Genomic DNA, 225,147 nt, shown 5'->3' on the forward strand with positions numbered 1-225,147 from the left:
CTCCTTTTTCGCACCGCGAGCAGGTGGCCGGCGGCGCCCACCAGGTAGAGGACGGCCGCCGTGATCAGGAGTCCCGGCGAACGGCCGTCGTCCGGGATCACCGTCGCGGCCAGGGAGACGGCGGCGACCTGGGTGATATTGAAGAGCGTGTCGTAGAGCGCGAAGACCCGCCCCCTCGCTTCGTCGGCGACGTCGAGCTGGACCGAGGAATCGACGCAGAGTTTCAGCACCTGCCCGGCCCCGGTCACCAGGAACGCCGCGAGCAACGCGGCCGGCACCACCATCGGCAGGCCGAGTGCGAGTTGCGCGACCGCCGCCGACACCAGCGCGCCCACCACGACGCGAACCCTGCCGAGCCGTCGGAGCAGCCGGGCGGTCAGCAGTCCGGCGACGAGAATCCCGGCACCGGCGAACGCGGCCATCTGGCCCAGCCCCGTCATCCCCGCGGCGAAGTGGTTGCGCATCAGCAGCACGGTCACCAGCAGCGAGATGCCGTACGACGCGCGATGAGCGAACAGCGCGACGAACCCGGCCGTCACGCTGGGCGTCCGCCAAGCCGCTTTAGCGCCGTCCGCCAGGCCCCGGGCGACGGCGAGTGCCGGGTTCGACGGCTCGTCGACCGTCGACGGCCCGAGCAGCCCGTGCGCGAACCCCGAGGCCAGGACGGCGGCGCCGATCCCGCCCAGCGCGGCGACGGCGGTGACCCACGCGGAACCGGCGTCGTCGGCGCCGGTCAGCGCCCGGAGGCCGATCGCGCAACCACCGCCGACGACGGCGAGCACCGAACCCCAGGTCGCGGCGAAGGCGTTCGCGGCGACCACGGATTTCTCCTCGACGACGTGCGGAAGCGACGCCGACAGCCCCGAGCCGATGAACCGCGAGATGCCTTCGGAGGCCAGAGCCAGGGAGAACAGCCCGATCCCGGCCGCTCCCGTGCCCACGGCGACGGCCGTCGCGAGGATGGTGAAGGACCGCAGAAGGCTCGCGAAGATCAGGACCTTCCGGCGATCCCAGCGGTCGAGCAGCGCGCCCGCGAACGGGCCGACGATCGAATACGGCAAGAGCAACGCCGCGAACCCGCCCGCCATGGCGAGCGCGTCGGCGGCGCGTTCGGGATTGAAGAGGACGGCTCCGGCCAGTCCGGCCTGGTACATGCCGTTGCCCCAGTGCGCGGAGAACCGCGTGAACAGCAGACGGCGGAAGTCACGGTCGCGAACGTACGCCCTGGTGGGCGCCGTGGCGGTGGTCGTCACGGCGCCAGCCTATAAAGGTGGCCGATGCGCTTTGAGGTCGCCTCTCGGCGGCTATGCGCAGTGTGGCTCCAGCCGGACGGTATTCCACAAAGGCGGTTCTTCAGTGAGCCCGGGGGACACGGAAAGCGCACCGACCGTTGTGTCCAACGGTGCTCGTGATGCTGTTGTTCCCAGAGCCGGACGATTTGTCTGCGCTCGAAGTGGGATCATGGCGGACGTGCCAGCGGACGCCGAGGTCGAACCGGGAACGCTCCTGGTCGCCGCCCCCACGATGTTCGATCCCAACTTCCGGCGGACCGTCGTGTTCGTCATCGATCACCGGGACGAGGGAACGCTCGGCGTCGTGCTCAACCGGCCGAGTGACGTCCCGGTGTACGACGTGCTCCCCAACTGGGGCGGGCACGTCGCCGAACCGCAGTCGGTGTTCGTCGGCGGTCCGGTCGAGAAGAAGACCGCGTTGTGCCTGGCCGCGCTACGGACCGGTGAAACGGCGTCGAGCGTGCCCGGCGTGATCGCCGTCCGCGGGCCGGTCGCGCTGGTCGACCTCGACACCGATCCCGAGATCCTGGTGCCGAAGGTCCGCGGTGTGCGGGTCTTCGCAGGCTACGCGGGCTGGGACTCCGGCCAGCTGGCGAACGAGATCGAACGCGAAGACTGGGTGATCGTCCCGGCGCTGCCCAGCGACGTCCTCGCTTCGCCGCACCACGACCTGTGGGGTCAGGTGCTGCGTCGGCAGGGCATCCCGCTGGCGCTGCTGGCCACCCATCCGGGAGACCTCCAGCGCAATTAGGCGGTGGCGGTGTCGGCCTTCTTGAAGACGCCGCAGGTGCCGCAGGCGCAGCCACTGCATCCGGCGGGCCGCTCCGGCTCGGGCTCCGGCACCGTCGCGGCCGCGCGGTTGCCGAGCACTCCCCCGGCCGCGACCAGCGCGATCATCCCGATCACGCCCACGAACGAGGCGAGCAGCAGCCCGAACGTCGTCGGCATGACCAGCGCGGCGATCCCCGCGAGCACGGCGATCGCGCCGCCTGCCAGCGTCGGGACCCCGGCGACCTTGTTACCGAGGCGGAAGGCGTCCTCACTGCGCATCGTGGCGGCGGTGCGCACGCCGGCGCCGCGGTCACGCGGCAGCTTCTCGCGCAGGCCGAGGAAACCACCCCAGCCGACGAGGACACCCAGCACGATCGGGACCAGCGCTATGACGAACACTCCACGAGGATAAGCGTGACGTTCCGGCAACCTGCCGGATACCCTGATCGACTGTGCTACAGGCCATGTCACGCCGAGTTCTCAGTGCCGCCCTGATCGGGGCCGTCCCCCTCACCCTGATGGCCGCACCCGCCGCCGAAGCGGGTCACCGTCCGCTTCGCCTGCTCGGGGAGCAGATCGTCCCGAACGCCCTGTCCTACGAGGGCACCGTCGTCGGCGGCCTGTCCAGCATCGATTTCGACCCCCGCACCGGCGAGTACGCGCTGATCTGCGACGACCGGTCCGCCCTCAACCCGGCGCGGTTCTACACGGCGAAGTTCTCCCTCGACGCCAAGGGACTCGGCCCGGTCACCTTCACCGGCACCAAGCCGCTCCTGCGTCCCGACGGCACGACGTACCCGCCGCTGGCGAAGAACGACCCCGCGCAGCCGCCGAACATGCAGACCATCGACCCCGAAGAGCTGCGTGTCGACCCCTGGACCGGCCGGTACGTCTGGTCCCAGGAAGGCGAGCGCTCGGCGGCGGCCCGGATCGACCCGTCCATCCGCGAGGCGGAGCGCGACGGCTCCTACGTCCGTGACCTGCCGATTCCCGCCAACGAGAAGATGACCGAGACGACGGGGCCGCGGCAGAACCTCGCTCTCGAAGGCCTCACGTACGCGGGCTTCGGGTCGCTGGTCGCCAGTTCGGCGGAGGGCCCGTTGCTGCAGGACGGCCCGGAGGCGAACACCACGTCAGGTGCCCTTTCGCGCATCACGCTTCAGTCGCGGTTCGGGCCGGTCCTCGCGCAGTACGCGTACCCGCAGGAGAAGGTCTTCGCGTCGCCGAACCCGCCCGGCGCGTTCGCGACCACCGGCATCTCGTCGCTGCTGGCCGTCGACCAGGCCGATCCGACGCGCTACCTGGTGATGGAGCGTTCGTTCGTCACCGGCGTCGGCAACAAGGTCCGCATCTACGAGATCGACACCAAGGGCGCCACGAACGTCCTGAAGACGCCGTCGCTGGCTGACGCGAAGAAGGTCAAGCCGGTCAAGAAGCGCCTGCTCGCGGACCTGGCGGACTTCAAGTTGTCCACTGTGGACAACGTCGAGGGGATGACCTGGGGGCCGCGGCTCCCGAACGGCGAGCGCAGCCTGGTACTGGTCAGCGACAACAACTTCTCCGCGACGCAGGTGACCCAGTTCATCGCTCTGGCGGTCCCCTCGGAACGGCTTTGACCAGCGCGTTAAACTGGACTCATGGACACGGCTCGGCTGCTCCTTAGCCTGCCGCGCTGAACTCGGCCGAACGGCCGGGACCAGCGCGGCGACCCCTCATGCCCTCCGGGCTGAGGGGTCGAGTTGTTTCTGGAGTGGCTTGACGTGGATGAGCACGGAGGATTTCGGCGATGAACCAGGCGAGCGAAGGCGCCGACGCGGCACCTCAGCACCGCTACACCGCGGAGCTGGCGGGCCAGATCGAGCAGCGCTGGCAGGACTACTGGTCCGACCACGGCACCTACCACGCGCCGAACCCGGTGGGCCCGCTCGCGGACGAGAGCGGGGAGGTCCCGTCGGACAAGCTGTTCGTCCAGGACATGTTCCCGTACCCGTCGGGCGCCGGTCTGCACGTCGGGCACCCGCTGGGCTTCATCGCGACCGACGTCTTCGCGCGGTACCACCGCATGATCGGCCGCAACGTGCTGCACACGATGGGCTTCGACGCCTTCGGCCTGCCCGCCGAGCAGTACGCGGTGCAGACGGGGCAGCACCCGCGCAAGACGACCGAAGAGAACATGGAGACCTACCTGCGCCAGATCCGGCGCCTGGGCCTGGGTCACGACGAACGTCGCCGGATCTCGACGATCGATCCGGACTACTACAAGTGGACCCAGTGGATCTTCCTGCAGATCTACAACTCCTGGTACGACGAGAAGGCGGGCAAGGCCCGGCCGATCGTCGAACTGGAGACCGAGTACGCGCAGGACAAGCGCCGCACTCCCGACGGCCGTAACTGGTGCGAGCTGACCCGCGCCGAGCAGCTGAAGATCATCGACTCGCATCGCCTGGTCTACCTGTCCGAGGCGCCGGTGAACTGGTGCCCCGGCCTGGGCACGGTGCTGTCGAACGAAGAGGTCACCTCCGACGGCCGCAGTGAGCGCGGCAACTTCCCGGTCTTCCGCCGCAACCTGCGTCAATGGATGATGCGGATCACCGCCTACGCCGACCGGCTGGTCGACGACCTGGACCTGCTGGACTGGCCCGAGAAGGTCAAGTCCATGCAGCGCAACTGGATCGGCCGTTCGCACGGTGCGCGCGTGTCGTTCGAGGCGGGCGAGCAGAAGATCGAGGTCTTCACCACCCGCCCCGACACCCTGTTCGGCGCCACGTATCTGGTGGTCGCGCCCGAACACCCGCTGGTCGACGAGCTGACCGCCGCCACCTGGCCGGAAGGCGTCGACGCCCGCTGGACCGGTGACGCGGCGACACCCGCCGAAGCGATCGCCGCCTACCGTGCGGCGGCGGCGCGGAAGTCCGAATTGGACCGTCAGGAGAGCAAGGAGAAGACCGGCGTCTTCACCGGCTCCTACGCGGTGAACCCGGCCGACGGCAAGGAGATCCCGGTCTTCGTCGCCGACTACGTGCTGATGGGCTACGGCACCGGCGCGATCATGGCGGTCCCCGGCCAGGACACCCGTGACTGGGAGTTCGCCGAGAAGTTCGGCCTGGAGATCATCCGGACCGTCCAGCCGTCGGAAGGCTTCGATGGCAAGGCGTTCACCGGCGACGGGCCCGCGATCAATTCGGGGTTCCTGGACGGCATGGGCGTCGACGAGGCCAAGAAGACGATGATCGGCTGGCTGGAGGAGAACGGCCACGGCCGCGGCACCGTCCAGTACAAGCTGCGCGACTGGCTGTTCTCGCGCCAGCGCTACTGGGGCGAGCCGTTCCCGGTCGTCTACGACGAGGACGGCCAGGTCCACCCGCTGCCGGACAGCATGCTGCCGGTCGAACTGCCCGAGGTCGCCGACTACTCGCCGGTGACCTTCGACCCGGAGGACCGGGACAGCACGCCGTCCTCGCCGCTGGCGCGCGCGACCGACTGGGTCGAGGTCGAGCTGGATCTGGGGCAGGGCAAGAAGACCTACCGCCGCGACATCAACACGATGCCGAACTGGGCGGGTTCCTGCTGGTACCAGCTGCGGTACCTGGACCCGACCAATCCGGACGTGTTCGTCGCGCCGGAGAACGAGTCCTACTGGGTCGGCCCGCGTCCCGCCGAACACGGCGTCGACGACCCCGGCGGCACGGACCTGTACGTCGGCGGTGTCGAGCACGCGGTGCTGCACCTGCTGTATTCGCGGTTCTGGCACAAGGTGCTGTTCGACCTGGGCCACGTGTCGTCGCAGGAGCCGTACCGGAAACTGTTCAACCAGGGCTACGTCCAGGCCTACGCCTACACGGACGCACGCGGCGTGTACGTCCAGGCCGATCAGGTCGAGGAGCGGGACGGCAAGTTCTTCTTCGGCGACGAAGAGGTCAAGCAGGAATACGGCAAGATGGGCAAGAGCCTGAAGAATGTCGTGACGCCTGACCAGATGTCGACCGACTACGGCGCCGACACCTTCCGCTTCTACGAGATGTCGATGGGTCCGCTGGACGTTTCGAGGCCGTGGGCGACGAAGGATGTCGTCGGCGCGCAACGTTTCCTGCAGCGGCTGTGGCGCCTGGTCGTCAACGAGGAGACCGGCGAGCTGCGTGTGTCCACTGTGGACGCGACCGACGAGGACCGCAAGCAGCTGCACAAGACGGTCGCCGGGGTCCGCGAGGACTACGCGGAGATGCGGTTCAACACGGCCGGCGCGAAGCTGATCGAGCTGAACAACTACGTCACCAAGACCTACGGTTCGGCCGAGGCCACGCCGCGGGAACTGGTGGAGCCGCTGGTGCTGATGCTGGCGCCGCTGGCCCCCCACCTGGCCGAGGAGCTGTGGAAGCGGCTGGGTCACGCGGATTCCCTGGTGCACGGGCCGTTCCCGGTCGTCGACGAGAAGTACCTGGTCGAGGACTCCGTGGAGTACCCGATCCAGGTCAACGGCAAGGTGCGCTCGCGGGTCACCGTGCCCGCCGACGCGGGCAAGGACGCCGTGCAGGCGGCCGCGCTGGCCGACGAAAAGGTCGCCGCACTGGTCGGCGACGGCACGCCGCGCAAGGTGATCGTCGTGCCCGGACGGTTGGTCAACATCGTGCTGTAGCGCCGTGGCCGATAGCCGCCAGCGTCGAGGGTCATGAGGCGATTCGATGGAGTTGTTCAAGGACAACGAAATCGAACGGAGAACACCCCATGACCCTCGACGGCAAGGTGGCTTTGGTGACCGGCGGCAGCCGCGGGATCGGTGCCGCCACCGCGATCCGGCTCGCCGAGGACGGCGCCGACGTCGCACTCACCTATCAGAACAACGCCGAACTCGCGGCCGGTGTCGTGGACAAGATAAAGGCGCTCGGCCGCCGCGCGCTGGCGATCCAGGCCGACAGCGCCGACGCAGCGGCCGTGGTTTCCGCGGTCGACACGACGGTCGCCGAGTTCGGCAGGCTCGATGTGCTGGTCAACAACGGAGGCGTCGGCTTCGTCGGCCCGCTGGACCAGACGAGCCTGGAGGACATCGACCGCGTGCTCACGGTCAACGTCCGCGGTGTCTACGTGGCCACGCAGGCCGCGGCCCGGCACCTGGGTGACGGCGGGCGCGTGATCACCATCGGCAGTTGTATCTCGGACCGCGTGCCCGGACCCGGGATGTCGCTGTACGCGGTGAGCAAGACCGCCCTGCTGGGCATGACCAAGGGGCTGGCCAGGGAATTGGGGCCGCGCGGCATCACCGTGAACATCGTCCACCCCGGCCCGACCGACACCGACATGAACCCGGCCGACGGCCCGTACGCCGCGGACCAGCGCAGCCTGACCGCGTTCGACCGCTACGGTTCGCCGTCGGAGGTCGCCGCCACCGTGTCGTTCCTGGCGCGGACGGAAAGCAAGTACGTGACCGGCTCGACCGTCTCGGTCGACGGCGGGCACGCGGCGTAGCTACTCGGTGGACAGGCCGATCTCGCGCGCGAGATCGGCCAGCATCGCCTCGAAGAGGACGTCCGGTTTCGAGAACGGGATCGGATAATTGCCGAAGACCTCGAGCGTGACGTGCCCGTAGAGCCGGGCCCAGAACTGGATCATCAGGTACGTCACGCCGAGGTCGAGCTTTTCGAGCGGGAACGTCGCCCCGGACTCCTTCAGCACGGCGAGCAGTTCTTCCTGGAAGGACGTGAGATCGTCGCGCAGCTCGGCGGGGACCACGTCGTTCGACGGCGTCACCAGGTCGTGCATCGCGAGCACCCGCCCCGCCGCCGCGAGGAAGATCCGCCCGAACGGCTCGTCCAGCCTGCTCAACGTGTCGTCGCCCGAAGGCGACGCGAAGACCAGCGTGAACTCCTTGGTGTGCGTGAGCGCCCACCGCCGGAATCCCTTGCAGATGGCGAAAAGCTGCAACGCGCCCTCGTCCGGCAACTGCGCGATGTCCTCGGCGAGCCCGGCAGCCAGATCCGCGACGACGTCCGCGCGAAGATGCTCGACCAGATCGTCACGGGAACCGTAGTAGCGGTACAACGCCGGCGCCGTGATGCCGAGCTCGCGCGCGATGGCCCGCAGGGTCACGGCCTCCGGGCCCTGCTCGACCAGGAGTGCCCGCGCCGTCCGGCGGATGTCCTGATCGGTCGCCGCCCGCTCGCGGCCCCTGCGGCTGGGGTTGGTCATCCGGGCATTCTAGGTGGTCAGTACGGGGATTACCCCAGAAGGCGAGCCTGAAGCCTCGTGAGCGGCCGGAGCGCGAGGAAGAGCGGAATGGCCATCCCGGCGGCGATGAGGAAGTGCACGATCCACGCGCCCGCCAGCGTCGGCCCGCCCCACGTGCCCTCGGGGTCGCTCCCCGTCCAGAAGAGCCCGTAGGTCGCGATGCGCCCGACGAGATAGAAGAGCAGCGACGCGAGCAGGAACGCCACCGCGCTCGGACCGAAGGCAGCCACGAACCGCGGCCGGGACCCGCCCTCCTGCCCGAGCCAGCGCCGCGCCAGCCCGCGCTGGACCTTCGCACCCCCGAGGTAGCCCGGAAGCACGAGGAATGCGTAGATCGCGCGTTTCCAGTCCGAAATCGTCATGCTCGCTACGCTAGGAGCCGCTGACCTGCGAGAACATCGGGTAAGCCGTCGAATCGGGTAGGGAAAACCGGAGGCCGCTGTGGTGATCCACACGACCGGGCTGCGGATGTCCGCCAAACGTTCCCCGATGTCAGACGCGTATGCCACACTCGGTCGCCGAACGGCTACGACGTGAACAGGGGAGGTTCGCGTGTCGAACCCTGAGCAGCTCTTCGCTGATTTCGAGGCCAAACTGGCCGACGCCCAGCGAAAGGCGAATCAGATGCGCACCGAGATCGAAAGCGTCTCGGTGTCCGAACGCAGCAAGGACGGCCAGATCTCGGTCAAGGTCAACCACGCGGGGAACCTCGTCGGCCTGGAGATCGGCCCGTCCGTGCGGGACAACCCCGCGCTCGCCCAGGAGATCCTCCGCGTCGTCCAGAGTGCGCAGAGCAAACTCGCGGGCGCGATGCAGACCGGCGTGCCGTCCATCGCGGGCACCGAGACCATGAACGAGCTGGTCAACCAGCTGCACAACGAGTACCCGGAACCCGAACCGACGGGCTACGTCGAAGGCGGCCACCAGGAGGCGGACGAGGACGACCGCTTCGTCGCCGAAGACGAACTCGACGCTCCTCCTCCTGCCCCAAAGCCGCCCGCTCCTCCGGCCCCTCCCGCGCCGCCGCGTGCCGCGCGCAGGCAGCAGACGGACCACGAGGACGACTACTTCACCGGCGGCGACTTCCTGCGCTGAGCGGGTTCTTGAGGGAGGGAAACCATGGGGCAGCCACAAGGTAGTGAAGATTTCAAGGTCGATCCCGCGGAGCTCGCCGCGCATCGCAACACGATCGACTATCTGGGGCAACGAGTCGCGATGACGGGATCTGCTGCGGACGCGGCCATGGGCGACGAAGCGTTCGGCCTGGTCGGAATCCCCCTCGCTGCGATTTGCGCCACTGTGCAGAGCCTGGCGCGGAGCGCGATCGAGTCGGCCGTCGAAGCTTCGGCCGACCATGCCGATCGTGTGCACACCTGGCAGCAAAGGAAGCAAATGCAGGAGGACGAGTTCAAGAGCCTCTTCAAAGTGGAGGACTGACCGATGGCAGAAACACCCGTCGCGGCTCCAGGCCCCAATCCGCTGATCAAGACAGACGCCGCGCAGGACGAGAGCTCACTCGAAGGCGCGGGAATCCTCCAAGACTTCTGGGACACCGGTGCCAAGATCGCCAGTGGAGACTGGGCGGAAGGGCTGGCGAATCTCGCCAACGGGGCGATGGGCCTGGCCGACCTCGTCGCCGATCCCATCGGGACCCTGGCGGCGTCGGCGTTCGGTTGGATCATCGAGCACGTCCCGTTTCTCCGTGAACCACTCGATTGGCTCGTCGGTGATCAGGTCGCCTTGGACAACATGATCGGGACCTGGGAGAACATCGGCAAGGAACTCGAGTCGGTCAGCGAAGACCTGGGCAAGGCCGTCGACCGCGAAAGCGCGAACTGGACCGGCGAAGCCGCGGACGCCTATCGGGCCTTCGCCAAGAATCGGGCCGATCTGTATGCGGGCATCGCCTCGGGTGCGAACTCCATCGGGACTCTGGTCAGCGTATGCAAGATGATCCTCGCGGTCGTGCGAACCATCGTCCGTGACTTGATCTCCGAGTGCCTAGGAAAGCTCGTGAGCATCGCGATGCGCTACCCAGGGCCTGCGATGCCTGTCGGCATCGCAGCGGAGGGAACTCCCAAGGCCATCAGTTACGCACAGAGGTGCGTCGGTTGGATCAAGAAGCTGACCAAGGCGTTCGACAAGGCGAAGGGGCTCTTCAAGCGTCTCACGGATGGCTTCGACAAGATCAAGGACGCCCTGACTCCGAAAGCGCTGAAGAAGTTCACCGGCAGCGGAAAGAAGGCTGTCGACGGTGCCGGCGACACGACCTTCGCGTCGAAGGTCGCCGAGGCGAGGAAGGACCTTCCTGAGTCTCGCAAGCACATATTCGGTTTGGAGGATACGTCCAAGGATAAGAGCCTCACCGAAAACCTTGCCCAGGTGAAAGAAAACATGGCCGGTCGTCTCAAGGACAAGTACGGCGAGGACTTTCAGGCGAACCTCACCAAGGAGAAACGTAAGGCCCTTGGGAAAAAGATCGATGAGACGGTAGATGACACTTTCGGTGAGGAGGAGGAACCGCCGAGTAAAAAGGCGTCGCCTCCGGCTGGGGTCATGGGGCCGTACAGCGCGGCAGGCGCACCCCAGAAATCCGCTCCAGAGGACGTCGCAGCTGAGCCGCCGATCTTCGAGCAACAGGGTGGACAGCGAATCTCCGGCTCTCTGTAGGGCTTTGAACGACATGAGGGGAACACAAAGTGGCCGATGACCGGTTGGTGATCTCGAGAACGCCTGGAGTCTTCGGTCATTTGGTACTGGTAGTTCTGTTCGCCACCTTGACCGCGGTCATGACGATCGCCGTGGTCAGCGACTACCAGTTGGCGGTGCGCATCGTCGCCGGTGTGCTCTGTGCCGTGTTCATCTACTGCGGGACAATCGAGTTCCGTAACTACCGGACTCCCCCGCCTGCCGACGAGCTGATCTTCGATCCGGCCGGGATCAGGCGGATCAAGGGCGGCGTGGTGGCCTGGAGCGCTCGGTGGGAAAATATCGCCCAGGTCATTCTGAGCCTCGAGTTCCGAGAGTATTCACCACACCGCACCGCAACGGACGAGTTCAAGCTGGTCATTCGCCCCGGGGCGGGTTTCGACGCATTGGACGCGGGGTTTGCCCGTGAGCCCGATGGCGACCTTCAAGTCGCGGATGTCGACCTCAGGCCGCGTGATGTGGAGCGGCTTCTGCCCTTTCTCGTGAAGCGCGTCGATGTCGCGATCGAGGACGACAACACCGCCGTGCGGCCTGTGCCCGACGAACCGGTGGTGGAGACCGCCCGCGAGGAAGATCTCGACGTCGTGGACGACGTGGTGAAGATCCATGTGAACGGCTGGGACAAGCGCAAACTGTGGGTCTTCCGGTTCGTGTCCCTGATGATCGAGGTCACTGCCTTGGTGGTCGCTGCCGCAACCGAAGGCACCTCAGTGCGCGTTGGTGCGCTTGTGGTGCTCTTCGTGCTCTTCGCGGTGACGATGGTGGTCGAAGGGCTCGAGGGTGGGACGCACGACAAGAAGCGAAAAGTCGTACTCGAGCTCAGGCCACGTGGCTTCTACTTCCGGACGTACGGGACCTTCGTCGGAGTGTGGTGGCACGAGATAGATGCCGTCCGGTGGGGAGTCGACCACGGCTCCACCTACTTGGACTTTCTGCCGGGCTCGGACATGTTCGCGATTCGCCATCCGCAGTTGACTGAATTGACCAGAAGCAACCCGTACGACGCCGAGTCCGGCAGTCTCGCCGGTGGTTGGTACCGGTTGGCGCGGCCGTTCAGCGTGAACGCGCGACGCGAGTTCGAGCGCAGCATGCGAAGGTCCGAGCGCGTGGAGTTCCGGGAGACGGCGGCGTCACGCTGAAAGCGAAACGGGGCGCCGCCGGCGCCGATCACTCGGGGGGCTACGTGATCGACGCCGGCGACCCGATGCCCTCTTCCCGGCACCGGCCGGGATCGGGGCAACGTCACCGCGTGGACGCGGCAACGCATCTCAAGAGCGGGCGTGATCGCCGAAGTGACGTCCGGGGGAAGGTTATCCCCCGAAAGAGTGACGGCGTTCCGCTGCTCGCCTGATTGTCGCACTACGCGCCGAGAAAGTTACAAAGTTCTTCACATCTTCGCCGGGGGAAGGGTCATGACCGGACAACTGCTGGTCATGGCATCGTTTCCTCCATGACTTCTCAGGTGCTGGTCATCGGGTCCGCCAATGCCGATCTCGTCGTCCCGGTCGACCGGCGGCCAGGTGGTGGCGAAACCGTACTCGGTGGCGACACGATCTTGTCGCCGGGTGGCAAAGGCGCCAACACGGCGGTCGCCGCGGCCAGGCTCGGGGCCGACGTCGCGCTGCTCGGGGCGGTCGGCGACGACCCGTACGGCGAGTTGCTCAAGCGGTCGCTGGCCGAGTCCGGGGTGGACACGGGCTCGCTGCGCACGAGCGAGCGTCCGACGGGGATCGCGTACATCACGGTCACGCCCGACGGCGAGAACTCCATCCTCGTCTCGCCTGGCGCCAATTCGGCCCTGCGGCCCGAGGACGTCGACCTCGACGGCGCCGAGGTCGTGGTGTTGTCGCTGGAGATCCCGCTCGAAACCGTCGAGCACGCCGTCGCGAAAGCCGTCGAAAGCGGCGTGAAGACGTTGCTGAACCTCTCGCCGGCGGCCGAGCTTTCCGCGGAGACGCTGCGGGGTCTCGACGTCCTGCTGGTCAACGAGCACGAGGCGGCCTTCCTGCTCGGCGGCGAGGCGGACTTCCCGAAACTGCTCGACCTCGGTCCGAAAGCCGCCGTCGTGACGCTCGGCGCGAAGGGTGCGGCGGTGGTGACCTCGGACGGGGTGACGGAGGTGCCGTCGCCGAAGGTCGAGGCCGTCGACACCACGGGTGCCGGGGACGCTTTCGCGGGGGCGCTCGCCACGTCGCTCGCGAAGGGCGAGAAGCTGGCCGACGCCGCACGCAGGGCGGTGAAGGTGGCGGCGATCACCGTGACCCGGCAGGGCGCGCAGCCGTCCTATCCGACGGCATCCGAACTGGAATGATGTCCGGGTCTGTGTTGTGCTGTCGGCTATGAGTCAGGTCACGCCGCCTATGAGATATGGTCTAGACCATGCCGTCTGAGTCACTGTCCGGGGTCGCCGTCAGTCCCGGCCGCGCGAGCGGTCCTGTCGTCCGGGTCGCCGAGCCGCTCGGCGAACCCGCGAGCACGCCGGCACCGGCCGATCCCGCCGCCGAGGCCGCCCGGATCGCCCCGGCCGCGCAGATCGTGGCGGGCAGGCTCGAAAAGCTCGCCGAGACGGCGACGGGTGAGGCCGCGACGATCCTCATCACCACCGCGGCGATGGCGGCCGACCCGGCGCTCGTCTCCTCGGCGGAGCAGCTGGTCAAGGACAAGAACCTGCCCGCGCCGCGTGCGGTGCACCAGGCGGCGGGCAAGTTCGCCGACGCGCTCGCCGCCGCGGGCGGCTACATGGCCGAGCGCGCCCGCGACGTCCTCGACGTGCGTGACCGGCTCATCGCCGAGCTGCTCGGCATCGCGCCTCCCGGCGTTCCGGACCTGGACTCGCCGAGCGTGCTCGTCGCCCGCGACCTCGCGCCCGCCGACACCGCGGGTCTCGACCCGGACAAGGTGCTCGCGCTCGTCACCGAAGAGGGCGGCCCCACCAGCCACACCGCGATCCTCGCCCGCGCGCTCGGCATTCCCGCCGTCGTCGCGGTCCGCGGCCTCCTCGCGCTCGACGCGCAAGCGCTTGCGGTGGACGGTGACACCGGGGTCGTCGAGGTCGCGGACCCGAACGCCGAGGTCGTCACGGCCGCCAAGACCGGCGCGATCGAGTGGGGCGGCACCGGCGCGACGTCCGACGGCCACCGGGTGAAGGTGCTCGGCAACGTCGGTTCCGCCACCGACGCCCAGGCCGCCGCCGAGGCGGGCGCGGAAGGCGTCGGTCTCTTCCGCACCGAGTTCTGCTATCTCGACGCGTCCGCCGAGCCGAGCGTCGAAGAGCAGCGCAAGGCCTACACCGCCGTGCTCACGCCGTTCCGCGGCAAGCCGGTCGTCGTCCGCACCCTCGACGCGGGCGCCGACAAGCCTCTCGCGTTCCTGGAGCCCGAAGACGAACCCAATCCGGCGCTCGGCGTACGCGGGCTTCGTGTCGCTTTCGACCGGCCCGAGATCCTCGCGCGCCAGCTCGAGGCCATCGCGGGTGCCGCGCAGGACTCCGGAGCCGAGGTTTCGGTGATGGCCCCGATGGTCGCCACCGCCGACGAGGCCGCCTGGTTCGCCGAGCGCGCCCGCGCCGCCGGAATCGCCCGCGTGGGCGTGATGATCGAGATCCCGGCCGCCGCGCTGACCGCCCGCGAGATCCTCGACGTGGTCGATTTCGTCTCCGTCGGCACCAACGACCTCGCGCAGTACACCTTCGCCGCGGATCGCCAGCTCGGCGCGGTCGCCAAGCTCAACGACCCGTGGCAGCCCGGGCTCCTGCGCCTGCTGAAGGTCATCGGCCAGGCCGCGAAGGACACCGGCAAGCCCGCCGGTGTCTGCGGTGAGGCCGCCGCCGACCCGAGGCTCGCGCTCGTGCTGGCCGGGCTCGGTCTCACCAGCCTCTCGATGAACGCGCCCGCCGTGCGCGCGGTCGGTGCGAGCCTGGCGGCCACGACGCTGGCCGAATGCGAGTCGCTGGCCGAGGCCGTCTTGGCCACCTCGGACCCGGTCGCCGCCCGGCAGGCCGCCGCGAAGCGATAGCAAAGGTCCCCTGATCCCCAAGGGGCATGTCGAAATCCGGTCCACCGCTTCGACGCCTAGGTGAAGACACCGAAGCGACGAAAGGGCGCCGACCATGACCACCATGACCCCGACGCGGGCCGGACGCCGGGAATGGGTCGGGCTGGCCGTGCTGGCCCTCCCCACCTTCCTGGTCTCCCTCGACGTCTTCGTGCTGATCCTCGCGCTGCCGAAGCTCAGCCAGAGCCTCGGCGCCGACAGCACGCAGCAGCTGTGGATCATGGACGTCTACGGCTTCATGATCGCCGGGTTCATGGTCACCATGGGCACCCTCGGCGACCGCATCGGCCGCCGGAAACTCCTGCTCATCGGTGCCACGGCGTTCGGGCTGGCCTCCGTGCTCGCCGCGTTCTCGACGAGCGCGCTGATGCTCATCGCCGCCCGCGCGCTGCTCGGGATCGCCGGTGCGACGCTGGCGCCGTCGACGCTCGCCCTGATCAGCAACCTGTTCACCGACACCCGCCAGCGTTCCCTCGCGATCGGCATCTGGGCGGGCTGCTTCACCGTCGGCGCGATCGTCGGGCCGATGGTCGGCGGCGTGCTGCTGGAGCACTTCTGGTGGGGCTCGGTGTTCCTGCTAGGCGTCCCGGCGATGGTCCTGTTGCTCGTGGTCGGCCCGAAGCTGCTGCCCGAGTACCGCAACGAGAACGCCGGCCGCCTCGATCTGGTGAGCGTCGCGCTTTCGCTGGTCACGATCCTGCCCGCGGTCTACGGCATCAAGGAACTCGCCCGCGAGGGTGTGCACGTGGTGCCGGTGGCCTCACTGCTGATCGGCCTGTCCTTCGGCGTGGTGTTCGTGCGGCGCCAGCGAATCCTCCAGGATCCGCTGATCGACCTGACGCTGTTCCGCGCCCGCGCGTTCACCACGGCGATCGGCGGGATGTGCGCGTTCACCATGTTGGGCGGGACGACCATGCTCTTCGTCGCGCAGTTCTTCCAGATCGTGCTGGAGCTTTCGCCGGTCGGCGCCGCGCTGGCGTTGCTGCCGGGCATGCTCGCCTCGACCATCAGCTTCCTCGGCGCGCCGATCCTGGCCCGTCGCATCCGCCCCGCGACGCTGATCGCCACCGGCCTGGCCGGCGCGATCGCCGGATTCCTGCTGCTGACGCAGGTCGAGGCGGGCGCCGGTCCGGTGATCCCGTCGATCGCCTTCGCCATCACGTGCCTGTGCGGCGGCCCGCTGATCACCCTGGGCACGGATCTGGTCGTCGGGTCCGTGCCGCCGGAGAAGGCCGGTTCGGCGGCCTCGCTTTCGCAGACCGGCAACGAGTTCGGCTACGCGCTGGGCATCGCGACGGTCGGGACGCTGGGCAACGCGGTCACCCGGTCACGGCTCGCCGACGCGGTCCCCGCGCACGACGCGTTCGCCAGCGGGATGCACGCGGTGTCCGGGCTGGCCGCGCTGGTGCTGGCCGCGGTCGCGTACTTCGTGCTCCGGCACCTGCGCCACATCTAGCCGAAGAAACCCCGCCGCGGGTACTTGATGATCAGCGATCCTCCGTGCACGCGCCCGGTGATGACGAACCGGGGCGTGCCGGGGCGGCCGTTCGATCGCGTCCGGTCGTCGAGGTTGCCGAACTTGATGTCGGTGATCGAGTTGGTGTCGACGGCGCCGTTCTCGGGGATGGTGATCTCCACCGGGCCCCATTTGGCCTGCAGCTCGATATGCACCACCGGGTGTCGGATCTCGGCCTGGGAGAAGTCCAGTTTCGTGGCGCCGTACTTGTTCCGGATCACCATCGACTCGGGGACCAGCCAGTTCCCGTCGCGCTGCAACGCCGAGTACTTGCCGTTGAGCTCCATGATCTGTCCGGACGGGTGCGCGTAGGCGTGCTGCCTCGGCGGCGCCCACGGGTTCTGCTGCGGCCGCGGCGCCATCGCCGCTTCGGGATGCACCAGGCCGGGCAGATCCGTGAGCACCGCGTTCAGTTCACCGCGGGTCTTGGAGGCGAGGGCGCGGTCGGTCCGTTCGGTGAACTCGTCGAGGTTCAGCATCCCGAGGCCGATCGCCTTCTGCAGGACCTCGACGACGTGTTCGCGCTCCGCGTCGGAGACCCGGATGTCCCGTCCGGTCAACGGCTTGGTTTCGGTCGTCGGCTGCTCTTCCTCGCCCATGCCTGGAATGGTAGAACCGGATCTCACGCGCGAGATCGGGGAAATACCCTGAACAGACCCGCATTTCTCCCCTGTGCCGCCCTGTTGGCGGCTGTCCTGCTGCTGTCAGGCTGCACGAGCGCCACGCCGCCACCCGCCCCTGCTCCGGCGCCGACCACGCCGCCACCGTCGAAGCTCCACGGCGACCCGGTGGACTACAGCGGTTTCCGGCTCGTCATGTCGACGTCGCCGCCGTCGGTGCTCGATCCCGCCACCGGCGCCACCACCCCGCTTCCGGGCGCTCCGGGTGGGGACCGGGTCAACGAGGTCCTCCGCGTCGGCAAGTTCCCGGTCGTGCTGTCGGCCGCCCGCTGCGGGCCATCGTGCCTGGAGCCGTCCGAAGTCCTCGTGTACGGCGACCTCAAGAACCAGCCGTGGAAGCTGGGCAAGGCCCGCAGCGTCGCCCCGTCGGCCGACGAGAGCGGTGTCTGGCTGATCCGCGACGACGGCGACGACCTGTGCCGCCTCCAATTCGTGTCCCTGCTCGGCGCGGAGCGCGATCGCGGCCGCCCGGCGAGCTGCACGACGGCCGTGCGCCAAGAGGTACCGAAGGGACTGCTGATCACGGTGAACAGCGGGACCGCCAGTGCCGAGGACGTGCTGATCGATCCCGCCACCGGCCGCGCCGTGCACCAGTTCCCCCGCGTGCTGGCGGTCACCAAGGAGCGGATGCTGCTCGCCGAGCTGACCGAGTTCTCCGTGCTCGACCTGCGCAGCGACCAGCGGACCCGGGTCCAGCGGCCGGTGGCCGACGGCGCGCCCGGCATGGTGGTGCCGAGCCGTGACGGCTACAAGGTCGCCGTGCTGTTCGGCGACCCCGCCTGGGCGGGGACGGCGACGCAGACCGCCGACGTCTGGGTGCTCGCCCTCGACACGCTGACCTGGACGCGCGCGCCCGCGATGCCGATCGCGACCGAGCTCAAACGGGTCGCCATCGAGTGGACCGAGACCGATGACCTGGTGATCGCGACCGACGTCGTCGCGAACTGGCGACTCGACCGGCCGGGGTGGACCGTCGTCAAGACCCCGTTGCCCGCCGAACGGAACCAGCGGGTGGTGGCCGTCGCCCAGGGCTGAGCTACTCCTCGTCCAACCCGTGCTCGATGGCATACCGGGCCAGCTCGACACGGTTGTGCAGCTGGAGTTTCCGCAGCGTCGACTGGACGTGGTTCTCCACCGTCCGATGCGACAGCACGAGCTTCTCGGCGATCTGCCGCGCCGTCATCCCCTTCGCGACAAGGCGCAGGACGTCGGTCTCGCGTTCGGTCAGCCGCGGCGGCGCGGGCCCGTCGTCCGGCGCGTCGGCCATGCGGCGGTATTCGCCGAGGACGAGCCCGGCGAGTCCGGCGGTGAACACCGGGTCGCCCGCCGCGGTCCGCTTGACCGCGTCCACCAGCTCGCTCGCCGAAGCCGATTTCACCAGGTAGCCGGACGCCCCGGCCTTGACCGCCTCGAGGACGTCGCTGTGCTCGCCGCTCGCGGACAGCACCAGGACCTTGGTCGACGGCAGTTCCGAGGTGATCTCGCGGGTCGCGTCGACGCCCGAGGTCTCACCGAGGTTGAGGTCCATCAGCACGACGTCGGGCCGGACCGTGCGCGCGATCCGCACCGCCGCGGGCGCGTCCGGCGCGGTGGCCCGCACTTCGAAACCGTGTTCGGCCAGGTCGCGCGCGACCCCGTCCCGCCACATCGGATGATCGTCGACCACCATCACCGAGACCTGAGCCTCACCGGTCATCGCTTTCCCCTCGCCGCGACTGGAACCTTGATTTCCCATTCCGTGCCCTGGCCGGGCGCGGTGTCCAGGGCGGCACTGCCGCCCAGATCCCGCACGCGTCCCTTGATGGACTCCGCGATACCTAGATGTCCCTCGGCCGCCGCGCGTTCCAAAACGCCGGGCGCGATTCCCGGCCCGTCGTCGCGAACGCTGACGACGACCTCGGTGCCGAGGTCCTCCAGCAGCACCCAGGCGTGCGCCTCTTCGCCCGCGTGCTTCTCGACGTTCGACAGCGCCTCGCGCGCCACGGCCACCAGTTCCGTGGTCACGTGCTCGGGCAGCTGGACCTCGCCCGCGGGCGTCGAGACCTGCACGGACGGTGTCGCGAGCAGCTGCAGCGCGGCACGGAGGTCGGTGGTCCCGTTCTCGCTCGGATGCGTCGGCTCGGTGGTGACCAGCGCGCGCAGCGCGATCTCCTGCTCACCGGCCAGTTTCGCCAGCTCGGCTGCTTCCCCGCCGAATTCGGCGCCGCGTTTGCGCACCCGCGCGAGCACCTGGAGGACGCTGTCGTGGATCGAGCGGGCGAGCCGCTCCCGTTCGGCCGTCGCGGCTTCCATCCGCAGCGCCCTGGTCAGCGCGTCCGCCGACCGGCGGGCCATGGTCGCGGCGAGACCGATCACGAACCCGCTCGCGGTCAGCAGGAAGCCGTCCCGCGCGACGTCGACGTCGAACCGCCAGCGCACCAGCCCGGTGACCACCGAGACCACCAGCCCGGCGAACACCCCGCCGACCGCGCCGAACCGCGTGCCGGCGGCCGCGGGCGGGACCGCCGCCCACACCGTCGTGATGAGCGGGATGTTGGCGTCGAACTGCGCGGTGGTCAGGATCCACGCCGACGTGAACATGAGGGCGACGGTCAGCGCGAGATCGACGCCCACCAGCCACGGCCAGCGGCTCGACGGCCGCGCGTAGAACACGCTGCTGACGACCGTCCACACCGTCATCACGCCGAACGACGTCCACGCCAGCCACTTGTTCGCGTAGCCGTCGTAATGGACGACGAACGAGCCGAGCGCGAAGAGCAGCGTCGTCACCCGAAGCACGATCACCCCGCGCCACAGCGGAGTGGCCGGGTCCCGCGTGCCGAGCGCCGAGACGGCGCGCCAGAGCGGGGTCTCGGTCATGATTCGGCTTCGGCGGCTTTCTCGGCATCGTTGGGTTGTGCCGCCTGATCCTTCAAGACGTCGATCTCGGCCGGATCGGGATCGCGTTCGTGCAGCAACGAGCGGATCCCCGCGTTGAGCACCGCGAGCAGCGGCACCGAGAGCAGCGCGCCGGCGATCCCGGCGGCGACGAGACCGGCGGTGATCGCGAGCACCACGGCGAGCGGGTGCAGCTTCACCGCGCGGCCGAGCAGGATCGGCTGCAGCACGTGGCTTTCCAGCTGCATGACACCGATGACGATGGCCAGCACGATCAGTGCGCCGACGATGCCCTTCGTCACCAGTGCGATCAGGACCGCGACCGCGCCCGCGATCACGGCGCCGATGATCGGGATGAAGGCACCGAGGAACACCAGCGTCGCCAGCGGGATCACCAGCGGCACGCCGACGATCGCCAGCCCGATGCCGATCCCGACCGCGTCGACCACGGCCACCGCCGCCGTCGCGCGCACGTAGCTGACCAGCGACGCGAATCCCCGCCGCCCGGCGACGTCGACCCGATTGCGCACGCGACCCGGCACACCGAGGACCAGGAACTTCCAGATCTGCTCGCCGCCGGAGAGGAAGAAGATGAGGATGAACAGCGTCAGGATGAAGCCGGTGACGATCTCGCCGACCGTGCCCGCGGTGGTGAGCGCGGTCGTGGTGATCGACGCCTGGTTGTTCTGCAGGAAGCTGATCGCCTGGTTGATGAACTCCTGGATCTGCTCCTGGCGCAGGTGCAGTGGCCCGTCGATGAGCCAGACCTTGATCTGGTTGAGGCTCTCCGTCAGCTGCTTCTGCAGTTCGGGCAGGCCGGAGGAGAACTGCGCGACGACGAACGTCAGCAGCCCGCCGAGGACGGCGAGCCCGGCGATCAGCACTATCCCGGCCGCGAGCCCGCGAGGGAATCTCAGCGTCGTCAGCTTGGAGACCGCCGGCGCGAGCAGCGCCGCGAGCAGCAACGCGATCGACAGCGGGATCACGACGACCGACAGGTAGCCGATCAGGAACACGATGACGTAGAGCGCGGCGATCACCACGATGAAGCGCCACGACAACGCGGCCCCGATCCGCAGGCCGCGGGGCACCAGGCTGGTCACGTCTTCGGTGGACTCGGAGAGGAACGGGTTCGCCGGGTCGAATTCCGGCTGTTTGCGCTGGGGCTCGCTCACGCGCTCACCGTATCGGTCCGAGACGACGTTTCCCGGCCATTCCGGGCGACGCGCACGGGTCGAATTCGCCCGATGCGACGCTTGACACATCGCCTGCCGCTCGACCCCGGAGTAACCGGGCTCCGCCAGCAGTGATCACTGATCGTAAGTTCGGGCTACACCGTGTGTTCTTCACACGATCGTGCCATCAAGGTGATTCAAAGTCGCGCGGGCCTTCCGCACTTTGCTTACCTCGGTCCCACAACCCCGAACGGCACACCGACGCGACAGGAGACCGAGTGACGAACGCGGCGAAGAACGAGAGGCGGGGCGCGGCGCGCTTCGGCCGTCTCGCTTCGCGTGCGCTGTTCGTCCTCGGCGGCGCCGTCGCCGGTTCCGCCGCGGCGTGGGTCGTTTCGGGCGCTTCGGCTTCCGCGGACATCGCCCCGGTGGTCTCCGCTCCTGAAACCAGCGTCACCCCGGTCACCGACGCCACCTCGGCGGGCTTGACCGACGTCTCCCACGGCGCGTCGAAGTTCGCGGGTGACGTCGCCGGTGCGATGTGCGGCGACAAGCAGCAGGACGCCACCACGTGGTCGATGCCGGGCGAGAATGGATCCGCTTCCGCGAAGCACCACTGCGGCGACATCCGCGCCGACCGGCACGAGGTCTCGACGCGCGTCAGCGACGCGGTCTCCGACTTCGCGGACAACTCGGTGGTCACCCCGGTCCAGCGGACCCTCGGCGCGGTCGAGCACATCGTGCGCAAGCCGCAGGACACCCGCCAGGTACTGGACGAGACGTTCACCCCGGCACCCGAGTTCGGCCGCAAGGTCTGGGACCTCCTCGACCCGAACGGACACGGCGACCTCGTCCCGGCGCTTCCGGTCACCGGCGGTCCGGTCGACCCGAACTCGCCGCTGGACACCATCGGCGCCGGTGAGCAGGTCACCGACTTCGCGCAGCTGGCGACGACCCAGTTCCCCGCATCCGCTGAAACCGTCCTCCCGATGCCGGCCTTCGTGCAGCAGCACGGTGCCTTCGATCAGGTCGAGGACGCTCCGGCACGTGACGGTCACCGCGGTGACCTCCCGCGTCCGATCACCCCGGCGCCGCTTCCCGCCGTGCCTTCCTTCCCGACTGTCCCCGGCGGCTCCGCCCCCGGTGGTCACCTCGACGGCCTGACCCACGGCGTTCCCGCCTGGGTCGTCGCCGCCGTCGAGCGTTCCCTGACCGGCTACTCGCTGGCAGGCACGCGGTACATGCCGCTCACCCCGGGCTCGCAGCCCGGCGTCACTCCCGACTGAACACCTCCCTCCGCGGGGTAGCCGACGCGCCTCACGCCTCCCGATTCCGGGCTTGGCTTCGCGTCCGCTCCTGATCCCCGCGAAACGGCGGTGCGCTTTTTCGCGCCCGCGATCCGCTCCACCCCCTCTGGTGCCTCTCGAACGGCACCTCTCTGAACCCGAAAGGGAACCCGAAATGAAGGAGAAAAACCCCATGCAATCCTGGGCAAAGCGCGGACTCCAGACCGCGTTGGTCACGGGTGGGTTGTTGATGCTGGGCACCGGCATCGCCTCGGCCGACGAACACGTCAACCCCGACACCCCGGCCTCCCCGCTCGACGCGAACGTCACCGTTCCCATCGAGATCGACAACAACGCCATTGGCACGCCCCTCGGCCAGGCCGACCTCCCCGGCTACGAGGGAGAGGTCAGCACCAAGGCCGTCACCAAGCCCGTCTCGGACGCGCTGGACTCGGCTTCGTCGCCCGGCGGCAGCACCGACGGAATCGGCGGAGGGCTCCCCAGCCTTTCCGGCAAGAACGCGGTCCCGGCCCCGCTGGCGGCCAAGGACTCGGCCCGCCAGGTCAGCGGCGGGATGACCGGCGGTGGGTTCACCACCACGGACGACATCCTCAAGGGCAACAAGGTCGTCGGTGACGTCGTCGTCCCGATCCAGATCGTCGACAACGCCATCGGCGTGATCGGCGACGCCGAGGTCGAGGGTGGCACCCACGACCAGACCTGGTCGCACAACCAGGACATCGAGACCACCGGTGAGGACTCCAGCCTCGCCGGGAACGTCGTGTCCCTCGACTGGGCGCTGCCCGTGCAGATCGCCGGCAACGCCGGTGGGCTCGCCGGCGGCACCGGCCGCGTGGTCGGCGGTTCCGCCAGCCAGAGCACCACCGAGACCGGCAACATCACCACCGACGGCGAGGGCTCCGCCCTGTCCGGCAACGTGCTGGCCGGTCAGTTCGCCACCCCGGTCCAGGTCACCGGCAACGCCGCCTCCTGGATCATCGGCAACGCCAACAGCTCCGGCTACGAGGCCGAGACCGAGGCCACCTCCGGTGGCTGGATCGAGACCGACGGTGACGACTCCGCCCTCGGCGGCAACGTCGGCGCGGTGCCGATCGCCCTCCCGGCGAAGGTCAACGACAACGCGGCCGCCGCGTGGGGTTCGCTCGCGAACTCCAACAGCAGCTCCTCTGCGGACGCCACCGCCGGTGACACCACGCCCGGCTGGGCCAACGTCCCCAGCTACGTCCAGACCTCCGGCGAGGACTCGGCCGTCGCGGGTAACGCGATCGTGCCGCAGACCGCGGACGTCGCGAACGTGGGCGGCGTGGCCGCCAGCTGGATCGGGCTCGCGAACACCGGCACCGAAGGCGGGACGAGCCAGTCCAGCACCGTCGACGCCGGTGGGTTCGTCAGCACCGAGGGCGAAGGCTCCGCCGGTGGCGGCAACATCGTCGACCCGGCCGTGGCCGCTCCCGTCGAGGTGACCTGCATCGCGGGCACCTACATCGGCAGCGCCAACGTCGCCTCGTGCGAGAACACCGTCGACGCGAACGCCGGCGACGGCAGCCACACCACGGGTGACGACTCCACCCTCGCGGGCAACATCGTCAACACCCAGGCCGCGCTGGCCCCCGAGGTGTTCGGTGTCGCCGGCTCGCACATCGGACAGGCGACCGCCGAGGCGTCCGAGACGAAGACCGTGACCGCCGGCAACTACGACGGCACCACGGGCAACGACTCCTCCGGCTCGGGCAACATCGTCCAGGTCCCGGCCGCCGTCCCGGCCGAGGTCTTCGGCGTCGGTGGCTCGTTCATCGGTCAGGGCACCGCCTCGGCCGAGGAGACCAAGGTCGTCACCGGTGGCGGCGGCGGGAACACCGCCGACGACAACGGCTTCCTCAGCTCCAACCTGGGCACCGTGCCGGTTTCGCTGCCGGTGCAGGCGTTCGGGATCGGTGGCGCGTTCATCGGCCAGGGCCACGGTGGCGCCGACGGTGACACCACCTCCACCGCGGGCGGCGACGTCCACGCGACCGGTGACGGTGGCGCGGGCTCGGGCAACCTGGTCTACGGCCCGGTCTCCCTGCCGGTCCAGGCGCACAACTTCGCCGCCGTGCTCGGCGGGATCGCCTCGGGCAAGGGCACGAACCTCACCGACTCGAGCGCGGGCGGCGACGCCACCGCCAACGGTGAAGAAGGCGCGCTGGCGGGCAACATCGTCCAGACGCCGATCGGCGGCGCGGTCCCGCTGACCGGGCACGGCATCGCCGGTGCGGGCATCGCCGAGGGCGAGAGCGTCAGCGACGTCCTGTCGGAGGCCGGCGGCGACGCCACCACCAACGGTGACGAGGGTGCGGTCGCGGGCAACATCATCGGCGTGCAGGCGCTGCCGATCGTGCCGATCACGCACGACGCGGTCGCGGTCGCGGGTCTCGCCGACGCCGAAGGCTCCAACACCGTCGACGCCCTTTCGGGTGGAGACGTGGAGACCTCGGGTCTCGACGGATCGCTGTCGGGCAACATCCTCGACATCCCGGCCGCGGTCGACCCCGAGGTGTTCGGCAACGCCATCGCGGCGGTCGGCGGCGTGTCCGAGACCGAGGCGACCAGCATGATCACCGGCCAGGCCGGTGGCGACAGCATCACCGACGGCAGCGGAGAGGCCCTCTCGGGCTTCAACTTCCACCACCCGTTCGTCTTCGTGGTGCCGCTGAACGAGTTCGAGATCCCGATCCTGGCGATCGCGGACGAGAACTCGGAGGACTTCACCGAGATCAACGGTGAGGAGTTCACCCGGACCTTCACCGACTCGGTCGGTTCGGAGATGCCGATCGACGCGCTGCCCGCGCTGCCCTTCGGTGCCCCCACCCTGCCGTCGATGAACGGTGCCGGCGCCCTGCCCACCACCCCGGCGATCGGTGGCGCCCGCGCCGACGGTCCCCAGGTGGCGACCCTGCCGGTGCAGATGGCCGGTCTGACCGCGCTGAAGCAGCTGACCGCCGTCCCGACGATGCTGCCGAAGTCGGAACTGCCCGAGCTGCCCGGCACCCCGGCCCTGCCCGGTGTCCCGGCCCTGCCGAAGACCCCGGGTCTGCCCGGTGACGCCGCTCGTGCGGACGCCCCCAAGCTCGCCCAGCTGCCGGCCCTCCCGGCGCTGAACGGGCTGCCCACCGCGGGCAAGCTGCCGGTGCAGCTCCCGACCGCGGGCAAGCTGCCGGTGCAGCTGCCCACCGCGGGCACCCTGCCCACCGCGGGCACCCTGCCCACCGCGGGCACCCTGCCCACCGCGGGCACCCTGCCCACCGTGGGCAAGCTGCCGGTGCAGCTCCCGACCGCCGGCACCCTGCCCACCGCGGGCACCCTGCCCACCGCGGGTGCGCTGCCGGTGCAGCTGCCCGCCACGGGCACCCTGCCGGGCGTGAACAGCACCCCGGCGTTGCCGACCGCGCAGGTCCCGGCTCTGGCGGGCGTCGACTCGTCGCCGCTGAGCATGTTCCAGCGTTTCATCGGCACCCTGACCGGCAAGAAGTTCCACACCATGTGAACCTGCCAGTCGGCTAGCGCCACTGAATGAACCGAAGCGGGCCCGGGAGACACTCCCGGGCCCGCTTTGTGTTCTGTTCAGCCCCCGGGGGTGAACAGCGCGTCTTGGGCGGCGCCCATCGCGGTCAGCACCGCGCCTTCCAGCACCGCGCCGCCGCCGACGGTGCCCGCACGGACCTCGGTCCGCAGCGGCGAGATCTCCGAGAGCCGACGGCTCACCCTGGACGCCAGCGCGTCGCCGCCGGCCCGTCCGATCTCCCCGCCCAGCACGAGACAGCCCGGATCCAGGACCGCGGTGACCGCGGCGGCACCGATCGCGATCCGCTCCGCGACGATCTCCAGAAACTCCTCGGCGTTCGCGTCGATCGCGTACCCGACAGCCGCCTCGGCCGCTTCGGCGTTGTCGCCCGTCGAAGCCGGGATGCCGTGCGCGCGGGCGAGTTCGCAGATCGCGGCGCTGCCCGCCAGGGTATGGAAGCCGCCGTCGCAGTCGGTCGCCGTCGGCAGCCTTCCGGGGCCCAGCATCGGCAGGAACCCGATCTCCCCCGCGCCGCCCGACGCGCCCCGCCGCAGTGAACCGTCGAGGACGACGGCCGCGCCGACACCGAAACCCAGCCACAGCAGCACGAACGTGTCCCGGTCGCGGGCGGCGCCGAGCCGCTGTTCGGCGGCGGCCGCGAGGTTGACCTCGTTCTCCAGCAGCACCGGGACACCGAGCCGTCGCCGGAGTTCGTCGACAAGTCTCCCGTGCCACGCGGGCAAGCCGCCGGCGTGCCGCAGGCCGCCGGTCGCCGGGTCGACCAGACCGGGAGCGCCGACGGCGATCGTGTGCAGCTCGGTCGCGCCCGCCTCGGCGGTGGTGGCCTCCAGCAGGGCGATCGCCCGCTCGACGGCGACCTCGGTGTCGACGTCCAGGTCGAACGGCAGCGAGGCCTCCGCTCGGGTCCGGCCCAGCAGGTCCGCGACCGAAACGGCCACGCCGTGGGTGCGGACGTCGAGGCCGGCGAGGTAGGCGCGTTCGGCGACGATGCCGTACAGCTTCGCGTTCGGGCCGCGGCGTTCCGCGCCCGCCTCGCCGACGATCTCGATCAGCCCGGCGTCCTGGAGGCGTTCCACGAGGTCCGCGACCGTCGGCCGGGAAAGCCCGGTCAACGTTTTGAGCTGGGCGGCCGTCAGGGCGCCTTCGCGGTGCAGGAGGTCGAGAGCGAGGCGGTCGTTGATGGCACGTGCCGTGCTCGGGGAGGCGGACGGCATCCGGATGACACTCACCGGCAGATCCTCCCAGAATTAATTATCAGGTTCCCTTCCTGATAGTTTACGCTGACGCCGTCGAGTCGTCTCATGGACCTTGGGGGCCCAGTGACCAACACAGTGGAAACCGTCGGCGGGCCGACGCGGCGGGTGCGGCAGGCGCGGCTCGCCACGGCCGCCGTCTTCGCCGTGCACGGCGCGGTGACCGGCAGTTTCGCCACCCGGATCCCGTGGATCCAGGAGCACGCGGGGATCAGCGCGGGCCAGCTCGGCCTCGCGCTCGCCTTCCCCGCCATCGGTGCTTCGCTCACCATGCCGCTCGCCGCGCGGATCGGGCACCGGCTCGGCAGCAGGCTCGGGCTCCGGCTGCTGCTCGCGTACTGGACGCTGGCGCTGATCCTCCCGGCCCTTGCGGGGAACCTCTTCACCCTGTGCCTCGCGTTGTTCGTCATGGGCACCGCGGCGGGTACCTCCGACGTGTTGATGAACGCCCTCGGCGTCGACGTCGAGGAGAGGATGGGCAAGTCGGTCATGTCGGGGCTGCACGGCATGTGGACCACCGGTGCGCTCGTCGGCTCCGCCGCGGGCACGCTCGCCGCACATGCCGGGCTGGACGCCCGGATCCACTTCGCGATCGCGTCGGCCGTGCTCACCGTCGCCGGCGCGCTCATCTGTCAGGGCGTCTTCGACGTCCGCAGCGCACCGGACGAGAACCCGCCGCCGAGGTTCGCGTTGCCGCCGAAATCGGCCGTGATCATCGGCGCGGTGGCGTTCTGCGCCGTCTTCGCCGAAGGGGCGAGCCTCGACTGGTCCGCCGTCTACCTGCGTGACGTCCTCGGCACCTCGCCGGGGATCGCCGCGGCCTCGACCACCGCGTTCACCTGCACGATGGCGGTCGCCCGCCTCTCGGGCGACGCGCTGGTGCGGCGCTTCGGCTCGGTCAACACCGTCCGCGCGGGTGGCGCCTTCGCGACACTGGGCGGGTTGCTGGTCGTCTTCGCCGTCCATCCGGTGATGGCGATGGCCGGTTTCGCCCTGATCGGGCTCGGCGTCTCCGTCGTCGTGCCTCTCGCTTTCGCGGCGGCCGGACGCAGCGGGCCGACGCCGAGCCAGTCGATCGCGGGCGTCGCGACCATCACCTATTCGTCGGGTCTCGTGGCGCCGTCGCTGATCGGCGGGATCGCCGACCTGACGTCGCTGACGATGTCGTTCGCGGTGGTCACGCTGCTGGCGCTCGGCCTGGTGGCGGGCGCCGGCGTCCTTCGAACCCGCTAGTCGAACTGGAGGGAACGCTTGGCGAGGCCGTGCCAGTAGCCGTCGATCACGGTCTCCCCTTTGCCCTCCGAAGAGGCTGCGCCGAGCGAGACGAACAGCGGCGCGAAGTGTTCGATCCTGGGGTGCGCGAGGGCCGCGGCGGGTGCCTTGTGCTGGAAGTCCAGCAACGCATCGAGGTCGCCTTCACGCAGGGTTTCCGCACCCCAGTGGTCGAATTCGCTCGACCACGACGGTGGCGCCCCGTCGGTGCCGTCGGTCTGGCCCAGTGCGCTCAGGTTGTGGGTGAAGAAGCCGCTGCCGATGATCAGCACGCCTTCGTCGCGCAGCGGCGCGAGCTTCCGGCCGAGGTCGAACAGCTCCCGCGGGTCCAGCGACGGCATGGACACCTGCAGCACCGGGATGTCGGCGTCCGGGTACATCTCCACGAGCGGGACGTACGCGCCGTGGTCGAGGCCGCGATCGGGCGCGTCGTGCACCGGCGTCCGGGTCGAGCGCAGGAGCTTCCGCACCTTGTCCGCCAGTTCGGGAGCGCCGGGCGCGGCGTATTCCACCTGGTAGTAGCGATCCGGGAACCCCCAGAAGTCGTAGACCAGCGGCACTGTGGTGGTGGCGCCGAGGGTCAGCGGTGCCTCTTCCCAGTGTGCCGAGACGACGAGGATCGCTTTCGGTTTCTCGAGGTCCGCCGACCAGCCGGCGAGCTGGCGAGTCCAGGTGGCGTCGTCGGCGAGCGGCGGCGCGCCGTGGCTGAGGTAGAGCACCGGCGTCATGTCAGCTCCAGGTGTTTGAACTTTCAACTACCAGGATAGACGACGTCGCCAGGCTTCGTCTTATTCCCGCACGAGGTTGGCCGGCGTCCGGCTTCAGGGATACTTCTTCGGGTAGGGCGGCAAGTACAGGCACTTGGTGAGGACGAGCGATGACGGACGCCGTGGCCGACGTGGAACGCGCGATGATCGCCATCCGGCGGAGCCAGGCGAGGCGATCGCTGTCGAAACTCGCCCGCGACCGCGCCGAGACCATGCCGGACCAGGCGATTCAGGGACTTCTCGACGCCGTCGAGGCGGCCGGGGAGAGCGGCGAATCCGGGACCGTCACCAGTCTCGCCGCCGCGCTGGCCATCGACCAGCCGCGAGCGAGCCGTCTCGTCGCCCGCGCGGTCGAGGACGGTTTTCTCCGGCGCGAAGCCGATCAGCGCGACGGCCGCCGCGCCGTCCTCGTGCTCACCGAGACCGGCCGCGCCGAAGTGGCGCGCATGCACGAATTCCGCCGCTCGGTGTTCGCCGAGGCGATGGCGGACTGGACGGACGACGACCGCCGCGAGTTCGCCCGGCTGCTGACCGCGTTCGTCCGGAACTACGGGGCACTCGGCGTGAAGTAGTTGACCAGGTTGCCGTCGGGGTCGCGGAACAGCAGCGACCGGTTCCCCCACGGCATCGTGGTCGGCTCCTGCACGATCTCGGCCAGGCCTGCCAGCCGCTCGTGCTCCCGGTCGACGTCCTCCACGCGGAACTCGAGGATCGCCGTGCGGTTCGACTCGGGCACCGCGGCTCCCGCGCCGAACAGCCGCATCGTCTCGGCGCTGCCGATCGCCAAGATGCACGACGGGCCGACGAGTTCGGCGAACTGCTCGGAACGCCAGCGCGCGGCGAGGCCGGTCGCCTTTTCGTAGAACCCGGCGAGGCGGGCGACGTCATGGGTGATCACGCGGACGGAAACGAACTGCATGGCTGGTCCTTTCGGTGCCGGAAAGCGGGACACCGGCCACGCTAGGAGCAATACCGGGCAGAATCCGCCCGGTATTCTTCTCGCTGTGACCAGGCCCATCGCCCGTGTGCTCGCGCTGCTGGAGATCCTGCAGAGCGGCGGGACGCGCACCGTCGCGGAGCTCGCGGGACGGCTCGACGTGGACGAACGCACCGTCCGCCGCTATGCCGAACACCTCGTCGACCTGGACATCCCGGTCCGCTCGGTGCGCGGCCGGTACGGCGGCTACCGGCTGGCCCCCGGCTACCGGATGCCGCCGCTGATGCTCACCGACGAGGAGGCGCTGGCCGTCCTGCTCGGCCTGGTCGCGGGGCGGCGTGCCGGGCTGATCACCACGTCGGTCGCGGCCGTCGAGAGCGCCGTCGCGAAGGTCCGCCGGGTACTTCCCGAACCTCTGGGCAGGCGGCTGAACGCGCTGCTGGAGACCGCCGATTTCACCGCACCGGCCAGGAAAGCCCTGTCGGCCGAGGCCGAAGTGCTGCTCACCCTCGCGGAGGCGGCCCGTGACCGGCATCCGGTCGGGATCGCGTACCTCGCCGGACACGGCGGCGCCAGCGAACGCGTCGTCCATCCGTATGGCGTCGTGGCGCATTCCGGCCGCTGGTACTTGACCGGATTCGACTCGGCCGGCGGCGAGGTGCGCACCTTTCGCGTAGACCGGATCAAGTCGGCGAAGCCGCGGCCTGGGACCTTCGAGGCCCCCGGCGACTTCGAACCGACCGAGCGGCTGCTGACCGCGTTGGCCGAGACGCCGTACCGGCACGACGTCTCCGTGCGGATCCAGGCGTCGCCCGAGGAGATCCGTGCCGTCTTCCCGCCGTCCGTGGCGATCCTCGAGCCGGACGGCGACCAGGTCCGCGCCCGGATCCGGGCCGAACGGCTCGACTGGATCCCGGCGCGGCTCGCCGCACTCGACCGGCCGTTCGTCATCGAACGGCCGGCCGAACTCCGCGGTTTGGTCAGCGCGCTGGCGGCCCGGCTGGCCGAGCGGGCGCGCTGACCGGTCGTGCTCACTTGCCGCAGAACACCGTCCGGACGAGCTTGTCCAGCGCCCCCGGGAACGACGGCAGCGGATCCTTCGCGGAGTCGCCCGAGGTGATCGACGCGGTCAGCGTCTTGCTGCCGTCGGGCGAGCTGTACATCAGCGATCCGTAGCCGTTGAGGCCGCCGTTGTGGTTGAGGACGACGCCGCAGCCCGGGCCCAAGTCCTGCGTGAACTGCCCGAGACCGTAGAAGCCGTAAAGGCTTTCGCTGCCGGGGTGCGTCTCGCGCATTTCGGCCATCAGCCGGGCCGGAAGCAGCTTTCCGCTCTGCAGCGCGGAAAAGTACGTCTGGAGATCCTTGGTCGTCGAGATCATGTCGCCGGCGCTGGAGATCCAGGACGGGTTCTGGTGGGTGACGTCGATCGTCTTCCACTGCCCGGCGTCTTCATAGCGGTAGTAGGCGTGGGCGTACGGCTTGGGCATCCCCGCCCACGCGCCCGGCGACAAGGTGTCACGCAGCTTGAGCGGCCGCAGGATCCGCCGGTCCAGCTCGTCGGCGAAGGGGCGGCCGGAGAGCTTCTCCACCAGCAGCCTGGCGACCACGGTGTTGGTGTTGGAGTAGCTCCAGCCCGCGCCCGGCTCGAAGACCGGGGGCTTGGACACCGCCAGCCGGACCAGTTCCTCGGGCCGGTAGGTGTGGAACCGCTTGTCCACCCATTCCTTGCCCGCCCACGGGATTCCCGGCGTGACCGTGCCGTCCGGGTGGTACTGGCCGGTGTGGTTGAACAGCCCGCTGGTGTGCTGCAGCAGCATCCGCACGGTGATCCGCGAGTCCAGCCCGAGCTCGGGAAGGAAACCGGCGACCGGGGTGTCGAGCCCGATCCTGCCTTCGGCCACCAGCTGCAGCACCAGGGTCGCGGTGAAGTTCTTCGACGTGCTGCCGACGCGGAAGTGGCCGTTGGTCGGCGGCTTCGCGGTGCTGCCCAGCTCGCGCACTCCGGCGCTGCCGGTCCATTCGCCGCGCTCGTCGCGGACGCGTAGCTGCATCCCGCCGAACCCGGCGTCGATGAATTCCTGGGCGATCTGCCGCAGTTCCGGACGGTCCTGCCCGGCGGAGGCCGTCGGCACGGCGACGCCCGTCAGCAGTGCGGCGGCCAGCGCGGTGAGGCCGATGCGGCGGAAGGCCTTCAGTGTCTTGGTCATGGCGACCACGTTCGCGGGTCGCGCTGACACGGGACGGTCACGGCGCTGACACGCGGGCTCCGATGCCGTCGATAAGGAAGTCGAGGCCGATCCGGAAGGTCTCGTCGGCGTCCAGGTGGACCGCGTCGCGCACCACCGTGGCCAGCGCGGGCAGCTTGCCGGTGGCGAAGGTCCGGGTCAGATAGGGCCCGAGCGTTGCCTGCCAGCGTTTTTCGTCCATTCCGGTGGCCCGTTCCGCCCGACGCTCGGCGATCTCCCGGCGCACCGCGCCGATCGTGTACGCGTTGACCGCCGAGACCACGGGTATCGCGGAGTCGATGCCGACGTCACCCAGCGCCGCCAGCACGGCCTCCGAGGTCGCCAGCGCGTGCGGGCCGAGCTGGGGCCTGCCGCCGAGCAGGTCGGCGAGCCATTCGTGCCGGTGAACCGCCTGCCGCATGGCGTCGGCGAGTGATCGGAGCGCCTCCCGCCAGCCCTCCCCGGCGGGCCGGATCTCGGCGTGGGCGGCGTCGACCATCAGGTCGAGCAGCTCCTCCTTGCTTTCGATGTAGCCGTACAGCCGCATCGGACCGACGTCCAGCGCGGTGGCGACCTTGCGCAGCGACACCGCGTCCAAGCCGTCTGCGTCCGCCAGCCGGATCGCCGCCCGCACGATCAGCTCCCGGCTCAACGGGGCCAGCGCCGGACGACTCGGCGGCTCCGGCCGCTCCCACACCACCATGCGGTGACAATACACCGCATCGTCCGATACAGTGTATTGATCAATACGGTGTATCGAAGGAGTGGGATCATGACCATCGCCATCGTCGGAGCGGGTCTCAGCGGCCTGGCTCTCGCCCGTGTCCTGCACGTCAACGGCATCGGCGCCGTCGTGTACGAACGTGAATCGTCGCGTGAGGCCCGCGGTCAAGGCGGCATGCTCGACATCCACGCCGACACCGGGCAGCGGGCGTTGCGTGAAGCCGGCCTGTTCGACCGGTTCTCCGAGATCGCCCGCAACGAGGGCCAGGACATGCGGCTCTTGGAGCCGGACGGCACCCTGTTGCTGCAGGAGGACACGCCCGACGACGCGCCGTTCGAGCGCCCCGAGGTCGACCGCGCCGACCTGCGTGATCTGCTGCTGGATTCCCTCCCCGAAGACACGGTGCGCTGGGGGCACGCCTTCGAATCCGCCGAAGACGGCGTCCTGCGTTTCGCCGACGGGCGCACCGCGACGTACGACCTGCTGGTCGGCGCCGACGGCGCGTATTCCCGGGTCCGCCCGCTGCTCACCGACGCCCGCCCGGCGCATCTCGGCCACAACTTCGTCGAGCTGCGCATTCCCGACATCGACCGCACTCACCCCGGCCTCGCCGAGATGGTCGGACGCGGCACCTACTGGGCGCTCGGCGACGGCAAGTCACTGGCGGCCCAGCGCAACGGCGACGGCACCGTGCGCGTCGGCCTCAGCTTCTACGGCACCGGCGAGGACTGGTTCAGCACCAACGGGATGCCGCTCGACGATCCGGCCGCCGCCCGGGCGTGGCTGATCGAACGACTCGACGGCTGGGACGCGCGGTTCACCGCGCTGATCGCGGCCTGCGACGACGCGGTGGTGCCGCGGTCGATCGCGGCTCTCCCCGTCGGCCTGACCTGGCCGTCGGCGCCGGACGTCACCCTGGTCGGGGACGCCGCGCACCTGATGCCGCCGGTGGGGGAAGGTGCCAACGTGGCCCTGCTCGACGGCGCCCTGCTCGGCCTTGCCCTGGCCGCGCATCCGGGCGACTACCCCGCCGCCGTCGAAGACTACGAACGCGAAATGTTCGACCGCGCCGACGCCGCCGCCCGGATGTCCGCGCGGGTCCACGAGCTTCTGGCCGCGCCGGACGCCGCCCGGCGAATGCTCGCGTTCTTCCAACCGGACCGAGGCCGAGATGCTATGAACGAAAGATCCTTTCGTTCGTAGTCGTACAGGAGCTGGATGCCGACCCCGTTCAGCGCTGAGGATCGCGTCCGGATCACCGAACGGCTCCTGGCCGCCGGCCAGAGGAAAGAGACCGGCTGATCGACATCGTCGCGGCGGGACTGACCAAGGAGTGACCATGCGCGAAGGTGTACTGGCCGGTGGCGCCCCGTACCTCGAGTTCGGGACGGGAAGCCCGCTGGTGGTCTTCCGGACGGTGCTGCCGGACTCGGCCAACCCCACCGGATTCGCCCGCTGGGCGGAGGTGCGGTCCCTCAAACCGCTGGCCGAGCGGTTCACCGTGCTGACGGTCGGCAGGCGGCCGGGGCTCCGGCCCGGCGTCACCATGGCCGAGCTCGCCGCCCACCACGCCGAGGAGTTGCGGCACCGGTTCGATCGCCCGGTGGACGTGCTCGGCCTGTCCACGGCCGGCAGCCTCGCGCTGCAGTTCGCCGCCGATCATCCCGGCCTGGTGCGACGGCTCGTGGTCGGTGCCGCGGGCACCCGGCTCGGCGCGGAAGGCCGTCGCGTCCAGCGCCGGTACGCGGATCTGCTGGCCGCCGGACGGCACCGGGCCGCGGCCATGGCGCTGGCGCCCACGGTGGCGGACTCCCGCCCCGGACGGGCTCTGCTGGCCGGGTTGCTGGGCCTGGCCTCCGGCCGCCCGGCGGACCCGGACGGCATGGTGGCCATGCTGCGGGCCGAGGACGCGTTCGACATCGAAGACCGGCTCGGCGAGATCACCGCGCCGACCTTGGTGATCGCCGGTTCGGAAGACGCCCTCTACCCACTCGAACTCGCCGAGCGAGTGGCCGACAAGACCCGCCGCGGCGATCTCAAGGTCTATCCGGGACGACGGCACCACACCGTGATGAGCGATCGCCGCTTCACCAAGGACGTCTTCGAATTCCTGCTCTAGTCGTGTGACAGGTCGACGAAGCGGCTGTAGTGCAGCTGGTGCGCGACGGTGATCGTCGCCGTCGGCCCGGCACGGTGCTTCGCGATGATCAGGTCCGCCTCGCCGGCGCGGGGGTCGTCCCGTTCCCAGGCGTCAGGGCGGTTGACCAGGATGACGAGGTCCGCGTCCTGCTCCAGCGAGCCGGACTCACGGAGGTCGGACAGCATCGGGCGTTTGTCCGTCCGCTGTTCGGGACCACGGTTCAGCTGGCTGATCGCGATCACCGGGACCTCGATCTCCTTGGCCAGCAGCTTCATCTGCCGCGAGAACTCCGAGACCTCCTGCTGCCGCGACTCGACGCGCTTCCCCGAGGTCATCAGCTGGAGATAGTCGAGGACGACGAGCTTCAAGTCGTTGCGCTGTTTGAGCCGCCGGGCCTTCGCGCGGATCTCCATCATTGTCATGTTCGGCGAGTCGTCGACGAACAGCGGCGCCTCGGAGACCTCGCTCATCCGGCGCGCGAGCCGTGTCCAGTCGTCGTCGGACATCTTGCCACCGCGCATGTCCGCCAGGCGGATCCTGGCCTCGGCCGAGAGCATGCGCATGACGATCTCGGTCCTGCTCATTTCCAGCGAGAAGATGACGCTGGTCAGACCGTGTTTGATGGACGCCGAACGCGCGAAGTCCAGCCCGAGCGTCGATTTGCCGACACCGGGCCGCGCCGCGACGATGATCATCTGGCCGGGGTGCAGGCCGTTCGTCAGATCGTCGAAGTCGGCGAACCCGGTCGGGATGCCCTGGGACTGCCCACCGCGTGACGCGATCGCGTCGATCTCGTCCATGGTCGGCTGGAGCAGCTCTTCCAGCGCGACGTAGTCCTCGCTGGTGCGCCGCTCCGTGACGTCGTAGATCGCGGCCTGCGCACGGTCGACGACCTCGTCGATGTTCGCGCCGTCGGCCGCGGCCGCGCCGTAGCCGTACTGCACGATCCGGGTGCCCGCCTCGACGAGGCGCCGCAGCACCGCCTTCTCGGAGACGATCTCGGCGTAGTACCCGGCGTTCGCCGCCGTGGGCACCGTCGCGATCAAGGTGTGCAGATACGGGGCGCCACCGACGCGGCCCAGCTCGCCGCGGCGTTCCAGTTCGGCGGAGACGGTGATCGGGTCGGCGGGTTCGCCGCGGCCGTAGAGGTCGAGGATGACGTCGTAGATCGCCTGGTGCGCGGGCCGGTAGAAGTCGTCGGGGCCGAGGGCTTCGATGACGTCGGCGACGGCGTCCTTCGACAGCAGCATGCCGCCGAGCACGGACTGCTCGGCCGCGATGTCCTGCGGGGGCTGGCGGTCGTACTCGCCGCCACGCGGACCGGGGTCACCGGGACCCGGGTCGGACTCCGCGTACATCGGATTGCGGTCGTCGGTCAGCGCCACCGCTGCTGCCACCTCCTCAAGACATCGAACACGCGTTCGATTATGCCAGAATTTCCCCGGTCGGTCCGCCCGCGCCTACCTGTCCCTCCCGCGGCTTCCGGCCCTCCCCTGTGCTCCCCTTCTCGGCCGGACGACCACCACGGTGCGTACCGGCCCGGCGGGCACGGTAGGCCCCCCGAAAGGACGAGCGCAATTTCGCCTGGGGACCGCCCTGTGGATAACCTGGGGATGACTGGGGGCAACCCTTCACAGGTGACCCGAAGCCTGTGTACAACTTGTGGGCAACGGTGGGATGGTCTGACAAAAGTGCTGGTCAGGACCTGTGGAGACACTGTGGAGAACTTTATTCACCTCGCGACGGCGTGTCGGGCAAAACTCGTCGTTCGGCGTGTCGCACGCGGGCGCACACGGGTGCCCTGTGGATGAATGCCACGGAGAGTAGAGGGGTCATCCGCCCGGTTGACCGGCGCCGGATTCAGGACGCGAACAACCTGCCCTGTGCGCTCCGTAGTCGTTCCCCGAGAATCTGCTGGTCGGCGGGCGTGAAGGCGATCCTCGGTTCGCCACTCCCCGGTACCTCTTCGGTCAGCCACCGGCCCTCGGACGTATCGATGTAGTTCACCGGGCGTTCGATCCGCTGCCGCGCGCCGCTCCGGCCGCGGGCCGCGACGTAGAGGCTTCCGCTTCCCAAACGGCGTAACGCGAGGATGCGGCGAAGCTCGTCGGCCTCCTGGCTGCCGGCGCTCTGCCGTCCGCTGCGAAGCACCTCGAAGCCCTCGTCCTGCGCCGTCGACGACGAGCGCGGCGCCTCGACCTGGCTCTTCGGGACGGCGATCGGCCGTCCGCGACCCGGGGCGAGCTTCGGGATCTGGTCGAGGAACTCGGTGAGCAGCTCTTCCGGCCGCACCGAGGCGAGCGCGACGCCGTCATGCTCGCTGTGCCGAGCGAGGACGAAACCCTCTCCGCCGGCACTCCCCGCGAGCAGGGTGAAACTCAGCGCCTTGCCCTCGAATCCGCCGTCGATCCAGCCGTAGTACTCCAGCGACGGCCTGGCGATCGCTTCGAGCGTCGCCTTGAACCCGGGATGCAGCCCCCGCGCGCCGAAGAGGCCCTGGCTCGCCAGCTCCTCGTTGGTCCGCTCGTCCTCGGCCCGCTGCGCGTCCTCGTCGTACCAGGTCGGTGTCTCCGACAGGATCGTATGCGGTTCGCCGCCGCGGCGGCGGATCAGCGTGATGAGGGTGCCGGTCGTGATCGTGACCTGCTTGTCCAGCACCGGAACTGCCCCCTAGTCGTTCTTGTTCGTCCAGCCCGGAACAAGACAAGCCGGGCGCGCGCCCCAATCTTGGCACGCGCCCGGCCCGCTCGTGACGACTACTCGCCGATCACCGGCGGTGCGGTGAGTTCGTCGGTTCCGAAGATCTCGTTGGGATCGTCGCCGACGAGGAATTTGGAGCTGCGCTCCTCGTCCTCGGCGCCCTTGCCCCTGGCGCCACCGGCCCCCATACCGCCCATGCCGCCCATCATTCCACCGGCGCCACGGCCCGCTCCGGCTCCGGCTCCGGCACCGGCCGCGCCGCCGCCCATCCCCGCGCCGCCCATCGCGCCCGCGTTGCCGGGCAGGGCCGCGCCGCTCCCGGCACCGGGACCGAACCCGGGGCCGAAGCCACCGTCCGGGCCGAAGCCGCCCGCGCCGGGGATGTCGGTGCCGCCGAAGCCGCCGCCACCGCCTCCGCCACCACCCGGGCCGAAGCCGCCGGCACCGGGGATCTTCGGCGGGGTGTAGCCGGACGCGTTCGTCCCGTCGTCCCAGGACGGCGGCTTGTAGTTGCTGCCGGGGATGTTCGGGTTGTACTGCCCGCCGGGCAGGTTCGAGCCCGGCAGATTCGACCCGGGAAGATTCGAGCCCGGCAGGTTGCTGCCCGGCAGGTTCGAGCCCGGCGTGCCGATACCCGGCATGTTCGACCCCGGCGTGCCGATCCCGGGCATGTTCGAACCGGGGATGCTCGGCATCGAACCGGGCGGCGTCGAGATGCCCGGCATGCCGTTGTGCCCGTTCCGGTCGCCCTGACCGTTCCCGTTGCCGTCCTTGTCCTTGCCCTTACCGTCGCCGCCGTTGACGTCGACGTTCGTGTTCTGCCCCTCCATCTTGCTGTAGGTGGGCAGCTTCTTGCCGTTCTCGGAACTGGCCTTGAAGTACTCGTTGAACGCGTCGACGTTCGCTTGACCCTTGTCGTTGTAGTCCCGGATCGCGCGGTCGGTGTCGGTGGTCCACGGGGTGATGGAGTTGAGCAGGTTGTTCTTCGGCGGGTCCTTCGGGACCTGCTGCACCTTCGCCTTCACCGTGGTGAAAGCGGTGTTCTGCTCGCCGAGGTACTTGTCGGAGTCCACCAGCTTCTTGCCGGAGTCCTCCATCCAGGCTCGCAGGGGATGCGCGCCGGACTGTTGCGCGGCTTCGGCGCTCTTGCCGGTCCAGGCGGCGTCCATCTCCTTCGACAGGTTGTCGATGGTGGTCAGTCGCTCCTGGTAACCGGCCTTGAGCCGGGTCGCCGCGGCCTGGCCCTCTTGGATCGACCCGGTGCCCGGACCGGTGACGATCTTCTCCCAGATGTGGTAGCAGTCGATCTTGCGATCGCCGCCCGACGCTTCGAAGTCGCCGGATTTCGTGGTCGCCAGGTTGTAGGCCGAGTACCCGGCGATGATCGGCAGCAGGAACACGCGTCAGCCCTCCTTCAACGTCTCGATCATCGCTTCCCCCACTTTGAGCGCGACGGGGCACGGATCACTCGCGCCCGGTCCGTTGTCGTACTGCACCAGGATGTTCACGGCCAGCTGGTCGGTCACGCCGACGAAGAGGCCGCATTTGCCCTTGTTCCGGGCATCGAGCGACGCGGCGTACACCGCCGGGTAGCCGCCGACCTCGGTCGGCTCGAAGTACTCGTTGTTGGCCTTCGTGTCGTAGACGTCGCTCAGGCCGTTCTTGTTCGCGAGCACCGGGCTGATGTCGATCTGGTTCAGCCGGTCGTCGGCGGCGAAGAGCGTGCAGCCTTGGCCCACGCTCGTGGTCCCACGCTCACCTTCGCCGAGCCCGAGCTCGGTTCGCTTCGCCGCGGAAAGCGCGGAGCAGGCGTCGCTCTCGATCGCCGAGGTCTTCAGGGGATTCGACACCTTGGGTGCGGAGCCGGACGAGCCGCTCGACGCACTGGAGGAATCGGCCCCGGTCGTGAAGGACGGCCCGGACGAGGCCGTGCCGTTCTTGGGGCTCGAACAGCCGGCGACCAGCGCGCCCGCGGCGAGGAGGAGAACGAGGGAACGTCGCATCACACGGCCTTGTGCTTGTTGAGCGAAGCCTGGGTCTCGGCCTCGTTCGTGGTGATCTTCTGCTTGGCGGCGGTCAGCTGGTCGATGTAGTTCTTGACGTAGTCCTGCATCTTCTGGTTCTGCTCCAGGAACGCCTTGCCCGACGGGTTCGCCAGCTTCTCCCAGTCACCGCTCGCGAACTCCTTGCCGGGCGCCTTGACGTTCGCCATCAGGTTCGCGTCGCGGTAGTCCTTCTTGAGCTCGGCCTGCAGATCCGTCCACTTCTTGATGATGCCGTCGATCTTGTCCTTGTCGAAGGTGAACCCGCCACCTCCGGCCGCCGCCGGCTTGTCGGGGTTGGCCGGCGCGGACACCGTGACCTTCTGCTGCCGGTTTTCCTCGGCGTTGCTGTCGTAACCCATTGGTTCCAGATCCCCTTTTGAGTCCCCGTGCCTCGACGTCGAGTCAATCCTAAGACGTGTCCCGGCCGAGTGGGGTTCCGCGTAAAACAAAGGGCGGGACCTCTCCGAGATGGAGACGTCCCGCCCTTCGGCGTAGCGGTGTTACTTGGCTTTGACCTCGAGCCGCACGTCGACGCGGACGTCGGGGTGCAGACGGGCGCCGACCGAGTGCTTGCCCACGGTCTTGATGTGGTCCTTCAGCTCGATGACGCGCTTGTCGAGCAGCGGGCCACCCGCGGCCTTGATCGCGTCCACGATCTCGGCGGTGGTGATCGAACCGAAGAGCTTCTTCGAGCCCTCGGCCGCCTTGCCGCTCAGCTGGATGGCGCCGAGGCCCTCCAGGGTCGCCTTGATCTCCTTGGCGTGGTCGAGGTCGCGGATGCGACGGCTCTCCTGCGCCCGCTTGATCGTGCGCACGTTCTTCTCCGCGCCCTTGGTGGCCACGATGGCGTAGCCGCGGGGGAGCAGGTAGTTGCGTGCGTAGCCGTCCTTGACCTCGACGATGTCGCCGGGCCCACCGAGGTTGGCGACGTCGGTGGTGAGAATGATCTTCGCCATTGACGTGCCTCCTTAGCGTGCGGTCGAGGTGTAGGGCAGCAGCGCCATTTCGCGGGAGTTCTTGACCGCGATGGCGATGTCACGCTGGTGCTGGCTGCAGTTGCCGGTCACGCGACGGGCACGGATCTTCCCGCGGTCGGAGATGTACTTCCGAAGCAGGTTGGTGTCCTTGTAGTCGATGTTCTCCGGGCGGCCCTTCTTCTCGGCCTTGCAGAACACGCAGACCTTCTTCTTGGGCTTGCGGATGGGTGGCTTGGCCACGGTATTTCTCCTGGATTTCTACGTAGTGGTTGTCTCGAGGCGTCTCGCGGAGCTTTCGCCCGCGGCGGAGCGCCTGATCAGAAGGGCGGCTCGTCGGAGAAACCGCCGCCACCGCCGCCACCGGCGGGCGGGGCGGAACCCCACGGGTCGTCGGCGGGCGGGCCGGACTGGCCGCCACCGCCGCCACCGAAGCCGCCGCCTCCACCGCCACCGGTGCCACGGCTGACCTTGTTCACCTTGGCGGTGGCGTAGCGCAGCGACGGGCCGATCTCATCGACCTCGAGCTCGACGACGGTGCGCTTCTCGCCTTCCTTGGTCTCGAAAGACCGCTGCTTGAGGCGCCCCTGCACGACGACACGCGCGCCACGCGTCAGCGACTCGGCGACGTTCTCGGCCGCCTGACGCCAGATGTTGCAGCGCAGGAACAGGGCCTCGCCGTCCTTCCACTCACCGGACTGACGGTCCAGCGTGCGCGGGGTGGACGCGACCGTGAAGTTCGCGACCGCCGCACCGGAAGGGGTGAAGCGAAGCTCCGGGTCGGACGTGAGGTTGCCGATCACCGTGATGACGGTGTCTCCAGCCATCGGGAAAGTCCTTCGGCTCAGGCCTTGGCGGCGGCGGTCGCGGCGCGCTTGATCTCGCGGCGCATGACCTTGGTGCGGAGCACGGTCTCCTGCAGCGAGAGCTGACGGTCCAGCTCCTTGACCGCTTCCGAAGTCGAGTTCAGGTCGAGGAGCGCGTAGATGCCCTCGGCGTGCTTCTTGATCTCGTAGGACAGCCGGCGACGGCCCCAGACGTCGACCTTCTCGACGCTTCCGCCCGAAGTGCGGATCACGTTGAGGAAGTTGTCCAGGGTCGGGGCCACCGTACGCTCGTCGAGCGTGGGGTCCAGGATGACCATTACCTCGTAATGGCGTGACACAACCACTCACCTCCTATGGGCTCGCGGCCACGGACTGTCCGTGGCAGGAGGGTTTGTCCAGGTAAGCGTACCTGGCGGTCAGGAGACGCGGCGCAGGACCCAGGTGCGGACCAGCGCGGCGGTCACGCCGGCGAGCACGAGCACCGCGAGCAGCATCGGCAGCTGGACGTCGCCGCCGGGCAGGCCGTCGGTCGCGAGCGCTTCGGCGTTGCCCGCGTTGCGGACGTCGGGGCCACCCTGTCCGGACTGGCCGTCGGTGGTGCCGTACTGCGGGGCGCCCTCGCCCGGCAGCGGGCTGTTGGCCGGGTAGCGCACGCCCGGCGCCACCGCGACACCCGGCTGCGCGACCGGCAGGTTGCCGTAGTCGCGCGGCGGCGCGTAGCCGGTGCCGTTGCTGCCACCGGGGAGCAGGTTCGTGTTCGACGGAGCGCCGTGGGTGCTGCCGCCGGTGCCGCCCTGCTGCGGGGCTGTGGTGCCCGGGGTCGGCAGGGCCGGGGCGACGTAGTTCGTCGCGACCGTCGTCAGGCCGCAGCTGCCGGCGACCTTGTGCTCGATGGAACTCAGCGTCTTTTCGGGGTTCAGCCCGAGGCCCCAGGACTTGGTGTCCTTGACCGCCTGGCGCACGGCCGCGCCGATCGCCTTGCCGTCGACCGAACCGCCCGCGGCGTTCGGCACCGTGCCGACCCTGATGGTGTTGACCTTGGCGATGTCGTTGGCGGCGACGTCGTAGAGGGCCAGCGTGCCCGCTTCCCGCGCGCCCGCCCGCACCAGTTCCTTGACCGAGGTGCCGGTGATCGCGACGGTGTCGCCCATCCCGCCGTTCACGGTGCCGCTGCACGCGCTCGCCAGCGTGGTGGCCGCCGAGGCCGTGCCGGCGGTCAGGAGCGCGCCACCGGTGACCATGGTCGCGAGTGCGGTGACGGTGAGCGCCTTGCGGGTGGTCTGCCAGATGGTGGTCTTCCGCACGGGGGCGATCCTCCGGGTCGGTGGGGGCGTGTGGCAGTGCATGAGGAATCACTGCAACGGGGATAACGAGGGAGTGACCCGAAAGATACTAGGCGGTAGGACTAACTTGTAGCGGCCATTCGGCGGAGGACCCAGGTGCGGACAAGGCCCGCGCTGACTCCGGAGAGTGCCAAAACGGCGATCAGCAGCGGTAATTTCCCGTCTTGAGTGAATCCGTCGCTCACACTCGGTAGTGCTTCGGCCTGTCCCGCGGTTTGGACGTCCGGGTTGCCGTTCTGGTTTTCGGTCGTGACGCCGAACTGCGGCGTGTAACCCGGGATCTGACCGCCGTACCGGAGGCCGGGCGACGGGCTGAAGAGACCGGCCGTCGCCATCGGGATGGAGCTGTAGTCGCGCATCGGGGCGTAGCCCGTGCTGACACCCCACGGCAGGTTGCCGAAGTTCGGGGTGAAGGTGCCGGGCAGCAGCGGGCTGTTCGCGGCCGGGATGCCACCCGCCGGGCCGCCGCCCTGCGCGGGAGCGCCCGGTCCGCCCGTCTGCGGGCCGCCGCTGCCCGGTGTGCCGGGAGCGGGTTTCCCTGGCTGGGGCTGGGTTCCAGGAGCGGGCTTGCTGCCGCCGGTCAAGGCTTCGTGGGTGCCGGTGACGGCGCCGTTCAGCGCTTCCGCGGCGGGTTCGCCGACGACCGGGACCGGCGCGACGACGGTGTTCACCACGGTCACCGTCACCTTGCAGACCGTGCCGAGCAACGCGTTGATCGTGCCCGTGAGCACCCCGGAGACCGGACCGGCCTGGCCGAGGTTGAGCGGAATGCCGAGCAACGGGGTCTTGCCGAGGATCGTGTCGCCGGTCTTCGCGGTCACCGAGCCGCCGCAGGTGGCGGTCTTGGTCTCCGCGGCGGCGGCCGTGCCGGGCATGGCGAGGGCGGCCGAGCCCGCGAGAATGAAGGCCGACGCACCCAGGGCGGTCGCCCTCCGTGTCCGTTCGCGCATGCCTTCGACTCCTCCGTCGTCGGGGTCACCTACCTGCACAACGACGCTAATGGAGACGAGTAACGCCCGCTCACTCGAAGAAGTCAGGCATTCGAGTGGAAGCGGGCGTCACTATCGGTGAAATCAGGCGGGTTTGCCCCGCAGCCAAGCACGGACCAGAGCCGCCGCGACGACGGCCAGCGCCAGCACCGCGAGCAGCAGCGGCAGCTTGGCCGGGGCGACCGGCGCCTGGATGGCCTGCGCGTTTCCGGCGTCCTTCTCGTCGACGGTCGGCGGCGGCACCTCGCCGGGGATGATCTCGGTGATCACCGGCGCCTGGACGAAGCTGCCGGGGAGCAGCGCCGCGTTGCTGATCAAGCCGGCGATCGAGTCACCGCCGATGCCGGTGGAGGAACCCGGGCCGGTCTGGACCGGGAGTTCGCTGCCCGGACCACCGGGCTGACCCGGCCCCGGCCCCGGGCCCGGCGTGGGGGGCTTGGGCTCCGGGTTCGGCGGCTCGGGTTCGGGTTCGGGGTCTGGAATCGGCAGCTCGTCCACGGCACCTTGAGTCAAGGCGCCGACCGCGTTCACCGTGCCCTGCGCGGGTTTGCAGACACCCTGCGCGGCGAGGTCGCCCACCGCGTTGTCGGTGAGGCCGGTGGTCTTGACCAGATCGCCGACCGGCAGCGAAAGCAGCGGCTTCCGTCCTTCGGCGGTCTTGGCCTTCGAGTCCAGGCCGACCGTCAGCGCCTCGGGCGAATTCAGCGGAGCGCCCGCGTCGAGAACGAGTCCGTCGGCGGACTTCCCGTTCTGCAGCGTGGCGGCGCAGTCGCCGGAAAGGGTCGGATTCGGTTCCTCGGCGGCCGTCGCGGTCATCGGGAACGCGAGTCCGGCCGTGACCGATAGCGCGAATCCCCAAGCCGTGATCCGCCCGGCAGTCTTCCCCATCGAGTTCGTCCTCCGCCCCTCAGGACCCACGCGGTTTAACGGAACGCGCTCACGCTACCCCACGAGCGTGACGACCTGGCCCGCGCCGGGGCGAAAACCGGCGAGACTCCGCCACCGCCCTCAACGGAGAAGCTTCGCTCCGCGTAGATTCCTCCACCATGAAAATCGGTGCCCATGTCCGCGACGACGACCCGCTGGCCGCGGTCGCCGAGCGCGAAGCCGAAGTCCTCCAATTCTTCCTTTCCGACCCGCAGGGCTGGAAAGCTCCCAAACCCCACCCGCACGGTGAGGCGATCAAGGAATCGCCGGTCGAGGTGTTCATCCACTCGCCGTACCTGATCAATGTGGCGTCGATGAACAACCGCATCCGCATCCCGTCGCGGAAGAACGTCACGCAGCACGCGAACGGCGCCGCCGCGATCGGCGCGAAAGGGCTCGTCGTGCACGGCGGCCACGTCGGTGCGGGCGAGGACGTCGAAGAAGGTCTCGTCAACTGGCGCAAGCTTTTCGAGCGTGAACAGGAAAAGGGCGGTTTCGCCGTGCCCATCCTGATCGAGAACACCGCGGGCGGTGACAATGCGATGACCCGCGACCTCGACACGATCGCCCGGCTCTGGGACAAGGTCGGCGAATTCGGCGCGGGCTTCTGTTTCGACACCTGCCACGCGTACGCGGCGGGCTGGGACCTGACCGAGGCGGTCAAGAAGGTCAAGGCCATCACCGGCCGGATCGACCTGGTGCACCTCAACAACTCGCGCGACGAGTTCGGTTCCACCCGGGACCGGCACGCCAACGTCGTCGGCGGTGACGGCACGATCGATCCCGAGGTGCTGGTCGCGGTCGCGGCCGAGGCCGGCGCTCCGGTGGTCGTCGAGACCCCGGCCGACGGGCAGGCCGCGGACATCGCCTACGTCCGGGAGCGTGTCGCCTGACATCCCGCTCTCGCACCTGGGAGTGAGACCGTTCCCTCTCCGGCGGGAGGGCCGGGCACGCCGATCGCGAAAGGCTCGACCTCGACCGGGAAACACCCGGTGCTGGAGGGGAAGCCATGAACATCAAGTCGAAGATCGCCGCGGTCGCCGTGCTCGCCGTCGCGGCGGGAACGCTGGGGGCGACGCAGGCGACGGCGGCTCCGTCGTCCGGTTCGGTCGTGCTCGGATCCGCGGGCGGACCGCTGACGTTCCCCGGTTTCGAGGGCGATCCGGTGCGGTTCGATTTCGCCGCGTTCGGGGAACCGGGGAAATCGTCGGGCCGGTTCCACGTGAATCATCTGACCAAGGACGGGAAGCCGTTCGCCGACTTCGACGGCAAGGTCGACTGCGTCTCGCGTGACGGCGACCTCGCCGTCCTGACCGGCGTGATCGAACGCGCCGACATCCCCGGCTTCCCGGTGAACCTGGTCGGCCGCCGCGTCGGCTTCTCGGTGCGGGACGTGCCGCGCGGCCACGACCGGATCGGCTGGAGCTGGGCGTACGGCGGTTTCGAGCAGGACGTCCTGCCCTGTACCGGGCCGGTGCCGTTCTTCGAGACGAGCACGGGCGGCTACCTCGTGCGCTGAATCGGCTTGACCCTCACGCCACGGGAGGGTCGAACCTGTGCCGCATGAAGAATCGGACCGTGTACCGGGCGGAGGACGGCGAGCACGTCGGCTACGTCGTCCCCGCGCCGGAAACCCGTTGGCAGGCACTGACCGTTTTCGGCTACCCGCTGGGCGGGCCCGCCGCCTTCGACGACTCCGTCGCGTTGCTGGAGGCCGAGGGGCTGGCCATCCTCGCCGAGCGCTGGTCGGTCAGGCAGGGTGACGACTGGATCAGCTGCCGTCTGGTCGAAACCTCGCCCGAAGCCGTCATAGTGCGGATCGACGACTTCGGGGCCGAGGACTTCGGCAAGCACGTCAGGCTGGAACGTCCTGGACCTGAGGTGCTGAAACGCGCTTAGCGTCCGGCGCGCCGTCGAGGAAACCACCGATCGGATCGTCGTCCCCGGCGGCGCGGACGGGGTCTCTGCGCGGCTGGTGGATCTGGTGGATCACCAGCGCGCAGAGGCCGACCACCGCGAGGTCGCGGACCACGACGGTGCCGAGGAACCAGTCTTCGGGCAGGCCCTTGTTGTCGACGCCGAGGTAGTACATCATCCGTGGCGCCCAGACCAGCGCGTCGAGGATCATCCAGCCGAGCAGCAGCCGCCAGCGCGGGATCGCGAGCACCGCCAGCGGCACCAGCCACAGCGAATACTGCGGGCTCCACACCTTGTTGGTCAGCAGGAACGCGGCGACCACGAGGAAGGCCAGCTGGCCCAGCCGCGGACGGCGCGGCGCCTTCATCGCGACGTACCCGATGCCGGCGCAGGCGGCGAGGAACAGCACCGCCACGACGGTGTTGAGCACGACCGGTGTCTGACCCGTGGCGAGTTTCCCGTCGAATCCGGCCCAGCCGGAAAGGTGGGAGATCACGTTGTAGAGCGAGTCGGGATCCATCGGCCGCGCCGTGTTGAGGCGGAAGAACTCCCACCAGCCGGTGGGAGCGGCGAGCGCGAACGGGACGTTGACCACCACGAGTGTCGTCGCGGCGAGCCCGGCGGTGAGCGCCCAGTGTTTGACCTTGCCCGCGCGCAGGCACAGGAAGAACAACGGGATGAGCAACAGCAGCGGATACAGCTTCGCCGCCGCGCCGAGGCCGAGCAGCAAACCCGCGATCTCGGGACGCCGCCGGGCCCACGCGAGCAGCGCGGTCGCGGTGAACGCGGTCGCGATGGCGTCGAAGTTGGTGAACACGTGCACCAGCACCAACGGCGAGATCGCGACCAGCGCGGCGTCCCACGGGCGGCGTTTCAGCGATCGGCCGGTCGCCCACACCGTGACCAGCCAGGCCAGCGCGAGCCAGAGCGCCGAGATGTTGAAGTACACGGCCACCGGGAGCGCGCCGGGCAGCCAGCCCGATTCCGCGACCGAAAGCCACGCTTCGGCGAGCTTCGCGTTGATCCACTGGAACAGCCCGGTCGCGACCGGGTACTCCATGTACCGCGTGGTCTCCTTCGCCGTTCCCGCGTCTTCGGTCCACGAAGTCACGTACGGGAAGGTGTCCGGATTGTTCAGGCGCTCGGAACTGTAAAGCGGGATGATGTCCGAATAGCACATCGCGACGAACGGGCGGCCCGCCCGCCAATCGAGCTGATGCGTCCCGGAATCGTCGGTGTACTGCTGGATGCACGACGCCTTGCCGAACCACGAGAGCAGCAGCGCGAGGCAGGCCAGCAGCAGCCCGACCCGCTGCGGCGACCAGAACCAGTGCCGCCCCACGGCCGCGTGCTCGCCGAGCGGGCCGCCGATCGGTCTCGTGGCCGCGGCCACGAGCGGTTCGTTCCAGCTCGGGATGACCCGCTCGCCGGGGGTGAGGGAGAGCGGAGCCTCGGGCTGGGTCGTCTGGTCGGACACGTGGCGGATGTTAGCGCCTATCCGGGTGACCACCCGGTGATGTCGCCGCTGTGCTGCTTCGGGCCTGCCGTGTCGTCCGTCTGATCACGCGTGTCGTCCACCTGATCACGCGTGTCGTCCCTCTGATCACGCGAAAACGCAGTCGCCGCTCTCGTAGAACCCGGCCAGCACCTCCGCCGCCGCGCCGAACGCGACGACGTCGTCGCCCATCTCGTCGAGATCGACCTGGATCCGTTGCCAGTGCGGCAAAGGCAGCAACTCCCGCAGCCGCGCCGCGACGGTGTCGCGGTAGACCTCGGGTTCCGCGCGGACCGAACGCCCGGTCAGCACGACCCGTTCGAGGTCGAGGACCTGGACGAGGTCGGCGAGACCGATCCCCAGCAGGCCCGCCGCCTCTTCCGTGGTCGCCGCCGCGTTGTGCAGCACCTCGACACAGCCGCGGCGGCCACACGCGCAGCGCGGTCCGTCGAAGGCGAGCGTGGTGTGCCCGAATTCGCCCGCGTTGGTCCGCGGCCCGCGATACAGCCTGCCGTCGATCAGCAGGCCGACGCCGATCCCGGTGCCGACGAGCACGACGGCGGTCGCCGCCGGGTCGCCCTCCGGCCAGTGCTGGGCGAAGGCGGCGGCGTTGGTGTTCTTGTCGAGCCACACGGGCAGCCCGGTGCGTTTCGCGAGCAGGTCGCGCAGGGGGACGTGGTGCCAGCCAGGCATGTTCGTGGCGTCCCGGACCACGCCTTCGCGGTGGTCGAGAGGGCCGACACTGCCGACGCCGAGGCCCAGGACCTGTTCGCTTTCGATGCCGTCGAGTAGGGCTTCGGTCGCTTCGGCGAGGGCGGAAACGGCCTGGTCAGGGGTGAATCCGGGAGCCAGTGGCCCGCCGCGGGACGCGATGATCTTCCCGGTCAGGTCGGTTCTGAGCACCCGGAACGAGTCCCGGTCGAGCTGGGCGCCGAGCGCGTGCCGGGCGTCCGCGCGGACGCGCAGCAGGGTGCGCGGCTTGCCGACGCCGGACGCGGCCTGGCGTTCCTCGTCCAGCAGGCCGGCTTCGAGGAGTTCGGGGACGATCTTCGAGACGGCCTGCTGGGTGAGCCGGGTGCGTTCGGCGAGTTCGACGCGGCTGAGGCCGCCCGCGCGCAGGATGTGCGTGAGCAGCAGTGTCCGATTGTGCTGGCGCAGGCCGCGCAGATTGACCCCGGTCTCCGGCATAGCGCGCATCCTGCCATGACTGGCTGATTACGCAACACTGTTGTTTAATGGCTCCATGGCTGATTTGCGAGTGGGGATCTTCGGATACGGCACCGGCGGGCGCGTCTTCCACGCGCCGCTGGTCGACGCGACACCGGGGCTGACCCCGGCCGCCATCGTGACTTCGAATCCGGACCGGGCCGGGCAGGCGAGCGCCGACTATCCGGCCGCCGACGTGCTGCCGGACGCGGACGCGTTGTTCGCGAAGGCCGGAGAACTGGACTTAGTCGTCGTCAGCACGCCGAACCGCACGCATGTTCCGCTCGCGCTCCGGGCGATCGAGGCCGGCCTGCCCGTCGTCGTTGACAAGCCCTTCGCGCCGACAGCGGCCGAAGCGGCGAAGGTCGCCGAAGCAGCGAAGGCCAAGGGCGTCGGGCTGACCGTGTTCCAGAACCGCCGGTTCGACTCGGACTTCCTCACCGTTCGCAAGGTCCTCGAGACCGGCCGGCTCGGCGACGTCTTCCGCTTCGAATCACGCTACGACCGCTGGGTGCCGAAGCCGCGGGACAACTGGCGCGAATTCGGCGACCCCGCCGAGGCAGGCGGCCTTCTCTACGACCTAGGCGCGCACATCGTCGACCAGGCGCTGCAACTATTCGGCCCGGTCGCCGAGCTCTACGCGGAGGTCGACAGGCGCCGCGCCGGGGTGTCCGTCGACGACGACGCCTTCGTCGCCCTCCGGCACACGAACGGGGTGCGCTCGCACCTTTGGGCGTCCGCGCTCGCGGGCACCCGGAACCCGCGATTCCGCGTGCTCGGCGACAAGGCGACCTTCACGAAGTACGGCCTCGACGTCCAGGAGCCGCAGATCAAGGACGGGCTGCGGCCCGGCGACCCCGGCTGGGCCGTCGAACCGCCGTCGGACGCGGGCGTGCTCGGCGTGAACGACGACGTCGAAACGGTGCCCACCGAGGTCGGCCGGTACGAGGAGTTCTACGCGCAGGTGCGCGACGCGCTGCTCGGCAAGGGCGCCTTCCCGGTCGATCCCGCCTCCGCCGTGGAGGCGCTCCGGGTCATCGAAGCCGCTCACCTTTCGGGTGCCGAACGGCGCGTCGTCACCCTCTAGACGCCGCAAGTACAGGGCGGGGTTCGCGGGAGCGGGCTCAGGCCTTCTTGTGCCGGGGTCGTGAGTGGCAAAGAGGGTTAGAACGACACTTGCCACTCACGACCTGTCGGCGTTCAGAACCAGGCTTGCGACTTGCCGAGACCCTGGCGCCAGACGAAGCGAAGGGGCCCTTCACCGCGTGGCATGCGGTGAAGGGCCCCTTCAGCTACTCGTTGTCGCCTCTGCCGCCGCCGCGGCCGGGACCGTTGCCCCCGCCTTCTTCGCCACCGTTGTTCTCACTGGACGAAGGCGGGTTCTTCGAACTGGAAGGCGGGTCCTCTTCGTTCCGCGAGGACGACGATCCGGTGGACGGGCCGGTTGACGGCGTGCCGGTCTCGGTCGAGCCCTCGTCCTCGCCCGGCGGGGTCTGCGTCGACGGGACGACGTTGTTGTCGTCCCCGCCGATGATCTTGACCTTCTCGAAGCGCTCCCCCGGCTTCCCGTTCAGGTACAGGGAAAGGAACTTCTGCCAGATCGGCCCGGCGATCGTCGAACCGAAGATCGACTTGCCGTTCTTGCCCTTCAGCGCCTTGTCGCCGTCGCCGCCGACCCACACCGCGGCCGAGATCGACGGCGTGTAGCCGACCATCCAGGTCTGCGAGTTGGCGTCCTTCGCCGACGCGGGCTCGCCCGGACGGTAGGTGTGCTGCTGCGTTCCCGTCTTGCCCGCGCACTCGTGGTTGTTGGGGCACTTGAGCTTCGAGAACGGGATGACACCCTTGAGCGATTCGGTGACGTTGCCGGCGATCTGCTTGCTCTTGTCGGCGTCGTCGGCGAAGGCGGGCTTCGCCTCTTCCGGAGCCGAGTACGCGGCTTCGTCCTGCGAGTTGGTCACCTTGACGACGAAATGCTTGGCCCGACGCTGCCCTTCGGCCGCGAAGGTCGCGTACGCGGTGGCCATGTCCTCCGGGCTGATGACCGTCTTGCCACCACCGAGCGCGATGTTGTTGTCGGCGAACAGTTCGGCGGTGCCCTCCGGGGCGGGTTTGACCCCGGCGTCCTTGGCCGCCTGTGCCACCGGCCCGGGCTTGGTCACGTTCACGACCATGTCGTAGAACACCGTGTTGGCCGACCGCTGCATCGCCTCGGACACCGTGCACTGCTGCGAACAGGTACTGCCGGGACCGGCGTTCCGGATCGTCTGCTTCCCGAACTGCCGGTTGTTGGACCCGTCGAACGTCGAGTTGATGCCGCCCTTGCCGAGCTGCATGTACGCGGTGAGGTCGAACGGCTTCATCGAGGATCCGGGGTTCTGCGGCGTGTTCGCCCAGTCACGGCCCTTGAGGTCCTGTCCGTTGGGCCCCTTCACGATGGACGGCCCGCCGTAGTACGCCTTCACCCCGCCGGTCTTCGGGTCGATGGCGACGAGCGCGTTGAGCAGGTTCTCGTCGGTCTGGCCCTTCATCCCGTCGGCCACCGCCTGTTCGGCCGCGGCCTGCGCCTTCGGGTCGATGGTCGTGTAGACCTTGTAGCCGCCCCGGTAGTAGACGTCGTCGGTGATGCCGTTCGCGGCGAGTTCTTCCTTGACCTTGTCGCGGATGAAGGGGTTGACCACCCCGGCCTGTTCCTTGTCGGCCTGCGGGATCGGCGTCGGGAACTGCAGGTTCGCGCGATCCGCGGCGGAGAGGAAACCGTTCTGCACCATGCGGTTCAGCGCGACGTTCCAGCGGTCGTTCGCGACCTTCGGGTTCTCCGAGCGGCCCGGCTGCTGGATGAGGCCCGCGAGCAGCGCCGCCTCGGAGGCGTTCAGCTCGCCGGCGGGCTTGCCGAAGAACGCCTGCGCGGCCGACTCGATCCCGTACGCGCCGCGCCCGAAGTAGATGATGTTCAGGTACGCCGAGATGATGTCCTTCTTCTCGTACGTCTGGTTCATCTTGAAGGACTTGGCGAGTTCGGTCCACTTACGGGCGAGCGACGATTCGTCGTCCCCGCTGGCGACCTTGATGTACTGCTGGGAGATGGTCGAACCACCGCCCTTGCCCGCGGTCACCTGGTTGTAGACCGCGCGCAGGATACCGCCGATGTCGAACCCGGAGTTGGTCTCGAAGGAGGCGTCCTCGGTGGCGATGACGGCCTTCTTGACGATGTCCGGAATCTGCTCCGGCGTCAGGATCTGCCGGTTGCCGCCCTTGGGGACGTCCTTGCCCATCTCGGTGTTGTCGGCGTAGTAGTAAGTCACCGCCTGGCCTTGCGTGGCCGCGACGGACTGCGGTGACGGCACGTCGACCGCGAAGTAGGTGATCACGAACGCGATCGCCGGGATGACGACGAAGAGGCAGAACAGCGCGAGCAGCACCCGTCGGATCCGTCTCCACCTGCGCTTCTTGCGCTGTGCGGGGGTGAGGATCGGCTTACCGTTCTCGTCGGTATCCGGGGCGTACGGCTCGTCCTCGTACGGCTCGTCGTAACCGCGGTCGGTGGTGCCGTTGTGCTCGTGATGAGTGATGAGGTCCGGTTCGTGCTGCGGCGCGACCGGTGGCCGCGGCGAGCGCCGCGGCGGCGGCTGCTGAGGCGTGCCCTGGCGTTGCCACGGTGCCTGCCCCGGGGGACCCTGCCGCTGCCCGTACCCGGGGGGCGGGCCGGCGGGTCGGCGGGGCGGTCCGGCCGGGCGTTGCGGACGACGTGCGGGGTCAGGGTCCTGACCTGGCCATCCGCCGTGGGGATCGTCGTTCACTGGGACGTCCTCCGAACCTTCCGTGGTGAGCGCGGTCCTGCGGTCGCAGGTCTCCTTCTAGTTAAGACGTATCAAAGCGGTTCAGGTTCATCGGTGCGAAGAAAAAAGGTGTGCCGGGCGCTCGCCCGGCACACCTTTCAGCACCTGTTCAGCCCGATCGTCACGGATCTTCGGCGTTCGGGAACAACGGATCCGAAGTCCCCGGTCCCGGCCTCGTCCAGCTCGGCTTCGACGGCTTGGTGGGTTTCGTCGGCGTCGTCTCGGTCGGCTCGGTGGGCGTCGTCGGCGTCGGGGTGGTCGTCGGCGTCTCGGGAGGTGTCGACGTCACGGGCGGCTTCTGCGCCGTCGTCGTCGGCACGTACCGCGCGTCCTTGCCGATCGGCTTGACGCTGTCGAACTTCTCCGACGGCTTGCCGGTCATGTACCGGGACATGAAGTCTTCCCAGATCGGACCGGCGATCGTCCGGCCGTAGATCGGCTTGTTGTTCTTGTCGTGCAGCGGTTTGTTGCCGTCACCGCCGACCCACACCGACGTCGAGATGCTCGGCGTGTAGCCCACCATCCAGGTCTGCGCGTTGCGGTCGCGGTAGCTCGCCGGGTCGCTGTCCTTGAAGTCGTACTGCTGCGTCCCGGTCTTGCCCGCGCACTCGTGACCCTTCGGGCACTTGAGCTTCGAGTACGGGATGACCTCTTCGAGCGCGTCGGTGACGTTGCCCGCGATCTGCTTGCTCTTGGCGGCGTCGTCGCTGAAGGCGGGAGTGCCCTTGGGCGTCGTCTCGTCGAACTCGACTTCGTCCTGCGAGTTGGTCAGCTTCGCGACGAAGTGCTGCTTCTGCCGGACACCTTCACCGGCGAAGGTGGCGAAACCGGCCGCCATGTCCTCCGCGGTGGTGACCGTGCCACCACCGCCGAGCGCGATGTTGATGTCGGGGCTCAGCTTCGCCTTCCCGCCGTCGGCCTCCACCATCACGCCGGCTTCCTTCGCGGCCTTCGCCACCGGGTCGACCTTCGTCTCGTTGCGGACCATGTCGTAGAACACGGTGTTCGCGGAGACCTTCATCGCCTCGGCGACCGTGCACTGCGTGCCGCAGTTGGAACTCTCGCCCGCGTTCCGGATCGTGCGGCCGTCGAACTTCCGGTTGTTGGAGCCGTCGAAGGTCTCGCCGAGTCCCTTGCCCATCTTGAGGAACGCGGTCAGGTCGAAGGCCTTGAACGCCGAACCGGGGTTGTGCGGCACGTTCGCCCAGTCGATGGCCTGGACGTCCTGGCCCTTGTCGTTCTTCGTCCAGTCCGGGCCGCCCCAGTAGGCGACCACGCCGCCGGTCTTGGGGTCTATCGCGACCAGCGCGTTCAGGATGTTTTCGTCCGTTTGGCCCTTCATCCCCTCGGCGACGGACTCCTCGGCCATCTTCTGGGCCTTGGGGTCGATCGTCGTGGTGATCTTGAAGCCGCCCTGGTGCAGCCGGTCCTGGTCGTAGCCGCGGGCTTCGAGTTCGTCGATCACCCGGTTGCGGATGTGCAGGCTCAGCGTCCCGGCGTCATCGGCCTTCGCCTGCGCCTTCGGGATCGGCTTCGGGAATTGCGCGGCGGCGCGCTCACCCGGCTCGAGCCACTTGTTCGCCACCATCTGGTCCATCACGAAGTTCCAGCGCCGTTGCGCGTACGCGTCGTTCTCGGACTTGCTCGGGCCCTGGATCAGCCCGGCGAGCAGCGCCGCCTCGGGCGCGCCGAGCTCCTTGGCGGGCTTCTTGAAGTAGGCCTGCGCGGCCGCTTCGATGCCGTTCGCGCCGCGGCCGAAGTAGATGGTGTTGAGGTAGGCGGTGATGATCTCCTCTTTGGACATCTGGTTGTTCATCTTGAAGGATTTGGCCAGCTCGGTCCATTTACGGGTGAGCGTCGGCGCCTCGTTGGCCGTGGCCTTCTTGATGTACTGCTGGGAGATCGTCGAACCGCCGCCCTGGCCGCCGGTGACGTTGTTGTAGACCGCGCGCAGGATGCCGCCGACGTCGAACCCGGAGTTGGTCTCGAACGACGAGTCCTCGGCCGCGTACACGGCCTTCTTGACGGTGTCCGGGATGTCGCCCGGCTTCAGCAGGTACCGGCTTCCGCCGCTGGCGGGCGCGATCTTGCCCATCGGGCTGCCGTCGGCGTACATCAGCGTGATCGGCTGGCTCTGCAGGCTCGCGACGCTTTCCTGCGTCGGGACGTCCACCAGGAAGTAGGTGATGACGAACGCGATCGCGGGCACCACGACGAACAGGCCGAACATCGCGTAGAGCACCCGGCGGACGATCCGCCATCGGCGCTTCTTGCGCTGCTTCGGCGTGAGGACCTTCTTCTTGCCGTCCTCTTCTTCTTCGGCGGGCTCGTCGTCGTAGGGATCCTCGCCCTCCGCGCCGAAAGCGGCGCTCGGGTGACGATCGTCATAGCGGTCGTCGTACGGGTCGTAGCCGTACGGGTCTTCGGTGCCGTTGTGCGCGTGATGCGTGATGAGGTCCGGCTCGCGCTCGTACGGTTCCGGCTCGACCGGCCGGACCAGCGCGGTCGCCTGATCGGCCGGGGCGGGAGGACGACGGTCGCCGGGCGGAGGCGGCGGGCGGTGCCCGGCGCCACCGTTGCGGGCACGCGGGTCACCGGCGGCGCGGCCACCGGGCGGCGGGGGGCCCTGCCTGCGCGGAGGCATGCCGTTGGGACGGCGCGGCGCCGCGGGACGGCGGGGTTCGTTGTCGGAGGGCCACTCGGGGCCGCCGGCGTCGCCGCCCGGCCACTGTGGGTCGGAAGCGCGGGGGTCGGAAGCGGGGGGTACGGCGGCGCGCGGGTTCGCCGAGCGGGGGGTGCCGTTCGGGGGAGTCCGGCGCTGGGGGCGGCGCGGCGGGTCTTCGCTCGGCCAGCCGGGATCGTCGGCCTCGCCCGGCCATGAGGCACGGCGAGGTGCATCAGGCTCCTGGCCAGGCCAGGAGCGATTGCGATCGTCGTTCACGAAGGGGCCTCCCAGACCGGCGCTTCGGGGGACGCCGCTCTGTGGTCAACTGCGTTTTCGATACCTGTCACTGACCCGCTGTCCTCTGCGACCGGGTCCGTGGCCGGGTGGTTCCCGGATCTCCTGTTCCGAGGACGAAGGAGCGCACCAGGTGGTTCCAGTGACAGCTCCCGCAGACCTCGACCTCGTAGACGGTGAACTCCGCGAAGTGCCCGTCCATCCGTACCAGTTCGTCCGGCGTCTTGGCCGATCCGGCGGCGTGCTTGAGCTCGTCGCCGTACACCCACGACACCAGGGTCAGTTCCTCCCGATGACAGACCGGGCAGTCCTGATCGCCTGGTCGGCCGTGGAATTTGGCGGCCCGGAGGAGGTACGGGCCCGCGTCGCAGACGTCGTATGTGCCGACCCGTCCGGAGTGGACGCCCTTGAGCAGCGCGCGCCGCTGTAAGGCGTAGTCCACGACCTGCCGCTGGTTTCGCACGCCAACAGAGTACGGGCTCTTGCTGTGTGGTCCACGCCCCGTTGTCGGCGGGACGGTCCGTATGCGGTCGGACACGCCGACGATTCGATAACTCTCCGGTGAATTTCGCCGGGTTTCCGAGTACCCGTTCGGGGTTAGCTACACCACTTCGATGTATCGGCGCGATATAGTGGGCCGGTAGGTTGACCGAGCCGGTCACGGTGGCCAACGCGACCGGTCGCGGTTTGTTCCCGGAAGGGGGTGCGGTGTGCTCGAGCTCGCGATCCTGGGGCTGCTGCACGAGACCCCCATGCACGGTTACGTGCTGCGCAAACGTTTGCATGAGACGCTCGGGATGTTCCGGACGTTCTCGTACGGCTCGCTGTACCCGACCCTGCGTCGGCTGCTTCGCGCCGGTTACCTCGTCGAGGAGCTCGAAGAGGTGGAAGACCGGGCGTGGGCACGCCGGGGCAAGCGGGTGTACAAGCTCACCGCCGAGGGCAAGGAACGGTTCGCCGAACTGCTCGGCGACGCCGGGCCGCAGACGTGGGACGACGAAGGCTTCGGCGTCCACCTGGCGTTCTTTTCGAGGACACCGGCCGACGTCAGGATGCGAATCCTGGAAGGCCGCCGTCGTCGAGTCGAGGAACGCCGTGAAGGACTTCGGACGGCAATGGCGCGGGCCGAGGAGAAGATCGACCGCTACACCCGTGAGCTGCACCGGCTCGGGCTGGAGTCCAGTGAGCGGGAGGTGCGCTGGCTCAACGAGCTGATCGCGCACGAACAGGCCGAGCAGCGCGGCCCGGAGACCTGAGGCGCTCTCCAGCGCGCTGCGCATTACCTACAACTGTTGGACTAATGAAGGAGAAACCGGCATGGGCGAGAACCGCCGCGTTCGGGTGGCCATCGTGGGCGTCGGCAACTGTGCGGCCTCGCTGGTCCAGGGCGTTCAGTACTACCGTGACGCAGATGCCGGCACTCGCGTGCCCGGTTTGATGCACGTCGTGTTCGGCGAGTACCACGTCCGCGACATCGAGTTCGTCGCCGCGTTCGACGTGGACGCCAAGAAGGTCAGCCGTGACCTGTCCGAGGCGATCTTCGCCTCGGAGAACAACACGATCAAGATCGCCGACGTGCCGCCGCTGGGTGTCACCGTGCAGCGCGGGCACACCTACGACGGGCTCGGCCGCTTCTACCGCGAGACCATCGAGGAGTCCGACGAGACCCCGGTCGACGTCGTCGCCGCTCTGCGCGAGGCCGAGGTCGACGTGCTCGTCTCCTACCTGCCGGTGGGCTCCGAAGAGGCCGACAAGTTCTACGCGCAGGCCTGCATCGACGCCGGGGTGGCGTTCGTCAACGCGCTGCCGGTGTTCATCGCCTCCGACCCCGAGTGGGCGGAGAAGTTCCGCGCGGCCGGTGTCCCGATCGTCGGTGACGACATCAAGTCGCAGGTCGGCGCCACCATCACGCACCGCGTGCTGGCGAAGCTGTTCGAAGACCGCGGCGTCCAGCTCGACCGGACGATGCAGCTCAACGTGGGCGGGAACATGGACTTCCTGAACATGAAGGAGCTGGAGCGGCTCGAGTCGAAGAAGATCTCGAAGACCCAGTCGGTCACTTCGCAGGTCGACCGCGAGCTCGGCAAGGGCAACGTCCACATCGGGCCGTCCGACTACGTGCAGTGGCTCGACGACCGCAAATGGGCCTACGTCCGGCTCGAAGGCCGTGCCTTCGGCGACGTGCCGCTGAACCTGGAGTACAAGCTCGAGGTGTGGGACTCGCCGAACTCGGCGGGCATCATCATCGACGCCGTGCGCGCCGCGAAGATCGCGAAGGACCGCGGCATCGGCGGCCCGATCCTGTCGGCTTCCTCGTACTTCATGAAGTCGCCGCCGGAGCAGTACGACGACGCCACCGCGCGCGACGAGGTCGAGAAGTTCATCGCCGGCGAGGCGTGACCCTCCCCTGACGTGGGCTGAAAGCTCCCTTCACCGCATGCGATGCGGTGAAGGGAGCTTTCGCTGCGTGTAATGCGGGGAAAGTCCCCTTCAGCCCTCCTCAAGGGCCGACGGCAGGTCCGTGATCTTCCCGACCACCGTCGTCTGCTCCAGCACCGCCGGATCCGGCGGGAAATGCGGATTCGGCACCGCGTACACCGTCATCCCCGCGGCCAGCGCCGCTCGCAGCCCGTTGGTCGTGTCCTCCACGGCCGCGCAGTTCTTCGGCTCCGCGCCCAGTAGCTCGGCCGCCTTCAGGTACACGTCGGGCGCCGGCTTCCCGGCGCCGACCTGCTCCGACGAAACCGCCGTCGGCACCGGCAGCCGCGTGATGTCGAGGAACGCCTTGATCAGCAGCGGCGGCGACGAGCTCGCGATCGCCACCGGCCAGTGTTTCGCGACCTCTCGCACGACCCCCGGCGCGCCGGGGATGATCGGCGGTTTCTCCGCGTACCGCCGCGCCATCCGGTCGATCACCACCTGCGCGACGTCCGCGGGCCGCAGCTGGACGCCGAGGTCGTGTGCCAGGTAGGCGGCCCATTCCGGGGTGCTCATCCCCTGCATGGCCCTGGTCGATTCCTCCCGCCAGGTGCCGTGGAACTCGTGGACGACCGCCCGGCGGACCTCGTCCCACATCTTTTCCGAATCCACCAGGACACCGTCGAGATCGAAGATCACCGCTTCCACACCCCCAACCCTAGGCGCTGTCCGGCGAACCTGTGCGGCAGATTACTTAGCCATGCTCAGTAATTTTAGTTAGCATGGCTAAGTGACCACGAAAGTCGCCGGCCTCGCCCACCGGCTCCGCCCGCTGGTGTTCCGGCTGTACTACCTCGTCCGCCGGGAGACGCCGCAGGTGCGGCTCACCCTGACGCAGGGTTCGGTGCTGTCGGAGCTGCTCAACGGTGGTCCGCGCCGGATGAGCACGCTCGCCGACCTCGAGCGGGTCCGGATGCCGACGATGACCGACGTCGTCCGCCGTCTCGAACGGCTGGGCCTGGTCAGCCGCCGCCGCGATCCCGCCGACGGCCGGGCGGTGCTCGTCGAGGTCACCGAGGTGGGGCAGCGCTTCCATCGGCACTTGATCGTCGCGCGGGAGGAGTTCCTCCGCGAACGCCTCCTCCAACTCGACGAGACCGACCGCATCGCGATCGAAGCCGCGCTCCCCGCCTTCACCCGATTGCTGCACGAAGACAAGAAGGAGGAACTGATCCGCGATGAGCGCTGAGCACCACTCGAGCCTGTTGGACGCCGTCAAGGGACAGCCCAAACAGGTATGGATCACCGCGTTCGCCGCGGTCATCGCGTTCATGGGCATCGGGCTCGTCGACCCGATCCTGCTGTCGATCGCGGAGGGCCTGAAGGCGACGCCCTCCGAAGTGACCCTGCTGTTCTCCAGCTACCTCGGCGTCCAGGCGGTCGCGATGCTGGTGACCGGCGCGATGAGTGCCCGGTTCGGGGCCAAGCGGACCGTGGTCGTCGGGCTGACGCTGGTCGTGGTCGCCACCGCGCTGTGCGCCGCGTCCGGGTCGATCGAGCAGCTCATCGGGCTGCGCGCGGTCTGGGGACTCGGCAACGCCTTCTTCATCGCGACCGCGCTTTCGGTCATCGTCGGCGCCGCGACCGGCGGCCAAGCGGGCGCGATCCTGCTGTACGAGGCCGCGCTCGGTGTCGGTCTCGCGGTCGGCCCGCTGCTGGGCGCCCTGCTCGGCAGCATCTCGTGGCGTGGCCCGTTCCTCGGCACTTCGCTGCTGATGCTGTGCGGTCTCGTACTGTGCTCGATCTTCCTGGCCGCCGACGCGAAGGAGAAGCGGCCCAAGATCCGCCTGCTCGACCCGTTCCGCGCGCTCAAGCACGGCGGGCTCCTGCGTACGTCGATCGGTTCCGCGCTCTACACCGCCGCGTTCTTCGTCGTGCTGGCCTGGTCGCCGTTCGTGCTGGAGTGGAGCGCCGTCGCCGTCGGCCTCATCTTCTGCGGCTGGGGCCTTTCGGTCGCCGTCGCGGGCGTGGTGCTGGCGCCGAAGCTCGCCGCGAAGCTCGGTGAGCGGCACGCGACCGTGGTCGCCGTCTTCGGTTACGCCGTCCTGCTGCTGGTCATGGCGATCCCGAGCAAGCCGGTGCTGGTCGTCGGCATCATCCTGTCCGGTCTGGTGTCGGGCCTGCTCAACACGCTCTTCACCGGTACGGCGATGTCGATCAGCGGCGCTCCGCGTCCGGTCGCGAGCGCCGGGTACAACTTCTGCCGCTGGCTCGGCGGCGCGGTCGCCGCGACCGTCGTCGGTCACCTGGCCGAGTGGTTCGGCGCCAAGCAGGCGCCGTTCGTGATCGCCGCGATCCTCTGCGTGCTGGCCGGCGCCCTGCTGACGATCCGCGAGAAGTCCGCCGACCCGCACACGGTTCCGGCCGAAGCCGCCCTCGTGGGCGAAGAGATGTAAATCCGAACAAAGGGTGAACACCGGACCAACGAGGGGTTTCCTCTCGTCGGTCCGGTGCCTTAGCGTCGACCTCCCGAACTGCCTGACCGGAGGTCCGCGTGAAGTTCCTTCCGTTGCTGGCCGGCCACTCACCAAGCCGAGCGTCAGTGACCTGTACCTACCGCTGTGGCGACGCGTGCTTCCACGACGCGCCGAACACATCGGACAACCCCACCTTCGCCGACGTGCTCGGCGCGGTGAGCCGCCGCGGCGCGTTGAAGGCGACCGCCGTCGTCGCGCTGGCCGCCGGCACCCCGCTCGCGCTGGCCGCGCCTGCCTCCGCCGCCCCCGAGGGCCGTCCGAAGCCGCCACCCGGCACGGATTACGAGCGAGTCCAGCCGAACACCCTCGACGCCGTCGTGGTGCCCGAGGGCTACGAGCAGGGCATTGTCATCCGCTGGGGTGACGCGGTGCTGCCCGGCGCGCCGGAGTTCGACTTCGACCATCAGACCGCCGAGGCGCAGGCGAAGCAGTTCGGCTACAACTGCGACTTCGCCGCGCTCCTGCCGCTGGACCACTGGGGGCTCTCCGCGCTCCTGGTCACGAACCACGAGTACACCTCGGAAGAGTTCATGTTCCGCGGTTACGACCGGAACAACCCGACCGAGGAACAGGTCAAGATCGCGTGGGCGGCCCACGGGCTGACCGTCGTCCAGGTGTCGCGCGGACGCGACACCGGGCACCTGCGGCCGAAGATGTCCCGCTACAACCGGCGGATCACGCTGCACACGCCGTTCAAGGTCACGGGCCCGGCTGCGGGCAGCGACCTCCTGAAGACCGCCGCCGATCCCACCGGCACGGTGGTGCTGGGCACGATGAACAACTGCGCGGGCGGCGTCACGCCGTGGGGCACGATCCTGTCCGGCGAGGAGAACATCAACCAATACTTCGGGAACGCGGACACCGTGGCCGATCCGGTGAAGCGCAAGCGCTACGGGCGCTACGGCATCAAGGGCACCGCGACCACCCGCAAGTGGGAGCGGTTCGACGCGCGCTGGGACATCGCCAGGGAGCCGAACGAGGCCCACCGCTTCGGCTGGGTGATCGAACTGGACCCGAACGACCCGGACAGCACCCCGGTCAAGCACACGCATCTCGGCCGGTTCAAGCACGAGACGGCGAACATCCGCGTCGCCAAGGACGGCCGCGTGGTCGCCTACTCCGGCGACGACGAGCGCTTCGAGTACATCTACAAATTCATCTCGAAGGGCCGGATGAAGCCGGGGAACAGCACGCACGCCCGGCGCCACAACATGACCCTGCTCGACGACGGCACGCTCTACGTCGGCCGGTTCACCGGCGACAGCCCCCCCGCGGAGATCGACGGCACCGGGAAACTGCCCAGTGACGGCGAATTCGACGGCGGCGGCGAATGGATCCCGCTGGCGTCCGGCACCAAGTCCTTTGTGGACGGAATGACCGCCGAAGAGGTCTACGTCTTCACCCGCGAGGCGGCCGACCGGGTGGGCGCCACCAAGATGGACCGTCCCGAGGACATCCAGGCCCATCCGTACACCGGCCGGATCTATTGCGCGCTGAGCAACAACGTCGAGCGCGGCAACCCCGGCAAGGAAGGCGCCACCGAGCCCAACCCGCGGCTGAACAACAAGCACGGTCAGGTGCTGGAACTCGAAGAGCGTCGCGGGGACGCGCTCGCGCTGACCTTCAGCTGGCGGTTGTTCCTGGTGTGCGGTGATCCGGCGTCGCCGGACACCTACTTCGCCGGCTTCCCCAAGGACCAGGTCTCGCCGATCTCCAGCCCGGACAACGTGGCCTTCGACCGGCACGGCAACCTGTGGATCTCCACCGACTCGGCGGGCGCCCTCGGCATCAACGACGGTCTCTACTCGGTACCGCTGGAAGGCCGCAACCGCGGGGAGCTCAAGCTGTTCCTCACCGTGCCGCGCGGCGCGGAGACCTGCGGCCCGATCGTCGAGCGGAAGATCGTCACGGTCTGTGTCCAGCATCCGGGTGAAGTGGACGGCGCGAACGCCGACAAACCGGCCTCCCATTGGCCGGATGGCGGCGAAACCCAGCCGCGTCCCTCGGTCGTGGCGGTGTGGAAACCCGGCAGGCACGGCCTGGCCGACATCGGTTCTTAGTCGACAAGCAACGATCTAGCAGTACTTTTGGTCGATGGCGCGCTACCGGGTCCGGCAGCGCGCCATCGCTCGTTCGCACGCTGTTCATCTTCTGGCCAGAGCTGGATCGTTTTGGTCGCTTAACGTCACGGCGTTCCCCCGACTGGACTACGTGTACCCACCGCGACCATGGAGGCCCTGTGTCCTTCGAGCCTCAGCGGCTGCTGCCGTTGATCACCTCCCACCCCGGTGGCCGCTCCGCGGTCACCTGCGAGTACCGCTGCGGCAACGCGTGCGCCCACCCCGAGCCGAACACGTCGGACAACGAGTACTTCGGCGACGTCGTCAAGAACGTGCTGTCCCGCCGTGGCGCGCTGAAGGCGAGCGCCGTGATGGCCGCGGCCGCCGGTGGTTTCGCCGCGCTGTCCGGCACGGCCGCCGCCGAAACCCCGGCTGGCGTTTCCGCCGCGGGCCACGGGAAACCGGGCCGCCCCGGACGTCCGGTGCCGGGCACCGACTTCGAAGCGGTGCCGCCGAACACGCTCGACGCGGTCACCATCCCCGAGGGTTACGAGCAGCGCGTCGTCATCCGCTGGGGCGACGCCGTCGAGTGGGGCGCGCCGAAGTTCGACTTCCACAAGCAGACCGCGGCCGCGCAGGCGAAGCAGTTCGGGTACAACTGCGACTTCGTCGGCCTGATCCCGCAGGATCCGCTGGGCATCCGCAACCTCATGGTGGTGAACCACGAGTACACCACCGAGGTCCACATGTTCCCGGCCGACCAGTACGACCCGAAGAACCCGACCGAGGAGCAGGTCAAGATCGCGTGGGCGGCGCACGGCCTTTCGGTCGTCCAGGCCTTCCGCGACCCGATCGGTGGCGCCCTGCGGGTGACGCCGAGCCCGTTCAACCGCCGCATCACGCTGAACACCCCGTTCGAGGTGCGCGGCCCGGCCGCCGGTTCGAAGTACCTCAAGACGTCCGCGGACCCGACCGGCCGCAAGGTGTTCGGCACGCAGAACAACTGCGCCGGCGGCGTGACCCCTTGGGGCACCGTGCTTTCCGGCGAGGAGAACGTCAACCAGTACTTCGCCAACGCGGCCAAGGTCACCGACCCCGTGGCGGCGGCACGCCTGAAGCGGTACGGCTTCTCCGGCACCGAAAGCACCCGCAAGTGGGAGCGGTTCGACAAGCGCTGGGACCTCGCGCAGGAGCCCAACGAGGCCAACCGGTTCGGCTGGGTCGTCGAGATCGACCCGAACGACCCGAACTCGACGCCGATCAAGCACACCGCGCTCGGCCGGTTCAAGCACGAGGCCGCGAACATCAAGATCACCAAGGACGGCCGCGTCGCCGTCTACTCGGGTGACGACGAGCGCTTCGAGTACATCTACAAGTTCGTCTCCAAGGGCAAGTACAAGCCGGGCAAGAGCGCGCACGCGCGTCGCCACAACTCGGCGCTGCTCGACGACGGCACGCTGTACGTCGGCCGGTTCACCGGCGACAGCCCGGCCGCCGAGATCGACGGCACCGGCAAGCTCCCGGCGGACGGCGAATTCGACGGTGTCGGCGAGTGGATCCCGCTGGCCGCCGGTGACAAGTCCTTTGTGGACGGTTTTACCGCCGAAGAGGTCTACGTCTTCACCCGCGAGGCGGCGGACAAGGTCCAGCCGACCAAGATGGACCGGCCCGAGGACATCGAGCCGAACCCGGTCAACGGCCGGATCTACGCGGCGCTGACCAACAACAGCCAGCGTGGCCCCGCCGGCAAGGCGAACGTCGACGAGGCGAACCCGCGGCCGAACAACCGCAACGGCCACGTCCTGGAGTGGGAAGAGAACGGCGGAGACGCCGCGTCGACGAAGTTCTCCTGGCGGCTCCTGCTGGTCTGCGGTGACCCGAAGACGGCGGACACCTACTTCGGCGGCTTCCCGAAGGAGCAGGTCAGCCCGATCTCCTGCCCGGACAACGTCGCGTTCGACCGGCACGGGAACCTGTGGATCTCCACCGACGGCAACGCGCTGGGCTCGCACGACGGCCTGTTCTCGGTGCCGGTCGACGGCCCGGAGCGCGGGCACGTCAAGCAGTTCCTGTCGGTCCCGGTCGGCGCGGAATGCTGCGGCCCGGTGGTGACCGACCACCTGGTGCTCGTCGCCGTGCAGCACCCGGGTGAGGACGCGGCCGGCTCCGCGAACCCGACGTCGCATTGGCCGGACGGCGGCACGTCGCAGCCGCGGCCGTCGATCGTGTCGGTGTGGAAGAAGGGCCGCTGGGGCCAGGTCGGCCGCATCGGCGTCAAGTAGTGGCCTCCGGCGCCCCGATCACTCTCGGCGAGACTTGATCTGCCTGATCGGGGCGCCGGACGACACCGTTCGGTGATTACGGATCGCCGCCGCGCTCATTAGCTTCAGCCCTGTGAAAAGGGCTCTGGTGTTGATGACGGCAGGCGCACTCGTGGCGGGCATTCTTCCCGCGTCCGCACAGGCCGCGACCGTCCCGCCCGGCTGCACCGGTGGCGCCGCGCCGAACCCGAGCGTCGAGCAGGGCAGCCCGCCCGCCGGTTACACGTTCAACCCGGCCGCCCCGGTGCCTCCCGGCACACCGAGGAGCAAGCAACCCAGGTTGTCGACGGCCGGCGGCTATCAGCCGGACGGCGGCAAATACGCCCTGATCTCCACGCCGGACAAGATGGTCAGCACCGCCTACGCGGCGATGAAGTTCGTGCCCGGCGGCGTCTACACCCTGACCGACTGGACCGGCACGAACGTCCAGCGCGCGGACGCCGTCCAGGAGACGGGGCTGCGGTTCTACAACGGGTCCGGCAAGGTCGTCCTGGAGAACAAGCTCAAGGTCGTGCACGCCGTCGAGGCCGATGGCAAACTGGCCCGGCAGGATTTCCCGCCGTCGATCGCCCCGCCGTCGGCCGGTTCGGTGAAGTTCTTCGCCGCCACCGACCGCAACTGGGTCATGTGGGACTGCGTCCACCTGCGGGTCGACTCGTTCTCCGCGAGGGCGGAGGTGCGGGATCCGGCGAGCGGCGCCTGGGGCGCCACGGCCACCCTGGAGGCGGGTACCACCGCGAACTACCGGTTCACCGTCACCAACGACGGCACCACGAAGCTGACCGCCATCAAGGTCGAAGACCCGTACTGCGACGCGAACCCCGCCCCGATCGCGACCCTCGAAGCCGGTAAGTCCGCGACCGTCACCTGCGACCACAAGAACGTCACCGAGGCGGACAACGGCCACGTCAGCACCGCGACCGTCTCCAGTGGGACTCTGCCGAAGAAGACCGCGACCACGACCACGACCATCAAGGTCACCCCGCCGCCCGCGATCGACGAGATCGGCGAGTTCGTCTGGAACGACCTCGACCGGAACGGATTGCAGGACGCCGGGGAGCCGGGCGTTCAGGGCGTGAAGGCGACTTTGAAGGACGCGTCGGGCAAGGCGCTCGGGACGCTCACCACCGACGCCGACGGCAAATACCGCTTCACCAAGCTGAAGGACGGCATCTACCAGGTCTGCTTCGACATCGCCGGGCTTCCTTTCACGTATACGGCGAAGGACGCGGGCGACGACGCGAAGGATTCGGACGCCGACCCGGCGAGCGGCTGCACCGCGACCACCACCGTCGGCCCTCGCAAGCGGAAGGACCTGACGCTCGCGGCGGGCTTGAACGCGCCGTCGAGCAGGCTGGGCGATTTCGTGTGGCTGGACAAGGACAAGGACGGCCTCCAGAGCCGCGACGAGCTCGGCGTCCCGGACGTGAAGGTGACGTTGAAGGACGCTTCGGGCAAAGAGGTCGGCTCAACCGTGACCGGCCCGGACGGGCGATACGCCTTCGAACGGTTGACTCCGGGCTCGTACCAGGTGTGCTTCGACGCCGGCTCACGTCAGCTCACCCGTTCCGGTGTCGCGCACTACAACGGCACCGACTCGGCGGCGGACCCCGCGACCGGCTGCACGCCGGTGACCTCGCCGGGAGCTCCGGAAGATCTGACCAGGGACGCCGGCCTGCTCGACCCGTGATCGCCGCCCGATCACGCGAGTCACGCCTTAGCCACAAAGTGTCGGTGGGTCCCGCTAACGTCGCCGACCGTGACTTCCCATCTCGACGCCACCCGCGAGTCCTACGACACCGTCGCCGAGGACTACGCGGCGCGGATCAGGCCGCTCTTCCACCAGGAGCCGATCAGCCGCGCGATGCTCGCCGCGTTCGCCGAGCAGGTGCGCGGCCCGGTCGTCGACGTCGGCTGCGGTCCCGGCCACGTCACCGCTCACCTGGCGTCGCTCGGCCTCGACGTCACCGGTGTCGATTTGTCGCCGAAAATGGTCGAGGTCGCCCGTCGTCAGCACCCTGACCAGCGGTTTTCGGTCGGCTCGATGACCGCCCTGGATTTCCCGGACGGCGAGCTGGGCGGTCTTGTCGCCTGGTGGTCGATCTTCCACCTGCCGCCGGAGGAGCTCCCGGCGGTGTTCGCGGAGTTCCGTCGCACGCTCGCGCCCGGTGGTCGTCTGCTGCTCGGTTTCCACGTCGGCGACGAGCGGCTGAGCCCGGAGACGGCGTATGGCCACCCGGTCACCTACGACGCCTACCTGCTGGATCCCGGCCGGGTCGCGGACCTGCTCGGGCAGGCGGGCTTCGAGGTCACCGCGCGGCTGACCATGGAAGGGAGGAAATGGCCACAGTCCTGCCTGTCGGGCCGTGCGGTTTGACTCGTGGGCCGCGGGCCTGATCTGCTGCGCACGCAACCGAGCCGGGCGGGGCCATGACGCAGACGAACACGACCACGGGCGAGAGCACGCCCGACTGGCCTTCGCGGGCCTGGTACCTGAGGCCGTCGACCTGGACTTGGGTCGGGTTCGGCCTGGTGCTGATGGTCTACGCCGATCTGGCCTGGCGCCGCCGCTGGATGAGCGACGACGGGCTGATCGTGCTGCGGACGGTCCGCCAGATCCTCGCGGGCAACGGGCCGGTGTTCAACGTCGGCGAGCGGGTCGAGACCAACACCAGTCCTTTGTGGACGGCCATCCTGAGTGTGCTCGGGCTGATCCCGGGGGTACCGCTGGAATGGGTCTCCGTGATCACCGGGCTGGTCTTCTCCGTCGCCGGGTTGTTCTTCGGCCTGGACGGCGCACGGCGGCTCTACCAGCCATTGGCGTTCCACGGACTCGCGCCCGCCGGGGCGCTGGTGGTCTGCGCGCTGCCGCCGTTCCGCGACTTCGCGACGTCCGGGCTCGAGACCGGGCTCATCACCTTGTGGCTGGGCGGTACCTGGTGGCTGCTCGTCCGCCGTACGTCCACAATGGACAATTTGCGCACCTGGCCGGTCGCGCTGGTCGCCGGGCTGGGGCCGTTGGTGCGGCCCGACCTCGCGGTCTTCAGCGCCGTCGCCTTGGTGGCGTTGATCGTCCTCGCGCGGCCAGGACGTCGCCGGGCGGTGGGCCTGATGGCCGTGGCGGCCGCGCTCCCGTTGGCGTATCAGGTGTTCCGGATGGGCTACTACGGTCTGCTGACGCCGAACACCGCACTGGTCAAGGAGGCGTCGGAAGCGAACTGGGACCGCGGATGGGCGTACCTCGCCGATCTCGTGCAGCCGTACTGGCTGTGGCTCCCGCTGCTGCTGCTCGTCGCCGCGGGCGTCACGGTTTCGTCCACTGTGGACAAGACCTTCGTGGTGCTCGCCGCGGTTCCGGTGGCCGGAGCGGTGCTGCTCGCGGGGTACGTGATCCGGGTCGGCGGGGATTTCATGCACGGGCGCATGCTGCTCCCGGCGCTGTTCTGCCTGCTCCTGCCGGTGCTGGCCCTGCCGGTGACGAGGGTGACCGTGTCCCTTCTGGTCGCCGTCGGGATCTGGGCGTTCGTGGCCGCCGCGTCGCTCCGTCCGGCGTATTCGGCTTCTCCGCGTGCCGTGGGTGTCACGGACGAGCGATCGTTCTGGTCGCGGTCGACCGGGCACGAACATCCCATCCTGGCGGAGGACTACGCCGGTCACCCGCTGATGCCGTCGGCGCTGGCGGCCGTCCGCGGTGTGGAAGGCCCGGCGGTGCTGATCCAGGACTACACGACCAGGCGCTGGTACGCGTACCCGTCGGACCGGCCGTACGTGACCGTCGCGGCGGACAGCATGGGCGCGCTCGGCCTGCTGATCCCGCTCGACATGCGGCTGCGCGACGGCTACGGCCTCGCCAACCCGTTCGCCGCGCATTCGACGTCGCTCCCCGGCGGCCGTCCTGGCCACCAGAAATGGCTGCCCCCGGTGTGGGAGCTGGCGAATTCGGCGCGGCTCCCGATCACCGAAGGCGGCCCGGTCCGCTCCGCGGACGTCGCCGCCGCCCGAGCGGCGCTCGACTGCCCGGATCTCGTCGCGATCGACGCGTCGGTGCGGGAACCCCTGACGGCCGTCCGCTTCGCGGACAACCTCACCGGGTCGTTCACGCGTGGTTCCATCCGGTTCCCGAGGGTGGCGACGCCTCCCGTCGTATGCGGCCGCTGAGCACGCGAGTTACGCCTCCGGACACGCGTTGACCGGTCCGGATCCGAACCCACTAGCGTGGCCGGCATGGCTGATCTCCCCTTGGCTCTCGTCACCGGCGCCACCCGCGGTATCGGTGCCGCGGCCGCTCGCGCGCTCGCCCCGACCCACCGGTTGCTGCTCGGCGGACGCGACGCCGGCGCGCTCGGCGAACTGGCGGGCACACTGCCCGAGGCGAAGCCGTGGCCGATCGACCTGACCGATACGGAGACGCTGGAGACGGCGACCGCCGAAATCGGCGAACTGGACGTGCTGGTGCATTCGGCGGGCGTGGCGCGGCTCGGCACGGTCGAGACCGCGACCGACGCCGACTGGCGGGCGAACTTCGAGGTCAACGTCCTCGGCGTCGTGACGCTGACCAGGCTGCTGCTGCCCGCGCTGCGCGCTTCGAAGGGCCACGTCGTCGTGATCAACTCGGGCGCCGGGCAGAACGCGCGGCCGGGCTGGGGGCCGTACGCCGCGAGCAAGTTCGCCGTCCGGGCCTTCGCCGACTCGCTGCGCGAGGAGGAGTCCGCACTCCGGGTGACGTCGATCTACCCCGGCCGCACGGACACCGAAATGCAGCAGGCGATCGTCGCCGACGAAGGTCGCGCGTACGAGCCGGAACGCTTCCTTCGCCCCGAATCCGTCGCGGCCGCCGTTCTCGCCGCGGTCTCCGCCACCGGTGACGCGCACCCGACCGACGTGACCCTCAGGCCGCGCGGCCTGGTCTGACCCGCTCGTCCCTGGAAGGTTCCCAATGTCGCATCTGAGACGCTCAGCGCCTCAAATGCGACATTGGGAACCTCGGCCTCGGCTCGCGCGGTCGTGACTTGCGCCCAATGTGGCACTGGTGCCGCTCAACGTCCCCCATGCCACATCGGGTGCGCGGACCAGTTGTCCACACCCCCGTCCCATTGTGGACAACCAGCCCCTGAGCAGCACTTTTCCGCCGGCCCCGCCCCCACCCCCGATAGACTGGCCTCGGGGCCGCCCCCTGGGACGGGTGGGGGGCTGGGTAGGTGAGTCAAGAGCGCAGGCGCGCGGAGGTTTGGGCGACTTCGCTCTGCACTTTCGCACGGTCCACCCGCAGGGGTTCGCCGTCGCCGACGACCTTTTCGCCCGCCACCCATACGTCGCGGACGCGGCGTGAGCCCGCTGCCCACACCAGGTTCGAGAGCAGTTGCTCGTCGGGCACGTCGATACCGGTCGCGAAGGCCGGGTCGTCGAGGTCGACGTGCACCATGTCCGCCCATCGGCCCGCTTCCAGCGCGCCGATGTCGGTCCGGCCCAGCGCGTCCGCGCCGCCGCGGGTGCCGAGCAGGAACGCGTCGGCCGCGGTCAGCACGGTCGAGTCACCGGTCGCGAGCCGCGCGAACATCGCCGAGAGCTGCACTTCCTCCCACAGGTCGATGTCGTCGTTCGACGCCGGGCCGTCGGTGCCGAGCCCGATGGCGACGCCCGCCTTCCGCAGCTCCGTCACCCGGGCGATGCCCGAGGCGAGTTTCGCGTTCGATCCGGGACAGTGCGCCATCCCGACGCCGCGCGCGGCGAACAGCGCGATGTCCTCGTCGGACAGGTGGATCGCGTGCGCGGCCAGCGTCCGCCCCCGCAGCATCCCGACCTTCTCCAGCAGCGCGGGCACCGAGCCGTGCGCTTCACGCTGCTTGACGTCTTCGAGCGCCGCTTCGGCGACGTGGATCTGCACGAGCGCGCCCCGCTCGGCCGCCGATTCCGCGGTCGCCCGCAGCGCCTCCTCGTTCAGCATGTACGCCGAGTGCGGCCCGTAGCCGACCTCGATCCGTTCGCCGGGCCCGAACCGGAGACCGTCGGTGTCGATCCAGCGTTCGATACTCTTCAGCATCGCGCGCCAGTCCATCCCCGGCAGTTCCATGATCGGCGGGCCCAGCACCACCCGGCCACCGGTGGTGAGCACCGCGTCGGCGAGCTGCTCGCCTTCGAAGTACATCTCCGCGCTGGTCGTGACGCCGTGCCGCAGCATCTCGATCGAGCCCAGCATCATGCCGGTGCGAATGTCGGCGGGCTCCAGCCTCGCCTCGGTGGGCCAGATGATCTCGGTCAGCCACGGCAGCAGCGGCAGGTCGCCGCCCATGCCGCGCAGCAGCGTCATCGGGCTGTGCGCGTGCGCGTTGACCAGACCGGGCAGGAGGATGCCGCTCAACCGGGTCACGGGAGCGGACGTTTCGGGGGCCCCGGACAGGGGACCGACATGGGTGACGCGGCCCGTCTCGTCCACGTCGACCACGGCGTCACGCAGCAACGAACAAGCGGGGTCGGCGGGGAGAACGACAGGAGCGTGGAAACGGCGTTGCATGAATGGAGCTTACGGGTGCCATTTGTCGCACCGACTCGCTATCTCGTCGCCAGGGCGCGGCTTACGCGTGAACGGCACCATCGCCTTGTCGGCGCGCCCTGCCGGGACACCGGGGGAACAAAAGCAGCTCAGTCCACGACGCCGCTCCGCCACGCCCAGGCCGCGATCTCCACCCGGTTCCGCGCGCCGACCTTGCCCTGCACCGACGCCAGATGGGTTTTCACCGTGGACAGCGACAGGAACAGCTCCGCCCCGATCTCGGTGTTCGTCAGCCCCTTCGCGGCCGCCTTGACCACGTCCAGCTCCCGCGCGGTCAGCGGTTCCGAAGGCGGGGTGACGTCGCGTTTCACCGCTCCGCCGTCGAAATGCTTCAGCAGCCGGACGGTGATCTGCGGCGAGACCAGCGCGTCCCCGCGCGCGGCCGCTCGCACGGCTTCGATCAGCAGCGCGGGCCCGGCGTCCTTCAGCAGGAACCCGCTCGCGCCGTTCCGCAGCGCGGTGTGCACGTATTCGTCGAGGTCGAACGTCGTGACCACCACGACCTTCAGCGGATCGGCGACGTCCGGGCCCGCGAGCTGCTTGGTGACCTCGAGCCCGTCGATGCCCGGCATGCGGATGTCCAGCAGGCAGACGTCCGGCCGCAGTTCGCGCGCCTTCGCGACCGCCGAAACACCGTCCGGCACGTCGGCGACCACTTCGATGTCGTCCTGCGCGTCCAGGATCATCCGGAAGCCGATCCGCACCATGTCCTGGTCGTCGGCGATCAATACCCGGATCACTCTTCTCCTTCAAGGGGTAGCCACGCTTCGACGCGCCATCCGCCGCCCGGCGCCCGTCCGGCGGTGAGCCGGCCGTGCAGCAGGGCGACCCGTTCGCGCATGCCGATCAGACCGTAGCCGCCCGACCCGCCGGCCGGACGGCCCTGTGGTTCGCGTCCGTCGTCGGTCACCTGGAGGTGCAGTTCGTTGTCGGTCACCTCGGCGATGACCAGCGCCTCCTTCGCGCCGGACGCGTGCTTGCCGATATTCGTCAGCGACTCCTGCACCAGCCGCAACGCCGACCGCCCGACCTCGTGCGGCACGTTCGGCGGCAGTTCGAGCTTCATCGACGTCTTCACGCCGTGGTTCGACCGTTCGATCAGCGTCCGCAGGTCGGCGGCGAGATCGGTGGTGGCCTGTTCGCTGAACTCGCTGCTCCCGGCCGGGGCGTCACCGCGCATACTCCGCACGAGCCGCCGCATCGCCGCGAGCGCCTCCACCCCCGCGTCCTCGATCCGGCCCATCGCCTCGACCGCGACCTGCGGATTCTTCTCGCCCATCATCTTCGCCGCCTGCGCCTGCACGACGATCCCGGTCACGTGGTGGGCGACCACGTCGTGCAGTTCCCGCGCGAGCGCCATCCGCTCCGACGTCTGCGCGTCGCTGATCGCCGACTGGATGACCTGCGTGCGTTCCGAATCCCGGGACCGCAACGCCAGGCCGACCGCCACCGAAATGCCGAGCAGCAGCAGCCCGACGACGGCGAGGCCCGCGATGTCGTCCGGGTCGGTCATCAGCCTGGGGGAAGGCCGGGTGGCGTTGAGGACGGCGGCCACGGCGACCACCGCCGACAGCGCGGTGACGCGGGACACGGCCTTGCTGAGCCCGACCGCGCGGACCAGCGTGACGACCAGGCCCATCCCCGCCACGATCTGAGTGCCCGGCACGCCGCCTGGGGTCGGGTAGTCGTAGCGAAGCCGGAGGAACGGCGTCACCAGCGCCGACAGCAACATGACCGCGGTGAGCGCGACCATCGCGTCGGCGGGCCGCCGTGGTGCGGCGACCGCGATGATCGCCGCGACGATCGAGCAGACCAGGATCGGGAAGCCGTGCGCCCCGCTCTCGTAGGTGAAGCCGAACTCCAGGATCAGCGCGATGGCCAGCATGCCGATGAGCGGCCATTGGCCCATCACCAGCTTGTTGAGCTTCTGCAGCTTCTCGTAGTTCTTCGGATGCGCCGTCCGGTCGCGCCCGGGGATCGCGAAGAGCAGCGTGCCGCCCAGCAGGAGCCCGCCGAACAGCATCGCCTGCGCCATGGTGCCGTTCGACTCGCTGCCGGGGTAGTACCGGCCGGACACCGCGGTCAGCGTGGCCAGCACCAGGCCGGCGATCACGGCGAACGCGACACCCGGCCGTGTCCGGCGCGCGGCGTAGAACAGGATCTCGACCCCCGCCACCACCTCGGTGATGGACAGGTGGGCGAGCACGCTCGAGTAGGCCGGGATGTCGAAATACCGGACGACCAGCGTGTACGCCACCAGTACCACCGAGGCCGCGACGGCGGCGACGGCGGCCCGCTTCTGCGCCCAGAGCGCGCAGAACACCATCGCGAAGATGCCGGGGAAGAGCAGGAGATCGATCCCGCGCGCGCCGGTGTCGTCGAAGGCGGCGTCGGTCACGAAGACCAGGTCGAACGCGAGCGCGGCCAGCAGGACGACGGCGGGCATGCCGATACGTCGCGCGAGCGCACTTACCCGCGCGGGGAACTTGTTCTGGGCCGGACCTGCTGTCACACCGTGACGGTAGAGGATCGGCAGGCGTCCGCACCTTGGCCGACCGGCCCGAGCCGGGTCGGCCGATCGGCCGATGCGCGGGTGATCAGCACTGGCCGTCTGCCCGAAGTGGACACGGGCGGTTCACCGCGAAGCTCTTTCCCGAAGCAGAACACAAGTGACTGACTAGGGAGAATCACGGTGGTAGATCCACAGTGGACAGGGCAGCCGGTGCTTTCGGGCCGCGGGCTGGTGAAGCGGTACGGCACGCAGCACGCGCTGGCCGGGATCGACATCGACATCCAGGCGGGTGACGCGGTCGCCATCGTCGGGCCGTCCGGCTCGGGCAAGACCTCCCTGCTGCACGTGCTCGCCGGCATCCTCCGCGCCGACTCCGGGCAGATCTTCCTGGCCGGGCAGCGGGTCGACCAGCTCAACGAGCGCAAGCGCAGCGAACTGCGGCGCACCGAGTTCGGCTTCGTGTTCCAGTCCGGGATGCTCGTCGCGGAACTGAGCGCCGAGGAGAACGTCGCGCTCCCGTCGCTCCTGGGTGGCAAGGGCCGTAAGGAATCCATCGAGGCCGGCCGCGAATGGCTGGCGAAGCTCGGCCTCGCGGGCAAGGAGAAGCGCCGCCCCGGTGAGCTTTCCGGCGGCGAGGCGCAGCGCGTCGCGATCGCCCGGGCGCTGACGCACCGGCCGAAGGTGATCTTCGCCGACGAGCCGACCGGTGCGCTCGACACCCGCACCGGCCGCGCCACCATGGACGCGCTGCTCGCCGCGGCCGCCGACAGCGGTGCCGCGGTGATCGTGGTGACCCACGACCGCGAGCTCGCCGAAGCCATGCCGCGCACGGTCTCCATCCGGGACGGCCTGATCGCGACGAGGCTGGCCGCCTGATGAACAGCTTCCAGCTGGCCATGCGGGTGCTCCGGGTCGACCGCCGGACCCGCACGTCGGCCATCCTCACCGCGGTCGGGGTCGCCGTCGCGACCAGTCTGGTGCTCCTGCTGGCCTCCCTCCCGGGCGCCACGCAGGCCCGCTCCCAGCGGGCGATCTGGCAGGACACCGGCAGCTACTACTCCCGGTCCGGGGAGAGCCAGGCGCCGGGGCCGCTGCTGATGGCGGCGAACAAGGACTACTCGGGCGACCGCGAGATCACCCGCGTCGACATCGCCCAGACCGGTACTTCGCCGATGCTCAGCCTGCCGCCGGGCATCCCTCGGCTGCCCGCGCCCGGCGAGTCGATCGTCTCCCCCGCTCTCGGGAAACTGATCCAGTCGACGCCGCAGGCGCAGCTCGGGGACCGGTTCGGCAAACTCGTCGACGCGCTCGGACCCGAAGCGCTGATGTATCCGGAGCAGCTGGTCGCCGTCGTCGGCCACACCCCGGAGTCGATGCCGAAGACGGCGATGGCCGCGGACGGCTTCCCGAACAAGGAAGCGAAGCCCGATCCGCTGCTCGAACTGCTCGCCTGGGTCGGGGTGATCGTCCTGCTCGTGCCGAGCCTGGTGCTCGTCGCGTCTTCGGCCAGGCTCACCGCCGCCCGGCGTGAGCTGCGGATGGCGGCGCTCCGGCTGGCCGGGGCGACTCCCGGCCAGGTGACGAAGATCGTCGCCGCCGAGACGGCGTTGTCCGCCGTGGTCGGCGCGCTGCTCGGCATCCTCGTGGCACCGGCGCTCCAAGGCCTCTCGACGTTCGTCCCGTGGGGCGGCGGAACCTGGCTCGCGTCGGACTTCAGCCTGTCGGTCGGCTCGACCGTCGCGGTCGCCGTGGCGATCCCGCTGCTGGTCGTCTTCGCCGGGGTCCTCGGCATCCGCCGAGTGCTGAAGACACCGCTGTTCGCGGCTTCGGCACACGCCCGCAAGCCGCTGCACTGGTGGCGGCTGCTCGCGATCCCCGTGGCCGGTGCCTTCTTCCTCTTCGCGATCAGCCAGGACAACGCCAGCTTGCCGATGGTGATGCTCGGCCTGTTCCTGCTGGTCGGGTCGGCGGCGATCATCGGACCGTGGGTCACCTCGGCGGTCGGCGGCACGTTCGTCCGGATCTGGCGCAAACCGGCATCGCTGCTGGCCGGATGCAGGCTCCGCGACGACCCGAAGAGCGCCTACCGCGCCACCGCGGGTGTCGTGCTGGCCGTCTTCACCGGCTCGATGGCGCTCACCCTGCTGCCTTCGTTCGAATCGATGGCGGGCGGCGGCCGGACCTTCAAGGACAACGTCCTCTACGCCGAATCCGACGCGGCCCACGCGCAGCAGACGGCCGACCAGGCCAACGCCTCCCTCGCCCGCTACGGGATCACCGAGAAGGCCGTCTCGGTCGGGCAGGTCTACCTGGCCACCGGCGAGACGGGGACCCGCTCCCAGCGCTTGAACCGGGCGTTCGTGATGAGCTGCGAGGACGCCACGAAACTCCTGCGGGTGAACATCGCCGGTTCCTGCCAGGCGGGTCCCGCGATCTACAGCGGGTCCGCGATCGACCCGGCGGCGTATCGCGTGACGTCGGAGTACGACAAGGCCGGTACGCCGCTGGACCCGAAGGCTCCCGTGCACGTTTTCCCGAAGAGCGACGAGGACACCTCCAGCACGATCGTCATCGACCCGGCCCTGGTGCCCGCGGGCATCACTCCGGAGCGCTTCGACGTGATCGTGCCGACCACCCCGGAGAACGGCGAGGTCGTGCGGACCGCGCTGGTCGGGGCGGCCCCCGGTCAGGAGGTCGGCAGCCGCGGCCTGCACCTGATCGGTCAGCAGCAGGAGCTCGGCGACCTGCGCCGGGTCACCGTGATCGGCCTGATCGCCGCCGGCGTGCTCGCCGGATGCAGCGCGGCCGTGGCGACCGCGGGCTCGGTGATGGACCGCCGCCGCACCTTCGGGGCGCTCATCGCGGCCGGGACACCGGTCCGGGTGCTGTCGAAGGCGCTGCGGATGGAAGCGGCCCTGCCCGCGATGGTGGCCACCATCGGCGCGGGTGTGGTCGGGATCGGAGTCGGCATGGGGCTCTACAGCCTGGTCGAGAAGGAGGCGGTCGTGCTGAGCCCGTGGCTGCTGGCGCCCGTGGTGCTGGGAATCGGGGTGGCGTTGCTCGGGGCATCCGTCTCGACCCCGGCGCTCAAGCGGGTGCAGTCGGAGCCGCTGGCCGACGAGTAAAAAGATTCGCCCGAATGGCGTCATGGCGCCTGGGCGGGCAGGTCTCGTGGGTGGAGTCGGTGGTGATCCACCCACGGGCCGGGTGCCCGGTCGTCTCTCTGTCGGGGGAGGGACGAACGGGCATCGGGGACGCGCAGGGGGCGTTCCAAGGCGCGGGGTGTGCAGAAAGGGCCGGTCAGCGACGTGGGGACGTCCTGACCGGCCCTTTCCGTGTCGTCGTCAGACCCGCTCGAAGATCAGGTCGTGCGAGATCCGGCCTTCGACGTCGGCACGGTTCTCGAACTTCGTGATCGGCCGCCACTCCGGCCGCGGCGCCCAGCCGCCGGGCTCGCCGGCGTGGCGGTTGCGCAGGAGCGGCTCGGCCGAACAGACCTCCATCATCTGCTCGGCGTAGTTCTCCCAGTCGGTCGCCATGTGGAAGGTGCCGCCCGGCGCGAGCCGCGAGGCCACCAGCGAGACGAACTCCGGCTGCACGATCCGCCGCTTGTGGTGCCGCTTCTTCGGCCACGGGTCGGGGAAGAACAGCCGGACCCCGGCCAGCGAGCCCGGCTCCACGTGCGAGGTCAGCAGCACGACGGCGTCACCGTGCATCAGCCGCAGGTTCTTCACCCCGAGCTTCTCGGCGCGCAACATCAGCTGGCCGAGCCCCGGGTCGTAGACCTCGACCGCGACGTAGTTGAGCTCCGGCGCGGCGGCGGCGAGCTGGGACGTGGTCTCGCCCATGCCCGAACCGATCTCGACGAGCACGGCCGCCTGCCTGCCGAACCAGTCGTCGAAGTCCACCGGTCCTTCGGGCAGTTCGCCGACGGTGCGGCCGAGCGACGGCCAGAGCTCGTTCCAGGCTCGCTGCTGCCCGACGGTCATCCGGCCGCCGCGTTTGACATAGCTGACCACGCTGCGCATCCGTGGCTGGTCCTCGTTTTCCACCAGCCCATTAAACGCGGGGGTTACCGGACCGCTTCGAACTCCCCCAGCCGCGAGCGCAGCCCGGCGAATCCGGCGACCGCGATCGGCGACGGCGTCGTACTGGAATGGGCGGGGAGGACGTCGATCCAGCCGTCGTGGCGGCTGGTGTTCAGCACCGTGGTCGGGATCGAATGCCCGGACGCTCCGCGTTCGGAGGGCATGAACTCCCAGTAACCGGATTCTCCGTCCGCGGCCCACGGGACGAATTCCCAGCCGGGACGCCTGCCGAGCAGACCGGCGATCCGATCTTCGATGCGGAAACCGAGTTCCCGCGATTCGAGCCTGCCGTCCACGACGGCGCGAAGCCACCACGGCGCGGGGATTTCGCCGTGCATTCCACTGGACGCGCGGTACAGCGCGACAACGAGATCTTCGGGTGCGCGGTGTACCCAGGCGCGGCGAATATCGGATGGCCGGGTCGCGGACGCGACCGTGCGGGGCAGTTCGATCGCCTGTGACCATTCGAGGTCGAGCATGGGCTCGAGCCGCGGCTGCATACTTTCCGTGCGGGCTTGCGGGATCATGCGTTCTACTCCCTGACCGGAATCCACCGTCAAGGATCACCTCCGGGGCCGAGAGCCGAAAAATAGGCTCATCCCGAGCATCGCCCGGGCTGGAACAGTATGTCCGCTCCGTGTGAGAGAAGCCACAGGCTCTTAACGTGGACTTAACTCCTTTGGCCGCGGTAAAAGCTCACGCATCCCTTCGATGGGTGATCATCAGCCCAGCCGCATAGATAATCACGCAGATACCGCCGAAATAAGCCAAATAACCCCACGGCCCCAGCGGTGGTTCGAGTTTCAACATCGACACCGTGAGATCCGGCCCGGAAAACTGATTCGCCGCGAAGAACGGCATCCACTGGTAGATGTCGCCGCCCACTTTCGGAATCAGCACGACGAGTCCCTCGAGCACCTGCGTCCAGGCCAGGGCGAACCCGAGCGCGAACGCGGGGCTGCGGAACAGCAGGCCGAGGCCGACGCCGAGCAGACCGGTCAGGAAGAAGGTCAGGCCCTGACCCGCCACCGCACGCCAGTCGGCGCCCGAAGCCAGGCCCAGGTCGGCGGCCGGTTTGATCAGGTACGCGACCGCCCACGAGCCGAAGCCCACCAGCAGCCCGATCAGCCCGGAGAACACCCCGACGACGGCGCCCTTCGCCAGCAGGGCGGGCACGCGCGAAGGCACCGCCTGGAAGGTCAGCTTCATCGTGCCCCAGTTGAACTCCGTCGCCGCCGCGAGGATGGCGAGGACCAGCACCACGGTGCGGCCGAGCGCGCTGGCGACCTGAGTCGAGGTGACGCCTGACTGGCCTTCGAGCGGCACGAAGCCGAAGAAGAGCGCGGTGTAGGCCAGGGCGACCACCACCGCGATGGCCGCGCACCACCAGGGAGTGCGCGTGCTCAGCAGCTTGATCCGCTCCGCGCGGAGCATGTTCGCCGCGGTCATCGGGCCACCTCCGGTACGCCGGCGCCGTACTCGACGGACTCGGCGGTGAGTTGCATGTACGCCTGTTCGAGCGAGCCGGTGAGCGGCTTCAGCTCGTGGAGGGTCGCGCCGGCGGCGAACGCGAGTTCGCCGATGGTGTCACTGTCCATTTCGGACACGACGAGCGCGCCGTCCTCCTCGCGGAACTCGGCGCCCTTGTCGGTGAGCGCGGTACGCAGTTCGGGCAGATGCGGGCTGCGAACCCGCACGCCGAGGCCCTTCGCTCGGCCGACGAACTCCTCCATCGTGCCCTGGTAGATCAGCTTTCCCCGGCCGATCACGACGAGGTCCTGCGCGGTCTGTGCCATCTCCGGCAGCAGGTGGCTGGACACGAACACGGTGCGCCCCTCGGCGGCGAGCGCGTGCATCAGCTTCCTGATCCACACGATGCCCTCGGGGTCGAGCCCGTTGACCGGCTCGTCGAACAGCAGCACCCGAGGGTCGCCCAGCAGTGCCGTGGCGATCCCGAGCCGCTGCGACATCCCGAGCGAGAACTGTCCGGCTCGTTTGCGGGCGACCGAGTCGAGCCCCACCAGCCGGAGTACCTCGTCGACGCGTTTGTCCGGGAGGCCGTTCGTCGCGGCGATCCACCGGAGGTGCTCGCGCGCGGTGCGGCCGGGATGCCGCCAGGTGGCGTCGATCATGCCGCCGACCGTCCGAAGTGGATCACGCAGCTCGCGGTAGGCCATGCCGTCGATCGTCACCGAGCCCGACGTGGGGTTGTCGAGCCCGAGCATCATCCGCATGGTGGTGGACTTCCCCGCCCCGTTGGGGCCGAGGAAACCGGTCACCCGTCCTGCTTCGGCGGTGAAGGAAAGGTCATCGACGGCGAGCTTGTCGCCGTAGCGTTTCGTGAGTCCGGTGGCTTCGATCATCAGCCCTCCCTCCAGTGGATTCCGACATTACGCGGGAAAGGACCGGGCTGCCCCCCGATAGGCGGCCCGGTCCTTGTTCCCCTTTTTCTCCCCGTCCGGATGCCTCACTCCCCCGAGCGAGGCATCCGGCTTCTCCCCTGTGGAAGTCCTTACGCGTCGCGCTTGTTCGCGACGACCAGCGAGATGACCAGCAGCACCAGCGCGAAGCCGGCGAAGTAGGCCAGCGATCCGGCCTGGCTCAACGGTGCTTCCGCCCTGGCGGGGCCCGAACCGGTGAGGAACCTGTCGGCGACACGGAACGGCATCCACTCGTAGATGTCCTTGCCGATCTTCGGGATGAGCTGGATCAGGTTCTCCACCGCGAGGGCGTAGATCAGCACGAGCGAAATGGCCCCCGCGCTGTGCCGGATCAAGATGCCGACGGCGATCGCGATCACCGAGGCGAGTGCGAACACCACGCCGACCCCGGCGACACTGGTCCACTCCGCGGCGGTGTTCAGCGCGAGGTCTTCCGGCCGCATGACCGAGGCGAGGCCCCAGGCGCCGAACGCGGCGACCTCGCCGACCACGAGCGACAGGGCCGCGACCACGCCGGTCTTGGCCAGCAGCGCCGCGGTGCGGTTCGGTACGGCCTGGAAGGTGGTCCGGATGGTGCTGAAGCGGTATTCGGTGGTCACCGAAAGCGCGGCCAGCACCATGATCACGGCCATGCCGAAGCCGTAACCGAACTGGGTCAGGCTGACGTCGGTGAGTTCCCCCTCGGGTGCGGCACCGGAGACGATGGCGGCGAAACCGATCACGACCGCGAGTGCGGCCAGTGCGCACCACCAGGGTGAGCGGGTGGTGAACAGCTTGATGCGTTCCACGGCGAGCAGAGTCATGGCTTTTCTTTCCTCGGAAGAGTGGCTGGCTGTGCCGGCTACTGGGCGGCGGTGACCACTTCGGCGGCTTCGGCTTCGAGACCGGTGTGGTACTCGACCGAGTCGCCGGTGATCTGCATGAAGGCCTGCTCCAGGGAGCCGGTCTGCGGGCTGAGCTCGTGCAGCACGATCTGGTTGGCCGCGGCGATCTCGCCGATCTTGTCACTGTCCAAACCGGACACCACGATCGCTCGGTCGGCGTCGGCGACCTGGGCGCTCGCCTGCGTCAGCGCGGCGCGCAGCGCGGGCAATTGCGGCGACCGGACCTTGACCGTGTTCTCGGCGGCCCGCGCCACGAAGTCCTCGGTGGAGGACTGGGAGATCAGGCGCCCCTTGCCGATCACGACCAGGTGGCTCGCGGTCAGCGCCATCTCCGAGAGGAGGTGCGAGGAAACGAACACCGTGCGGCCTTCGTCGGCCAGCCGGTGCATGAACTTGCGGATCCAGAGGATGCCCTCGGGGTCGAGGCCGTTGACGGGCTCGTCGAAGAGGAGGACCTCCGGGTCGCCGAGCAGGGCCGCCGCGATCCCCAGCCGCTGCGACATGCCGAGGGAGAACCCGCCGGCGCGCTTTCCGGCGACGCTGGTGAGCCCGACGATGTCGAGCACCTCGTCGACCCTGGCCGCCGGGATCTTGTTGGACCGCGCCATCCACTGCAGATGCGCCCGCGCCGACCGGTTGGGGTGCACCCATTTGGCGTCCAGCAGTGCGCCGACCGTCCGCAGTGGATCTTTCAGCTCGCGGTAGAGCTTGCCGCCGATGCGCACCTGGCCCGCGGTCGGGTTGTCCAGGCCGAGGATCATCCGCATGGTCGTCGACTTGCCCGCCCCGTTCGGGCCGAGGAAGCCGGTGACCTCCCCCGACGCGACGGAGAAGGACAGGTCGTTCACCGCCAGTGTCTTGCCGTACCGCTTGGTGAGGCCCGCTGCCTCGATCATGTCTGCTCCCCTCGGCGACTGCGAGAACAATCGTCGTCCATGTGGGTGGCCGAGCGCGTCATCCTGAGGTGCCAACCTGGTACCCGACCTGAGACGTAGCTTGCCGTCTTCCGGCGGCGTACGCGATCGGTGATACCCCTGAGAGTGACCCTGATTCGCCAGGGTTAATGAACCGTGATTCAATAATCGCATGGCGAGACCCCGCACCATCACCGACGAGCGACTGCTGGAAGCGGCGGGGGCCGTGATCGGCATGGTCGGCCCGGGTTTCACGCTGGCCCAGGTGGCGGCGGAGGCCGGTGTCGCGGTCGGCACCGTCGCCCAGCGATTCGGCTCGAAGAACGGTCTTCTGCTGGCGTTGAGCCGGGCGAACACGCGATCCGTCGTGGAACGGATGCGGGAATGCGGCGAGCTGGCCGATCCGGTGGAGGCGCTGCGCGCGGCGGTCGTCGTGGTCTACGAGGGCTTGGGCGACGCGGAGACGGCGGCGAACCATCTCGGGCAGCTGGGTGTGGACATCGGTGACCCGGAACTGCGTGCCCTGCTCGGTGAACATTTCACCGCCGTGGAAGCGGAATTACGGCGGCTGGCGCGCGTCGCGGCGCGTGAGCTGCCGGGTGCGCCGGGTGTCGTCCGTGCGGCGCGCGTGTTGCTGGGGGTGGCGAACGGGGCCGCGCTGGACTGGTCGATCCGGCCGAAGGGCCGGATCACCGAACGGATGGGGCAAGACGTGGACGCGGTGCTGACCGCGTGGAAGGGAGTGTCCTGAATGGACCGGAAAGTGGCCGTGGTCGCGGGGGCGACACGGGGATGTGGCCGCGCGATCGCGGTGGAGCTGGGCAGGCTCGGCTGGACGGTGTTCGTCACCGGCCGTACGACCCGAGACCACCAGTCGCCGATGAAGCGTTCGGAGACGATCGAGGACACCGCCGAGCTCGTCGACGCGGCGGGTGGGTGGGGCATCCCCGTCCGGACCGACTTCACCGTGGTGTCCGATGTGGACGCGTTGAAGCGGCGGATCGAGTCCGAAGTGGACGGCCGGATCGACGTACTGGTCGACGACGTCTGGGGCGGCGACCAGTACGCGGACTTCGAGGGGGCGTACTGGGACTCCAGCCTCGACGACGCGCTCACCCTGGTGCACAACGCGATCGACACGCATCTGATCGCGTTGCACCGGCTCCTCCCGCTGGTGGTGAAACGGGAGGGTGGCCTCGTCATCGAGGTCACCGACGGCGACCACGACGAGTACGTCGGCGCGGGGATCCCGTACTTCCTCGCGAAATGCGGCATCCGCGCGATCGGCAGGGCGCTCGGCGCCGAACTGAAGAAGTACGACTGCGTCGGCATGACCGTCACGCCGGGTTTCCTGCGGTCGGAGGCGATGCTCGACCACTTCGGGGTCACCGAGGAGACCTGGCGTGACGCGGTGGGCAAGTCCGCTCCGGTCGACTTCGCCATCTCGGAGACCCCGGCGCTGCTCGGGCGTGGTGTCGCGAAGCTGGCGACCGACCCGGAGGTCTCGCGGTTCGCGGGCAAGACGCTCGCGTCGTGGACGTTGATGAACGAGTACGGCCTGACCGACGTCGACGGCTCACGCCCCGACTTCGGCAAGTGGATGGCCGAAGTCCGGGACGCGGGCAAGGATCCGGAGACCGCGGAGCACGCACTGTACCGCTGAGACCGTGCTGGCCGGGGGCTACTTCTTCCCGGCCAGCACGTCCAGGTAGTGCTGGTTGAACATGACGCCGAGGACGTTGCCGAACGGGTCGACGACGGCCGCGGTCACGAAGCCCGGCCCGCGCTCGATGATCGGCTCGTACTCCTTCGCGCCCTTCTCGAGCAGCTTCGTGAAGGCGTCCTCGACGTTGTCGACGGCCCAGTTCGCGATGGCGCCACCGGGGCCGGGCTGGGCCATCGACGGCCGGAAGTCGCCGCGGACCAGGCCGAACTCGTGCTGGTAGTCGCCGATCCGGAACTCGGCGTACGCCGGCGTCCCGTCGGGACCGTTGCGGACGAAGTACGGCTCGATCCCGAAGAGATCGGAGTACCACTCGATCGCGGCGGTCATGTCGTCGGCGTAGAACGTGGTGGTGGTGAGACCTCGCAGCATTTCCTTCTCCTCAAGTAGTGGCTCTGAAGACAAGGATCCACCGCAAAGTGCTCACCGAATGACCACTTTTCCGAATCTTCGGACGCGAGTTCGGTCAGGGGCCGGCCGCGTCTCGGGTACCCACCGCCGGACGACACGCGGCTGCGTACGCGTGCCGTCCCTCCAGTCACGCGTGTCGTCCGTCTGATCACGCGTGTCGTCCACCCGCACGCGAAATTCCAGTCTCAGGTGACTCCGGGACGCGCCAGCCCGGTCTCGTAGGCGAGCACCACGGCCTGCACCCGGTCACGCAGATCCAGCTTCGACAGGATCCGCCCGACGTGCGTCTTCACCGTCGCCTCGGACAGGAACAGCGTCTCGGCGATCTCCAGATTCGAGAGGCCCTTCGCGATCAGCACGAGCACCTCCCGCTCCCGTTCGGTGAGGACGTCGAGCTCGGCCGCGTCCCGCAGGGGCTTCCCGCCGCCGCCGACGAACCGGTCGAGCAGCCGCCTCGTCACCGACGGCGAGACCACGGCGTCGCCCGAAGCGACCGCCCGCAGCGCCGACACCAGGTGATCCGGCTGCGTGTCCTTCAGCAGGAACCCGCTCGCCCCGCCCTGCAACGCCGAATAGACGTACTCGTCCAGGTCGAACGTCGTCATCACGAGCACCCGCGCCGTCCCGGCCTCGACGATCCGCTTCGTCGCCTCGACCCCGTCCAGCACCGGCATCCGGACGTCCATCAGCACGACGTCGGGCCGCAGTTCCTCCGCCAGGCGGATGGCCTGCGCCCCGTCGCCCGCTTCGCCGACGACATCGATGTCGGCCTGCGCGCCCAGGACCATCCGGAACCCGACGCGCATCAATTCCTGGTCGTCGACGACCACCACCCGTATCACGTCGCCAACCTAACCGGGAGCCTCGCGTGCACCTGCCACCCTCCACCGGGGGCGGGCCCGACCTCCAGCGTGCCGCCGAAGACGTTCGCCCGTTCCCTCATTCCGATCAATCCGTTCCCACCGGGGACGGTGAGTCTTCGAGGCGGCGCGGCATGTTTGGCCGCCGCGGGCACCAGCTGGTTCGCGCGGCCGGCGCCGTCGTCGGTGACCTTGACGTCGATCACGTCAGCCTCCCGCCGCACCAGGACCTCGGCCTGCGCGCCCTGGCCGGCGTGTTTCAGCGTGTTCGTCAGCGACTCCTGCACGATCCGGTACACGCCGAGGGACACCCCGGCGGGCAGCCCGGCGAGCACGTCCGAACCGATCGCGAGCGTCACCGGCACCCCCGCCTGGCGGATCCGGTCCGCCAAGTCGGTCAGCGCGCTGGCGTCCGGCTGCGGCACGCGCGGCTCGTCGTCGCCGTCGCTGCGGAGCACGTCCAGCAGCCGCCGCAACTCGGCGAGCGCGCCGCGGCCGGTCTCCGAAATCGTCTGCAAGGCCCGTTTCGCCATCTCGGGATTCCCGTCGACCGCGTAGGACGCGCCGTCGGCCTGCACGACCATCACGCTCACCGCGTGCGCGACGACGTCGTGCAGCTCACGGGCGATACGTCCGCGTTCTTCGCCGACGGCGATCCTGGTCGCCTGGTCCCGTTCCGTTTCAAGTAGATGCAACCTGGCTTCCACCTCCTCGTGATAGGCGCGCCTCGCGCCGGCGAACTCGCCGAGCGTCCAGCACAGTGCGCTGGAGAAGATGCCGATGATCGCCAGCACCCACACGTCCTCCGGCGGATCGACCCAAAGCTGGATCCCCGAGGTGACGAGCGTCGCCACGAGATACAGCAGCCCCTGTTTGCGGCCGACGTAGACCAGTACCGAGTAGATGCTGATCATCACGGCGAAAGCGCTGGCGGCGCCCAGTTCCAGCGCACCGTGCGGGATGCCGATCAGCAGCACCAGGTACGCCGACCACAGCGTCGCCTTCCGCCGGAAGACCAGCGGGGCGACCATCGCGATGTCCAGCGGCACGGTCACGTACCACGGCGGCATCGGGACTTCCGGCGTTTCGGTCGCCGCCACATAGACCAGCAGGTCGGTCAGCAGCAGGACGACGGCGATGAGACTGTCCCCCGCCATGGGGTGGGCACGCATCCAGAGGCTCAACCGTCGCACCTGGTAACACTATGTCGGCCGGTGCCGCTCGCGCGTCGGTCGCCGGTACCACCTTCGGTGCGACCCGAGGATGAGCGGCATGGCACGATTCCCCTCGGTGTGCTCGACGACTGGGAGGGGTGGGCACCGTGACCTCAGCGACGGAGCAGGGCCGTCTGGCCGGCCCGCTGTCGATGTCGGTGGCGAACCTCTGCCACCGCCTCCAGCCCCAGGTGTCCGCGCGGACCGCGGCCGGTTTCGCCGAGGTGTTGCGGCGTTTGGGCGGCCCGTTGCAGGTCGCCGTCGCGGGCCGGATCAAATCGGGGAAGTCCACCCTGGTCAACGCCCTGATCGGGCGCCGGGTCGCGCCGACCGACGTCGGCGAGTGCACCCGGCTGGTGACCAGGTTTCAGTACGGCACGGTCGACCGGGTCGAGATCGTCTTCACCGACGGCCGCAAACAGGTGCTGCCCTTCTCCGCCGACGGGATGATCCCGGCCGAACTGGGCATCGACATCGACAAGGTCTCGCATATCGAGGCGTACCTCACCAACGCGGTCCTGCAGGGCATGACCGTCATCGACACCCCGGGGCTGGGCTCGCTCGACGCCGCTTCGGTGTCGCGGACCGAGGAGCTGCTGGGCGCGGCGAAGCACCGTAAGCCCGAAGACGGTGACGAGGACGACGAAGGCTCCGACGACCTGGACGACACCTCGCGCAACGCCGTCGCGGGCGCCGAAGCCGTGCTCTACGTGGTCACCCAGGGCGTGCGCGCCGACGACCAGCAGGCGCTCGCCGCGTTCACCGCCGCGACCGCGAGCCGCGAGGCGGGCCCGGTCAACGCGATCGCGGTGCTCAACAAGGCGGACACCATCGCGCCGGAGTCGGTCGAAGGCTCCGGCGGCGACGTGTGGAAGGCCGCGACGCTGCTCTCGGAGAAGCAGGCCGCGACGCTGAAGCCCCGCGTCGCGGACGTGCTGCCGGTGATCGGGCTGATCGCGGAGTCGGCCGAGTCCGGCGGGTTCACCTCGCCCGACGCCGAAGCGCTGCGCCAGCTGGCCGAGATGGACGACGACATCCTCGAGACCATGCTGATCTCGGCGGACATCTTCACCAGCTGGGAATGCGACGTCGCGGCGGGCACGCGGCTGCGGCTGCTGGAGAAACTGGACCTGTTCGGCGTCCGGTACGCCGTCGAGGCGATCCGCAAGGACCCCGAGATCACCGCGGGCTCGCTGCGGCGGAAGCTGCTCGACGCCTCCGGGCTCGAAGCCGTCCGCCAGCGGCTGAGCATCGTCTTCGCCGCCCGCGCCGACGGCATCAAGGCGGCGGCCGCGCTGGCGTCGGTCACCGCGCTGGCCCACGCGTCCGGTGACCCGGCCGAACGGCAGCGCGTCCACGACGCGATCGAGGTCCTGCTCGCCAAGCCCGAGGCGCACCAGCTGCGGCTGCTCGAAGCGCTCACGCTGGTCGCGTCCGGCGCCGTCGACATGCCCGAGGACCTGTCCGAGGAGGTCCTGCGGGTCGGCAGCAACGCCGACATCGGCGCCCAGCTCGGCAAGCCGGGCGCTCCGCGCGCCGAGCTGGCGGCCCACGCCCTGGAGCGCGCCGGCTGGTGGCGCTCCTTCGCGTCCTTCGGCGCGACGCCCGCGCAGAGCCGCGTCGCGCACGTCGTGCACCGGGCGTACTTCCTCATCTGGCAGCAGATCCGCGACTGACCCCTACCGCAATTAGTCACCTACTTGCCCGAGCGAGCTCACGCGCACGTATGCGGTCTGGGGCAAGTAGGTGACTAATTGCGTGGGATTGATAAACCGAGCGCTCGGTCTAATAATGAGCGCATGGAAACGATCGTCGACGAGCCCCAGTGGCTGCGCACGGCCTCCTGGGTCGGCTGTCCGCTGGCGGGCGCCGCGCTGGGCTGGTTCCTCCAGTCGATTTCGGGCTGGGTGGCGTCCCTGAGCTGGGTCCCGTTCAAGGGCCCCTTCCAGCTCGTCTCGGATATGCCGCGGCCATGGGGCATGGTCACCGGGATCGGCGTCGGCCTGGCCCTCGGCCTGTTCTTCGCCGCGGTCTGGGCGCACGAGCGGTTGATCGTCAAGGTGACGCCGACCCGCATCACGCTGACCACCAAGGGCCGCAGTCGCGCGTACGAAGCGCGGCTTGAGGCCGTCTTCTTCGACGGCAAGGAGCTGGTCCTGCTCGCCGCGGACGGCCGGGAACTGGTGCGGCAGAAGGGCGACGTCGACCGCAAAGCCGTCGCCAAGGCCTTTCTCGACCACGGCTACCCGTGGCAGGACGAGCCGCCGGCGGTGAAATGAGGACGGTCGACCCGGCCAAGCACGAGGCGAAACGCCGCGCCATTCTCGACGCCGCCGCGGGCTGCTTCGCGATGAAGGGCTTCGAGAAGACGACGACGGCGGAGATCTGCCGTGCCGCGGGGATCAGCACCGGCAACCTGTTCCACTACTTCCCCAACAAGCGCGCGGTGTTCGTCGGCATCTTCGAGCAGGACGCCGACGAGACCGCGGCCATGCTCGCGGCCGCCGAAGAGATCGAGGATCCGGGGGAAGCCATCCTCCAGGTCATCACGCACGTGTCGGAACAGCTTCTGCACCCGGTCATCGCCAAACTCGTCCTCGAGGTCGCCGCGCAGTGTTCCCGCGACGCCGAGCTGGCCAGGCTCATCCAGGGCAACGACCGCGCACTGCGCGACGGACTCGTCGGCCTGGTGACGCGGGCGGTGGACGCGGGCCGGATCGATCCCGGTTTCGAGCCGAAGACGGTGGCTAGCTGGCTCGTCGCCTTGGTCGACGCGCCGCTTTCCCGGGTGATTCTGGAGCCCGACCTCGATCCGGCGGCGGAACTCGCGGTGATGAAGGAGCTGATCGTCAGATTCCTCCGTCCCGTTCTGCCGATTTCGCCCCCGGACGGCGGGCTCGTGGCCGACACTGGTGAAATCTCCCCGGGCTGATCGGTAGGCCCGGGACACCAGTTACGGGGGTCGATTCGGGTGGGTGCCTGGCTGCGCAAGAAGGCGGTCGAAGACGTGAATCCGGACGACGTGCCGACCGGTCAGATCTCCGCGGCGATCATCGCCGAAGCGGACGGGGAGACTTCGCCGTCCGAGGGAACCGAGGCCGTCGATGCCGCGTCGAAGACCGATGTGGAGTCCACGACCACGGGTCCGGCCGACCTCGAACAGGCTCTCGCCGACAGGCAGGCGCTGATCCAGCTGTGCCTGTACGCCCTCGATCGTGCCCGCAGCGGCGGCGTCGTCGAGCGGCTCGAACACGGTCTCGCCGGGATCGGCGTCCGTGCCCTGCGCCCGGACGGCGAGCGGTTCGACCCCGCCGTGCACGAGGCGGGCGGCGCGGTCGCGACCGAGGACCCGGCGCTCGAAGGGCTCGTCGCGGAGACCGAGGTGGTCGGTTTCGCCGATCACGAGCGGGTCCTGCGCGCGCCGATCGTCATCGTCTACGCGAAGAAGGCCCAGTGACGGCTCCGAGCGCGGCGGCCAACCTTCCGGCGGTCGTGAAGAGCACGCGCGAACAACTGCTCACCGTCGTCCGCGAAGCCGATCCTCAGGCCGCGAAATGGGTCGAGGAAATCCGGAAGGCGCGGCCGAAGAAGCCGTCGGTCGTGGTGGTCGGTGAGACCAACCGCGGCAAGAGCTCGCTGGTGAACGCGCTCCTGTCCATGCCGGGACTGTCCCCTGTGGACGCCGACGTGGCCACGGCGACCTACCTCGTCTTCGAGCACGGCGAGCAGTGGTCCGCGCAGGCCTGCTATCCGGGCCAGCTGGCGCCGGTGCCGATCAACCTCAACGAGCTGATCCACTGGGTTTCGGCCGCGCACGAACTGCCGGAAGGACAGATCCCGCCGCGTTACGTCGAGGTCTCGGGTCCGGTCCCGCTGCTCGACCGAGTGTCTATTGTGGACACTCCGGGAGTCGGCGGGCTCGATTCGATGCACGGTGAACTGGCGAAGGAGGCCGCCGCCGGCGCCACCGCGCTGCTGTTCGTCGTGGACTCGTCGTCGCCGTTCACCGCGCAGGAGCTGCACTTCCTGCACGACATGGGCGAACGTGTCGAGACCGTGCTGTTCGCGCTCACCAAGACCGACCAGTTCCGCGGCTGGCGCGAGGTCCTCGAAGCCGACCGGCGGCTGCTCGCCGAGCACGCCCCCCGGTTCGCCGACGCGGTGTTCCACCCGGTTTCCGCGCGCATGTTCGAGACGGCGGCCAAGGCCCCGAACGAGCAGATGGCCACGATGCTGCGCGAGAAGGCCGGGATCGCCGCGCTGCAGGGCGCGTTGCAGGAGATGCTGGTCGGCCGCTCGGCGATGCTGGGCGAGGCCAACACTCTGCGCGCGCTGTCGAGCGCGCTCGGCGAACTCAAGGCGAAGCTTCAGGCGGAAAGCCGGGCGCTGTCCGCCGGTGAGGCCGAGGCCGAACAGCTCCGCCAGCGCCGTGACGACCTGACCACCGAACGCCGGTCTTCGACGCGGGGCTGGCAGCTGAAACTGCGCGCGGAGATCCAGCGGACGCGCGTCGAGGTCGGGCACGAGACCAGCAGGCAGATGCGCGACGCGTCGACGCATTTCCGTCAGCTGATCGACGGCGCGAAACGGGACGCTCTCGCCGCGCTGCCCCAGCAGGTCGACATCGCGTTGCAGACGACGTCGCAGCGGATCTCGATGCTGCTCTCCCAGCGGCTCAACCAGGTCACCAACGTCGCGCTTTCGGAGCTGTTCTCCCCCGAAGAGCTCGAAATCATCCGCGGCCAGTTCGCCAGGGCGGGCGGCCCGCCGGTCGTGCTGCGGCCGCCGGACAAGAAACCGCCGACGGCCGAGGACAAACTGCTCATCTTCATGGGGGTTTCCGGCGGTCTCGGCGCCGGGAAGGTCGCCGCGCTTCCGCTGGCGGGGGTCGCGATCCTGAACCCGGTGATCCTGCCCGCCACGATCATCATCGGCCTCGGCGCCGGCTGGTGGATGGCGCGGACCCGCAAACACGCGTCGGACAAGCAGCATATGAAGCAGTGGCTGGTCGAGGCGATCGCCGACGCGCGGTCCACGCTCGACCAGCTCGTCGCGGAGCAGCTGATCGAGGCCGAACAACAGCTGTCGATGGCGCTCGACGAAGCCCTCGGCCGCCGCATCGACGCGATCGAGGCGGAGCTGAAGGAAGTCGACAAGACGATCAAGATGGGCGCGCAGGAACGGGCGAAGAAGATCTCGGTCGTCGCGAAGCGCCTGAAGGACGTCTCGGACGGCCGAGACCGCGCCGAGGCACTGCTCGGTCGCATTCGGTCACTGCGCGACAATCAGGCGTGACCTTTCCTCAGCAGCCGCAGCAGCCGCCGTACGGACAGCAGTTCCCGCAGCCGGGTCCAGCGCAGAACCCGTTCCCGCCGCTGCCGCCCCAGAAGGGGTTGCCCGCGAAGCTCCAGCGGCTGAGCGAAATGGCCCGTGACCCGAAGGGCCGCAAGAAGCTGATCCTGCGGGTGCTCCTAGCCATCGTGGCGGTGGTGATCCTCATCGTCGGCGTGATCTTCCTCGTCGGCGTGGTGATCGCTCCGGCGATCGACCACCTGACGAACTGATCCCGCTCTCGGCGGCTCGGGCGGGTGGTCCTGTTGTGGACCGGAACCGAACCGGCCTACGGTGAGTCATAAGCTTCGACACACCAGCAGGTCAACGAGGGGGTTATCCCATGTGGGTCGACGAGAGCGGCGGCACGGACACCGAGTCGGGTTCCACCGAAGCGGTCACCGTCCACGTTGACGGCGAGGAGTACCAGGCCGAGCTCAACTACGACCTCGATAAGGACGGCGTCAACGACGCCGCGGTCATCCAGCACGAGGACGGCACCGGCCAGGCGTTCGTCGACACCGACGGCGACGGCGAGGCCGACCAGTACGCGGTGCTCGACGCGAACGGCAAGGTCGTCCAGGAGGCCGTCTACGACGAGGCCTCCGGCGCCTGGGTCGAGGCCGGTGGCGGCGGCAACGACGACGGTTCCGACGCGGGCACCAGCGGCACCATGCACGCCGACATGCCCAGTGGTGACGTCGAGGTCGGCCCGCCCACCATCGACACGGACGGTGACGGGACCCCCGATACCGCCGTCATCCAGACGGAGGATGGCCGCACGATCGCCTTCACCGACAAGGACGGCGACGGCAGCGCCGACATCGCGGTGGAGACCGACGCTTCCGGCAACTCCAAGACCTACGAGCACACCGGGCCCGGCCAGTGGACCGAGGTCGGCAGCGGGGTGGTCAACAACGACATCGGCGCGGCCTTCGCGAGCGTCCCGGCGACCGAAGGGGACCCGGCGGGCGACGCGGCGTGGGGTGGCGCGGGCACCGAAACACTCGAAGGAGTGGCGAAGATCGATTCCGCCACCGGGCAGTGGATCAGTCCTAACTGATTCCTCAAATGGCCTGGACCAATACCAGAATGGTCCAGGCCAATTCGAAGCCCCTATTCCTGTAATCCTGGTCACAGAACAGCCCGGTACGGCACCTCGTACCGGGCTTTCTCGTGTCCGATTCGTCCTCCGCGCGCCTCGCGCCTGTGCCATCGATCACCGGAAGAATTTCTGCGTATGGCCCATTCCGGTGATACTGAATCGATTCCCTTATCGTTCTTGTGAGAGAACCGACAGGTCAGCTCTCGGTTACCTGCCGGTCATCCGGCTACTCTCGGGGAATCCCAAAACCTGCACACCGGCTTTCCCGCCGGTGTGCGAAGCCATTCGGTCGCCGGCATCGAAGCCCGCATCGGAACAGCGTCGTTCCCGGTGTGGGCTTCTGCCGTCGGAAGTCAGGAGTAGAGATGACCGCAGTCGCCATCCCTGGACTGGAAAATGCGCCGACGACGCACAGTGGCGTGCTGTCCTGGGTCCGGGAGGTCGCCGAACTGACCACTCCGGACCGCGTGGTGTGGGTCGACGGGTCCGACGAAGAGGCCGCGCGCATCAACGCCGAGCTGGTCTCCGCCGGCACGTTCGTGCAGCTCGACGCGAAGCCCAACTCGTACTGGGCGGCTTCCGACCCGAATGACGTCGCCCGTGTCGAAGAGCGCACCTTCATCTGTTCGGAGAACGAAGCCGACGCCGGTCCCACCAACAACTGGATGGACCCGGCCGAGATGAAGGCCACGATGACCGAGCTGTACCGCGGATGCATGCGCGGTCGCACGATGTACGTGATCCCCTTCTGCATGGGCCCCCTCGGAGCCGAGGACCCCAAGCTCGGCATCGAGATCACCGACTTCGCCTACGTCGTCGCCTCCATGCGCGTGATGACCCGCGCCGGCAAGGCCGCGCTGGACAAGTTCGTCACCGAGGACGGCACCGAGCGCGAGTTCGTCCCCGCCCTGCACTCCGTCGGCGCGCCGCTGGAGCCGGGCCAGGAAGACGTCTCGTGGCCGTGCAACACCACCAAGTACATCTCGCACTTCCCCGAGACCCGCGAGATCTGGAGCTACGGCTCCGGCTACGGCGGAAACTCGCTGCTGGGCAAGAAGTGCTACTCGCTGCGCATCGGCTCGGTCATCGCCCGCGACGAGGGCTGGCTGGCCGAGCACATGCTGATCCTCAAGCTGATCTCGCCCGAGGACAAGGTCCACTACGTCGCGGCGGCGTTCCCGAGCGCCTGCGGCAAGACCAACCTCGCGATGCTGCAGCCGACCATCCCCGGCTGGCGCGCCGAGACCCTCGGTGACGACATCGCGTGGATGCGGTTCGGCGAGGACGGCCGCCTGTACGCGGTGAACCCGGAGTTCGGTTTCTTCGGCGTCGCCCCGGGCACCGACTGGCACACCAACCCCAACGCGATGCGCACCATCGAAAAGGGCAACACGGTCTACACGAACGTCGCGCTCACCGACGACGGCGACGTCTGGTGGGAGGGCATGGGCGAGAAGCCCGCGCACGCCACCTCCTGGAAGAAGCAGGACTGGACGCCGGAGTCGGAAGAGAAGGCCGCGCACCCGAACTCGCGCTACTGCACGCCGATGTCGCAGTGCCCCATCCTCGCGCCCGAGTGGGACGACCCGCAGGGCGTGCCGATCTCGGCGATCCTGTTCGGCGGCCGCCGCAAGACCACGGTCCCGCTGGTGAACGAGGCCCGCGACTGGCAGCACGGCGTGTTCATGGGCGCCACCATGTCGTCGGAGACCACCGCGGCCGCCGCCGGCGCGGTCGGCAACGTGCGCCGCGACCCGATGGCCATGCTGCCGTTCCTCGGCTACCACGCCGGTGACTACTTCAAGCACTGGCTGGACCTCGGCAAGAACGCCGACGCGAACAAGCTGCCGAAGATCTTCTACGTCAACTGGTTCCGCCGTGGCGACGACGGCCGTTTCCTGTGGCCGGGCTTCGGCGAGAACTCGCGGATCCTGAAGTGGGTCATCGACCGCGTCGAGGGCAAGGGCAACGCGAACGAGACCCCGGTCGGTTTCGTGCCGAACGCCGAGGACCTCGACACCGAGGGCCTCAAGGAGCCGCTGGCCGACATCCAGGCCGCGCTCGACGTCTCCGCCGAGGAGTGGCGCCAGGAACTGCCGCTCATCGAGGAGTGGTTCGAGAAGATCGGTGACAAGGTCCCGGCTTCTCTGCGTGACGAGCTGGACGCGCTGAAGCAGCGCCTCGGCTGATCGCCTGAACGGCGGAGAAGGCCTCATCCTCGGAGTCATTCCCGAGGATGAGGCCTTCTTCTTTCGCGCTCGGTACCGTGGCCGCATGGTCAAGTTCGGCGTCAACATGGTCGTCCCCGAGACCCGTGCGGCGTGGGTCGAGAAGTGCCGCAAGGCCGAGGACCTCGGATTCGACGTGATCGGCGCGGCCGACCATCTCGGCATGGCGCCGCCGTTCCCGGCCCTCGTGCTCGCCGCCGAGGTGACGAGCCGCCCTCGGCTCAACACCTTCGTCATCAACACCGCCTTCTACAATCCGGTACTGCTGGCCCGCGACGTCACCGGCACGGACCAGTTCACCGAGGGCAGGCTGGAGCTCGGCCTGGGGGCCGGTTACGTGAAAGCCGAATTCGAAGCGGCGGGTATGGAGTTCCCGCGCGCCGGAAAGCGCGTCGATCATCTCGAAAACACCATCGAAGTGCTCAAAAGGCTCTATGCCGACGTAAACCACAAACCGCCGACCGTGCAGAAGCCGGGGCCGCCGCTGATGATCGCCGGACGTGGCGACAGGCTGCTCACGCTCGCCGCCGAACACGCCGACATCATCGGATTCACCGGCACGGCGGCCGTTCCCGACGGCGGTGCGCTCGCCGTCGACGACGCGGCCGGAATCGAAGAGCGGGTGAGCTTCGCCCGCGGAAAACTGAACGGCCGCGCTGTCGAATTCAATATCCTCTCCCATTTCGTTGCCGTGGTCGAAGATCGCCGAAAGGGTCTGGAGAGCCTGCGAGAGCTGCTCGACGGCAAGCTCACCGTCGACCAGCTCGCCGAACTTCCGACGGCCCTCGTCGGCACCCACGAGCAGATCGCCGAACAGATCCTGGCGCATCGCGAGCGGTTCGGTTTCACCTACTTCACCGTGCTGGAGCACAACATGGACGCGCTCGCGCCGGTGATCGAATCGGTGCACGACAAATGATCGACGTACGCGGGCTCGGTGTCCAGGCCGGGGAGCACTGGCTGTTCGACGGCCTCGACTTCGAAGTCGAGGCGGGTGAATGCGCCGTCATCGTCGGCCCCAACGGGGTCGGGAAATCGACCCTGCTGCGGTGCCTCTACGGAACGCAGACTCCGCAGCGGGGCCGTGTCGTCGTCGCGGGCGGCAAGCCGGACGAACGCGACGTTTCCTTCCGCCGCAAGGTTTCCGTGCTGTTCGACGATTCCGATTTCTTCGCCGAACTGACCCCGTTGCAGCATCTCGAACTGCTGGAGGGCTCGTTCGGTACCGATCTCGGCGATTTCGACGCGCTTCTGGCGGACGCGGGCCTTTCGGAACGCGCGAAGGTCACCGCGGGCAAGTTCTCGGCCGGGCAACGCCGTCGTCTGCTGCTCCTCGGCGCGACCGCGCGCCCGCACGACGTCCTGCTGCTCGACGAGCCCGAGCGGGCGCTCGACGCCGCGGGGAAGGAATGGCTGACGTCGTTGATCAAGCGTTCGACCGACGCCGGGGCGGCCGTCGTCGTGGCCACGCACCATCCCCCGCTGCTCGAAGCGGCCGACTCCACCCTCGAGTTGTGGTGACCACGAAGGCGCCCACGCACGTCCCGGGACGACAGCGATTCGGCGGCCTGTTCAACGGTGACTACCAGACCTTCCTGGCACTGTTCGGTTCCGGCGCGCTGTTCACCGCGTTCCAGAACCTGCCGAAACTCCGGGATTTCCTCTTTGGACAGTCCGTTGTGGACTTCCCGGCGGTGTTCGGGCTGCTGATCGTGCTGTGCGCGATGTTCTGGCGCGGCCTGCTGCGCCGCGGTTTCGTCTGGGCCGAACCGGCGGCGCTGACCTGGATGGACTTCGCCCGGGTCGACAGGCGCCGTGTCGTCGTCAAACGGATGTGGACGCTCTGGTTCGGCCTGGTCGTGGTGGTCGGCTACACCGGGGCGCTGGTCACCGCGATCGGCGGCGGCTCGAAGGACGTGTGGATCGCGATGTCGGCGTTGACCGCCTCCGGGGCGATCCTGGCCGCGGTCACCGCGCGACGGACGGCGATCCGCGGGGAAACGCTCGCGCCGGTCGTGCTCGCCATGACCGGTCTGGCGTTCCCCGCCGCGGGATGGGGCCCGATCGCCGTCGAGGTGCTGGCAGGCGCGCTGTTCGTGGTGGCGGTCGCGGTGGCCTTCGGCGGCGAGCCGATGTCCGGGGTCGGGCGCCAGGAACTCGTCGACGGCTGGAACGCGCGGCTCCTGCGGGCGATGGCCGCGGTCTTCATGGACCCCATGCTGCTGATCCCGGAATCGAAGCCGGTGCCGTGGCTGTCGCTGCGGCGGCCGACGACGCTGCGGCTCGCGTGGGCCGGGGTGCTGGGCCGCATGCGCTACGCGGCGGCCGGAGTGGTGATCGCGTGCCTGGTCGGCGTCGCGCACCTGGTCTTTCCGGCCATCCCGGCCGCGCCGTTGTTCGCGATCGGCGCGTACGCGGCGCTCGTGCCGTTCGTCGGCGGGCTCGGCGAACTGTGGCGCAACCCGGGCCGCAGGCGGTGGCTCGGTGCGTCCGACTGGGAGTTACGGCTGGTCAACGGCCTGGTGATCGCGCTGCTCGGCCTCGTCTGGGGGATCCTGCTCGGCCTGGTGACGCTGACACTCGGGGTGGTCCCGGGCTGGCCGGTGTGGCTCGCGGTCCCGCTCGCCGTCGTCGCCGCCGCGCGGACGGCGACCCGGCCGCCGATGAATTACGACGTCAGCGGTGGGGCCGCCGGATTCCAGGCCCTGCGGGGAGTCGACGTGCTCGTCGTCGGTGCCGTCTTGCTCGGCGTGATCGCCTGAGCTCACCCGTTCCCGCGTTCGGATCATTCGAATACTCCGAACGCGGGTTACCCTCGATGCGACGAAAGGAGCACGAGTGGGCGGCGGGCACGCACCGGGAAAGGGGCGGCGGGCGACCAGCGAGTTCCCCGCGGGCTGGACCGACGAGCAGATCATCGCGGTGATCAAGGATGTCGCGAACGATCCGAGCGAACCCCGCGTCAGACTGCACAACGGCCGCTGGCGGTGCGCCGGCGAACGGTACGGCGTGCACCTGATCGTGCTGGTCGAGGACAACGGCCACGTCAAGACGGGCTATCCGGTGGCGGGCCCCGGAGTGGTCCGCAATCCCGACACCGCCGCGGACCCGGCGAACCCGACCGTCGCCGACCTTGCCGCCGGCCGGATCAGTTTCTTCGGCGACAGCCTGCTCGAACAGATCGCCGACCGCATCGCACCGGACGTCCTGGCGTTCTACCGCACCTTGCACTGGTCGGGCGAGTGGGAGGAACTGGCCGATGTCCTCGTCGCGCACGCGCTGAACGAGAACCTGCGGCTGGGCGTGGACGAATACGCCACGCTGGAAAGCCTGCTGAACAGCTTCGACCTGCCCATCGAAGGCTTCCTCTACCTGAACGACCGGGCACACGCCCTGGCCGTCCTGCGTCCCTAACTCGCTTCGGCGACTTGTTCGCCGCCGCCCTCGGCGGCCGCCCGCAGCGCGTCCAGCGGCAGCCCGATGGCGTCCGCGATCGCCATCACGGTGAAGAAGGCGGGCGTCGGGATCCGCCCGGTCTCGATCTTCCGGAGCGTCTCGACCGAGATCCCGGCCTCCGCCGCGACCTCGACCATGCTCCGCGAAGACGCCGCGCGCGCGTCCCGGAGCGCCAGCCCCAGCCGCTCGCCGCGTTCGCGTTCCTCGTCCGTCAACGGCACTCGCACCATGGTGCCAATACTAATACCGGTCCAGCCGGATTCCCGAGTTACGCCTCCGATCACGCGAGTTACGCCTTCAAGCACGCGAGTTCCGAGTTGTCCCCACCGAGTTACCCCCAGCCTGTGGACAACTCTGTGCACAGGTCGTGGACAACCCCAAAGAAAGGGCCCCGCCGAGCCGAAACTCGACGGGGCCACAATCCCTAGTGGCTTCAGGCGCCCGCGGGCACCGGAAGTGGGAGTCCGGGGAGGCTCTGGTCGTTCGGCACCTTGCCGTCGACGAGGTAGTCCTCCACGACCTTGTCCACACCCGCGTTGCCGCCGGCGTAGATGCCGTGATCACCCTCACCGGTCACGGTGATCATCCGCGAGCCGGCGAACGCGCGGTGCGCACGGGTCGCACCCTCGAGCGGGGTCGCCGGGTCGTTCACCGACTGGACGATCAGCACCGGCGGGACACCGCGGCCGTCGAGCCTCGGCAGGTCGACCGGCTTGTTCTTCCAGAAGATGCACGGCTGGATCAGCCAGCCCGCGCCCAGCAGCGGCAGATCCCGGTCGATCAGCTTCTGCGACTGCCGGATCACGCTGTTCCGGTTGCCGTACCACGGGCCCTCGTTGCAGGGGATGGACCAGAAGCTGGCGTTGTAGGAGTCGCCGTCGGTCGGGACGAACAGCGGCTGCGGGCCGATGACGCCGTCACCGTCCACCGTCTCCGCCTTGACCTTCTGCGCGGCCGAGGCCTTCTGCTGCTGCGTCGAGGTGCCCTCGGTCAGCGTCTTCAGGTTGACCAGGTAGTCGGCCAGCGCGGTGAAGTTGCGCTTCGAGTAGAGGTACGACGCGATGGTGGAGTCGAGGGCATTGGCCGAAACGGGGACGCCGTCCACCTCGACGGGGTTCTGGGTCAGCGCGAAGCGGACCTTCTCGTAGGTCTGGCGCGCGGCTTCACCGGTCTTGCCGAAGCCGTAGACCTTGTCGTACTTGCCGATCCACGGCAGGAAGTCCTGACGCCAGCGGCGCTCGAAGCCGAGCGGCTGCCAGTCGAACGAGTTCTGCCAGGTGGTGGTGAACTCGGTCGCGGAGTCGAGCAGGAAGCGGCCGGTCCGGGTGGGGAACTGCTGCGCGTAGTGCGCGCCCATCCAGGTGCCCGCCGAGTAGCCGACCCAGTTGATCTTGTCGCGGCCCAGCAGGACACGCAGCAGGTCGATGTCGCGGATGGTCTGCGCGGTGTTGATGAGCGGGCCCAGTTCGCCGGACTTCACCTGGCAGGAGTCCGCCGCGTACTTGGTGGCGTCCAGGATCAGGTTGAGGTTCGCCCGGCTGCGGTCGCGCGGGTCGAGGTCCGAGCCGGTGCCGATCGCGTTGCCGCAGGTGATGTTCGTGCTCTTGCCGGTGCCGCGCGGGTCGAGACCGATGATCTCCTGGTTCGCGCGCAGCTTCGTCTGGTTACGCAGGCGAGCCGGGAAGTTACGGCCCGGAGCGCCGGGGCCACCCGGGTTCGTGATGACGCTGGCCGTCGCCTTGCCGCTGGTGGCGGCGAGGCGGCTGACGGCGATCGTCAGGTCGATGTTCTCGTTCGTCTTGTACCAGTTACGCGGCGCACGGTACGTCGCACACTCGATGTTCTCGGCCCCCGGAGGCGGCGCGGACGGCAGCTCACTGGCGGTGCACTTGTGCCAGTCCAGCTTCTGGTCCGCGTACTTCGCCGGAATGTTGGTGGAGTTCAGCGGCTGCTGCCCGGCAGCCTCCGGCCCTGCGAACGCAGGCGTGAACCCGGCCAGCATGGTGCCGGCGACAGCCGGGATCACCACCGCATAGCGGAGTTTCTTCATCCGATGCCCCTTTGATCTTGCGTGCGAAGTTCCTGTTCGCGACTGCGGCTATTGATATCCGGCGGGGACTCCGACGGCAACCGCCCTTCGTCGTATGAGGCGTCGCTGATCAAATCGATATCGGGCACGCGTGACCCGGGCGGGGGAGAGGTTCTAGGGTCATCGGGACCATCCGGGGGTACGGGAACGTTAGGTGAGGTCCGATGGCGTCAGGTAAGGCAGACGGGAAGGTGAGGGGCTTTCAGTTCAGCCCCTGGAACCTCCTGTTGATCATCCCGTTGCTGGTGCTGATCACGTCCTTGTTCAATACGGACGGTCCCCGGCTGTTCGGGATGCCGTTCTTCTACTGGTTCCAATTCGTGTTCGTGGCGGTCGGTGTCCTGTGCACCTGGATCGTCTTCGTGATGACCAAGGACAAGCCGACCAGTGAGCGTCCCGACCGGCTGTCCGTGGACGAGCTCGATGAGGGGGACGCCAAGTGACCAACATCCAATGGCCAGAGCTGATCATCTTCACGATCCTCTTCGCGGTGGTCACCGTGCTCGGCTTCGTCGCGTCGCGCTGGAAGGCCGGCAACACCCTCGACCACCTGGACGAATGGGGGCTCGGCGGTCGCAAGTTCGGCTCGTGGATCACCTGGTTCCTGCTCGGCGGTGACCTCTACACGGCCTACACGTTCGTGGCCGTCCCCGCGCTGATGTTCAGCGCCGGTGCGATGGGTCTGTTCGCGCTGCCGTACACGATCATCGTCTACCCGATCGTGTTGATGCCGGCGCTGCGCATGTGGTCGGTTTCGCGCGTCCGCGGTTACGTGACGCCCGCCGACTTCGTCCGCGGCCGGTTCGGTTCGCCGACGCTGGCGCTGCTGATCGCGATCACCGGCATCATCGCGACGATGCCGTACATCGCGCTGCAGCTCGTCGGCCTCGAAGCGGTGCTGCGGACCATGGGCATCAACGGCTCCGGCATCGTCGGTCACCTGCCGCTGCTGGTCGCCTTCATCATTCTTGCGGTCTACACCTACCAGTCGGGTCTTCGCGCGCCCGCGCTGATCGCGTTCGTCAAGGACATCCTGATCTACCTCGTGATCATCGTCGCGATCATCTACCTGCCCTCGAAGCTCGGCGGCTGGTCGGCGATCTTCGACGCGGCCGACGCGAAGTTCGACAAGTCGCCCTCGCAGGCGGACGGCATCCTGCTCAACGCCAACAACCAGTTGCAGTACGCAACGCTGGCGCTCGGTTCGGCGCTCGCGCTGTTCCTGTACCCGCACTCGCTCACCAGCGTGCTCGCCTCGCGCGGCCGCAGCGTGATCAAGCGGAACATGGTCGCGCTCCCCGCGTACTCGCTGGTGCTGGGTCTGCTGGCGCTGCTCGGCTACGTCGCGATCAGCGCGTCGGTCTCGCCGATCACCAACAACGCGACCGGCAAGCCCGACACGAACACCGTCGTCCCGGTGCTGTTCGACACGCAGTTCTCGTCGTGGTTCGCCGGGATCGCGTTCGCCGCGATCGGCATCGGCGCGCTGGTGCCCGCGGCGATCATGTCGATCGCGGCGGCCAACCTGTGGACCCGCAACATCTACAAGGAGTACATCAAGAAGAACGCGACGCCGGGCGAGGAAGCGAAGCAGGCCAAGCTCGCTTCGCTGATCGTGAAGTTCGGCGCGGTGGCGTTCATCCTGTTCATCGACCCGCAGTTCTCGATCGACCTGCAGCTCATCGGCGGTGTGCTGATCCTGCAGACGCTGCCCGCGGTCGCGATCTCGCTCTACACGCGGTGGTTCCACCGCTGGGGCCTGATCGCCGGCTGGGTGGTCGGCATCGGCTGGGGCCTGATCATGCTCTACAACATCCCCAACCCGGCGACCGGCAAGGCGCACTTCGGTGGCTCGGCGCTGAAGCTCGGCGATCTGTCGATCTTCGGCTGGCACCCGCTCAGCGGCTCGCAGCTGCAGATCTACGTCGGGTTCGTGGCGCTGATCGCGAACCTGCTGATCGCCGTGATCTTCACGGTGATCGCGCGGCAGCTGAAGGTCTTCAACGGCACGGACGACACCGAGGCCGCGGACTACCACGCCGACGAGCACGACAAGGATCTCCGGGAAATCGGCGTCCACTGAGTCAGCTTTGAGAAGGGGCCGCGTCCTGCCGGGACGCGGCCCTTTTCGTCGCGGCGTTCGCGGCGAGATAGAGCACGAGCCCGTTCAGCAGGTGCCAGAGGAAATGCGTCCCGGCGGGGAAGTTCCCGCAGACCGTGTGGTCGGCCGTGCGGAACGACAGGGACACCCCGAAGACGCCGGCAGCCACGGCGAACCTGCGGCGATCTTCACCCCGGAGGATGACCGCGAAGATCACGAGCCCGATCAGCGCCGAGAGGTACAGCCCGCCGCCCAGTGACGCGACGACGGCGGTGAAGGCGAGGAACACGGGGATACCGAGCCAGGCCAGCCGTCGGCGGACGCCGAAGAAGACTCGCGGGAACACGGCGGCGTAATACAGGACGAACACCAGGATGAAGCCGGTGTCGGCCGCCGCGGACCAGCGGGTGGCGAGCAGGTGGAACGCCGTGCTGCCGAGGAACACCAGTCCGATGAGGACGCCGAACACGCGGCCCTTCGGCTGCCGCCAGACCGCGATCGCCGCGATCAGGAACGCGAGATTGCTGAGGCTGTTGAGCGGCTCGCCCCCAAGGCCGGGGACGAGGCGTTCGCAGTAGCCGTCGACGTACGCCGTCCAGTTCACTCCCCCAGATAACCCTGCCCGCGTGAACCGCGGATGTCTTCGACGTCGCTTCCTTTCGCATCACCTCGCGCAGGCCGTCAGGCGCCGGGTGAGGAAGCGGCGTCGCGGTTCCGAGCAGGGCAGCGCGAGCGCACGCCGGTAGTGCTCCGCGGCGCGCACGGGGTCGCCGGCCCGCAGCCACAGGGCGCCGAGGACGGCGGGGAGCAGCGTGTAGTCCGGCAGATCGGCCTCGATGGCTTCGAGTTCGGCGATCCCGGCGACGGCGCCGTCCACCATCGAAAGCGCGATCGCGCGGTTCAACCGTGCCACCGGTGATGGCCGCAGCGCCAGCAGATCGTCGTACAGGCCGACGATCCGGCGCCAGTCCGGCGGCGAAGCCGTGCCGTGGCACAGCGCGATCGCCGCCTCGACGTGGTAAGCCGACATCTCCGGCCCGGTGCACGCCCGCTCGAACAGCCGCGTCCCCTCGGCGATCATCGCCTGGTCCCAGCGGTCGCGGTCCTGTTCGTCGAGCAGAAGCAGGTCACCGTCCCGGTCCACCCGTGCGGGCAGCCTGCTCCCCTGCAGCAGCATCAGCGCGACCAGCGCCCGCACCCTCGGCAGATCCGTCTTCGGCTCGGCCAGCAGCAGCCGCCCCAGCCGGATCGCCTCCCCGCACAGTTCGCCGCGCACCGCGACCTCTCCGGTCGTCGCGTCGTAGCCCTCGGTGAAAAGCAGATAGAGCACGGCCAGCACACTGTCCACTCTGGACTCCAGTGCGTCGGGCCCCGGCAGGGAAAGCGGCTTCCCCGACTCCCGCAACCACTTCTTCGCCCGCACCAGCCGCTGCGCCACGGTCGCCGGTTTCGTCAGCAAAGCCGCCGCGATCTCGTTCACCCCTAGTCCGCCGACGGTCTTCAACGTCAGCGCCACCTGCGAGACCGTCGGCAGTGCGGGATGACAGCACAGCAGCATCAACACGAGTTCGTCGTCCGTCCCCCGGCCGGCTTCGTGGGCGTCGAGTTCCACGAGCCGCGGGAGCAGGGTGCGCAGGGTCTGTTCGCGCCGGACGACGTCCATCGCCCGGTTTTGTGCGGCACGGAACAACCAGCCCCGCGGGTTATCCGGGATTCCGGCCTGGGGCCAGGTGCGCAGCGCCTGTTCCAGCGCGTCGGCGACGGCCTCTTCGGCCAGGTCCAGCCGTTCGGGGCCGAGCGCCCTGGCCAGCGTGGCGACGATCCGCCCGGCACTGTGCCGGAACAGATGCTCCACCACGCCGGCCGGGCGGCTCATGACGGCATCAGTCCTCACAACCGCGTTCGCCGACCTTGCGCACCTCGATCGGCCCGAACGCCAGATGCGGATGCGTCGCGAAGATCTTCTCCGCCTGATCGAGATCCGCGGCTTCGATCACCTGGTAGCCGCCGACGATCTCGGTGGCCTCGGTGTGCGGTCCGTCGGTCGCGCCGACCTCGCCGCCGGAACCGCGCAGCACCCGGCCGCTCTTCGACAGCCCGCCGCCGCCGACGAAGCGGCCCTCCTTGGTGCGTTCGTCAGCCCAGGCGATGTAGCTCTCGAGCACGCGTTGCGCTTCGTCGGGGCCGAGGTGGTCGTGCGAGTCCGTCGTGGAGCGGATGAATCCGATGTAGTGGGGCATGTCGTCCTCCTTGGGAATCGATGGCCCCTAGACGAACGAGCGCTCCGCGAATCGACATCGTGCGGAAGTCACAGCTCCAGCCGCCAGGTCTGCCCGGTCAGCTCGTAACCGAAGCCCGTGATCGTCTCTTCGCTCACCAGCCGGAAGCCGGCCTTCCGGTAGATCGCCCGCGCCGCGTCCAGCAGCGAGACCGTCCAGAGTTCCATCGCCCGGTAACCCGATGCCCTCGCGAACTCGACGCATTCGGCGACCAGGCGTTTCCCGACGCCACGTCCTCGTGCGGCCGGTTCCAGGAGCAGCATTCGCAGCTTCGCGGTGGTGCCGTCTTCGGCGGGCATGCAGAAAATGCTGCCGACGCGCTCGCCGTCGAGTTCGGCGATCCAACCCGCTTGGCGCGGATCTCCGCGCCTGTCGACGTACTCCGCGACGACACGGGCGACGAGCGCTTCGAACCGTTCGTCCCAGCCGTACTCGCGGGAGTAGAGAGCGCCGTGGCGGTGGACGACCCAGCCGAAGTCACCCGGCCGGGGCGGGCGCAGGACCAGTGCGGGATTCGAGGCGCGCTCGCCGACCAGCGACGAGATCGTGTCCATGGCACCGAGCAGCCGCTCCTGCTCGTCTTCGCCGAACTTGCCGAGCAGCGAGCCGATCCGGCCCACCGACCGGTGGTCCAGGACGGCGAAGGCCTTGCGGCCGTCCTCGGTCAGCCGGACGATCTGACGGCGAGCGTCCTCGTCGCTGCGCTCGCGGGTGAGGAGGCCTCGTCCCTCGAGCCTCGCGAGCAGCCTGCTCGCGTATCCGGCGTCGAGGTCGAGACGTTTGCGCAGGTCGGTGACCTGGGTCGAATCCTGCTGCGCGAGTTCGAAGATGACCCTGGCTTCGCTCAGGGAGTACTCGGCGTCGGCCGGTCCTTCGTCGAGGACGCCGATCACGCCGGTGTACAGGCGGTTGAAGGCCCGGACGGTCGCCACCCGGTCCGCGGTTCGATTCATTTGACCACCTCAACATATTCGTTGACTGAGTCAAGTGTTACTCCGCGAAGCGGTGAAGGCAAGAAATCTTTCGGGGGTGGACATATGGAAACCCCGTGATGCTGCCAGGTCGGGGGTCCGCCAGCATCACGGGGTCGTAGTGGGTATCGACGCCGCGTTCCACGGCGTTACACCTCACGCACTATGTGTCGTAGGTCACTCGAATGGGCGACACCTACAACGGTTGTCCTCGGGTCAGCGCATGTGCGTGTGACGCGCCTGGGAGATAGCGATGAGCTCCTGACGAACGGTCGCGGTGGCCGCGGTGTCGATCGCCCGGTTCAGGGCCCGGCGAGTGCGAGCCTCGGCGCGACGGGCACGGAGCTTGGCGGCGATGTTGTTCATCGGTTTTTGTCATCCCCTTGGGAGTAGATCTTGCGTCTTCGTGGCTGTGCTTCTAGTATGCACCCTTTTTCACAAGGAAGCCAACGATTATCCGGTGACTTGGCACACCTGCCGATGAATCATCGGCAACTAGAGCGTAAAACCGGAGAGATTTGGTGGCGCCGGTCACTTCTTGATAACGCTGACCGCCTCTAGCGTCTGCTCTATACGGCGGAAGAGGGTGCGATGAAGTGACGGTAGGAGTATCTACCGCTTTCTAGCGTTGAGCCGATAAACCTGAAGAGAGCCTTAGTCCCGGCCGAGCAGGTAGTGGCCGAAGTGCGGGACGGTGAAGGCGATGTGCCCGCGTTCGGCGGAGTACACCAGGCCCTTCTTCATCAGGCTGTCCCGCGCGGGTGACAGGGACGAAGGCTTCCGCCCCAGGTAGACGGCCACATCGGCGGTACCGGCGGACTCGTCCCGGCCCTGGGTCAGCTCGGCCATCGCGAGCAGGTACTCCCGTTCGGCGGGTGTCGCGCGCTCGTAGCGGGAGCCGAAGAAGCCGACCGCGAGCTCCGATTCGGCCTCTGGTGCCGCGACCTGGACGTCCTTCACGGTGATCGGATCCGCCGGAGCGGCATCCCAGGCGGCCTTGCCGTAGGCCTGGATGAAGTACGGATATCCGCCCGACGCGTCGAACAGGGCGTCCAGTGCCTCCGGTTCGATGCCGGCGTCCTCGCGTTCGATGGGCGCCATCACCGCGAGGTCGGCGTCTTCGCGCTCCAGCCGGTCGATACGCGCGTAGCGGAAGAGGCGTTCCGAGTACGACTTCGACGCCGAAAGGACGGCGGGCACGTGCGGCAGCCCCGCACCGACCACGACCAGCGGCGCCCCGGACTGCGAGAGTTCGTGGCAGGCGGCGCAAAGCGCGGAAACGTCCTCCGGCAGCAGATCCTGGATCTCGTCGATCAGCAGCGCGACCCCGGTGCCGACGTCGGCCGCCAGCTCCGCGACCTCGGTGAACAGCTCGACCAGGTCGATCTCGATGTCGCCGGAATCGGCGCGGCCCTGAGCGGCGGGCACGTCGATGCCCGGTTGCCAGCGGTCACGGAGTTTCGCGTCCGGTTTGTTGGCGCGCAGCGCGAACGCCTTGAGCACGCCGAGCACCTGCTCGACCCGGTCCGGCGCGCGATGGCGCACGGCGAGGTCGCGGATCGCGCGGTGCAACGCGGCCGAGAGCGGTCGCCTGAGTTCGGTGTCCGGGCGGGCTTCGATCTTGCCCGCGCCCCAGCCGTGCTTGATGGCCCGCGAACGCAGCTCACCCAGCAGCACGGTCTTCCCCACGCCACGCAGGCCGGTCAGCATCAGGCTGCGTTCGGGTCTTCCGCGGGCGACCCGTTCGAGCACGACCTCGAAGGCCTGGAGCTCGCGCACGCGGCCTGCCAGCTCGGGCGGCCGTTGACCGGCGCCCGGGGCGAAGGGGTTGCGGATGGGATCCACTCTCACACGCTATCGGCGTTTCTAGCTCTCGCCCGATATTCCGCCATAGAGGGATAGGCGTGTCGCGACGGGTTGCTCCGAGTGGACGGGTCTGCAGCCCCGTCCCTCGTTTTAGTCGCGCAGGTTGCGCTCGGCGTAGACCGCCATCGCGTCACGGATGTACTCCGCGGTCCCTTCACCGTGCTTCTCGTCGTACTGCCCGTAGCGCGGGTCGTCGACGTACAGCTGCCCGAGACCGGCGAAGTAGCCCTTCGAGACGGCACGCACGGCCGGCCGAAGCCACTCGTACAGCCGCTGCGTGATCGCCTGGGCCTCGTCGCCGTCGGCGGGCAGACCCTTGGCGCGGGCCTCGCCGAAAGCGGCGGCGATGTCCTTCTGTTCCTGCTGGTGCGCCTTCTTGTCCTCGGCGCTCAGCGACTTCCACCACCGGTCACCCTGCTTGTAGGCGTCGGTGCCCCAGCGTTCGGTGACCTCCTTCTCGTACTTCGTGTGGTCGAAGCCGTCGAACACTTCCGTTGCCATCAGTTGTTCACCTCTTTCCGTCTTCTTCAAGGTCGTCCTGACCGATTCGATCTGCCGTCCGAGCCGCTGTCGCTCCTGCTCCAGCCACTTCAGGTGCGTGCGCAGTGCCGCTGTCGTGTCCTGCTCCCCTTCGAGGACTTCGCCGATCGCGGGCAGGCTCAGCCCGAGTTCACGAAGCAGCAGGATCCGTTGCAGCCGCACCAGCGCTTCCTGGTCGTAGTAGCGGTATCCGTTGCTCCCCACCCGGCTCGGTTCGAGCAGCCCGATGTCGCCGTAGTGGCGCAGCGTGCGGCTCGTGGTCCCGGCCGAGCGGGCGAGGTCCTGGATCGACCACTCCTTCTCGTTCGGCATGTCCACGAAGGTAGAGGTTGACGTTGCGTCAAAGTCAATCGAAGTTCACCCGTCCGTGGCATGGTTCACGAATGAAGACATTCGCGCTGGTCATCGCCGCTGCGCTGACCCTGACGACGGCCGGGGTCGCCGACGCGCATCCGCGTCGCGCCTTCGACATCCAGGCCCACCGCGGCGGGCTCGGCCTCACGGTCGAGAGCACGCTCGCGTCGTTCGGCAAGGCGATGGAGCTGGGGGTGACCACGCTCGAACTCGACATCCAGATCACCAAGGACGGTCGCGAGGTGATCACCCACGACCGCAAGACGACACCCGCGAAATGCCGCGACACCGCGCCCGCGACGCCCGGCGACCCGGCATATCCGTACGTCGGCAAGTACGTGAAGGACCTGACGTTCGCGCAGGTCCGCACGCTGGACTGCGGTTCGCTCCGGCAGCCCGCGCATCCCGGCCAGACGCTCTCCCCCGGCGCCAAGATGCCGACGCTCGCCGAGCTCTTCCAGCTCGCGAGGGACCACCGCGCCTGGGGCGTCAAGTTCAATATCGAGACCAAGGTCGAGGCCGCCGCGCCGCACGAGACGGCACCGCGTGAGCAGTTCGTCCAGCGGGCGGTGCGCGAGATCGTGCGCGGCGGGTTCGCGCACAACGTCTCGATCCAGAGCTTCGACTGGGGCGCGCTGATGCGGTTCCGCGAGGTCGCGCCCTGGCTCCCGACGGTCGCACTGACTCAGCCCGAGTTCCTTCAGGTGGGGCAGCCTGGCAAGTCGCCGTGGCTCGGCGGGCTCGACATCGACGACTTCGGTGGAAGCCCCGTCCGCGCGGTGAAGTCGTTCGGCGCGAAGGCGCTCTCGCCGGTGCACGGCAACCCCCAAGGCGGCAAGGTCGGCGACCCGGACTACCGGCCGTTCACGACGAAGGCGCTGGTCGACGAGGCGCATCGCGCGGGGATCAAGGTCGTGCCCTGGACGATCAACGACCCGGCCACCATGCACAAGCTCATCGACGACGGGGTGGACGGCATCATCACCGACTATCCGGACCGGCTGAGGGAGGTCGCGGCCGACCGCGGGTTCAAGCTGCCCAAGGCGTATCGAGCCCGCTAGGGAAATCTAGCGTCGTCTAGTACCAGAGAAATATTCCGGGATACACCGTTAGCGCGGTTCGGCGGCGTGGCGGGCGGGAAGACTGGGGTTAGGTTTGTTTCCCGGGTCCGGATCAGAAAGGTTACGACCGTGATTCTCCGTCGCGTCGCACGTCCGCTCCTCGCCGCGATCTTCATCTCCGGCGGTATCGGCGCGCTGAGGGACACCCAGGGGCACGCCAAGGCCGCGGAGCCGTTCCTCACCGAGTCCTTCGACAAGCTGGAGGGCGTGGTGCCGGAATCGGTGCCGCGTGACCCCGCCACCCTCATCCGGATCGACGCCGCGGTGAAGGTCGGCGCCGGGGTCGCGCTCGCCACGGGCAAGGCACCGCGTCTGGCTTCGCTCTTGCTGCTTGGCAGTCTCGTCCCGACGACGCTGGCCGCGCACCGGTTCTGGGAGATCAAGGAACCGGCGGAGCGCCAGCAGCAGCAGATCCAGTTCATCAAGAACGCCGGCCTCGCCGGTGGCCTGCTGTTGGCCGCCGCGGACACCGCCGGCAAGCCGTCGCTCGGCTGGCGCGCGAAGCGTGCTGCCTCCAAGGCGGAGAAGCACGCCGAGAAGCTGGCGAAGAAGGCCGAGAAGCGTCTGACCAGCTGAAGTCCCGCAATTAGTCACCTACTTGCGCCGAGAAGAGCCGCAAGTAGGTGACTAATCGCGTGGGGTCACGAGGTGAAGGCCTCGATGTCCTCCGCCTCGACGACGGTGCGCACCTCGACCTCGATCTCGTCAAACAGCGCGGCGTAGGACTCGGCGAACGAGACGGCCTCAGCCAGGTCCTTGGCGTTGATCAACGCGAACCCGCCGATGACCTCCTTGGCCTCGGTGAACGGGCCGTCGGTCGCGGTGATCTTGCCGCCGCGAACCTTGCGGACCTTCGCGCCCTTCTCCGACGGGTGCACACCCTCCGCCGTGATCAGGAACCCCTTCTCGAACGAGTCCTGGATGAAGGCGCCCATCTTCTCGATGAACTCCTTGCTGGGGTTCCAGGCTTCCGGGGCGCTCTCGTCGAGCCGGTGCATCATCAGAAACCGCATCGCTGCTCCTCAGTGTCTTGGCGGGCTGTTTCTACCTCGCCTTCACCGACGCGTCGAGCGGCTCGACGACGGTTCGACATTTCGTTCAGAAAATTCTCAGCGGCTCGCCACCTTCTTGTACTGAGCCGTCGCCAGCGGCGCGAAGATCGCGATGATGGCGACGCAGCACAGGATCGCGTACAGCGAAGCGTGCTCGGCAGGCCAGCCCGTCGGGGCCGCGCCGAAACGGTTGCCGAACAGGTCACGGGCCGAGTTGATCACCGCGGTGAACGGGTTCCAGTCCGCGATGGCCTTCAGCACGCCCGGCAGCTTGTCCGCCGGGACGAACGCCGTCGAGATGAAGCTCAGCGGGAACATCCACATCAGGCCGGCGCTCTGTGCCACCTCGACGCTGCGCGCGACGAGCCCGATCCACGCGCCGACCCAGGACAGCGCCCAGGCGAACATCAGCATCACGAGGTAGCCGAGTACCGCGTCGAGGAAGCTGCCGCGGATCCGCCAGCCGACGAGCAGCCCGCACAGGGACATGACGATCAGCGCGACCACGCTGATCACCAGGTCGGACGTCGTCCGGCCGAAGATCACCGCGAGGCGGGAGATCGGCAGCGAACGGAACCTGTCGATGATGCCCTTCTGCAGGTCGTTCGCGAAGCCGATCACGGTGAACGCCGAGTTGAACGCGACCGTCTGCGCGAAGATGCCCGCGATCAGGAACTCGCGATACGCGAGGCCGCCCGCTTCCCCGCCGATCGCGTCGCCGAAGACGTACGCGAACAGCAGCACGAACATGATCGGCTGCAGGGTCGCCGCCATCAGCCAGTCCGGGTTGCGCTGGACGTTCTTCAGGTTCCGCCAGGTGATCACGCCACCGTCGGAAAAGGCTTTAGCGACCGCGCTCACTTCTTGTCCCCCTCGTCCGTCGCGTGCCCCGTCAGCGAAAGGAACACGTCGTCGAGCGTCGGCCGGTGCAGCGCGACGTCCTGAATGGCGACGCCGTGGCCGTCCAGCCGCCGCAGTGCCTCGATCAACGCCTTCGGCCCGCCCTCGACCAGGACGTCGACCTTGCGGGTGTGCTCGTCGACCGACGGCGTGCCCGAGCCGACCTCGGTCAGCACCTGCGTGGTGATGGCGAGGTCGCTCGCGTTCGCCACGACCAGTTCGAGCCGCTCGCCGCCGATCTCCTGCTTGAGCTCGTCGGCGGTGCCGCGCGCGATGACCTTCCCCTTGTCGATCACCACGATCGAGTCGGCGAGCTGATCGGCCTCCTCCAGATACTGCGTGGTCAGCAGCACGGTGGTGCCGTCGGCGACGAGCTCCTTGATGACCTCCCAGGTGTCGATCCGGCCGCGCGGGTCGAGCCCGGTGGTCGGTTCGTCGAGGATCACCACGGTCGGCTCGGCGACCAGCGCGCCCGCTAGGTCGAGCCGTCGCCGCATACCGCCGGAGTACGTCTTGGCGGGGCGGTCCGCCGCGTCCTCCAGCCGGAACCGGGCGAGCAGCTCACGCGCCCGCGATTTCGCCGCGGCCTTCTTGCTCCCGTACAGCCTGCCGACCATGTACAGGTTCTCGAACCCGGTGAGGTTCTCGTCCACGGCGGCGTACTGCCCGGAGAGCCCGATCGACCGCCGGACGGCGTCGGGGTGGGCCAGCACGTCGTGCCCGGCCACCTCCGCCTCGCCCGAATCCGGGCGGAGCAGCGTGGTCAGGATGCGGACCGTCGTCGTCTTCCCGGCACCGTTCGGCCCCAGCAGGCCGAGCACCTTGCCCTTCGGGATCGACAGATCGACCCCGTCGAGCGCCCGTGTGGACCCGTAGGTTTTGACCAGCGCTTTCGCCTGAACTGCGAACATGCGGTCAACCTAGACCCCGGCACCGACAAAGGCACCGGGGTTTTTCCTCCGATTCGCTCAGAGTGGACTTACTACTTCTCCAGGATGGCCGTCACGCCCTGGCCGCCGGCGGCGCAGATCGAGATGAGCCCGCGGCCGGATCCCTTCTCGTTCAGCAGCTTCGCGAGCGTGGCGACGATACGGCCACCGGTCGCGGCGAACGGGTGCCCGGCCGCGAGCGAAGAACCGTTGACGTTCAGCTTCGCCCGATCGATGGAGCCCAGCGGCTCGTCGAGGCCCAGCTTCGACTTCGCGAACTGCGGGTCCTCCCACGCCTTGAGGGTGGCCAGCACCTGCGACGCGAAAGCCTCGTGGATCTCGTAGAAGTCGAAGTCCTGCAAAGTGAGCCCGGCCCGCGTGAGCATCTGCGGGACGGCGTACGCGGGAGCCATCAGCAGGCCCTCGTCGCCGTGGACGTAGTCGACGGCCGCGGTCTGTGAGAACGTCAGGTACGCCAGCACCGGCAGCTTCCGCGCCTTCGCCCACTGCTCGGTCGCGAGCAGGACCGTCGACGCGCCGTCGGACAACGGCGTCGAGTTGCCCGCGGTCATCGTGCCCTCGGGGCCACCGAAGGCGGGCTTCAGCTTCGCGAGCTTCTCGACGCTGGAGTCCGGCCGCAGGTTCTGGTCACGCGCCAGCTTCAGGTACGGCGTCACCAGGTCGTCGAAGAAACCCTTGTCGTACGCGGCGCCAAGGCGCTGGTGGCTGGTCGCGGCGAGCTCGTCCTGCGCCTCGCGCGTGATCTCCCAGACCTTCGCGGTCAGCGCGGCGTGCTCGCCCATGGACAGGCCGGTGCGCGGCTCGGAGTTGCGCGGGATCTCGGGGACGATATGGCCGGGGCGCAGCTTCGCGGCGAGCTTCAACCGCTCGGGCAGCGTCTTCGCGGCGTTGAGCCGCACCAGGATCTGGCGCAGGTCGTCGTTGACCGCCAGCGGCGCGTCGGACGTGGTGTCGACGCCGCCCGCGATGGCCGAGTCGATCTGGCCGAGGGCGATCTTGTTGGCGACGTTGATGATCGCCTGGAGACCGGTGCCGCAGGCCATCTGCACGTCGGACGCCGGGGTGGCGGGGTTCAGCCTGCTGCCGAGGACGCTTTCGCGGGCGAGGTTGAAGTCGCGGGCGTGCTTGAGCACGGCGCCGGCGGCGACCTCGCCGATCACCTCGTCCTGCAGGGAGAAGCGGCTGACCAGGCCGTCGAGGGCGGCCGTGAACATGTCCTGGTTCGACGCTTTCGCGTACGGACCGTTCGAGCGGGCGAAGGGGATCCGGTTACCGCCGATGATCGCGACCTTGCGCACGGGTGCCGTCCTTTTCGTGGCCATTTTTTCCACTCCTCCGTAGGCTCTCTCACACTGTAACCTACTAGCGAGTAGGTTAGACTGCGACGTGACGCAAACTGCACGGGAGGCACGTAATGGCTGACAGGTACCAGCAGTTCACGAAATCCCCGGTGGGGAAGTTCGTGGTGCCGAAGCTCGGCCTGCCGAATCCCGCCACGCTCCGCCGGTACAAGCCCGGCCAGCCCGCTCTCGAGGGTCCCGCACTTCTGGGCGCCGCGCCGGGCGGCCGTCTCGAAAAGGTGATCGAGGCGCAGCTGCACCGCGCGGGTGTCGAGGTCCTCTCGACGGCGGCCGACAAACACGCCGCGCTCGTCTTCGACGCGACAGGCGTGAAGGACCCGAAGCAGCTTCGCGAGGTCTACAACTTCTTCCACCCGGTGATCCGGAGTGTTGGGCCGTCGGGCCGCGTCGTCGTCCTCGGGACGCCGCCGGAGCTGGCCGAAGGACACGAGCGGATCGCGCAGCGCGCGCTCGAAGGCTTCGTGCGCTCCGTCGGTAAGGAGCTGAAGCGCGGCGCGACCGCTCAGCTCGTGTACGTCGCCGAAGGTGCCGAAGAGGCCACTGAGTCCACGCTCCGGTTCCTGCTGTCGGCGAAGTCCGCCTTCGTCGACGCCCAGGTCATCCGCGTCGGCACCGAGACCAAGACCGCCTCCGCCCCGGCCGACTGGACGAAGCCTCTCGACGGCAAGGTCGCCCTGGTCACCGGCGCTTCCCGTGGTATCGGCGCGGCCATCGCCGAGGTGCTGGGCCGCGACGGCGCCCACGTCGTCGCGCTCGACATCCCCGCGCAGGGCGCGGACCTGTCCAAAGTGGCCAACAAGGTCGGCGGCTCGTCGCTGCAGCTGGACATCACTGCCGCCGACGCGCCCGAGAAGCTCGCCGAGTACCTGACCACGCGCCACGGCGGCGTCGACATCGTCGTGCACAACGCGGGCATCACGCGGGACAAGACGCTCGGCAACATGACCGAAGGCGGCTGGGACTCGGTCATCGCGGTCAACCTCGCCTCGCAGCTCGCGGTGAACGAGAAGCTCGTGGCCGACAAGGTGCTGCACGAGAACGGCCGCATCATCGGTGTCTCCTCGATCGCCGGTATCGCGGGCAACGTCGGCCAGACCAACTACGCCACCAGCAAGGCGGGCGTCATCGGCATGGTGAACGACGGCGCGCCGAAGCTCGCCGAGTACGGCGGCACGATCAACGCCGTCGCGCCCGGCTTCATCGAGACGAAGATGACCGCCGCCGTCCCGCTGTTCATCCGCGAGGCCGGGCGCAGGTTGTCCAGCCTCGGCCAGGGTGGGCTCCCGGTCGACGTCGCCGAGACGATCGCCTGGTACGCGAACCCGGCTTCGGCCGCGGTCAACGGCAACGTGGTCCGCGTCTGCGGCCAGGCACTGCTGGGGGCGTGAGCATGGCCGTCAAGGAACTCCACGAGTCGCCGAGCCTGTCTTCGCTGTATCCCAAGGCGTTGCTCGGTTCGCTGCGCAAGAGTGGCGGGGACACGCTGCCGGGCACCGAGTTCGTCCGCGAGGGCGTCGTCGTCGATCCGGCGCACCTCGCCGCATACAACCAGGTGTGCGGATTCCGGCTGGACGACGTGCTCCCGGCGACGTACCCGCACATCCTCGCGTTCCCGCTGCAGATGGCGCTGATGACCGAGGCCGACTTCCCGTTCCCGTTGCTGGGCATGGTGCACGTCGCGAACCGGATCACCCAGCACCGGCAGCTGCGGCTCGACGAGTCGTTCACCCTGCGCGTGCGCGCCGAGGATCTGCGCCCGCACGAGAAGGGCAAGCAGTTCGACGTCGTCAGCGAACTGCTGGTCGGCGATAGTCCTGTGTGGACGGACGTCAGCACGTACCTGCGCCGCGGTGGCGGCAGCGGCGAGAAGACCGCGCGCGGTCAGCTCTCCCAGCCGACGGCCAACGCGATCTGGCACGTGCCCGGCGACATCGGCCGCCGCTACGCCGAGGTCTCCGGCGACCGCAACCCGATCCACCTGCACCCGATCACCGCGAAGGCGTTCGGGTTCCCGTCCGCGATCGCGCACGGCATGTGGACGAAGGCGCACGCGCTCGCGGCGTTCGAGGGCAGGCTCCCGGAGGCGTTCGCCGTCGACGTCAAGTTCAAGCAGCCGGTCCTGCTGCCCGCCAAGGCCGCTTTCACCACCTGGAGTGAAGGCGACGGCTGGGCCTTCGAACTGTGGAACGCGCGCAAGCCGAAGCCGCACCTGGAGGGCTCAGTCGTCGCTCTCTGACGGCTTCCAGATCTCGCCCTCGACGAGGTCGTTGAACCCCAGCCAGACCAGGTTCATCAGCCACGAGGCGAGCACGCCGTCGGAGACGTCGGGGTGGTCGAGGGCCCAGTCGGCCAGCGACTCGGCCGCCCCGACCAGCGCGGCGGACAGCCCGGCGCCGGAGAACTCAGCCTGTTCGGCGAGGCCCTTGCGGGTGCCGGCGGAGACGACCAGCGCGGCGACCAGCTCGATCGCGCGGGTGCGCATGTCGGTGATCTCCGCGGCGAAGGCACCGCCGACGGTCATGGCCTGGCGGTGCAGCACCGTCCAGGACTCGCGGTAGTCGGCGACGAACCGGTAGAACGCCCGCAGGCCGTGCCAAAGCTGCATGTCGGGCGGCAGGTCGGGTTTGATCCCGTCCTGTACCGCCTCCAGCAGGCGGGTGGCTTCGCGGCGGATGCACGCGCCGAAGAGGTCTTCCTTCGAGCCGAGATAGGTGTAGATCATCGGCTTGGACACGCCGGCGACCTCGGAGATCTCGTCCATCGACGCGGAGTGATAGCCGTAGCGCGAGAACACCGAGACCGCTGCGTCCAGGATCTGGCGTTCCCGCACCGCTCTCGGCAGCCTTTTGGCGCGTTCGGCGGGACGCGGTACTTCCTCGGACACTCAGGACCTCCCCTTAGTTCGCGTAAGACGCTACCGGGCCACCACCGGCAAGGGTGATTTCGGCACGCTTGCCCGCCTACCTACTCGCGGGTAGCCTTACGCTCGGGTAGGCGGAACTGGAGGGAAGATGACCGAGATCGTGGGGCTGACCGGCCGCGCGCTGGTCGACGCGCTGGAACGGATCGAGCCGGATTCGGCCGAAGCGCACTCTCTCGACGTCAACGAGGTCGCGGGCGCCATCGACCCGAAGGACCTCGGCAAGGACGACGTCCGGCGGCTGCTCACCGCGCTGGGCCGGCTCGCCGAGTCCGCGCCCGCGTTCGACCTCCGCAAGGTCGACCCGGTCCGGTTCGCGAACCTCGTCGCCCGTGCCTCGCGTACGCAACTCGAGAGCGTCGTCGCCGAGCGGCCGCTCCGGGAGCGCGTGCTGCGCGAGATCTTCGACCGCATGGGCGCCCACATCCGGCAGGACCGCGCGAAGACGCTGCACGCGGTGGTGCACTGGCGGCTGTCCGGCGGCACCGGCGACGGCGGGTATGACCGCTACGAGACGGTGATCTCGCACGGCGAGTGCACTGTCGACCGGGACATGCGGGAGAAGCCGAGGGTGACGATCACGATCGCGCCCGTCGATTTCTTCCGGCTCATCACCCACCAGGCGACGCCCGCTGTGCTATTCGTCACGGGAAAGATCAAAGTAAAAGGTGACCTGGCATTCGCGGCCGGTCTGATCGGTTTCTTCGACCTGCCGAAACCGGCCTGAACCCGGTCGAGCAGATACACTTCCGTGCCGTGCCACGAAATTCTCCGAACCGGCGCTGGCGGGACAAGGTACGCCTTTCCCGCCCGCCGAGGACGCACAAAACGCGCACCGGTGGCGAGCACGTCGTCAACGCCTTCGCGGAGAAACTCGAGCTCACCAAACTGAGCCCCGAGCAGTTCACCCAGGTGCTGGAAACCCTGCACATGCTGGGCGAAACCGGCGCGGGCATCGAGCTGAGCTCACTGGAGACCGAGGTGCTCGTCGACGTCGTGCAACGCGCGTCGCGGGAACAGCTCAAGGCCATCGCCGATCATCCGGAACTGCGTTCGGTTTTCCTCGACGAGATTTTCCGCAGAATGTCCGACCATTTCGTTCCCGAACGCGCGCGGCATGTCGACTTCGTCGTCGCGTGGCGTTTCACCGACGGTGACGGAGAAGACGGTTTCGATCGTTTTCAAACGGTCATCGAAGACGGCGTCTGCGTTTCCAGCACCGATCTCGCGCGCACTCCGGACACCACCATCACGCTGTCCGTCGACGACTTCATCCGCATGGCCACCGGCAACGCGGCGGTGGCGGCGATGTTCGTGACCGGCAAGGTGAAGGTCAAGGGCGAGTACGCGCCGGCGGTGCGGTTCAGCGGGTACTTCGACATTCCGAAGCCGAGCGGGAGTTAGCGTCGGTCGCTGTCTGGTGTCCCCAATGTCGCATTGGGGACCCGGGGCTCTAGCCCTCGATGATGCGGCCCTCGATCACCGGCGGCTGCTTCTTGGCGGCCTCCGCGGGCGGCGTGTCCACGACGACCTCGCTGTCCACGACCATCACCGGCCCGCGCGTGCGGTTGGCGAACTTGACCGCCCGGCGCGCCATGCGCTTCTGCCAGACCTTCCGCGCGACACTCCGCGTCGGCGGCAGGATGAACAGCAGGCCGATGACGTCGCTGACGAAACCGGGCAGCAGGATCAGCAGGCCGCCGAGCCCGATCAGCATCCCGTCGGTGAGTTCCTTCTCCGCGTCGGCCGGTCGGCCGAGCCGCGCGGACTCGGCGAACGCACGGAAGGCGCGACCGCCTTCACGGCGCGCGAGCCAGGAGCCGACGAACGCGCCGGCGAAGAGCAGCGCGATCGTGCCGAGGACGCCAACGGCCGAGCCCACCGCCCACACGGCGGCGATCTCGGCGACGACATAGAGCAGGAACGCGACAGCCATACTCGGACAACGTACGGCTTGCCCGTTTTGCTCCCAACCCCCGATACGGTGACCTGGGTCAACCGATCCGGCGCAGGAACTCCTCCGCGTCACGCGGCCTGGTCAGCACGATCCGCCGAGCGTGCGCCCCCTGTTCCGCCAGCCGCCGCGCCGTCCGTTCCCGGTGGTCCTTCGGCCAGCGCCAGACGTAGGAGTAGAACTCCCGGTCGAAGTGCTCGGGGCAGCCGGGCGCCTGCTTGTCCTGCCCGTACTCGCGCAGGCACCGCACCAGCACCCGCCGGAGGCAGACGCGTCGCGGGTAGTCGAGGAAGACGATCGTGTCCGCTCGCGGGAGCCGGAGATGCATCGACGCTCCGTAGTTCCCGTCGATCACCCAGGAGTCGGACGCGAGGATCTTCTCCTGCGCGGCGTGGAACTCGACATCCGGCGCCGGTGTCCACCCCGGCCGCCAGTAGAGCCGGTCGAGATGGGTGACCGGCAGGCCGAGCGCGGCGCCGAGCCGTCGCGAGAACGTCGACTTCCCGGCGCCGCTGCACCCGACGACCATGATCCGCCGCATCGTCAGGCCTCGTCGAGGTACGCGGCGGCCTGCAACGTGAACAGCTCGGCATAGCCCGCCTTCGCCGCCATCAGCTCGTCGTGTGTCCCGTATTCGGCGACCTTTCCGTGCTCCAGCAACAAAATCCGCTCCGCCTGCCGGACGGTGGAGAACCGGTGCGAGATGTACAGCGTCGTGCGCCCCTCCGAAAGCTCCCGCAGCCTTGAGAAGAGGTCGTGCTCGGCCCGCGCGTCCAGCGCGGATGTCGGTTCGTCGAGGATCAGGATCGGCGCTTCCCGCAGGAACGCCCTGGACAGCGCGATCTTCTGCCATTCGCCACCGGACAGGCTGACGCCCTGGTCGAACCAGCGGCCGAGCGGGGTGTCGTAGCCGCTGGGCAGGCGCTCGATCCGCTCGTCGGCACCGGCCCGTTTCGCCGATGTCTCGATCCGCTCCCGGTCGACGAGATGCGTCAGGTCGCCGAGCCCGATGTTCTCGGCCGCGGTGCCCTGATACGTCACGTAGTCCTGGAACATCGCGCTGATCCGCCGCCGCAGTTCGACCGGGTCGTACTCGCGGATGTCGACGTCGTCGAGCAGGATCCGCCCGCCCGTCGGGTCGTACAGCCGGCACAGCAGTTTGAACAGTGTCGACTTCCCGGCGCCGTTGCGGCCGACGACGGCGACCGTCTCGCCCGGCCGGATCTCGAAGCTCACGCCGTCGAGAGCGGGGTCGGCCGCCCCGGGATAGGTGAAGGACACTTCTTCGAACCGGATGTGTCCCTCCACAGTGGACGGAAGAGGGCGCGGCTCCGGTGGCGCGACGATCTCCGGTTTCGTCCCGAGGAACCGATACAGCGTGTCGAGGTAGAGATTGTTCTCGTACATCCCGGAAAACGCGGTGAACAACCCTTGGACGGACGTCTGCACCGACGCCGCGGCGGCCGTGTACAGCGCCAGATCGCCGAGGGTGAGCCTGCCGCCGACGGCCTCCAGCGCGATGTACAGCGCGATCGCGGAGCCCGCGGCGGTGCTGAGGAGGCCCCACGACGTCGAGCTGACGCTGCGCTTTCGGGTCAGTGTGCGCTGCCGGTCGTAGAAGACCTGGCCGAGCCGCTGGAACCGGTCGACGAAGTACGGGCCGAGCCCGAACAGCTTGGTCTCCTTGGCGTACGTGTCCGTGGTGACCAAAGAGGACAGATAGTCCATCCGCCGTTTCAGCGGGGACATCATCACCGTCAACCAGAACGCGCGGGCGCCGTACTTCGACTGGGAGATGAACGCGGGGATCGGTGCCACGAGCGCGACGAGCGCCAGCAGCGGGCTGATCGAGACGAGCAGTGCGATCATGCTGCCGAAGGTGATCGACGTCCGGAGCAGGCCCAGTGCCGAGTTCATCATCGACAGCGGCCGCGTCGGCGCCTCCTGCGCGGCTTGGCGCAGCATGTCGTAGGACGCGGAACCCTCGAAGTACGAAAGGTGCAGTTTGCTCGCGTGGTCCATCACCTGGTGGCGGATGGTCAGCGTCATCCGTTCCTGCAGCAGGGATTGGCCGTAGGTGGTCAGCGCCTGCGAAATCGCGGTGAGCACGAGGATGCCGAACTGGAAGAGGGCGACACCGACGATCGCGCTCTTCGTCCCGTGCCCTTGGATCGCCGCGACCACCGAATCGATCAGCAGCTTCGCGACGTACGCGGTCGCCGTCGGGAGGAGGCCGGAAAGCAGCGTCACCAGGGTGATCACGATGGTCAGCACCGGGCTTGCCTGCCAGGTCAGCTTCGCGACCTTCGGCAGGCCGCGGACCGTGCCCGCGACGTTGACCCACATGCGGTTGAGCCGGGACTTCAGGTCTTTCGGGAGGGCTTCGGGTTCGGGCTCCGGGATGTCGACCGGGCCGGTCAGGCCGCTGTCGGGCACCGTCGACGGCGGACGGCGCCGCCTGCCGCCGCGGGCCATGAACAGTTCCAGGCCGCCTCCCCCGCCGGGCGGGCCGATCACGCGGCCGCCAAGGCGCCGTTGAGGAACACGTCGACGAGTTCCATCGTGGTGGATTCGTCGCCGGTTTCACCGAACCGGATCCGGCCGCTGAACAGCAACGACAGGAAGAGCGCCGCGGACTGCGCCGGCGGCAGGCGGAGCCGGTCCTTCTCCGGTTCGAACAGCTCGGCCATGGCGTCGCGCATGGCGCTCATCGACTCCTTGCGCCTGTCCCTGCGGTCGCCGTGGCGATGTTCCGGCCGCTTGCCGGAGCCGTGCATGACCGCCATGAGCGCGCCCATGCGCTGAAGGTGCGCGCTCAGCGCGTCGGCCGCTTCGACGAGCCTGTCGTCGAGGGGCTGGTCGAGGTCGATGACCGCGATCGCGTCGAGTGCCTGGTCGGGTTTCAGCGCTTCGGCGAAGCAGGTGGCGAACAGTTCGTCCTTGTCCTTGAACACGCGGAAGACCGTGCCCTCGCCGATGCCTGCGGCGCGTGCGATCTGGCTCGACGTGACACCGGCGCCGTGTTCCACCAGCAAGGGCAGCACGGACTGGACGATCATCCGGCGCCGCTCGTCGGCGCTCATCCCCGGCGCTCTCCGCCGGGCGGTGGTCTCTGTCATGCGTCCAGCCTAACGGAGTGAGCACTCACTCCGTCAAACGAATAAGCTGAAGCGCGTGAAGGCCCCCTTCCCTCGGCTCAGCCGAGGGAAGGGGGCCTTCACGCGCGAAACGTCAGTAGGTGATCGCGACCGCGGGGTCGGCCAGCAGCGCGCCGACGTCGGCCAGGAACTCCGAACCCTGCTGCCCGTCGACCACGCGGTGGTCGAAGCTCAGCGAAAGCTGGAGCACCTTGCGCACCTTGATCTCGCCGTCGACCACCCACGGGGTGTCCTTGATCGCGCCGAGGCACAGGATCGCGGACTCGCCGGGGTTGATGATCGGCGTCCCGGTGTCGACGCCGAAGACGCCGACGTTGGTGATGGTGATCGTGCCGCCGAGCATGGCCGCCGGCGTGGTCTTGCCCTCGCGGGCGACGTCGGTCAGCTCGGTGAGCGCGATCGCGAGTTCCTTGAGGGACATCGAATCCGCGTCACGGACCTTGGGTACGACGAGCCCGCGCGGCGTGGCCGCGGCGATCCCGAGGTGCACGTAGTCCTTGTAGACGATCTCCTGCGCCGCCTCGTCCCACACCGCGTTGACGTCCGGAGTGCGCTTGGCCGCCAGGCACACGGCCTTCGCCGCGAAGGTCAGCGGGGTGACCTTGACCCCGGCGAACTCGCGCGACTTCTTCAGCTTCTCCCGGAATTCCATCATCGGCGTGACGTCGATGGTCAGGAACTCCGTGACGTGCGGGGCGGTGTACGCGCTCTGCACCATCGCGGCGGCGGTGGCCTTGCGGACGCCCTTGATCGGCACCCGGCGTTCCCGGGTCGCCGGGTCGTAACCGCTGTCCGAATCGGACACAGTGGACACAGTGGCGGCGGGTGCGGTGGAACCGTTGGCGGCCGCCCGCACGTCGTCACGCGTGATGACGCCGCCGTCGGCGGAGCCGGTGAGCGCGTGCAGGTCGACGCCGAGGTCCTTGGCCAGCTTGCGCACCGGCGGCTTCGCCAGCGGCACGTACCCGCCCTTTGGCTGCGGAGTCACCGCAGGCTGGGGTGCCACAGCCACCGGCGCGGCGGCAGGAGCAGCCGGAGCCGCGCCCTTGCGCGCACGCCGCTGCGTGACGACGGCCTTGGAGCCGTAGCCGACCAGCGGCTTCATCTCCTCTTCCGCCGGCTCCTCCGCCACGGGCGCGGCGGCGGGTGCCGGGGCCGCCTTGCCGTCCGGGTCGACGTCGATGGTGAGGATCGGCGCGCCGACCTCCACCGTCTGGCCCGGTTCGACGAGCAGTTCGGTGACCACGCCCGCCCACGGGATGGGCAGTTCGACGGCGGCCTTCGCGGTCTCGACCTCGACGACGATCTGGTTCACCGTGACCTTGTCACCCGGCTTGACCTGCCAGGCGATGATGTCGGCCTCGGTCAGCCCCTCGGCCGTGTCGGCGAGGGGGAATTGTTTGTACTCGGGCATTTCAGAAACTTCCCCCTTACCAGGCGAGTGAACGGTCGACGGTGTGCAGCACCCGGTCCAGGTCGGGGAGGTAGTGCTCCTCGAGCTTGGCGGGCGGGTACGGCGTGTCGAATCCGGTCACCCGCAGCACGGGGGCTTCCAGCGAGTAGAAGCATTCCTGCTGCACGCGCGCGGCGATCTCCGAGGTCAGCGACGATTCCGACGGCGCCTCGCTCAGCGCGATGAGCCGCCCGGTCTTGCGCACCGACTCGAACACCGGCTCCAGGTCGAGCGGGGACAGCGTCCGCAGGTCGATGACTTCCAGCGACTTGCCCTCGTCCTCGGCGGCGGCCGCGGCGTCGAGCGCGACCTTCACCGAAGGGCCGTACGCGACGACGGTGGCCGTCGTGCCTTCGCGGACGACACGGGACTTGAACAGCTCGTCCGGCGTGCCCTCCGTGTCGACCTCGGACTTCATCGCGCCCGAGTGGTACAGCTTCTTCGGCTCGAAGAACAGGATCGGGTCGTCGGACTTGATCGCCTGCTGGATACCCCAGTAGGCGTCGACGGCGTTCGAAACCGACACGACCTTCAGGCCGGGGATGTGCGCGAACAGCGATTCCGGCGACTCCGAGTGGTGCTCGACCGCGCCGATGCCGCCACCGAACGGCACCCGGATCACGATGGGCATCTTGATCTTGCCCTGCGTCCGGTAGTGCAGCTTCGCGACCTGGCTGGAGATCTGGTCGAAGCCCGGGAAGATGAAGCCTTCGAACTGGATTTCGCACACCGGGCGGAACCCGCGGACGGCGAGGCCGACCGCGGTGCCGATGATGCCGGACTCCGCCAGGGGCGTGTCCAGGACGCGCTGCTCGCCGAAGTCCTTCTGCAGGCCGTCGGTGATGCGGAAGACGCCGCCGAGCTTGCCGACGTCTTCACCCATGATCAGGACCTTCGGGTCCTCTTCCATGGCGCGCCGGAGGCCGAGGTTGATCGCCTTGCCGATGGTGAGTTTCTGGAGGTCGGCCATTTCAGTGCTCACCCGCCCCGACAAAACCGTCCATGTAGGACAGGAACTCTTCACGCTGCGCGTCCAGCAGCGGCGTGGATTCCGCGTACACGTTGGAGAAGATCCGCTCCGGTGGCGGTTCGGGCATGTTGAAGCAGTACTCGCGCAGCTCGGCCGCGAACGCGTCCGAATCGGCCTGCACCTGGTCGAAGAACGCCTGGTCGGCGCCGCCACCACGGGCGAGGTACGCCCGGACGCGCTCGATCGGGTCCTTCAGCTTCCACTCCTCCAGCTCGTCGGAGAGCCGGTAGCGGGTGGGGTCGTCGGTGGTGGTGTGCGCGTCCATCCGGTAGGTGAACGCCTCGATCAGCACGGGGCCGTTGCCGTGGCGGCACTCCTCCAGTGCCCAGCGGGAGACCGCGAGGCAGGCGAGGACGTCGTTGCCGTCCACGCGGATGCCGGGGAAACCGTAGCCGCGGGCGCGCTGGTACAGCGGCAGGCGCGACTGACGTTCGGTGGGCTCCGAGATCGCCCATTGGTTGTTCTGGCAGAAGAACACGAGCGGCGCGTCGTAGACGGCGGCCCAGACGAAGCCTTCGTGCACGTCGCCCTGCGAAGTCGCTCCGTCACCGAAGTAACAGATAGTCGCTTCGCTGTCGTCGTCGCCGACCTTGCCTTCGAACTTCTGGCCCATCGCGTAACCGGCGGCGTTGAGCACCTGGTTGCCGATCACGATGGTGTACGGGTGGAAGCCGTGGGCCTTGTAGTCCCAGCCGCTGTGGTCGGTGCAGCGGAAGATGCCGAGCACCTCTTTGAGGTCGACGCCGCGGGTGTACGCGACGCCATGCTCGCGGTAGCTGGGGAACGCCATGTCCCCCTTCCGCAGCGCACGGCCGGAGCCGATCTGCGCGGCCTCCTGCCCGAGCAGCGGCACCCAGATGCCGAGCTGGCCCTGGCGCTGCATCGCGTTGGCCTCGCGGTCCGCGCGGCGGACCAAGACCATGTCGCGGTACAGGCCCTTGAGGGCTTCGGCGTCGATGTCGTCGACGTAGCGGTCGAATTGCGGCGAAGAGATCCGTTCGCCTTCGGGGGTGAGCAGCTGAGTCAGCTCAGCGCCACCTTCGCTCGTTGCTCGCAAACCGGCGATCACCTGTTCGGGGGAAGGCTGCGCCGCTACGGCGGCGGGACCATCTCCAGGCTCCGGGTGCGTCCAGTGTTCGGACGGCATGCGCTGCTCTCCTTGATGTCGGCGCCTCTGGCGGCCACTTGTGGCGGCCACAGTGACTGCGCCGGCGGGGACCAGCGCGTCGGATCTGAAGCGCTGGGTCACCGTCGGCGTTGACGGTTCGTGCGGACATCCTGGCATGCCGGACGCCGTTTTGGTCAGTGGCGGATGCTGATTTGTTGCTGAGAAAGGGTGCCTGATCAGGGAAAATGCTAGGAAGCCCGAGTGTGGGGCCGCCGAAAGTAGGGGATTCACCCGCGGGCCGACCAGCGGACGACTCGTCCGGACGGGTGTCCTGTCCGGCCTGATCGATGACGATCCGTGCCCGCCGCTGTGATCCATCACACCCTCCGCGACCCGTGGCAGGATGGCGGACGTGGAGCACAAATCCGTACGCGAAACCGTGGTTTCGAACTGGACGAACGACGTCCTTCCCAGCCTGTCCGGCCTGGTGGCGATCCCCGCCTTGTCGCCGGCGTTCGACTCCGAGTGGGCGAAGACCGGGCATCTGGCCGCCGCCGTCGAGCACGTCCGCTCCTGGATCGCCGCACGGGGGATCCCCGGCGCGACGCTCGAGGTCGTGGAGCTCGAAGGCCGCAGCCCGCTGCTGGTCGTCGACATCCCGGCGACGTCCGAAGCGGCCGAAAAGGGCACCGTGCTCATGTACGGGCACCTCGACAAGCAGCCCCCGGTCGGCGGTTGGTCCGAGGGGCTCGACCCGTGGACGCCGGTGATCCGCGACGGGCGGCTGTACGGCCGCGGCGCGGTCGACGACGGCTACTCCGGCTACGCGGCGACGACGGCGATCGAGGCCGTGCGCGCCGCCGGCGGTGAGCACTCCCGCGCGGTCGTGCTGCTGGAGACCGGTGAGGAATCCGGCAGCCCGGACCTGCCCGCCTACGTCGAGCACCTGAAGGAGAAGCTCGGCGAGGTCTCGCTGGTCGTCTGCCTCGACGCCGGCGGCACCGACTACAAGCGACTGTGGCTGACCACCAGCCTGCGCGGCATGCTGCACGTCAACGTCACCGTGAAGGTGCTCGAATCCGCGCAGCACTCCGGGATGGCCAGCGGCATCGTGGCGAGCTCGTTCCGCGTCCTGCGTGTCCTGCTCGACCGGATCGAGAACGCCGAGACCGGCGAGATCAAGCTCGCCGAGCTGAGCGTCGACATCCCGGAGAACCGCGTCGACGAGGCGCGCGGCGTCGTCGAGATCGCGCCCGGCGCGGCGAAGACGCTCTTCCCGGTGGTCGGCCGGACGGTGTCCGACGACGATCTGGAACTGCTGCTCAACAACTCGTGGCGGCCGACGCTCTCGGTGATCGGCGCGGAGGGTTTCCCGCTTCCGGCCGACGCGGGCAACGTGCTGCGCGACAGCACGACGCTGACGCTCAGCTTCCGCCTGCCGCCGACGGCTGACGCGAAGGCCGCGATGGAGGCGGTCCGCCGTGTCCTCACCACCGACGTGCCGTACGACGCTTCGGTGGAGCTCGGCGATTTCCAGGCCGAGAACGGCTGGAACGCGCCGGACACCGCGCCGTGGCTCGACGAGATCCTGCACCACGTGAGCGGCGAGGTCTTCGGCGCGCCGCACAAGAGCTACGGCATGGGCGGGTCGATCCCGTTCATGGGGTTGCTCGGCGAGAAGTACCCGGACGCGCAGTTCGTGGTCACGGGCGCCTGCGGGCCGGACTCGAACATCCACGTGCCGGACGAGTGGCTGAACATCGATTTCGCGCAGCGGGTCACCGAGGCGGTCGCCCACATCCTGGACGCGCACGCCCGGAGCTGATTCCCTCGCTCACGCTGCGATGAAGGGTCCTTTCCCAGCAGAATTCACCAGGGAAGGACCCTTCATTGCGCGCGGGAGGATCATGTTCGAAGGCTTCGAGCTCGAAAACGTCGACACCGGCGAAGTGACCTTCAGGGTCCGCCACGGCGGATCGGGGCCGCCCGTCGTACTCCTGCACGGACATCCCCGCACCCACACCACCTGGTACGACGTCGCGCCCCGGCTCGCGGACGCGTTCACCGTCGTCTGCCCGGATCTCCCCGGCTACGGCCAGTCTTCGAAACCCGAGACCACCGAAGACCACTCCGCGCACTCGAAACGTGCCATGGCCAGGCATGTCGTCGCGCTCATGCGGCACCTCGGCCACGAACGGTTCGCCGTGGCCGGCCACGATCGCGGCAGCGCCGTCGCCTATCGCCTCGCGCTCGATCACCCCGAGGTCGTCACGAAACTCGCCATCCTCGACGGCATCCCGATCGGTGAGCACCTTTCGCGCGCCGACGCGAAGTTCGCGCAGGCTTGGTGGCACTGGTTCTTCTTCGGCCAGCTCGCGAAACCCGCCGAGCGGGTGATCAACGCGGACCCGGACGCCTGGTACGGCGGAGATCCCGAAGCGATGGGCGCGGAAAACCACGCCGACTTCCTCCGCGCGATCCATGATCCCGAGACGGTCCACGCGATGCTCGAGGACTACCGCGCGGGTCTCGGGCCCGACCGTGAAGCCGACGACGCCGACAAAGCGGCCGGGAGGAAGATCGAGTGCCCGCTCCTCGTCCTGTGGTCCAGCCTGGACGACCTCGAAGACCTTTATGGCGATCCGGTCGTCATTTGGCGCGAATGGGCCGAAGACGTCCGCGGTTTCGCCGTCGAGTCCGGGCACCACGTGGCCGAGGACAACCCGGCCGATCTCGCGGCGGCGTTGCGGGAGTTCCTGGGCTAAGCGGGTCGTGAGTGGTAAGTGTCGTTAGAACGACACTTACCACTCACGACCCACCCAGCCCACGCGGTACCGCCGCCTTCGCTCCTGAACTAGGCGAACTTGTTCAGCGCCGCGGTCAGTTCCGTCAGCTGCGGCGTGAAGCGTTGGTACGAGAACGGTGTCTCGTTGTTCCAGGGGATCAGCTTCCCGGCCTTCACCGCGGGCAGCTGGGCCCAGGTCGGCACGCCGCCGAGGCCGTCCGGGCCGAGCGAGAGCGAACCGCCGCGGTTGTCGTACATGATCACGTCGGCGGTGTACTTGCCGATGTTCTCCCAGCTGATCTGCTGGTAATAACCGCCCTGGCTCGGGTCCGGCGCCTCGGGGAGGACGAAGTTCATCCCCTTGTTCTGATAGTGCCTCGAGGTCGCGAACGACGGCGGGTTCGCGATGTAGACGGTGTCCTTCTGCGCGGAGATCAGGAGGACCTTCAGTGCGGAGGCCTTCTTGATCGCGTCACCGAGCGCGGCGTCGGCCTTCTCGTACTCGGCCTTCGCAGCCTTGATCGCCGGGGTTTCCGTGTCGGCTCCGAGCGCCTTCGCCAGCGCGATGAACTTCGCGATTCCCTCCGGCATCGCGAGCCCCTGCAGCCGGACGCCGACGCTCGGCGCGGCCTTGTCGATCTTCTCCGTCTGCGTGTCCGGGATGTACCACATCTGGTCCTTCAGGTACATCACGCTGACCAGCAGCTGCGGGTTCAGCGAGACGAACTTGTCGAAGTTGAACTCGTTGTAGACGTTCCCGAGCGACGTCACCGCGTTCAGGTCGACGCCGCCCGCCTGCGGATCCGGTTTGCCGTCGGCGAACTTCGACGGGCCGAAGATCCCGATCGACTTCACGCCGAGGTCCCACAGCGCCGCCGCGGCGGTCACCTGCGCGACGATCCGGGTCGGCCGCTCGCCTTCGAGTTTGCGGCCGCGGTCGTCGGTGAACGACCAGGTCGCGCCCGCTCCCTGCGTGGGGGCCTCTTCCTGGTAACCGCAGGCGGTCAGGAGGCCGGTGGCGCCGAGCGCCGCGGTGCCGGCGAGGAAGCCGCGTCGAGAGAGGTGCATGGAGGATCTTCTTTCACCGAGGGACCGAAGTTCGGCGTTAGGCTAGCCTTCCCTTATCGTGAACGCCATGGTCCAGGTCACGGAGCGCGTCAGATCACCGAGGACCAGTGTTTCCGTGCGAACGCTGGTCCTGACGGGCTCGCTCGTAGCGCTCGCCGCGGTCATCCTGCTGTCGATCGGCTTCGGCTCGAACCGCCTTTCCCTCGGCGAAGTCCTGCACGCGCTCTTCGCCTACGACGGCGGCTACACCGACGTCGTCGTCCGCGACGATCGCCTGCCTCGCACAGTGCTCGGCGTCCTGGTCGGGATGGCGCTCGCGCTGGCGGGCTCGCTCATGCAGGCGATCACCCGCAACCCGGTCGCGGAACCCGGCCTGCTCGGCATCAACCACGGCGCCGCCGTCGCGATCGTGCTCGGCTCCGCGGTGTTCTCGGTGACTTCGCCCGGCGAGTACGTCTGGTTCGCCTTCGCCGGGGCACTCGCGGGAACCGCGCTGGTCTCGGTGATCGGCGGGACGCGCGGCGCCACGAGCCCGCTGCGGCTGGTGCTGGCCGGCGTCGCCGTCCAGGCGGTGTTCGTCGGGATCAACCAGGGCATGCAGATGGTCGACACACACAATCTGCAGGCGATGCGGTTCTGGCTGGTCGGCTCGCTGGTCAACCGGAACGCCGACCAGCTGACCGTGCTGCTGCCGTTCTTCGTGGCGGGGGTGGTCATCGCGATCGTGCTGGCCCGGGCGCTGAACGCGCTGGCGCTGGGTGAGGACACCGCCCGCGGACTCGGCGCGAATCCGGCGCTCGTCCGCGCCGCCGGGATGGTCGCCGTCGGGTTGCTTTCGGCGTCGGCGACCGCGGCCTGCGGGCCGATCGCCTTCGTCGGCCTGATGATCCCGCACGTCGTCCGGACGCTGATCGGCCAGGACGAGCGCTGGGTGATGGTGCTCTCGGCGCTGCTCGGACCGGTACTGCTGCTCGGCTGCGACGTCCTCGGTCGTTTGCTCGGCTCACCAGGGGAGATCCAGGTCGGCGTGATGACCGACGTCGTCGGCGGGATCGCGTTCGTGATCGTGGCACGCCGGCTCAAGGCGGTGCGCCGATGACCTCGCTCGTGCGTCGCGAGTCCCGTTTGGACAGACGATCGCTGATCGTCATCGCCGCGCTGGCCTCGGTGGTCCTGGCGCTCGTCGTGCTTTCGGTCGGCACGGGCGACTACGAGATGAGCCCCGGCGAAGTGCTCGCGACCCTGGCCGGCCAAGGGACGAAGGCGCAGTACCTGGTCGTCATGGGACGGCTTCCGCGGGTGCTGGTCGCGATCCTCGTCGGCGCCGCACTCGCGCTGGCCGGGGCGATCTTCCAGACGATCACCCGTAATCCGCTCGGCAGCCCGGACATCATCGGCTTCACCACCGGTTCGGCGACCGGCGGAATCGCGGCCCTGCTGCTCTTCGGCTCCGGCCCTGGCCTCGTCTCGCTCGGTGCGCTGGCAGGCGGCTTGCTGACCGCGCTGGTCGTGATGGCGTTGTGCGCACCGCACGGCCTGTTGAGTTCGCGGCTGGTGCTGCTCGGGATCGCCGTCAGCGCGGTGCTGGTCGGGGTGAACTCGTACCTGCTGGTGAAGGCGAACCTCGAAGCCGCCGCGCAGGCTGTCGGCTGGCTGATCGGTGACCTCTCCGGCCGCGACTGGAGTTACTTCGTGCCGCTGGCGATCGGGATGGCGGTGTTCGCCCCGATCGTCTTCGCGAACGGCCGCGCGCTGCGCATGCTGGAGATGGGCGACGACACCGCCACCGGTATCGGCGTCGACGTGCACCGGGTGCGGCTGACCCTGGTGCTGGTCGCGGTCGCGCTGGTCGCCGCCGCCACCGCGGCGACCGGGCCGCTCCCGTTCATCGCGCTCGCGGCGCCTCAGCTGGCGCGCCGGATGACGCGTCTGCCGGGGCCCAACCTGGCGGCGTCGGCCTTCGTCGGGGCGACGCTGGTCGTCGCGGCGGACTACCTCGGCCAGCGTCTGCTGGAGTTTTCGCTGCTGCCCGCGGGTGTCGTCGCGGCGGCGCTCGGCGGCGCGTACCTGCTCTGGCTGTTGCTCCGGCGACGCGCCTAGGTCAGCCGGGTCAGCTGCACCGAGACGTCCAAAGTGGACTGGCCGCCACCGGTGAAGATGCCCTTGAGCGGCGGCACGTCGGCGTAGTCGCGGCCGTACGCGACCCAGACGTGCCGCGGCCCGACCGGGATCGCGTTCGTCGGGTCGTAGGCCCACCAGCCGCCGGTCCAGACGTCGACCCAGGCGTGGCTTTCGCCTTCGACCGTCTCGCCCAGCTTCGCCTCCGGTTTCGTGTGCAGGTACCCGGAGACGTACCGCGCCGGGACGCCGATCGCGCGCAGCATCACCAGCGTGACATGCGCGAAGTCCTGGCAGACCCCCTCCCGCGCACGCCACGCGTCGGTCGCCGTGCTGTGCACGCCGGTCGTCCCAGGCTGGTACTTGAGCTGCTCGTTGACCCATTCGCAGACCGCGAGCACGGCCTCCGCCGGCTCGAGCCCCTTCCGCAGCTCGCGCGCGACCTTCGTCAGCTCCGGGTCGCGGGGCGTGTACGGCGTCGGCGTCAGGTACTCGGTCCGGTGATCGACGACGGTGTCACTCCGCAGGTCCTTCCACGTCGCCGAGCGGACCGGCTCGCCTTCGTCGGCGGTCTCGACCACCGACGTCGCGAGCACGGTGAACTCGGTGTGCGGCGCGTGAAGGTCGAACGAGGTCACGACGGTGCCCCAGTAATCCGTGTACCGATAGGCACGGGTCGCGGGCGTCGTCTCGACGCGGTTGACGACGGTGGTCTGCCGCCGGTCGGAGCGCGGGGTCAGCCGCGCCTCGTTGTACGACTGCGTGGCCGGCGTCGCGTACCGGTACCCGGTCCGGTGGGCCACCCGAAGCTGCCAGGTCACAGCGAAACCTCCGCACCACTCCAGGCCACCCAAGGCGACGAATGGAAGTACTGCACCGAAACCGCGTCGCCGATGTCCTTGATCGAAGTCTGCAGGGCGCCGAGCCGTTTCGGCAGGTCCTCCAGCAGATCAGACGGCCGCAGGAACTCCAGCTCACTGCGCGCGCGGCCCAGCTGCCGCAGCGCCTCGGACTTCTCGTTGGCCCGCGAGTTGACGCCGGGGTCCAGCCGCTCCAGGCACTCCTCCGCCTGCCGCAGCGCGTGGAACACCGAACGCGGGAAGAGCGTGTCCCGCAACAGGAACTGTACGACGCGGCCGGCGTCGAGCGCGCCGCGATAGGTCCGCAGGTAGGTGTCCTGCGCGCCCGCCGAACGGAGCACCGTGATCCAGCCGGGTGACGACGCGCTGTCCTGGACCCGTGAGAGCAGCAGCCGCACCACCATGTCCGCGCGTTCGACCGACCGGCCGAGCACCATGAACAGCCAGCCGTCGTCGCGGCTCATCGTCGAATCCGCGAGCCCGGCGAACATCGCCGCCCGTTCCTCCACAAAGGACAGGAAGGCGTGCGGACCGGCGCGGCGCGCGTACCGCTGCCGGTCCGGCACCGCGTTCCAGGTCGCGTTCAGGCATTCCCACAGCTCGGTCGAAACGACCTCGCGGGCGCCGCGGGTGTTCTCGCGGGCGGAGTTGATCGAACCGACGATCGACGCGGGATTGTCCTTGGCGTAGGCGACCAGTTCGGTCAGCTTCCACACGTCGAGCGAGTCCATGCCCTCCGGTGAGATGCCGAGGACGGCGAGCAGCTGGCGGCTCGCGTGGTCCGGGTCGACGCTCGCGTCTTCGAGCAGCTGGTGCACGGAGACGTTGAGGATCCGGGAGGTGTCATCGGCGCGTTCGACGTACCGGCCGATCCAGTACAGCGATTCCGCGTTGCGGGCGAGCACATCAACCTCCCTTATGCCTGTTGCTGCTGCTGTTGCTGGGTGGTGGTCAGCTCGGGGCCCTGTTCGGCGACCAGACCGTCCACTTGGGACAGGGCGCCGAGCGCGGGCCGTTCCAGTTCCCGCTCCGCCGTCGAGGACCGCGTCGCCAGTACCCAGGTGTCCTTGGAACCGCCGCCCTGCGACGAGTTGACCACCAGGCTGCCCTCCGGGAGCGCGACCCTGGTCAGCCCGCCCGGCAGCACGAAGATCTCCTTGCCGTCGTTGACCGCGAACGGGCGGAGGTCGACGTGCCGCGGCGCCAGCCGATCGTCTACTTTGGACGGAACAGTGGACAGCTGGACCACCGGCTGCGCGATCCAGCCGCGTTTGTGCGCCCGGACCTTACGTTTGAGCGCGGTCAGCTCCGCCTGCGTCGCGTCCGGGCCGAACACGATGCCGTAGCCGCCGGAGCCTTCGACCGGTTTGATCACCAGCTCGTCCATATGCCGCATGACGTGGTCGAACTCGTCCGGCAGCCAGCACCGGAAGGTGTCCACGTTGGGCAGCAGCGGCTTTTCGTTGAGGTAGTACTTCACCATCTCGGGCACGTAGGTGTAGACGAGCTTGTCGTCGCCGACGCCGTTGCCGACCGCGTTCGCGATCACCACGTTGCCCGCGCGCGCCGCGTTCAGGACCCCGGCCACGCCGAGCACGGAATCCGGCCGGTAGTGCACCGGATCGAGGAACTCGTCGTCGATCCGCCGGTAGATGACGTCGACCTGCCGTTCGCCCTCGGTGGTGCGCAGGTAGACGACGTTGTCACGGCAGAACATGTCGCGGCCTTCGACCAGTTCGACCCCCATCAGCCGGGCCAGCAGCGAATGCTCGAAGTAGGCGGAGTTGTGCACGCCGGGGGTGAGCACGACGACCATCGGGTCGGCGACGTTCGCCGCGGCCGCCGCCCGCAGCGCGCGCAGCAGATGCGAGGCGTAATCGCCGACCGGGCGGACCCGGTGCTGGGCGAACAGGTCCGGGAACACGCGCGCCATCGTGCGGCGGTTCTCCATCACGTACGACACGCCGGACGGGTTGCGGAGATTGTCCTCCAGCACCCGGAAGGTGCCCTCTTCGTCCCGTACCAGGTCCACACCGGACACATGGATGCGGACGCCGTTGGGCGGGTTGATCCCGAACGCCTCGCGCTGGAAATGCTCACACGAGGTGATCAGCCGTCGCGGGAGCACGCCGTCGCGCAGGATCTGCCGGTCGCCGTACACATCGGCGAGGAACGCTTCGAGCGCGCGAACCCGTTGCGCCACACCGCGTTCGAGTTTGCTCCATTCGGCGGAGGTGATCACGCGCGGCACCAGGTCGAGCGGGAACGGGCGTTCCTGGCCGGACAGCGAGAACGTGATGCCCTGGTCCACCATGGCCCGGTCGATCGCCGCCGACCGGGACGAGAGGTCGGCCGACGTCAGCGCGGAGATCGATTCGTACAGCGCCCGGTACGGCTGGCGGACCGTGCCGTCGGCCATGAACATCTCGTCGTACGCGCCCGCGTGCGGCCGGGACGGCGAGAGATAGCCGTCGAACTGCGCCCCGGGTTTCGCCGCGCGCCGAGCCGACGTCGTCGTCCGGGGGCGGCGGCCCGCAGGTGGGAGCCGCGGCGCCGAGTTGTTGTTCATGGGGGCCATCGTGACCCATGGACCCCGTCCGGCGCGAGGTCCCGGGGTTGGCTTGGTGGACTGATCAACCTGATGCTAACCTCCGCGGACGTATTCAAACCTGACTGGGGAAGGTTGGATTCTGTTTGGCGTTTCGCCATGTCATAACTCGCGCATTATCTGCTGGATAAGCAGACTCTGAATTTTACATGCAATTTTCAAGGGGAATTGTGAAGAATCTTGTGAAGACGTTCATCGTGGCCGGTGCCGCAGTGGCGGCGTTGGCTGTTCCGGGTGTCGCGATGGCTGCTCAGGACGGTGTCGCGGCGTCGTCGGCCAGTGCCGGCGTGGCGGATGTCAAGAGTCGCTGGTGCGGCCATAACTATAACAGCTGTGTCCGGGAGCGGAGCGAATTCGCCCGGTATTACAACGTTGGACCGCTCCAGTACTTTCCTGTCGACCCCAGTTGTGCGGGTATCTGCTACAACGGCTACGTGTTCGATTACTGGAACAAGTAATTAGTGCGGCGGTGGGGCGCTTCGGTGCCCCACCGTGTTTCATGTGCTGGGCCAGTCGAACCCCTGTCGGGACCCACGGGGACCGAGGTCGGCTCCACCCCCTCGTCGAGACGATCTTCGGTGGAAACGGCGCTGTAACGTCTCGGTGCTGTGCTTGCCGCCGGATGAGTGGCAATATGCGTGCTCTCGACACATGGGAACTACGAGGAGTGACGACGTGGCTCGATTCAAAGCGCTCGCCCTGATCCCGGCGCTCGCCCTGGCCGCGGGTGCGCTGTCCGCGTGCGGCGAGGAAGGCGGAACCGCGGCCGGCGGCGTCCAGCTCGTCGCGTCCGGCAAGATCACCACCTGCACGCACCTGCCCTACCAGCCCTTCCAGGTCAAGCAGGGTGACAAGATCGTCGGTTTCGACGTCGACCTGGTCGACCTGGTCGGCAAGAAGCTGGGTGTCGAGCAGAGCATCGTCGACATCGCCTTCGAAACCATCGAGTCCGGCGAAGCGATGAACACCGGACAGTGCGACCTCGCCGCCGCGGGTATGACGATCACCGACAAGCGCAAGGAGAAGTTCGACTTCTCCGACCCGTACTTCGAGGCGACCCAGGCGCTGCTGGTCAAGACCGGTTCGCCGATCAAGGACCTCTCGAACGTGGCGGGCAAGAAGATCGGTGTCCAGTCGGCCACCACCGGCGCCGACTACGCCAAGGAGAAGGCCGCCGGCGCCGAAATCGTCACCTTCGACGACCTCGCGCTGCTGGAGCAGGCCGTCAAGAACGGCACGGTCGACGCGGGCGTCAACGACAACGGCGTGCTCTACGACTTCGCGAAGACGAACCCGGACACGACGGTCGTCACCGAGTTCAAGACGAACGAGTTCTACGGCATCGGCGTGAAGAAGGGCAACAGCGCCCTCCTCGGCAAGATCAACGAGGTGCTCAAGGCCTCCGCGGCGGACGGCTCCTACGCGCAGATCTACCAGAAGTGGTTCGGCAAGGCGCCGACCTGGCAGCCGGGCGGTGCCGCCTAGCACTAGTTGAAGCCGCCCTGTGGCCGGTGCCCACGCACCGGCCACAGGCTTGTCGCCACCTGTTTGAGGAGAGAAATGGCTCTGAGCCGCCGCCAGCGACGTTCGGCCTTCCGGACCGGGCAGTACGTCCTGCTGCTGGTGATCGTCATCGTGCTCGCGCTGCTGGCCGACTGGAGCCGGATCGGCAAGGCGTTCTTCGATCTCGAAGTCGCCGCCAAGCAGTTCCCGGACGTCATCACCGTCGCACTGAAGAACACCATCGTCTTCACCGCGCTGGGCTTCGTGCTCGGCCTCGGGCTGGGCCTGCTGCTCGCCCTGATGAGACTTTCCTCGGTCGGCCCGTACCGCTGGTTCGCGCGCGGGTACATCGAGTTCTTCCGCGGCCTGCCCGCGCTGCTGATCTTCCTCGCCGTCGGCATCGGCGTGCCGACCGCGTTCGACACGACCCTGCCGCGCAACGTCGCGATCATGCTGGCGCTGGGCATCGTGTCGTCCGCCTACATGGCGGAAACCATCCGCGCCGGTATCCAGGCGGTGCCGCGCGGACAGGTCGAAGCCGCGCGTTCGCTCGGTATGTCACCCGCCCGCACGATGATCACCGTCGTGATCCCGCAGGCGTTCCGGATCATCCTGCCGCCGCTGGCCAACGAGCTGATCATGCTGACGAAGGACTCGTCGCTGGCGTTCCTGCTCGGCACCACCCCGGCGCAGCAGGAACTCGCGCAGTTCAGCCGCCAGGCACTGCTCGAGGCCAAGGGCCTGACCCCGATCGTCGTCGCCGGTCTGTGCTACCTGGTCATCACCATCCCGCTGTCGATCCTGCAGCAGCGGCTAGAGAAGAAATACGGAGCCGGAGTGCCCGGCGGAGGAACGGTATGAGCACCCAGACGATCGTCGAGGTTTCGGGACTGCACAAGGCGTTCGGCGAGCTCGAGGTGCTCAAGGGCATCGACCTGACGGTCCAGCGGGGCCAGGTCGTCTGCATCATCGGCCCGTCGGGCTCGGGCAAGTCGACGCTCCTGCGCTGCGTCAACCTCCTCGAGGAACCACAGCAGGGCAAGATCGTCGTCAACGGCAGCGAGATCACCGACCCGGACGTCGACATCGACGGCGCCCGCACGAAGATCGGCATGGTCTTCCAGTCGTTCAACCTCTTCTCGCACCTGAGCGTGCTCGACAACCTCACCGTCGCTCAGCGCAAGGTGTTGAAGCGAGGCAAAGACGAGGCGGTGCGCATCGCCCGGGAAAATCTCGCGAAGGTCGGGCTGGCGGAGAAGGAGTCTTCGCTGCCGACGCAGCTTTCCGGCGGGCAGCAGCAACGCGTCGCGATCGCCAGGGCGCTGTCGATGGACCCCGACGTCATGCTGTTCGACGAACCGACCTCGGCGCTGGACCCCGAACTGGTCGGCGACGTCCTCGCGGTCATGCGGCAGCTCGCGCAGGAGGGCATGACGATGCTCGTCGTCACGCACGAGATGCAGTTCGCCCGCGAGGTGGCCGACATCGTGCTGTTCATGGACGGTGGCGTCGTCGTCGAGCAGGGCGCGCCGGACCAGGTGATCGGGGACCCGCAGGAGGAACGCACTAAGACATTCCTCTCACGCGTCCTGAACCCGAACCACCAGGGCTAACGCCCGCGAAGCTGCGACTCCAGCTGGACGACCTTCGCGACGATTTCGTGCGGCCCGGCGCCCATGAGGCTCACCCAGCCCTTGGCGTCCGGGCCGAACACGACGCGGCCCTGATCGGTGTCCATCCAGCCCGGTGGTCTCTCGACGCGTTTCCGGTTGCCGCCACCGTCACGGATGGCGACGTAAAGCCTGCCGAAGAAGGTGTGCGGCGACCGGATCCACTGGAGGATCTTCTTGGCGTCACGGATGCTCGGGCCGCCGCCGGTCAGCGTTTCGCCCTTCATCAGGATCTGCAGGTCGTCTTCCGAACAGTTCAGGGACGGTGTGCGCGCGGCGGGGGCCTCGGGGAGCAGGCCGGTGAAATCCTGCGCCAGGGTGTCCGGCCGCGTCGGTGTCAGATAGACGACCTTGTCGACCAAGACGACCGTGACCGCTTCCCGGCCGCTGCCCGCGGCGCGAACGGTCCGCTCACGCCCCTCGGACTTCACCCACGAGTAGTACTCCACCGCGGGCCGCTGCAGAAACCGCAGCGTGTCGAGGAATTCGTCGTCGATCCGGCCACGGGTGAGCAGACCCTGTCCGTCCAATTCGGACTGCGCGGTGGCCGCGAGCTCGCGGCGTTCCTCGGGCAGGTACCACTGCGCGCCGCGGACGAGCGTCGGATGGATGTCGCCGAGATTGTGTTGGTCCAGCAGGGTTTCGTAGGTCTGGAGCGTCAGCTCGACGGGTTTCCGCAGCACGATTACGCGCCGATCACCGGCGGAACCGGCTTGTCCCCGTCGTAGCCGCCGAAGAGCGAGTCGCCGTCCTCTTCCTGCAGCATGATCTTGCGCTGGTGCTCTTCGTCCTCACCGCCCTTGCCCTTGCCTGCACCGGCACCCATGCCGCCGCCACCCATGCCAGGCGCGCCGGGGCGTCCCGCCGCCGGACCTCCCGCCGGCGTGCCCGCTGGCCCGCGCATCGCGCCTTCGCCGGGCATGGCGGCGCCGACGCCGCGACCGGGCCCCATGCTTCCCGGCCCGCCCGTCGCGCCGCCCGGCCCGAACCCTCCGCCGGGCCCGAAACCACCGCTGAACCCGCCCGTTCCCGGACCGAAACCGCTGCCGCCACCAGGCCCGCCGGGGCCTGGCCCGCCCGGCCCGAAGCTGGGCGGCGGGAAATTGCCTGGACGCCCCTGCACCCGGTGGTCCGAGCTGGACAACTCGGTCCGATCGTTCGGCCGCGGCGAAGGCAGCGGTCGTGGGACCTGCGGAACCCTCGGCGGCTGCGGGACCTGCGGCGGCCTCGGCGCCTGATAACCCTCGGCGCCCGGAGGCGCGTTGTACGAACTCGGCCCGCCGGTGTACCCACCGGGGCCACCGTGCCGCCCGGAGTCGCCGGGCCCGCCGCTGAACCCACTGACCTTGGTCTGACCGGGATCGACCGGATCCGGCGTGATCGGCCCGGACGAGACGTTCGGATCGTGCGCGGCCGGATAAGCCGGTGCGAGCGACTGCTGCCGCGGCTGGGTGCTCTGGTAATACGGCTCGTAGATCTCGACGTTGTGCTTCGTGTCCGCGTCGAACTTCGCCGCCGCGATCTCGTCGTCACTCGCGCCGATGGACAAAACGTCCTCGGGCCCGCTGTCCCCCGCGCGCTCCTTCTCGACCGGGCGGACATTGCCACGCGTGTAATGGAAAGAGGCGTTCTGGTCGAACATCGACTGACGGGCGCGATCCATGTTCTCGCCCGCGATCATGGAGGTCGCGATGAGCGGCGCCAGGCCCGCTACGCCGCTGTCGGCGGCCTTGCCCTTCCAGAAGGAAGTGAGCGCGGTTTGGCTGTTTTCCATCGCCTTGCTGAAGTTTTCGTGGAAGACCATCAACTTGTGCGAGGCAACCTGTGCCTTGTCGAGAGTCTCCGTAGTGGAGGGGTTGGCGTTGAGCTTGGTGAAGATCTCCCAGCCGCTATAGGTCATGGCCTAAGCTCCCTTGAGCTTCTTGATCGCCGCGGCAGCGACCTTGGTGGCCAAACTACAGGGATCTGACAGCATGGGGTTTCCAGTGGCCAGGAGCGGTGTGACCGTATAGGTGAGGTCGTCACGCACGCCTACCGCGAGTACGCATCGCCCCTTGCCCTCTCCGCCGTTGTCGTAAATGACGCCCGGATACCCTTCGATCGAGTCGATCGGCTTGAAAGTGGAGAGTCCGCCTTGCGCGTGTTTTGCGTAGAGACTGCTCAGCCCATCCTTGTTGCCAGGCAGGAGGCCCGCGGTCACGCTGCTTGGCCCTGCTTCGAAGATCCAGCCACAGCTCTTCCCGAAAGTCCCGTCGTCGACCTCTGTCTTCTCGACCTTTCCGCCGAGCTCCTCGATCTGAGCGGTGGCTACCGTGCTGCACGGGTCCGATTCGGCTTGAGCGGTATTCAGGATCGGGTCGGTCACAGCAGGAGCGCCGTTCGAGGGCAGTCGAGCAGAGGTAGGTGCAGTCGGGGCGGCCGAGGTCGCGTTGCCCGTCTTGGGGTCGCTGCATCCGCTCACCAGCAGCAAGCCGCTCACTGCGGCTACGGACACGAACTTCCTGGTGTGGAGCATCAGTCGGCCTTCCCGATCTGGCGGAGCGCGTCAATGGCTGCTTGATCCTGGTTCTGATAAGCAGTCCGGATTTGCCTCAAAGTGTCCAGGTACGAGTTCGTGTAGTCCCACGCCCCCTGCATGAATGCCTGGTACGAACTTCCCGAGTTGTTAGCAGCGACCGTGTATCCCTCGCTGCCGACTTCATGGCCCGGTGGCTGGATCTGATTCAGCACGTCGGCCTCTCGACGTGCCTTGCGGAAGTCGCTCTCGAGGCAGTCTTCAAGAGACTTGATCACGGCGTCCATGGCGGCAGGGTCGAACTCCCAGCCGCCGTTCGCCGAGGCGGCCGCGAAGTCGGCCTTCGCTTGCCCGCTGCCCAGCTCGCCGTAATTCGGCGGCGGGGGTGGCGCTGCAGCGGCGCCCTGGATCAACCCGGAGCCTTGTGGTGGCGCCTGCGGCCCCGGCCCGTTTATCTGGTCGTAGACCCCCTGAGGGCCGCGTCCCGGTCCAGTCATCGACGTGCCTCCCCGCACGGGCCGCGATGGGGGGGGCGACCTACCCGTAGTTTCCTACTGACTCCAACCGGTGACGATAGCAGCAGGTAAACCGTTGATCAGCCACTTCGAGGAAGATCACCATCGAAAGGTGGGTGGCTCGGCGTGGTTTGTCCTTATTGATGGTTTCGCGTGGTCAGGACTTCTTGCGGCGTGAGGTCGTTCCGGATGCCGACCGCGAGCGAGACGACGACCCTTCCTGCACCACCGTTGTCATGGATGACGCCTGGGGGTGGCCTTCGCATAAGGCTGCTCAAGCCACCTTTGCTGCCGGTAGGAGACCGGCGGTGAGCGCTGAAACCGCCACGAGAGCGAGCAGGATGTTCTGCTTCATGCCGTGCCTCCCCCACGGGCCGCCAAGGACGCGACCTACCCGGAGCCCACCGCTGACTCCGGTGAGTGACCGTAGCGGCGAACCACGGATCCGGCGGCCGATCCGCCCAAGATCACCACCGCAAACCCGAACGGCCTGGTCCGGAACCCGGGGCGACCGTTCTGCCGTCGTAGTTACGTGGCAGTTTCCGGTCTGATGTCCTGGGCCACTTGCGAATCCCGTGTGTGATCGGCTTCGCTGGTGCCGGAGGAACGACGGGGGAGGGAACGAAACGATGCCGGGTTTTCGGCGCAACAACGGGCCGCGCGATCCGGGAGAAGGTGACCAGAACGGCGACACGTCCCTGCCGCCGCTCGATCCGTTCGATCCCAACCCCGACAAGCGGTACGAGGTCCCGGCGTCCGAGCTGATGAAGCCGGGTACGACGGGGCTGCTCCGCTGGCGTCGCCAGGCGACCAACGCGCCGATCGTGCAGGTCGAGGACGCGTACATCACCGGGACGCTCGATCTGCGCGCGGCCGATATCAAGTATCTGTTCCGGTTCGAGCGGTGCCGGTTCGAGCATCCGCCGGACGTCCGCGAGGCGCATCTGCTCGGGCTCGTGTTCCGCAAGTGCTGGCTGCCCGGGCTCAAGGCGCGCAATCTCCGCACCCGCAACGACGTCCGCCTCATCCGCAGTGTCGTGCACGTCGACGCCGAGCACGAGATCGAGGAGACCACGGTCCAGCGCGGCGACGATCGCGAGCGCGGGATGCCGAACGCGGCGGTCAACCTCACCGACGCGGTCATCGAGGGATCGGTCGTGCTGACCCGCACGGTGATCACGCATCCGCGCGGCAAGGCGATCCAAGCCGACCGGGTCAACATCGTCGGCGCGTTGCTGGCGTATCGGATGGTGGCCAACGGGGAAGTCCGCATCCCCGGGATGCGCGCCGGCGGTAACGTCAACTTCTCCGGCGCGACGCTGAACAACCGGGACGGCTTCGCGCTCAACGGGAACGGCATCCACATCGGCGGCAGCCTGTTGTGCGAGGTGGACAACTACGGGCCCGCCGCGCAGCGGAAACGCTTCTCCGCCAGCGGGATCATGTTCCTGCCGAGCGCCACTGTGGACAGTGACATCATTTTGCGCGAGGCGAGGCTTTCGGTGAACCAATCCGGGCCGATCGTCGTCGACGCGTGGAAGTCGAACGATCCCTACATCGATCCGCGGCCGGCGCTGGTCGCGGATCGCTCGACGGTCAAGGGAAACCTCGAGCTGAGCGACGGGATGCAGGCGACCGGGACGCTGCGGATGGTCAACGCCAGGATCGGCGGTTCGCTGCGGCTGGCCGGTGCCGAGGTCCAGGTCGTCCGCGGGCAGACCATTCCCTACTACGACCGCGCGATCCACCTCGACGGGACCACCATCGGCGGCGATCTGGAGGCGACGAGCCTGCGGGTGCCGTCCGGGCAGTTGCGCATGGCCGACATCACCGTCGGCGGCAACGTGCTGGCGTGGAACTCGATGTTCCTCCACCCGCGCCGCGACGTCTTTTCCGCGCGGCGCGCGAAGATCGCGGGCAACTTCCAGCTCACCGACGCGACAGTCCAGGGCACCTTGCGGTTACAGGGCGCCGAAATCGGCGGCAGCGTGAACCTCTTCGGCACGAGCCTGACCGAGCCCGGCGCCCGCACCCGCACCAGTTACTCGCTGGACGTCCGCACCGCGCGGATCGGCCGGGACCTGATCCTCACCGAAAACAAGGAACGCCCGTTCGTCGCGCAGGGCGGGGTCAACCTCGACGGTGCACAGGTCGCCCGGCGCGTCGACTTCCGCGGCGCGCGGCTGGGTTCCCTGCCGCAGCACGGGATCGCGCTCGACGGCAGTGATGTCTCGGCCGACGAATTCCTGCTCACGCCCGGTGTCCCGCCGGACGGCCGGATCGTGCTGCGGCGCGCGCATTGCGGGACGCTGGGCGACAACGAGGCGTTCTGGGCGTCGACGAGCGGCATCGAGCTGGAGGATTTCCGGTACGACGCACTGCAAGAGGACATCGCGCTCGACGACGACCGGGCGATCGACCATCGGATCGTGTTGCTGCGCAAGGCGATGGACGGTTACCGCCCGGGACCCTACGACCAGCTGGCGGCGACGCTGCGCGCGTCCGGTAACGAAGAGCACGCCTCCACGGTGCTGCTGAAGAAACAGCAGTTCCGGTATGAGGCGCTAGCGAAGGGCTTCAAGTTCTTCGGGCCCGGCGTGCACGTGTGGAGCTGGTTGCAGCGGTCGATGGTCGGCTACGGCTTCCGCCCGGTGCGTGCGCTGGGCTGGCTGCTGACGCTGCTCGTACTGGGGAGTCTGTGGTTCGGGCTCGGCGTCGACGACTGCATCACGAATCCGAAGCTCACGGTGAGCGGGCCGCGGTGCCTGGTCAACCAGGACGACACCGGGCTGCAGTGGAATCCGGTGCTCTACACGATCGACCTCCTGGTCCCGATCGTCGACTTCGGCAACAAGTCGCGCTGGTACATGCACGGCATGGACAACTGGGTCGCGGCCGGGTTCACCGCCTCGGGCTGGGTGCTGGCGACGACGGTGGCGGCCGGTATAAGTCGCATGCTCCGCCGTGACAACTGAGGGTATTTCACATACCCTCAGTACGGAGGTATGTGATGACGCAGCGCAGCGCCACCGGCAAGATCGCGATCGCCGCCCCGCCCGAGAAGGTGTACGCCCTGGTCAGCGACCCGGGAGCACTCGCGGACATGGCCGAAGAATACGAAGGGCACCGCTGGGTCGGTGCGGCGAAGGAGCCGGCCGTCGGCGCCAGGTTCCGCGGCCGCAACCGCCGCGGGATCCGTCGCTGGAGCACCCTCTCGACGATCACCGACGCCGACGAGGGCAAACGGTTCGCCTTCGAGGTGACCACGTTCGCCGGTCTCCCCGTCGCGCGCTGGCAGTACGACATCGAGGCGACGCCTGACGGTTGCGTGGCCGTCGAAAGCACGTGGGACCGGCGGCCGGGCTGGCTACGCGGGCCGACGTCGCTGTTCACCGGGGTCTGGAAGCGGGACGACGCCAACCGCGCGAACATCGCCGCGACGCTGGCCAGGCTGAAGGCCGCCGCCGAGTCCGCTCACTCCACGAATCGCGACCAGAACTCGATCTGACGCGGCCCGCCGGGCGGCGGTGGGCCCAAGGGCTGGTCACAGAAGTCGTGCCGCAGGTATCCGCGCAGGTCGTAGCCGTAATAGGCGATGTCGGTCTGATACACCGACAGCACCGGATACCCCTGGCTCCCGGCGATCCCCGGCAGATACCGATGCCCGCAGACCGGCACCAGCTGAGGGGCGAGCGCCAGGTGCGAGCGGGCCCGCGAAAGCGCGTCGGCGAGGTCGATCGGGCGCATGCCCCAGTCCGGCGGCCAGAAGCCGTTGTGTTCGACGTCGTACAGCACCCCGTCGACCGGCCAGTCCAGGCGTTTCCGCAGCTGGTCGGGGTTGCCGCAGCGCCAGTCCGGCCAGCGGTCGCCGATCGGCACCCCGGCGGAGAGGAAGGTGCGGTGGTCGGCGGCGAACCGGAAGCCGAAGCGGGCTTCGACGTCGTCGAGCTCGGCCTCGCTCAACCCGGGACGCACGGGTTCGGCCAAGCTCGCCTGGAGGTCGTGTGCCTCCTCGATGGTGAAGGCGTGCTCAACAGTGGACATGTGTTCGAGCCTAAGTTGCGCAACGCGAAGACGCCTTCCCTTTTAACACCACTCCCTCATCACCCACATGGGCCTCCTCCCTCGGGGTGAGCTCGCCCTCTCAACGCCTGGACCTCGGAACAGCACGGCCACGGGTGTAGTTCACTCATGTCGTGACTTCCCCACGAACGCAGTCCCGCGTCCGGGCTCCCGAGCTCGACGGCGACGGGTGGCTCAACACCGGCGGCGAGCGGATCACGCTCGCCGGGCTGCGCGGCCGCGTCGTCCTGCTGGACTTCTGGACCAGCGGCTGCATCAACTGCCTGCACGTGCTGGACGAGCTGCGCCCGCTGGAGGCCGAGTTCGCCGACGTCCTGGTGACCATCGGCGTGCATTCGCCGAAGTTCCTGCACGAGGGCGAGGCGGCCGCGATCGAGGCCGCCGTGCGGCGCTACGAGGTGCACCACCCGGTCCTCAACGACCCGAAGATGGCCACCTGGTCGCAGTACGCGGTCAAGGCGTGGCCGACGCTGGTCGTCGTCGACCCCGAGGGGTACGTCGTCCACGTCGCCGCCGGTGAGGGGCACGCCGAGGCGTTGCGCCGGGTGATCGCCGACCTCGTCGCGACCCACGAGGCCAAGGGCACGTTGCGCCGCGGCGGCAGCCCGTACGTCCCGGTCGAGGAGCAGCGCACCGAGCTGCGCTTCCCGAGCAAGGCCGTCACCACCGCCGAAGGCCGCATCCTGGTCGCCGACACCGGCAACCACTCCATCGTCGAGTTCGCGTCCGACGGCGAGACGATCATCCGCCGCTTCGGCAGCGGCGAACGCGGCGCGCAGGACGGGCCGTTCGACCTGGCGAGCTTCACCGAACCGTCCGGGATCACCCTGTTGCCGTACGAGGTCGCCGAGCGCGCGGGTTACCACGCCGTCGTCGCCGACACGGCCGGTCACCGCCTGCGCGGTATCGACCTGATCACCGGAGAGGTCTCCACGGTCGCCGGCACCGGTCGTCAGTGGCGCGACGGCGTCGACACCGGCAAGGCGCTCGACATCGACCTCACCAGCCCCTGGGACGTCGCGTGGTGGGGGCCCGCGGGCGGCGTCGTGGTCGCCATGGCGGGCAACCACACCCTGAGCGTGTTCGAGCCGGTCTCGAGCACCATCCGCCGCTTCGCCGGCACGACCGTCGAGGGCCTGCGAGACGGCGACGTCCACGAAGCGTTCTTCGCGCAGACGTCCGGTCTCACGCCCGACGGGCGGAAGCTGTGGCTCGCGGACGCGGAGACGTCGGCACTGCGCTGGATCCAGCCCGAGGGCGAGACGTTCACCGTGCACACCGCGGTCGGCGTCGACCTGTTCTCCTTCGGTCACGTCGACGGCCCCGCCGACAAGGCGCTCCTGCAGCATCCGCTCGGCCTCGCCGTGCTGCCCGGCGAAACCATCGCGATCGCCGACACCTACAACGGCGCCATCCGCCGCTACGACCCGATCACCCGGCAGGTGACCACGCTCGCGACCGGTCTCGCGGAGCCGTCCGGTCTGCTCGTGCACGACGGCGAGCTGCTGGTCGTCGAGTCCGCGGCCAACCGCATCGGGCCGGTGCCGCTCGGTGAGCAGGCGGTGGCCGGGGACGCGCACGCGGTCCGCCGTCCGCCGACCGTGCTGGCGCCGGGTGAGCTGGAGTTCTCCGTCGTCTTCACCCCGCCGCCGGGAGAGAAGCTCGACGACCGGTTCGGCCCGTCGACGCGGCTGGAGATCAGCGCGTCGCCGCCGGAACTGCTCGCCGACGGCGCGGGGGTGGGCACGGACCTGTTCCGCAGGCTCCGGTTCGCCGAGGGCGTCTCCGGAGGGGTCCTGCAGGTCGTCGCACAGGCCGCCAGCTGTGACGACGGTGGTGAGCACCCCGCGTGCCGCATCACCCGCCAGGACTGGGGCGTGCCGGTGCGGTTCGAAAAGGGCGGAGAAACCGTGCTGAGCCTGGTCATGGCGGGCGATCCGGGTAAGTAGAGTCGTACTCGTGTCAGATCGGCCGAAACTCGAGATTCAGATGCTGCAGGACAGGGTGCTCGTGAAGCTGTCCCCCGAGGACGGAGAGCGCCGGAGTTCCGGCGGCATCGTCATTCCCGCCACCGCGCAGGTCGCGCGGCGCCTCGCGTGGGGTGATGTACTGGGCGTGGGCAACAGTGTGCGGAACGTCAAGACCGGTGACCGCGTGCTGTTCAACCCGGACGACCAGCACGAGGTCGAGATCCAGGGCGAGGGGCACCTGGTGATGCGGGAGCGCGACATCCACGCCGTGGCGACCGAACGGACCGAACACGGCACGGGGTTGTACTTGTAGCTCGGCTGCGGGAGGGGTGGGGAGAGTTGGCACGCGATGGGCAAGACGACCTGTTCACCGACGACCTCCTCCCGGACTCCGACCAGGGCCTGGTGGACGAGCTCTTCGAGGGCGACCGGGTGGTCCAGCCGCCACCCACGCCCGCGTCGAAGCTCCGCCGAGGGCTCGGCAAGGCCCTCATGGTCACCGGCGTGCTCATGGGTCTGTTCGTGGTGGCCTACGCGGTCGATCTGATCGTCAGCGCCGGGGACGTCCCGCGCGGTGTCACGGTGGCGGGGATCGACGTCGGCGGCCTCACGCACAAGGAGGCCGAGTCGAAGCTTCGCCGTGAGCTGGAGCCCAGGCTGATCGAGCCGGTGCGGGTGCGGGCGGGCGACGTCCGGACGGTGCTGTACCCGACATCGTCGGGTCTCGGCCTGGACTGGCCGCAGACGCTGGGGCGCGCCGGCCATCAGCCGCTGAGCCCGTACACGCGGCTGATGTCGTTCTTCAGCAGCCGTGAGGTCGGCGTCGTCACCTGGACCGACGCGCCGAAGCTCGAAAAGGCCGTCTCGGACCTCGCCGCCGCGAAGCTGAATCGCCCGCCGGTCGAAGGGAACATCACGTTCCAGGCCGTGCCGGGCAGCGACGGCGGGGTCGTCCCGGCCGCGGTCGAACCGCGGAACGGGCAGACGGTGGCCGACGTCAAGGAGGCGGTCACCGCGGTCACGGATCGCTGGCTGAGCGACGAGGGCGTCGAGTTCAAGGTGAACGTCGCGCCCGTGAAGGCGACTTCGCCCGGTGTGCACGCGGCGCTCGTCAAGATCGTCGTCCCCGCGGTCGCGAAGCCGCTCGTCATCCGCGGCGAGGGCAAGGACGCGACGCTGAAACCGCACACGATCGCGGAGTCCTTCCAGTTCGCCGCGCGCGACGACGGGAACCTCGAAGTCCGCATCGACCAGGGCAAACTGCGCGCCGCCGCGCAGCCTCAGCTCAAGGAGACCGAGACCGACGGGGCGGACGCGCAGATCGTCTTCGTCGGCGACAGGCCGGCGGTGCAGCCGTCGAAGGACGCGCGGAAGATCAACTGGGACCACACGTTCTCGTTGCTGACCTCCGTGCTCGCGAAGAGCGAAGAGCGGGAGCTGAAGGCGATCTACGACGCCAGCAGCCCGGCCGTCAGCACCGACGCGGCGAACGTCCTCGGCATCAACGAGATCATCGGCGAATTCACCACGTCGGGCCTGAGCGGGCCGGCGCTGACGAACGTGCAGGCGTTGGCGAGCAGGGTTTCCGGCGCCATCGTGAAGCCGAACGAGACGTTCAGCCTCGGCGCGCGGTCCGGGGCGAGGACGGCGGACGCGGGATACGTCCCCGCTCCGGTGAACGAAGACGGCACCGGGCCGGCCGTGGTCGGCGGCGGCGTCTCCCAGCTCGCGACGACGCTCTACAACGCCGCGTACCTGGCGGGCCTGGCCGACGGCGGGCATCTGGAGCACGACCACTACCTGGACCGCTATCCGGTCGCGCGTGACGCCAAGGCGATTAACGACGACGGTTCGCCGGTCGAGCTGCAGATCGTCAACGACGCCCCCACCGGGATCGCGATCCAGGTGATCCCCGCCAACGGCTCGGTGACCGTGCGGATCTGGGGCACGAAACGGTTTTCGGTGCAGAGCGTCGGCGGCGAGCGGCACTCCTACGTCCCTCAGCCGGTGCAGGTGGGGTCGGGACCCGGCTGCGTACCAGATCCCGGTGCGGCCGGGTTCAGCACGTCGGACACCCGCGTGCTGATCGACGTCGTCACCGGGACGGAGGTCCGCCGGGAGACCCGCAACGCGACCTACTCGCCGCGGGCCGCGATCCTCTGTGCCTGAGGCTCACCGCAGCACCATGCAGCCGCGCGCCTCGAAGTCCGCGAGCCACGACGGCTCCCGCAGTTCCTTGTTCCAGCGCAGATCCAGTTTGTCCAATTTGGATAGCCGGGCGATGGACGACGGCAGCGAGGTCAGCTTGTTCTCGCGCAGGTCCAGCTGACGCAACTCGCTCAGCTGCCCGAGGGAGGAGGGCAAGGAAGTCAGCAGGTTCTTCCGCAGATGCAGCTCGCGTAACGCGGAAAGCGTCCCGATCGACTCCGGCAGGTCCGTCAGCCCGTTGCCGTACAAGCGGAATTCGCGCAACGAGGCCAGTCCGGAGAGGTCGTCCGGAAGGGTGGGAATGCGATTGTCCGTGCAGCCCAGGTATTTCAGCCGGTCGAGCGAACAGAGCGCGGCGGGGAATTCGGTGAGCCGGTTGTCGCTCACGTAGAGGTATTCGGTCAGCCCGGTCAGCTCACCGAGTTCGTCCGGCAGGGCCGGAAGCTCGTTGTGCCCGAGATCCAGCGTGTGCAGATTCCGCAGGGCGCCGATCGCGGGCGAGATGGCGGTCAGCCGGTTGGCGGCGAGATTCAGCACGCGGAGCCCGGACAGCGACCACAGCTCGTCGGGAACCGACGTCAGCTGGTTGTCGTACAGGTCCAGGTGCTCGAGCGAGGCAGGGAGCGGAAGGCCGGGCAGGGAGGTCAGCCCCTGGCCACTGAGATCGAGTCGAGTGGTCACAGGGGCCGACCATAGGCGATATACCAGCCCTGATCAGGTCACGGCGCGGTGTCCGCCGCCCTTCACCTTCGCGTAGATGGCGGCCGCGGCGATGACGCCGACGACGGCCGCGCCGACCTGGAAGGCGTGCCGGATCCAGTCGATGCCCGGCGTGTCACGGACACCGAACACGCCGGCCAGCCAGTTTCCGATGAAAGCGGCGACGATACCGACCACGATCGTCAGCCACATCGGGATCTTCTGATCGCCGGACGCCAGCATCCGGCCGATGACGCCGAGGATCAGCCCGACCACGATCGTGGTGATGATGCCCCAAAGGCCACCCAACATGGTTCCTCCTTCGCTGGAGATCGATGAGCCCACGGTGACACCGATTCGGGCTCATCGCGCCTCAAGACCCCTTACCGGGTGACACCTCGGCGTCCGTAGAGGTTCGCGGCCAGGGTCACCCCGATACCGGCGAGGACGATCTGGGTGATGAGTTCGAGCCAGTCGAAGCCCTTCGTGTCCGCGTAACCGAGCCCACGGGCGATCGCCGTTCCGATGAAGGCGGCGACGATACCGACGAGGATGGTCAGCCAGATCGGGATGGACTGCTTGCCGGGGGCGAAGAACCTGCCGAGCACCCCGAGGATCAAACCGACCACGATCGCCGTGATGATGCCGGTGACTGTCATTGAGACTCCTTTGCCGAGGTCTCCGCCGGGAGGGCGGACTCAGCACGGAGATGCCCGGCCGCAACGCCCTCGAAACCAGAAAGGCCCTCTCCGCGCGGGAGAGGGCCTTTCGTCACGAAACCGTTTAGAACGCGGCTTCGGGGATGTCCATGAGGCTGTTGTCCGCGGCCTCGACGATCGCGCGGCGCGACGTCAGCTCCGGCAGCACGTTCTTCGCGAAGAACGACGCCACGGCGAGCTTGCCCTCGTAGAACGGGACGTCCTTCGCGGACGCGCCCGCGTCGAGCTTGCCGATGGCGACCTCGGCGTGCTTGATGAGCTGCCAGCCGATGAGCAGGTCGCCGACCGACATCAGCAGGCGGACCGTGTGCTGGCCGACCTTGTTGATGTTCTGCGGGTCTTCCTGCGACGAGGTCAGGTAGCCGATCAGCGAGCCGAGCATGCCCTGGGTGTCTTCCAGCGCCTGCTTGAGCAGGACGCGCTCGTTCTTGAGGCGCCCGTTGCCGATCTCCGACTCGATGGTCTTCGTGATCTCCCCTGCGACGTAGGCCAGCGAAGCACCCTTGTCGCGGACGATCTTGCGGAAGAAGAAGTCCAGCGACTGGATGGCCGTGGTGCCTTCGTACAGCGAGTCGATCTTCGCGTCCCGGATGTACTGCTCGATCGGGTAGTCCTGCAGGAAGCCCGACCCGCCGAGGGTCTGCAGCGACTGCACGAGCTGCTCGGTCGCGCGCTCGGAGCCCACGCCCTTGACGATCGGCAGCAGCAGGTCGTTGACGCCGTGCGCGACCTTCTGCGAAGCCTCGTCGCCCTCGCCGGTCCACACCTGGTCCTGGAAGGTCGCCGTGTACAGGTACACCGCGCGCAGGCCCTCGGCGTACGCCTTCTGCAGCATCAGCGAGCGGCGGACGTCCGGGTGGTGGGTGATGGTGACGCGCGGCGCCGCCTTGTTCAGCATGTTCGGCAGGTCGGCGCCCTGGACGCGCTCCTTGGCGTACTCGAGCGCGTTGAGGTAACCGGTCGACAGCGTCGCGATGGCCTTCGTGCCGACCATCATGCGGGCGTACTCGATGACCTGGAACATCTGCGCGATGCCGTCGTGCACCTCCCCGAGCAGCCAGCCCTTGGCGGGCGTGCCGTGCTGGCCGAAGGTCAGCTCACAGGTGGTGGAGGCCTTGATGCCCATCTTGTGCTCGACGTTGGTGACGAAGGCGCCGTTGCGCTCGCCCAGCTCACCGGTCTCGCCGTCGAAGTGGAACTTCGGCACGAGGAAGAGCGAAAGGCCCTTGGTGCCGGGCCTGGTCTCGATGCCGGGGCCCTCGGGACGGGCGAGCACCAGGTGCATGATGTTCTCGACCATGTCGTTCTCGGCCGAGGTGATGAACCGCTTCACGCCGTCGATGTGCCAGGAGCCGTCCTCCTGCTTGACGGCCTTGGCGCGGCCGGCGCCGACGTCGGAACCGGCGTCGGGCTCGGTGAGCACCATCGTGGCGCCCCAGCCACGGTCGATCATGATCTGCGCCCAGCGCTTCTGCTCGTCGGTGCCGTTCTTGTCGACGATGCCGGCGAAGTTCGGGCCCGCCATGTACATGAACAGCGGCGCGTTGGCGCCGAGGATCAGCTCGGCCGCGGCCCACTGCACGGTCGGGGGCAGGCCGAAACCGCCCAGCTCGTTCGGCAGGCCCAGCCGCCACCATTCGCCGTCCATCAGCGCCTGGTAGCTCTTCTTGAACGACTCGGGGATCTTCACCGAGAAGGTCTTCGGGTCGTACACCGGCGGGTTGCGGTCCGCGTCGGCGTACGAGTCGGCGAGGGGACCGGAAGCGAGCTTGTTCAGCTCGGTCAGCACGCCGCGGGCGGTCTCCTCATCGGATTCCGCGAGGACGCCCTTGCCGAGGCGGTCCTGCACGCCGAGTACCTCGAAGAGGTTGAACTCCAGGTCTCGGACGTTGCTCTTGTAGTGGCCCATTTCGTCACTCCAATGTGTTCGGCTCCCCGGCCGGGCACACGTCCCCTACTCGCCGGTAACTTCAGGATATTACCTGTGGGTAACCGGCGGCAAGTGAATGGCCACTGTTGTGATGTGTAAATCAGCAATACGGGCGGTCTCAGCGCGATGACGGCGCGATCGAAGAAGCGGCGGGCGTCTCGGCCGGGGTGTGCCCGTCGTCCGGGTTCGCCACCAGGATGCCGGAGCGGAACGCGATCGTCACCGCATGTGTCCGGTCGCGGGCGGAAAGTTTGCGCAGGATGCTCTTGACGTGCGTCCGCACGGTTTCCACCGACAGGAACAGGATCTTCGCGATCCCGGAGTTCTCCAGCCCCTCGGCCACCAGTTGCAGGACCTGGTATTCGCGGCGGGACAGCGGCATCAGACCGCGCGCGGTCGCCGCTTTGGGGGCGTCGCCCGGCTTCGGGAGCACGGGCTGGCGTTTCGGCCGCGCGGTCAGCGCCGCCAGCGTCGGGTCGATGTAGCGACGGTCGCTGTGCGCGCGCCGGATCGCCTCGGCCAGATGCCGCCCGTCGGTCGCCCGCGGCACGATCGCGTGCACACCCGCCGCGATCGCCGCGGCGAGGTACTGCTGCGTGCGGTTCGTGTCCCTGATCATCGTGATGATGACCAGCGCCGGGTCGCCGCCGCTGAGCAGGCGGGACAGATGGCAGTTCGGGTCGAGCGCCGAATCCAGCACGATGACGTCCGGTTTGAGCTGTTCGCACAGTTGGAGCGCCGCGTGATGGCTGGCCGCGTGCCCGAGCCACTGAAGACCCGGCGTGCGATGGACCAGCGAGCTCAGGCCCTCGCAGAAGATCGGGATCGGATCGACGGCGGCCACGCCGAGTCCGCGGCCGCCTGGTGACAGGCCGCCAGGCCTGCCGGCCTGAGTTCGGTTCGGCTCGATGCTTCTCATCACGGACCCCTCCGTTTTCCTGCCCCGCCATCTCCGGACGAGAGGACCCGTAAGTCCATTCGGTGACCACGGCCCCCGGCGTGGTCACCCTCGTCAACCGGTCCCCCCTGCGGGACCGGACAGAGATGACACCTCGTAACTATTACGAGTCAGTAGGTGGGAGCACGTGACGCGATATCCCCCTCATAGATGTATCGCTCCGTCTCGGCAAACTCTGCGTATCGGCTGGTGGTGGAACTCTTGCTCGAATGAGCGCGCAGAGGGCAGAACCTGACGAGTTCGCTACTCAGAGTGGACCTCGGCGCGGAGGCGGCCGAATTCGTCCCCGAGCGCCGCGGGCGTCCAATGCGCGTTCAGTCCGCTGGGATTGGGCAGGACCCAGACCCGTGCCCCGCCGATCTCGCCGTCCTGGGGGCCGACCTTCGCCTTCGGCAGGCCGAACGCCGTCCGGAAGGCCGTGATCCCCACCACGGCGAGCCAGCGTGGCCGGTATTCGGCGACCCTCGCCGCGAGGAGGCGCCCGCCTTCGCGGAATTCGTCCGGGGTCAGCTCGTCGGCACGCGCCGTCGTCCGCGCGACGACGTTCGTGATGCCGAGGCCGAGGCCGAGCAGTTCGTGCTGCTCGCTGGGGTCGAGCAGGCGCGGGGTGAAACCGCCGCGGTACAGCGCGGGCCAGAACCGGTTGCCCGGCCTGGCGAAGTGCAGACCGAGCGCGCCCGAATAGAGACCGGGGTTGATCCCGCAGAACAGCACGTCCAGATCGGGCGCGATGACGTCGTCGATGGTCTTGCCGTAGGCGGCGGCCAGCTCGTCCTTGGTCGGTTTGGTCCTCACCGTGCCAGTCTCCGGCACGCTGGCGGGTATGGAGCAAGGGGCGTTCACGGCCGACGGCTGTCCGGTCGAGGTCTACCGGCTGCTACCGCCCGGCGACGAGCCGGGGGTGGTGCACGCGGCGATCCCGGACGGCGCCCCGATCCTGGAACTCGGCTGCGGCGTGGGGCGGGTCACGCATGCGCTGCTGGACCTGGGGCATCAGGTGGTCGCGGTGGACGAGTCGCCGGAGATGCTCGCGTACGTCCGCGCGGACAAAGTGTGTTCGAAGATCGAGGAACTGCGGCTCGGGCGGGTCTTCGACGCGGTACTGCTGGGCAGCCACCTGGTCAACACCGCCTCCGTGGTCGATCGCGAGGCCTTCCTGTCCACCGCCCGCGCCCATGTCACGCCCGGTGGCCGGGTGCTCGTCGAGTGGCATCCGCCGGAGTGGTTCGAGTCGGTCCGTGAAGCCCAGGGCGGCAGGCTGGGCGAGGTCGACGTGCGGCTCGAGCGCGTCGTCCGTGACGGTGACCTGCTGTCGGCCGTCGTGCGGTACTCGGTGGCGGGTGGGTCGTGGAGCCAGCCTTTCACCTGCCGCCGTCTCGACTCGGAGGCGCTGAACGCCGCCCTGACCAGGGCGGGCCTGGTCTTCGAGCGCTGGTGCACCGACGACCGCACCTGGTTCTCGGCGACCTCCGCGTGACCTGGGACACCCACTTTCGTCTCAAGGGGTGGTCAACTCACCACGATGTGCGTACTGTTTGTGATCTCGCACACAAGGTCGTATCGAGGAGGCGTTTTGCAGCTCTCGCTCATCCTCGGCCTGGTCGCGTTGATCTTCGTGGTGGCCACCGTGCTGGTGATCGCGGAAGACCGGCGGGCCGCGCGGCGCGCGGCCCAGCGGCGGCAGGCGAGGCTAGCGGACCTGGGCGAGGTCGACCCGCTCGCCGCGCAGCGGCTGCATCTCGACCATTGAGGGAACGGGCTTCCGCACGAGGCTGAGCAGCAGCGCCCCGGCGATCCAGCCGAGCATCGCGCCACCGGTGTTGTTGAGCAGGTCGTCGACGTCGAAGATCCGGAAGACGTAGGGCGCGGTGCCGAAGTTCGCGGTCAGCTGCGTGATCTCGATCAGCAGCGACGCGGCGAGCCCGATCAGCGTCGTGCCGATGAGGCCGCGCTTCCACAGTGTCCTGGCGAAGAAGCCGAGGGGGACGAACAGCAGCACGTTCATGGTGGCCTGCTGGAAGGTCTGGGTGGTGAACCAGTCGGCCATCGGCAGCCCGTGCTTGAGCAGTTCGGTGTGGATGTCGGTGATCCACTGGAACGGGTTCAGCTGCACGGTCTGGCTCAGCCTCTTGAAGCCGGGGCCGGGGAGCGGCAGGAAGGTCACCGCCAGCGTCATGGTGGTGTAGAGCAGCACGGCGGCCATGGTCAGGACGGGACGAAGCCGCACCCGGCCGTGCCGCGCGTGCAGGACGATCAGCTGCGGGATCAGCACCGTCGCCCAGAGGGCGAAAAAGGCGATCAAGCCGTACTGCAGGGCGGTGACCTGTGCGTTCGTCATGACCACGACGTTATGGATCAGGCGGGTCCGGCCACTTCGGTCGAAGGGCCGCCGCTGCCGGAGGCGGATCGGCCGAGTGGCCGACCCCGATCTTGGCCGATCGGCGATATTCGTTCCCTGTCCCGCCGGCGGACGTGGGATTCTGCCCGGATGGTGCTCGTTCGACGGCTCATCCCCGCGGACCTCGACGTCTTCCGTGAGATCCGCCTGCGTGCCCTCACGGACACGCCCGAGAACTACGGCTCGATCGCCGCGGCCGAACGCGCGCAATCCGACGAGGAGTGGCTCGCGAAGCTGACCGGGGACGTTTGGTTCGCCGCCTTCGACGACGGGAGCGCGGTGGGTCTCGTCGCCGGGCGGGCGCGCGACGACGGCTGGATCCTCTATTCGATGTGGGTCGCTCCCGAAGCCCGCCGCCAGGGATTGGGAACCAAGCTGATGGGTGAAGTGCGGTCGGCGGCCGAGGACGACGGCGCGCGTGAGGTGTGGCTGCACGTCGCTGAGGACAACGACCACGCGCGGCGGCTGTACCTGCGGCTCGGTTTCATCGCGACGGGTGAGCTGGAGCCGATGCCGAACGACGTCACCCGGCGGCGCGAACGTCTTTATCTGCCTGTCGCCAGGTGACGTTTGCCTATCGTCCGCCTTTCTCCCCTGGTGAAGGTCGAATCCGCGAGGCAGACTCCTCCGCCGTGCGAATCGGAGGAAGCATGAAACTCTCTGCCCGGCTGGCCGTGGTCGCCGGCGCCGCGCTGACCGCGCTGGCCGCTGTCGCCGCGCCCGCGTCCGCCACGTCGGCGACCACCGACGTCCGGCTGATCACGTTCAACGACCTGCACGGCAACCTCGAACCGCCGTCCGGTTCGAGCGGCCGCGTCACGCTCCCCAGCGGCAAGACCGTCGACGCGGGCGGCGCCGCCTACCTCGCGACGCACCTGAAGAAGCTTCGCGGTGAAGCGCGCAACTCGGTCGTCCTGTCGGCCGGTGACAGCATCGGCGCGTCGCCGGTGATCTCGGCGCTGTTCCACGACGAGCCGACCGTCGAACTGCTGAACCGGCTCGGGGTCGAAGCTTCCGTGGTCGGCAACCACGAATTCGACGAAGGTCTCAAGGAACTCCGGCGGATGCAGCACGGCGGCTGTCACCCGACCGACGGCTGCCAGTTCCGCGAGTCCTTCAAGGGCGCGAACTTCCCCTTCCTCGGGTCCAATGTGTACTACGAGAACGGCTTCCCGGCGCTGCTGCCGTTCAGCATCGAGTTCTCCGGCGGCGTCCCGATCGGCGTCATCGGCGCGACGCTGAAGGATCTGCCGCAGGTCGTCACCCCGGAGGCGATCAAGGGCCTGAAGTTCGGCGAAGAGGTCGAGGCCATCGACCGCACCGCCAAGCTCCTCGACCTGTTCGGGGTCAAGGCACAGGTCGTCCTGCTGCACCAGGGCGACAACTCCGAGACCGCCGGCCCGGACGAATGCAAGGTCAAGCCGGGCGCGGCCACCGCCATCGCGCGGCGCGTGACGTCCACAGTGGACGCCATCTTCACCGGGCACAGCCACCAGCAGTACAACTGCGTCATCGACGACCCCGCGGGCCAACCGCGCCCGGTGATCCAGGGCGCTTCGTTCGGGCGTCTGCTGTCGGTCGTCGACCTGAAGATCGACCGCCGCACCCTCGATGTCGTGCGTGGTGAAACCAAGGCGCACAATCAGATCGTCACCCGCGACGTCGGTCCGGACCGCGACGTGCAGGACCTGATCGACGAGGCCAAGACCAAGGCCGCGCCGATCGCGAACAAGGCCGTCGGCACCATCACCGCGGACCTGACCGCCAAGGGCGCCCCCTCCGGCGAATCGCCGCTCGGCGACGTCATCGCGGACGCCCAGCTCGAAGCCACGAAGTCGAACGGCGCGCAGATCGCGATGACGAACCCGGGCGGGATCCGCACGGACTTCACCCACAAATCGTCGCCGGCCGGCGAAGGCGAAGGCGTCGTGACCTACGGCGAGGCGTTCGCCGTGCAGCCGTTCGCGAACATCATGCAGACCATCACGCTCACCGGGGCCGACCTGAAGAACGTGCTCGAACAGCAGTGGCAGGCCAACGGGGTCGTGCGGATCCTGCAGATCTCGAAGTCGCTGAAGTACTCGTACTCGGCGTCGGCGGCGCAGGGAGAACGCGTCTCGCACCTGACGCTCGACGGCACACCGATCGACCCGGCGGCGTCGTACCGCGTTTCGGTGAACAACTTCCTCGCCGCCGGCGGGGACGGCTTCACCGAGTTCACGAAGGGGACCAACCTGTCGGGTGGTCCGGTGGACCTGGACGCCCTGATCGCGTACTTCGGGGCGCACCCGGGTATCGCGCCGCCCCCCGCGGACCGGATCACCGTCCTGCCGTAACCGCTCCCAAAGGTCCCTTCCTCGCGAAATTCGCGGGGAAGGGACCTTTCACGCGTTCACGGGGTGGTTTTGTCAGTGACCCAGGGCACAATGTCGGCCATGACGACCTGGCAAGAAGTCGTGGAACTGGCGGGCAGGCTGCCCGAGGTCGAGGAGTCCACTTCGTACCGCACGCCGTCGCTCAAGGTCGCGGGCAAGAGCTTCGCCCGGCTGCGCACCGAGGCCGAGGGCGGGCTGATGCTGCTGTGCGAGCACGCGGAGAAGGAGGCGCTGCTGGCCTCCGGCGACCCCGCGTACTTCACCACGCCGCATTACGACGGCTACGGCGCGATCCTCGTCGACCTGGAGAAGGTCGAGAAGACGCAGCTGCGCGAACTCATCGAGGAGGCCTGGCGGATGAAGGCACCCGCCAGGCTCACGAAAGGACTGAACGACTAGCGGAGTTCCCCTTCGAGCAGGCTCATCAGGTACTCGTCGTGCCACTGGCCGTCCCGGCCGCGGAACGACTGCCGATGCCTGCCGTCCACCTGGAACCCGAGCTTCTTGTAGACGTGGATCGCGGCCTCGTTGTCGACCACCACCCACAGCGCGATCATGTGCAGCCGCATCATGTCGAAGCCGTAGCGGCAGAGTGTGCGCATGGCGTCGGTGCCGTAGCCGCCGCCCCAGTGGTCCTTCTCGCCGAGATAGATGTCGAGTTCCGCACGGCCGCCCTCAGGCGTGGCGTCGCGCAGGGTGCAGGTGCCGATCAACGTGCCGACGGCGAGGCTTTCGATCGCGAAGTTCACCTGGCTGAAGCTGTTCGGCTTCCGGTGGGCGAAGCGTTCGCGGATCTGGGCGAGGGATTCCGGGTGGTCAGCGACCAGCCAGCGGGTGACCTCCGGGTCGTTGTGCCAGCGCCACAGCGTGTCCGCGTCCTCGGGTTCCAGCGGGCGCAAGCGGATCAGTTCACCGGTCAGCATCGTCCATCCCAAGATCGGTATCGGACTTTCCAGACTATTGGGCGACACCCGCGAGCAGCCACCGCTTAACGGGGACTTCCAGCAGCACCCTGGCACCGAACGGCTCGATCTCCTCGCCCGCCGCCCAGCCGTCGTACTTCGCCGCCAGCGCCTCGAGAACGTCCGCGCGCAGCGTTCCGCGATGGATGCGTACCAGGCCTTCGGCGACAACCGGCGCGTCGCCGTCTTCCAGCGCGAGACTGACGCGCGGATCATCGCCGACGTTGCGCACCTTCACATTCCGATCGCCGCTGCCGATCCAGAAGACGCCGTCGAGGTAAACGAACCACACCGGCGTGACGTGCGGTGATCCGTCCGGTCGAAGCGTGCACAACCACGCGTTGCGCTCCCGTGCGAGCCGTTCGATAAGCGATTGATCACGTTTCACCTGGTCAGCCTGCCCGAAAGCTAGGGTGCCGGGCGTATGAAGGTCCACCAGTACTGCTACTTCGCCTTGAAGAGCGAAACCGTGACCGCCGGGGAGATCACCGCGCGGCTCGGCATGGAGCCCGACGAGGTCCTGGTACTGGGGTCGCGGTCCGCCGAACACCGGTTGCCGCGGATGCACGCCTGGAAGGTGACGCATCGCGGTTCGGAACCGGTCGACGACCAGATCGAGAGCATGATCGGCAGGCTCGCCCCGGTTCGGCCGGAAATCCGGAAGCTGGTGGACGAAGGCGCCAGCGCGGTGCTGCAAGTGGTGCGGTACTTCCACCACCGTGACGGCGGCGAGGAATTCGGCTGGCACCTCTCGCCCGCCGTGCTCGCGTTCCTCACCGAAGCCGCCGCCGCGCTCGACGTCGACGAGTACGACCTCAGCGAATGAGCTTCCGCCGGTCCGGTGCGCGGCGGGAACGCCGAAGATGGTGGGATGGTGCCCTGCAGCCGGACAACCCCGTTGGGAGCCCAGCATGTCGAGCGAGAACTGGCCGCTGAGTCAGGATCCCGAGTCGCCGGTGATCATCTCCCGGTCGCTGGTGGACGACCCGTCGAACCTCGCGTTCGTCGTACTGGACGACGACGGCGACTGGTTCATCAGTGACGGCAACGAGTTCTCCGAGGACATGGAGGAGAACAAGGACGCGTTCGGCGCGCTGCCGCTGCGGGAAGCGGTGGAACTCATCCCCGAACTCGCCGCGCTCGCCGGCCTCCCCACCGGCATGGCCGCCGACTGGGATCCGGAACGGCGCTCGTGGCTGCTGAGTTCGGTCGCCGACTCGGACGACGACGAGGAAGACCTCCTGGTGCGCGCCGCCCGCCTCGCCGCGTGGACGCATCCGGGCTCGCCGCTGGAGGAAGTCCACGTGAGCACCGAACTCGCCGAGATCTCCACCGACCCCGCCGCCCCGGCCCGCGCCGTGCGCCAGGTCGTCCGGGAGGCCGACGGCAGCTGGCTGCTCGTCGGCTTCCAGGTGCCGGAGAACGAGGACTTCGAGGTCGAGGCCCTCGAAATGGAGCACGCCGTCACGCTGTATCCCGACGTCGCCCTGGTGCTGAGCGCCGCGCCCGGCCAGGTGTACGACCGGCCGAGCGCCGACGCCCCGTGGGAACTCGTCGAAGGCTAGAAGCAGCGCAGCCAGACGGCGTGGCGCCACGACATCCCGTCGGCTTGGACGTCGACGACTCCGAGCTGGACGTGGGTGGCGGCCATGGTGTTCGTGCCGACACAGGTGGGCCCCGATGAGCCATCACGCCAGATGTTGTCGGCGCTGGTCCACCGGGCGCCCGCGAGGATGAAGCCTTCGCCCTTCGATTTGCCGTCCGGTGTCTCGGTGAGCCAGGCAGTGTTCCCGGCCGAGTTCGGCCACGCCCAGCCTTCGACGGTGGTCGGCCGGACGTCGCGGTTCAGCAGCCAGGTCGCTGTCACGGCAACCGCCGTCGCGGCCACGACTGCCGTGACCGCGTGTCTCTTGATCGTCTCGTTCACTCTTTCCGACCGAAGTCGCAGTACATGACGTGCAGCCCGATGCGCCCCAGCGTCGGGTGCTCGAACGCGCCCGGCACAGTTCCGACGATCTCGAACCCGAGCCGTTCATAGATCCGGATCCCGGCCACGTTCGATTCGGCGACCGCGTTGAACTGCATCCCCGCGTAACCCTGCTCCCTGGCCCACTCCAGGGCGTTCACGCACAGCGCGCTCCCGACCCCCTTGCCACGCAAGTCTTTGTCCACCATGAAGCTCGCCGTCGCCACATGCGATCCGGGTCCACCGCGGTTCGGCCCCATCTTGGCCGTTCCGAGCACACGGCCGTCCTCGACCGCGATCACCGTGCGGCCCGGCGGCGCCTCGACCCATGTCCGGCGGGCGTCGTCCTCGGTGAGGTTCGGGTCGTAGGTGTACGTGTCCGCGGCCTGTACGACTTCGCGCACGATCGGCCAGACCTGCGGCCAGTCCTCTTCGGTGAATTCCCGGATCTCCATACCCGGCACGGTAATCAAAACCCCGCCCGGCGGTTCTGGTGCCACCGCCGGGCGAAACCGGAAATCAGGATCAGCCCGGCGCCCGCCAAGGCGGCGCCGATCCAGATCATCGTCGAACCGGATTCCCGCTCGACCCGCGTTCCCGGCGGCAAACCGTCCGCGATCCCGTCGATCTTGGCCTGGACCGAACGATGGTCGAAGACGCTCAGCCCGCCGTCTTCCGCCAGTGCCGCCAGCCAGTGGCGAACGTCGTCGTTCTGCTCGCGGGAGAAACCGGGGAATTCGAGCGAGGACGTCCGGAGCACGCCAGGACCCATGCACCTCAGCGGCTCCCCTGTGGACGCCTCGAGGTACTGGCCTTTCGCCCCGCATTCGTCGCCCACCGCGGCGAAAACGACGGTGTACGGCCCAGGGGCGCTGCCCGTGTTCAGTCCGACGGCGAGGAAGACCCCGCCGAACAGCAGAAGCGGAAGGATCAGCGACCCCGCCAGGACTCTCAGCAGCGCGACCGCCGTACTGTCGCTCGACATTCTCCGCACGATGCGAAAGGTAACCGTGGCGCGGGGGACGGGTCCCCGAAAACTGCTCGGGACTTCTTCTAGGTGAACAACTGGAAGGGTGCCTGACCTGCGGACTTTCCTCGCGCGGGGCGCTCTCGCACGCGCTGTGTCGAAGGGACGCGTGCTCGATTGCGGTTAGTATGGGGCCATGACGACCGCCGGAAGCCCAGACCCGGTTGCGCCTCGTGAGGAGGCTCGACGACTCCTCGAGGCCGTACCCGACGAGCGGGTGTCCGCTGCGTTAGCAGCGCTCAGGCAGCTGGCTGAGGCGCCCTCAGACGCCGAGCCGCCGCGTCGTCGCTTTCGCACGGTAGGTGTGTTCGACGGCGAGCGCGATCTCGGACGGCGGTCCAAGGAGCTGGCTCGTCATGAGCTCGGCGGCGGATCGAGCCAGTCGGCGTGATCTGGTCGACACCGGAGTCGTTGTCGCCATGGGGAACCGGCGCGACAACGACCATGAACGCTGCACCGAACTCCTGGCTTCGACGCTCGAACCACTGATCTTGCCGGAACCACTCCTAGTCGAGATCGGCTACATGCTCGGCTCGCGTGCCGGTGCCGCAGCGGAAGCCGACTTCCTTCGCGATGTCGCCGATGGGCTTTATACCGTCGAGTCGATGATGCTCGCTGACATCGCGCGGGCCGCAGACCTGGTAGAGAAGTACGCGGATCTCCCGCTGGGTACCGCCGATGCGTGCGTCATCGCCGTCGCCGAACGGCTCGGCGTCACGCGTGTGGCCACCCTTGATACGCGGCACTTCTCTGTCGTCAAGCCCAGGCACATTCCCGCGTTCACTTTGTTGCCCTGAAGGCCCGAGGCAAAGCGAAAGCCCCAGGTCCTAAGTGGACATCCACTGACCTGGGGCTTTCGCATCTGAGCGGATGACGGGAATCGAACCCGCGTATTCAGCTTGGGAACCAGGGTGATCATGCTGGAAAGTGACCCTGACCTGCGAATGGCGCTTGCTCGGGGTGGCCGCGATTGACCGTGGTTGACCCCTCTGAATGGCCCGTTAATGGCCCAACGCGCCCCGCCCTGACCTGCGTCTTTGTTCCTGTTCGCTCCGCTTCCCTCGCCCCTGCCATCTCTAGCGCCGGGTCGGTCGTGTCAAGGCACGCTTTCCCGCCTTGATGCGGGCGGCACGGTGTTAGACGCTGAGCAGCGAGGGACACCTTGGTGACCACTGCTGCGCGGTCAGGTGGGCCGGGTGATCTGGCGTTGTGCTCCGTGGTCCCCGGTGGTGGCGGCGCGCTGTGCGGTGCTGCCTCGTCGGCGGGCTCGCCCGGCGGCGCCTGCCGGAGCGGAGCGGGAGGCCGGCGTCCGCCATGGGGCGAAGCCCGCCGTACGGGCGGTGACGTGCGCGCCGCCGGTGGCGGCGCCTTGATCCCATAGAGCCAAGTTCGGCAGATATATTGGAGGTGCATTTGAACGTGTAACTTGCTGTGCGGAATTAGTTTCTTTCGGGGTGACAACTGCAGATTGGGACACTATTGTCAGAGCATGTTGCGAATCGCTCAGCAGGCTGCCGAGCCTGGATGGTGGCAAGTAGTTCCAGCTGTGATTCAATCGGCCTTTTGGGTGATCGTTGGCACGGTTACGGTTTTAACGTATCGGCACGCCAGAAAGACTGTTCTTCAGCCTTTGCGAACGGAATTTTTCAAGCGCCAGATCGACGAACTTGCAGATCTGTTAAAGTACTTCGTGGGATTGGATGAAACGTCTCTTCGCAAGGTTTCTGGACATGATAAATTCTTTGAAGCAAATGTAGTAAAAATGTATGACGTCTACGCGATGGCAAATCTTTCGGTGCGCCCAAAAGATTTAGAGGCGAGGCCGTATGGGCGCAAGTTTTGCCCGCTCAGCGTGTTTATGATGCGCAAGGACGAAGAGCCCCTGATTACTTCTGACATCGAGCCAGTGCTAAAGGTTGACGAGGATGTCACTCATCGAGATCAATACGAGAGGCATAGATTGGCATGGGAAGCGGGATATAAGCACCGCGAGATCCACATCCCGAAACTTTTCGCAGAGTTTGAAGGCAGAATGAATTCTTTTATTCAGAACCCTTATATGCCAAGGAAATGCGTTGTAGAAATTGAGAAGCTGCTCAAGGTTGTGGAGGAGAACTTTTTTGCGCTACCGACGATTATCGAACAAGGTGCAGAGAGGATGTCAGAACACTACCCTACGCTAGATGACATCGTCCACGCCGATACTGGCTGGTTGTATAATTTGTGGAACGACAAGCTGGCGCCTCTGGATCTGCGCGCTAAGGCGATCATTGATTCCGCACGTGAACACTTGGCATCGGACGACTTTATTGGATTGGGGCGAGGTCAGCGTGAAAGTTCATGGAAGATTATCGGCAGGCGTAAAGCGGTCTAATTTATCGTGGACGCAGCTGCGGCAAAGGATGCGATCGCGCTCATCCTTACTGTTGCGCTGCCCTGATTGGAAGGGAGCTTCACAAGTTTCCATCAAAGAAGTCGTTGCGTAAAACCTGATTGGACTAAGTTCTCATAAGCCTTCGTGACGTCTATCGGGATCGCCTGATGTATGGCGAAGCCGCGTTCGGCGTAGACAGTGATGCGCTGGGTGTCGCCGACCAGCATGTTGATGACGCGGTCCACGTCGCCAATGCTCTCGATGTACTCGTCTAACGGCAGGGGCCGTGAAGCGCAGATGACGTCGACCTCGGGCCAGAGCTTCTTGCAGGTCGTAAACGCGCGTCGTTGCTGGTAGGGCCGCGATATGAGGATTGCTGACCGGACCTCGATGCCGCGAGACTCCAGCAGGGCGCGAGTGAGCGTGATGTTGTCCCCGGTGTTCCGCGCCTCGGGCTCGATCAGGATGGCGTCATCGGGTACGCCCAGCTCAAGCGCATGTTCGCGGTAGTGGATGGCCTCGCCGCGCGGAAACCGTTCGATAGTCGTCGGCGCGTTGGCTCCGCTGAAGACGATGAGCGGGAACATCCCGGCGTGGAACAGTTCCGCGGTGAAAGTCGCGACTCCGAGATCATGGCTGCCAAGTCCGATCCCGACGTCGGCAGGCCGGAGTTCATGGTGCATGTCGTGGTAGTCCCAGAGCGTCTGGACGTCGGCGCGGAGGTCGTCCGGCAGGGTGGTCGAGCGCTCGGGCATGGGGTCTCCGGGGTCAGTCGGGGATCTTGAAAGTGTAGGTCCAGGAGAAGCGGCTTGCGGCGTGTACGCCTCGTGCGAATTCGACCACGCGGCCGTCTTCGGTGTACGTGCGGCGTTGCAGGACCATGACGGGTTCGCCTGCGGGGAGTTCGAGCTGTTCGGCCTCGTCGGGCGTCGGCATCCGCGCGTAGAAAGTCTCGGTCATGGTGTCCGGCTCAAGGCCTTGCAGGGTGAGGACCAGGAACCCGCCACCCCGTCCGGCCGGGCCGGGTGTCGGGTCGACGATGGGGGTGCCTTCGACGTCGGCGGGCCGGTAGTAACTGGCAAGTACGTGGGTGGGCTGGCCGGAGTCCTTGACCAGTCGTGCCCGCTCGTAGACCGGTGATCCGACGATGACCCCGAGGGCGTCGGCGACTTCTCGGTCAGCTTCGATCTTGGCGACGGTCTGCGTCTGGTCGGTCGGCTTCCAGTCTCGGCCGGAAGCTTCGCGGTCCGCGACGAAGGCGACGGTATCGCCGTACTTCCACTTGCTTTTCGCATACCGGTCCTTGCCCAGGCGCTTCATGGGCGGGCGAGCACGGATGACTGTCCCGCGTCGTCTGATCGGGGTGACCAGTCCTTCTGCTTCGAGGACGCCGACGGCTTTGCGGACGGTGTTGACGTTGACGTCGTACTCGTTGGCCAGCTCGTCTTGCTTGGGCAGCGTGGTGTCCGGGGCGTAGTCGCCCCGCTGGATCGCGTCTCGCAGGATCGCGGCCAGCTCTCGGTATCCGGTGCCCACCTGGTCCTCCTTCGTCGGTCGATAACGCTAGCGGTATCGCCCCATCATGGTCTACGGAGCCCGATAGAGATAGTTCTATTGACAACGCACGCGACGAAGCGCTTAATAGAACTACCTCTAACAAGGTGTAAGCCCGCTAGGGCTCCAGAGACGACAGGAGACAGACGACATGGCGATCGCCAAGGGACACCGTTTCGAGATCGACTTTGATGCTGCGTTCCCGCTGGGGCTGGTGATGGTCGGTGAAGTCGCGCCGGACAACGAGTACCAGTCGCGGGAAGACCGGTCCGCTGGCCGACCTGTTCGTCAGCGGGTGGACGAAGTGACGGGCAAGCGCCAGTGGAAGGTCACGGTCACCGATCCGAGCGAGACCAACTCCAAGCGTGCGTCTTACGACGTCACGTTCCTGGCAGATGTGCAGCCGGTGCCGACGACGTCGGAGGTGCTGCCGGGTATGCGACCGATCGAGCTGGAGGGGCTGACGGCTGAGCCGAAGGTGGCTGGTCAGGGCGAGTTCAAATACCAGTCCTATCTGTTCCGCGCGACTGGCTTCAAGGCCGTTGCATCGGGTGGCGCGTCGAAGTCTGGCCGAGCCTCCAACGCTGCCGAGTCCACGCCCAAGGCAGCGTGATGACGGGCCGGGTGCCTGGCAGTCAGGGCGTCGCCGTGGTTCCACCGCACCTGGTCCAGGCCTGGGAGGCGGCATACCGCCACTACAGCTTGATGACACAGCGGACCGCACACGGTGGGGACGCGCTGGCGGCGCATGACATGGCCGTCGCTTCCTTGGCGGTGGCCTCGGCGTGGCGGGAGTTAGCGACGCAGGGCCAGTTGCCGTGGTGGGTGCTGGCTGCGGTGACGGCGGCGGCTGAGGGGTTCGAGGAGAACGCGCGGTCGTGGGAGATCCGTGCTTACAGCGAGGAGGGGCAAGGTCGTGGCGTTCAACGCGATGTGGAAGCCGGGGTCGCAGGCGGTCGCGGGGATGCAGGGCAATGGTTCGGCGAACCCGGCGCTGGTGATCTATCTAGATCCGGACAGCCTGGCGATCCTGCCGCCGTCCGACCCGGCCGCGTGGCCGGAGTTCATCCGGCTCCTTCGCCAAATCCGCGACAGCGCGGACGAACTGGCCGTCTTCCTCGACAAGCACAAGGCGGTGCGTGATGACGACGCCCGGCCGGAATGAGCCACAGACATTGGCGGACGCGCACCTGGTCGCCTCGGCTCATCGTCCGAAGCCGGGGTCGAATCTGACGACCTGGCTGAAGTTCCATCAGGCCAACGCCCGCATGTACCGGGCCGTGTCCGATGTGGACCGAGGTCACCACCACGAACTCCGTTACTGGGTGGGCTATGAGGAGCGGAAAGCGGAGGAGGTGGCCGCGCAGATTCAGAAGAACAAGTCGGAAGCTAGCTGAAATCTGAATAGCTGTCGGGAAAACGTGCGTGGGGACGTGCGGCATACAAACACGTCTCCATGCGCTTCCCGTGTCTCGTAAGGCGCAGAACCGGTACCTGGCCTAGGAAACCTCGCCGGTCCTGCGCTGTCCACAACCTCTGGAAGTGAACAATGACAACGCTAAACGATGGCAACAAGCGGCCGCTAGACGGGGTCACCCGAACGCGCTGCACAGTCTGTAAGCGGTTCGCGAAGCTGCTGCCCGGTGAGACGGAATGTGCTCCCTGCCGGGGAATGCTGCCGCTGGATCTGACCGGCGGTGGTCGCCGATGAACGCGAACGGGATCGGTGTTCTTCTCGTCGGTGGCGGGGTGCTGGGTGTGGTGGTGTGGCTGCTGCACAAGCTCGGCCGCGCGTTGGCCACGATCGCGGAAGTTCTGGCTGCGGCTGCGGTAGTGTTCATTGCTCTGTGGTCGGCGGTGAAGTTGTTGGTGTGGTTGGGAAAGCAGGTATTTGCGCACTGGCGGACCAGTCTCGGCGTGGTCGCTGTGGCGGTCTGGTGGCAGTGGCTCGGCTGGCTCTCGCTGGCCGTCACCGTGGGTTCGGTCGCGGTGGTCCTGACGGTGTGGCGGCTGGTCGACGTGGTGTCGTTCGACAGGTGCTGTGGCCGGTTCATGCGGGCGTGGTGGCTGCGCTGGTTCACCTACGCCCGGAAACTGCCGGGCTGGTTGCACGCCTGCGGCCTGTCGATCTCTGACGGCACCGTGCCCGTGGAAGTGACAGTCAACCTGGTCGGCCGTCGTCGGAAGGCGGTCTCGCGTACTGCGGGCGGTGGCGCTGCGGTGCAGGTGCCGAAGGTGCTGGGTGTGAAGTCGGGGCCGTCGTGGGATGAGGTCCGTGTCCGGCTCGTGCCTGGGCAGAAGCCGGAGGACTTCGACGACGCCGCCCGTGCGCTGGCCGTGGCTCGCAAGGTCACGCGGTGCCAGGTGCGGGAGCTGGAACCCAACGTCGTCTCGCTCGACTTTCAGCGCCGCGACCTTCTTGAAGCTTCGGTGGATTGTGCGGAGCTGCCTGAGCTGACGGCTGTCGACGGCGTGGATCTGCGGCGGGTGTTCGCCGGGCGCACCGAGTACGGGACGGACTGGCGGCTGCCGCTGACTGGTCCGGGCGCGCACATGCTCGTCGCCGGGGCTACAGGGGCCGGGAAGAACTCCGTCATGTGGTCTCCGCTGGTGTCGGCTGCCTCGGCGATCCGGGCCGGGACGGTGCGTGTCTCGGGGATCGACCCGAAGGGGATGGAACTCGCGTACGGGCGTGGGATCTTCGCCCGTTACGGGGTTGCGGGTAAGGAAGCGATCGCGGTCCTGGATGACTTGCTCGGCGGTCTTGAGTCCCGTAAGCGCGAGTTCGCCGGGCTCACCCGTGCGGTTCCGATTTCCACGGAGAACCCGTTGGAGGTGCTGGAGTTCGACGAGATCGGAGCGCTGACCAAGTACACCGACCGCAAGACCCGCGAAGCCATCGTCGAACGGGTCGCCATCCTGACCACCCAAGGCCGGGCGCTCGGCTACACGGTGCGCGGGTATGTGCAGGAGCCGACGAAGGACACCGTTCCCGTGCGGGAGCTGTTCCCCCGCCGGGTCTGTCTGCGGGTCACGTCGAAGACGCACGTCGGGATGGTCCTCGGTGACGGCGCGTACGAGCGGGGCGCGTGGGCGAATCGGATCGAGGAGTCGGCTGCTGGTGTCGGCTACATCTGGGGCGAGGGCATACGAGAACCGCTGCGGGTGCGTGCTGGCTGGGTGCCGGACGAGACGGTCAAGGCGCTGGAGACCTACGTGACCAACGGCGGCGCCCACGTAATCGACCTTCCCGTTCGCCGTGGTGGAGAGGAGGTGGCGGCGTGAACCGCGTTCTGGTTTTCCTCGATGCGATCCGCGACCACCTCGACTCCTACGCCTTTCCGCCAGTTGCGTCCGTGCGGGTTGGTACTGGCTCGGATCCGGTGTCTGTCCAGCTCGATACCGACCGTCTGACGGACGTGGCGCGGAGCTTGGTCGTCTGGGCGGATTCGCTGGAGAACGTGACTGCCTCGATCTGGCGGGTGCCTCACGGCGGCAGCGTGCATCTGGAAGTGCAGGGTCGGACTCCCTGTGGCATCCCGGTCGTGGTCTACGGCGGAGTCCGGTTCGACGAAGTGACTTTCCCGGACCTGCCTGCGGGGATTCGGCAGGAGATGCCGGTGTTCGTGCTGCGGCAGTGGAACAGCGCCGGGGAGGTGGCAGCGTGACAGGAACCAAGGAAGCCGCGGTGACCCCGCCGGCCAACTCACGGGCCGCCCGGATGCGCGAACCTCTCGCGTCGGACGTGGTGAAGGCGACCGCTGAGAAGCACGGCGTCTGTGTTCGGCCGTTCACGATAGAGGTCGGGGACACCGAGACCGGCGAACTCCGTTACGTCCCCGTTCCCTGCGGCTCGACGGTCGAATCGGTATGCCTGCCGTGCGCTCGGAAGGCGAAGGCGCTGCGACAGGTCCAGTGCCGTGAAGGCTGGCACATGACCGAGGAACCCGACTTCACCTCAGAGTCGCCGACCGAGGCGCAGACGGAGCTGCTTGCGTTCCGGGCTGACCTCGTCGCGGCCTACCGCGAAGTGAGCGACCAGGCGGAGGCCGACGAACTGCGGGAAGAGATCCAGGGAGTCGACGACGAACTTCGGCAACTCGGGATGCGTGGCCGTCTCCCGTCGATCGACCTGCCCATCAAGAAGGCGGTGAAGCGGTCGACGAAGCGGCGGCAGGACGCGCCGAACCTGCCTCGACGCAAGGTCGCCAAGACCACGCTCGGACGGGAGTACGCGGGACGGTTCCGGCCGTCGATGTTCGTCACGCTCACCTGCGACACCTACGGCCCGGTCCGCTCGGACGGCGCGCCGGTCGATCCGTCGACCTATGACTATCGGCGGGCGGCTCGGGACGCGGTCCACTTCTCCGCGCTCGTGGACCGGTGGTGGCAGAACCTCCGGCGGGTCGTGGGCTGGGACGCGCAGTACTTCGCGACCGTGGAACCGCAGCGGCGGGCTGCTCCGCACCTGCACGCGGCGATTCGGGGATCGGTCCCGCATGACGTGATCCGCCAAGTCACCGAAGCGACCTATCACCAGGTCTGGTGGCCAGAGCACGACCAGGTGGTCTACGTCGACCGGATGCCGCTGTGGGACGGCGACCGCCGGGTGTTCGTCGACCCCGACACCCGCGAACCGCTGACCGACTGGGACGACGCTGTTGAAGCCGTGGAAAACCCGGCGCACGTGGTCACCTTCGGCCGTCAGGTGCACTCCAAGGGCATCCTCGGCGGCTCGGAGGAAGCCGGGCGGCACATCGGCTACCTGACCAAGTACCTCACCAAGTCCACCGGTCAGGTCGTGGAAGCCGACACGACGCGGCAGAGGGATCACCACGACCGGTTGCACGCGGAGCTGTCGGTGACGCCCTGCTCGCCTCGGTGCGCGGTGTGGCTGCTGTATGGCATCAATCCCAAGGGCGCCAACGGAAAGACCACCCCTGGGCAGTGCAAAGGACGGGCGCATCGGCGGACCACGCTCGGGCTCCCGGGGCGGCGGGTGCTGGTGTCGCGCAAGTGGTCGGGGAAGACGCTCGTCGACCACAAGGCGGACCGGAAGGCGTTCGTGATCGAAGCACTGGCGGCGGTCGGGATCGAGAAACCGGCACCCGATCCGGCTCGACTGGTCTGGCGCAAGGTCGACTCCGGCGACGTGAACGTGCCTCCTCGGGACCACCTGGTGATGCACGCGATTTCGGAACGGATCACGTGGAAAGCCGAGTACGACAAGGCATTGCTCGCCGCGCAGAGTCCGCCGGATCTTTCGGCAACTCCGCTGGCGGCTTAGGAACTGGGGAGGCGAACGTGGGAAAGAACTACCTGACAGTCGAAGAAGCAGCCGAGTACCTGAACACGCGCGTCCGGTTCGTGCGGCGGTTGATCGCGGAGAGGCGCGTGGCGTTCCACAAGGTCGGCGTACACGTGCGGTTCACCATCGCTGATCTTGAGGAGTTCATCCAGGCCGGTCGGGTCGAGCCGATCACGCGGGCTTCGGTGATCCGGGACCTCGGAAGGGCGGCCTGACATGGCGAGTAAGCGAGGGCGTCGGGGTTTTGGCAATGTCCGGCAACGAGCATCGGGGAAGTGGCAGGCGCGTTATCCGGGACCGGACGGCCAGATGCGGAACGCTCCGACGATGTTCGCCAGCAAGCGCACGGCCGAACAGTGGTTGTCCGTAACCGAAACGCAGATCATCAAAGGCGAATGGATCGACCCTGAGAAGGCGAAGGTCACACTCGGGAACTATGCGGACCAGTGGATTACACAGCGACCTGGCCTGCGTCCGCGCACTGTCGAGTTGTACCGGTGGCTTCTGCGGAAGCACATCGAAGCGGATCTCGGCGGCGTCGAACTGGGCAAGTTGTCGACGGCGATCGTTCGGCAATGGCGTGCGGATCGGCTGGCGGCAGGAGTGTCCGAGTCGGTCACTGCCAAGGCATACAGGCTGCTGCGAGCAATCCTGACCACGGCGGTCGACGAGGACAAGATCTTGCAGCGGAACCCTTGCCGCGTGCGGGGTGCCGACAAGGAAAATCCGGCGGAGCGGCCGATTCTGACCGTTCCTCAGGTGTTCGACCTGGCCGGGCGGATGCCGGAGCGGTTCCGGGCGCTCGTGCTGCTGGCCGCGTTCGCGTCGCTCCGTTGGGGTGAGGTGTCTGCGCTGCGGCGGTGTGACGTCGCGGAGGATGGGAGTTGGGTCCGGATCTCGCGGGCGCTGGTCGAGGTTCCGGGTCGCGGGCTGATCGTGGGTCCGCCGAAGTCGCGGGCAGGAGTGCGGACGTTGATCGTTCCGGCTGCGATTCGGCGGGACGTGGTGAAGCACCTCGACGCGTTCGTGAAGCCGGAGCACGACGCGCTGCTGTTCACCGGTGAGCGTGCGGGCAACCCGGTGCGTCGGCCGAACTTCAGTCAGCGGACGAAGTGGACGGAGGTCGTGGCGAAGATGGGGCTCAAGGGTCTGCACTTCCATGACCTCCGGCACGCGGGCAACATCTGGGCGTCGAAGGCGGGCACGTCGACCAAAGACCTCATGGCGCGGATGGGGCATGACGACATGCGGGCGGCGCTCATCTACCAGCGGGCGACCAGCGACGCTGACGAACGGATCGCTGATCGGCTGTCGAAGCTCGTCGACCAGCACCGGACGGGCAACGCGGATGACGATGACGACGGTCTGAGTGGCCAGCCGGTCCCGGTCGGCTAATGGCCCGTTAATGGCCCAGCCGGAAGATCGGCCGGACAAAGCGAAAGCCCCAGGTCCTAAGTGGACATCCACTGACCTGGGGCTTTCGCATGAGAGCGGATGACGGGAATCGAACCCGCGTATTCAGCTTGGGAAGCTGATGTTCTACCATTGAACTACATCCGCAGTGCGCCGCCAGCATACATGGTCCGGATCTGCCCTTGCCAAGCCCCACCCCATCCTTGACGCCGCCCGCAAAAGTGACAACACTTGTTGTCGACCTCGGAGGTGATCCGGATGGGTGAGCGGCTGCCTGATCCCGAACTGTTCCGTCAAGGCGGGTTCCGGGTCGCGTCGAGGTTGTTCATCGAGGGCGACATCAGGGGCGACGAGCGCCAGGTGGCCCGGTTGCGGCGGTTCGCGCAGCGGGAGGATCCGGCGGCCGACGTGCTGGTGCCGTTGTTGCGCCAGGGTGCCCAAGGCCAGTTCGAACAGGCGCTGCGGCAAGGGATCGACAGCGTCGAGAGTCCGCCGGAGGAGCTCGAAGCCTTCTTCCGCGACGTCGAGGCGACGCCGTACTGGGTCGATCCGGACCGGTTGGATCGTGGAGCGCGGGCGATCACGCGCGCCGGGTTGCTCGGTCTCTTCCCGCTCGGCGACGTCTCGCTGATGGGCGGCTATCTCGCGTCGCGCGCCACGAAGGCGCTCGTCGGCACCGGTGAGATCGAGTACAAGGCGGCGCGACGCCTCGTCGAGACGGCGACGTGGTGGATCCACGTCACGACACCGGGCGCGCTGGTGCCCGGCGGGCGCGGGTACGAGTCCGCGTTGCGGGTGCGGATCGTGCACGCGCACGTCCGCGCGGCCATGAACCGCCGCAAGGACTGGGATTACGCCGCTTGGGACAAGCCGGTCAACCAGGTCCAGACCGCGGGCACGCTCCTGCTCTTCTCGCTCGTCTACGTCTTCGGCACGCAACTGCTCGGGCTCCGCTACAGCGCCCGCGAGCGCGCCGACATCCTGCACCTTTGGCGTTACGTCGGCTGGCTGATGGGCGTCGACGAGGAACTCCTGCCCGCCGGCGAGGACGACGCCTGGCGTCTGCTGTGGCTGCTCGCCACCACCGAGTTCATCCCGGACGACGATTCCAAACGGCTCGCCGCGGCGCTGATGAAGTCCCACGCCGGGATCGGCGAGGGCCGGGGCGCGCTCGGCAAGGTCCTTTCGCACGTGTCGGTCGCCGGGCACGGGGCGATCAGCAGGCTCCTGCTGGGCAAGACCAACGCCGACTTCCTGGAGCTGCCCGACGATCCGGTCGCGCAGGCGGCCGTGGTCGCGGTGGCGGGCGTCAACTTCGCCGCCGAGACGGTCCGGCGGGTGGTGCCCGGCGCGACGGCGCTCCAGGAGCTGCTCGGGGCCGCCGGGCGGCGCCACTACCTGCGGCAGGTCACCAAGGTGTTCGGGCTCGACCCGACCTACGGCAGGCACATGAAGGCCGCTTGACTACGCTGATCGCGTGCTCCTCAGCGACCGTGACCTCCGTAAAGAGCTCGACGCCGGCCGTCTCGGCGTCGACCCGTTCGACCCGATGATGGTCCAGCCGTCGAGCATCGACGTGCGACTCGACCGCTACTTCCGCGTGTTCGACAACAGCAAGTACACGCATATCGACCCGCAGCTCCAGCAGGACGAGCTGACCTCGCTGGTCGAGAAGGAGGGCGAAGACCCCTTCGTCCTTCACCCCGGGGAGTTCGTCCTCGGCTCCACCTACGAGACCGTCACGCTCGCCGACGACCTCGCCGGCCGTCTGGAAGGCAAGTCCTCCCTCGGCCGCCTCGGGCTGCTCACGCACTCCACCGCGGGCTTCATCGACCCCGGCTTCTCCGGTCACATCACGCTGGAGCTGTCGAACGTCGCCAACCTGCCGATCACGCTCTGGCCGGGCATGAAGATCGGCCAGCTCTGCATCTTCCGCCTGTCCAGCGCGGCGGAGTTCCCGTACGGCTCGAACGAGGCCGGTTCGCGCTACCAGGGGCAGCGGGGGCCGACCCCGAGCCGTGCGTACAAGAACTTCCACCGCGTCGACACCTGGCGCTAAGCCACCGGGGCTTCCCAGTCGATCCGGTGCCGCCACATGAAGGCGTTCGGGTCCTCCTTCGGCGGGTTCTTGAACGCGCGCGTGAGGAAGAAGTCCCGGATCACCCGTCCGACGGGGCCGACCGCTTTCGCGTCGCCGTTGCGCTTGCCGCGCTCGACGACGGCTTCGACGCGCTCGCGGCGCAGCCCTTCGTAGACGGCGAGCGCCTGGGGAATCGAGGGCACGTCACGCAGGCATCGCGCCAGCGTGACGGCGTCCTCGATGGCCATCGCGGCGCCTTGCCCAGCCGCCGGTGAGGTCGCGTGGGCGGCGTCGCCGATGATGACCATCCGGTTCGTCCGCCAGGTCGGCACGCTCGGGAAGTCGTACGTCGCCCACGGCCGGTAGATCTCCGGTGTCGCGCGCACGATCCGCGCGGCCGGGGTGCGGTCCACCGCCAGCTGCCGGATCAGGCCCTCTCGCCAGGTGGTCGTCACGGCGAGGTCGGCCGGAGATGGCTCATGCTTCCGAGGGACGTTCGCGAACCACCAGACGCCGCCGGCTGGGTGGACGACGTGAGTGAAGAAGAGCCGTTTGCCGAACGTCATGTGCATGACGCCGGGTTCGTCGTCCAGCCGCAGGCCTTCGGTCACGCCGCCGGTGTTCAGCAGAGGCACGTAGCGCGGTGACGGCGCCCGCGGGTCGATGATCGTCCGCACCCGCGAGCGGAGCCCGTCCGCGCCGATCACCAGGTCGCCCTCGGCCGACGAGCCGTCCTCGAAGGTCGCGAGGACGCCCGAAGCGGTCTCGCGTGCGTCGGCCAGACGCTTGCCGTAGCGGATCTCGATGCCGCGTCTGACGGCTTCGTCGCGAAGTCCGATGTACAGCTCGGAGCGCAGCACGGTCTGGCTCACGGTGCCGTCCTCAAGCCGTCCACCGAGCGCGAGGTCGGCCAGTTCGCGGCCGTCGCCCAGCCGCATCTTGATCTGCGGCGTGTCGAAGCCCAGGCCTTTGACCAGGCTTTTCAGGCCCAATGGCCCCAGCGCGTCGAGGCCGTTCACCGCCAGGGTCAGGAACGCGCCGACTCCTTCCGCGGTCCGGTCGTACGCCTCGTGGATCACCGGCTCGTGACCCGTCTCGTGCAGGGCGATCGCCGTGATCGTGCCCGCGATGCCCCCGCCGGCGATCAGTACCTTCGCCATGTAGTTCACCCCATCGAATATCTTAGAAACTAATTCGTTCTGTCGAACTAAAGACTCGGCTAGGCTGGCCGCTGTGTCAAGCGAGCGAGCTGAACTGATCGAACGAGTCCTCGGTGGGTCGCGGGCGCTGTCGACCGAGACGGTCATGTTCCACACCGCGATCGCCGAGCAGCGCGGCCTTTCGGTCGTCGAAAGCAAGGTGACCGACTACCTCGCCCGCTTCGGGCCGCAGACGCCGAAGGCGCTCTCTCGGCTTGCGGGGCTCGCGCCGGCCTCGATCACCGCGCTCATCGACAGGCTCGAGAGCAAGGGGATCGTCGCGCGGAAGCCGCATCCCGAGGATCGGCGGAAGGTGCTCATCGAGATCGACGGGGCGGCGATGGCCTCGGTCGCGCCGTTGTGGGACCACCTGGTGAAGTCGGTCCGCGAGGCCTGTGAGAACTACACGGACGGGGAACTGGAGACCGTGATCCGGTTCCTCGCCGACGCGACGGCGATCACGCACGACTCCACAGGTCGCCTCGGCCGCTGACCGGTATTACTACTTTCGGGGGTATTGCCGTAACCAGTTCGTGATAGTTTTCGGCCCCGTGTCCCCCAATAGAACACGAAGCCGGTTACTGCTGGTCACGCTCAGCGTCCTGCTGGGCGGAGTGATCGCCAGTGCGAGCTACCTGATGGTGACCGATCGGTTCCAAGGTACTGCGCTGAGTAATCTGTCACTGAGTGTTCCCGACACCAAGGGCAGGCCCGGCGAGGCCCTCGCGAAGCCTCCTTCCTACTTCGGTCAGACGTCCGCTCCGGCCCCTGGCGGCCCCGCGGCCGGTTCGCCCGCGCCGACGTCGTCTTCGGCCGCGCCCACGTCATCCTCCGCGCCGCCCACCTCGTCGTCCGCCGCGGCCGAGCCGCCCGCGCAGACCTCCGAGGCCCCCAAGCCTTCGTCGAGCAAGGCGCCGGAGCCGCCTCGTTCGCAGGACAGCTCGCTCGCCGGGCAGGTCATCGATCTCGTCAACGCCGAGCGGGCCGACGCCGGTTGCTCGCCGGTGAGCAACGAGTCGCATCTCGCCGCCGCCGCGCAGGGCCACAGCGACGACATGTCCGCCCGCAACTACTTCTCGCACACGACACCGGAAGGCGTCACGTTCGACCAGCGCATCCGCGCCGCCGGCTACGACAAGCCGGGTGCCGAGAACATCGCCAAGGGCCAGTCGAGCGCCGCCAAGGTGATGGACGCCTGGATGAACTCCGCGGGGCACCGCGCGAACATCCTCAACTGCAAGCTGAAGAAGATCGGTGTCGGCGTCAACACCAAGGGCATGTACTGGACGCAGAACTTCGGCTACTGACCCTTGCCCCACTCGCCGTAGCGCGCCAGCACGGCCGCGCGCAGTTCGGCGTCCGTGCGGGGGACGGGTTCGATGAACACCTCGGTGACGTCGCCGAACGTCTCCGCCAGTTCGGCCGCCATCCGGACGCAGGCGCGTTCGACCTCCGCGGCGCCCAGGGAATCGTCGAAATCGACGCGGGCGCAGACGAGCACCTGATCGGTGCCCATCAGCATGGTCTGCAGGTCGACGACGGCCTCGATCTCGGGCGTGCCCATCAGGTGGTCCCGGACCCCGCGCACCAGCCTGGGATCGGCCTGCCTGCCGATCAGCAGGCCGCGGTTGGTGCGCCCGAGTACGTAGGCGACGAGTGCCAGCAGCACCCCGATCGCGATCGACGCCGCGCCGTCCCAGACGTGCGATCCGGTGAGCTGGTGCAGCCCGATCCCCGCGAACGCGAGCAGCAGGCCGATCAGGGCGGCCGTGTCCTCGAACAGGACGGTCTTCGGAGCCGGGTCGTCGATCATCCGCAGGTAGACCGAGACCTTCTGGCCCGATTCCGCGGCGTCGCGCCGCACCTGCCGCACGGCCTGGAACCACGAGACGGACTCCAGGGCGAACGCGATCGCGAGGACGACGTAACCGACGATCGGATCGGTCTGCTCGGTCTCCTCGCCGAAGACCGTCGAGAAGCCTTCGTAGAGCGCGAACATCGCGCCGGAGGCGAAGATCGACACCGCCGCGAGCAGCGACCAGAAGTACCGCTCCTTGCCGTAGCCGAACGGGTGAACGCGGTCGGCGGGGCGGTCCGACCGTTTCAACGCGGTCAGCAGGAGGACTTCGGTGATCGTGTCGGCCACCGAGTGCGCGGCCTCCGACAGCATCGCGCCGGAGCCGGTGATGATCCCGGCGATCAGTTTCAGCACGGCGATGGCGAGGTTGACCCCGCCGGCCAGCACCACGGTCAGGGTGCTCTCGTCACCGGATTCTTCACTCACCTTGCGTAGCGTAGTGCGAGTGCGGTGATCTCACAGGCGACGCAAACCCTGCAGGACACGTTCCATCAAGGCGAGTGCCGGATGACCGTCGAATTCAGCCTGTGTTTCATGAACGGTGACCAAACCGAGTTCGGCCATATCACCCAAAAGGACCTTTGCAACGCCGAGTGGAACGCATAGTGACGCCGCTACTTCGGCGACGGAAGTCGGCCGCCGGCAGAGAGTTCTCACGGAATGGAATTCGACGCTGAACCCCGGCGCGTTCCACGGCGCGTCGTTCCGGACGGAAATCATCGCTTCGATCGCGAAGTTCCGTTTGGACTGTGTGCGTCCGCCCGTGCGGACGTACGGGCGGACGCGCGTGCGACGACGTTCCTGCCGCGGCGGCCGCCGGGCGGCCGGGATGCTGGGGATGGTCGCTTCCTGAGCCATCCTGGCGAATGCCGCGGACGAAGGGACGCGGGCGGGCGGGCGAACGGTCGGCGATCCCGGCAGCGCGAGCCGGTGTTCCTTGACCGAGCGGAGTTCGTGCCGGTTGCCCATTGATTTCCTCGCCCCTTTTTCCGGATCCGCTGCAGCCTATCGCCACGGTGTACCGCCGAACGGGTAACGGGACCGAATGGTCCGGACGCCATAAAACAAGAGGGGACATTCTCTCGCATTATGTGCGAGAGAATGTCCCCTCCGGATGTGACGTTCTACTTGTCTTCCTCCGGCAGCGGCGTTCCGGTGGCCGTTTCGTCGGTGGGCACGTCGGCCTTTCCGTCGAGTTCGGCGTCCGAGACGGCGTCCAGCGAGGGCGCCCCCGCGGGGACCAGCTGCGGCTCCGGCTTCCGCTTGACGGCGGTCAGCAGCAGCTGGGCGACGTCGACGACCTCGACCTTCTCGCTCGCCTGCCCGTCGCTCTGGCGCGCTGTGACGCCGTCGGTGAGCATCACGCGGCAGAACGGGCAGCCGGTCGCGATCTTGGACGGGGCGGTGCCGAGCGCTTCGTCGACGCGTTCGACGTTGATGCGCTTGCCGATCTTCTCTTCCATCCACATGCGCGCGCCACCGGCGCCACAGCACATCGAGCGGTCGCCGTGCCGCGGCATTTCGCGCAGCTGCGCGCCCGAAGCGCCGACGAGCTCACGAGGAGCGTCGTAGACCTTGTTGTGGCGGCCCAGGTAGCACGGGTCGTGGTAGGTGACGTCCTCGGCGACCGGGGCCACCGGGGTCAGGTGCTTCTCCCGCACCAGGCGGTTGAGCAGCTGCGTGTGGTGCACGACGTCGAACTGGCCGCCCAGCTCCGGGTACTCGTTCGCGAGAGTGTTGAAGCAGTGGGCACAGGTGACGACCACCTTGCGCGCCTTGCGTTCGCGACCCTCGAACACCGAGTTCAGGATCTCGACGTTCTGCTGCGCCAGCATCTGGAACAGGAACTCGTTGCCCGCGCGGCGGGCCGGGTCGCCGGTGCAGGACTCCTCCGAGCCGAGCACGGTGTACTTGACGCCGGCGATGTGCAGCAGCTCCGCGACGGCGCGCGTGGTCTTCTTCGCTCGGTCCTCGAACGCGCCGGCGCAGCCGACCCAGAAGAGGTATTCGGTGTCGCCGAGGTCGCCGTCGAACACCGGCACCTCGAAGTCCAGGTCCTCGGTCCAGGCGAGCCGGTCCTTGGCGTTCTGGCCCCACGGGTTGCCCTTGTTCTCCAGGTTCTTGAACATCCCGTTGAGCTCGCTGGGGAACGCGGATTCGATCATCACCTGGTAGCGGCGCATGTCGACGATGTGGTCGACGTGCTCGATGTCCACCGGGCACTGCTCGACACAGGCGCCGCAGGAGGTGCAGGACCACAGCACCTCGGGGTCGATCACGCCACCGTCGTCGCCGATGAGGGCCTTCTGGGACTCGGCGATCGCGAGGACGTCGATACCCGCGTACATGTTGTCGCCGGACAGGCCGATCTCGTCACCGGCCATGTCACGCTTGCCGCCCGCGAGCAGGTACGGCGCCTTCGCGTAGGCGTGGTCGCGAAGCTGCGTGATGAGCAGCTTCGGCGACAGCGGCTTGCCGGTGTTCCACGCGGGGCACTGCGACTGGCAGCGGCCGCATTCGGTGCAGGTGGAGAAGTCCAGCCAGCCCTTCCAGCTGAAGTCTTCGATCTTGCCGACGCCGAAGGTGTCCTCGTCCGGGTCCGCCTCTTCGAGGTCGAGCACCTTGCCGTTGCTCATCATCGGCTTGAGCGCGCCCAGCGCGACGCCGCCGTCGTCCTCGCGCTTGAAGTAGATGTTGAAGAAGGCGCTGAACCGGTGCCAGGCGATGCCCATGGTCATCGTGCGCGCGATGACGATCAGCCAGATCGTGGCGCTCATCAGCTTGACGAACGCGAACACCGACACCAGGTTCGGGCTGGCGGGCAGCAGCTCACCGATCGGGTGCGAGACGAATGCCGCCCAGATCGGGGTTTCGTGGACGTTCAGCGCGGACTTCGCGGCGCGGACGCCGATGATGCCGATGCCCTCGATGAGCACGACGGCCTCGATGAAGTACGCCCACTTGAAGTTGGAGCCCTGGAAGCGGGACTGCCGGTCGGCGCGGCGCGGGTGGTTCTTCTGGCGGACCCAGATCAGCACCACGATGCCGACGATGGTGCCGACCCCGAGCAGTTCCATGAGCAGCTGGAACAGCGACCAGTCGTCGAGGATGGGCCAGCCCCACGTGGGGACGAAGACCTCGCCGTACGCCTCGAACAGGGCGAGTGACCCGAGCAGGAAGCCCCACATGACCAGCCAGTGCGCCGGGCCGACGCTCTTGACCTTGTTCATCCGGGTGTGCGCGGCGAATTCCTTGATCAGGGTCTTCATACGCGGGATGAACGGGCCGTTGCGGGTCGAGTCCGGCTGACCGAGGCGGATCACCCGCACGAAGCGGGCGATGGTCGCGAAGAACATTCCCCAGGCGACGACGCCGAGCAGGACCGAGATCCCGCCGAGCGTCAGCTGTACAGCGCCCATCGTCGGGTGCCTTTCGTCCGAGTGAAGCGTGTGGTGGTTCGGGCAGACTAATGCTTCTTACTGATGGGTAACCCACTGACCGCGCCCAAGTCCCACCGATGTGGTGTACGCCTCTCTTGGTTTTAAGACGATCGTCCAGGTACTTTTTGTGACATGGGTGCGTACCTTCTCCTCGCTTTCGCCATCGCCGCTGAGGTAACCGCCACGGTCTCGTTGAAACTTTCCGAGGGTTTCAGCAAGGTGGGGCCGTCGATCGTCGTCGTGGCCGGGTACGCCTTCGCCTTCGTCGCGCTGGCGTATGTGCTGAAGGCGGGCGTGCCGGTGAGCATCGCCTACGCGATCTGGGCCGCGGCCGGGGTCGCGCTGGTGGCGGCCGTCGGCATCGTGTTCTTCAAGGAGCCGGTCAATCTGTCGGTGATCGCCGGGCTGGTACTGGTGATCGGCGGTGTCGTGTTGATCGAGGCAGGGGGCGCGCACTAAGTGAAGATCCAGGTCGATGGCCGGAAGGCCAGGGGCGAGAAGCGGCGCGAGGAGATCATCGCGGCCGCGCTGCGGGTGATCGAACGCGACGGCGTCGCCGGCGTCACCCATCGGACGGTCGCCGCCGAGGCGGGCGTGCCGACGGCTTCGACCACCTATCACTTCTCCAGCCTCGACGACCTGCTGATCGCCACCCTCATCTCGTGCGCGAGGGATATGGCGACCGAGGTCTACTGGATGATCGACCGCGCCCGCTCCCGGGGCAGCCGCGGCGCGGAAGAGGTCGCCGGCCTGCTCGCGGAGGCGCTGGGCCCGCGCCGCGGGCGGACGATGGCGGAGTACGAGCTGTACCTGCTGGCCGCACGCAAACCCGAGCTGCGGCCCGCCGCCCGGCGCTGGCTGGACGTGCTCACCTCGATGGTCCGGCACGACGACGAGGTCGCGTTCCGGGTGTTCCTCGCCGGGATCGACGGGCTGCTGATCCAGGGCCTCATCGACGACGAACCGCCGTCCGCGGAAGAGCTGCGACCGGTGGTGGATTACCTGCTGAAACCTCGTTGACCTGCTGGGTAGCGTTCGGATCATGAGGACTGTCGGCGCATACGAACTGGACGACGACCCGGCACGGGTGGACCTCGAAGTGGTGTGGAAGTGCCTGTCCACCGAGGTCTACTGGGGTAAGTGGCGAGACCGCGAGCTGGTCGAGAAGGTCTTCAGGAACGCGTGGCGGGTCGTCGGCGCGTACGAGACTTCGAGTGGCCGTCTGGTCGGGTTCGCGCGGGCGTTCTCGGACACCATCGGCAGCGCGTACCTCGCGGACGTTTTCGTCGTCGACGAGGCGCGCGGCGCGGGGCTCGGCAAGGAACTGGTCCGGGAGATGATCGACAACGGGCCGGGAGCCGAGTTCCGGTGGATGCTGCACACCGCCGACGCGCACGGTCTGTACCGGCAGTTCGGCTTCGGCGACCCGCCCGACGGGCAGTACATGGAGCGGAGCCGGGCGAACGGGCAGGTCTAGGGGGCCCGGCGAGGTCGCACAACTGCTGGCCGGTATCACTCTTGGCAGTTCGAAGGTCGTGCGTGGTGACCTGATTCTGGACTGGACGGCGGGAGCCGGCCGTTTGCGTGGGGGTCGTGAGTGTTTTGTGTCGTTCTAACGACACAAAACACTCACGACCCCCGGTGGACACTCAGAACCCGAGCGGGTGCGTGCCTACCTGCTGCGGCCCGTACGAAGGGCGGTGGACCCGACGGGCGCCGGAACCACCGCTCATAACCCACCTGAACAGCGGTTATGAGACCTTGCCGGGCCCTTGACCCAGAGTCCCTCAAGGAGGCCTTCACGGAAAGCCGGTTCAGCCCTTGTTCTCGTGCAGGGCCGTGAGCGACGCCCGGGCGATGGCGTGGCTGAAGAGGTTGAAGCCCAGGAAAGCAGGCGTAGCGTCTTCGCCGACTTCCAGCTTTTCGACGTCGACGGCGTGCACCGTGAAGATGTACCGGTGCGGCCCGTGTCCGGGCGGCGGTGCGGCGCCGAGGAACCGCTTCACGCCACCGTCCCCCTTCAGGGTCACGGCGCCCTCCGGCAGGCCGGAGCCCGCTTCGTCACCCGCGTTCGCGGCGAGCGCGGTCACCGACGCGGGGATGTCGAACACCGCCCAGTGCCAGAACCCGCTCGCCGTCGGGGCGTCGGGGTCGTAGCAGGTCACCGCGAAACTCTTGGTCTCGGCGGGAAAGCCCTCCCAGGACAGCTGCGGGGAACGGTCCTCGCCGCCCGCGCCGAAGATCCCGGAAAGCTGGGGCGTCGGCAGGAAGCCGCCTTCCTCGATGTCGGTGCTGCTCAAGGTGAAGGCAGGCAGATCGGGCAGGAATTCGTACGGATCGGGTGCCTGCGGCATGCGTCCTCCTGATCGTCGAACAGATGACGGAGCCAGGTTATGACCCCGAGGACCCCGGCGCGGGATCAGGGACGAATCCGGGGGTTACCCCTATGTCCAACCCGGCGCGCTGCCCTTAGCGTCGAGCTACACGAAAACCTGCTCTGGAGGGACTCAAGACCATGGCGCGCCCACTCCTCGCGATCGGAGGCATCGCGTTGATCGGCGTCGGTGTCCTCACCGGCCTCGGCTGGTGGTGGCCGTCCGACGCGGAGGCCACCTCGGAGGTGACCCAGCCGATCCGCAGCGTTCGGATCGACAACGACGAGGGCCGGGTCAAGATCCGCACCGGTGAGGGGCCGGTCCGGATCCACCAGGAGTTCCAGTACCGCGGGAACAAACCGGGCGAATCGTTCCGCGTGGAAGGCGACACCCTGGTCCTCGCCGACTGCGGCACCAGCTGCGAGGTCCGCTACGACGTGGTGGTCCCGGCGGGGGTTCCGGTCTCGGGCAAGCTCGAATCGGGGGCGATCGACATCGCCGGGATGTCCACTGTGGACATCATGGTCGATTCCGGCGACGTGTCCGTCACCGACGTGCCGGGCACCGTGAAGGTGCGGTCCGAAGCGGGCCGCGTCGAGCTGGCGAACATCGGGCAGGCCGTCACGGTGCAGGCGGCGTCCGGCGCCATCAAGGGGGAACGGCTCGGCGGCAACGTCGAGGCCCGCACCGACAGCGGCCGCATCGAACTCGAACTGGTCAAGGGCGCCGACGTCACCGCACGGACCGACAGCGGTTCGGTCGAGGTCACCGTCCCGGCGGGCGACTACAACGTCACCGGCGGCTCCGGCAGCGGCAACCGCGACATCGACGTGAACCAGTCCGGTTCGGCACCCCACCGGCTCGATCTCAACACCGACAGCGGAAGCGTCAAGGTCCAAGCGGCCTGACGGAATTCATCGGGGGAAACACTTTCTCATGGGTAACAAGGAAAAGCGCGTCCTCGGCGCGCTCGCTCTCGGCGCGCTGACCGCCTTCGGGATCGTCGGCTGCACAGGCGAAAGCCACGAGAAGCTGAGTGACGGCGCGCCCGTCACCGAGCAGGTCACCGCGATTCGGGTGGACGTCCCGGTCGGCGCGGTCACGCTCCGGGTGGAGGACGGCGCGCCCGTCTCGCTGCGCCGCGAAGTGACGTACACCGGCAAGAATCCCGGCAAGACCCACAGCGTCGAGAACGGCACGCTGGTCCTCGGCGGCTGCCAGCAGTGCGGCGTGGACTACGACGTCGTGGTGCCGCGCGAGCTGGCGGTCTCCGGGTTCATCGGCACCGGCAAGGTCACGCTCGCGCGTGCGGCTTCGGTCGACTTGAAGGGCGACGTCGGTGACTTCCAGGTGCTGAACACGTCGGGGCCGGTGAACCTGCGCACCGGCACCGGCGACATCGAGGTCGGTCTCGCGAAGCCCGGCGCGGTCACCGCGAACGCGGAGGTGGGGAAGGTCGTCGTGTCCGTCCCTGACGGCGCGTACCAGGTCCGCGCCAAGACGGACACGGGCAAGGTCGAGACCGGTGGCGTCCGGCAGGACCAGGCATCCGCGAACGTCCTGGACCTCCAGGCCGGCACCGGCTCGATCACGGTGAAGCCCGTATGAAGACGCTCGCCGCGATCACCGCGCTGACCTTGCTGCCGCTTTCCGCGCCGCCCGCGTCCGCCGCGTCCGGGATCGACTGGAAGCCGTGCGCCACCGAGTACGCGCCGACGCTGGAATGCGCGAGCCTGCCGGTGAGCGACGGCTTTTCGATCGCGCTGGCGAAACTGCCCGCGACCGACCCCGCGCGCCGCGTCGGTTCGCTGCTGACCAATCCGGGCGGGCCGGGCGGGGCCGGCGTCACCGTGCTCAAGTACGGCGGCCGCGGTTTCGCGCTGGACCAGCCGGAAATGGCCGAAGTGCGGCAGCGGTTCGACGTCATCGGATTCGACCCGCGCGGCGTCGGCGACAGCAGGCCCGCGATCACCTGCGGGCCCGGGCTGCACGATCCGGCGATCAGCCGCTTCCCGCGAAGCCGCGCCGACTACGACAAGCTCCTCGCGCACAACCGCGCTTCGGGCGGCGAATGCCTGAAGAAGACCGGGCCCGGGTTGTCCTCTGTGGACACTTGGCGGGCCGCGGACGACGTCGAAGCGATCCGGGTCGCCCTCGGCGAGCCGAAGGTGAACTGGCTCGGCGTCTCCTACGGTTCCGAACTCGGTGCCGTATACGCGGAGAAGTACCCGAAGCGCGTCCGGACGATGGTGCTCGACGGCGCGGTCGACCATTCGCGGCCGACCAGGCAGGCGGTCCTCGAGGAGGCCATCGCGACCGAAAGCGCGCTCAAGGACTTCGCGCGGTGGTGCACGACGTCGGCCGACTGCGCATTTCGCGGTAAGGACGTCCTCGCCGCTTACGACGCGCTGATGCGGACGCCCGGGGGTGTGCCGTCGAAACAGCTCGGACGGAACGTGACCGCGGAGGAGCTGGCGGCCGGTGCTTACGGTGGCCTGATCCTGCCGGCGTTCTGGCCGGACCTCGCGAAGGCGATCGAGGCCGCGGCGGCGGGGAACGCGGACGGGTTGGTGCCGTACTCCCAGCTCGACCCGTCTTACGGCGCGTATCGCGCGATCGGCTGTCATGACTTCGGCTCGCCATTCACCTCCTACGCCGACATGCGGGCGATGCAGGGGCTGGTGAAGACCCTCTCGCCCCACGGCTGGCGGTATTCGGAGTTCTGGGACATGGCGAGCGGGTGCGCCGGCTGGCCGGTGCCTTCGGCGTACCTGCCGCGGCCGCAGCGCGTCCAGGGCACGGCGCCGATCCTCGTGGTCGGCGGCGAACACGATCCGGCGACGCCGCTGGTGTGGGCGAAGGGACTCGCGCGGAACATCGAGAACTCGACGTTGCTGGTCGACGCCGGGTACGGGCACACGGGGCTGCTCAACTCGGCTTGCGTGCGCACCGAAGAGGTGAAGTACCTGGTGAGCGGTGTCACACCCGCTCCTGGCACGGTCTGCCGGTAGATCCGGGAACAAGACGGTCGTGCCGCTCGTTGAGCCGGATGCAAGGTTGAGTGAGGGTGACTCAAGTCCGGCTTGACGGAAGCCCCACCATCCCGATACAACTTGCGTGGAGCCCGCTCAAGGTGGGCTGAAACGTGCAGGTCACGAACTAGCAGGAGGATCACACCATGGCGCGAGCGGTCGGCATCGACCTCGGCACGACCAACTCGGTCGTCGCTGTCCTTGAGGGCGGCGAGCCGACGGTCATCGCCAACTCGGAAGGTTCCCGCACCACCCCGTCCATCGTCGCCTTCGCCAAGAACGGCGAAGTGCTGACCGGCCAGCCGGCGAAGAACCAGGCCGTGACGAACGTCGACCGGACCATCCGGTCGGTCAAGCGGCACATCGGTACCGACTGGAAGACCGAGATCGACGGCAAGGCCTACACCTCGCAGGAGATCAGCGCCCGCGTGCTGATGAAGCTCAAGCGCGACGCCGAGGCGTACCTGGGCGAGACCATCACCGACGCGGTCATCACCGTCCCCGCCTACTTCGAGGACGCGCAGCGGCAGGCCACCAAGGAGGCCGGGCAGATCGCCGGCCTGAACGTGCTCCGCATCGTCAACGAGCCCACCGCGGCGGCGCTGGCGTACGGCCTCGACAAGGGCGAGAAGGAACAGACCATCCTGGTCTTCGACCTCGGTGGCGGTACGTTCGACGTCTCGCTGCTGGAGATCGGCGAGGGTGTCGTCGAGGTCCGCGCGACCTCCGGTGACAACCACCTCGGCGGTGACGACTGGGACGAGCGCATCGTCACCTGGCTGGTCGACAAGTTCAAGTCGTCCAACGGCATCGACCTCACCAAGGACAAGATGGCGCTCCAGCGCATCCGTGAGGCCGCCGAGAAGACGAAGATCGAGCTCTCCAGCTCGAACTCGGCCAGTATCAACCTGCCGTACATCACGGTGGACGCGGACAAGAACCCGCTGTTCCTCGACGAGCAGCTCTCGCGCGCCGAGTTCCAGAAGATCACCTCGGACCTGCTCGAGCGCACCCGCAAGCCGTTCAACAACGTCATCCGTGACGCGGGTGTCGCCGTCGGCGACATCGACCACGTCGTGCTCGTGGGTGGTTCCACCCGCATGCCCGCCGTGTCCGAGCTGGTCAAGGAGCTGACCGGCGGCCGCGAGCCGAACAAGGGCGTCAACCCGGACGAGGTCGTCGCCGTCGGCGCGGCGCTGCAGGCCGGTGTGCTCAAGGGTGAGGTCAAGGACGTCCTGCTGCTCGACGTGACCCCGCTTTCGCTGGGCATCGAGACCAAGGGTGGCGTGTTCACCAAGCTCATCGAGCGCAACACCACGATCCCGACCAAGCGTTCGGAGATCTTCTCCACCGCGGACGACAACCAGCCCTCGGTGCAGATCCAGGTGTTCCAGGGTGAGCGCGAGATCGCGGCGCACAACAAGAAGCTCGGCATGTTCGAGCTGACCGGTCTCCCGCCCGCCCCGCGTGGCGTGCCGCAGATCGAGGTCACCTTCGACATCGACGCCAACGGCATCGTGCACGTCCTCGCGAAGGACCTCGGCACGAACAAGGAGCAGTCGATGACGATCACCGGTGGCTCCGCGCTGCCGAAGGACGACATCGAGCGCATGGTCAAGGACGCCGAGGCGCACGCCGAGGAGGACAAGCAGCGCCGCGAGGAGGCGGAGACCCGCAACCAGGCGGAGACGCTCGTCTACCAGACCGAGAAGTTCGTCAAGGACAACGAGGACAAGCTGCCCGACGAGCTCAAGGGCAAGGTGAAGTCCGCGATCGACGAGGCCAACGAGGCGCTCAAGGGCACCGACTCGGCGAAGATCCGCGAGTCCATCGAGAAGCTGAACACCGCTTCGCAGGAGCTGGGCACCGCGCTCTACGCCAACGCCACCCCGGGCGCCGAGGGTGCCGCCGGTGAAGGCGCCGCCGGTGCGGCGGGCGCGGGTGCGGGCTCGCAGGCCAAGGCGGACGACGTCGTCGACGCCGAGATCGTCGAAGAGGACGAGAAGGACAAGAAGTGACCGGACGCTACGACGAAACCGAGGGCCAGGGCCCGGAGGAACCGGTGGTCGTGCGGGACCGTAGGCGGATCGATCCGCTGACCGGTGAGGTCCGCTCGGCCGCCCCGGAGGCCGAACCCAAGGAGGGTCCGAAGCACGCCGCTCCGGCCGAAGAGGCGGCTGTCCCGGCAGAGCCGGAGCCCGCGGCACACGCGGGCCCCGGCCTCGGGGAGACCATTGTGGACGACTCGGTGTCGGTGGCCACCGGACTGGAGAAGGAGCTGGCGGAGCGCACCGCCGACCTCCAGCGTCTCCAGGCGGAGTACGCCAACTACCGGAAACGCGTGGACCGCGACCGTGAGCAGGTCGTCGCCGGCGCGAAGGCGTCGGTCGTCAACGATCTGCTCCCGCTGCTCGACGACCTCGAGCGCGCGGAGCAGCACGGCGATCTGACGGGCGCCTTCAAGGCGGTCGGCGAGAAGCTGGTCGGAAGCCTGCAGCGGTCGGGGCTCGAGGCGTTCGGCGCGGAGGGCGAGCCCTTCGACCCGAGCGTGCACGAGGCCGTCCAGCACAGCACGTCGCCGGACGTCGCCGGGCCGACGGTCACCACGGTCATGCGCCGCGGTTACCGCTTCGGCGAACGCGTGCTGCGTGCGGCGCTGGTCGGGGTCACCGACCACGAGCCGGGCGGCTCCACGACTGAACCGATGGACCAGCCCGTCGGCGGCGAGCTGCCGCTCGAGGGCGAACTTTTCGATGAGAACAACCGCTGATCGGCGATACGGCGTGAAAGGAGGAGACGTTCGGTGAGTGCACGGGAATGGATCGGTAAGGACTTCTACCGTGAGCTGGGCGTCTCCTCCGACGCCACCGCGGACGAGATCAAGAAGGCCTATCGCAAGCTGGCCAAGGAGAACCACCCCGACGCCAACGCGGGCAACGCGGAGGCCGAGAAGAAGTTCAAGGCGGTCTCCGAGGCGTACGGCGTTCTTTCCGACACGTCCAAGCGCAAGGAGTACGACGAGGCGCGCCGCCTCTTCGGCTCCGGCGGTCCCGGCGGCTTCGGCTTTCCGGGTGCGGGCGGTGGCGGCGGTTTCGACGTCGGCGACATCTTCGGCCAGGCGGGTCAGCAGCAGGGCGGTTTCGGCGGTCTCGGCGACATCCTCGGCGGTCTCTTCGGCCGCCGCGGCGGCGCTGCCGGTGCCACCGCGAACCGTCCGCAGCGCGGCTCGGACGTGGAGACCGACGTCCGGATCGACTTCGCGGAAGCGGTCAAGGGCGCGACCCTGCCACTGCGGCTGTCGAGCCCGGCGACCTGTTCCACCTGTGGCGGCAACGGCGCGAAGCCGGGGACTTCCCCGAGGACGTGCGCGACCTGCCAGGGCAGCGGGCTGGTCAGCCGGAGCCAGGGCGCGTTCGCGTTCTCGGAGCCGTGCCGTGACTGCCGCGGCCGCGGCACGATCATCGACGATCCCTGTCCGGAATGCGCGGGCGAGGGCATCAGCACCCGCACCCGCACGCTGACCGTGCGGATCCCGCCGGGCGTCGCCGACGACCAGCGGATCCGCCTGGCCGGCCAGGGCGAACCTGGCCGTGGCGGCGCGCAGCCGGGTGACCTGTACGTCCGCGTGCACGTCGCTCCGCACGCGGTGTTCGGCCGCAAGGATCTCGATCTGACGATCACCGTGCCGGTGTCCTTCACGGAACTGGCTCTCGGCGGCACGATCACCGTGCCGACGCTCGAGGGCAAGGTCTCGCTGAAGGTGCCGCAGGGCACGGCGAGCGGTCGCGTGCTCCGGGTGCGAGGCAAGGGAATCGCGAAACGCGACGGCTCGCAGGGCGATCTGCTGGTCACCCTGCAGGCGGCCATCCCGGCCAAATTGGACGACAAGGCCCGTGAAGCGCTGGAGGCCTACGCGGAGGCCATGGCCGACCACGATCCGCGACCGGAGATCACCGAACTTCTCGAAGGCAGGTGAGCACGATGTTCGGCGGGCTGCCGCACGGTGCGGACGAGGACACCCCGGTGTTCGTCATTTCGGTGGCGGCGCAGCTTTCCGGCTTGCACGCGCAGACCCTGCGGTCCTACGACCGCCAGGGTCTCGTGTCGCCGGGCCGGACCTCCGGCGGTGGACGGCGTTACTCGATGCGGGACATCGCGTTGCTGCGCGAAGTGCAGCGACTGTCCCAAGAGGACGGTGTCAACCTCGCCGGCATCAAGCGGATCATCGAGCTGGAGAACCAGGTCGACGCGCTCCGTGCCCGGATCGCCGAACTGACCGAGGAACTGACCGCGGCGTACGTCGCCGCCGAACAGACGGCCGCGGCCGTGCACGCCTCCTACCGCAAGGATCTCGTCCCGCTGCGGCAGCAGACGGCACTCGTGGTCTGGAAGCCCAAGAAACGCACCTAGTCTCGCGTGACCGAGTACGACACAAGCGTGATTGAAGCCGTAACTCACGAGTTACGGCTTCAATCACGCGAATGACGGCTTCGATCACGCGAGTTACGGCTTCAAGCACGCGAAACCTGCGGGGGAAGACGAACCCGCGGCGTCAGTAGGTGACGAATTGCGTCATTGGCCGGGGACCAGGGTCCGGATCTGCTGGACCTCGCCGGTACGCGAGTCCATGATCCGCTGGGCCAGCGCCTTCGCCTCCGGGTTCTTGCCGTCCTTCAGTTCGGTCCTCGCCAGCGCGACCCCGTTGTGCTGGTGCGCGACGAAGATGTCGGCGAAGTCGAGGCTGAACTCCGCGCCGTCCTTTTTGGACAGTGCTTCGAGCAGTCCCTTGTCGGTGAGCCCGTCACCACCGTGATGGTGGTGCGCGTGCGGATCCGCCGATCCCGTCTCGGGTTTGCCCCAGGCCTTCAGCCAGTTCCGCATGTCGGTGGTCTCGGTCTGCTGCGTCGCCTCGATGGCGGCCGCCAGATTCGTCAGCTCCTGCTTCTGCCCCTGCTTGGTCTTCACCAGTTTGACGATCTCCACGCCCTGGTCGTTGTGGGCGATCATCATCTGAAGGAACATCACGTCGGCGTCGTTGTACTGCGTGGACGCCGCCGCCGACTGGGGGACCGGGGAGAGCGGGGCGCCGGCGTTGGGGGGTGAGCCGTCGCCGGCCCCACAGCCCGCGAGGGCCACGAGACCGGCGACGAGTACGAGGGCCAGCTTCACTGGCGTGTCCACAGCGCGGGCGTGTTCGGCGGTTCCCAGCCTTGGATCGCCGTATGCGCCAGCTGGCACCGGTAGGTGGCGCCGCCGTAGGTCACCGTGCTGCCGACCGAGTAGGACGTCCCGGCCGCCCAGGTGCCGCCGGTGGGCGGGTTGGTGGTGCTGGTCGGCGGATTCGACGTCGTGGGCGGGTTGCTGGTGGTCGGCGGGTTGCTGGTCGTGGGCGGGTTGCCGCCGCCGATCTGCAGGTCGATGCAGCTGTAGAAGGCCATCGGCGTGTCCGCGATGTTCCAGATGGCGAGCACCTTCTGGCGGCCGCTGAAGCCGTTCAGGCTCACCGTGTGCGACGTCGGGTCCTTCGGCGCGGAGTTGTTCCCGCTGATGTCGGCGATCTTGGTGCCACCGATGTAGTACTCGTAGTTCGTGGTCCGGTGGTAGGCGGTGAACTTCCAGTTGAAGGTCACGCTGTTGCCGACCGACGCGGCGGGCCACGGCTTCGATTCGTCGTTGAGCTCGGCGAATCCGGGGAGACCACCGTTGCAGCTGCGGAGCCCCTTGGGGCCTTCGACGCTCTGCGGTTCGTAGACGATGGCACCGCAGCCGGAAACCTTGCCCTGGGCGCAGTTCGCCTGGCGGCTGGGCGGGGACAGCACGTAGCCGTGGGCGCTGGCCACCTGCGGGACGGCCACGATGGCGATCGGGGCGAGGATCGCACCGGCGGCGGCTGCCACGAGCTTGCGTTTGACGGTCATGCCGGCTCCTGGGGGATGGAACGACGGTGTTCCCGTGAGGGGGAGCAATGTGGTCTAGACCATAAATCCGCCGGTGATCCCGGTCAATGATTCACTGACCTACTGCTGCGTCGAGACCAGGTGGAACAGCCGATCGGCCTAATACGAAGGACGCATCGCCTCAGTCCAGGGTGAAGGGGTCGTACTTGATCCGCGCCAGGTCCGTGCCCGCGGCGAGCAGTTTCGCGATCGTCGCCCGGATCATCGACGGCGACCCGGCCACATATACGTCGCGCTCCTTCCAGGCACCGCGCTGGGTGACCGCCGTGGCCAGCGTGCCGCGGTCGCCGCCGGTGATGGTGCCTTCCTCGGTCACCGGGGTCACCGTCAGCCAAGGGCAGGTGACGGTCAGCCCGCGGAGCTCGTCGAGTGCGTAGAGGTCTTCCGGTCGGCGGCCGCCGAAGAACAGGTGCACCGGTGGGTTGTTCTTCCAGCGCGACATTTCGTCGAGCAGGGCGAGCAGCGGCGCGACGCCGGTGCCGCCGCCGACCATCAGCAGTGGACGGCTTTCGGTGCGCTGTACCGAAAGCGCCCCGAGCGACGGGCCGATCCGCCAGACGTCGCCGCGCCGGGTGTGGTGGACGATCGCGCGGGAGACCCAGCCGCCGCGCACGGCGTGCACGTGGAACTCCATCGTCCCGTCGTCGTGCGGCGCGGTGGCAGGCGAGAAGTACCGCCACATCCGCGGCCGCTGCGGGACTTCGACGCTGACGTAACCGCCCGCCCGGTACGGGAGCGGCTGGTCGGTGCGGACCTTGATCACGGCGACGTCGCGGGAGGCGAGGCGGTGCTCGACGACGGTCGCCTTCCACCACGCCGGGCCGATCTCCTTGCCCGCGGCTTCGCGCATGTTCTTCGAAATGACGCCGTACGCGGTGACCCAGGCGTCTTCCAGTTCCGGTGTCCAGTCGTCCTTCAGGAACCTTTTCAACGCGGCGATCAGCGCGACGCCGACGGCGTCGTAATGGCGCCCGAGGACGTCGAACTTGCGGTGGTCACGGCCGAGCTGACCGAGGAACGTGGCCAGTTCGTCGGGCCGGTCCACCATCTGGACGACGTAGACGAGTGCGCGCAGCAAACGATTTCGCTGCGTGGCCATGTTGATCGGGAACAGCGCCCTGGCGTCCGGCGAAACGGAGAAGAGCACGCCGTAGAAGTACTGGGACAGCTCCTCGGCCTTCGTTTCGACGGCGGCGAAACTCTCCCTGATGAGCTTGGCCATCTCGACGGTCTTGTCCGCCGACGGCGTTTCGATCAAGGGCGGAACGGGAATCGGTGAAGATCTCGACGAACTGGGTGGATGCTCGTACTTCACTGTTTCGGCAGTCATGGGTGAACGATTTTCTCCAGTTGGATCGGGCATATTCTCCAGACCCGATGTCATCGTGCTCGTGTTCCCCCGAGGGTTCCCGACTGTATGCCCGAACGTCGCGAAAGGATCCACGAATGGTTGTTTCCCGCTCGAACGGAGCAAACGATATACGCGCCGTCAGCACCGTCTGGCACTAAGTAAAGGTGATCAAGCGGGCGGGAATTTCCTTGCTCACCAGTGGTTTTCGCCACCGGGGCCGGAAAGCGTGATCCGCCGATCGGGTGGGTTTTTCTCCGTGATTACCGCGTCACGTAACGGTATGCGCCCCGCGGCTGATCACCATTGTGGAATCGAATTCCTAGTCGATGGTGAAGGGGTCGTATGCGATCTGGTCGAGCGCGCTGCCCGCGACCAGCATCCGGGACACCGTCGCGCGGATCATCGCGGGCGAACCGGCGACGAGGATCCGATGCCCCGGCCAGGATCCCTGCTGTGTAACGGCTTCCGCGAGCGTGCCCTGCACACAGCCGGGGGCCTCTTCACCGTGTTCGACCACCGGTGTCACGGTGAGCCACGGGTTCGTGGCCGCGAGGGCGCGCAGCTCGTCGAGGTCGTAAAGGTCCTCACGCGACGGTCCGCCGTAGAACAGCTGGACCTTCGGGTTCTCGCCCCACTGCGCGAGGTCGTCCAGGATGGCACGCAGCGGCGCGATACCGGTACCACCGGCGATCATCAGGACGCCGCGGCCGTCGGTCCGGTCGACCGAAAGCCTGCCGAGCGGCGGCCCCAGCCGCCAGACGTCACCGGGCTGCGTGTGGCTGACGATGGCGCGGGACACCCAGCCGCCGTCGACGGCGCGCACGTGGAACTCGATGCCGCCGTCCTCGCGCGGCGCGTTCGCCGGCGACAGGTAGCGCCAGAGCCTCGGCCGCTGCGGGACTTCGACGCTCATGTACTGACCGGGCTGGTACGGCACCGGGAATTCGGGCTGGACGCGGACCAGGGCGAGATCCCAGGTGAGCCGCCGGTGTTCGAGGACGGTGGCCGACCACGACGCCGGGTTGACGTCGGCCGCGGCGGCCTCCTGCATCGCGCGGGCGACGATGGTGAACGCCTCCGCCCAGGCCCGTTCGACCTCCGGTGTCCAGTCCGGACCGAGGTGGTTCTTCAGCGAGGCGAGCAGTGCGGTGCCGACGGCCTCGTAATGCCGCGGGATGACACCGAACTTGCGGTGGTCGCGGCCGAGCTGGGTCAGGAACGGCACGAGGTCGTCGGGCCGGTCGACCATCTGCACGATGTGGACCAGCGCGCGCACCAGCCTGCCGCGCTGGACCTCCATGTTGATCGGGAAGAAGTCGCGGGTCGCCGGCGCGAGGGTGAACAGCATCCCGTAGAAGAACTGGGAGATCTCCGGGATGAAGGGCTCCGACTTCGCCCAGGTGTCCCTGATGAGCCGCACCATCGCGGTGACCGCGGGCGGGGCTTCTCTCGGCGCCGAGGACCGCGGCACCGGACTGACCGCGTCGGCCGTCACGGGCTGGGAGTCGCTGATCGGGTAGCGCATGCCGGAAGACAGTTCCCCAATTTCACGGACGAGGATCCACTGGAGAAGAATTCACCGATCATTCACCTCTCCGGTCAGTGGCTGTCGGGCCGGTCGGCTGGTTCCGGCTCGTTCGCGAGACTAGCCGCCGAGAGCCCTTTTGCCCGCATCGTTGCTCCGGACGGGTGTACTGGAAACCGGTCGGCAGTGGGCGATCTCACGAGGTAAATAGTTGTCTTACGCAAGTGTCGCCGAATAAAGTTGTACTGTACAAGTAGCCAGGAGGCACCGATGAGCTCCGCCGACGACGCCAGGGTCGAACTGATGCGTGAGTTGAAGGCGGCCTCCCAGCTGCAGCACGCCTGGATAATGCAGGCCTGGCAGGACGATCCCGGTCTGCACCCGGCGGCCGCGATGCTGCTGTCCGACCTGGCGAAGCACGGCGAAGCGCGCCCATCGGAATTGGCCAAACGACGCTTTGTGGACCTTTCGGTCATAAGTCGTCAAATTTCCCAGCTGTCCGCGGCGGGCATGGTGGACCGCCGTCCCGCGCCCGAGGACGGCCGCGCGTCGATCATCAGCATCTCCGAGCGCGGACGCGCGGAACTGGGCCGCAGGCGGGCCGGATATCTGGAGTTCATGGAGCGCGCGCTCGGTGACTGGGACGACGAAAAGGTCCTCGAACTGACCACGCGGCTGGCGGAGATGAACGCGGACGTCCGAGCGGCCCTGTCCGTCCGGACATGCGACGTTTGACGGCGGCCGTTCCTACCCGCCGGTCTTGACTGAACGGACCTTTCGTAGCGCCGTGACGACGGTAGCGTCGTATCAGTGCGTAACCGGGTCGCATTGCTGGTCGCCTTGGGAATCGACAACTTCGGCTCGGGACTCTTCCTTCCGCTCGGGCTGGTCTTCGTCATCCGTGTGGTGGGTCTGCCCCTCGCCGAAGCGGGGACCGCGGTCACTCTCGGTGCGTTCGGCGGTCTGCTCGTTCCCGCCATCGCTGGTCGCCTCGTCGACCTGATCGGCCCGCGGACGGTGATGATCTGCTCCCACGTCCTGCAAGCCGCCGGAACGAGCGCCTTCCTGCTGGCCGACGGGTTCGCCGGTGTCGTCGGCGCGTCCGTCATGCTCGCGGCCGGGCAGCAGCTTTTCTACAGCTCGCAGTTCTCGCTCATCGCCGACGTCGCGGGCGAAGGACCGAAGGACCGGCCGTTCGCCGAAGCCGCGATGGTCCGCTCCGCCGGCTTCGGACTCGGCGGGCTCGCGGCGGCCGGACTGCTGGTGTGGATCGGGCGCGAGGGTCTGTACGTCGCCGTGATGGTCGACGTCGCGACCTTCGTCGTCGCCGCGGCCATCCTCTCGACGCTGGTCACCCCGGCCCCTCGGCGCCTGCCGTGCCGCTCGGGGTCCGCGCGGGTCTGGCGGAACCGCCCGTACCTGGCGCTCATCGTGTTCAGCGGCCTCTTCGCGCTCACGATGGACTTCTTTCTCATCGGGATGCCGGTGTACGTCTTCAACGCCTTGCACGGCCCCCGGTGGCTCCCCGGCGCGATCATCGCGCTGCTCACCGTCGTCACCAGTCTGGGTGGAGTCGTCGGGTTGCGGCTCACCCGGAAGCTGACCCGGATCGCCGCCATGCGCGCGGGCTCGGCGTTGTTCGCGGTGTGGTGCCTGGCGTGCCTCGCGGTGGTGTTCGTGCCGAAGGTCTTCCAGCCGGTTTACCTGCTCGGGGCGACCCTCGTGCTGGCCGCGGGCGATCTCGCTTTCGGGCCGCGCTCCGGGGCGCTGGCCGAAGCCGCGGCGCCGCCGGAGGCGCGGGGCCGGTATCTGGCGGCCTTCCAGTACGCGTTCACGCTCGCGGCGGTGATCGCTCCGGCCGTCGTGGCGTTGTTCTCCGTGGCAGTCTGGATCCCGTGGGTGCTCGTGGCGGCGTGCGCCTGTACGGCCGTCGTCGGCCTCGGCCGGGTGGGCCCGCGCCTGCCCGTGGAGGCCGTGTCCCCGACCGGGGGCTGAAACTTTTCAAGGTTGAGCGGAACAGACTCAACTTTGCTGACGTTGTACCTGTCGACAAGCTTTTGCACGACCTAGTACGAGGTGAGGGATGGACGCTTTCAACCCGACCACGAAGACCCAGCAGGCGATCTCGTCGGCGGCGCAGGCGGCCACGATGGCGGGAAACCCGCACGTGGCGGCCGCGCACCTGCTCGGCGCGCTGCTGGCGCAGGGTGAGGGGCTCACCGCACCGCTGCTGACCGCGGTCGGGGCCGATCCGGCGCAGGTGCACAAGGAGCTGGAGCCGCTGATCGCGGCGCTGCCGTCGGCGACGGGCGCCACCGTGTCGAGCCCGCAGTTCGACACGAACGCCGTCAAAGCGCTGACGCACGCCCAGAAGCTCGCGACCGAACTCGGCGACGAGTACGTCTCGACGGAGCACCTTCTCGTCGGCCTCGCCACCGAAGGCGGGCCGGTGGCCGAGCTGCTCAAGCGGCACGGCGCCACCCCGGACGCGCTGCGCGAGGCGTTCGCCAAGGTGCGCGGCTCCGCGCGGATCACCAGCGCGGATCCCGAAAGCACGTTCAAAGCGCTGGAGAAGTACGGCGTCGACCTGACCGAACGCGCCCGCGCCGGCGAGCTGGACCCGGTGATCGGCCGCGACACCGAGATCCGCCGCGTGGTGCAGGTGCTCTCGCGGCGCACCAAGAACAACCCGGTGCTGATCGGCGAACCCGGCGTCGGCAAGACGGCCATCGTCGAAGGGCTCGCCCAGCGCATCGTCGCCGGTGACGTGCCGGAGTCGCTGCGCGGCAAGCGCGTGGTGGCGCTGGACCTCGGCTCGATGGTCGCGGGTGCCAAGTTCCGCGGCGAGTTCGAGGAGCGGCTGAAGGCCGTGCTCAAGGAGATCACCGACTCCGCGGGCGAGGTCGTCACGTTCATCGACGAGCTGCACACCATCGTCGGCGCGGGTGCGACCGGCGAGGGAGCGATGGACGCCGGCAACATGATCAAGCCGATGCTCGCCCGCGGTGAGCTGCGGATGGTCGGCGCGACCACGCTCGACGAGTACCGCCAGCACATCGAGAAGGACGCCGCGCTGGAGCGGCGCTTCCAGCAGGTGCTGGTCGGTGAACCGTCCACTGAGGACACCATCGGCATCTTGCGCGGGCTCAAGGAGCGGTACGAGGTGCACCACGGTGTGCGCATCACGGACGCCGCGCTGGTCGCCGCCGCGACCCTGTCCGACCGCTACATCACCGCCCGGTTCCTGCCGGACAAGGCGATCGACCTGGTCGACGAGGCCGCGTCGAAACTCCGCATGGAGATCGACTCGCGGCCGGTCGAGATCGACGAGGTCGAGCGCGCCGTGCGGCGGATGGAGATCGAGGAGATGGCACTGTCCAAAGAGGACGACGCCGCCTCCAAGGATCGCCTTGCCGCACTGCGCTCGGAACTCGCCGAGAAGCGGGAGACGCTGACGGCGCTGACCGCGCGCTGGCAGAACGAAAAGGGTTCGATCGAACGCGTCCGTGACCTCAAGGAGCAGCTGGAGCAGCTGCGCGGCGAGTCCGAACGCGCCGAACGCGATGGCGACCTCGGCAAGGCCGCCGAGCTCCGCTACGGCCGGATTCCCGCGCTGGAAAAGGAATTCGAGGCCGCGATCGCGGCCAGCGAGGTCAGCCAGCAGAACGTCATGCTCAAGGAAGAGGTCAGCGCGGACGACGTCGCCGACGTGGTCAGCGCGTGGACCGGCATCCCGGCCGGACGCCTGCTGGAAGGCGAGACGGGCAAGCTGCTCCGGATGGAGGAGGAGCTCGGCAAGCGGGTCATCGGGCAGAAGGAGGCCGTGCAGGTCGTCTCGGACGCGGTGCGCCGCACCAGGGCCGGCGTCGCCGACCCCGACCGGCCGACCGGTTCGTTCCTGTTCCTCGGCCCGACCGGTGTCGGCAAGACCGAGCTGGCGAAGGCGCTGGCGGAGTTCCTGTTCGACGACGAGCGCGCGATGCTGCGGATCGACATGAGCGAGTACGCCGAGAAGCATTCGGTGGCGCGCCTGGTCGGGGCGCCTCCGGGCTACGTCGGCTACGACCAGGGCGGCCAGCTGACCGAGTCGGTGCGCAGGCGGCCGTACTCGGTGGTGCTGCTGGACGAGGTCGAGAAGGCGCATCCGGACGTGTTCGACGTGCTCCTGCAGGTGCTCGACGACGGACGGCTCACCGACGGCCAGGGTCGCACGGTGGACTTCCGCAACACGATCCTGGTGCTGACGTCGAACCTCGGCTCGCAGGCCATCGCCGACCCGTCGCTCGACGAGCGGCAGCGCACCGACGCGGTGATGTCGGTGGTGCAGCGGCAGTTCAAACCGGAGTTCCTGAACCGGTTGGACGACATCGTGGTCTTCCACGCGCTGGGCACCGACGAGCTGACGTCCATTGTGGACATCCAGATCGAACGGCTCGCCACGCGGCTGTCGCGGCGTCGCCTGACGCTGGAGGTCACCGACGGGGCCCGCGAGTGGCTCGCGCTGAACGGCTTCGACCCGATCTACGGCGCGCGGCCGCTGCGGCGGCTGGTGCAGTCGGCGATCGGCGACAAGCTGGCGAAACAGCTGCTGGCCGGTGAGATCCGGGACGGCGACACGGTCCGGGTGGACATCCCGGCCGAGGAGGCGTCGGCCGCGCTGACGGTCTCCCGGGTGGACTGAGGTGAGTCGGTCACCTGCCGAATGAGATGAAGGGGCCTTTCCTCGCGAAATTTGCGATGAAAGGCCCCTTCCCAGCGTTGGCGACACAGCGATTTGTCGACCTTTCGCCGCGTCTTTCGTGGTCTTTCCCGGGCGCGGCACCGAAAGGGGTGGCGCGACACGGCGCCCGGCGGTCACATCCGGTGAGGGCAGGGGGATACCCTGACCGTCGTGGGTATTCCGGCGTGGATCTGGTTCGTCATCGCCGCCGTCGCCTTGGTGGCGGGGCTGGCGCTGCTCGCGGCCGACCGGGCGAAGGAGGGCTCGCGCAATCGCGAGCGCATGCGCTGGGCCGAGCTGCGCGGCTGGCAGTTCGTCGAAGAGGACGAACGGTTGCCGCGGCAGTGGTCCAACGGCGCGATCGGGTACTTCGGCGCCCAGCTGGCGGTCAACGTCGTCGCCGGGTCCACCTTCACCTCCGACGGGCGGCGTCCCGTCTTCATCTTCGACATCGAGACCGAGGGCCAGATCCCGGCGGTCGTGGTCGCCGTGCGGTGCAACCGCGTGCACGAGGTGCCGCTGGAGATGTGGCTGTCCAGCGTGCCGTTCCAGCGCCAGGACATGCCCGAGATGCTCGGCCCGATCGGTCAGCGCTACGCCTTCGCGGACGACTCCGAGGGGGCTCGCAAGGTGATCACGCAGGATCTCGTCGACGCGGCGGACTCGCTCGGCGGCGACGTCGGCGTGGCGTGGCTGGAGAACGAGTGGGTGCTCGCGAGCGTCGCCCCGAACGCCGGGCCGTCGCGGCTCGAGCGGCTGCTGCGCGACCTCGGCGAGATAGCCGACATCGTGGACCCGTTCGACGAGGAGTACGACAACGCCTCGACCCCCGGCCGTCACTGGCAGGCCGATGCCACCGACGACATCGAGCCCCAGGCCTGATCAGGACCGCTTGAGCTCCAGCGGGAGCGCGCCGGCGACGAAACCGGTGTGCGCCGGCTGACCGAGCAGGGTCAGGTCGAGCGTCCCGGACTGCGTCAGGTGCCCTGCCTGAGCCGGGTCCGTGGCGGGCAGGACCCCGCGCACGGACGACGTCGAGGTGCCGCGGACGGACGCGACTTCACCGATGCCGAGGTCGCCGCTGATCGTGTGCGAACCGGAACCGGAGAGCCCGGCGCCGTGGTGCGCCAGATTCCCGTTCTGCCCGGTGGTGACCAGGCCGGACGACGGACCGATGGCGCCGCCGAGAGCGTGCTCCTGGCCGTAACCCGCGCCCGAGCCCACGTCGAGCGGCAGGACCCCGCCGAACCGGCCGTTGCCGTGCTGCGCCGAGGTCGACCCGACGGCGGCGAGGTCGCCGACGTCGACCGCGTGCCCGGACGACCGCCCGGCCTCCAGCACTCCGCCGAGGTCGCCGGAGAAACCGCCGTCGACTCGCATGGCCCGGTCGAGGCCGCCGCCGACCTGCTGTTTCGTTTCGTTGATGACACCGACCCGGGGCAGCGGGCGGACGGCGTGATAGGTCCCTTCGGCGGCGCGGAGACCGCGGCTGTCCTGGGAGACGAAGGTGGGGACGCCGGTGCGCGGGTCGAGCGAGACCTCGGTCAGCCGTGCGCCGGTCCGTTCGAATTCGGTCTCGTTCCCGGCGACGACGCTGCCGTAGCGCTCGACCTTCACCGCTTCCCGCTGGCCCTGCTTGACGGCCTCGGAGGTCTTCGCCGCGGCGAGCGCGCCGACCTTGTCCGGACGGGCCGTGACGCCGTCGCGGGTCTCGATGGTCTCGCTCACCGAGCGGCGGACGTCCGCGACGGTCTTGACGTCACCGGCGTCCTTGCTGAAGACGTTTCGTTCGGTGTTGGTCAGGAAGCCGCGAAAGACGGTCGTGTCGCCTTCGCTGGTGAAGCCGACTCCGCGATCGAGGCTGCCTTCACGCTGGTGATCGAGCGGAAGCGGGATCGACGGGTCTGTCTGGGTGGCGAGCGCGGAGGCCGGGCCGGCGAGCAACAGCGCCAGCGGCGCCGCGCCGACCGCGACTTTGGGCAGGTAGCTCGGCTTGCGCCTGCTGTGCTTCCCCATGGGGCCGCACGATACTTCCCGACTCCGGCCGTTGCACGTCAAATCCCCACGGTGGGTGACCCCCACGCCTGTCCCATCCGAGTACCTCCCCGGAACCCGACCGAGGAGTAGGTTCCCGATATGACACAGACCGCCCTGATCACCGGCGCCACCGCCGGCATCGGCGCGCAGTTCGCGCGCAGGCTCGCCGACGAGGGGTACGACCTCGTGCTCGTCGCCCGCGACGTCGACCGGCTGGAGGGCTTCGCCGCGGAACTGGTCGAGGCGCACGGCGTCGACGTCGTGGTCCTGCCCGCCGATCTGTCCGAAGTGGACGGACGGGCCCTGGTCGAGGACCGCCTGGCCGAAGCGCCGGTGGACCTCCTGGTGAACAACGCGGGCTTCGGGCTCAACGGCGACTTCTGGACCATCCCGCCGGACGCGCTGCAGCGTCAGCTGGACGTCAACGTCACCGCCGTCCTGCGGCTGACCCGCGCGGCGCTGCCGGGGATGATCGACCGCGGTGAGGGCGCGATCATCAACGTCAGCTCGGTCGCGGGCTTCTTCAGCGGCCGCGGTTCGACCTATACCGCCAGCAAGAACTGGGTCACCTCGTTCACCGAGGGCATCGCCGCCTCGCTGCCGGCGAACATCCGCATGATGGCGCTCTGCCCCGGTTTCACCACCACGGAGTTCCACGAGCGGGCCGGTCTGGACAAGCCCGGTCCGAAGGCGTTCTGGCTCGGTGTCGAGCAGGTCGTGGACGAGGCACTGGCGGATCTGCGCCGCGGCAAGGTGCTCTCGGTGCCGAGCCTGCAGTACAAGGTGCTCGTCGCGGTCGGCGGGCTGCTGCCGAGGGCGGTGCTGCGGAAACTCGGCGGCGGTTTCGGCGGCAAGGGCCGCACTTAGCCGCGTTCAGTCGTCGTCGGCGGTCTCGATCGACCGCACGCCGTCGGCTCCGGCGAGCACGGTGGGGGCGGTGGTGGCATCGGGACCGGTGAGGTCGAGCGTCACCGTCACCTCGCCGTCGCGGTCGTCGGCGATCCGCAGGGACGTGATCGACCATCGATGGCTCGTGCAGAGCGCCAGCAGGTCGCGCAGGACACCCTGTCCGTCCACGTAACTCACGCGAAGCCTGGTCGTGCCCGTGCCACCGGGGAGATGCCCGGTCAGCCAGGTGAAACCGAGTACCACCACGAAATGCAGGGCCGTCACCACGACCGCCAGCACCAGCAGACCCGCACCCGCCGCCATGCCGATGGCCGCGGTCTCCCAGACGGCGGCGGCCGTGGTGAGCCCGCGGATCGCGCCCTGCCTGGTGATGATCAGCCCGGCGCCGAGGAAACCGACACCGGAGACGATCTGCGCGGCGATCCGGGACGGGTCCAGGACGATCTGCCCGCTCGTGAGGATGTCGCCGAAACCGTACTTACTGACCAAAAGGATCAACGCGGACGCCGTGCCCACGATGGTCTGTGTCCGCAGTCCGGCGCTCTTGCCCCTGAGCTGCCGTTCCAGCCCGATCGCCGCCGACAGCGCGAACGCCGTCGTCAGCTCACCGATCTGGAGCCAGCCCTGTCCGTTCGAGACCATCACCCCACAGTGCCATCGCGCCATCGGCCTGACGACGGTTCGAGCCCGTGCCGGGCGGGTACGCGTGGATCATGAAGTCATCACGTGTTGTCATCGCGGGAGTGCTGGCGCTGGCCGCGTGTTCCACGGAACCGGCGCCCGCCCCGGCGGGACCGGGGCCGGTCGCCGCCCAGCCGGTGAAGGCGATTCAAACGGCGGCAGGCGCTTTGCCCGACGGGCGGGTGTTCGACGTGGAGCCCGCGAACGACGGATGGGAGATCAAGGTCGCGTCACACGGGCAGGAACACAAGGTGCGCGTGAGCCCGGACGGCGGCCAGGTCCTCGGCAAGCAGCAGACCGCCAAACCGAGCGACGACCTGGCGAAGGTCGAACAGGCGGGTGTCGACGCGGTCAAGGCGCTCCAGGCCGCGCAGCAACGCCAGCCGGGGGAGCTCGACGAGATGGAGGTCGACTACGCCGCCGACGGCACCCTCGTCTGGGAGGTCGGGCTCCGCGACGGCAAGGGCGTCGAGCACGACGTCGATGTCGATGCCAGGACCGGTGCGGTGCGGTAGGGCACGCCCTACCAAGGAGACGCACGCTCGCCCCAGGGTGCTTCCGACCTGGGATTCCTAGTGTTTTCCCCATGAACACTGGGTGGAACGGTGACGCGGTCCGGCTCGACGGCGTCCGCAAGGAATACGGCAAGGGCGTCGTCGCTCTGGACGGGGTGACGCTGGCGTTCCCGCGCGGCGGTTTCACCGCGGTGATGGGCCCGTCGGGCTCGGGTAAGAGCACCTTCCTGCACTGCGCGGCCGGGCTCGACCGGCCGACGTCGGGGTCCGTCGTGCTCGACGGGCAGGAGCTGGCCGGGATGAGCGAGACGAAGCTGACGAAGCTGCGCCGCGACCGGGTCGGCTTCATCTTCCAGGCCTTCAACCTGCTTCCGGCGCTGACCGTCGAGCAGAACGTCACGCTCCCCCAGCAGCTCGCCGGCGCCAAGCCGGACCGGCGCCTGGTCGAGGAGATCCTCGCCCGAGTGGGGCTTTCCGGCCGCCGCAAGCACCTTCCCGGCGAACTTTCCGGCGGGCAGGCGCAGCGCGTCGCGATCGCGCGGGCGCTGGTCACCCGGCCCGCGGTGGTCTTCGCCGACGAACCGACCGGCGCGCTCGACACCCGCACCGCCGCCGAGGTCCTCGCGCTGCTGCGCGATTCCGTCCGGACGACCGGCCAGACGGTGATCATGGTGACCCACGACCCGATGGCCGCCTCCTACGCGGACCGCGTCATCTTCCTCGCCGACGGCCGGATCGCGGACGAACTGCACGCGCCGACCGCGGACGTCGTCGCCGAACGCATGACCCACCTGGGTGCCTGGGGCAGCCCGGTCAGGGCGGGTGCGTGATGCTGCGACTCGCCTTCCGGACCTTGCGCCTGCGCAAGGGCGGTTTCATCGGCACCTTCATCGCCGTCTTCTTCGGCGCGCTGATCGTCGCCTCGTGCGGTGGCCTCATGGAGACCGGGATCCGCGGCAACGCGGAACCGCAGCGTCTCGCGGCCGCGCCGATCCTCGTCACCGGCGGCCAGACCTTCGAACTGCCCAAGAAGGATCCGGCGTCCCTCGAACCCGACGACAAACGCAAGTTCGAAGACGCGCGGCTCCCCGAACGCGTCCGGCTCGACAACGGGCTGGTCTCCCGCCTGAGGTCCGTACCCGGCGTCTCGAATGTCGTCGGCGAAGTGAGCTTCCCGCTCGCGGCGGGCGGGAAGCCCGGCCTCGGTCACGCTTGGGACTCCGCCGTCCTGACGCCGTACTCGCTGGCCGCGGGTGCCGCGCCCGCCGCGGGCGAGGTGGTCGTCGAATCCGCGTCGGGAGCGAAGCCCGGTGACCTCGTCGAGGTCGCCGCGCGCGGCAAGACCGAAACATTCCGCGTCGCGGGTGTGGCCGGTGCGCCGCGTTCCATCACGCAGGCCGCCGTGTTCTTCTCCGCCGCCGATGCCGCCCGGCTCTCCGGGCACCCCGGCAAGGCCGACGTCATCGGCGTCTTCACCGCGCCGGGTGCGGACGTCGAAGCGGTGCGGGCGAAGGTCGCCGAGGTCGCTACCGGGGCGAACGTCCTGACCGGTATCGACCGCGGTGTCGCGGAGTTCCCCGAAGCCGATTCGAGCGGCTCCAACCTGATCGTCATCGCCGCGGTGTCCGGCGGACTCTCGGTGATGGTCGCGATGTTCGTCGTCGCCAGCACACTGAGCCTGTCCACACAGCAGCGTTCGCGCGAACTCGCGTTGATGCGGGCGATCGGCACGACCCCGCGCCAGCTCCGGCGCATGGTGCTCGGCGAAGCATTGGCCGTCGGCCTGCTCGCCACCGCGCTCGCCGCGGTACTCGGCCCGTTCCTGGGCGAGTGGCTGTTCGGGCAGCTCGTCGAGAACGGTGTGGTGCCCGCGGTCCTGCGGTTCTACCAGGGCTGGTTGCCCGCCGTCGTCGGCGCGGGCGCCGCGATGCTCGCGGTGTTCATCGCCGCCTTCTTCGCGGGCCGCCGCGCCGGGAAGATCCGGCCGACCGAGGCGCTCGCCGAGGCCGCGGTCACCCGCCGCTGGCTGACCCCGACGCGCGTCATCGTCGCCGCGCTCTGCTTCGGCGGTGGCACCGCGCTGGCCATCGTGACCGTCGCGGTGATGACCGGGCCGATCGCGGCCAGCACCGCCGGACCCGCCGTGATCCTCTGGGCGCTCGGCGTCGCGATGATCACCCCCGGCGTCGCCAAGGCGATGACGGCGATCCTGCAGTGGCCGCTGCGGCTGCTCGGCGGGATCGACGCGCGGCTCGCCGTGCTCAACACCCGGGCGGGCATCGTCCGCGCGGCGGGCGCGGTCACCCCGATCATGCTCGCCGTCGGGATCGCGACCGCGAACATCTACCTGCAGACCACCCAGCAGGAGCTGGCGAACCAGGCGTTCACCGAAGACGTCCGCGCCGACGCCGTGATCGCCTCCGCCGCGGGCGGGCTGTCCCCGGACCTCGTCCAGCGGATCCAGGCCGTGCCCGGGGTCGCCGGAGCGTCCGAGTACGTCACCAGCAGCGTGTTCCTCGAGAACCCGTACGACTCCTCCGACGAAGGCCGTCCGGCGGTCGGCCTCACCGCTTCCGGCGCGGACGCGACGACCGACACCGAGGTGGTCCAAGGCGACCTGAAGGCGCTGACCGGCATGACCGTCGCGCTCCCCGAGGTCTTCGCGAAGGACTTCGGCCGCGGCGTCGGCGACACCCTGGGCCTGCGGCTCGGCGACGGCGTGCCGGTCGACGTCAAGGTCGTCGCGGTGACCAGCCAGCGCCCCGGTTTCGAGAGCCTGCTGCTCCCGGCAGGTCTGCTCGCCCCGCACACCACGGCCGGGCTCGCCCCGCAGATGCTGGTCCGCGCCGCTCCGGACGTCGATCCGGCGGCGCTCACCGAACGGCTTCGCGAGGCGACGGCCGGGCTGCCGGTCTCCGTCGGCGACCGCGCGGCACTCGTCGCGGCGCACGACAAGGACCAGGCGGTCGGCGCGTGGGTGAACTACCTGCTGGTCGGGATGATCATCGCCTACACGGTGATTTCGGTCGCGAACACGCTCGTGATGGCGACCGTCCGGCGGCGCCGCGAGTTCGGCCTCCAGCGGCTCACCGGCTCGACCAGGGCACAGGTGCTGCGGATGGCCGGGTTCGAAGGCGGGCTCGTCGCGCTGGTCGGAATCGTGCTCGGCACCATCGTCGCGGCGGGCTCGATCGTCCCGTTCTGCCTGGTGGCGGCCGATTCCCTGCTGCCGATGGGCTCCCCGCTGATCTACCTGACCATCGTCGGACTCGCCGCGGCGCTCGCGCTGGCGGCGACCCTGGTCCCGGCCTGGGCGGCGACCCGCGGCCAAGCCGTCGACGCGGCGACGGCGGGCAATGACTAGAGCTACCGTCGAAGGACCCGGCCGGCCGTGTGTAAGACTCTCGGCCGTGGCGTACCCCGGTGTTGATCAAGCGGCGAAACTCGAACTGGCGAGACTGGTCGGCGAACTCGCCGTCGTGCACGGCAAGGTGACCCTGTCCTCGGGCAAGGAGGCCGACTACTACATCGACCTCCGGCGCGCGACGCTCCATCACGCGGCCGCCCCGCTCATCGGGAAGCTGCTCCGCCAGCTCACGCACGACTGGGATTACGTCGCCGCCGGTGGCCTGACCCTCGGCGCGGACCCGGTGGCGCTGGCGATGCTGCACTCCGCGGCGACCGACGGCGTCGTACTCGACGCGTTCGTCGTCCGGAAGGCCGTCAAGGAACACGGCATGCAGCGCCGGATCGAAGGCGTCGAGGTGCTGGGGCAGCGCGTGCTGGCCGTCGAGGACACCTCGACTACCGGCGGCAGCGTGCTCACCGCCGTCGAGGCGCTGCGCGAGGCCGGAGCGAACGTGGTCGGCGTCGCGACCGTCGTCGACAGGGACACCGGAGCGCGCGAGGCCATCGAGAAGGAAGGCCTCGAATACCGTTACATTCTGAACAAGGACGATCTCGGTCTGTCCTGACCGCCTGAGGATGTTCGGTTGCTTTCGGGCACGTCTTTCAGCTCCGCCCACTGTTCCTGAGTAAAGCGTCCCGAACGGGGCATCCTCCGTGTGAACGGAGGATGCCCCGTTTTTCGTGAGCGTTTCTCAATCGGAGAGGGGTAACGTCGCTGGTAGGGGTGTGAAAGGGGGCATGAGGTGGCGGGTTTCCTGGCGAACGTGACAGTCGCGGTGCATATTTTCGCGCTGTTGTTCATCGGATTCGGTGGTTTTCTCGCGTGGCGGTGGCCGAAGGTGATCTTCGTGCATGTGTTCTTCGCCGCATGGGGAGTCCTCGTCAACGTCTTCCCGTGGCCCTGCCCGCTGACGGCGGCGGAGAACTACTTCCGGCACCAGCAGGGCCTCGGCGACCTGCCCGGCGGCTTCAACGCCTATTACCTGTACGACACCGTGTTCCCGCGCTCGTCGCTGCCGGTCGTCGTGGTGATCGGGATGGCGACGGTGATCATCTCCTACATCGGCGCGTACCAGCGCTGGCGTCACCGCCACCACGACGGGGACGCACCGGCGCACCGCGTCAGCATGGGCTGAGTGACAATCCTCGGGTGAACTCGGAAGAAGCCGGTCCCACCGAATGGGTGGCGAAGGAAGAGGTCGGCGTCGGTCCGTGGGAGGGCGAGTGGCCTTCGGACGAGCGCTACGACCCCGAACTCCTGGCCAACGGCGACCGCCGCAACGTCGTCGACCCGTACCGGTACTGGCGGCGCGAGGCCATCGTGTCCGATGTGGACAGCCGTCGGCACCCGTTCCACGTGGCGATCGAGAACTTCCAGCACGACCACAACATCGGCACCGTGGTCCGGACGGCGAACGCGTTCGCCGCGGCCGCGGTGCACATCGTCGGGCGGCGGCGCTGGAACCGGCGCGGCGCCATGGTGACCGACCGTTACCAGCACCTTCTCCACCATGAGGACGTCGACGGGCTGCTGACCTTCGCCGCGACGGAAGGGCTCGCCGTGGTCGCCGTCGACAACACCCCCGGCTCGCAACCCGTCGAGACGGCCGAGCTGCCGCGCGAGTGTGTCCTGCTGTTCGGCCAGGAAGGCCCGGGTCTGTCGGCCGAGGCGCAGAAGACGGCGGCGCTGGTCGTCTCGATCGCGCAGTTCGGCACGACCCGCTCGATCAACGCCGGCGTGGCCGCCGGGATCGTCATGCACGCCTGGATCCGGCAGCACGCCGACCTGTCCCAGGCCTGGTGACCCCCGCGATTAGTCACCTACTTGCGGCCGACCGCTCGCTTCATCGCCCCGGAACGCCCGCAAGTAGGTGACTAATCGCGGGGGACGGGGGCGACCTCCACCGGGATCCCGTTCAGCACGGCGTTCCCGGACGGGACGTCGAGCAGGGTCTCATCGGCGACCAGGTTCGAGTTGACCCCGGCGTGCGCGGCCGCGACCCGCGTTCGCGTTCCTTCGAGGTCATGGCCCCAGCCGTGCGGCATGCTCACCACGCCGGGCCGGACGTCGGCCGTGACCTCCACCGGCGCTTCGAGTTTCCCCGCCCGCGACGTCACCGCCGCGAGCCCGCCGTCGGTCAGCCCGAGGCGGGAGGCGTCGTCCGGGTGGACCTGGACGGTGCACCGGTTCCCGCCGCGCACCAGCGGCGTCAGGTTGTGCATCCACGAGTTGTTCGAGCTCAGGTGCCGCCGTCCGATCAGCAGCAGCCCGCCGTCCGGCGCCTTGTCCAGCTCCGCGCGCAGGCGGGGGATGTCCTTCGTGATCGCATCCGGCGCCAGCTCGACCTTCCCGCTCGCGGTGGCGAGCGCCTCCGGCAGCCGGGGTTTCAGCGCGCCGAGGTCGATGCCGTGCGGGGCCGCTTCGAGGTCGGCCAGGCTCAGCCCGTACGGTCCGCCGCGCAGCATCAGGTCGATCATCCGCTCCGGTCCCGTGCGGCCTTCGGCGAGCGCCAGGTCGACGCCGGTGCGCCGCGCCGTCTCGCCCGCGACCATCGTGTCGAACGCGGCGACGTCGACGTCCGGGCCCTGGCCGGCGGCGATCCCCGCCAGCCGCAGCAGGGTCACCCACTCCTGCGGCAGGTCGGTTTCCAGCGGCTGTGGTGTCCAGTTCGCGACGTTGCGCACGGCGAGCGCGTACAGCGCGACGTCGTAGTGCGGCCGCTCCAGCGGTGACGGCCCGGGCAGGATGACGTCGGCGTGCCGCGTGGTCTCGTTGAGGTACACGTCCAGCGAGACCATGAAGTCCAGCTGCCGCAACGCTTCCGTGAGCCGCGCTGAGTTCGGCGTGCTCAGCGCGGGGTTGCCGCTGATGGTCACCAGCGCCCGCACCTGGCCTTCGCCGGGCGTCTCGATCTCGTCCGCGAGCGTGGCCACCGGCAGCTCGCCGAGCACCTCGGGATACCCGCGCACCCGGCTCGTCCAGCGGCCGCTGGTGAACGGCGAGGACCGGCGCGGCCGCCAGAGGGCGGGCAGCGGGAACATCACGCCGCCTTCGCGGTCGAGGTTGCCGGTGAGCGTGTTGACGACGTCGACCAGCCAGCTCGCGACGGTGCCGAACGACTGCGTCGTCGTCCCCATCCGGCCGTACACCGCGGCGCGCCCGGCGTCCGCGAGTTCGAGCGCGATACGGCGGATCTCGGCGGCGTCGATCCCGGTCGCGGGCGCGACCGCCTCCGGGGTGAACGGCTCCGCGAGCACGCGAACCTCGTCGACACCGTCGACGTGCTCTCCCGGAGTGACCCGGTTCTCCGCGAACAGGACGTTGACCAGCGCGAACAGGAACAACGCGTCGGTGCCCGGCCGGATCGCGTGGTGCTCGTCGGCGAGCTGCGCGGTCCGGGTGCGGCGCGGATCGAGGACGACGATCTTGCCGCCACGCTGCTGGATCCCGCGCAGCTTCCCGCGGGTGTCCGGGGCGGTCATCAGGCTTCCGTTGGACACCAACGGGTTCGCGCCCAGGATGAGGAGGTGCTCGGTGCGGTCGAGGTCGGCGACGGGAATGGTCTGCGGGTCGCCGAAGAGGTAGCCGGAGGAGAAGTGTTTCGGCATCTGGTCGACCGTGGTCGCGGTGTAGAAGTTCCTGGTGCCCAAGGCTTTGAAGAACACGCGGCCGTAGAGCACCAGCGCCGCGTTGTGCACCGTCGGGTTCCCGGAGTAGACGGCGACGGCGTTCTTGCCGTGCTCGTCGATGATCGGCCGGAGCCGCCGGTCGATTTCGGCGAACGCCTCGTCCCAGGGGACCTCGACGAACTCACCGTCGCGTTTCACCAGGGGCGCGGTGAGCCTGTCCGGGTCATGGTGCAGCGCGCCGAGCGAAGCGCCCTTCGGGCAGATGTAGCCCCGCGAGAAGACATCCTCGCGGTCACCCTGCACCCGGGTGACCAGGCTCTTCTCGTCGATCGTCACCTCCAGCCCACAGGTGGCTTCGCAGAGCGGGCAGGTCACGTGCGCCGTGGTCATGCAGCACCTCGCGGGTTCGGGAGTCCTCCCAACATACTGAGCGGTATGTCACCGGGCAAGGGATGATGGCGCGATGACTGCTCTCGCCGACCGGGCCGCGATCGCCGAGCGCGCGATCCGCGACCGGCATCTGCGCCGCGTGTGGGGGCTGCCCGGGACAGTGCTCGGCAGCAGTGGCTGGCCGCCGTCGGCGGGACAACGCGTCCACTGGCATTGGAACTATTGGTGGCAGGCGCATCTACTGGACACCCTCGTCGACGCCCAGCTGCGGGACCCGTCGCCCGACCGGCTGAAACTGATCGACCGGTTCGTGCGGTCCGTGCGGCTGCGCAACTTCGGCAAGTGGATCAACGACTACTACGACGACATCGCCTGGCTCGGCCTCGCGCTGCAACGCGTCGGGCATCTCGGGCTGGACGTCCGCGGCGGGCTGGAAGCGATCAGTTCGCGGCTGCGCGAAGGCTGGACCGACGACGCGGGCGGCGGGATCTGGTGGCGCGCCGGCGACGATTTCAAGAACGCCCCCGCGAACGGCCCGGCCGCGATCTTCCACGCCCGCGAAGGCGCCACGCAGCACGCTCACGGGTTGACCGACTGGATGACCGAGCGGCTCGTCGACCCGGATTCCGGACTGGTGTGGGACGGCCTGCGGGTCGGCAGCGGTGAACTGGTCAAGCATGTTTTCACGTATTGCCAAGGGGTTTACCTCGGCGCCTGCCTTGAACTGTCTGAAATGGACAGAGTGGGGCGCACGATCGCGGCTGTCGCGGAACACGTCGCGCCGAACGGGGTGATCCGTGGCCAGGAAGGCGGCGACGGCGGTCTGTTCGCCGGGATCCTCGCTCGCTACCTGGCGCTCGCGGCGCCGCTGTTGCCGAGCGGGGTGGCGCGCGACCTGGTCATCCGGTCGGCTGACGCCTGCTGGTCCGGTGCCACCGAGACACCGCATGGGCTGCTCTTCAGCGCCGACTGGGCGACTCCGGCGCCTTCGCTCCCCCTCGCGGGTGACGCGCCCGAACGCGACCTGTCCGTTCAGGTGAGCGCGTGGATGCTGCTCGAAGCCGCGGCCACCCTGGACCACCGACCCCGCAATTAGTCACCTACTTGCGACACTCGGTCGAGCGTCACGTCCTGGGACCGTCGCAAGTAGGTGACTAATCGCGGGGTTACCAGACGTCGCCCGAACGCCAGTCGCAGGTGATCTCCCCGTCCAGGTCCAGGGTGACCCCCACCGGCAGGACATGGATCGACCCGTCGTCCTCCTTCGTCACCTCGATACCCGAAGGTGTCATGGCCGACGAAGTACCGCGCCACAGCAGCCAGCCCCGCGACGCGTAGAACTCCAGTGCGTCTTCGGACGCCGACAGCGCCCCGAGGTCGTACGCCTTCCGCAGCACCCGCTCCAGCGCGTCCATCATCGCGGCGCCGTGCCCGCGCCGCCGGTGGTCCGACCGGACGGCGACCGCCTCGACATAACCCGTGCGGAGGACCCGTCCGTCGTGCACGAGCCGCCGCTGCACCAGCGACGCGTGCCCGATCAGTTCGCCGCTCTCCCACACCAGCGTGTGCATGCCGCCGAGCGCGTTCTCCCAGTCGTGGTCGCTGAAATCACCGTCGAAGGCGTCGTCCAGCAGAGCGCGTGCCGCCCTCAGCACGCCTGCTTCGAGGTCGGCGGTGTGCACGGTCCACAGGTCGGTCATTCCGCCATCTTCACCCGGCGGCGGCGTTCTGACCAGCGAGTTGTGACTCAGCAGCCGCACGACTGACGGTGTATGAAGCGTGGGGCGAGCCGTACGGATTCGGGCCGTCGCTCAGGGTCGGTGATCCGGGCCAGCAGGAGTTCGACGGCCTTGCGCCCGATCTCCTCGATCGGCTGCGCCATCGTGGTGACCGCCGGGGTCACCTGTCCCGCCCACTCCATGTCGCCGTAGCCGACGATCGCGAGATCCCGCCCGATCCGGATGCCGAGCCGGTGCGCCTCGTACTGGACGCCGATCATCATCGCCTCGCTCGCCACCACGAGCGCGGTCGGCGAGGGCCAGCTGTCGAGCAGTTTCGCCGTCGCGGCGGCGGCCCCGCCCGGGGTCGACTGCCCGCACGCGACCAGCTGCGACGTCCACCGGAGGCCGGAGCGGCCGAGGCCGAGCCGGTAGCCCAGCGCCCGCTCCTCGTAGGTGGTCATGTCCTCTTCGCCCGAGATGAAGCCGATCTTGCGGTGCCGCAGCCCGGCGAGGTGCCGCACGAGCGCGCATACGGCCTGGATGTTCTCGGAGCCGACCTGGTCGACGTCGTTGCGGCCGGCCATCCGGTCGACGAGCACGGTCGGCACGCCCATCCGGACCAGTCCGTTGATCACCGCTTCGTCGCCGGCCGCCGGGACGAGCAGGACACCGTCGACGCGGTCCGCGCGCAGCGCTCGGATGACCGCGGCTTCTTCGGCGACGCTGTCGCCGGTGTCGGCGAGGGTGATCTCACAGCCGTGACGGCGGGCGGCGCGGCGGATGGCGCGGACGAGTTCACCCGAATACGGGTTCGCGTGCATCGCCATGGCCACCCCGAACCGGTGGGTGACAGGGGTGTCCTCCCACAGGGGTAACGCCGGGGACAGTGCGGTCATCGCTCCACGCCTTCATTCGAGCTTGAATGACGGTAACGGCTGACGGAGCGTCGCTCGGCGGCGAGACCGGAAAGTCTCCCAACAATCATCAATGTGAGTGAACGAGAGCGCATCCGCAGGACGCGCGATGGCGGAGCGTAGGCGGAATCCGCATCGTCTGGGCCTTGCGTGCCGGATCGTTGATCCGGGCCAGCAGCAGGCGTACCGCCTGTGTGCCTATCTCCTCGATCGGCTGCGCCATCGTGGTCAGCGGCGGATCGACCAGATCGGCCCATTCGACGTCGTCGTAGACCACCACGGGGAGGTCGACGCCGGCCCGCAGCCCGCGCCGCCGCAACTCGTGCAGCACCCCGACCATCATGGTGTCGTTGGCGACCACCAGCGCCGTCGGCGACTCCGGCAGCGCGAGCAGCGTGCTCAGCGCGAGCGCCCCGCCCGCCTGTGAGGACTGCCCGCACGCGACCAGGTCCTCCGACCAGGTCAAACCCGAGCGGCCGAGCCCCAGCCGATAGCCGAGTATCCGCTCTTCGCTGGTGCTCAGCCCGGCGGTGCCGCTGATCATGCCGATCCGCTGATGCCCGAGCGACGCCAGATGCGCGGTCAGCGCGGACGTCGATTGGATGTTCTCGGCGCCGACCTGATCGACGTCGGTGCGGGTGGACAGCCGGTCGATGAGCACGGTCGGGACGTCGAGCGAGACGAGCTCGCCGATCACCGAACCGTCGCCCGGCGACGGCGTGATCAGCAGCCCGTCGACCCGGCGCGAACGCAGGGTCCGCACGGTCTCACGCTCGGTGTCGACGGTGTCGTGGGTGTCCGCGAGCAAGACCGTGTACCCGGCCAGCGCGGCTTCGCGTTCGATCGCCTGGATGAGGACGGCGAAATACGGGTTCGCGATGAGGGAGATCGCGACGCCGATCGACCTCGTCCCGCCGGTCACCAGCGAGCGGGCGATGGCGTCGCCGGTGTAGCCGGTCTGCTCGATCGCGCGGAGGACCGCCAGTTTGGTCTCCTCGGCCACCGCCCGCGTCCCGTTGACCACGTGTGACACGGTGGTGATCGAGACTCCCGCGAGCTCGGCGATGTCGCGTTGGGTGGGGCGGGACGAGCGAGACGGCGGCATCAACGTTCCTCGGTGAAGTCAGCTGGCAAGCGTTTGCGCAAACGCTTGCGACAGAGCATAACCCTGTCTACCTTCCGGTCCATCACGGACAGCCTTGATCGGAGGGCATCCCCCATGAGACAACGCAGTCTCGCCGCGCTCGCCATGGCCGCCGCACTCGCGGTGACCTCGGCCGGGTGCACCGTCGAACGCCACTGGGGTGGCGGTTCGAACGCGGGCGGCGGTGGCAAGGCCAAGGTCGGCCTGGTCACCAAGACCGACACCAACCCCTACTTCGTGGAACTGAGAGCGGCCGCCAAGGCCGCCGCCGAGGCGAACGGCGCGGAGTTCAGCGCGCTCGCCGGACAGTTCGACGGCGACAACGACGGCCAGGTCAGGGCCATCGAGAACCTCATGCAGCAGGGCGCGAACACCATCCTGATCACGCCGAGTTCCTCGACCGGCGTCCTCGACGCCATCGACCGCGCCCGCAAGGCCGGGGTGCTGGTCATCGCGCTCGACACGGCGACCGAACCGGACACCGCCGTCGACGCCACCTTCGCCACGGACAATTTCGAGGCCGGACGTCAGCAGGGCGCGTACGTCAAGGCCGCGCTGGCGGGCAAGCCGCCGAAGCTGTTCATGGTGGACGGCACCGCTGGATCCACAGTGGACACCCAGCGGCACACCGGGTTCCTCAAGGGCATCGGGCTGACCGACGCGTCGCCGGAGATCAAGGGCAAGACACCCGCGAACGGCGACCAGAGCCTGGCGCAGCAGGGCGTCGAGAACCTGCTGCAGCGCACCACCGACATCAACGCCGTCTACACGATGAACGAGCCGATGGGCCGCGGCACCTACGCCGCACTCCAAGCCCGCGGCCTGGTGAACCGGATCGTGATGGGCTCGATCGACGGCGGCTGCGAAGGCGTCAAGAACGTGCGCGACGGCCAGTACGCCGCCACGGTCATGCAGTTCCCCAAGAAGATGGCCGAGCAGGGCGTCCTCGCCGCCGTCGAATACGCCAAGACCGGCAAGAAGCCGAGCGGGTTCGTCGACACCGGGTCCGCGGTGATCACCGACAAGCCGATCCCCGGCGTGGAAAGCCAGGACACCAAGTGGGGCCTCGAGAACTGCTGGGGGACGAAGTGACGACCGCAACCCTGAAAGGCAACGAACGCCCGTCCATCGGTGAGTTCTTCCTCCGTGCGCCCGCGGTCGGGCCCGCGCTGGCGCTGCTCGTCGCGATCGTGGTGTTCTCCCTCTCGACGGACACCTTCCTCGATCTCGACAACCTTTCCCTTGTGGTGCAACAGTCCCTGGTGGTCGGCACGCTCGCCCTCGGGCAGACGCTGATCATCCTGACCGCGGGTATCGACCTGGCCAACGCGGCCGCGATGGTGCTCGCGACGCTGATCATGGCGAAGCTCGTGGTCGGCGGCGTCTCCGGGATCTGGGCGCTGCTGCTGGGAATCGTGGCGACGGTGGTGATCGGGATGGTCACCGGTTCGCTGGTCACCCGGATCAAACTGCCGCCGTTCATCGTCACGCTCGGCCTGCTGACCGTGCTCACCGCGGCCGCGAAACTGTTCGCGAGCGGCCAGGCCGTCCCGGTCGCCGACGAACTGCTCAAATGGCTCGGCACCCGCCGGTACCTCTTCGGCGGCATCCCGATCACCTACGGCATGACGCTGGCCTTGCTGATGTACCTGGGACTTTGGTACGCGCTCACGCGAACTCCGTGGGGCAAGCACGTCTACGCGGTCGGCAACGCGCCGGAATCCGCGCGGCTGTCCGGGATCAAGGTCAACCGCACGATCCTTTCGGTGTACATCGTCGCCGGGGTGATCGTCGGCATCGCCGCCTGGCAGGCGCTCGGCCGCGTGCCGAACGCCGACCCGAACGCCTTCCAGCTCGGCAACCTCGACTCGATCACCGCGGTGGTGCTCGGCGGCGCGAGCCTGTTCGGCGGCCGGGGTTCCGTACTCGGCACGATGATGGGCGCGCTGGTCGTCGCGGTCCTGCGGTCCGGGCTGACCCAGCTCGGCGTCGACGCGCTCTACCAGGACGTCGCCACCGGTGCCCTGCTCATCGGCGCTGTCTGCGTCGACCGTTTCGCGAGGAGGCGGCAGTCATGACGACACCCACGTTGTCCGCGCAGGGCCTGGTCAAGCGCTATGGCCGGGTCACCGCCATCGACGGTGCCGACTTCGAACTGTTCCCCGGCGAGGTGCTCGCCGTCGTCGGCGACAACGGCGCCGGGAAGTCGAGCCTCATCAAGGCTCTTTCGGGGGCGGTGATCCCGGATTCCGGTGAGATCAAAGTGGACGGTGAGACCGTCCACTTCAAGTCCCCTTTGGACGCTCGCCACTACGGGATCGAGACGGTGTACCAGGATCTCGCCGTCGCGCCCGCGCTCGACATCGCGTCGAACATGTTCCTCGGCCGCGAAAAGCGGCGTAAGGACCTCTTCGGGCAGTTGTTCAGGAAGCTGGACACCGCGACCATGAGGGCCGACGCGCAGCGGATCCTCGACGAACTCGGCATCAACATCAAGTCCATCACGCAACCGGTGGAGACGTTGTCCGGCGGGCAGCGCCAAGGTGTCGCGGTCGCGCGGGCGGCCGCGTTCGGCACCAAGGCGGTGATCATGGACGAGCCCACCGCCGCGCTCGGCGTCGCCGAATCCGGCAAGGTCCTGGACCTGATCAACCGGATCCGCGAGCGTGGCCTCCCGGTGGTGCTGATCAGCCACAACATGCCGCACGTGTTCGACATCGCCGACCGCATCCACGTGCACCGCCTCGGTAAGCGGGTCGCGGTGGTCTCGCCGAAGACGCACACCATGAACCAGGTCGTCGGCCTGCTCACGGGTGCGCTGAAGATCGGTGAGAACGGCGAGGTCGAAGAGGTCGCTTCGGCCGTCCACACGGGACTGAGCTGATGGCATCTCAGCGGGAAAAAGTACTTCGATGCTAGTGCGAGTGCTGCTGGCGGGCCTGTGCACCGTCGACCAGGTTCAGCGCGTCGCCGAAATCCCGGCGCCGGGCGAAAAGGTGCGTTCGCTGTCGATGGACGTCGCCGCCGGGGGGCCGGCGACGAACGCGGCGGTGACCGTGGCCGCGCTCGGCGCCGAGGCGACGCTCCTGACGGTCGCCGGTGCGCACCCGCTGGCGGTACTCGCCCGCGTGGACCTTGAAGCGCACGGCGTCGACCTGGTCGACCTCGATCCCGGACGGCCCGATCCGCCCGCGATCAGCGCCATCGTCGTCCGTGACTCCGATGGCGAGCGCACCGTCGTCTCGCGCAACGCCCACGCCTCCCCGCAATTCGTCACCTACTTGCGATCCTTGCGCACGCGACTATCGCAAGCAGGTGACGAAATGCCCGGGTGCGTGCTCCTCGACGGGCACCATCCGGAGGTGGCACTGGAGGTCGCGCGCTGGGCGAAGGAGCGCGCGATACCGGTGGTGCTCGACGCCGGGAGCTGGAAGCCGGTCTTCCCTGAACTCTTGCCGCTGGTCGACATCGCCGCGTGCTCGTCGCTGTATCGCGGGGACGACCCGCGCGAGTACGGCGTCCGCGTGGTGATCACGACGGCCGGACCCGAACCCGTCCGCTGGTCGACCGCGGACGGATCCGGCGCCGTCCCGGTCCCCGTCACCCAGGCGCGTGACACGCTGGGCGCGGGCGACGTCTGGCACGGGGCTTTCGCGTACGCGGTCGCCAGGGGCGAAGGGGACGTCCCCGGCTGGATCGCGTTCGCCAACGAGGTGGCCGCCGAACGGGTGCGGCACGAAGGACCGAGGTCGTGGACGGCCGCGGTCGCGAAGATGGGAGAAGGATGACTGCCATGCCTCCGGTGTTCGAGGACCTGTTGAACAGGGCGCAGGCGCTGGCGAAGCCGGGACAGCGCAGCGTGCTCGGGATCGTCGGCGCCCCCGCGTCCGGCAAGACGACACTCGCCTGGGGCCTCGCGAAGGCACTGGGCACGAGGGCGGCTGTCGTCGGAATGGACGGCTTCCACCTGGCGCAGGTGGAGTTGCAGCGTCTCGGGCGGGTGGAGCGCAAGGGCGCGCCGGACACCTTCGACGCGGCGGGGTACGTGCACTTGCTGCGCAGGCTCGCCGAGGGCCGCGAGACGGTCTACGCGCCCGAGTTCCGCCGGGAGATCGAGGAGCCGATCGCCGGCGCCGTCGCGGTCACGCCGGACGTCCCGCTGGTCATCACCGAGGGGAACTACCTGCTCATGCAGGACGACCCGTGGAGCGGCGTGAAGCCGATCCTCGCCGAGTCGTGGTTCCTCGCGCCGGACGAGCCCGAGCGCATCGAGCGGCTCGTCTCACGGCACCGCCGCTACGGTCGTTCGCTGGTCGACGCACGCCGTCGCGCCCTCGGATCCGACCAGCGCAACGCCGATCTGATCGCGTCCACCAGCGGCCGGGCCGACCTGGTCCTCGAGAACCTCCCGCTGGTTAACTTCGCCATATGAGTGGTGTTCTCGTCGTCACCGGCGGCAGTAAGGGCATCGGCGCGGCGGTCTGCGAACTGGCCGCCGCGCGCGGTTACGACGTCGTCGTCAACTACGCGGGTGACGCCGAAGCGGCCGAAGACGTCGCCTCGCGCGTCCGGAAGCACGGCGTCCGGGCGATCACCCGGCGCGGTGACGTCGCGTCCGAAGAAGACGTGGTGGCCCTGTTCGACGCCGCCGTCGAGCTCGGCCCGCTCGCCGGGCTGGTCGCGAACGCGGCCATCACCGGCAACACCCCCGGCCGGTTCGACGAATACGACGTCGACGTCGTCCGTCGTGTCGTCGATGTCAACATCACGGGTGTCTTCCTGTGCGTCCGCGAGGGCATCCGCCGGATGTCCACCCGGTACGGCGGTGAGGGCGGCTCGATCGTGACGCTGTCCTCCACTGCCGCGCGGACCGGCTCGCCCGGCGAATGGGTCCACTACGCGGGCACCAAGGCCGCGGTCGAAACGATGACCTACGGCGTTGCGCAAGAAGTGGCAAAAGAATCCGTCCGGGTGAACGCCGTCGCACCAGGGATGATCCACACCGGACTGCACGCCGCGGCGGGATTGCCCGATCGGATGGAGCGGATCGCGCCGACCATCCCGATGGGGCGGGCCGGCGAACCCGGCGAAGTCGCGGAAGCCGTGCTGTGGCTGCTTTCCCCGGCCGCGTCGTACACCACCGGGACGGTGCTGACCGTCGGCGGAGGACGTTGACACCCGGGGCCACGGAGCGGTCACGGGGCGATATCGGCTCCGCGTGCGGTTCAGCCACTTTTTAACACTGTTTCCCGGCGGATATCACGATTCATGTGGGAAGTCGGCGGATCACCTCGTGGCCAGAGGCGCCTGTGTCACCCTGGTTGCGCCCCCAAGCTCTTGATCAGGACGGTCATCCCCGATGTCCAAGCTCATGTCTGTGCACCACCTGGCACTCACCGTGACCGACGTGGACCGGAGCGTGCCCTGGTACGCCCGAGTGCTCGAACTCGAGGAGTTCACGCGTCGTGAAGACCCCGAAACGGGTCTGCGGAAGGTTGTGCTGAGGTCGCCCAGCGAGGGTTTCGCGGTGGTACTCGTCGAGCACCAGGACACCGAGCGGCCGCGTTTCGACGAACGACGCACAGGTCTGGACCACGTGGCGTTCAAGGTCTCATCGCGCTCGGAGCTGGCCGAATGGGAAGCGCGGCTTTCGGAATACGGCGTCGTCTACACGCCGTCGAAGGGCTCTCGGACCTTGGAAGGCTCGTCGGTCATCGTGTTCCGTGACCCCGACGGGATCCAGCTGGAGATCTGGGCGGACCCCGAGGTTTAGGCGGTGCTCTCCTCGGTCTCTTCGGCGGGCCGCCGCATCTCCTGGCGGTAGCGGATCACGCCGTAGGCCGTGCCCACCACGAAGAACGCGACGCTCACCCAGAGCGCGACCGTCTTCACCCACGGAAGCTGGTCCAGCAGACCGGCACCGTAGTAGCCGAGCAGCACCAGCGTCGGCACCCAGAGCAGCCCGCCGAGCGCGGTCGCGAGTGCGAACCGGCGCGGATCCATCCGCGCGGTCCCGGCGATGAGCGGCGCGAGCGTGCGGATCCACGGGATCCAGCGCGCGGCGACGATGGCGAAGAAACCCTTGCGATCCAGGAACGCCCTGGCGCGGTCCAGGTTGTGCCGGTTCAGCACCTTGCCGCCGCGGCGCGCGATCAGTTTCGTGCCCGTCGACCGCCCGATGTAATACCCCACCTGGTTGCCGAGGATCGCGACCAGCAGCGCTGCGGCCGACAGCAGCCACGCGTTCAGGTCGGAGCCGTGCTGCGCGAGGACGACCCCGGCGGCGAACAGCAGGGAGTCGCCGGGCAGGAAAAGGCCGATGATCAGCGCGCACTCCACGAAGATGAAGCTCAGCACGATCACCCAGACGAGCACCGGCCCGGCGGTGTCGAGCCAGCTCACGCCGATGCCCGCGGCCTCGGTGTACACCTCAGTCACGACGCGAGCCTACGTGTACTTCGCGAACCGCATGCGGCCGAACCGTGGAATCGGGGTGTCCGAAAGGTCCGGTCGTGCGCCCCACCTGCGCGATGAAGGGGCCTTTCCTCGCGAATTTCGCGAGGAAAGGCCCCTTCATCGCAAGCCGGACTAGTGCTCGACAAGCTCGTCGAGCGCCTGGTCGTAGCTCAGCCGGACGTCATGTTCGGCCTGGTCACCGCCCAGCAGCTCCACCCGGCTGGTCGCCGGCGGATACCCGCTGGCGATCACCGTGTAAGTCCCGGCGGGCAGGTCGCTGACCGTGTAGTTGCCCTCCGCGTCGGTCCTCGCCACGGCGGCGACGCCACCCGAGGAATCGAGCACGGTGATCCGCGCGTCCGGCACCACGCGGTCGCCGTCGGTGCGGGCGACCCCGCTCAGCAGGATCGTGCTGACCAGTTCGAAGTCGTGGCGCAGCACCCCGGCTCCGGTGGCGGTCAGTGTCGCCGCGACCGGCCGGAACCAGCGGCCGCTGGCGACGAGCGTGTAGCGCCCGCCCACGATGCCGGCGAACGAGTAGACGCCGTTCTCGTTCGTGTGCGTCCTGGCCACCTGATTGCCGTTGTGGTCGATCAGGGTCAGCGCCGCACCCGCGACGTTCGTCGCGTCGTCCCGGCGGACGTGCCCGCTGATCTGCGCGGATCCCGCCCGGTACGCCCCGTTCCCGTTGGTCATCGCGTGCTTCCCGGCCTCGACGGGCGCGGTCACGACCGTCTTCTCCGACGCCGTCTCGACAGGTGCGTCGTCCTCTTCGAGGAGTGCTTCGCCGCCTTCGAGAGCCGAAGCCGCCGAAGGAGCCGAGCCGCCGAGAAGCGGGATCTCCTTCATGAACATCAGGACCAGCGTCGCCAGCAGCGCGACCGCGCCCGCCACGTAGAACACCGTGGTGATCGACTCGGTGAAGCCGATCAGGACCGGCGTCTTGATGGCCTCGGGCAGGTTCGCGATACCGCTCGTGTTCGTGGTGAGGTCGCCCAGCGCCGCGGCGCCTTCACCGGTCGGCGCGTTGCCGCCGAACGCCTTGGTGATATTGCCCGGCAGGACGTTGAACAGGATGGTCAGGAACACCGCGACACCCGCGGTACCCCCGATCTGCCGGAAGAACGTCGCCGAAGCGGTCGAGACGCCCATGTCGCTGCGCGGGCCCGCGTTCTGCACCGCGATGATCAGCGTCTGCATGCAGGCACCGAGGCCGAGCCCGATGATCGCGGCCGCGACCAGCGGGTGCCACAGCGCGC

224 protein-coding genes and 1 tRNA gene (2 of these 225 only partly in view) are annotated in these 225,147 nt (G+C 68.5%); 120 read left to right on the forward strand and 105 right to left on the reverse strand.

Features of this window, described 5'->3' with window-relative positions; all coding sequences use genetic code 11:
• A protein-coding gene (locus BLW75_RS24630) for an MFS transporter (protein ID WP_034323975.1) crosses the window boundary here: on the reverse strand, window positions 1-1,253 show its 5' portion. 37 nt of this gene lie to the left of the window's left edge; the window shows 1,253 of its 1,290 coding nt (coding positions 1-1,253); the start codon lies at window positions 1,251-1,253; its stop codon lies beyond the left edge, outside the window.
• Window positions 1,254-1,461: 208 nt separating this feature from the next.
• Here BLW75_RS24630 and BLW75_RS24635 point away from each other — a divergent pair, with 208 nt between their 5' ends.
• Window positions 1,462-2,043, forward strand: a complete 582-nt coding sequence (locus BLW75_RS24635; protein ID WP_034323973.1) for a YqgE/AlgH family protein — start codon at window positions 1,462-1,464, stop codon at window positions 2,041-2,043.
• Here BLW75_RS24635 and BLW75_RS24640 read toward each other — a convergent pair.
• A complete protein-coding gene (locus BLW75_RS24640) occupies window positions 2,040-2,462 on the reverse strand; it encodes an SdpI family protein (RefSeq protein ID WP_034323970.1) in 423 nt (140 codons plus the stop codon). The genes BLW75_RS24635 and BLW75_RS24640 overlap by 4 nt on opposite strands.
• A 65-nt stretch (window positions 2,463-2,527) precedes the next feature.
• On the opposite strand from BLW75_RS24640, the gene BLW75_RS24645 reads away from it, so the two are divergent.
• From BLW75_RS24645 to BLW75_RS24655, 3 genes are all read left to right on the forward strand, one after another.
• Window positions 2,528-3,679: an esterase-like activity of phytase family protein gene (locus BLW75_RS24645; RefSeq protein WP_034323968.1), complete on the forward strand. Its 1,152-nt coding sequence runs from the start codon at window positions 2,528-2,530 to the stop codon at window positions 3,677-3,679.
• 170 nt (window positions 3,680-3,849) lie between these two features.
• Window positions 3,850-6,696, forward strand: a complete 2,847-nt coding sequence (gene leuS, locus BLW75_RS24650; RefSeq protein ID WP_091598287.1) for a leucine--tRNA ligase — start codon at window positions 3,850-3,852, stop codon at window positions 6,694-6,696.
• 89 nt (window positions 6,697-6,785) lie between these two features.
• Window positions 6,786-7,523, forward strand: a complete 738-nt coding sequence (locus BLW75_RS24655) for an SDR family oxidoreductase (RefSeq protein ID WP_034314403.1) — start codon at window positions 6,786-6,788, stop codon at window positions 7,521-7,523.
• Here the strand turns inward: BLW75_RS24655 and BLW75_RS24660 are convergent, their stop codons facing one another.
• Together BLW75_RS24660 and BLW75_RS24665 are read right to left on the reverse strand one after the other, a co-directional pair.
• A complete protein-coding gene (locus BLW75_RS24660; protein ID WP_034314401.1) occupies window positions 7,524-8,243 on the reverse strand; it encodes a TetR/AcrR family transcriptional regulator in 720 nt (239 codons plus the stop codon).
• 29 nt (window positions 8,244-8,272) lie between these two features.
• A complete protein-coding gene (locus BLW75_RS24665; protein ID WP_034314398.1) occupies window positions 8,273-8,644 on the reverse strand; it encodes a hypothetical protein in 372 nt (123 codons plus the stop codon).
• Between the two features lie 190 nt (window positions 8,645-8,834).
• Between BLW75_RS24665 and BLW75_RS24670 the strand changes: the two genes are divergently transcribed.
• The 7 genes from BLW75_RS24670 to BLW75_RS24700 all read left to right on the forward strand — a co-directional run bounded on the left by BLW75_RS24670 (window position 8,835) and on the right by BLW75_RS24700 (window position 16,500).
• On the forward strand, window positions 8,835-9,377 hold the full coding sequence (locus BLW75_RS24670) for a YbaB/EbfC family nucleoid-associated protein (RefSeq protein ID WP_034314395.1): 543 nt from the start codon (window positions 8,835-8,837) through the stop codon (window positions 9,375-9,377).
• A 24-nt stretch (window positions 9,378-9,401) separates the two neighbouring features.
• Window positions 9,402-9,719, forward strand: a complete 318-nt coding sequence (locus BLW75_RS24675; protein ID WP_034314393.1) for a hypothetical protein — start codon at window positions 9,402-9,404, stop codon at window positions 9,717-9,719.
• Between the two features lie 3 nt (window positions 9,720-9,722).
• Window positions 9,723-10,952, forward strand: coding sequence for a WXG100 family type VII secretion target (locus BLW75_RS24680; protein ID WP_034314391.1), 1,230 nt, complete (start codon window positions 9,723-9,725; stop codon window positions 10,950-10,952).
• A 29-nt stretch (window positions 10,953-10,981) separates the two neighbouring features.
• Window positions 10,982-12,130 carry a hypothetical protein gene (locus BLW75_RS24685; RefSeq protein WP_034314389.1) on the forward strand — a complete coding sequence of 383 codons (1,149 nt, stop codon included), beginning with the start codon at window positions 10,982-10,984 and terminating at the stop codon, window positions 12,128-12,130.
• A 311-nt stretch (window positions 12,131-12,441) separates the two neighbouring features.
• The gene (locus tag BLW75_RS24690) at window positions 12,442-13,302 is read left to right on the forward strand and encodes a ribokinase (RefSeq protein WP_034314385.1); all 861 of its coding nucleotides are present in this window, start codon (window positions 12,442-12,444) and stop codon (window positions 13,300-13,302) included.
• Between the two features lie 68 nt (window positions 13,303-13,370).
• Entirely contained in the window at window positions 13,371-15,005 is a 1,635-nt protein-coding gene (gene ptsP, locus BLW75_RS24695) for a phosphoenolpyruvate--protein phosphotransferase (RefSeq protein ID WP_034314384.1), read from the forward strand.
• Between the two features lie 94 nt (window positions 15,006-15,099).
• On the forward strand, window positions 15,100-16,500 hold the full coding sequence (locus BLW75_RS24700) for an MFS transporter (protein WP_034314382.1): 1,401 nt from the start codon (window positions 15,100-15,102) through the stop codon (window positions 16,498-16,500).
• Here BLW75_RS24700 and BLW75_RS24705 read toward each other — a convergent pair.
• Window positions 16,497-17,159 (reverse strand): DUF1707 SHOCT-like domain-containing protein, encoded by a 663-nt coding sequence (locus BLW75_RS24705; RefSeq protein WP_034314380.1) that lies wholly within the window; start codon window positions 17,157-17,159, stop codon window positions 16,497-16,499. The two genes, BLW75_RS24700 and BLW75_RS24705, sit on opposite strands and share 4 nt — an antisense overlap.
• Before the next feature lie 84 nt (window positions 17,160-17,243).
• Here BLW75_RS24705 and BLW75_RS24710 point away from each other — a divergent pair, with 84 nt between their 5' ends.
• Window positions 17,244-18,275: a hypothetical protein gene (locus BLW75_RS24710; RefSeq protein WP_241783693.1), complete on the forward strand. Its 1,032-nt coding sequence runs from the start codon at window positions 17,244-17,246 to the stop codon at window positions 18,273-18,275.
• A gap of 1 nt (window position 18,276) precedes the next feature.
• Here BLW75_RS24710 and BLW75_RS24715 read toward each other — a convergent pair whose 3' ends face one another.
• From BLW75_RS24715 to BLW75_RS24725, 3 genes are read right to left on the reverse strand one after another with little or no spacing between them, the layout of a single operon-like run.
• Window positions 18,277-18,936, reverse strand: coding sequence for a response regulator (locus BLW75_RS24715; RefSeq protein WP_034314375.1), 660 nt, complete (start codon window positions 18,934-18,936; stop codon window positions 18,277-18,279).
• On the reverse strand, window positions 18,933-20,099 hold the full coding sequence (gene macS / locus BLW75_RS24720) for a MacS family sensor histidine kinase (protein WP_034314371.1): 1,167 nt from the start codon (window positions 20,097-20,099) through the stop codon (window positions 18,933-18,935). The genes BLW75_RS24715 and macS overlap by 4 nt, the downstream gene beginning before the upstream one ends.
• Window positions 20,096-21,292 carry an AI-2E family transporter gene (locus BLW75_RS24725; protein WP_034314368.1) on the reverse strand — a complete coding sequence of 399 codons (1,197 nt, stop codon included), beginning with the start codon at window positions 21,290-21,292 and terminating at the stop codon, window positions 20,096-20,098. Before BLW75_RS24725 ends, macS begins: the two co-directional genes overlap by 4 nt.
• A 278-nt stretch (window positions 21,293-21,570) precedes the next feature.
• On the opposite strand from BLW75_RS24725, the gene BLW75_RS24730 reads away from it, so the two are divergent.
• Both BLW75_RS24730 and BLW75_RS24735 read left to right on the forward strand, forming a co-directional pair.
• Window positions 21,571-22,578, forward strand: a complete 1,008-nt coding sequence (locus tag BLW75_RS24730; protein ID WP_034314365.1) for a hypothetical protein — start codon at window positions 21,571-21,573, stop codon at window positions 22,576-22,578.
• Window positions 22,579-22,771: 193 nt separating this feature from the next.
• Window positions 22,772-26,122 carry a beta strand repeat-containing protein gene (locus tag BLW75_RS24735; protein ID WP_091599920.1) on the forward strand — a complete coding sequence of 1,117 codons (3,351 nt, stop codon included), beginning with the start codon at window positions 22,772-22,774 and terminating at the stop codon, window positions 26,120-26,122.
• A gap of 77 nt (window positions 26,123-26,199) precedes the next feature.
• Here the strand turns inward: BLW75_RS24735 and BLW75_RS24740 are convergent, their stop codons facing one another.
• Complete coding sequence (locus BLW75_RS24740; RefSeq protein ID WP_198935760.1) at window positions 26,200-27,390, reverse strand: ROK family transcriptional regulator; 1,191 nt, start codon at window positions 27,388-27,390, stop codon at window positions 26,200-26,202.
• Window positions 27,391-27,480: 90 nt separating this feature from the next.
• Here BLW75_RS24740 and BLW75_RS24745 point away from each other — a divergent pair, with 90 nt between their 5' ends.
• Window positions 27,481-28,647 (forward strand): MFS transporter, encoded by a 1,167-nt coding sequence (locus tag BLW75_RS24745; RefSeq protein WP_034314362.1) that lies wholly within the window; start codon window positions 27,481-27,483, stop codon window positions 28,645-28,647.
• On the opposite strand, the gene BLW75_RS24750 is transcribed toward BLW75_RS24745, so the two are convergent.
• On the reverse strand, window positions 28,644-29,414 hold the full coding sequence (locus BLW75_RS24750; protein ID WP_034314359.1) for a dioxygenase family protein: 771 nt from the start codon (window positions 29,412-29,414) through the stop codon (window positions 28,644-28,646). The two genes, BLW75_RS24745 and BLW75_RS24750, sit on opposite strands and share 4 nt — an antisense overlap.
• A 149-nt stretch (window positions 29,415-29,563) precedes the next feature.
• Here BLW75_RS24750 and BLW75_RS24755 point away from each other — a divergent pair, with 149 nt between their 5' ends.
• The gene (locus BLW75_RS24755) at window positions 29,564-30,025 is read left to right on the forward strand and encodes a MarR family winged helix-turn-helix transcriptional regulator (RefSeq protein ID WP_034314355.1); all 462 of its coding nucleotides are present in this window, start codon (window positions 29,564-29,566) and stop codon (window positions 30,023-30,025) included.
• On the opposite strand, the gene BLW75_RS24760 is transcribed toward BLW75_RS24755, so the two are convergent.
• Window positions 30,001-30,372, reverse strand: a complete 372-nt coding sequence (locus BLW75_RS24760; RefSeq protein WP_034314351.1) for a VOC family protein — start codon at window positions 30,370-30,372, stop codon at window positions 30,001-30,003. The genes BLW75_RS24755 and BLW75_RS24760 overlap by 25 nt on opposite strands.
• An 85-nt stretch (window positions 30,373-30,457) precedes the next feature.
• Between BLW75_RS24760 and BLW75_RS24765 the strand changes: the two genes are divergently transcribed.
• Window positions 30,458-31,411 (forward strand): helix-turn-helix transcriptional regulator, encoded by a 954-nt coding sequence (locus BLW75_RS24765; protein ID WP_091598293.1) that lies wholly within the window; start codon window positions 30,458-30,460, stop codon window positions 31,409-31,411.
• A 10-nt stretch (window positions 31,412-31,421) separates the two neighbouring features.
• Here the strand turns inward: BLW75_RS24765 and BLW75_RS24770 are convergent, their stop codons facing one another.
• Both BLW75_RS24770 and BLW75_RS24775 read right to left on the reverse strand, forming a co-directional pair.
• Window positions 31,422-32,597, reverse strand: coding sequence for a serine hydrolase domain-containing protein (locus BLW75_RS24770; RefSeq protein ID WP_034314349.1), 1,176 nt, complete (start codon window positions 32,595-32,597; stop codon window positions 31,422-31,424).
• Window positions 32,598-32,634: 37 nt separating this feature from the next.
• Complete coding sequence (locus BLW75_RS24775) at window positions 32,635-33,318, reverse strand: TetR/AcrR family transcriptional regulator (protein ID WP_034314346.1); 684 nt, start codon at window positions 33,316-33,318, stop codon at window positions 32,635-32,637.
• A gap of 69 nt (window positions 33,319-33,387) precedes the next feature.
• Here BLW75_RS24775 and BLW75_RS24780 point away from each other — a divergent pair, with 69 nt between their 5' ends.
• Window positions 33,388-34,542 (forward strand): FAD-dependent oxidoreductase, encoded by a 1,155-nt coding sequence (locus BLW75_RS24780; protein ID WP_091598296.1) that lies wholly within the window; start codon window positions 33,388-33,390, stop codon window positions 34,540-34,542.
• 136 nt (window positions 34,543-34,678) lie between these two features.
• A complete protein-coding gene (locus BLW75_RS24785) occupies window positions 34,679-35,458 on the forward strand; it encodes an alpha/beta fold hydrolase (RefSeq protein ID WP_034314343.1) in 780 nt (259 codons plus the stop codon).
• On the opposite strand, the gene dnaB is transcribed toward BLW75_RS24785, so the two are convergent.
• From dnaB to BLW75_RS42930, 12 genes are all read right to left on the reverse strand, one after another.
• A complete protein-coding gene (gene dnaB / locus BLW75_RS24790) occupies window positions 35,455-36,864 on the reverse strand; it encodes a replicative DNA helicase (RefSeq protein ID WP_007032313.1) in 1,410 nt (469 codons plus the stop codon). The genes BLW75_RS24785 and dnaB overlap by 4 nt on opposite strands.
• Before the next feature lie 475 nt (window positions 36,865-37,339).
• Window positions 37,340-38,137 carry an ESX secretion-associated protein EspG gene (locus BLW75_RS24795; RefSeq protein ID WP_034314341.1) on the reverse strand — a complete coding sequence of 266 codons (798 nt, stop codon included), beginning with the start codon at window positions 38,135-38,137 and terminating at the stop codon, window positions 37,340-37,342.
• A gap of 98 nt (window positions 38,138-38,235) precedes the next feature.
• On the reverse strand, window positions 38,236-39,579 hold the full coding sequence (locus BLW75_RS24800) for a PPE domain-containing protein (RefSeq protein WP_034314339.1): 1,344 nt from the start codon (window positions 39,577-39,579) through the stop codon (window positions 38,236-38,238).
• Between the two features lie 3 nt (window positions 39,580-39,582).
• Window positions 39,583-40,182, reverse strand: a complete 600-nt coding sequence (locus tag BLW75_RS24805) for a DUF3558 domain-containing protein (RefSeq protein WP_034314335.1) — start codon at window positions 40,180-40,182, stop codon at window positions 39,583-39,585.
• On the reverse strand, window positions 40,182-40,583 hold the full coding sequence (locus BLW75_RS24810; RefSeq protein ID WP_034314333.1) for a hypothetical protein: 402 nt from the start codon (window positions 40,581-40,583) through the stop codon (window positions 40,182-40,184). The genes BLW75_RS24805 and BLW75_RS24810 overlap by 1 nt, the downstream gene beginning before the upstream one ends.
• Before the next feature lie 141 nt (window positions 40,584-40,724).
• Entirely contained in the window at window positions 40,725-41,180 is a 456-nt protein-coding gene (gene rplI / locus BLW75_RS24815) for a 50S ribosomal protein L9 (protein ID WP_005168124.1), read from the reverse strand.
• A 12-nt stretch (window positions 41,181-41,192) separates the two neighbouring features.
• Window positions 41,193-41,441, reverse strand: a complete 249-nt coding sequence (gene rpsR, locus BLW75_RS24820; protein WP_005168122.1) for a 30S ribosomal protein S18 — start codon at window positions 41,439-41,441, stop codon at window positions 41,193-41,195.
• A 77-nt stretch (window positions 41,442-41,518) separates the two neighbouring features.
• Window positions 41,519-42,025, reverse strand: coding sequence for a single-stranded DNA-binding protein (locus BLW75_RS24825; RefSeq protein WP_034314331.1), 507 nt, complete (start codon window positions 42,023-42,025; stop codon window positions 41,519-41,521).
• Between the two features lie 17 nt (window positions 42,026-42,042).
• Complete coding sequence (gene rpsF, locus BLW75_RS24830; protein WP_016338288.1) at window positions 42,043-42,363, reverse strand: 30S ribosomal protein S6; 321 nt, start codon at window positions 42,361-42,363, stop codon at window positions 42,043-42,045.
• A gap of 78 nt (window positions 42,364-42,441) precedes the next feature.
• Window positions 42,442-43,329 carry a hypothetical protein gene (locus BLW75_RS24835; RefSeq protein WP_034314326.1) on the reverse strand — a complete coding sequence of 296 codons (888 nt, stop codon included), beginning with the start codon at window positions 43,327-43,329 and terminating at the stop codon, window positions 42,442-42,444.
• A 101-nt stretch (window positions 43,330-43,430) separates the two neighbouring features.
• On the reverse strand, window positions 43,431-44,318 hold the full coding sequence (locus BLW75_RS24840) for a hypothetical protein (RefSeq protein WP_034314324.1): 888 nt from the start codon (window positions 44,316-44,318) through the stop codon (window positions 43,431-43,433).
• Between the two features lie 123 nt (window positions 44,319-44,441).
• The gene (locus BLW75_RS42930) at window positions 44,442-45,245 is read right to left on the reverse strand and encodes a hypothetical protein (RefSeq protein ID WP_034314320.1); all 804 of its coding nucleotides are present in this window, start codon (window positions 45,243-45,245) and stop codon (window positions 44,442-44,444) included.
• Between the two features lie 158 nt (window positions 45,246-45,403).
• On the opposite strand from BLW75_RS42930, the gene BLW75_RS24850 reads away from it, so the two are divergent.
• The 3 genes from BLW75_RS24850 (at window position 45,404) to BLW75_RS24860 (ending at window position 47,183) form a co-directional block, all read left to right on the forward strand.
• Window positions 45,404-46,177, forward strand: coding sequence for a deoxyribonuclease IV (locus BLW75_RS24850; protein ID WP_034314318.1), 774 nt, complete (start codon window positions 45,404-45,406; stop codon window positions 46,175-46,177).
• Between the two features lie 116 nt (window positions 46,178-46,293).
• Window positions 46,294-46,803 carry a hypothetical protein gene (locus BLW75_RS24855; protein WP_034314315.1) on the forward strand — a complete coding sequence of 170 codons (510 nt, stop codon included), beginning with the start codon at window positions 46,294-46,296 and terminating at the stop codon, window positions 46,801-46,803.
• Between the two features lie 44 nt (window positions 46,804-46,847).
• Window positions 46,848-47,183 (forward strand): hypothetical protein, encoded by a 336-nt coding sequence (locus BLW75_RS24860; protein WP_034314313.1) that lies wholly within the window; start codon window positions 46,848-46,850, stop codon window positions 47,181-47,183.
• On the opposite strand, the gene BLW75_RS24865 is transcribed toward BLW75_RS24860, so the two are convergent.
• A complete protein-coding gene (locus BLW75_RS24865; RefSeq protein WP_034314310.1) occupies window positions 47,140-48,678 on the reverse strand; it encodes a glycosyltransferase family 87 protein in 1,539 nt (512 codons plus the stop codon). The two genes, BLW75_RS24860 and BLW75_RS24865, sit on opposite strands and share 44 nt — an antisense overlap.
• A gap of 126 nt (window positions 48,679-48,804) precedes the next feature.
• Complete coding sequence (locus tag BLW75_RS24870; protein ID WP_034314307.1) at window positions 48,805-49,884, reverse strand: ROK family transcriptional regulator; 1,080 nt, start codon at window positions 49,882-49,884, stop codon at window positions 48,805-48,807.
• Window positions 49,885-49,939: 55 nt separating this feature from the next.
• Here BLW75_RS24870 and BLW75_RS24875 point away from each other — a divergent pair, with 55 nt between their 5' ends.
• The gene (locus BLW75_RS24875; protein ID WP_034314305.1) at window positions 49,940-50,989 is read left to right on the forward strand and encodes a Gfo/Idh/MocA family oxidoreductase; all 1,050 of its coding nucleotides are present in this window, start codon (window positions 49,940-49,942) and stop codon (window positions 50,987-50,989) included.
• A gap of 205 nt (window positions 50,990-51,194) precedes the next feature.
• Here BLW75_RS24875 and BLW75_RS24880 read toward each other — a convergent pair whose 3' ends face one another.
• The 3 genes from BLW75_RS24880 to BLW75_RS24890 all read right to left on the reverse strand — a co-directional run bounded on the left by BLW75_RS24880 (window position 51,195) and on the right by BLW75_RS24890 (window position 57,163).
• A complete protein-coding gene (locus BLW75_RS24880; protein WP_034314301.1) occupies window positions 51,195-53,702 on the reverse strand; it encodes a transglycosylase domain-containing protein in 2,508 nt (835 codons plus the stop codon).
• A 160-nt stretch (window positions 53,703-53,862) separates the two neighbouring features.
• Window positions 53,863-56,241: a transglycosylase domain-containing protein gene (locus tag BLW75_RS24885; RefSeq protein ID WP_091599925.1), complete on the reverse strand. Its 2,379-nt coding sequence runs from the start codon at window positions 56,239-56,241 to the stop codon at window positions 53,863-53,865.
• Window positions 56,242-56,749: 508 nt separating this feature from the next.
• On the reverse strand, window positions 56,750-57,163 hold the full coding sequence (locus tag BLW75_RS24890; RefSeq protein ID WP_034314297.1) for a DUF5318 domain-containing protein: 414 nt from the start codon (window positions 57,161-57,163) through the stop codon (window positions 56,750-56,752).
• Between the two features lie 247 nt (window positions 57,164-57,410).
• Here BLW75_RS24890 and BLW75_RS24895 point away from each other — a divergent pair, with 247 nt between their 5' ends.
• The gene (locus tag BLW75_RS24895) at window positions 57,411-57,956 is read left to right on the forward strand and encodes a PadR family transcriptional regulator (protein WP_005168208.1); all 546 of its coding nucleotides are present in this window, start codon (window positions 57,411-57,413) and stop codon (window positions 57,954-57,956) included.
• Between the two features lie 61 nt (window positions 57,957-58,017).
• Window positions 58,018-59,100: an inositol-3-phosphate synthase gene (locus BLW75_RS24900; RefSeq protein ID WP_034314293.1), complete on the forward strand. Its 1,083-nt coding sequence runs from the start codon at window positions 58,018-58,020 to the stop codon at window positions 59,098-59,100.
• Window positions 59,101-59,190: 90 nt separating this feature from the next.
• On the opposite strand, the gene BLW75_RS24905 is transcribed toward BLW75_RS24900, so the two are convergent.
• Entirely contained in the window at window positions 59,191-59,826 is a 636-nt protein-coding gene (locus tag BLW75_RS24905; protein ID WP_034314289.1) for an HAD family hydrolase, read from the reverse strand.
• Between the two features lie 82 nt (window positions 59,827-59,908).
• On the opposite strand from BLW75_RS24905, the gene BLW75_RS24910 reads away from it, so the two are divergent.
• From BLW75_RS24910 to BLW75_RS24945, 8 genes are all read left to right on the forward strand, one after another.
• Window positions 59,909-60,367 (forward strand): MarR family winged helix-turn-helix transcriptional regulator, encoded by a 459-nt coding sequence (locus BLW75_RS24910; protein WP_034314286.1) that lies wholly within the window; start codon window positions 59,909-59,911, stop codon window positions 60,365-60,367.
• Window positions 60,357-61,574 carry an MFS transporter gene (locus BLW75_RS24915; RefSeq protein ID WP_034314283.1) on the forward strand — a complete coding sequence of 406 codons (1,218 nt, stop codon included), beginning with the start codon at window positions 60,357-60,359 and terminating at the stop codon, window positions 61,572-61,574. Before BLW75_RS24910 ends, BLW75_RS24915 begins: the two co-directional genes overlap by 11 nt.
• Before the next feature lie 98 nt (window positions 61,575-61,672).
• Complete coding sequence (locus BLW75_RS24920; protein WP_091598299.1) at window positions 61,673-63,715, forward strand: PhoX family protein; 2,043 nt, start codon at window positions 61,673-61,675, stop codon at window positions 63,713-63,715.
• Between the two features lie 179 nt (window positions 63,716-63,894).
• Complete coding sequence (locus tag BLW75_RS24925; RefSeq protein ID WP_034314278.1) at window positions 63,895-65,997, forward strand: PhoX family protein; 2,103 nt, start codon at window positions 63,895-63,897, stop codon at window positions 65,995-65,997.
• 127 nt (window positions 65,998-66,124) lie between these two features.
• Window positions 66,125-67,726 carry a DUF7850 domain-containing protein gene (locus tag BLW75_RS24930; protein WP_091598302.1) on the forward strand — a complete coding sequence of 534 codons (1,602 nt, stop codon included), beginning with the start codon at window positions 66,125-66,127 and terminating at the stop codon, window positions 67,724-67,726.
• A gap of 69 nt (window positions 67,727-67,795) precedes the next feature.
• Window positions 67,796-68,413 (forward strand): class I SAM-dependent DNA methyltransferase, encoded by a 618-nt coding sequence (locus tag BLW75_RS24935; protein ID WP_034314276.1) that lies wholly within the window; start codon window positions 67,796-67,798, stop codon window positions 68,411-68,413.
• A 53-nt stretch (window positions 68,414-68,466) separates the two neighbouring features.
• A complete protein-coding gene (locus BLW75_RS24940) occupies window positions 68,467-70,194 on the forward strand; it encodes an arabinofuranosyltransferase AftB family protein (protein ID WP_034314273.1) in 1,728 nt (575 codons plus the stop codon).
• A 66-nt stretch (window positions 70,195-70,260) separates the two neighbouring features.
• Window positions 70,261-70,947: an SDR family oxidoreductase gene (locus BLW75_RS24945; protein ID WP_034314433.1), complete on the forward strand. Its 687-nt coding sequence runs from the start codon at window positions 70,261-70,263 to the stop codon at window positions 70,945-70,947.
• Window positions 70,948-71,239: 292 nt separating this feature from the next.
• Here the strand turns inward: BLW75_RS24945 and BLW75_RS24950 are convergent, their stop codons facing one another.
• From BLW75_RS24950 to BLW75_RS24960, 3 genes are all read right to left on the reverse strand, one after another.
• Window positions 71,240-72,547: an amidohydrolase family protein gene (locus tag BLW75_RS24950; RefSeq protein ID WP_034314270.1), complete on the reverse strand. Its 1,308-nt coding sequence runs from the start codon at window positions 72,545-72,547 to the stop codon at window positions 71,240-71,242.
• 128 nt (window positions 72,548-72,675) lie between these two features.
• Complete coding sequence (locus tag BLW75_RS24955; RefSeq protein WP_034314268.1) at window positions 72,676-73,326, reverse strand: response regulator; 651 nt, start codon at window positions 73,324-73,326, stop codon at window positions 72,676-72,678.
• Window positions 73,323-75,098, reverse strand: a complete 1,776-nt coding sequence (locus BLW75_RS24960; RefSeq protein WP_034314265.1) for a sensor histidine kinase — start codon at window positions 75,096-75,098, stop codon at window positions 73,323-73,325. The genes BLW75_RS24955 and BLW75_RS24960 overlap by 4 nt, the downstream gene beginning before the upstream one ends.
• A gap of 180 nt (window positions 75,099-75,278) precedes the next feature.
• Here BLW75_RS24960 and BLW75_RS24965 point away from each other — a divergent pair, with 180 nt between their 5' ends.
• On the forward strand, window positions 75,279-75,974 hold the full coding sequence (locus BLW75_RS24965) for an ABC transporter ATP-binding protein (protein WP_016338261.1): 696 nt from the start codon (window positions 75,279-75,281) through the stop codon (window positions 75,972-75,974).
• The gene (locus BLW75_RS24970) at window positions 75,974-78,223 is read left to right on the forward strand and encodes an FtsX-like permease family protein (RefSeq protein WP_034314263.1); all 2,250 of its coding nucleotides are present in this window, start codon (window positions 75,974-75,976) and stop codon (window positions 78,221-78,223) included. Before BLW75_RS24965 ends, BLW75_RS24970 begins: the two co-directional genes overlap by 1 nt.
• A gap of 219 nt (window positions 78,224-78,442) precedes the next feature.
• Here BLW75_RS24970 and trmB read toward each other — a convergent pair whose 3' ends face one another.
• The 6 genes from trmB to BLW75_RS25000 form a co-directional block, all read right to left on the reverse strand.
• Window positions 78,443-79,126 (reverse strand): tRNA (guanosine(46)-N7)-methyltransferase TrmB, encoded by a 684-nt coding sequence (gene trmB / locus BLW75_RS24975; protein ID WP_034314431.1) that lies wholly within the window; start codon window positions 79,124-79,126, stop codon window positions 78,443-78,445.
• 44 nt (window positions 79,127-79,170) lie between these two features.
• Window positions 79,171-79,713 (reverse strand): hypothetical protein, encoded by a 543-nt coding sequence (locus BLW75_RS24980; RefSeq protein ID WP_034314260.1) that lies wholly within the window; start codon window positions 79,711-79,713, stop codon window positions 79,171-79,173.
• 169 nt (window positions 79,714-79,882) lie between these two features.
• Window positions 79,883-80,635 (reverse strand): ABC transporter permease, encoded by a 753-nt coding sequence (locus BLW75_RS24985; RefSeq protein ID WP_034314258.1) that lies wholly within the window; start codon window positions 80,633-80,635, stop codon window positions 79,883-79,885.
• A complete protein-coding gene (locus tag BLW75_RS24990; protein ID WP_034314255.1) occupies window positions 80,632-81,549 on the reverse strand; it encodes an ABC transporter ATP-binding protein in 918 nt (305 codons plus the stop codon). The genes BLW75_RS24985 and BLW75_RS24990 overlap by 4 nt, the downstream gene beginning before the upstream one ends.
• Window positions 81,550-81,698: 149 nt before the next feature.
• Entirely contained in the window at window positions 81,699-82,430 is a 732-nt protein-coding gene (locus BLW75_RS24995) for an ABC transporter permease (RefSeq protein ID WP_034314254.1), read from the reverse strand.
• 38 nt (window positions 82,431-82,468) lie between these two features.
• Window positions 82,469-83,407 carry an ABC transporter ATP-binding protein gene (locus BLW75_RS25000; RefSeq protein WP_034314252.1) on the reverse strand — a complete coding sequence of 313 codons (939 nt, stop codon included), beginning with the start codon at window positions 83,405-83,407 and terminating at the stop codon, window positions 82,469-82,471.
• A gap of 190 nt (window positions 83,408-83,597) precedes the next feature.
• On the opposite strand from BLW75_RS25000, the gene BLW75_RS25005 reads away from it, so the two are divergent.
• The gene (locus tag BLW75_RS25005) at window positions 83,598-84,176 is read left to right on the forward strand and encodes a TetR/AcrR family transcriptional regulator (RefSeq protein ID WP_034314251.1); all 579 of its coding nucleotides are present in this window, start codon (window positions 83,598-83,600) and stop codon (window positions 84,174-84,176) included.
• Window positions 84,177-85,088: an SDR family NAD(P)-dependent oxidoreductase gene (locus tag BLW75_RS25010; protein ID WP_034314248.1), complete on the forward strand. Its 912-nt coding sequence runs from the start codon at window positions 84,177-84,179 to the stop codon at window positions 85,086-85,088. It abuts the gene before it with no gap.
• 18 nt (window positions 85,089-85,106) lie between these two features.
• Here the strand turns inward: BLW75_RS25010 and BLW75_RS25015 are convergent, their stop codons facing one another.
• The 3 genes from BLW75_RS25015 to BLW75_RS25025 form a co-directional block, all read right to left on the reverse strand.
• The gene (locus BLW75_RS25015; RefSeq protein ID WP_034314245.1) at window positions 85,107-85,520 is read right to left on the reverse strand and encodes a VOC family protein; all 414 of its coding nucleotides are present in this window, start codon (window positions 85,518-85,520) and stop codon (window positions 85,107-85,109) included.
• Window positions 85,521-85,744: 224 nt separating this feature from the next.
• On the reverse strand, window positions 85,745-86,401 hold the full coding sequence (locus tag BLW75_RS25020; protein ID WP_034314242.1) for a response regulator: 657 nt from the start codon (window positions 86,399-86,401) through the stop codon (window positions 85,745-85,747).
• Window positions 86,398-87,591 carry a sensor histidine kinase gene (locus BLW75_RS25025; protein ID WP_422108475.1) on the reverse strand — a complete coding sequence of 398 codons (1,194 nt, stop codon included), beginning with the start codon at window positions 87,589-87,591 and terminating at the stop codon, window positions 86,398-86,400. Before BLW75_RS25025 ends, BLW75_RS25020 begins: the two co-directional genes overlap by 4 nt.
• 194 nt (window positions 87,592-87,785) lie before the next feature.
• On the opposite strand from BLW75_RS25025, the gene BLW75_RS25030 reads away from it, so the two are divergent.
• From BLW75_RS25030 to BLW75_RS25085, 12 genes are all read left to right on the forward strand, one after another.
• The gene (locus BLW75_RS25030) at window positions 87,786-89,309 is read left to right on the forward strand and encodes a dynamin family protein (RefSeq protein ID WP_091599927.1); all 1,524 of its coding nucleotides are present in this window, start codon (window positions 87,786-87,788) and stop codon (window positions 89,307-89,309) included.
• Window positions 89,310-89,432: 123 nt separating this feature from the next.
• Window positions 89,433-89,912: a YqeB family protein gene (locus BLW75_RS25035; protein WP_034314237.1), complete on the forward strand. Its 480-nt coding sequence runs from the start codon at window positions 89,433-89,435 to the stop codon at window positions 89,910-89,912.
• Entirely contained in the window at window positions 89,909-90,565 is a 657-nt protein-coding gene (locus BLW75_RS25040; protein ID WP_034314235.1) for a TetR/AcrR family transcriptional regulator, read from the forward strand. Before BLW75_RS25035 ends, BLW75_RS25040 begins: the two co-directional genes overlap by 4 nt.
• A gap of 39 nt (window positions 90,566-90,604) precedes the next feature.
• Window positions 90,605-91,090 carry a nucleotide exchange factor GrpE gene (gene grpE, locus BLW75_RS25045; RefSeq protein WP_034314234.1) on the forward strand — a complete coding sequence of 162 codons (486 nt, stop codon included), beginning with the start codon at window positions 90,605-90,607 and terminating at the stop codon, window positions 91,088-91,090.
• The gene (locus tag BLW75_RS25050; RefSeq protein WP_034314232.1) at window positions 91,087-92,928 is read left to right on the forward strand and encodes a dynamin family protein; all 1,842 of its coding nucleotides are present in this window, start codon (window positions 91,087-91,089) and stop codon (window positions 92,926-92,928) included. The genes grpE (BLW75_RS25045) and BLW75_RS25050 overlap by 4 nt, the downstream gene beginning before the upstream one ends.
• Complete coding sequence (locus BLW75_RS25055) at window positions 92,925-93,197, forward strand: hypothetical protein (RefSeq protein ID WP_034314229.1); 273 nt, start codon at window positions 92,925-92,927, stop codon at window positions 93,195-93,197. The genes BLW75_RS25050 and BLW75_RS25055 overlap by 4 nt, the downstream gene beginning before the upstream one ends.
• A 110-nt stretch (window positions 93,198-93,307) precedes the next feature.
• A complete protein-coding gene (locus tag BLW75_RS25060; protein WP_034314227.1) occupies window positions 93,308-94,027 on the forward strand; it encodes a DUF6802 family protein in 720 nt (239 codons plus the stop codon).
• A gap of 407 nt (window positions 94,028-94,434) precedes the next feature.
• Window positions 94,435-96,258 carry a phosphoenolpyruvate carboxykinase (GTP) gene (locus BLW75_RS25065; protein WP_034314224.1) on the forward strand — a complete coding sequence of 608 codons (1,824 nt, stop codon included), beginning with the start codon at window positions 94,435-94,437 and terminating at the stop codon, window positions 96,256-96,258.
• A gap of 85 nt (window positions 96,259-96,343) precedes the next feature.
• A complete protein-coding gene (locus tag BLW75_RS25070) occupies window positions 96,344-97,216 on the forward strand; it encodes an LLM class F420-dependent oxidoreductase (RefSeq protein ID WP_034314222.1) in 873 nt (290 codons plus the stop codon).
• On the forward strand, window positions 97,213-97,818 hold the full coding sequence (locus BLW75_RS25075; RefSeq protein ID WP_034314220.1) for an ABC transporter ATP-binding protein: 606 nt from the start codon (window positions 97,213-97,215) through the stop codon (window positions 97,816-97,818). Before BLW75_RS25070 ends, BLW75_RS25075 begins: the two co-directional genes overlap by 4 nt.
• Window positions 97,812-99,059 (forward strand): DUF6297 family protein, encoded by a 1,248-nt coding sequence (locus tag BLW75_RS25080; protein ID WP_034314217.1) that lies wholly within the window; start codon window positions 97,812-97,814, stop codon window positions 99,057-99,059. The genes BLW75_RS25075 and BLW75_RS25080 overlap by 7 nt, the downstream gene beginning before the upstream one ends.
• 76 nt (window positions 99,060-99,135) lie before the next feature.
• Window positions 99,136-99,711, forward strand: coding sequence for an EndoU domain-containing protein (locus BLW75_RS25085; protein WP_034314216.1), 576 nt, complete (start codon window positions 99,136-99,138; stop codon window positions 99,709-99,711).
• Here the strand turns inward: BLW75_RS25085 and BLW75_RS25090 are convergent.
• Window positions 99,708-99,983 (reverse strand): helix-turn-helix domain-containing protein, encoded by a 276-nt coding sequence (locus BLW75_RS25090; protein WP_034314214.1) that lies wholly within the window; start codon window positions 99,981-99,983, stop codon window positions 99,708-99,710. The two genes, BLW75_RS25085 and BLW75_RS25090, sit on opposite strands and share 4 nt — an antisense overlap.
• Before the next feature lie 203 nt (window positions 99,984-100,186).
• Complete coding sequence (locus tag BLW75_RS25095) at window positions 100,187-101,803, reverse strand: alpha/beta hydrolase (RefSeq protein WP_034314212.1); 1,617 nt, start codon at window positions 101,801-101,803, stop codon at window positions 100,187-100,189.
• Window positions 101,804-102,006: 203 nt separating this feature from the next.
• Here BLW75_RS25095 and BLW75_RS25100 point away from each other — a divergent pair, with 203 nt between their 5' ends.
• Window positions 102,007-102,285 (forward strand): DUF3311 domain-containing protein, encoded by a 279-nt coding sequence (locus tag BLW75_RS25100; protein ID WP_034314210.1) that lies wholly within the window; start codon window positions 102,007-102,009, stop codon window positions 102,283-102,285.
• Window positions 102,282-103,925 (forward strand): monocarboxylate uptake permease MctP, encoded by a 1,644-nt coding sequence (gene mctP / locus BLW75_RS25105; protein WP_034314208.1) that lies wholly within the window; start codon window positions 102,282-102,284, stop codon window positions 103,923-103,925. Before BLW75_RS25100 ends, mctP begins: the two co-directional genes overlap by 4 nt.
• 1 nt (window position 103,926) lies before the next feature.
• Here mctP and BLW75_RS25110 read toward each other — a convergent pair whose 3' ends face one another.
• The 7 genes from BLW75_RS25110 to BLW75_RS25135 all read right to left on the reverse strand — a co-directional run bounded on the left by BLW75_RS25110 (window position 103,927) and on the right by BLW75_RS25135 (window position 109,911).
• Complete coding sequence (locus BLW75_RS25110; protein WP_034314205.1) at window positions 103,927-104,547, reverse strand: hypothetical protein; 621 nt, start codon at window positions 104,545-104,547, stop codon at window positions 103,927-103,929.
• 60 nt (window positions 104,548-104,607) lie between these two features.
• Window positions 104,608-105,819, reverse strand: a complete 1,212-nt coding sequence (locus BLW75_RS25115) for an RNA polymerase sigma factor (RefSeq protein WP_034314204.1) — start codon at window positions 105,817-105,819, stop codon at window positions 104,608-104,610.
• Window positions 105,820-105,826: 7 nt separating this feature from the next.
• The gene (locus BLW75_RS25120; protein ID WP_034314202.1) at window positions 105,827-106,183 is read right to left on the reverse strand and encodes a YciI family protein; all 357 of its coding nucleotides are present in this window, start codon (window positions 106,181-106,183) and stop codon (window positions 105,827-105,829) included.
• Between the two features lie 68 nt (window positions 106,184-106,251).
• Window positions 106,252-107,175, reverse strand: coding sequence for a bifunctional helix-turn-helix transcriptional regulator/GNAT family N-acetyltransferase (locus BLW75_RS25125; protein WP_034314200.1), 924 nt, complete (start codon window positions 107,173-107,175; stop codon window positions 106,252-106,254).
• Between the two features lie 234 nt (window positions 107,176-107,409).
• Complete coding sequence (locus BLW75_RS42935; protein WP_007032374.1) at window positions 107,410-107,559, reverse strand: hypothetical protein; 150 nt, start codon at window positions 107,557-107,559, stop codon at window positions 107,410-107,412.
• A gap of 288 nt (window positions 107,560-107,847) precedes the next feature.
• Window positions 107,848-109,038 (reverse strand): ATP-binding protein, encoded by a 1,191-nt coding sequence (locus tag BLW75_RS25130; protein ID WP_007032375.1) that lies wholly within the window; start codon window positions 109,036-109,038, stop codon window positions 107,848-107,850.
• Between the two features lie 111 nt (window positions 109,039-109,149).
• Window positions 109,150-109,911 (reverse strand): MerR family transcriptional regulator, encoded by a 762-nt coding sequence (locus tag BLW75_RS25135; RefSeq protein WP_034314426.1) that lies wholly within the window; start codon window positions 109,909-109,911, stop codon window positions 109,150-109,152.
• 71 nt (window positions 109,912-109,982) lie between these two features.
• Between BLW75_RS25135 and BLW75_RS25140 the strand changes: the two genes are divergently transcribed.
• On the forward strand, window positions 109,983-111,014 hold the full coding sequence (locus tag BLW75_RS25140) for a glycerophosphodiester phosphodiesterase family protein (protein WP_034314197.1): 1,032 nt from the start codon (window positions 109,983-109,985) through the stop codon (window positions 111,012-111,014).
• Between the two features lie 129 nt (window positions 111,015-111,143).
• Window positions 111,144-111,650, forward strand: coding sequence for a DoxX family membrane protein (locus BLW75_RS25145; RefSeq protein WP_034314195.1), 507 nt, complete (start codon window positions 111,144-111,146; stop codon window positions 111,648-111,650).
• A gap of 65 nt (window positions 111,651-111,715) precedes the next feature.
• On the opposite strand, the gene BLW75_RS25150 is transcribed toward BLW75_RS25145, so the two are convergent.
• The 4 genes from BLW75_RS25150 to BLW75_RS25165 all read right to left on the reverse strand — a co-directional run bounded on the left by BLW75_RS25150 (window position 111,716) and on the right by BLW75_RS25165 (window position 115,298).
• Window positions 111,716-112,087: a YciI family protein gene (locus tag BLW75_RS25150; protein WP_091598314.1), complete on the reverse strand. Its 372-nt coding sequence runs from the start codon at window positions 112,085-112,087 to the stop codon at window positions 111,716-111,718.
• Window positions 112,088-112,183: 96 nt separating this feature from the next.
• Entirely contained in the window at window positions 112,184-112,987 is an 804-nt protein-coding gene (locus BLW75_RS25155; RefSeq protein WP_034314193.1) for an ABC transporter permease, read from the reverse strand.
• A complete protein-coding gene (locus BLW75_RS25160; RefSeq protein WP_034314190.1) occupies window positions 112,984-113,937 on the reverse strand; it encodes an ATP-binding cassette domain-containing protein in 954 nt (317 codons plus the stop codon). Before BLW75_RS25160 ends, BLW75_RS25155 begins: the two co-directional genes overlap by 4 nt.
• Window positions 113,938-114,008: 71 nt before the next feature.
• Window positions 114,009-115,298 carry an acetyl-CoA C-acetyltransferase gene (locus BLW75_RS25165; RefSeq protein ID WP_034314188.1) on the reverse strand — a complete coding sequence of 430 codons (1,290 nt, stop codon included), beginning with the start codon at window positions 115,296-115,298 and terminating at the stop codon, window positions 114,009-114,011.
• Between the two features lie 92 nt (window positions 115,299-115,390).
• Here BLW75_RS25165 and BLW75_RS25170 point away from each other — a divergent pair, with 92 nt between their 5' ends.
• On the forward strand, window positions 115,391-116,725 hold the full coding sequence (locus tag BLW75_RS25170) for a 3-oxoacyl-ACP reductase (RefSeq protein WP_034314185.1): 1,335 nt from the start codon (window positions 115,391-115,393) through the stop codon (window positions 116,723-116,725).
• A 2-nt stretch (window positions 116,726-116,727) separates the two neighbouring features.
• Window positions 116,728-117,573, forward strand: a complete 846-nt coding sequence (locus tag BLW75_RS25175) for a MaoC family dehydratase (RefSeq protein WP_034314183.1) — start codon at window positions 116,728-116,730, stop codon at window positions 117,571-117,573.
• Here the strand turns inward: BLW75_RS25175 and BLW75_RS25180 are convergent.
• The gene (locus tag BLW75_RS25180; RefSeq protein WP_034314179.1) at window positions 117,556-118,221 is read right to left on the reverse strand and encodes a TetR/AcrR family transcriptional regulator; all 666 of its coding nucleotides are present in this window, start codon (window positions 118,219-118,221) and stop codon (window positions 117,556-117,558) included. The two genes, BLW75_RS25175 and BLW75_RS25180, sit on opposite strands and share 18 nt — an antisense overlap.
• Before the next feature lie 127 nt (window positions 118,222-118,348).
• On the opposite strand from BLW75_RS25180, the gene BLW75_RS25185 reads away from it, so the two are divergent.
• The gene (locus BLW75_RS25185) at window positions 118,349-118,984 is read left to right on the forward strand and encodes an SCP2 sterol-binding domain-containing protein (RefSeq protein ID WP_034314177.1); all 636 of its coding nucleotides are present in this window, start codon (window positions 118,349-118,351) and stop codon (window positions 118,982-118,984) included.
• Between the two features lie 29 nt (window positions 118,985-119,013).
• Window positions 119,014-119,661: an SCP2 sterol-binding domain-containing protein gene (locus tag BLW75_RS25190; RefSeq protein WP_034314173.1), complete on the forward strand. Its 648-nt coding sequence runs from the start codon at window positions 119,014-119,016 to the stop codon at window positions 119,659-119,661.
• Window positions 119,662-119,710: 49 nt separating this feature from the next.
• Here the strand turns inward: BLW75_RS25190 and BLW75_RS25195 are convergent, their stop codons facing one another.
• The 7 genes from BLW75_RS25195 to pdhA all read right to left on the reverse strand — a co-directional run bounded on the left by BLW75_RS25195 (window position 119,711) and on the right by pdhA (window position 126,999).
• Window positions 119,711-120,193 carry an FxsA family protein gene (locus BLW75_RS25195; protein WP_034314171.1) on the reverse strand — a complete coding sequence of 161 codons (483 nt, stop codon included), beginning with the start codon at window positions 120,191-120,193 and terminating at the stop codon, window positions 119,711-119,713.
• 58 nt (window positions 120,194-120,251) lie between these two features.
• Window positions 120,252-120,752: a P-loop NTPase family protein gene (locus BLW75_RS25200; protein WP_034314169.1), complete on the reverse strand. Its 501-nt coding sequence runs from the start codon at window positions 120,750-120,752 to the stop codon at window positions 120,252-120,254.
• 2 nt (window positions 120,753-120,754) lie between these two features.
• A complete protein-coding gene (locus BLW75_RS25205) occupies window positions 120,755-122,698 on the reverse strand; it encodes an ABC transporter ATP-binding protein (protein ID WP_091599932.1) in 1,944 nt (647 codons plus the stop codon).
• 26 nt (window positions 122,699-122,724) lie between these two features.
• Window positions 122,725-123,294: a TetR/AcrR family transcriptional regulator gene (locus tag BLW75_RS25210; protein WP_034314166.1), complete on the reverse strand. Its 570-nt coding sequence runs from the start codon at window positions 123,292-123,294 to the stop codon at window positions 122,725-122,727.
• A gap of 148 nt (window positions 123,295-123,442) precedes the next feature.
• The gene (locus BLW75_RS25215; protein WP_034314164.1) at window positions 123,443-124,783 is read right to left on the reverse strand and encodes a dihydrolipoamide acetyltransferase family protein; all 1,341 of its coding nucleotides are present in this window, start codon (window positions 124,781-124,783) and stop codon (window positions 123,443-123,445) included.
• 16 nt (window positions 124,784-124,799) lie between these two features.
• Entirely contained in the window at window positions 124,800-125,792 is a 993-nt protein-coding gene (locus tag BLW75_RS25220; protein ID WP_034314162.1) for an alpha-ketoacid dehydrogenase subunit beta, read from the reverse strand.
• 1 nt (window position 125,793) lies between these two features.
• On the reverse strand, window positions 125,794-126,999 hold the full coding sequence (pdhA, locus tag BLW75_RS25225; protein WP_034314160.1) for a pyruvate dehydrogenase (acetyl-transferring) E1 component subunit alpha: 1,206 nt from the start codon (window positions 126,997-126,999) through the stop codon (window positions 125,794-125,796).
• 373 nt (window positions 127,000-127,372) lie between these two features.
• Here pdhA and BLW75_RS25230 point away from each other — a divergent pair, with 373 nt between their 5' ends.
• Both BLW75_RS25230 and BLW75_RS25235 read left to right on the forward strand, forming a co-directional pair.
• A complete protein-coding gene (locus tag BLW75_RS25230; RefSeq protein WP_198935759.1) occupies window positions 127,373-128,785 on the forward strand; it encodes a M20/M25/M40 family metallo-hydrolase in 1,413 nt (470 codons plus the stop codon).
• Between the two features lie 82 nt (window positions 128,786-128,867).
• Window positions 128,868-129,725, forward strand: coding sequence for an alpha/beta fold hydrolase (locus tag BLW75_RS25235; RefSeq protein WP_034314154.1), 858 nt, complete (start codon window positions 128,868-128,870; stop codon window positions 129,723-129,725).
• Between the two features lie 89 nt (window positions 129,726-129,814).
• Here the strand turns inward: BLW75_RS25235 and BLW75_RS25240 are convergent, their stop codons facing one another.
• Complete coding sequence (locus BLW75_RS25240; RefSeq protein ID WP_034314152.1) at window positions 129,815-130,813, reverse strand: ABC transporter substrate-binding protein; 999 nt, start codon at window positions 130,811-130,813, stop codon at window positions 129,815-129,817.
• A gap of 115 nt (window positions 130,814-130,928) precedes the next feature.
• Between BLW75_RS25240 and BLW75_RS25245 the strand changes: the two genes are divergently transcribed.
• Window positions 130,929-131,912 carry a FecCD family ABC transporter permease gene (locus BLW75_RS25245; protein WP_091599934.1) on the forward strand — a complete coding sequence of 328 codons (984 nt, stop codon included), beginning with the start codon at window positions 130,929-130,931 and terminating at the stop codon, window positions 131,910-131,912.
• Window positions 131,909-132,913, forward strand: coding sequence for a FecCD family ABC transporter permease (locus BLW75_RS25250; protein ID WP_034314148.1), 1,005 nt, complete (start codon window positions 131,909-131,911; stop codon window positions 132,911-132,913). Before BLW75_RS25245 ends, BLW75_RS25250 begins: the two co-directional genes overlap by 4 nt.
• On the opposite strand, the gene BLW75_RS25255 is transcribed toward BLW75_RS25250, so the two are convergent.
• Genes BLW75_RS25255 through BLW75_RS25265 form a run of 3 tightly spaced genes read right to left on the reverse strand, consistent with a single transcriptional unit; the run spans window position 132,910 to window position 136,369 of the window.
• Complete coding sequence (locus BLW75_RS25255; RefSeq protein ID WP_034314145.1) at window positions 132,910-133,752, reverse strand: transglutaminase family protein; 843 nt, start codon at window positions 133,750-133,752, stop codon at window positions 132,910-132,912. The two genes, BLW75_RS25250 and BLW75_RS25255, sit on opposite strands and share 4 nt — an antisense overlap.
• Complete coding sequence (locus tag BLW75_RS25260; protein WP_034314142.1) at window positions 133,749-134,696, reverse strand: alpha-E domain-containing protein; 948 nt, start codon at window positions 134,694-134,696, stop codon at window positions 133,749-133,751. The genes BLW75_RS25255 and BLW75_RS25260 overlap by 4 nt, the downstream gene beginning before the upstream one ends.
• 11 nt (window positions 134,697-134,707) lie before the next feature.
• Window positions 134,708-136,369 carry a circularly permuted type 2 ATP-grasp protein gene (locus BLW75_RS25265; RefSeq protein WP_167373517.1) on the reverse strand — a complete coding sequence of 554 codons (1,662 nt, stop codon included), beginning with the start codon at window positions 136,367-136,369 and terminating at the stop codon, window positions 134,708-134,710.
• A gap of 200 nt (window positions 136,370-136,569) precedes the next feature.
• Between BLW75_RS25265 and BLW75_RS25270 the strand changes: the two genes are divergently transcribed.
• From BLW75_RS25270 to BLW75_RS25285, 4 genes are all read left to right on the forward strand, one after another.
• Window positions 136,570-136,857, forward strand: coding sequence for a hypothetical protein (locus BLW75_RS25270; RefSeq protein ID WP_143055355.1), 288 nt, complete (start codon window positions 136,570-136,572; stop codon window positions 136,855-136,857).
• Between the two features lie 217 nt (window positions 136,858-137,074).
• Window positions 137,075-137,884, forward strand: a complete 810-nt coding sequence (locus tag BLW75_RS25275; protein WP_034314137.1) for a basic amino acid ABC transporter substrate-binding protein — start codon at window positions 137,075-137,077, stop codon at window positions 137,882-137,884.
• 75 nt (window positions 137,885-137,959) lie between these two features.
• Window positions 137,960-138,763 carry an amino acid ABC transporter permease gene (locus BLW75_RS25280; protein ID WP_034314135.1) on the forward strand — a complete coding sequence of 268 codons (804 nt, stop codon included), beginning with the start codon at window positions 137,960-137,962 and terminating at the stop codon, window positions 138,761-138,763.
• Complete coding sequence (locus tag BLW75_RS25285; RefSeq protein WP_034314132.1) at window positions 138,760-139,515, forward strand: amino acid ABC transporter ATP-binding protein; 756 nt, start codon at window positions 138,760-138,762, stop codon at window positions 139,513-139,515. The genes BLW75_RS25280 and BLW75_RS25285 overlap by 4 nt, the downstream gene beginning before the upstream one ends.
• On the opposite strand, the gene BLW75_RS25290 is transcribed toward BLW75_RS25285, so the two are convergent.
• The 4 genes from BLW75_RS25290 to BLW75_RS25305 are packed head-to-tail and all read right to left on the reverse strand — an operon-like array spanning window position 139,512 to window position 142,584.
• Complete coding sequence (locus BLW75_RS25290; protein WP_034314130.1) at window positions 139,512-140,255, reverse strand: ESX secretion-associated protein EspG; 744 nt, start codon at window positions 140,253-140,255, stop codon at window positions 139,512-139,514. The two genes, BLW75_RS25285 and BLW75_RS25290, sit on opposite strands and share 4 nt — an antisense overlap.
• A gap of 2 nt (window positions 140,256-140,257) precedes the next feature.
• The gene (locus tag BLW75_RS25295; protein ID WP_091598320.1) at window positions 140,258-141,472 is read right to left on the reverse strand and encodes a hypothetical protein; all 1,215 of its coding nucleotides are present in this window, start codon (window positions 141,470-141,472) and stop codon (window positions 140,258-140,260) included.
• 3 nt (window positions 141,473-141,475) lie between these two features.
• Window positions 141,476-142,087: a DUF3558 domain-containing protein gene (locus BLW75_RS25300; RefSeq protein WP_034314125.1), complete on the reverse strand. Its 612-nt coding sequence runs from the start codon at window positions 142,085-142,087 to the stop codon at window positions 141,476-141,478.
• The gene (locus tag BLW75_RS25305) at window positions 142,087-142,584 is read right to left on the reverse strand and encodes a hypothetical protein (RefSeq protein ID WP_034314416.1); all 498 of its coding nucleotides are present in this window, start codon (window positions 142,582-142,584) and stop codon (window positions 142,087-142,089) included. The genes BLW75_RS25300 and BLW75_RS25305 overlap by 1 nt, the downstream gene beginning before the upstream one ends.
• Before the next feature lie 647 nt (window positions 142,585-143,231).
• Between BLW75_RS25305 and BLW75_RS25310 the strand changes: the two genes are divergently transcribed.
• Together BLW75_RS25310 and BLW75_RS25315 are read left to right on the forward strand one after the other, a co-directional pair.
• On the forward strand, window positions 143,232-145,577 hold the full coding sequence (locus tag BLW75_RS25310; protein WP_034314123.1) for a hypothetical protein: 2,346 nt from the start codon (window positions 143,232-143,234) through the stop codon (window positions 145,575-145,577).
• Between the two features lie 35 nt (window positions 145,578-145,612).
• Window positions 145,613-146,110 (forward strand): SRPBCC family protein, encoded by a 498-nt coding sequence (locus BLW75_RS25315; RefSeq protein ID WP_034314120.1) that lies wholly within the window; start codon window positions 145,613-145,615, stop codon window positions 146,108-146,110.
• Here the strand turns inward: BLW75_RS25315 and BLW75_RS25320 are convergent.
• The gene (locus tag BLW75_RS25320; RefSeq protein WP_034314118.1) at window positions 146,077-146,646 is read right to left on the reverse strand and encodes an SMI1/KNR4 family protein; all 570 of its coding nucleotides are present in this window, start codon (window positions 146,644-146,646) and stop codon (window positions 146,077-146,079) included. The genes BLW75_RS25315 and BLW75_RS25320 overlap by 34 nt on opposite strands.
• Window positions 146,647-146,798: 152 nt before the next feature.
• Between BLW75_RS25320 and BLW75_RS25325 the strand changes: the two genes are divergently transcribed.
• Genes BLW75_RS25325 through BLW75_RS25335 form a run of 3 tightly spaced genes read left to right on the forward strand, consistent with a single transcriptional unit; the run spans window position 146,799 to window position 150,824 of the window.
• On the forward strand, window positions 146,799-148,634 hold the full coding sequence (locus BLW75_RS25325) for an NHL domain-containing thioredoxin family protein (RefSeq protein WP_034314115.1): 1,836 nt from the start codon (window positions 146,799-146,801) through the stop codon (window positions 148,632-148,634).
• Window positions 148,635-148,674: 40 nt separating this feature from the next.
• Complete coding sequence (locus BLW75_RS25330; RefSeq protein ID WP_007032412.1) at window positions 148,675-148,968, forward strand: GroES family chaperonin; 294 nt, start codon at window positions 148,675-148,677, stop codon at window positions 148,966-148,968.
• Between the two features lie 26 nt (window positions 148,969-148,994).
• Entirely contained in the window at window positions 148,995-150,824 is a 1,830-nt protein-coding gene (locus BLW75_RS25335; protein ID WP_034314113.1) for a VanW family protein, read from the forward strand.
• Between the two features lie 3 nt (window positions 150,825-150,827).
• Here BLW75_RS25335 and BLW75_RS25340 read toward each other — a convergent pair whose 3' ends face one another.
• From BLW75_RS25340 to mug, 6 genes are all read right to left on the reverse strand, one after another.
• On the reverse strand, window positions 150,828-151,544 hold the full coding sequence (locus BLW75_RS25340; RefSeq protein WP_034314111.1) for a leucine-rich repeat domain-containing protein: 717 nt from the start codon (window positions 151,542-151,544) through the stop codon (window positions 150,828-150,830).
• 33 nt (window positions 151,545-151,577) lie between these two features.
• Window positions 151,578-151,874, reverse strand: coding sequence for a GlsB/YeaQ/YmgE family stress response membrane protein (locus BLW75_RS25345; protein ID WP_034314108.1), 297 nt, complete (start codon window positions 151,872-151,874; stop codon window positions 151,578-151,580).
• A gap of 71 nt (window positions 151,875-151,945) precedes the next feature.
• On the reverse strand, window positions 151,946-152,221 hold the full coding sequence (locus BLW75_RS25350; protein ID WP_034314105.1) for a GlsB/YeaQ/YmgE family stress response membrane protein: 276 nt from the start codon (window positions 152,219-152,221) through the stop codon (window positions 151,946-151,948).
• Between the two features lie 124 nt (window positions 152,222-152,345).
• A complete protein-coding gene (locus tag BLW75_RS25355) occupies window positions 152,346-154,190 on the reverse strand; it encodes an acyl-CoA dehydrogenase (protein WP_034314104.1) in 1,845 nt (614 codons plus the stop codon).
• 139 nt (window positions 154,191-154,329) lie between these two features.
• A complete protein-coding gene (locus BLW75_RS25360) occupies window positions 154,330-155,130 on the reverse strand; it encodes a response regulator transcription factor (protein ID WP_034314102.1) in 801 nt (266 codons plus the stop codon).
• Window positions 155,131-155,412: 282 nt separating this feature from the next.
• Window positions 155,413-155,964 (reverse strand): G/U mismatch-specific DNA glycosylase, encoded by a 552-nt coding sequence (gene mug / locus BLW75_RS25365; protein ID WP_034314099.1) that lies wholly within the window; start codon window positions 155,962-155,964, stop codon window positions 155,413-155,415.
• Between the two features lie 28 nt (window positions 155,965-155,992).
• On the opposite strand from mug, the gene BLW75_RS25370 reads away from it, so the two are divergent.
• A complete protein-coding gene (locus BLW75_RS25370) occupies window positions 155,993-156,646 on the forward strand; it encodes a class I SAM-dependent methyltransferase (protein WP_034314097.1) in 654 nt (217 codons plus the stop codon).
• 96 nt (window positions 156,647-156,742) lie between these two features.
• Complete coding sequence (locus tag BLW75_RS42940) at window positions 156,743-156,919, forward strand: hypothetical protein (protein ID WP_167373518.1); 177 nt, start codon at window positions 156,743-156,745, stop codon at window positions 156,917-156,919.
• On the opposite strand, the gene BLW75_RS25375 is transcribed toward BLW75_RS42940, so the two are convergent.
• The gene (locus tag BLW75_RS25375; RefSeq protein WP_034314414.1) at window positions 156,860-157,507 is read right to left on the reverse strand and encodes a VanZ family protein; all 648 of its coding nucleotides are present in this window, start codon (window positions 157,505-157,507) and stop codon (window positions 156,860-156,862) included. The two genes, BLW75_RS42940 and BLW75_RS25375, sit on opposite strands and share 60 nt — an antisense overlap.
• Window positions 157,508-157,657: 150 nt before the next feature.
• Between BLW75_RS25375 and BLW75_RS25380 the strand changes: the two genes are divergently transcribed.
• The 3 genes from BLW75_RS25380 to BLW75_RS25390 all read left to right on the forward strand — a co-directional run bounded on the left by BLW75_RS25380 (window position 157,658) and on the right by BLW75_RS25390 (window position 160,341).
• Window positions 157,658-158,134 carry a GNAT family N-acetyltransferase gene (locus BLW75_RS25380; protein ID WP_034314094.1) on the forward strand — a complete coding sequence of 159 codons (477 nt, stop codon included), beginning with the start codon at window positions 157,658-157,660 and terminating at the stop codon, window positions 158,132-158,134.
• Window positions 158,135-158,217: 83 nt separating this feature from the next.
• Complete coding sequence (locus tag BLW75_RS25385) at window positions 158,218-159,903, forward strand: bifunctional metallophosphatase/5'-nucleotidase (RefSeq protein ID WP_034314091.1); 1,686 nt, start codon at window positions 158,218-158,220, stop codon at window positions 159,901-159,903.
• Window positions 159,904-160,002: 99 nt separating this feature from the next.
• A complete protein-coding gene (locus BLW75_RS25390; RefSeq protein ID WP_034314411.1) occupies window positions 160,003-160,341 on the forward strand; it encodes an MmcQ/YjbR family DNA-binding protein in 339 nt (112 codons plus the stop codon).
• Here BLW75_RS25390 and BLW75_RS25395 read toward each other — a convergent pair.
• Together BLW75_RS25395 and BLW75_RS25400 are read right to left on the reverse strand one after the other, a co-directional pair.
• Window positions 160,338-160,865: a GNAT family N-acetyltransferase gene (locus BLW75_RS25395; RefSeq protein WP_034314087.1), complete on the reverse strand. Its 528-nt coding sequence runs from the start codon at window positions 160,863-160,865 to the stop codon at window positions 160,338-160,340. The genes BLW75_RS25390 and BLW75_RS25395 overlap by 4 nt on opposite strands.
• A gap of 34 nt (window positions 160,866-160,899) precedes the next feature.
• Window positions 160,900-161,292 (reverse strand): pyridoxamine 5'-phosphate oxidase family protein, encoded by a 393-nt coding sequence (locus tag BLW75_RS25400; RefSeq protein WP_034314085.1) that lies wholly within the window; start codon window positions 161,290-161,292, stop codon window positions 160,900-160,902.
• A gap of 36 nt (window positions 161,293-161,328) precedes the next feature.
• Here BLW75_RS25400 and BLW75_RS25405 point away from each other — a divergent pair, with 36 nt between their 5' ends.
• Both BLW75_RS25405 and BLW75_RS25410 read left to right on the forward strand, forming a co-directional pair.
• On the forward strand, window positions 161,329-161,730 hold the full coding sequence (locus tag BLW75_RS25405) for a DUF4279 domain-containing protein (protein WP_034314082.1): 402 nt from the start codon (window positions 161,329-161,331) through the stop codon (window positions 161,728-161,730).
• Between the two features lie 85 nt (window positions 161,731-161,815).
• The gene (locus BLW75_RS25410) at window positions 161,816-162,469 is read left to right on the forward strand and encodes a hypothetical protein (RefSeq protein ID WP_034314079.1); all 654 of its coding nucleotides are present in this window, start codon (window positions 161,816-161,818) and stop codon (window positions 162,467-162,469) included.
• Here BLW75_RS25410 and BLW75_RS25415 read toward each other — a convergent pair.
• Genes BLW75_RS25415 through BLW75_RS25425 form a run of 3 tightly spaced genes read right to left on the reverse strand, consistent with a single transcriptional unit; the run spans window position 162,466 to window position 163,855 of the window.
• Window positions 162,466-162,771, reverse strand: a complete 306-nt coding sequence (locus tag BLW75_RS25415) for a hypothetical protein (protein ID WP_143055356.1) — start codon at window positions 162,769-162,771, stop codon at window positions 162,466-162,468. The two genes, BLW75_RS25410 and BLW75_RS25415, sit on opposite strands and share 4 nt — an antisense overlap.
• 56 nt (window positions 162,772-162,827) lie before the next feature.
• A complete protein-coding gene (locus tag BLW75_RS25420; protein WP_034314074.1) occupies window positions 162,828-163,325 on the reverse strand; it encodes a GNAT family N-acetyltransferase in 498 nt (165 codons plus the stop codon).
• A 14-nt stretch (window positions 163,326-163,339) separates the two neighbouring features.
• Window positions 163,340-163,855, reverse strand: a complete 516-nt coding sequence (locus BLW75_RS25425) for a hypothetical protein (protein ID WP_241783687.1) — start codon at window positions 163,853-163,855, stop codon at window positions 163,340-163,342.
• Window positions 163,856-164,253: 398 nt separating this feature from the next.
• On the opposite strand from BLW75_RS25425, the gene BLW75_RS25435 reads away from it, so the two are divergent.
• Window positions 164,254-164,694, forward strand: a complete 441-nt coding sequence (locus BLW75_RS25435) for a type II toxin-antitoxin system VapC family toxin (RefSeq protein WP_091598326.1) — start codon at window positions 164,254-164,256, stop codon at window positions 164,692-164,694.
• Window positions 164,695-165,386: 692 nt separating this feature from the next.
• Window positions 165,387-166,271, forward strand: coding sequence for a hypothetical protein (locus tag BLW75_RS42390; RefSeq protein ID WP_143055357.1), 885 nt, complete (start codon window positions 165,387-165,389; stop codon window positions 166,269-166,271).
• Between the two features lie 92 nt (window positions 166,272-166,363).
• Here the strand turns inward: BLW75_RS42390 and BLW75_RS25440 are convergent, their stop codons facing one another.
• The gene (locus BLW75_RS25440) at window positions 166,364-167,026 is read right to left on the reverse strand and encodes a YdcF family protein (RefSeq protein ID WP_034324952.1); all 663 of its coding nucleotides are present in this window, start codon (window positions 167,024-167,026) and stop codon (window positions 166,364-166,366) included.
• A gap of 13 nt (window positions 167,027-167,039) precedes the next feature.
• Window positions 167,040-167,807: a GntR family transcriptional regulator gene (locus BLW75_RS25445; protein ID WP_034324950.1), complete on the reverse strand. Its 768-nt coding sequence runs from the start codon at window positions 167,805-167,807 to the stop codon at window positions 167,040-167,042.
• 169 nt (window positions 167,808-167,976) lie between these two features.
• Here BLW75_RS25445 and BLW75_RS25450 point away from each other — a divergent pair, with 169 nt between their 5' ends.
• The 8 genes from BLW75_RS25450 to BLW75_RS25485 all read left to right on the forward strand — a co-directional run bounded on the left by BLW75_RS25450 (window position 167,977) and on the right by BLW75_RS25485 (window position 174,528).
• Window positions 167,977-168,438 (forward strand): hypothetical protein, encoded by a 462-nt coding sequence (locus tag BLW75_RS25450; RefSeq protein ID WP_034324884.1) that lies wholly within the window; start codon window positions 167,977-167,979, stop codon window positions 168,436-168,438.
• Between the two features lie 303 nt (window positions 168,439-168,741).
• Window positions 168,742-168,990: a hypothetical protein gene (locus BLW75_RS25455; RefSeq protein WP_034324883.1), complete on the forward strand. Its 249-nt coding sequence runs from the start codon at window positions 168,742-168,744 to the stop codon at window positions 168,988-168,990.
• On the forward strand, window positions 168,968-169,222 hold the full coding sequence (locus BLW75_RS25460; RefSeq protein WP_034324880.1) for an AMED_5909 family protein: 255 nt from the start codon (window positions 168,968-168,970) through the stop codon (window positions 169,220-169,222). The genes BLW75_RS25455 and BLW75_RS25460 overlap by 23 nt, the downstream gene beginning before the upstream one ends.
• Before the next feature lie 310 nt (window positions 169,223-169,532).
• Window positions 169,533-171,110, forward strand: a complete 1,578-nt coding sequence (locus BLW75_RS25465; protein ID WP_034324878.1) for an FtsK/SpoIIIE domain-containing protein — start codon at window positions 169,533-169,535, stop codon at window positions 171,108-171,110.
• A complete protein-coding gene (locus BLW75_RS25470; RefSeq protein WP_034324876.1) occupies window positions 171,107-171,493 on the forward strand; it encodes a hypothetical protein in 387 nt (128 codons plus the stop codon). The genes BLW75_RS25465 and BLW75_RS25470 overlap by 4 nt, the downstream gene beginning before the upstream one ends.
• A 53-nt stretch (window positions 171,494-171,546) precedes the next feature.
• Window positions 171,547-173,112 (forward strand): replication initiator, encoded by a 1,566-nt coding sequence (locus BLW75_RS25475; RefSeq protein WP_034324886.1) that lies wholly within the window; start codon window positions 171,547-171,549, stop codon window positions 173,110-173,112.
• A 17-nt stretch (window positions 173,113-173,129) separates the two neighbouring features.
• Entirely contained in the window at window positions 173,130-173,348 is a 219-nt protein-coding gene (locus BLW75_RS25480) for a helix-turn-helix domain-containing protein (RefSeq protein WP_034324873.1), read from the forward strand.
• A 1-nt stretch (window position 173,349) separates the two neighbouring features.
• The gene (locus tag BLW75_RS25485; RefSeq protein ID WP_034324870.1) at window positions 173,350-174,528 is read left to right on the forward strand and encodes a tyrosine-type recombinase/integrase; all 1,179 of its coding nucleotides are present in this window, start codon (window positions 173,350-173,352) and stop codon (window positions 174,526-174,528) included.
• Window positions 174,529-174,622: 94 nt separating this feature from the next.
• Here the strand turns inward: BLW75_RS25485 and BLW75_RS25490 are convergent.
• A tRNA-Gly gene (locus BLW75_RS25490) sits at window positions 174,623-174,693 on the reverse strand.
• A 111-nt stretch (window positions 174,694-174,804) separates the two neighbouring features.
• Between BLW75_RS25490 and BLW75_RS25495 the strand changes: the two genes are divergently transcribed.
• Window positions 174,805-176,010: an oxygenase MpaB family protein gene (locus tag BLW75_RS25495; RefSeq protein WP_034312318.1), complete on the forward strand. Its 1,206-nt coding sequence runs from the start codon at window positions 174,805-174,807 to the stop codon at window positions 176,008-176,010.
• 13 nt (window positions 176,011-176,023) lie between these two features.
• Window positions 176,024-176,605: a dCTP deaminase gene (dcd, locus tag BLW75_RS25500; RefSeq protein ID WP_034312321.1), complete on the forward strand. Its 582-nt coding sequence runs from the start codon at window positions 176,024-176,026 to the stop codon at window positions 176,603-176,605.
• On the opposite strand, the gene BLW75_RS25505 is transcribed toward dcd, so the two are convergent.
• Complete coding sequence (locus BLW75_RS25505) at window positions 176,602-177,786, reverse strand: FAD-dependent oxidoreductase (protein WP_034312639.1); 1,185 nt, start codon at window positions 177,784-177,786, stop codon at window positions 176,602-176,604. The two genes, dcd and BLW75_RS25505, sit on opposite strands and share 4 nt — an antisense overlap.
• A gap of 73 nt (window positions 177,787-177,859) precedes the next feature.
• Here BLW75_RS25505 and BLW75_RS25510 point away from each other — a divergent pair, with 73 nt between their 5' ends.
• Window positions 177,860-178,318 (forward strand): MarR family winged helix-turn-helix transcriptional regulator, encoded by a 459-nt coding sequence (locus BLW75_RS25510; RefSeq protein ID WP_034312324.1) that lies wholly within the window; start codon window positions 177,860-177,862, stop codon window positions 178,316-178,318.
• A 121-nt stretch (window positions 178,319-178,439) separates the two neighbouring features.
• Complete coding sequence (locus tag BLW75_RS25515; RefSeq protein ID WP_091598332.1) at window positions 178,440-179,132, forward strand: CAP domain-containing protein; 693 nt, start codon at window positions 178,440-178,442, stop codon at window positions 179,130-179,132.
• On the opposite strand, the gene BLW75_RS25520 is transcribed toward BLW75_RS25515, so the two are convergent.
• The 3 genes from BLW75_RS25520 to BLW75_RS25530 all read right to left on the reverse strand — a co-directional run bounded on the left by BLW75_RS25520 (window position 179,126) and on the right by BLW75_RS25530 (window position 183,102).
• Window positions 179,126-180,109, reverse strand: a complete 984-nt coding sequence (locus BLW75_RS25520) for a cation diffusion facilitator family transporter (RefSeq protein WP_034312329.1) — start codon at window positions 180,107-180,109, stop codon at window positions 179,126-179,128. The two genes, BLW75_RS25515 and BLW75_RS25520, sit on opposite strands and share 7 nt — an antisense overlap.
• A gap of 30 nt (window positions 180,110-180,139) precedes the next feature.
• Window positions 180,140-180,541, reverse strand: a complete 402-nt coding sequence (locus tag BLW75_RS25525; protein WP_241783610.1) for a DUF742 domain-containing protein — start codon at window positions 180,539-180,541, stop codon at window positions 180,140-180,142.
• Between the two features lie 266 nt (window positions 180,542-180,807).
• Entirely contained in the window at window positions 180,808-183,102 is a 2,295-nt protein-coding gene (locus tag BLW75_RS25530; protein WP_034312333.1) for a (Fe-S)-binding protein, read from the reverse strand.
• A 153-nt stretch (window positions 183,103-183,255) separates the two neighbouring features.
• On the opposite strand from BLW75_RS25530, the gene BLW75_RS25535 reads away from it, so the two are divergent.
• Genes BLW75_RS25535 through BLW75_RS25545 form a run of 3 tightly spaced genes read left to right on the forward strand, consistent with a single transcriptional unit; the run spans window position 183,256 to window position 184,600 of the window.
• Entirely contained in the window at window positions 183,256-183,582 is a 327-nt protein-coding gene (locus BLW75_RS25535) for a DMT family transporter (protein WP_034312335.1), read from the forward strand.
• Window positions 183,583-184,143 carry a TetR/AcrR family transcriptional regulator gene (locus BLW75_RS25540; RefSeq protein ID WP_016338154.1) on the forward strand — a complete coding sequence of 187 codons (561 nt, stop codon included), beginning with the start codon at window positions 183,583-183,585 and terminating at the stop codon, window positions 184,141-184,143.
• Window positions 184,144-184,165: 22 nt separating this feature from the next.
• Window positions 184,166-184,600, forward strand: coding sequence for a GNAT family N-acetyltransferase (locus BLW75_RS25545; RefSeq protein ID WP_034312337.1), 435 nt, complete (start codon window positions 184,166-184,168; stop codon window positions 184,598-184,600).
• A 337-nt stretch (window positions 184,601-184,937) separates the two neighbouring features.
• Here BLW75_RS25545 and BLW75_RS25550 read toward each other — a convergent pair whose 3' ends face one another.
• Entirely contained in the window at window positions 184,938-185,477 is a 540-nt protein-coding gene (locus BLW75_RS25550) for a YbhB/YbcL family Raf kinase inhibitor-like protein (protein WP_034312339.1), read from the reverse strand.
• A gap of 161 nt (window positions 185,478-185,638) precedes the next feature.
• Between BLW75_RS25550 and BLW75_RS25555 the strand changes: the two genes are divergently transcribed.
• From BLW75_RS25555 to BLW75_RS25585, 7 genes are all read left to right on the forward strand, one after another.
• A complete protein-coding gene (locus BLW75_RS25555; protein ID WP_034312341.1) occupies window positions 185,639-186,406 on the forward strand; it encodes a DUF4097 family beta strand repeat-containing protein in 768 nt (255 codons plus the stop codon).
• 28 nt (window positions 186,407-186,434) lie between these two features.
• Entirely contained in the window at window positions 186,435-187,106 is a 672-nt protein-coding gene (locus tag BLW75_RS25560; protein ID WP_034312344.1) for a DUF4097 family beta strand repeat-containing protein, read from the forward strand.
• Window positions 187,103-188,509, forward strand: coding sequence for an alpha/beta hydrolase (locus BLW75_RS25565; RefSeq protein WP_034312345.1), 1,407 nt, complete (start codon window positions 187,103-187,105; stop codon window positions 188,507-188,509). Before BLW75_RS25560 ends, BLW75_RS25565 begins: the two co-directional genes overlap by 4 nt.
• A gap of 167 nt (window positions 188,510-188,676) precedes the next feature.
• Window positions 188,677-190,548, forward strand: coding sequence for a molecular chaperone DnaK (gene dnaK, locus BLW75_RS25570; RefSeq protein ID WP_034312347.1), 1,872 nt, complete (start codon window positions 188,677-188,679; stop codon window positions 190,546-190,548).
• Window positions 190,545-191,300 (forward strand): nucleotide exchange factor GrpE, encoded by a 756-nt coding sequence (gene grpE, locus BLW75_RS25575; protein ID WP_034312349.1) that lies wholly within the window; start codon window positions 190,545-190,547, stop codon window positions 191,298-191,300. Before dnaK ends, grpE (BLW75_RS25575) begins: the two co-directional genes overlap by 4 nt.
• 33 nt (window positions 191,301-191,333) lie before the next feature.
• Window positions 191,334-192,506, forward strand: coding sequence for a molecular chaperone DnaJ (gene dnaJ / locus BLW75_RS25580; protein WP_034312352.1), 1,173 nt, complete (start codon window positions 191,334-191,336; stop codon window positions 192,504-192,506).
• 5 nt (window positions 192,507-192,511) lie between these two features.
• Entirely contained in the window at window positions 192,512-192,940 is a 429-nt protein-coding gene (locus tag BLW75_RS25585) for a heat shock protein transcriptional repressor HspR (protein WP_034312642.1), read from the forward strand.
• Window positions 192,941-193,102: 162 nt separating this feature from the next.
• Here the strand turns inward: BLW75_RS25585 and BLW75_RS25590 are convergent, their stop codons facing one another.
• The 4 genes from BLW75_RS25590 to BLW75_RS25605 form a co-directional block, all read right to left on the reverse strand.
• Window positions 193,103-193,711 (reverse strand): DUF305 domain-containing protein, encoded by a 609-nt coding sequence (locus BLW75_RS25590; RefSeq protein WP_241783612.1) that lies wholly within the window; start codon window positions 193,709-193,711, stop codon window positions 193,103-193,105.
• Window positions 193,696-194,448: a lytic polysaccharide monooxygenase gene (locus BLW75_RS25595; protein ID WP_034312356.1), complete on the reverse strand. Its 753-nt coding sequence runs from the start codon at window positions 194,446-194,448 to the stop codon at window positions 193,696-193,698. Before BLW75_RS25595 ends, BLW75_RS25590 begins: the two co-directional genes overlap by 16 nt.
• A 160-nt stretch (window positions 194,449-194,608) precedes the next feature.
• Window positions 194,609-195,709 carry a globin domain-containing protein gene (locus BLW75_RS25600; protein ID WP_034312643.1) on the reverse strand — a complete coding sequence of 367 codons (1,101 nt, stop codon included), beginning with the start codon at window positions 195,707-195,709 and terminating at the stop codon, window positions 194,609-194,611.
• 448 nt (window positions 195,710-196,157) lie between these two features.
• Entirely contained in the window at window positions 196,158-197,261 is a 1,104-nt protein-coding gene (locus BLW75_RS25605; protein WP_034312358.1) for a globin domain-containing protein, read from the reverse strand.
• Window positions 197,262-197,633: 372 nt separating this feature from the next.
• Here BLW75_RS25605 and BLW75_RS25610 point away from each other — a divergent pair, with 372 nt between their 5' ends.
• From BLW75_RS25610 to BLW75_RS25625, 4 genes are all read left to right on the forward strand, one after another.
• Complete coding sequence (locus BLW75_RS25610; protein ID WP_034312360.1) at window positions 197,634-198,098, forward strand: MarR family winged helix-turn-helix transcriptional regulator; 465 nt, start codon at window positions 197,634-197,636, stop codon at window positions 198,096-198,098.
• 75 nt (window positions 198,099-198,173) lie between these two features.
• Window positions 198,174-199,358 (forward strand): MFS transporter, encoded by a 1,185-nt coding sequence (locus BLW75_RS25615; RefSeq protein WP_034312363.1) that lies wholly within the window; start codon window positions 198,174-198,176, stop codon window positions 199,356-199,358.
• Window positions 199,359-199,446: 88 nt separating this feature from the next.
• Complete coding sequence (gene clpB / locus BLW75_RS25620) at window positions 199,447-202,044, forward strand: ATP-dependent chaperone ClpB (RefSeq protein ID WP_034312365.1); 2,598 nt, start codon at window positions 199,447-199,449, stop codon at window positions 202,042-202,044.
• Between the two features lie 210 nt (window positions 202,045-202,254).
• On the forward strand, window positions 202,255-202,965 hold the full coding sequence (locus BLW75_RS25625) for a type III secretion system chaperone family protein (protein ID WP_034312366.1): 711 nt from the start codon (window positions 202,255-202,257) through the stop codon (window positions 202,963-202,965).
• On the opposite strand, the gene BLW75_RS25630 is transcribed toward BLW75_RS25625, so the two are convergent.
• Window positions 202,966-204,099 (reverse strand): hypothetical protein, encoded by a 1,134-nt coding sequence (locus BLW75_RS25630; RefSeq protein ID WP_034312369.1) that lies wholly within the window; start codon window positions 204,097-204,099, stop codon window positions 202,966-202,968.
• A 120-nt stretch (window positions 204,100-204,219) separates the two neighbouring features.
• Here BLW75_RS25630 and BLW75_RS25635 point away from each other — a divergent pair, with 120 nt between their 5' ends.
• Window positions 204,220-204,987, forward strand: coding sequence for an SDR family NAD(P)-dependent oxidoreductase (locus BLW75_RS25635; RefSeq protein WP_034312371.1), 768 nt, complete (start codon window positions 204,220-204,222; stop codon window positions 204,985-204,987).
• Between the two features lie 6 nt (window positions 204,988-204,993).
• Here the strand turns inward: BLW75_RS25635 and BLW75_RS25640 are convergent, their stop codons facing one another.
• Window positions 204,994-205,674 carry an MgtC/SapB family protein gene (locus tag BLW75_RS25640; protein ID WP_091598335.1) on the reverse strand — a complete coding sequence of 227 codons (681 nt, stop codon included), beginning with the start codon at window positions 205,672-205,674 and terminating at the stop codon, window positions 204,994-204,996.
• 68 nt (window positions 205,675-205,742) lie between these two features.
• Between BLW75_RS25640 and BLW75_RS25645 the strand changes: the two genes are divergently transcribed.
• From BLW75_RS25645 to BLW75_RS25670, 6 genes are all read left to right on the forward strand, one after another.
• A complete protein-coding gene (locus BLW75_RS25645; RefSeq protein ID WP_091599938.1) occupies window positions 205,743-206,225 on the forward strand; it encodes a PepSY domain-containing protein in 483 nt (160 codons plus the stop codon).
• 71 nt (window positions 206,226-206,296) lie between these two features.
• Entirely contained in the window at window positions 206,297-207,055 is a 759-nt protein-coding gene (locus BLW75_RS25650) for an ABC transporter ATP-binding protein (protein ID WP_034312377.1), read from the forward strand.
• Complete coding sequence (locus BLW75_RS25655) at window positions 207,055-209,589, forward strand: ABC transporter permease (RefSeq protein WP_034312649.1); 2,535 nt, start codon at window positions 207,055-207,057, stop codon at window positions 209,587-209,589. Before BLW75_RS25650 ends, BLW75_RS25655 begins: the two co-directional genes overlap by 1 nt.
• A 46-nt stretch (window positions 209,590-209,635) precedes the next feature.
• Window positions 209,636-210,199, forward strand: coding sequence for an orotate phosphoribosyltransferase (pyrE, locus tag BLW75_RS25660; protein ID WP_016338130.1), 564 nt, complete (start codon window positions 209,636-209,638; stop codon window positions 210,197-210,199).
• A 177-nt stretch (window positions 210,200-210,376) separates the two neighbouring features.
• Window positions 210,377-210,769 (forward strand): DUF2784 domain-containing protein, encoded by a 393-nt coding sequence (locus BLW75_RS25665; protein WP_034312379.1) that lies wholly within the window; start codon window positions 210,377-210,379, stop codon window positions 210,767-210,769.
• Between the two features lie 14 nt (window positions 210,770-210,783).
• Entirely contained in the window at window positions 210,784-211,437 is a 654-nt protein-coding gene (locus BLW75_RS25670) for a TrmH family RNA methyltransferase (protein ID WP_034312382.1), read from the forward strand.
• 71 nt (window positions 211,438-211,508) lie between these two features.
• Here BLW75_RS25670 and BLW75_RS25675 read toward each other — a convergent pair whose 3' ends face one another.
• Window positions 211,509-213,653 carry a molybdopterin oxidoreductase family protein gene (locus tag BLW75_RS25675; protein WP_034312385.1) on the reverse strand — a complete coding sequence of 715 codons (2,145 nt, stop codon included), beginning with the start codon at window positions 213,651-213,653 and terminating at the stop codon, window positions 211,509-211,511.
• Between the two features lie 73 nt (window positions 213,654-213,726).
• Here BLW75_RS25675 and BLW75_RS25680 point away from each other — a divergent pair, with 73 nt between their 5' ends.
• On the forward strand, window positions 213,727-214,749 hold the full coding sequence (locus BLW75_RS25680; protein WP_034312387.1) for a glycoside hydrolase family 76 protein: 1,023 nt from the start codon (window positions 213,727-213,729) through the stop codon (window positions 214,747-214,749).
• 70 nt (window positions 214,750-214,819) lie between these two features.
• Here the strand turns inward: BLW75_RS25680 and BLW75_RS25685 are convergent, their stop codons facing one another.
• From BLW75_RS25685 to BLW75_RS25695, 3 genes are all read right to left on the reverse strand, one after another.
• Window positions 214,820-215,353, reverse strand: a complete 534-nt coding sequence (locus BLW75_RS25685; protein WP_034312389.1) for a GNAT family N-acetyltransferase — start codon at window positions 215,351-215,353, stop codon at window positions 214,820-214,822.
• 47 nt (window positions 215,354-215,400) lie between these two features.
• Window positions 215,401-216,270, reverse strand: a complete 870-nt coding sequence (locus BLW75_RS25690; protein WP_034312391.1) for a LacI family DNA-binding transcriptional regulator — start codon at window positions 216,268-216,270, stop codon at window positions 215,401-215,403.
• A gap of 88 nt (window positions 216,271-216,358) precedes the next feature.
• Complete coding sequence (locus BLW75_RS25695) at window positions 216,359-217,393, reverse strand: LacI family DNA-binding transcriptional regulator (protein WP_034312394.1); 1,035 nt, start codon at window positions 217,391-217,393, stop codon at window positions 216,359-216,361.
• Between the two features lie 114 nt (window positions 217,394-217,507).
• On the opposite strand from BLW75_RS25695, the gene BLW75_RS25700 reads away from it, so the two are divergent.
• The 7 genes from BLW75_RS25700 (at window position 217,508) to BLW75_RS25730 (ending at window position 223,205) form a co-directional block, all read left to right on the forward strand.
• Entirely contained in the window at window positions 217,508-218,524 is a 1,017-nt protein-coding gene (locus tag BLW75_RS25700; protein ID WP_034312396.1) for a substrate-binding domain-containing protein, read from the forward strand.
• Window positions 218,521-219,510, forward strand: a complete 990-nt coding sequence (locus tag BLW75_RS25705; protein WP_034312398.1) for an ABC transporter permease — start codon at window positions 218,521-218,523, stop codon at window positions 219,508-219,510. The genes BLW75_RS25700 and BLW75_RS25705 overlap by 4 nt, the downstream gene beginning before the upstream one ends.
• On the forward strand, window positions 219,507-220,316 hold the full coding sequence (locus tag BLW75_RS25710; protein WP_034312401.1) for an ATP-binding cassette domain-containing protein: 810 nt from the start codon (window positions 219,507-219,509) through the stop codon (window positions 220,314-220,316). The genes BLW75_RS25705 and BLW75_RS25710 overlap by 4 nt, the downstream gene beginning before the upstream one ends.
• Before the next feature lie 28 nt (window positions 220,317-220,344).
• Complete coding sequence (locus BLW75_RS25715) at window positions 220,345-221,220, forward strand: PfkB family carbohydrate kinase (protein ID WP_241783614.1); 876 nt, start codon at window positions 220,345-220,347, stop codon at window positions 221,218-221,220.
• Entirely contained in the window at window positions 221,217-221,864 is a 648-nt protein-coding gene (locus tag BLW75_RS25720; RefSeq protein ID WP_034312404.1) for a nucleoside/nucleotide kinase family protein, read from the forward strand. Before BLW75_RS25715 ends, BLW75_RS25720 begins: the two co-directional genes overlap by 4 nt.
• A complete protein-coding gene (locus BLW75_RS25725) occupies window positions 221,861-222,607 on the forward strand; it encodes an SDR family oxidoreductase (RefSeq protein ID WP_034312407.1) in 747 nt (248 codons plus the stop codon). The genes BLW75_RS25720 and BLW75_RS25725 overlap by 4 nt, the downstream gene beginning before the upstream one ends.
• A 184-nt stretch (window positions 222,608-222,791) precedes the next feature.
• Entirely contained in the window at window positions 222,792-223,205 is a 414-nt protein-coding gene (locus BLW75_RS25730) for a VOC family protein (RefSeq protein ID WP_034312409.1), read from the forward strand.
• Here BLW75_RS25730 and BLW75_RS25735 read toward each other — a convergent pair.
• Complete coding sequence (locus BLW75_RS25735; RefSeq protein WP_034312411.1) at window positions 223,202-223,870, reverse strand: DedA family protein; 669 nt, start codon at window positions 223,868-223,870, stop codon at window positions 223,202-223,204. The two genes, BLW75_RS25730 and BLW75_RS25735, sit on opposite strands and share 4 nt — an antisense overlap.
• 150 nt (window positions 223,871-224,020) lie before the next feature.
• A protein-coding gene (locus BLW75_RS25740; RefSeq protein WP_034312414.1) for an MFS transporter crosses the window boundary here: on the reverse strand, window positions 224,021-225,147 show its 3' end. It continues 1,135 nt past the right edge of the window; the window shows 1,127 of its 2,262 coding nt (coding positions 1,136-2,262); its start codon lies beyond the right edge, outside the window; it ends in the stop codon at window positions 224,021-224,023.

Origin of the sequence: Amycolatopsis lurida, assembly GCF_900105055.1 — a bacterium.
GTDB classification, from domain to species: domain Bacteria; phylum Actinomycetota; class Actinomycetes; order Mycobacteriales; family Pseudonocardiaceae; genus Amycolatopsis; species Amycolatopsis lurida.

What these genes read in the sequence shown, in the direction of transcription:
- BLW75_RS24635 (WP_034323973.1), top strand. Translation starts at nt 1,462, where the DNA reads ATGGCGGACGTGCCAGCGGACGCCGAGGTCGAACCGGGAACGCTCCTG.
- BLW75_RS24645 (WP_034323968.1), top strand. Translation starts at nt 2,528, where the DNA reads ATGTCACGCCGAGTTCTCAGTGCCGCCCTGATCGGGGCCGTCCCCCTC.
- leuS (WP_091598287.1), top strand. Translation starts at nt 3,850, where the DNA reads ATGAACCAGGCGAGCGAAGGCGCCGACGCGGCACCTCAGCACCGCTAC.
- BLW75_RS24655 (WP_034314403.1), top strand. Translation starts at nt 6,786, where the DNA reads ATGACCCTCGACGGCAAGGTGGCTTTGGTGACCGGCGGCAGCCGCGGG.
- BLW75_RS24660 (WP_034314401.1), bottom strand. Translation starts at nt 8,243, where the DNA reads ATGACCAACCCCAGCCGCAGGGGCCGCGAGCGGGCGGCGACCGATCAG.
- BLW75_RS24665 (WP_034314398.1), bottom strand. Translation starts at nt 8,644, where the DNA reads ATGACGATTTCGGACTGGAAACGCGCGATCTACGCATTCCTCGTGCTT.
- BLW75_RS24675 (WP_034314393.1), top strand. Translation starts at nt 9,402, where the DNA reads ATGGGGCAGCCACAAGGTAGTGAAGATTTCAAGGTCGATCCCGCGGAG.
- BLW75_RS24680 (WP_034314391.1), top strand. Translation starts at nt 9,723, where the DNA reads ATGGCAGAAACACCCGTCGCGGCTCCAGGCCCCAATCCGCTGATCAAG.
- BLW75_RS24690 (WP_034314385.1), top strand. Translation starts at nt 12,442, where the DNA reads ATGACTTCTCAGGTGCTGGTCATCGGGTCCGCCAATGCCGATCTCGTC.
- ptsP (WP_034314384.1), top strand. Translation starts at nt 13,371, where the DNA reads ATGCCGTCTGAGTCACTGTCCGGGGTCGCCGTCAGTCCCGGCCGCGCG.
- BLW75_RS24700 (WP_034314382.1), top strand. Translation starts at nt 15,100, where the DNA reads ATGACCACCATGACCCCGACGCGGGCCGGACGCCGGGAATGGGTCGGG.
- BLW75_RS24705 (WP_034314380.1), bottom strand. Translation starts at nt 17,159, where the DNA reads ATGGGCGAGGAAGAGCAGCCGACGACCGAAACCAAGCCGTTGACCGGA.
- BLW75_RS24715 (WP_034314375.1), bottom strand. Translation starts at nt 18,936, where the DNA reads ATGACCGGTGAGGCTCAGGTCTCGGTGATGGTGGTCGACGATCATCCG.
- macS (WP_034314371.1), bottom strand. Translation starts at nt 20,099, where the DNA reads ATGACCGAGACCCCGCTCTGGCGCGCCGTCTCGGCGCTCGGCACGCGG.
- BLW75_RS24735 (WP_091599920.1), top strand. Translation starts at nt 22,772, where the DNA reads ATGCAATCCTGGGCAAAGCGCGGACTCCAGACCGCGTTGGTCACGGGT.
- BLW75_RS24750 (WP_034314359.1), bottom strand. Translation starts at nt 29,414, where the DNA reads ATGACGCCGGTGCTCTACCTCAGCCACGGCGCGCCGCCGCTCGCCGAC.
- BLW75_RS24755 (WP_034314355.1), top strand. Translation starts at nt 29,564, where the DNA reads ATGACGGACGCCGTGGCCGACGTGGAACGCGCGATGATCGCCATCCGG.
- BLW75_RS24760 (WP_034314351.1), bottom strand. Translation starts at nt 30,372, where the DNA reads ATGCAGTTCGTTTCCGTCCGCGTGATCACCCATGACGTCGCCCGCCTC.
- BLW75_RS24770 (WP_034314349.1), bottom strand. Translation starts at nt 32,597, where the DNA reads ATGACCAAGACACTGAAGGCCTTCCGCCGCATCGGCCTCACCGCGCTG.
- BLW75_RS24775 (WP_034314346.1), bottom strand. Translation starts at nt 33,318, where the DNA reads ATGGTGGTGTGGGAGCGGCCGGAGCCGCCGAGTCGTCCGGCGCTGGCC.
- BLW75_RS24780 (WP_091598296.1), top strand. Translation starts at nt 33,388, where the DNA reads ATGACCATCGCCATCGTCGGAGCGGGTCTCAGCGGCCTGGCTCTCGCC.
- BLW75_RS24785 (WP_034314343.1), top strand. Translation starts at nt 34,679, where the DNA reads ATGCGCGAAGGTGTACTGGCCGGTGGCGCCCCGTACCTCGAGTTCGGG.
- BLW75_RS24805 (WP_034314335.1), bottom strand. Translation starts at nt 40,182, where the DNA reads ATGCGACGTTCCCTCGTTCTCCTCCTCGCCGCGGGCGCGCTGGTCGCC.
- BLW75_RS24810 (WP_034314333.1), bottom strand. Translation starts at nt 40,583, where the DNA reads ATGGGTTACGACAGCAACGCCGAGGAAAACCGGCAGCAGAAGGTCACG.
- rplI (WP_005168124.1), bottom strand. Translation starts at nt 41,180, where the DNA reads ATGGCGAAGATCATTCTCACCACCGACGTCGCCAACCTCGGTGGGCCC.
- BLW75_RS24825 (WP_034314331.1), bottom strand. Translation starts at nt 42,025, where the DNA reads ATGGCTGGAGACACCGTCATCACGGTGATCGGCAACCTCACGTCCGAC.
- BLW75_RS24840 (WP_034314324.1), bottom strand. Translation starts at nt 44,318, where the DNA reads ATGCGCGAACGGACACGGAGGGCGACCGCCCTGGGTGCGTCGGCCTTC.
- BLW75_RS42930 (WP_034314320.1), bottom strand. Translation starts at nt 45,245, where the DNA reads ATGGGGAAGACTGCCGGGCGGATCACGGCTTGGGGATTCGCGCTATCG.
- BLW75_RS24850 (WP_034314318.1), top strand. Translation starts at nt 45,404, where the DNA reads ATGAAAATCGGTGCCCATGTCCGCGACGACGACCCGCTGGCCGCGGTC.
- BLW75_RS24855 (WP_034314315.1), top strand. Translation starts at nt 46,294, where the DNA reads ATGAACATCAAGTCGAAGATCGCCGCGGTCGCCGTGCTCGCCGTCGCG.
- BLW75_RS24860 (WP_034314313.1), top strand. Translation starts at nt 46,848, where the DNA reads ATGAAGAATCGGACCGTGTACCGGGCGGAGGACGGCGAGCACGTCGGC.
- BLW75_RS24870 (WP_034314307.1), bottom strand. Translation starts at nt 49,884, where the DNA reads ATGCCGGAGACCGGGGTCAATCTGCGCGGCCTGCGCCAGCACAATCGG.
- BLW75_RS24875 (WP_034314305.1), top strand. Translation starts at nt 49,940, where the DNA reads ATGGCTGATTTGCGAGTGGGGATCTTCGGATACGGCACCGGCGGGCGC.
- BLW75_RS24900 (WP_034314293.1), top strand. Translation starts at nt 58,018, where the DNA reads ATGGGCGAGAACCGCCGCGTTCGGGTGGCCATCGTGGGCGTCGGCAAC.
- BLW75_RS24915 (WP_034314283.1), top strand. Translation starts at nt 60,357, where the DNA reads ATGAGCGCTGAGCACCACTCGAGCCTGTTGGACGCCGTCAAGGGACAG.
- BLW75_RS24940 (WP_034314273.1), top strand. Translation starts at nt 68,467, where the DNA reads ATGACGCAGACGAACACGACCACGGGCGAGAGCACGCCCGACTGGCCT.
- BLW75_RS24945 (WP_034314433.1), top strand. Translation starts at nt 70,261, where the DNA reads ATGGCTGATCTCCCCTTGGCTCTCGTCACCGGCGCCACCCGCGGTATC.
- BLW75_RS24950 (WP_034314270.1), bottom strand. Translation starts at nt 72,547, where the DNA reads ATGCAACGCCGTTTCCACGCTCCTGTCGTTCTCCCCGCCGACCCCGCT.
- BLW75_RS24970 (WP_034314263.1), top strand. Translation starts at nt 75,974, where the DNA reads ATGAACAGCTTCCAGCTGGCCATGCGGGTGCTCCGGGTCGACCGCCGG.
- trmB (WP_034314431.1), bottom strand. Translation starts at nt 79,126, where the DNA reads ATGCGCAGCGTGGTCAGCTATGTCAAACGCGGCGGCCGGATGACCGTC.
- BLW75_RS24980 (WP_034314260.1), bottom strand. Translation starts at nt 79,713, where the DNA reads ATGATCCCGCAAGCCCGCACGGAAAGTATGCAGCCGCGGCTCGAGCCC.
- BLW75_RS24985 (WP_034314258.1), bottom strand. Translation starts at nt 80,635, where the DNA reads ATGACCGCGGCGAACATGCTCCGCGCGGAGCGGATCAAGCTGCTGAGC.
- BLW75_RS24990 (WP_034314255.1), bottom strand. Translation starts at nt 81,549, where the DNA reads ATGATCGAAGCCACCGGACTCACGAAACGCTACGGCGACAAGCTCGCC.
- BLW75_RS24995 (WP_034314254.1), bottom strand. Translation starts at nt 82,430, where the DNA reads ATGACTCTGCTCGCCGTGGAACGCATCAAGCTGTTCACCACCCGCTCA.
- BLW75_RS25000 (WP_034314252.1), bottom strand. Translation starts at nt 83,407, where the DNA reads ATGATCGAGGCAGCGGGCCTCACCAAGCGGTACGGCAAGACACTGGCG.
- BLW75_RS25005 (WP_034314251.1), top strand. Translation starts at nt 83,598, where the DNA reads ATGGCGAGACCCCGCACCATCACCGACGAGCGACTGCTGGAAGCGGCG.
- BLW75_RS25010 (WP_034314248.1), top strand. Translation starts at nt 84,177, where the DNA reads ATGGACCGGAAAGTGGCCGTGGTCGCGGGGGCGACACGGGGATGTGGC.
- BLW75_RS25015 (WP_034314245.1), bottom strand. Translation starts at nt 85,520, where the DNA reads ATGCTGCGAGGTCTCACCACCACCACGTTCTACGCCGACGACATGACC.
- BLW75_RS25025 (WP_422108475.1), bottom strand. Translation starts at nt 87,591, where the DNA reads ATGCGTGCCCACCCCATGGCGGGGGACAGTCTCATCGCCGTCGTCCTG.
- BLW75_RS25030 (WP_091599927.1), top strand. Translation starts at nt 87,786, where the DNA reads ATGTCGGTGGCGAACCTCTGCCACCGCCTCCAGCCCCAGGTGTCCGCG.
- BLW75_RS25035 (WP_034314237.1), top strand. Translation starts at nt 89,433, where the DNA reads ATGGAAACGATCGTCGACGAGCCCCAGTGGCTGCGCACGGCCTCCTGG.
- BLW75_RS25040 (WP_034314235.1), top strand. Translation starts at nt 89,909, where the DNA reads ATGAGGACGGTCGACCCGGCCAAGCACGAGGCGAAACGCCGCGCCATT.
- BLW75_RS25060 (WP_034314227.1), top strand. Translation starts at nt 93,308, where the DNA reads ATGTGGGTCGACGAGAGCGGCGGCACGGACACCGAGTCGGGTTCCACC.
- BLW75_RS25065 (WP_034314224.1), top strand. Translation starts at nt 94,435, where the DNA reads ATGACCGCAGTCGCCATCCCTGGACTGGAAAATGCGCCGACGACGCAC.
- BLW75_RS25070 (WP_034314222.1), top strand. Translation starts at nt 96,344, where the DNA reads ATGGTCAAGTTCGGCGTCAACATGGTCGTCCCCGAGACCCGTGCGGCG.
- BLW75_RS25075 (WP_034314220.1), top strand. Translation starts at nt 97,213, where the DNA reads ATGATCGACGTACGCGGGCTCGGTGTCCAGGCCGGGGAGCACTGGCTG.
- BLW75_RS25090 (WP_034314214.1), bottom strand. Translation starts at nt 99,983, where the DNA reads ATGGTGCGAGTGCCGTTGACGGACGAGGAACGCGAACGCGGCGAGCGG.
- BLW75_RS25095 (WP_034314212.1), bottom strand. Translation starts at nt 101,803, where the DNA reads ATGAAGAAACTCCGCTATGCGGTGGTGATCCCGGCTGTCGCCGGCACC.
- BLW75_RS25100 (WP_034314210.1), top strand. Translation starts at nt 102,007, where the DNA reads ATGGCGTCAGGTAAGGCAGACGGGAAGGTGAGGGGCTTTCAGTTCAGC.
- BLW75_RS25115 (WP_034314204.1), bottom strand. Translation starts at nt 105,819, where the DNA reads ATGAGCCGCCCGGCCGGCGTGGTGGAGCATCTGTTCCGGCACAGTGCC.
- BLW75_RS25120 (WP_034314202.1), bottom strand. Translation starts at nt 106,183, where the DNA reads ATGCCCCACTACATCGGATTCATCCGCTCCACGACGGACTCGCACGAC.
- BLW75_RS25125 (WP_034314200.1), bottom strand. Translation starts at nt 107,175, where the DNA reads ATGAATCGAACCGCGGACCGGGTGGCGACCGTCCGGGCCTTCAACCGC.
- BLW75_RS42935 (WP_007032374.1), bottom strand. Translation starts at nt 107,559, where the DNA reads ATGAACAACATCGCCGCCAAGCTCCGTGCCCGTCGCGCCGAGGCTCGC.
- BLW75_RS25135 (WP_034314426.1), bottom strand. Translation starts at nt 109,911, where the DNA reads ATGCCGAACGAGAAGGAGTGGTCGATCCAGGACCTCGCCCGCTCGGCC.
- BLW75_RS25140 (WP_034314197.1), top strand. Translation starts at nt 109,983, where the DNA reads ATGAAGACATTCGCGCTGGTCATCGCCGCTGCGCTGACCCTGACGACG.
- BLW75_RS25150 (WP_091598314.1), bottom strand. Translation starts at nt 112,087, where the DNA reads ATGCGGTTTCTGATGATGCACCGGCTCGACGAGAGCGCCCCGGAAGCC.
- BLW75_RS25160 (WP_034314190.1), bottom strand. Translation starts at nt 113,937, where the DNA reads ATGTTCGCAGTTCAGGCGAAAGCGCTGGTCAAAACCTACGGGTCCACA.
- BLW75_RS25165 (WP_034314188.1), bottom strand. Translation starts at nt 115,298, where the DNA reads ATGGCCACGAAAAGGACGGCACCCGTGCGCAAGGTCGCGATCATCGGC.
- BLW75_RS25170 (WP_034314185.1), top strand. Translation starts at nt 115,391, where the DNA reads ATGGCTGACAGGTACCAGCAGTTCACGAAATCCCCGGTGGGGAAGTTC.
- BLW75_RS25175 (WP_034314183.1), top strand. Translation starts at nt 116,728, where the DNA reads ATGGCCGTCAAGGAACTCCACGAGTCGCCGAGCCTGTCTTCGCTGTAT.
- BLW75_RS25185 (WP_034314177.1), top strand. Translation starts at nt 118,349, where the DNA reads ATGACCGAGATCGTGGGGCTGACCGGCCGCGCGCTGGTCGACGCGCTG.
- BLW75_RS25195 (WP_034314171.1), bottom strand. Translation starts at nt 120,193, where the DNA reads ATGGCTGTCGCGTTCCTGCTCTATGTCGTCGCCGAGATCGCCGCCGTG.
- BLW75_RS25200 (WP_034314169.1), bottom strand. Translation starts at nt 120,752, where the DNA reads ATGCGGCGGATCATGGTCGTCGGGTGCAGCGGCGCCGGGAAGTCGACG.
- BLW75_RS25210 (WP_034314166.1), bottom strand. Translation starts at nt 123,294, where the DNA reads ATGAGCGCCGACGAGCGGCGCCGGATGATCGTCCAGTCCGTGCTGCCC.
- BLW75_RS25215 (WP_034314164.1), bottom strand. Translation starts at nt 124,783, where the DNA reads ATGCCCGAGTACAAACAATTCCCCCTCGCCGACACGGCCGAGGGGCTG.
- BLW75_RS25220 (WP_034314162.1), bottom strand. Translation starts at nt 125,792, where the DNA reads ATGGCCGACCTCCAGAAACTCACCATCGGCAAGGCGATCAACCTCGGC.
- pdhA (WP_034314160.1), bottom strand. Translation starts at nt 126,999, where the DNA reads ATGCCGTCCGAACACTGGACGCACCCGGAGCCTGGAGATGGTCCCGCC.
- BLW75_RS25235 (WP_034314154.1), top strand. Translation starts at nt 128,868, where the DNA reads ATGTTCGAAGGCTTCGAGCTCGAAAACGTCGACACCGGCGAAGTGACC.
- BLW75_RS25240 (WP_034314152.1), bottom strand. Translation starts at nt 130,813, where the DNA reads ATGCACCTCTCTCGACGCGGCTTCCTCGCCGGCACCGCGGCGCTCGGC.
- BLW75_RS25250 (WP_034314148.1), top strand. Translation starts at nt 131,909, where the DNA reads ATGACCTCGCTCGTGCGTCGCGAGTCCCGTTTGGACAGACGATCGCTG.
- BLW75_RS25265 (WP_167373517.1), bottom strand. Translation starts at nt 136,369, where the DNA reads ATGGCCCCCATGAACAACAACTCGGCGCCGCGGCTCCCACCTGCGGGC.
- BLW75_RS25280 (WP_034314135.1), top strand. Translation starts at nt 137,960, where the DNA reads ATGGCTCTGAGCCGCCGCCAGCGACGTTCGGCCTTCCGGACCGGGCAG.
- BLW75_RS25285 (WP_034314132.1), top strand. Translation starts at nt 138,760, where the DNA reads ATGAGCACCCAGACGATCGTCGAGGTTTCGGGACTGCACAAGGCGTTC.
- BLW75_RS25295 (WP_091598320.1), bottom strand. Translation starts at nt 141,472, where the DNA reads ATGACCTATAGCGGCTGGGAGATCTTCACCAAGCTCAACGCCAACCCC.
- BLW75_RS25300 (WP_034314125.1), bottom strand. Translation starts at nt 142,087, where the DNA reads ATGCTCCACACCAGGAAGTTCGTGTCCGTAGCCGCAGTGAGCGGCTTG.
- BLW75_RS25305 (WP_034314416.1), bottom strand. Translation starts at nt 142,584, where the DNA reads ATGACTGGACCGGGACGCGGCCCTCAGGGGGTCTACGACCAGATAAAC.
- BLW75_RS25310 (WP_034314123.1), top strand. Translation starts at nt 143,232, where the DNA reads ATGCCGGGTTTTCGGCGCAACAACGGGCCGCGCGATCCGGGAGAAGGT.
- BLW75_RS25315 (WP_034314120.1), top strand. Translation starts at nt 145,613, where the DNA reads ATGACGCAGCGCAGCGCCACCGGCAAGATCGCGATCGCCGCCCCGCCC.
- BLW75_RS25320 (WP_034314118.1), bottom strand. Translation starts at nt 146,646, where the DNA reads ATGTCCACTGTTGAGCACGCCTTCACCATCGAGGAGGCACACGACCTC.
- BLW75_RS25330 (WP_007032412.1), top strand. Translation starts at nt 148,675, where the DNA reads ATGCTGCAGGACAGGGTGCTCGTGAAGCTGTCCCCCGAGGACGGAGAG.
- BLW75_RS25345 (WP_034314108.1), bottom strand. Translation starts at nt 151,874, where the DNA reads ATGTTGGGTGGCCTTTGGGGCATCATCACCACGATCGTGGTCGGGCTG.
- BLW75_RS25350 (WP_034314105.1), bottom strand. Translation starts at nt 152,221, where the DNA reads ATGACAGTCACCGGCATCATCACGGCGATCGTGGTCGGTTTGATCCTC.
- BLW75_RS25355 (WP_034314104.1), bottom strand. Translation starts at nt 154,190, where the DNA reads ATGGGCCACTACAAGAGCAACGTCCGAGACCTGGAGTTCAACCTCTTC.
- BLW75_RS25360 (WP_034314102.1), bottom strand. Translation starts at nt 155,130, where the DNA reads ATGAGAAGCATCGAGCCGAACCGAACTCAGGCCGGCAGGCCTGGCGGC.
- BLW75_RS25370 (WP_034314097.1), top strand. Translation starts at nt 155,993, where the DNA reads ATGGAGCAAGGGGCGTTCACGGCCGACGGCTGTCCGGTCGAGGTCTAC.
- BLW75_RS25375 (WP_034314414.1), bottom strand. Translation starts at nt 157,507, where the DNA reads ATGACGAACGCACAGGTCACCGCCCTGCAGTACGGCTTGATCGCCTTT.
- BLW75_RS25380 (WP_034314094.1), top strand. Translation starts at nt 157,658, where the DNA reads ATGGTGCTCGTTCGACGGCTCATCCCCGCGGACCTCGACGTCTTCCGT.
- BLW75_RS25385 (WP_034314091.1), top strand. Translation starts at nt 158,218, where the DNA reads ATGAAACTCTCTGCCCGGCTGGCCGTGGTCGCCGGCGCCGCGCTGACC.
- BLW75_RS25390 (WP_034314411.1), top strand. Translation starts at nt 160,003, where the DNA reads ATGACGACCTGGCAAGAAGTCGTGGAACTGGCGGGCAGGCTGCCCGAG.
- BLW75_RS25395 (WP_034314087.1), bottom strand. Translation starts at nt 160,865, where the DNA reads ATGCTGACCGGTGAACTGATCCGCTTGCGCCCGCTGGAACCCGAGGAC.
- BLW75_RS25405 (WP_034314082.1), top strand. Translation starts at nt 161,329, where the DNA reads ATGAAGGTCCACCAGTACTGCTACTTCGCCTTGAAGAGCGAAACCGTG.
- BLW75_RS25410 (WP_034314079.1), top strand. Translation starts at nt 161,816, where the DNA reads ATGTCGAGCGAGAACTGGCCGCTGAGTCAGGATCCCGAGTCGCCGGTG.
- BLW75_RS25420 (WP_034314074.1), bottom strand. Translation starts at nt 163,325, where the DNA reads ATGGAGATCCGGGAATTCACCGAAGAGGACTGGCCGCAGGTCTGGCCG.
- BLW75_RS25425 (WP_241783687.1), bottom strand. Translation starts at nt 163,855, where the DNA reads ATGTCGAGCGACAGTACGGCGGTCGCGCTGCTGAGAGTCCTGGCGGGG.
- BLW75_RS25435 (WP_091598326.1), top strand. Translation starts at nt 164,254, where the DNA reads ATGAGCTCGGCGGCGGATCGAGCCAGTCGGCGTGATCTGGTCGACACC.
- BLW75_RS42390 (WP_143055357.1), top strand. Translation starts at nt 165,387, where the DNA reads ATGTTGCGAATCGCTCAGCAGGCTGCCGAGCCTGGATGGTGGCAAGTA.
- BLW75_RS25440 (WP_034324952.1), bottom strand. Translation starts at nt 167,026, where the DNA reads ATGCCCGAGCGCTCGACCACCCTGCCGGACGACCTCCGCGCCGACGTC.
- BLW75_RS25450 (WP_034324884.1), top strand. Translation starts at nt 167,977, where the DNA reads ATGGCGATCGCCAAGGGACACCGTTTCGAGATCGACTTTGATGCTGCG.
- BLW75_RS25460 (WP_034324880.1), top strand. Translation starts at nt 168,968, where the DNA reads ATGACGACGCCCGGCCGGAATGAGCCACAGACATTGGCGGACGCGCAC.
- BLW75_RS25465 (WP_034324878.1), top strand. Translation starts at nt 169,533, where the DNA reads ATGAACGCGAACGGGATCGGTGTTCTTCTCGTCGGTGGCGGGGTGCTG.
- BLW75_RS25475 (WP_034324886.1), top strand. Translation starts at nt 171,547, where the DNA reads ATGCGCGAACCTCTCGCGTCGGACGTGGTGAAGGCGACCGCTGAGAAG.
- BLW75_RS25485 (WP_034324870.1), top strand. Translation starts at nt 173,350, where the DNA reads ATGGCGAGTAAGCGAGGGCGTCGGGGTTTTGGCAATGTCCGGCAACGA.
- BLW75_RS25495 (WP_034312318.1), top strand. Translation starts at nt 174,805, where the DNA reads ATGGGTGAGCGGCTGCCTGATCCCGAACTGTTCCGTCAAGGCGGGTTC.
- BLW75_RS25505 (WP_034312639.1), bottom strand. Translation starts at nt 177,786, where the DNA reads ATGGCGAAGGTACTGATCGCCGGCGGGGGCATCGCGGGCACGATCACG.
- BLW75_RS25525 (WP_241783610.1), bottom strand. Translation starts at nt 180,541, where the DNA reads ATGGCTCAGGAAGCGACCATCCCCAGCATCCCGGCCGCCCGGCGGCCG.
- BLW75_RS25530 (WP_034312333.1), bottom strand. Translation starts at nt 183,102, where the DNA reads ATGGGCGCTGTACAGCTGACGCTCGGCGGGATCTCGGTCCTGCTCGGC.
- BLW75_RS25535 (WP_034312335.1), top strand. Translation starts at nt 183,256, where the DNA reads ATGGGTGCGTACCTTCTCCTCGCTTTCGCCATCGCCGCTGAGGTAACC.
- BLW75_RS25545 (WP_034312337.1), top strand. Translation starts at nt 184,166, where the DNA reads ATGAGGACTGTCGGCGCATACGAACTGGACGACGACCCGGCACGGGTG.
- BLW75_RS25550 (WP_034312339.1), bottom strand. Translation starts at nt 185,477, where the DNA reads ATGCCGCAGGCACCCGATCCGTACGAATTCCTGCCCGATCTGCCTGCC.
- BLW75_RS25555 (WP_034312341.1), top strand. Translation starts at nt 185,639, where the DNA reads ATGGCGCGCCCACTCCTCGCGATCGGAGGCATCGCGTTGATCGGCGTC.
- BLW75_RS25560 (WP_034312344.1), top strand. Translation starts at nt 186,435, where the DNA reads ATGGGTAACAAGGAAAAGCGCGTCCTCGGCGCGCTCGCTCTCGGCGCG.
- BLW75_RS25565 (WP_034312345.1), top strand. Translation starts at nt 187,103, where the DNA reads ATGAAGACGCTCGCCGCGATCACCGCGCTGACCTTGCTGCCGCTTTCC.
- dnaK (WP_034312347.1), top strand. Translation starts at nt 188,677, where the DNA reads ATGGCGCGAGCGGTCGGCATCGACCTCGGCACGACCAACTCGGTCGTC.
- BLW75_RS25585 (WP_034312642.1), top strand. Translation starts at nt 192,512, where the DNA reads ATGTTCGGCGGGCTGCCGCACGGTGCGGACGAGGACACCCCGGTGTTC.
- BLW75_RS25595 (WP_034312356.1), bottom strand. Translation starts at nt 194,448, where the DNA reads ATGACCGTCAAACGCAAGCTCGTGGCAGCCGCCGCCGGTGCGATCCTC.
- BLW75_RS25600 (WP_034312643.1), bottom strand. Translation starts at nt 195,709, where the DNA reads ATGGCCAAGCTCATCAGGGAGAGTTTCGCCGCCGTCGAAACGAAGGCC.
- BLW75_RS25605 (WP_034312358.1), bottom strand. Translation starts at nt 197,261, where the DNA reads ATGGTGCGGCTCATCAGGGACACCTGGGCGAAGTCGGAGCCCTTCATC.
- BLW75_RS25610 (WP_034312360.1), top strand. Translation starts at nt 197,634, where the DNA reads ATGAGCTCCGCCGACGACGCCAGGGTCGAACTGATGCGTGAGTTGAAG.
- clpB (WP_034312365.1), top strand. Translation starts at nt 199,447, where the DNA reads ATGGACGCTTTCAACCCGACCACGAAGACCCAGCAGGCGATCTCGTCG.
- BLW75_RS25630 (WP_034312369.1), bottom strand. Translation starts at nt 204,099, where the DNA reads ATGGGGAAGCACAGCAGGCGCAAGCCGAGCTACCTGCCCAAAGTCGCG.
- BLW75_RS25635 (WP_034312371.1), top strand. Translation starts at nt 204,220, where the DNA reads ATGACACAGACCGCCCTGATCACCGGCGCCACCGCCGGCATCGGCGCG.
- BLW75_RS25645 (WP_091599938.1), top strand. Translation starts at nt 205,743, where the DNA reads ATGAAGTCATCACGTGTTGTCATCGCGGGAGTGCTGGCGCTGGCCGCG.
- BLW75_RS25650 (WP_034312377.1), top strand. Translation starts at nt 206,297, where the DNA reads ATGAACACTGGGTGGAACGGTGACGCGGTCCGGCTCGACGGCGTCCGC.
- BLW75_RS25655 (WP_034312649.1), top strand. Translation starts at nt 207,055, where the DNA reads ATGCTGCGACTCGCCTTCCGGACCTTGCGCCTGCGCAAGGGCGGTTTC.
- BLW75_RS25675 (WP_034312385.1), bottom strand. Translation starts at nt 213,653, where the DNA reads ATGACCACGGCGCACGTGACCTGCCCGCTCTGCGAAGCCACCTGTGGG.
- BLW75_RS25680 (WP_034312387.1), top strand. Translation starts at nt 213,727, where the DNA reads ATGACTGCTCTCGCCGACCGGGCCGCGATCGCCGAGCGCGCGATCCGC.
- BLW75_RS25685 (WP_034312389.1), bottom strand. Translation starts at nt 215,353, where the DNA reads ATGACCGACCTGTGGACCGTGCACACCGCCGACCTCGAAGCAGGCGTG.
- BLW75_RS25690 (WP_034312391.1), bottom strand. Translation starts at nt 216,270, where the DNA reads ATGACCGCACTGTCCCCGGCGTTACCCCTGTGGGAGGACACCCCTGTC.
- BLW75_RS25695 (WP_034312394.1), bottom strand. Translation starts at nt 217,393, where the DNA reads ATGCCGCCGTCTCGCTCGTCCCGCCCCACCCAACGCGACATCGCCGAG.
- BLW75_RS25700 (WP_034312396.1), top strand. Translation starts at nt 217,508, where the DNA reads ATGAGACAACGCAGTCTCGCCGCGCTCGCCATGGCCGCCGCACTCGCG.
- BLW75_RS25710 (WP_034312401.1), top strand. Translation starts at nt 219,507, where the DNA reads ATGACGACACCCACGTTGTCCGCGCAGGGCCTGGTCAAGCGCTATGGC.
- BLW75_RS25715 (WP_241783614.1), top strand. Translation starts at nt 220,345, where the DNA reads ATGCTAGTGCGAGTGCTGCTGGCGGGCCTGTGCACCGTCGACCAGGTT.
- BLW75_RS25720 (WP_034312404.1), top strand. Translation starts at nt 221,217, where the DNA reads ATGACTGCCATGCCTCCGGTGTTCGAGGACCTGTTGAACAGGGCGCAG.
- BLW75_RS25725 (WP_034312407.1), top strand. Translation starts at nt 221,861, where the DNA reads ATGAGTGGTGTTCTCGTCGTCACCGGCGGCAGTAAGGGCATCGGCGCG.
- BLW75_RS25730 (WP_034312409.1), top strand. Translation starts at nt 222,792, where the DNA reads ATGTCCAAGCTCATGTCTGTGCACCACCTGGCACTCACCGTGACCGAC.